Genomic DNA, 230,686 nt, shown 5'->3' on the forward strand with positions numbered 1-230,686 from the left:
CCGTCATAGGTGGGGCCTTTTGAGCTGAGAATACTTACCTGCCCAGACGTGTCAATAGCACCCACGCTCAAGGTGTTTTTAGAGACCTTGAACTGCCCGGTTAGGTTGGCAAACCCATTGATTTTCTCATAAGGTCCTGCACTGGCTGCCTGCGTGCCAGAATTACCCGAGGAGAAGACATGCACCAAGGTGGGCAACTGCCTGCTCTGCTGGTCATAGGCCTGGCTCTCCAGGCCGTAATAATTCTCAACGCCCACCCCGTAGGAATGGTTTTGCACGGTTACCCCTTGCGCTTTTAGGACGTCTGCATTGTCTGGCAACAGATTTGAAAAGTTGGCGGCGGTCATCCTGCTTTGCCAGGCTACGCCTTTAGAGGTAGCAGAAGAGTTACCAGCGCCGGCAATCAAGGTGGCCATAGCGGTGGCATGCGGTGTAGTGGCCTGACTGAAGGCACTAGAGGATATCACTCTCGTTTTTAGGTCAATGTCCAGGCTGTCAAACGGCTGTTCTTTTACAGATACCGTCAAGCCTTTGCCGTGTATTTCTGGAAACGCCAGATGAAGTGCGTCTATCCGGTTCACCCGCAGGTCTGCGTTCTGTAGATAGGCTTCTTCTCTGGGTTTTCTGTCAGGCACGTCTACAAAGGTCACCCATGGACATTGCGCTAGTTTTTGGCCGTCTCCCTGCCCCAGCCCAGATACCAACACCACTGACGCAACACCAGCAACAGGATATGAAGAGGCATATGGGACATTCTGCTTAAGCCATTTCTGGAAAGCGCCCATGTCCTGTACCTGCACTCTTACTTTTGGAAAAAGCTGCTCACGATTGGCTGTCTTGAAGGCCGGTGCCAGTTTTGCACCCTCAGACGCATTGGCTTGGCCGCTACGTTGCGCCAAAGCGGTTCCTGCCTGCAGCAACAGACTGCTAATAATGCCTAGCCCTATAGATATATGTTTTAAACGCGCGTACTTCTTTCTCATAGAATAGATTACCACTCTCCTCAGCTAGGTAAGATACGCATTTAGCAGTTTAGTACAATGACTGCCGCCTTTCAATTTGCCTGCTTCTTACAAACTTACTCTACTGACTGTCAAAGGCTAGACATAGAAAAAGCCACCTGTGGCAAGGTGGCTTTTCGTTTTTAGGCTATTTTCTGGAAATGAGGGCAAAAACGCTATTGGTCCCAGTCCTCGCTCCCATCAGGATCCGGTTCTTCACTGTCCTTGTCGTCTGCGTCCTGGGCGGGCTCATCTGACAGCACCTCCAGGAGTTTTTCTATCTCTACGGCTTTCTCTGGGTCGTTTAGCTTCTCATAAGACATGGACAGGTTGCGCAAGGCTCTACGCACAATATCAATGGGCGCGCACGGCTCATAGAAGATGTCAACCGGGTTAAGATTCAGCTGCAGGATGTAATTGTCAATGTCGTTTTTGGTGAGGATGAGCCCACGATTATACACATTGATGTAAAACTGCGGCACTACGTCTCCTTTGTAGGTGAGTATAAAAAGGTTAGGCAGGTTGACACCGTATACCGGCAAACCCATGCGCTGCGCCAAGGTCATGTAGATGACACATAGGGTCAAGGGATTGCCGCGCTTACTTTCCAGCACCTGGTACAGCATGGAGTTGGTGGGCGCGTGGAAATTCTTGGTGTTAGCCGAGAAGTGCTGCAGCTTGAACAGCACATGGTTCATGGCCTTGACCTGGTCATAGGGGTGCATGTCTGGTTTTACCTGTACCCAGACCTCATAATGCAATTCACCTATGATCTTCATGACGTCCTCCATGCGCACGTCTGGGTACTGGTAGGTGTTCACCAGCCACATGCCTTTGAGCAGGTCCTGGGCGCCTTCTTCCTTCCATTCTTTAAGGCGTCTGTGCAGGGCCTCAAACTGAAGGTCATGGATCAGGTCTTCCAGCTTTTTCTGATGGTCAGGGTCCATGCTCTCTTCCCAGGCTTCTTCCAGAAAGGGCGTTATGGTCTCCCCCAACTCCACAATGCGGCCGTGCACGTGCGCGACTACATCCGGGTCCTCATCATCCAACAATGAAATCAGCGCCTTTATCTCTTTGTTCGTCAACTCTTTAATGAATAATGATTAGTGATTAATGATTAATAGGGAACAGGTTCCTGAAAAATCAATCTCTACCTTACCACTTAACGGTCTATTCTCCCGGTAGTTTTAAGGATGGAAAACAGAATCTTGCTTAAATCAACGCATTTGGCGTGGATTTTTGAGAAAGTAGCTTCCTCAATATACTCCGCATCTTTTAAGAGGCTTAACCAATACTCTGTCTCCAGCGCCTCTTTGTAGGCAATAGAAATCTTAGCTGAGAAATCTGCTTTTGTGATTCCGCCAATAGCTTCTGCCACATTAGCCCCAATGGAAGTTCCACTTCTCAGTAGTTGCTTAGACAATACAAATTCCCTATGCTCAGAAGTTAATCGTTTGTACAAATTTACAATCTCCAAAGCAAAAGCATAAGATTTACTCTTAATTGGATTTTCCATTCTTCTACAGAGTAATAGTATTTATACTAACATCCAATTAATCATTAATCACTAGCCATTAATCATTATTAGGTTTGTATCACGCCTACGTTGAAGGGTTTGGTGATGGGAGCATTGTTGGCGGCTTCAATGCCCATGGAGATGACCTTGCGGGTTTCTAGCGGGTCAATGATGCCGTCTACCCATAAGCGAGAGGCCGCATAATAAGGGCTCAGTTGCTCATTGTAGCGGGCCGTGATTTTGTCCAGCAGCTCCTTTTCGGCTTCTGGGGTGATGACCTCTCCTTTGGCTTTAAGCGAGGCTACTTGAATCTGCAACAACGTTTTGGCCGCCGAGGCACCTGACATGACCGCCAATTGCGCCGTTGGCCAGGCGTAGATCAAGCGTGGGTCATATGCCTTGCCGCACATGGCGTAGTTGCCCGCGCCGTAGCTATTACCAATCAAGATAGTGAACTTAGGCACTACGCTGTTGCTCATGGCATTTACCAGCTTGGCGCCGTCTTTGATGATGCCACCGTGCTCTGCCTTGCTGCCCACCATGAACCCAGACACGTCCTGCAAGAACACCAACGGAATCTTTTTTTGATTGCAGTTCATGATAAACCGTGCGGCCTTGTCTGCAGAGTCTGAGTAGATGACGCCACCCATCTGCATCTCGCCTTTCTTGCTTTTGACAATCTTGCGCTGGTTGGCCACAATGCCCACAGCCCAACCGTCAATGCGCGCCAAGCCACAGATCAAGCTCTGGCCATATAGATCTTTGTAAGGCTCAAACTCAGAGTTGTCCACCATGCGCAGGATGATATCCATCATGTCATAGGGCTTCACGCGGTCTAAGGGAAGAATTCCGTAGATTTCCTGAGGATCCAGCTTTGGAGTGGCTGGCTCTACTCTGCTAAAACCGGCTTTGGGGTTGTCGCCCATTTTATCAAAGATGTTCCGGATATGGTCCAGACACTCCTGATCGGTTTCAAACTTATAGTCCGTAACCCCTGATATTTCTGAGTGGGTAGAGGCGCCGCCTAAGGTCTCGTTGTCAATGGTCTCGCCAATGGCGGCTTTCACCAGGTAAGAACCAGCCAGGAAGATGGAGCCGGTGCCTTCCACAATCATGGCCTCGTCGCTCATAATAGGCAAATATGCACCACCGGCCACGCAGGAACCCATAATGGCCGAAATCTGCACGATGCCCTCAGAGCTCATGATGGCGTTGTTTCTGAACATGCGCCCGAAGTGCTCTTTGTCGGGGAAGATCTCGTCCTGCATGGGTAAGAATACCCCGGCGCTGTCCACCAGGTAAATCACCGGCAGGCGGTTCTCCATGGCAATCTCTTGCGCGCGCAGGTTTTTCTTGGCCGTGATAGGGAACCAGGCACCCGCTTTCACGGTGGCGTCGTTGGCCACAATCATGCACTGACGGCCTTTCACGTAGCCAATACCGGCCACTACGCCGCCACCCGGACAGCCACCGTACTCCTGGTACATGCCTTCACCGGCAAACGCGGCTATCTCTAAGAAATCAGAATCATCATCAATCAGATACTGGATGCGCTCACGGGCGGTGAGTTTACCTTTCTCATGCTGTTTGGCAATGGCTTTCTCGCCGCCGCCCAAAGACACTTTCTGGTGTTTGCTTTTCAGCTGAAAACAAAGCTGCTTTAAGGCATCTTCGTTCTTATTGAATTCTAAATCCATGCGGGATGAGTACGGTAGTTTTTGGATGTAAACCCTTTGTGGGCTAGAGACAAATATAAGGATTTACAAGAAAGGCTAACAATTGTTAGCTAGTTGTTTAGGCTTTAAGAGCATGTTTACATTTATCTTTGGCGCCGCAGAATGGTATAAACACACTGATTTTGTGCTTTCTCTCTTTACAGCGCCGGTGCACTGCTCAAAAATCTGCGTCACAGGACGATTCTCTACCCTATTTCGCTTGCAAAATCAAAATGCAGGCAAGCTCTAAAAGCAAAGAAGCGTTTTTGGCCTGTTTTGGGGAAAACAAGCCAAAAACGCTTCTGTTCTGGTTTAGGTTATTTATTTCTTCTCTATTTCTTCAATAGTACCGGCCTTCTCTACGGTATTGGCATTCTTGACTTTGGTGGCTTCTTTAACATTCTCTGCCTTGTCTACCTTAGTGCCGCCGCCAATTAAGGAGAAGTGCACGTAGCGCTTAGGGTTAGCCTTAAGGTCCATGAGCAAGGCGTTTAAGCTGGCACTGGAGGCGTTAAGGTTGCGGTACAAGGAGTCATCATTCATGAGCTTGTTGAAGGAGCCGTTGCTTTCATTGAACTTCTTCATGGCCAACTGCGCCTCAGATACCGTCGCGTTCAGGTTCCGGATGGTCTGGTTCATGCTCTGCACGTCAATGGTGTCTGTGATCTCATTGAGGTTGGTAGCTAGCTGACTGAACTTCCTTTCTGTGCCTTGCAGGGCGGCCGTAAGTTGGGCCAGGTTACCGGCTATCTGGTTGATGTTGTCCTGGTTGGCCAAAGTCATGGCCCGTATGGTTTCTGAGGTGGCCTCGGCGTTCATGAGAATAGACTGTATGCTGCGCTTGGCGTCCTTGTCCAAAAACATGTTCAAGCGTACCAAGGTAGAGTCAACCGTGTCTAGCACGGGCATGGCCCGGGAGGCAAACAAGTCTGTGATGCTTTCCTTAACAAAGGGAATCAGGTGCTCACCGCCGTCATAGAGGCGCTTGTTTTTGCCCATGTACAGCTCAATGGCCTTGCCGCCCAACAAATCTGAGCTTATGAGCATGGCCACGGTAGAGTCACCTATCTGGATGTCTTCATTTATCTCAATGGTTACATCTACGGTGTTGCCCTTGGCGGGCTGCAGAATCATCTCCTTGACAATGCCCACGTTCAATCCGTTTAAGATAACCGGGTTGGACACCGTTAGCCCAGAGACACTTTTGTAAGTGACAAAGAAAGTGCGCGAAGAAGAAAAGACGCTAGAGCCTTTTAAAAAGGTGAAGCCCACATAGAGTGCCGCTACCGCCACAAGGCCCAGCAACGCTACTTTGAGTTCTTTGGATAAATTCACAGTTTGGGGTTGGTTAGTTCATGGCTTCAAGTTCTTGCTTGTATTCCTTGAAAGCCCGGTATATGCCTGATGCCATATACGATTGGTTGGTATTATCGTTGAGGAACTTCTCCTCTGCAGGATTGGTCAGGAACCCTATCTCAATCAGCGCGCTAGGCATGGCAGATTTCCATAAGACCAGAAAGCCCGCCTGCTTCACGCCTCTGCTGGAACGACCCAACTTGGTTTTAAATTGTCTTTCTACCTTTTGTGCAAATCTAAGGCTGTTGTCTATGTAGGCGCTCTGGTACAGACTAAACAAGATATGGCTCTGTGGCGAGTTGGGGTTGAAGCCCCCGTAGTTCTCCTTGTAGTTTTCTTCTTGTAAGATAACGGAGTTCTCACGCTTGGCTACGGCCAGGTTGCCGGTAGACGTGTGCAGCCCCATGGTGTAGGTCTCCGTCCCGAAGGCCGCGCTAGGACCGGCGTTGCAGTGGATGGAAATAAATAAGTCTGCGTGGTTTTTATTAGCAATGCCGGCGCGGTCAATGAGCTCCACAAAGGTGTCATCCTTGCGGGTGTAGACCACCTTCACGTCTGGGTTGCCCTCCTCTATCTGTTTGCCCAATTTAAGGGCTACGGCCAGGGCCACGTGTTTTTCGTAAGCAGATTTGCCGTTACATCCTATATCTTTACCACCGTGACCTGCGTCTATGACCACGGTGCGCACTTTCACCTCTTTCCGTTTAGCTGGCGTAAACGATGGGAGGAGCAAAAAAACAAGCAGGCAAAGGGAGACAATATTTTTCACGAGTATCGTTAGTTAAAAGCTATAGTTAATAACTTTGTACTAATAAGTACAAAACAACAAAAATTCTACTTGATTCAGAAGAGATCCCTCCAGTTTTTAGCAGTCGCCCTGTTGGTGCTCACTGCCGTTTTCACCAGTTTGGAGGGAAAGGCGCAGGTACGCCCCACTAGGCCAGATTCCTTGACGGTGTCTGTAAAAGACACGGCCACCACAAGAAAAGGCGACATTGAGACTACTATCAATTATAAGGCCAAAGACTCCATCAGGTATGACGCCATCCAGCAAATCATGCATTTGTATGGCACCGCCCACATTGATTATGGCGAGATTGCCCTGGACGCCGCCTACATTCAGATCAACTGGAAGACCAACCTACTCACCGCCGAGGGCGTTTTAGACTCTGCCGGCGTGCTGCAGGAGAAGCCTTTGTTTAAGAACGGGGCAGAGACCTACCAGGCCCAGCGCATTGTATACAACTACAAAACCAAGAAGGGTAAAGTTTCTGGCGCGGTTACTACCCAAGGGGAAGGGTTCATTCACGCAGAGACCATCAAGAAAAATGAGCTCAATGAAATTTACGGCCGGCACGCCCGCTACACCACTTGCAACCTGGAGCACCCTCACTTTTACATAAAAGCCACCAAGATGAAGGTAATCCCCAGTGACCGCGTGGTGGCCGGGCCGTTCCATTTAGTGTTCGCAGACGTGCCCACGCCCATCGGGTTTCCCTTCGGCTTCTTTCCTTCTCCTCAAAAACGCGGGTCTGGCATCATCATCCCGTCTTTTGGAGAATCTGCCCAACAGGGTTTCTACTTGCGTGAAGGTGGTTTCTACTGGGCCGTTAATGACTACATGGACATGCGCTTTACCGGCGATATTTATTCTCTGGGCGGCTACGGCGTGCAGGTACAGTCTCAATACATTAGCCGCTACAAATTTAATGGTAGTTTTAACCTGCGTCACTCTTACACCAAAGGCGCCGAAAACCTGGGCGGGGCGCTGATCAATGAAGACTATAGACTAGCAGGAGACTCCAGGGACTTTTGGATTAGCTGGAGCCACACGCCCATTGCGCGTCCGGGCAAAGGCCAGTTCTCGGCCAGCGTGAACGCGGGTAGCCAGTTCTTTAACCAACGCAACCCTACCAGCGCGCAGCAAGCCTTGAGTCCGTCCTTTAACTCTACGGTCTCTTACCGCAAAAGCAGTCCCAACTCCCCTATTAACTACGGCATCCAGATTTCACAGAGCCAGACGCAGGGACAGAACTCTTATTCTTACACCACTCCAGACGGAAGAGACACCACCATTACAGAGGCAGCCCAGGTGATGAGCTTTGTGTTGCCAGATTTTAGTTTAGGAGTGGCTAGCCAAAGCCCGCTGGAATGGTTTGGCGTGAACATGACCGGCCGCTGGGTAGAAGGCATACGCATTGGGTACAACTTGACCGCCCGCCAAAACGTGACCAACACGGTCTCTAACGGAGGTAACGCAGGTTATCCCTTTTCTACCGCCACCAGAAAAGATACCACCCTGGCCATCAACGGCACCAACCTGTCAGAGATTTTCAGGAATGCGCGCACAGCCATCAACCATGACATTCCCATCACGCTGGGGACCATTAACCTGTTCAAGTTTTTCAAACTGACGCCCAGCGTGTCTTACAACGAAAGCTGGTTTACCAAGAAGTTCAATTACAGTTCTATCCCTGACTCAGATTTGTTGAAAATAGACACGGTGAGCGGTTTCCATAGAGCCTACCAGTATTCTGGCGGAGTATCTTTCACCACCAACGTGTACGGCATTGCCAACTTCAAAGGCAAAAAAGTGCAGGCCATCCGGCATACCATCACGCCCAACCTGGGCTACAGCTTTAGACCAGACTTTGGGCGTCCTGAGTTTGGCTTCTACCAGCGCGTGCAGAGTGATGCCAACGGAAACACCCAATTGCTTTCCCGCTTCCAGGGCTTAGAAGGCAACGTGCCGGCCCCCGGTTTGAGCAGTGCCATGACCTTTGGCATTGACAACAACGTTGAGATGAAAGTAAAGACCGAAGGAGACAGCGCCGGCGGCTTTAAGAAAGTAAGTTTAATTGATCGCTTTGCCATCAGGTCTGCCTACAACTTTGCCGCTGACTCCTTCAAGCTCTCCAACATCAACATTGACCTGAGCACGCGCCTGTTCAACAACTTCCCTCTCACGGCCGGCGCCATTCTGGATCCTTACCAGTATGACCAGAACAACAGAAGAATTGACCGCCTTTCTTTTGAGGGAAGCAGATTTAACCTGGGCAGAATCACCAGCCTGTATTTTAACACCAGCTTTGAGCTGAACCCAACGGCCCGCAAGCAACAGCAGAACTCTACCGCGCCACCGCCCACCAACCTACCCAGCCTGCAGCGCGATTTGACCGCCGCAGACTACGTGGCCTTCAACATTCCCTGGACGCTGGCCATTGACCTGACCTCAAACTTTGGGAGAGACTTTGAGACTGGTACCTTACAAAACCAGGCCACCTCAGCGGGGATAAACGGTTCAGTGACGCTCACAGACAAGTGGATGTTTAACTACACCACCAACTATGACTTCAAAAACAAGATGTTGAGCTACACTAACATCAACATCACCAGAGACTTGCACTGCTGGCAGATGTCTATTGCCTGGGTGCCGTTTGGCCCGTACCAGATGTACTCCATCAACATCAATGCTAAATCTTCTCTGTTACAAGACCTGAGAATACGTAGAACCGGCAGTTCTAACCCGTACCGTTACTAACCAGCAAAAGCCACCTACCCGGTGGCTTTTCTGTTTTTGGTCTGTTTTTGAAAAAAGAGGCCAAAAACGCTTTCTAGTGCCCATGTTCTTTTCCTACCTTTGCTTAGAGCCTACACTAACAGGCGTGAGCGTATGTCAGTACAGAAAGCGGTCAAGATTGTCACCACCCACCAGCTGCACACCATGAAGGAGCGCGGCGAAAAGATATCCATGCTCACGGCCTATGATTTCTCCATGGCCACCTTGCTGGATGCCGCCGGCACAGACGTGTTACTGGTAGGCGACTCTGCCTCAAACGTCATGGCCGGGCATGAAACTACGCTGCCAATTACCTTGGACCAGATGATCTACCACGCCTCTTCTGTAGTGCGTGGCGTGAAAAGAGCGTTTGTGGTGGTGGATTTGCCGTTTGGCTCATACCAGGGAAATTCTTCTGAAGCCTTGCGCTCTGCCATCAGGATCATGAAGGAGTCTGGCGCACATGGCGTAAAACTGGAAGGCGGCTTTGAAATCAAAGACTCTATCACGCGAATATTGAGCGCCGGCGTACCGGTAATGGGCCACTTGGGCTTGACGCCGCAGTCCATCTATAAATTTGGCACTTACTCTGTGCGCGCCAAAGAAGAGGCCGAAGCCGAGAAATTGCTGGAAGACGCCCGCTTATTACAAGAACTGGGATGCTTTGCCATTGTCCTGGAGAAGATTCCATCTAGCCTGGCCAAGCGCGTAGCCGCCGAGCTGCACATCCCCATCATTGGCATAGGTGCCGGCCCGCACGTAGACGGTCAGGTACTGGTAATCCATGACCTGTTGGGCATTACCAAGGAGTTTAAGCCCCGCTTCCTGCGCCGCTACGCCGAACTACACGAGACCATCACCAACGCCGTAGAAAACTACATCCAGGACGTAAAATCCCTCAACTTCCCCACTGAAGAAGAAGCTTATTAATTGTTGATTGCTGATAGTTATAGATTATTCATTAATTTATTATGATAAAGCTTTCAGCAAACAGGAATCTAGAATTGAAATTATTTTTATCTACAATTATACCCCTCTTCTTTTCCTGTTCACCAGTTAATAGAAAACTAGATTTTCCAAAAAGTGTTGATCAAGTTATTGAAGTGGAATTTTTTCGGCCTGATGAACAACCAATTAGAGAAGATTGGTCGAGGAGCCTTTCAAGAAAAGAAACAATAGAATTATTAGTCGCATTAAAAGAAGCAAAGTATATAGGCCCCACAAAGTTTAAACCCGACTTCGTCATTTTTATTATAACAAAAACAGAAGGGACATTTAAACTGAAGGTAAACGGGAATAAAATAAAAGGATATGATAATGATTTCACTTACGAAATAAAGGATTTAAGCTCTACCAAAACCTTCCAAAGAGAACAATAGCTTTTGGATAAAATCCATTACCGCAGTCCTTTAACTCATTTTGAAACTAAAGCACTCTTTCCTTCTACTTAGAACAACAACCAACAATTGAAGCCACTTGACGTTCTTTTTGAAGACAACCATATTCTAGTGGTCAACAAACCCAGCGGCCTACTGGTACAAGGTGATGAGACCGGCGACAAACCGCTGTCTGAGCTGGCCAAGGAGTATATAAAAGAGAAGTACCAGAAGCCGGGCAATGTGTTCATGGGCGTGGTACATAGGCTGGACCGCCCCGTAAGCGGTGTGGTTTTATTGGCCAAAACCTCCAAAGCCCTGGCCCGCTTAAATGAGCAGTTCAGCTCTAGAAAAACGCAGAAAGTATACTGGGCCCTCACCTTGCGCGCGCCGCAACCAGAGAGCGGCACTTTGGTGCATTGGCTGGTGAAAGACGCTGCCAGGAACATCACCAAAGCCCATCCCTCAGAAAGACCCGGCAGCCAGCGCGCCGAACTCAGCTATTCTTTATTGAAAGCGGAGGGCAATAAGTTTTTAATAGAAGTGCGACCCATTACAGGAAGGCCTCATCAGATACGCGTCCAGCTGGCCTCGCTCAAATGCCCCATTATAGGCGACCTCAAATACGGCGCCCCAGAACCCCTACCTAACAAAAGCATTTGCTTGCACGCCCGTGAGTTAGGCTTTGAGCACCCGGTGTCTAAGGAATGGTTGACGGTGCAGGCCCCTCCCCCTAAGATTGCCGCCTGGCAACCGTTTCAAGGGTAGCCAAGCGTAGTGACTGCCTCATGGATAAAAAGACGGGACTACTAGTCTTACTTATGTTGATGCTGTCTGTGAGCTCTTGCGGCAGAATTATGGGCACGGCTGAGCATTTCACCAAAAAAATTAAAAAACTCCTTTCTGTCTATGTGCAAGAGGCATCAGACAAGATTTACCCCAGATTTGATGCGCGCATCCCAGACACTCCTGCTAATAAAAAGCGATTTAAAGACCTTATACAAGTAGAGCTAACGCCAGACGTAAAGACCATATTTTGCTTTGATGACGCCATTGGCCTAGACGCAGATTACATGTTTGCCTTTAAATGCGGCTTAAGCACCTCTAATAAAATTATTGCCAAGCATGCGCTACAGCTAGACACTACTGCCAGGGATAATGGATTTGGCATGCAACATGATTTTATATGGTGGGACAAAGCCAGAATTGCCCAACTCCCCAAGTACGCTTGGACAGACGGCAACGGGTATTATAAGTATTACTGGTATGATGCACAAAGAGGGCAAGCCTACTTTTTTGACTTTGACCTGTAGCCTGGTAATCAAAAGCGTTTTCTATTGCCCTGCTAAAAATGACTTTTATCATTATCTGTCATTTTCTGAAGGCGATTTTACGGGCTTTCCTTCTAGGTTCGTAGATTTGTGAACTAAAATACTTGCCGGCTGTTAAGCAATTGCCACCCGCTGGCGCAATACACTATCACAACCTCTATGATTATCCTTGTTTTCTTTGTAGTGCACTGGTACTTGTCTCTCTTTGTACAGACGTTTTATCTGCACCGGTACGCCGCCCACAAGATGTTCACCATGAACGCTTTCTGGGAGAAATTCTTCTTCTTGTTGACCTACGTGAGCCAAGGCTCTTCTTATCTGTCACCAAGAGCGTATGCCATCATGCACCGCATGCACCACGCCTTCTCAGACACAGAGCGGGACCCGCATTCCCCGCACTTCTCCAGCAACGCTTTTACCATGATGTGGAAGACCAAGAACATCTACAATGATTTCCTGAACAAGCGCACAGAGGTGGAAGAAAGATTTGACGGCAACTACCCAACCTGGCGCGCCTTAGAGAACATTGGCGACCACTGGGGTTCTCGTTTAGCCTGGGGTGTGTTGTACGTATTGTTCTACATCAACTTTGCTGAGTACTGGTGGATGTACCTATTGTTGCCTTTGCATTTCTTGATGGGTCCGTTGCACGGCGCCATTGTAAACTGGAGCGGCCACAAGTACGGCTACCAGAACTTTGACAACAATGACAAGTCCAGAAACTCGCTTTTCTTTGACTTCTTAACCGGCGGTGAGCTGTTCCAGAACAACCACCACAAACTGCCAAACCGCGTTAACTTCGGGGTCAAGTGGTGGGAAGTAGACCCAACCTATCCGGTTATCTGGACCCTGGACAAACTACGCATCATCAAATTAAAGAAAGCGCCTGTCCGTTCTTAAGTAGAATATAGACCATACAAAACGCCTCAGCATGTAATCATGCTGAGGCGTTTTGTATTTAGGCCAATCCAAGGTTTTTGAAATACTGCAATGCCCATGGCGCAAGCGTCCGCTTGTGTCCGTACGCATATTGAATCTGGCCTGCGTGTGGACACAAGCGGACGCTTGCGCCATGGCTCCCATATTAAAAATACATTTTTCCGTTTTCAGCCTGATTTCCTGAAAACAGCCTAAAAACGAAATTTGATCGTCACATTTCCAAAATCCCCATTAGCACTTTAAACAACTAGCACATAACGCTCATTTCCAGATCTGCGCAACTTCAAATCAATTAACACATTAGCACATTGTTAATTAGCACATTACAAATGATTAGCAGTTTGTTAGAAATTGCCGTATCTTTGCCCCCCAATGCCGGACGGGTTCCGGCGCTTTAACAAAACTAGTTATGCCTGTTAAAATCAGACTGGCCCGCAGAGGCCGCAAAAAAGCAGCTATGTACGACATCGTAGTAGCTGATTCTCGTTCACCACGTGATGGTCGTTTCATCGAGAAATTGGGTACTTACAACCCACAAACCAATCCTGCCACTATCAAATTCAACGAAGACAAAGCGTTGGATTGGGTATTGAAAGGCGCTCAACCAACTGACACCGTGAAAGCCATGCTTTCTTACACTGGTGTTATGTTCAGAAAACACTTGCAGATTGGTGTTGCCAAAGGTGCCGTTACGCAAGAGCAGGCAGATGCCCGTTACCAAGAGTGGAAAGACGCCAAAGAAGCTAAAATCACTGGCAAAGTAGAGCAATTAGGTTCAGACAAGGCTGCTAAGAGAAAAGCTGCGCTTGAGGCTGAAGCGAAAGTGAACGAAGCCCGTGCTGAAGCTATCCGTTTGAAAAACACGCCAGCTCCTGAGCCAGTGGTAGAAGAAGAAGCTCCAGTTGCTGAAGCTGAGACTGCTACAGAAGAAGGTGCTGCTGAGGCTCCTGCTGCTGACGCTACAGAAGAGCAAGCTTAATTTTACGGCCATGACGTTAGACGCATGCTTCCAGTTGGGGTATATCGTCCGTACGCATGGCACCAAGGGCCAGGTGGTTGCGTTCTTTGACGTAGACTTCCCGGAAGAGTACGATGAATTGGAATCAGTTTTCCTGTTGATTAACGGGAAGCTGGTTCCTTTTTTCATTGATGACCTCAATCCGCAGGACAAAGGCAAAAGCATCATCAAGTTTGAGGATGTGGACACCGTGGTGCAAGCCGAGAAGTTGAAAGGCACCAGCCTGTACCTTCCGCTCAAGATGCTACCGGAACTGGAAGAAGACCAGTTCTACTTCCATGAAGTGATTGGCTACACTGTGGTGGACAGCGCACTGGGTGAGTTAGGAACCGTAGAGACCTTCTATGACCTACCCAACCAAGACCTGTTGGCCATGCAGTACCAAGGCCATGAGATCCTCATTCCGGTGAACGACGAGGTCATTCAAAGAACAGACAAGGCTGAGAAGAAGCTGTACGTGACCCTACCCGAAGGACTGCTAGAGGTGTACACCACGCCATCTAACCGCATGGAAGAAGAGCCACCTATTGCTGGTGAAGAGGAAGACGACGACGATGACGCGGTTTGACATTATCACCTGCCAGCCTAGCCTATTAGACGGCCCTTTCAGCCACTCTATCTTAAAGCGTGCCCAGGACAAAGGCCTGGTAGAAGTGCATCTGCACGACTTACGCCAGTACGCCATCAACAAGCACGGTCAGATTGATGACTATGCATTTGGCGGTGGTGCGGGCATGGTTTTGATGGTAGAGCCCATTGCCAAGTGCATTAGAGAATTGCAGGCCCAGCGCAGCTATGACGCGGTCATTTACATGACCCCAGACGGCCAGACACTGAACCAGGCTACCTCTAACCGCTTGTCATTGCTAGAGAACATCATCATTCTCTGTGGCCACTACAAAGGCGTAGACCAGCGCGTGCGGGACATGTTTGTGACCCATGAGATCAGCATAGGCGACTATGTCTTGTCTGGTGGAGAATTGGCGGCGGCCGTGTTGGCAGATTCTATCATCAGGATCATACCGGGTGTGTTGAATGACGAGAGCAGTGCCTTGTCAGACTCTTTCCAGGACAACCTGTTGGCGCCGCCGGTGTATTCCAGGCCCGCTGACTTTGAGGGACATGCCGTCCCGGATATTCTTCTTTCTGGCAACACCCCTAAAGTAGAGGAGTGGCGCTTTGAGCAGGCAATACAGAGAACCCGCGAACGCAGGCCTGATTTATTGCCCGAAGAATAAAATTATTACTACTTGATTTACAATTACAAAAATTACGTCTATATTTGCACTCCGAATTTTGAGATAAAATAGACACTATATTATAGTCATGAGCGATTTAATCAAATTAGTAGAGCAGGAATACACTGAGAAGCGTGCGTCTATTCCTTCTTTTGCTGCTGGCGATACCGTGAACATTCACGTGAAAATCCGTGAGGGTAACAAGGAGCGTATCCAGCAATTCCAAGGCGTGGTATTGCAACGCAGAAACTCTGGTGTAAGCGAGACTTTCACTGTAAGAAAAGTGTCTAACCAAATCGGTACAGAGCGTATTTTCCCACTTCTTTCTCCAAACATCGAGAAGATTGAGGTAATCCGCAGAGGTAAAGTAAGAAGAGCTCGTCTGTTCTACTTGAGAGGCCTTTCTGGTAAAGCTGCTCGTATCAAAGAAAGAAGAGGATAGGACCATATCACATTGGTTTTCCCATAGTTTTAGTTTTGAAAAAAGCCGGTTCTCCTACCGGCTTTTTTTTTATGCCTATACTTTTTGGTGCTAGGATGCTGGTTGTGTGATTGCTAATTGAGGATTGCTGATTGTTATTACCAGTGTTGGCAATAATGGTCCCTCCTTTGAGGGTAGCTAGGGAGGTATGTTTACACTGTCAGATAAAATCAGGATAAGAAGGCAATGCGTGGGAGACAAGGCAGTGCCTGGTCTCTACGTAATCTGTAACGTCAAACCCTAACCTTCTCCCTCATGACAAAGGGACTAGGACCTCGTTTTTGGCCTCTTTTCCAGAAAATAGCCCAAAAACGGCAGCAGATATATCAGGTTAAAAAGATTCTGCGTAGACTTGGTTTCCATTACTAGTTTGAACCATACACCATGCAACAGAAACGCTGGAGTTTAGAAGGACGCCGGGCCCTGGTCACCGGTGCCACCAAGGGCATTGGCGCCGCCATTGCCGAAGAACTGTTAACCCTAGGTTCTGAGGTGCTTATTGTAGCCCGCAAGGAACTGGAGGTGAACCAAGCCGTGGTTGACTGGCGCGCGCGCGGTCTCAATGCTTCGGGCATGGTAGCAGACGTGAGCGTAGCCGCCGACCGTCACAACCTGCTGCAATTGATCCAGAATACCTGGGGTGGACTGGACATTCTGGTCAACAACGTGGGCACCAACATCAGAAAGAAAATCCAAGACTACAGCCCAGAAGAATACAGCTTTCTGTTACAGACCAACCTGACCAGTGCCTTTGAGCTGTGTCAGCATGCCTTGCCGCTGCTACAGACATCTCCGCAGGGAAACGTGGTGAATGTCTCTTCAGTGGCGGGTTTGGGCCACGTACGTACGGGCGCCATCTACGGCATGACCAAAGCAGCCCTAATTCAGCTGTCTAAGAACCTGGCCGGCGAATGGGCACCCTATGGCATCCGGGTGAACTGCGTGGCGCCATGGTACATTAAAACCCCGCTCGCCGAGACTGTGTTGCAAGACCAGGACTACCTGAAGAGCGTGCTCAGCAGAACGCCGTTAAATGTGATTGGCAACCCAGAGGATGTGGCCGGAGCAGTGGCCTTCTTATGCATGCCCGCGGCGGCTTATATTACGGGTCAGTGCCTAGCCGTGGACGGTGGCATGAGCGTGAACTACTTCTCTTAAGTAAACTTCCATATAGAAACGGAAAGCCCTCTCAATATCTAAATTGAGAGGGCTTTCCGTTTTAAACAATTTTCTGAAAATGAGACTGAAAATGACTACAACAAAGACACTTGAAAGTTTGGCAAAGCTCATTTATGATGCATTCTGCTAACTAGGGCTTAGATTTTAGACCTTTCAGGGAAAGTTATTTTTCCATTTGGTTGAATATTAACTTGACCAAGTCTCCTTGCTTTTTATCATCTCCTTTTGCATAATCAATAACAAGAATGAGTTCTAAAGTCTTTTTTGTGAGTTTTTCGATTCTATAACTCACTGGAATTAGGATGCCTTCTTGCCTGAACTTAATACGATTATTTTCTACTTCATAATGTATAGCTTGTATAGAATCATTGATTTCATACTTCAAGGAATCCCGCTCCCTAAAGTCCATCATAGTAATTTTCGGCACATTGAACATAGTGCTTACACCATTCTTTACAGGCTTTATTTCCTTAAAAGCCCATATCTTATGAAGAGTTGGCTGCTGTAGCTTTATCACGTTAGAAGATTTTTTTGCCTCTGCTACATTGCGTGCTGTACCTCCTTTTTCAGCACTTGAACCAAGAATCATCAGAATGAATGCTAAGGTTATCAGTCTCATTCAGTTATAATTATCCTTAAATACACTTAGGCAGGCAGCATGCTTTTCAAAGCTTGATAATAATTTTCCAGCGCGTGCTCATGGGTGTGCAGGAACAGAAAGGGTTCAATCAGCTCTAGTTCCATGAGTTGCAACTCCTCTCCTACCACCACGCCGTCTACGCGGGCGTACAGGCAGCCTTGGGCAAATTGGTTTACCAGTTTCTGGGCTTGGCTCAATAGGTGCGCGGGGGCTCCCTGGGGATGGATGGTGCCGCCAAAGAAATGCTGTACTCTAAAATCACCGCTCTTGGCAGACTTGAGCAACGTGTGGCTGTATTTCCCCCCGAAGAACAGAAACGACCACTCCCCTTCTTCCTGAATCTGCGGCATAAAAGGCTGGGCCAGGAAATCCTCCGTAGCGGTTAACTCCTGAATCTTGGGTAACTCAGCCGCCGCCTGCTCTTTGGTCACAATAAACGTGTTCTTGGCACCGCCGCTCACAGTTGGTTTCACAATGAGTTTATCCGTCCCAAAGCGGGTGTAAAGCTCCTCCAGATTAATTTCCGTACCTCTCTTGAGCAAGGCAGAAGGCACTACCTGCAATCCAGCCTCTGCAATCTGGAACAGGTAGTGTTTGTCTGTGTTCCAGCGCACAATGTCTACGGGGTTGAGCAGGCGCACGCCTAAGGCATCTACCTTGTCCAGCCAGGCCATGAACTCCTCAATGCGATCAAAGTAATCCCATGGTGATTTAAGAATGGCCACCTCATATTGTTGCCAGTTCACCGCGGGGTCATTCCAAACCTCTACGGTCAGGTCCAGGCCTTTGGACGTGAGGTAATCCACCAATACACTGTCTTCGCTGCTGCTCAAGGAACCGTAGCTGTGCAAATCTGAATAGGTTACTAATGCGAGTTTCAAGGGAGTAATCTGTTAATAATGGATTCAAGTCACTGAGCGCAAGTTCCAGCCGAGAGGCCTTCTGAACAAGTTGGCGCTAGGCATAAAAAAGCACTTCGTTTTTGGCCTGTTTTCTCAGAAACAGGCCAAAAACGAAGCGCCAAAAGTACAGAAAATTACTTGGACGCGCTCTTCTGCAAAGGCTTATTCAGGTAATCAACGGCCATGTAAGCCAGGGTACGCATGCCTAGTTTCATGCCGCTCTCGTCAATCATAAAATCTGGGGTATGATGAGCGGGTACCTTGCCGGGGTCAGTTCCCTTCGGCATGCCGCCCACAAACAGATACACACCCGGCACCTGCTGCTGGAAGAACGCGAAGTCCTCTGCTCCAGTCACGGCCTTGGTCAGTTTCACGTTGTTCTTGCCGGCGGCCTGCTCCAGGCTAGGCAACATGTGGGCAGTAAGCCCTTCGTGGTTGTAGGTAACGGGGCATTGCTCCGTAATCTCAACGGTGGCGGTGGCACCCGCACTGGCGGCAATCAGCTCAGCGGTGCGCTTTAAACGGGTGTGCAATTCCTTTTGCATGTCTATGTTGAGGGCCCGGATGGTGCCAATCATTTCCACCTCCTCGGGAATGATGTTAGAGCGCACGCCGCCATGGATGGCACCCACCGTAATAACGGCGGCATCCTGCGTGATTTCCATCTGGCGGCTCACAATGGTCTGAATGCCGTTGATAATCTGCGCCGACACGGCAATGGGGTCAATGCTGGCCCATGGGTACGCCCCATGCGCCTGCCGGCCTTTTATCTTGATTTTAAAATTATCAGAGCTCGCCATAGTGCCTTGTGGCTTGTACTTCAAGGTGCCCACTTCCGTAGCTGAATTTATGTGCACGCCAAAAATGGCATCTACCTTGGGGTTGGTGAGGACTCCTTCTTTCACCATGAGTTTGGCCCCTCCTTCTTCGCCTACGGGTACGCCTTCCTCGGCGGGCTGGAAGATGAATTTGATGGTGCCAGCAATGTCTTTTTTGTGCTGGGTCAGGATTTCGGCGGCGCCCATGAGCATGGCAATGTGCGTGTCATGGCCGCAGGCGTGCATCACGCCCACTTTCTGGTTGTTGTAGGTGGTGGTCACCTTAGATGCGAAGGGCAGGCTATTGCGCTCGGTTACAGGCAGGGCGTCCATGTCGGCGCGAAGGGCAACCACGGGACCGGGCTTGCCGCCTTTCAAAATGGCGACCACACCGGTTTTGGCCACGCCGGTCTGCACTTCTAGGCCCAAGGATTTAAGGTGTTTGGCAATCTTCTCTGCGGTCTTAAACTCCAGGTTGCCCAGTTCTGGGTTCTGATGAAAGTCGCGGCGCCATTGAATGACTTTGGGTTCAATCTTGTCTGCCAGGCGGTCTATCTGGGCGTGCAGGTCAGTGCTCTGGCCCTGGCTTACCGTGGGTAGTATAAAAAGGCCGGTGGCCAGCGTGCAAAGGCTTATTTTCTGTAAAAGCGTCATGGAGAGGCTGTTTGGTTTGGTGGTGTTTCCAGAAAAATAAGCCAAAAACGGTTAGGAAAGAAGTAAAATAAAGAATGTGCCATGGCCAGTGGAATCCTAGTCAGGAAAGATGTAAGTTTAAAAAGGCATACTGGTATGAGGGAATCCCCCGTTCTTCTTATACCACCTGGCTTCGCCTCCATAATCAAGCCGTTCGCTTTACCTTGAAAGGATTCATTTTCCATATGAAATACTTGTTCCCGCTTTCCTTACTGCTCTGGTTATCCTTGACAGGCTGTACCACCGACTACCAAGGGGTGCCTGCCTTCACAGACACCAAACAATGGCAGGCCATCATTGTGACGCCCGCCGGTTCTACAGAGCCCCAGCATTATGATGCCGTCAAAAAAGAATTTGTGCCTAAAACGCAGGCCGGCCAGCCTAAAAAGCTAGACTTTCTGCCTTATTTAGGGAACGAGGGCTTTATTCCCAGCACGCTGGTAGATTCAGTGAAGGGCAGGCCTGCCGCCCCGCTTCCGGTGCTGGTGCTGTCCAACCAACTAAAGCAAGGTACGGTGCTGGAGATCCTGCCCATGGGGGTGCTGGTGCTGGAGCGCAACGGCGAGTTGTACCACCTGATAGTGGCTATTCCGGCCCGGCCTAGCGAGCAGACCATTTCGGCGCACAACTACATGGACTTTTCGGGGCGCTATCCGGCCGTGAAGACCATTCTACAGAACTGGTACCTGAATGTAGACCGCCAGCAACCCACCCGCCTGATGGGCTGGAAAGACGAGGCCTTCGCCGAAAAACTGATTCAGCAGTGGATTCAATAACCAAATAGCGAAACGTACGAATAGTAAGGGGATGCCAGAGGTGAAACGGCCTTTGGCATTTCTATTCAATCTCTTGTTAACTTCGCGCCAGACACAAATTTGAAACTATGTTACCCGCTATAAACCCCACCACTACCCAAGCCTGGAAGAAACTAGAGACGCATTATACCCAAATGCAGGCTCAGCACATGAAGGACTTGTTCCAGCAGGACTCTCAGCGGTTTGAGAAACTGAGCCTCACGTTTGAGGACATTCTGCTTGACTTCTCCAAGAACCGCGTGACCCAGGAAACCATGCAACTGCTATTGCAACTGGCCCAAGAAACCGGTTTGCAGCAAGCCATTGACGGCATGTTCTCTGGCCAGAAAATCAACTTCACCGAAGACCGCGCGGTTTTGCACGTGGCCTTGCGCAATAGCTCCAACACACCCATTATGGTGGACGGCCAGGACGTGATGCCCGACGTAAACCGCGTGCTGGACCAAATGAAAGCCTTCTCTGAACAGGTTATTACTGGCAACTGGAAAGGCTATACCGGCAAACCTATCACCACTATTGTGAACATCGGCATCGGTGGCTCTGACTTGGGGCCTGTGATGGTGACGGAGGCCTTGAAGCCGTATCAGAAGCCTAACATCACCACCTACTTTGTGTCAAACGTGGACGGCACGCACATAGCCGAGACGCTGAAGAAAGTAGACGCCGAGACCACGCTGTTCATGATTGCCTCCAAGACGTTCACCACCCAGGAGACCATGACCAACGCGCACAGCGCACGTACCTGGTTTTTAGAGAATGCAAAGGACGAGGAGCATATCAAAAAGCACTTCGTGGCTATCTCTACCAACACCAAGGCCGTCTCTGCGTTTGGCATTGACCCGCAGAACATGTTTGAATTCTGGGACTGGGTAGGCGGACGCTATTCCTTGTGGTCGGCTATTGGTTTGTCCATCTGCTGTACGATTGGGTTTGAGAACTTCAGGGCTTTGTTGGACGGAGCGCACGCCATGGACCAGCATTTTAAGCAGACGCCGTTTGAAAAGAACGCGCCGGTGATTCTGGCCTTGCTGGGCATCTGGTACAACAACTTCTTCGGGGCTGAGGCACACGCGCTATTGCCATATGACCAGTACATGCACCGCTTTGCCGCCTACTTCCAGCAGGGCGATATGGAAAGCAACGGCAAGTCGGTGGGCCGCAATAGCCAGCCTGTCAACTACCAGACCGGTCCCATTATCTGGGGCGAGCCCGGCACCAACGGCCAGCACGCCTTCTACCAGCTCATCCACCAGGGCACCAAACTGATACCGTGTGACTTTCTGGCCCCGGCCGTCAGCCACAACCCGCTAAGCGACCACCACCCAAAACTGATGGCCAACTTCTTCGCGCAGACCGAGGCCTTGATGAACGGCAAAACCGAGGAGGAAGTCTTGCAAGAGATGCACGCCGCGAATTTATCTGAGGAGGAAATCAACTCCCTGAAGGATTTCAAGGTGTTTGAAGGCAACCGCCCCACCAACTCCATCTTGTTCAAGCAACTAACCCCGAGAACTTTGGGCGCCTTGCTGGCCATGTACGAGCATAAAATTTTCGTGCAGGGTATCATCTGGAACATCTACAGCTTCGACCAATGGGGCGTGGAATTAGGCAAGCAACTGGCTTCCAAGATTCTGCCTGAGCTGTTGAATGAGGAGCCCGTTACGTCACATGACAGCTCCACCAACGGACTCATCAACCAGTTTAAGGCTTTTAGAAGCAACTAATCAAATATGCTCATTTTGCAATCCCCTTTCAACTTTTGATAAAGTTGAAAGGGGATTTTTTCTGTTTTACGGTTGACAATTAGGGTAATTACGTGAGGCTCCGTTTTTGGCTTCTTTTCTAGAAAACAGGCCAAAAACGACGAGGGCTCATGCAATTGCGATGCTTCAAAAACAATACACCGCTTTTTATGTACGTACATATACATAAAAACCTTTTGCCGTCTATCTTCGCTACAGTTGTAAGCCCATCTCAACCCAGTCACTATGAGAACCATCAAGAAAATCCATAAAGCAGAATACTCCCCCATCGCAGACTTAATCACCTACTCGCCGCTTCCGTCCCGAAGCCTGCAGATGATTGACCCGTTCTTGTTTCTGAACCACCATGGGCACCAAGTTTACAAGCCTAACAACAATGGGTTGCCGTTCGGGCCGCACCCGCACAGGGGCATGGAGACTATGACGTTCATTCTGGAAGGCGACATCATGCACAAAGACAGCGGCGGCCACGAAAGCGTGATTACGGCCGGTGGGGCGCAGTACATGACGGCGGGCCGTGGCTTGATTCACGCCGAGGTTTCCTCTTCTGATTTCAAAGCCAAAGGCGGACCGTTGGAGATTCTGCAGCTATGGATGAACCTACCGGCCCAACACAAGATGATGGAACCGGCGTACAAAGGTCTGCAGAAAGAAGACATCCCCAGCTTCTCTTTAGAGGATGAGAAAGTGACCATCAACCTAATCTCTGGTACTTGGGGAGAGAAGAAAGGCGCCTTTGACACGGTGACGGATATTCTCTTGAGCACTATTTATTTTGAGCCTGGCGGAGAGTTGAAGGTTTCTGTGCCGGCAGAGCGGAACATCTTCTTCTACATCATCGAAGGCTCGCTCACGGTGAATGGGCAAGAGGTGCCTTATAGGAACCTGGTGGAATTTAACAATGACGGCGAGGAATTAGAGGTAAAAGCCTCTGAGGAAAGCATCCTGTTGTTCGGGCACGCGGTGCCGTTCAATGAGCCGGTGGTGGCGCAGGGACCGTTTGTGATGAACTCTGAGGCGGAGATTAGACAAGCCTACCAAGATTATCAGCAGGGCAAGTTTGGTCAATGGAAGCACTAGGTCGTTTTTGGCCTGATTTCCGGAAAACAGCCTAAAAACGGTCGGGCCCGATGTTACAGTAACATCGGGCCCGACCGTTTTTGTTGAGTAAGTTATGCTTAGATGATTTTGTCCATTTTGGCTTTCACAATATCCACGGCACGGCGCATGTTCTCTACTTGCTTTTTGGCCGCTTCCTGCTGCTTCAGGTTGTTTTCTACGTCTTGGTTCAGCTGTGTTAACTCATTGGCGTTAGCGGCCAGTTCGGCTTCCAGCTCTTGTTTGCGGGCTTGGTTCTTGGTGATCTTGTATTTGATCTCGTCGGCTTGGCGCACTACGCGGTCGGCCTCGTTCTGGGAGTTCACCAGTACTTTCTCGGCATCAGCTATCTGGTTCTGTACGTCCTGCTTGTACAACTGGCGCGCGAACTGCTGTAGCAAGGCCTCAGAGCGGGCCCATTCTTTGGTAGTCTCTTTCTTACTTAGGTAGGCGTTGCCCAAGTCCAAAGACCACCAGACCATGGTGCCCTGGTCAGAGCCCTCTACCTTAGACATGATGCGCATGGGATTAGTAGTGATGGTGTCTATCTGCGCTTTCTCTACGGTGTACACGCCTTTGCCTGCCTGTGCTTTGGCGGTAGGTAGAATAGATGGACCCTTCACGGTGCCGCCAGACTTCTCCTTCAAATAAGAGGCCCAGGCCTTCTCCACCACTTTGTTGTCCAGTTGAATCATGATGCGCTGCCCCTTCCGGACAATGCCATTGATATCTACTTCCTTTTCGTCTACCGTTGAGCGTTGTTGTGCCCAACCCATTGTTGCCATGCCTAAAAGCATGAACACCAGCGCTACTGCCTTCATGTGCGTACGTTTGCCTTTCATCTTATTGTATTGAAGTATTCAATCCTGAAATTAGGCAAAAAATCAGAATAGGCCCAGAGCCGTATAAAATTTTACCTTTGACCCGGCTATGGCTTAAAAACCTAATTGGCCATTTGCCTGTTTGATGCACTATGAACGTAACCGTCTGTAGAAAAGAGAATTTCAACGCCGCCCACCGGCTGCATAATCCTGCCTGGACAGAGGAACAGAACACCCGGGTGTTTGGCCTCTGCAACAACCCCAACTACCATGGGCACAACTATGAGCTGGTGGTGCGTTTGACGGGGCCGGTAGACCCAGACACGGGCTACGTCTATGACATGAAAAAACTGAGTCTGCTGATTAAAGCAGAAATTTTAGATAAATTTGACCACCGAAACTTAAACCTGGACACTGACGAGTTCAAACATCTGAACCCCACCGCCGAAAACATTGCCATGGTCATCTGGCAACGCCTGCGCCCCCACCTCTCAGAAAAACTGGCTTTGTCCGTCACCTTATTTGAAACCGAAAGAAACTTTGTTGAATACCATGGATAGACGGGAGGACAATGATCAGGATCCTGAGGAAGACCACCTAACCGGTTCTTTGGAGACTCCGCTCCGCCCAGATGCCTTTGCCCTGACGGATGAGCAGAAGATAGATGGCATTGAGTACCACTTTAAAGAGATCATGCAGCTTCTGGGCCTTGACCTGGAAGACGATAGCCTGAAGGGCACGCCCCGCCGCGTAGCCAAAATGTACGTGAAGGAGATTTTTGACGGCCTTAAGCCCGAGAACAGACCCCACGCCAAGCTTTTTGAGAACCGCTACGGCTACCGCCAGATGCTGGTAGAGCGGGACATCACTCTATATTCCAGCTGTGAGCACCATTTTGTGCCCATCATTGGCAAGGCCCACGTAGCCTACATTCCTAATGAGCACGTAATAGGCTTGTCTAAGCTCAACCGCATTGTGCAGTATTATGGCCGCAGGCCGCAGGTACAGGAGCGTTTAACGCGCCAGATTGCCCAGGAACTGCGTGATGTCCTGAGGACCGAGAACGTGGCCGTGTTGATAGAGGCAGACCACCTGTGCGTGATGAGCCGCGGCGTGAACGACGTGACCAGCAGTACCATTACCTCTGAGTACTCGGGGCTGTTTGAGCAGGATGCGTACCGCCTTGAATTCATGCAGGCCATACGCCACAACAAAAGCTGATGTAAAACTTTCAGAAGATGAATTTTTCAAACGTTAGTTGCGTTTTCCAGTGCACCGCCTCCTCTAAAAAGGTGGTGTTATCTTTCCTTAGCTGATTTTAGCAGAAGCGAAGGATGACGGTGAACGCAGATCGTATAGAAAGCAACATGTCAGGAAAGAAAATACTGATTGCCGGTGGCACGGGTTTAGTGGGAACGCGTCTGTCAGAGATGCTGATTGACAGTGGCTATGAAGTAGCCCACCTCAGCCGCAACCCAGACAAGTACGCGCACTACAAAACCTTTAAGTGGGATTTGAAGAAAGGCTGTCTGGATGAAAATGCCATCAAATACGCAGACTATGTCATTAACCTGGCTGGCGCCAGCGTCTCTGACGAGAAATGGTCAGGTTCTCGCAAGAAGGAGATTCTGCACAGCCGCACGCAAAGTACGCACGTGCTGTGTGAGTATTTGAGCAAAGTGCTGCATCATGTAAAGGGCTTTATTTCCTCGTCGGCGGTGGGTATTTACGGAAACTCTGGCGACAAGCTCATGCTGGAGGAAAGCGCTTATGGTTCAGATTTCCTGGCCGAGGTCTGCAAGCAATGGGAGCACTCTGCCTGGCAGGTTCACAACTTGGGCATAAGGACCGTCATTTATAGGATTGGCATTGTCTTGAGTAACAAAGGCGGGGCTTTACCGCAGATTGCCAAACCCATAAGAATGCTGGCCGGTGCGCCCTTGGGTTCAGGAAAGCAGTACATGTCCTGGATTCATATTGACGACCTGTGTCGCTTGTTCATCAAAGCCATAGAAGATGCGCAGATGCAGGGCGTCTACAATGCGGTGTCTCCGCATCCTAGCACCAATGAAGAAGTCACTAAGGCGCTGGCCGCTGTCATGCACAAGCCCTTGGTTTTCCCTAACGTCCCGGCCTTCGGGTTAAAGTTGATGTTAGGCGAGATGAGTGAGATTGTGCTAGGTGGGTCACGGGTGAGCGCTAATAAAGTACTGCAGACTGGTTTCACTTTTGAGTACAACCAATTGCAAGAAGCGCTGGAGTCTTTGTATGATAAGAACAGCTAGAGAATCTTTATTTCATAATTAACAGATGACGCAGGGGCAATTGGCTTCTTACGTTACATATGAAAGTGCGCTGTTGGCCAATTCCCTCTTACTAGCTGCCAAGGATAACCAAAGGGATGTCTTGGCTTACTAGGGAGCTGCCTGTATTATTTTTAGTTTTCTTCATTAAACTCACCATTCCTTTAATTGATTTCGTAGGTAATTAGTGACACGACTAATATATTTCTATCAAACGCCCTTCTTTATTTTCAAACAAACCCCTTCCTCACAAGCCATATTTTTATAACCTCTAATTCATCTTATATAAAATTATCTTTCCCGTATATATCAGGTATTAAATACTTAACCCCCATTTAGACCATCTTCAATTATTGTTTATACATTGGATTGTTAAAAGAAAAGGATTGAATTAAGCTAAGTATTAACCTCAATCGTTTTTGCTAGTATTTGTCGCTTTTGTCAAAAATGCTCACAACTTTATAAGGAAATCTTAGTATATAGGGTATATAGCAAAAGGCAACAAGAGTACTTTTAAGCCAGAGCTATATCAACAATCAAACAGGGTAATTGCAAAGACCGGTTACCCGAACTTCATTTCATCTTCAGTCTGAATTTTAGAGTTATTGGCACTAGTGTTGTGAGGGAATAACGCGTAATGAACGGAGCCACTTTTTAACAGTACTCCAGAATTAGCCCCCTTTGTGAGAATGGCAAGTTGCAGTTGGTAAACAAATGATGCTACTCTATGAAAAACCTCTTCCCTATTACTTACTCAGATTAGTATCTGAGCGCACCCTCTGGTGAGGAGCTTGATCCTCGCAGACTCTTCTTACATATTAGCCAAGCTTTTTTCACTGACAAACCGGTGAGAAAAACCTAAACGGCAGTGAGTGAATACACCCTATTCATTACCTGGCTTGTCTCTATATGGCCCTCGTATTTTTCTTTCTGCTGCTTGAACATGAGGCCACGCGCTCATGTACACCCTGCGGTTGCATTTGCACTGCTGGCTTTTTTTAAGCCTGGCAAGACCTGCAGACTTCTAAACCTGCCCCGCTTTATGGCGGCTGGTTTACTACCTGGCTAGTTTTTACTGACACTAGCAGCAGTAACGCCCTTCTTCCTTGTGGTATTAGCTCAAGAAACCTGTCTGGTTTTGCAATTCTTAGATTCCCTTACCTGCGGACCTATTCTGGTCATTATAGTTCTTGTTTCAGTAGTCTATCGTCTTAACCTGAGTACCCATGATCCAGCCTATACCTACTTCTTTACAAGACAGATTAATACCATATACTGGCTCTTTCTTATCTAAAAAGACGCTCTCCCTAGCAGTAGGCCTGTTGGCAATTCTATGCTTGTATTTTGTGATCCAATACACGCAAAACTCAAACTGGGCCCTAAGCAGCCTAGTTTCTATCTTCTGTCTCACTTATTTACTCATGACGCTTATATCTTATAGAAGACCTTTAAGTCCTTATAAGTTTTCTATCTATTTTATTATTTCATTCATTTTTTTAACACTTATATATATATATTCCAATATTTTATTTAACCATTACGCTATTTACCCCTTCACTTTTTTGTGGATTGATCATGTCACCACGCCCATTGAGTTACTGTCACTCTCCTTTTTAAAACCGCTTGTGCCCATCAAAGAAGGTAATCAATCTTCTTCTACCCAGTGGCAGACGCCTTTTTTCACTTCCTTCAAGAACTTTGCCTTAGACCAAAAGCCCAAATACACCCTTATAGCGGGCATCGGCAACACGGCCAAAAACATACAAAAGCATTTCTACAACTGCCATGACTCCAGCTATCAGATTAAAGGCTTTGTAAAATGTAAAAACGAGGCCTGCGAGGTACAGCAGGAGAACATTGTCTCTAACCTGGAGCAGTTTAAAGACTACCTGAAAGACAACACGGTAGACGAAATTGTGATTGCACTGCCGGTCAAGACGTCTAAAAAAGTAAAGCGCATCCTAGAAACCGCTGACTACTATGGCATTAGAGTAAAATATATCCCAGATTATCAAAATCTGTTTGGAAAGAACTACAAGGCCACCCGCGTGGGCTCCATGGACATTGTCAACGTGCGGCAGACGCCCCTGGATGAGACCTATGCGTTTCTTTTAAAGAACACCTTTGACAAAGTATTTGCCCTGGCAGCTTTACTACTGCTGGCTCCGGTATTTCTGGTGATTGCCGCCCTCATCAAACTAGACTCTCCGGGCCCGGTACTCTACTGCCCGGTTAGAATTGGCAAGTCTGGTAAACCGTTTAAGGTATTCAAGTTTAGAAGCATGCGGGAGAATGACAGCGCAGTGGGCGGTACTCTGTCCACCCAGGCCAATGATGACAGAATCACCAAACTGGGACGCATTCTCAGAAAATACAGCCTGGATGAGTTACCGCAGTTTATGAACGTGCTGTTAGGTGACATGAGCGTGGTAGGACCCAGACCGCATAGGAGCTTCTTAAACCAGCACCTGCAAGAAACCGAAGACAAGTACATGGTGCGTCACTATTTTAAACCAGGCATCACCGGTTGGGCGCAGGTAAACGGCTGGCGCGGACCCACAGACACTAAAGAGCAAAAAAACCAACGCACCTGCCATGACCTGTGGTATGTAGAAAACTGGTCATTGTGGCTGGATATCAAGATTATATACCTGACAATTTTCGGCAAAAACACTCACAAAAATGTCTTTTAATACGTATATATATATAAATTCATACTTCTTCCCGTCACAGTGCTGTACTACTATTGGCATGGCTTCCCCCAAACTGCCCCAGTATAAGCACTGTTTTCTTTCCCCCTCTAGCAACCCCACGCGTCCTAAAACAAGAAACCATGAGAAAATTTACGCTTCTGTTTATATTTTCTGCCTTCATTTACCTGCCTGTAGCAGCCCAGCTTTCCTCTTTTAAAGTCCTGCAGCCCATAGGCATCTCTAACAACACAGGAGACAAGCCACAGTCAAAGGTGTGGTTTTATGAGGGAAAATATTGGAGCATTTTACCAGATGCCGCCGGGACGCACCTTTGGCGATTAGACGGAACCGCCTGGACCAAACTACAACTCCTACTCCCCGGAGATTATGCCAAGGCAGACTGCAAGGTAGTAGGCAATGTAGCGCACATCCTGCTTTTTAGAGAAACCAATGCTTCTTACCTTATCTCCCTAGAACATTCCCCCAAAGACAACACCTATCAGTTGTGGTCCCAACGCCCCACCAGAACCGTCATTCCTCTTGATGCCAATGTAGAAGTAGCCACCATAGACGTAGACAGCAAAGGCAGGATGTGGCTTGCCTATGACGGAAGCAAAGAAATCTACGTAAAGTGGAGTGATGCCCCCTACGCTACCTGGAGTGAGCCCATTACCCTGGCTACCGGCACCAGCACAGATGATTTGTCTGGCGTCATAGCGCTGCCCTCCATTAACAAGATTGGAGTGCTTTGGTCTAACATTGCCACCAAGCGGTTTGGGTTTAAGCTGCATGATGACAATGCTTCGCCAGAGGCTTGGTCTGAGGACGAGGTACCTGCCCAAAAATCAGCCCTGGACGTGGGAGGCGGCATGGCCGATGACCACTTAAACATGACGGCCGCCAGTGACGGCACCCTGTATGCCGCCGTAAAGACCTCCTTTGAAACCGCCGGGTACACCAAAATAGCCTTATTGGTGCGCAGGCCTTACGGTGTATGGGAAGATATGTACAAGGTTTCTGGCACCGGCACCCGTCCCATTGTGATCTTGAACGAGGCACAGGACAAACTCAAAGTGATTTACACCGGAGATGAAGGAGGCGGAGACATTCTGCAACGCGAGTCCTCTACCAAGAACATCTTGTTTGACTCGCCGCGCACCTTGCTGGCGGGGCAGTACAATTATCCATCTACGGCCAAGAACAACCCAAATGCGCCAGAGTCTATTGTCATTGCCACCAACGTTGGCACCATAAATCTGCAGGCTACTGGCGTACTGACCGTAGACGCGCTTGGCTTTACGCTGAAGGCCTACCCAAATCCGTTTAACATGATGTGTACCATTGCGTTCTCTCTGGCAGAAGACAGTGATTTTTCCATTGGCCTGTATGACAGCAAAGGATTACAGGTAACTGAGTTTCTACAAGGCAATGCCACCAAGGGCAAACAAAACAAAGTGACCTTAGACGGCTCCAGGCTTTCTAGTGGTATGTACATTGCCCGCCTAAAAACCAATACTGGCATGCAACACATCAAGGTTCTGCTTGAAAAGTAGAGAATCAAGACCACCTAGCTAAAAACGAAGGAGCCTCGGACAGCTTACAAAAAGCAAACCGAGGCTCCTTCGTTTTTAGCCTGATTTACAGAAAACAGGCCAAAAACGAAGCATCTTGCTATTTAGCAGGTACTGTTTCTGAGCTTGGGGCCATCTCTTGATAGGTGGCCTGCTCATTGCCTACTCTGATGTTGTCAAAATAAACCACGCGCTTAGCCACCGCAGACGTGCCGCTCTTGAACGCCGCTTTGTACAGGCCAATCTTCCATTTGGGCATGACTGCGTTGTTGTACATGTTGCCTGCGTTGTGCGTGAGAATCTTGGTACCGTTGTGCCAGACTTCTATCAGGCCGTCTTCATGAAAGGAGTGTACAAAATGGAAGACAAACTCATGCCAGGTGTCTTTGGTTACTTCGCCTAAGTCAATGCGTTTCTTGCTTTCAGGAGTTATTCCATTTGAGACCAAGTTTGCATTGAAGCCGGTATCCAAAATAAACCTGTCCTTGTTGATGCGCAGCGCCGTGGCGGGGCTGGCAGACTTCTCCCCCAGATGCTTGTCTGCCCGCTGGTACCATTGAGAGATAATTTCACGGGCGGTGTCTTTGGCAAAACCTTCTGCCGGAAAATAAACAGCGAAGGAATACCACCTTTCCTTTGACGTGACTGGCCCTACAACGGTTACTTCGGCGCGCTTGCCGTCTTTTACCAAAGCTTGTTCTTGCCTTATCTCAAATCTACAGGCCTTTGTTCCTTTAAAAACCGGTGAGCTCACGTACTGCAGTGCATAGTCCCAGTCGCCTACTTCTTTCCCGTGCGCACTCGCAAAAGGAGCTCCCTGTTCAAAAGTCTCTTCAAACAGCAGGTTGCCGGTGGTCGTTTTGCCAACCATTGGTTTTGAAGATACGCCGGCCTTGAGGTCCTCTCCATTCCTGCCTGCGCAAGAAACCGCCAACAGCATCTGCAAAAGAAGCATTCCGTTAGAATATAGTATCATAGGGTAGAAAGAATTTCTGAGGGAAGGCATCAACACTCACTGCCACCGCACCAATATTTTACTGGTACTCAATATTCTACGCAAACATGGCTGTCTTTGTGGTATAAAGTTTTTCCTGTTTCTATTCTACGCTAACAAGGTTGAAGAAATGACCACCTTGCATCCCATTTACCCTTCCCCCCGACCATGGACAACCCGTCGTTTTTGGCCTGTTTTCTGGAAACCACTCCAAAAACGACTCACTATTTCTAGCAATAAATTACCTGCGCCCCGTTGGCGTAAAACAAAAAAGGAGCAACCTGCCGGCTGCTCCTTTTTAAAGGGTTTAGTATCTGTTATGGGTATTCAGGTGTGGATTAGACAGCTAATCCTTATTTCTGAATGGTAAAGTTGACGGTGTACGCTGGTGCTGTGGCAGAACCAATTTTGTCTTTAGTACCAGTGTAGGTTGTTCCAGACAAGGTATAAGAACCAGTACCCGCGCTCCAAGAATAGTAGTCACCATTTCTGTTGTCGCCAAACAAGGCATAAGGAACTACGTCATCTAGTCTAGTGTCGCTCTTAGCACCTGACATTACAAACTTCACTACACCGCTGGTTGTCTTAGCTGTATTGGCTCTGATGTTGAATTTATTAGTGCCAATGTTGCTTAGGTCAATCACACTACCGTTAGTAATAGTCATGATGTCTTTGTCTGTAGAGGCGTTCACCAGCGTGAAGCTTACTACTTTCTGTACATCAGTGGTAGAGGTAGTGGTAGTAGTGCCTGAGGTAGTAGTTGTACCAGAAGTAGTGGTTGTACCAGATGTGGTAGTAGTGCCGCTGGTAGTGGTAGTGCCTGAAGTGGTAGTAGTGGTAGAAGTAGTACCTGAACCAATACCAGAAGTCATGTCAGCAAAAGTAGCGTTGGCGTTACCTACTCTAATGTTATCCAGGTAAAGCACGCGGTTGGTTACAATGGTCTCATCATATTTGAAGGCAGACTTATAAAGACCTACTTTCCATTTTGGCAATACGTCATCATACATGTTACCACCAGTGATGGTTTTCACTTTTACGCCGTTCAACCAGATTTCAACAAGTCCGTCAGAACCATGCGAGTGAATGAAGTGTAATACAAACTCAGTCCAGGCGTCTTTCTTGATGGCTCCTAAATCATGTACTACTCTAGTTTCTGGCGTATTACCTACCTCAAAAGTGATTCTATCTTTCTGCGTTCTGATAGTGGTAGACGGGCTACCGCTCTGGTACCACTGGTTGATGATCTCGCGCTCAGTGTCATACTCGTATCCTTTAGAAGGGAAATAAGCCGCAAAAGAGTACCAGGTGTTCTTGGTAATGTGACCATCTGCACCTTTCACTATGGTGAACTCAGATCTTTTACCGTCTTTCACCAACGGCTGGTCTTTTCTAATCTCAAAACGGGCGGCCTTGGTTCCTCTCCATACCGGATTAGTCACGAACTGCAATGCATAATCCCAATCCCCTACTTCTCTGGCGTGTGCGGTAGAGAAGGGAGAAGAACCTTCCATAGTTTCTTCATAAATAAGGTTGGTAGAAAGGTTAGAAGTAGATGCTACTTCAGCGCTTGGGGTGATTTCATCCATCTCTGTTTTCTCACAAGCGGTTGAGATGAAACCTACTAGCAATGGCAATACGATATATTTGGTGTTAAACTTCATGTTTGGAAAAATTAATAAAGGGATTTTGTAAAAGGTTTGGCTTAGTTCTTAAGCTCTGTATAATAATTGAGTAGCTTAAGCGTTTAAAAATCAGTCAGCTAAAACTGACCTTACTACTTCCTTCTAAAAGTGCCTCATATACGCCTGTTAGGTTAAGTTCTTACTTTTTCTCTTTCTGCACTAAAACCAGATTCTTTCCCTGGTACCGATTTCCTGAAATTGTATTTTAACCTCTTTTATTCTTTTAAATTATCTTTCAGAATCTTGTAACCTTCTTATTACCAATTCCGTAGTGGCAAAGTTAGAAACAATTTTAATACATTTTTCAAAGACCACCTTATATTACCACATTGTATTAAATTGTTATAAAAAAACAGCAAAATTCTTTATATTCTCCTATACTTTATTAGATAAATCTAAAACCTAATTTTGTAATAACCTGTATATCAATCAGTTATATAGAATATATAGAATGATTGCTTTTAGGTTTTTATTGGTTTACTCCGGTTTAGGCACCAAGAATAATGCTGATTAGCCTTAAAAGAGAAGATTTAGATTATAGCGGGCATTTGCTTAACCACTGGGTTACTACAATTGCAATTAGCCAATTACAGATTCACAAAACTGATTATCAGATAGTTACCTTACACAAACATCCATTTCTACTTTTGGTAATACAATAAGAGAGTAACTAGAAGGTTTGGTATAGCCTCAGGCTGACTGGTACATCATTTGCGCGCCATCCATTACTAAAGGGTTGTTTACCTATTGATTGACCTTCTTAGATGCGCGCTACGATCCCTCCATCACTGCATTTAAGTAGACCTATATTAAGAATTACTATATTCAGGATTTCAAGAATATCCGTATAAAAACGCAAACCATCCCCTTTGCTCCGCGTATAGATTCTTATATTCTCACTATTCAGTTATTAAAAAAGTGACATACACTACTGAATAAAACAATCACCCAGAACTTGGCTCTTTAGCCGCCCCACTCTCCTCACAGTTGCGTTCATGTGGTGCTATGAACGCCTGAAACAGTACGGAGCACCTGCTTACCATTGCCCCACAGCGCCAACAGGATGTGCACTTATCTGCCCCTGTTGACTTCAAGGAACTGCGAAGAAAGCGTCTATTTTACAATCCAGCTACCCAAAGCTATATTCCTGACTACTCCCATCAGGATGATTCTAGACTAGACCGGTGTTGATTACTAAGTGTTTGTGGTATGAAAAAAAGTCTATCTGTTCTTTTGGCACTCACCGTGCTGTTTGTTTTTAATGCATCCGCCCAAAATACGATCATTCCTTTTGGTGCCAGCTGGCAGTATCTAGACAATGGCTCTGACCAAGGCACCGCCTGGCAGGCTCCTTCTTTCAACAGCAGTTCTTGGAAAACCGGCAACGGCAAGTTTGGCTATGGCATCAGTGACGCCAATACAATCATTGAATATGGCCCCACCACCAGCCCAAAATACATCACCACCTATTTCCTGAAAAGCATTTCTCTCCCAGACCCTGCCACCTTGGGTTCTTTCTCTGCCAATATAAGGTTAGATGACGGCGCCGTCATTTATGTAAATGGCGTAGAGGTACACAGAATCAACATGCCCACCGGGGCAATTGCCTATAATACCTTGTCAGCGCTAAGTTCTAGCGGCGACGGGTCTAAAACGCTTACCTTCAATATTAGCCCCTCAGCCTTTGTGAGCGGCACCAACGTGATTGCAGTAGAGATTCACCAGTCCAAGACCAACACCTCAGACATGGCCTTTGACCTGCAGTTGAACTCCACTCAGTTTGGCCCAGACGGAGACACGGTGGCACCTGCGGTCATGAGTATTACCAGACATTCTCCCTCTAGTGCTACCGTTGAGCCAGGAGCAGTCACCTTTAGAGCTGTTTTTTCTGAAGCAGTGAACGGTGTTTCTGTAGAAGATTTTGCGCCCATGGTCACTGGCTCTGCCGCCGGCACCGTCACGGCCGTTGAATCCCAGGACGGATCAACGTATGACATGACGGTCAATGCCACCGGCGAGGGAACACTAAGGCTAGACTTAAGACCTTCTGACACTGGCATCACAGATCTTTCTGCTAACCCTATTGTTGGAGGATATTCCTCAGGGGAGTATTATACCTTAGACATACCAGAGCCGCCGGCAAATGCATTAGTCACGTTTGGCTCTAGTTGGAAATACCTGGACAATGGTTCTGACCAGGGAACCGCCTGGCGTGCCACCGCTTACAGTGACGGAGCCTGGAAAACCGGCAACGGTAAATTTGGCTACGGCATCACAGATGCCGCCACGCTTATCAATTACGGCCCCAACGCCAAGAACAAATACGTTACCACCTACTTCAGGAAAACCTTAAACATGGCAGACCCTGCTGGTTATGGGGAAATCACGGCCAGCATTAAAATGGATGACGGCGTGGTAGTGTATGTAAACGGCATAGAAGTGTACCGCATGAACATGCCTACGGGAGCCGTCGCGTACAATACCCTGGCAGCCTTAAGCTCTAGCGGTGACGGCACTAAAACACAGACCTTTACCATTAACAATGCAGCCTTTACAAGTGGAACTAACGTCATTGCCGTAGAAGTGCATCAGTCCAAGGCCAACACCTCAGACATGGCCTTTGATCTGCAACTCACCCCCAGCCAAAATGGAGGCTCTGAGCCCCCTGCAGACACCACGCCACCGGCAGTTACCAGCATTACCCGCCACTTGCCTACCGCCTCTACGGTGGCACCGGGCACTTTAACCTTTAGAGTGAGCTTCTCTGAAGCAGTGACAGGCGTTTCTACGGGAGACTTCTCATTGGCCACCAGCGGTACTGCCGCTGGCACCATCAATGCCGTAACTGCGGCTAATTCCTCGCAATATGACGTGGCGGTCAACGCTTCTGGCGCAGGCTCTCTACGGTTAGACCTCAAGTCCTCTGGCACCGGCATCACAGACGCCGCCTCCAACGCCATTGCCTCTGGCTTTACCGCAGGTGAATCTTATACAGTGCAGCCACCTGTAGAAGGCTACGGTTTTACCACGGTGAACAGCCTTACCCCCATGTCCATTTCTGTGAACACGGCAGACAAGCCCCAATCAAAAGTATGGACCTATGCCGGCAAGTTTTGGACAGTCCTGCCTACGGCAGACGGCACTTTCTTATGGAGACTGGATGGCACCACTTGGACCAAGATGTTTCTGGTAGCTTCTGGCTCCCTGGCCAGAACAGATTGCAAAGTAGTTGGCAACGTAGTACACGTGCTCATTTACAGAGGAGACAACAACTCCTATCTCTATTCTCTGGAGTATGATGCGGCCGCCTCTAATTATAAATTCTGGAGCCAGCGCCCTGGCAGAGCCTCCTTTGTATTAGGACCCGACGGCGAGACAGCCACCTTAGACATTGACGGGAACGGCAGAATGTGGATTGCCTATGACACCCCCGGCGAGGTGAACGTGCGTTGGAGCGATAGTCCGTACGCCGTCTGGAGCAATCCTATTGCCATAGAAACAGGCATAGCCGATGATGATATTTGCGGCGTCATTGCCCTGCCTAACCAGAACAAAATAGCAGTGTTCTGGAGCAACCAACGCACAGACTTCTTTGGAATGAGGACCCACAACAACGGTGACGACCCTACCAGTTGGTCTGAAGACGAGAGACCTGCCTCACAATCTGCCTTGAACATAGGCACTGGCTTTGCAGATGATCATATGAACATGGCCCTTGCCAGTGACGGGACTTTATACTGCGCAGTGAAGACCAGCTATGACACTCCCGGCTATACCAAGCTAGCCCTCTTGATACGCAGACCAAATGGCGTTTGGGACAATGCCTATGAAGTGACAGAGTTTGAAGGAACCCGGCCTATAGTACTGCTTAATGAAGCTACAGGAAAAATCAGAGTGGTGTACACCTCGCAAGAGAACGGCGGTGACATCCTGTACAGAGAGTCCCCCATGTCAGCTATTTCATTTGGGGCACCCATTATCTTGCTAAACGGCATGTACAACTATGTCTCCAGCACCAAGGCCAACTTCACCTCAGAGACAGTCATTATTGCCACAGACGTAAGCAGCACCGCCTGGAAGGCCGTGGGATTCTTAGTGACAGATGCCGCCGCCACCGTGGCCAGCAATGTAAACGGCAACGTATTAAAAGTGCAGGGGCAGAAATTATTGAGAGTGCATCCCAACCCTTTCCAGGGAACTGCTAATGTGACCTTTACGCTGCCAGTTGCTGGAGAATATTCCTTGGCGCTCTACAACAGCCGCGGGGAACAAGCCACCGGCATCATTAGCGGCCGTACCGAGGCAAACATTTCTACCACCATAGAATTAAAAGCCAACCACTTACCGTCTGGCATGTATGTTTTAAAACTACAGACGGCGCAAGGCACAGAGACCGTAAAATTAGTGCACGCCAGATGATGAATACCTCCGCTTAGGCGGCCATAGCTACAGATGAACTTACTGAATTCTCTGGCCTTAGGGCCGGAGAACTTCAAACCCAATAAAAGTACGCTTATAGAAACACTTCTAATCCTACCAGACCAACGCTATGATTGTTCCACTAAGAAAACTTCTGTCTTACTTGTTTCTTGTACCATGCTTCTTCTTTTTCTGCTCTTGTGCCAGCACCAAGAAGGTAGTGTACTTCAATAACATTCAAGACAGTGAACTCCCGGCAGGCGTAGAGAACATTGAGCCGCTTATCCAGAAGAATGACCTGTTAAGCATCTCTGTGAGCAGCCTTAACCCAGAAGCCACCAAAATCTTCAACACTCCCAACGTGACAGACTCAGAGGCTCCGGATTTTTCTGGCAGAGCTACTTCTGTCTCGGGGTATTTGGTCAATTCACAGGGCTATATCCAGTTTCCCATCTTAGGCAACATCAAAGCAGTAGGGTTGACCAAAAGACAATTAAAGGACAATCTTACCAAAAGTCTTACAGACCGTAAACTGTTGGTAGACCCCATCATCAACATACGGTACCTCAACTACCGCGTGACGGTCCTGGGCGAAGTAGCCCACCCTACCGTGGTAAATGCCCCCAATGAGAAAATCACCCTGCTTGAAGCCCTGGGCCTGGCCGGTGATTTGACCATCTACGCCAAGCGTAGCAACGTCTTGATTATACGCGAAGTGGACAACAAGAAAGTAATCAAGCGGATTAACCTCAACTCCACAGAGCTGTTTAGCTCCCAGTATTATTACCTACAGCCCAATGACATTGTGTATGTAGAGCCAGACAAAGCCAAAGTAGCCACCGCAAGTCCAGTGAGACAGATACTGCCCCTTATTTTTAGCGGGCTGACTGTAGTAGTAGTTGCCGTTGATCGCTTAACCAGATAAATCAGCTAAGACGTATATGACTGACAATACCACCACCCAGGAAGAAGGTCTGTTTGACTCCTTGGCGCATAAATATGTGCCGTACTGGCCTTTGTTCCTCCTATTGTTCCTACTAGCCATGGCAGGAGCCTGGTCCTATTTGCATTACCTGGCCGTTCCTACCTATGAAACCTCTGCCACCATCATCATCAAAGATGAGAAGAAGGGTGTAGACGAGTCTAGAATGACCCAGTCCATAGATGCCTTCACCTCTAACAACATCGTAGAAAATGAGATAAAGGTGATTCAATCACGCGCCTTGACCAGACAGGTAATTGATGACCTGTACCTGTATGCCCCGTTTTATGAAGAAGACAAGTTCAAGGCCATCCCCGCCTATTCTACCTCTCCCATCAAAGTAAAGCTTAAAATACCAGAGCAAGCCAAAGAAGTAGAAAAGGTGTATTTTACGTTTGACAAGAAGGCCCGGCAGGTAAAGATTGACGGCAAAAAATACGCCTTGAATACCTGGTCAGAGACGCCCTATGGCGAGATGATGTTCCTGCCCAATGACAACCAGACAGACCAGCCATCCTTGCCACTGTACTTCTCCATTGTACACCCCAAGAAAGTAACAGACGGCATCATTGGCAGTTTGTCTATTCAGGCAGAGAACAAATTGTCTACCGCGGTCAATCTTAATTTTACAGACGCCTCTCCGGCCCGGGGTGAGGACATCCTCAACAAGCTGATTGAAGAATACAACCAGGTGGCCATTGACAAACGCAATGATTTGGCCGCTAAGACGCTAGACTATGTCAACAACCGCATCTTACTGGTAGGCAAAGAACTCAAAGAACTTGAAAACCAGATGGTCCAGTACAAGTCCAGCCGCGGCGTGGTAGACTTAAGCGAGCAAGGCAAAATGTACCTAAGCAACGTAGGCGAAAGCGACCGCAATCTGTCTGACATCAACCTCCAGTTGGCCATTCTGAGCGAGGTGGAACAATACGTGATGCTCAAAAGCAATTCGGCGGGCATGGCGCCCTCTACTTTGGGCATCAAAGACCCAGGCTTAACCCAGCTTCTTCAGAAACTATATGATTCTGAGATGGAGTACCAGCGCCTTAAAGGCACCACGGCAGAAAACAACCCTATGCTTTTGGCGGTGGTGAGTGAGATAGACCAGATACGCCCTAGCATCCTGGACAACATCCGTAGCCAGCGGTCTGCCTTACAGGCCAGCAGAGCCAGCATGGCCTCTAACAGCAGTCGGTACAATTCGCAGCTTTCCACCATTCCGCGCAAAGAAAGAGAGCTTTTGGAGATTAGCCGGCAACAAGCCACTAAGAACGATGCTTACAACTTCCTGCTTCAGAAACGCGAGGAAACCGTATTATCTTATGCGCCCACAGATGAGGACACCCGCATTGTAGACATGGCCGAGTCCTCTTTGTACCCAGTGGCCCCCAAGTCTTTGTACATCTACCTGATAGCCGCTGTGCTTTCTTGCGTGATGGGCGTGGTGCTCATTTCTGGCCGGGAGATGATGAATGGCAAGCTGTTGTTCTTGTCAGAGATCCTGTCTAATACAGACATACCCGTAGTGGCAGAACTGCAGTACACCAAGACCAAGGACAAGCTTCACCAAAGACCCACAGACGGCTTTGTAATTGAGGAGTTCAGGCACATGCGGGCCACCATTGGCTTGTTTGGACGCACCTTTGTCAAGAAGAAAATCATGATCACCTCCAGCATTGCCGGCGAGGGCAAGACCTATGTGAGCACCAACCTGGCGCACAGCCTGGCCTCCTCGGGCAGAAAAGTGGCCTTATTGGATTTTGACCTGCGCAACCCCTCCACCACGCGCCTGTTTAACCTAACCAATTACAAGGGCATCACAGAATACCTCATGGAAGACATTGAGCCGTACCAGATCATCAACACTACAGAGTCTGAGAACCTGTATGTGGTACCGGCCGGAGTGTTTGTAGGGGACAGCACAGAACTCTTGCTCAACGGTAAACTGGAAGACCTCTTCGCTTACCTGGAAAATGAGTTTGACTATATCCTGGTAGACACCGCCCCGGCAGACATCATCTCTGGTGCCTCTGTCCTCACTGAGTTCTGCAACATGACCTTGCTCATCATGCGCCATGGATACACGCCAAAAGCCCTGGTAAAACGACTGCCTAAAAACAACAAGTTCAAGTTCATGAACAACATGGCCATAGTGTTCAACGGCGTAAAACCAAGAGGCTTGTTCAAGGGCCACCATGGCATAGAGTACGGCTATGGGTATGAGCTTAACTATGGCAACAATGCCTACCTGGCCAAGAACACTTAATTGAAAAATAGACAGCCAAAATGCTGTCAAACACGTTAATACATGAGCCCCACTACGCAAAGCACTTCTCTTTCATAAAGCAAGAAGGACTTCTACGTCGGCACCTTTCCTGGCCTCCCCCGGCACCTATTTGTCTGATTCTTATACACGTCAAACCAATGGATTGTAACTGGTATATCCTCTGCACAAAACCTAAACTAGAGAGAAAAGTAGCGCAGAGCTTAAGGGAGCTTCATATCCAGAACTATTGCCCTATCAACAAACGGGTTCAGAAATGGGGGAAACGACAAGAGACCATCTATGAGCCGCTGTTTGGCTCTTATGTATTTGTTAAAGCCTCTAAGGCGCAGCTTTCTACCGTTAGCCTCTTGCCCGGGGTGGTACAACTGGTGCACAATACCAGAGGGTTCATCATTGCGCCAGACAGTGAAGTAAAGAGCCTCAAAGAGTTTATGAAGGCTCACCAAAACGTTAGGTTTGCCAACACAAAGCAGAACGCTCTACAGGCGTTACAACTGGCACAAGCATATCTGGTAGACGTAGAAGGAACGGTCATCCCTACCAAAACGCAGTTGACCAAGGTCTTGCTTCCTGCGCTGGGGGTGCTGTTGTATGCCCAGGAAATCAAGAAAAGTACTTCCAGAACCAAGACCAAGGTGGGTTCTGTCAATAGATAAAAACAAGTTCAAAAATAGACGCCCTCCCTTTCACGGCACCCTTTCTGTGAAAGCAAACTGGTAGGCTAGCCCTACATCCTGTCTTGCCCGCGGAACGCTGTCTGGTTATTGGGGTCAAACCCAAAGGCCACGTGGCTCTCGTTATTGCACTGCCTTACACACCTCATCTTTCCTGCGCCGCTCTTACCGGTCAAAGCCTTCATGCGCTTTTAACCAAAGGTCGTTTTTAGCTTGTTTTCTTGAAAACAGGCCAAAAACAAAGACATGCGCCCAGTGCCCATGGCACGCACTAAACAGGAAAGCCTTGAGCAGCATCCTTCTTGAGTACTCCTAACTACCGCAGACATGAAGATATTAGTGACAGGAACCGCCGGTTTTGTTGGATTCCATTTAGCCGAAAAGCTCCTCTCTAGAGGAGATGAGGTAGTGGGCATAGACAACATCAATGACTACTATGACACCAAGCTCAAATTTGACCGCCTCACAGAGAGCGGCATCTGCGAAGGGCTGGTTCAATGGTACAAAGAGGTGAAAAGTTTTAAGTATCCCAACTACCGGTTCATAAGGATGAACCTAGAAGACAAAAACGCCTTGCTGTCTCTATGCGCCAAGGAGAAGTTTGACGTAATCGTGCATCTGGCCGCGCAGGCGGGCGTGCGCTACTCCATCACCAACCCAGACGCCTACGCGCAGTCCAACCTAGTTAGTTTCTTAAATGTTCTGGAGGCCAGCCGCCACAATAAGATCAAGCACCTGGTCTATGCCAGTTCTTCTAGCGTGTACGGCCTCAACGGTAAAATGCCTTTCTCTGTGAAGGACTGCGTGGACCACCCCGTGTCTCTGTATGCGGCCAGCAAAAAAGCCAATGAGCTCATGGCCCATACCTACAGCCACCTGTACAGAATACCCACATCAGGCCTAAGATTTTTTACGGTGTATGGCCCCTGGGGCAGACCAGACATGGCCTACTTCTCCTTCACAGACGCCATTCTCAGAGACAAACCCATCAAGGTGTTTAACTACGGCCAGATGAAGCGGGACTTTACTTACATAGATGACATCACCGCCGGCATGGTCAACGTGATAGACAAGCCCGCCGAGCCGCTAGCCGACTGGGACGGCGCCTGCCCAGACCCTTCCAGATCAACGGCGCCGTACTGCATCTACAACATTGGCAACAACAACCCGGTGCAGCTCATGGACTTTATCCAGGAAATTGAAGCCAATATGGGCAAAAAGGCAATTCTTGAGATGCAGGGCATGCAACCCGGTGACGTGGTTTCTACCTGGGCCAACGTGGATGACCTCATAGAGCACTTCAACTACAAACCAGACACTACCATCCAGGAGGGCCTCAAGAAATTCACAGATTGGTACAAAGCCTATTACGCTTTAGAGATTTCAACCCCGGCCAAAGCCGAGGCCGCTTAAATATCACTTCTACTCACAATTCCACAGCAAGTCTTAGACACCTGACAGTTCTAGACTTTATACTTCTAACACTGAGCATTTTTCTCACACTAATATGGCGCATGATAAGAAACTTACTGAACGTACCTTTTCAGGCTTCCTGTACCTTATCACCGGCAGTGGCCTGCAGATTGTTTTAAAGATTGGCGTGCTGGCCGTTTTGGCCAGATTGGTAAGCCCTAAAGAATTTGGAGTGGTGGGGCTGGCCTTGATCATTGTAGAGTTCTCCAAGATGTTCACCCAGTTGGGGGTGGGCCCGGCCATTGTACAACGGCCAGAACTAGAAGAACGGCACTTGCGCACAGGGTTCACGCTCTCCATCATGATGGGCGTGTTCTTCTCGGGGTTTCTATTACTAGGGGCCCCGGCAGTGGCCAGCTTTTTTAAGATGGAAGGCCTCACGCCGGTGTTACGAGCCATTTCCCTGGTGTTCTTGGTAGACTCCTTCACCTTGATTGGGCAGGCCCTGTTGCAGCGCACCATGCAGTTTAAGACCAGCGCCATCATTGAGTTGACCTCTTATGCCATAGGCTACGGCGCAGTGGGCATTGTCTTAGGGAAAATGGGCTGGGGTGTCTGGGCCTTGGTGGTGGCACACATTTGCCAGGCGGTTCTGCATTCATTGTTGCTCCTGAAGCTACAGCCGTTCCCCAAGCGACTGGGATTTGACAAAGAGGCCTTTAAAGAGTTGATCTACTTTGGGGGAGGCATGACCATGGGCCGCATTGGCAACTTTCTGGCTACCCAGGGAGACAACCTGGTGATTGGCCGCATGCTGGGCCCGGTGGCCTTGGGCATCTACGGCAGAGCCTACCAGTTCATGGTGATGCCAGCCAGCCTCTTCGGGAATGCTTTGGACAAGGCGCTGTTTCCTGCCATGGCCAAGGTGCAGGAAGACAAGCAGAAGATTGGCAAGGCCTTCTTGACGGGCGTGAGCATGATTGCCCTTTTGGCCATGCCCTTGAGCGCCGTGCTGGTGTTGCTGGCCCCAGAGATAGTATTGACCTTGCTGGGCAAGAAATGGACAGATGTAATCCTGCCCTTCCAGATTCTGGCCTGCAGTCTCTTGTTTAGAATGAGTTACAAACTGAGCGACACCCTGGCCAGGGCTACCGGTGCCGTGTACAAAAGAGCCTGGCGCCAGATCATCTATGCCGGGCTGGTGTTTGCCGGCGCGTTTATTGGGTCTTTTTGGGGCCTGTACGGCGTGGCCATAGGGGTGGCGGTAGCCTTAACGGTCAATTTCTTCATGATGGCCCAGCTAAGCACCCAGCTAGCCGCCATCACGTGGACCAGCCTTTTAAAGGTGCATTGGCCCGGGCTATTCCTGATGACGTCCATTGGCGCGGCCTGTTTCCTGCTGGTGACGGCTTGCCGAAGCTTTGGGCTGTCATCACCGGTCATCTTGGTAGTAGTGGGTATTGGGTTGCTGGCGCAACTCTACCTCACCTTAAAGCTTTTCCATAAGCACATCATCCATGAAGACCTAAAAGACCTGTTCCATCATTTGATTGCTAAAAAATTTAAGAAGGCGAAAGACGATAAAAAGAAAAAGAAAGCAGCAGAACAACTCCTTCAACCTATTCAAAACCCTACCCTTATGTTGACTCCAGCGCACCAGAATCCCACTACAGACGGCCAGCCACCTGCTTCTCCCTTAGCCACTGTGCAAACGCTCCTGGAGGGCCTGCACCACCAGAACATCCTGTACTGCCACTGGAAAAGCAATGAGCACCTGGACGCCTCCATGACCGGCGACACAGACCTGGACGTATTGTTCCACCATGAGCAGAAGGACCAACTGGAGGCACTGCTAGCCCAACTTGGCTTCAAGAACTTCAAGTCCATCAAAGAAAAGCAGTACAAAGACATAGAGGACTACATAGCCTTGGACGACGCCTCTGGCAAGGTCATTCACCTGCACGCGCATTTCAAGCTGACCATGGGCGAAACCTACCTGAAGGGCTACCAACTCAACATTGAGAAAGAGATCCTAGACACCCGGGTGTATGATGAGACCTTCGGGATTTACCGGTCAGACCCGGCCATAGAATTGATTCTGCTTTATATAAGAGAAGCGCTCAAGCTCAGAAACCGTGATATTCTCATGATGGGCCTACTGGGCAAAACCCAGTATTCTGAGAACGTACTAAAAGAATACAGATGGCTGAAGGCCAGAACCACGCCAGTGCAGGTAGAAGCGTTTCTGGCGGCTATGTTCAAAGAGTACGGCGCCATGCTGCAGATCATGAATGGCGGTTTTACCAAGAAACAGCTCTTTAAACTGTCTTTTCTGGTAAGAAAAGAGTTTGAGTCTGCCCGGCTCTATTCTCCGCTCACAGCGTCTCTGGTGCGTTGGTACAGAGAAGTGACCGTCAAAGTGTCCAGAAAAACGGCGCAGCTGTTCAACCGCCCCATCATCAGCCAGAGAATCAATCCGCGCGGGGGCATGGTCATAGCCGTGATTGGCGCTGACGGTTCTGGCAAGTCTACCGTGACGGCTAATCTAAGAGACACGTTTCAGAAAAAGCTGGACGTGTACCGTATCTACTACGGCCGCGGCGACGGTAAAATCTCCTGGCCTAGAAAAGTCCTGCTTCAACTGAAAAGCGTGTTACACCAGGCACCCAGGAAAAACGTCAACGGTAAAAAAATCGCCCTAGCTACGCCGCGCAAGAAAGGCGCCTTAGCAGAGGTGTACAGATGCATCAACGCCCTGATAGTGGCCAATGAGAAGCGGAGAAACCTGCAACTTATGCAAGAGGCCAAACAGAAAGGCATGCTCATTATTTGTGACCGCTACCCTCAGAACCAGATCATGGGCTTTAACGACGGACCTCTCTTGCACCACCTGGCCAATTCCAAGAACCCACTCTTTAGGATGATGTCTAAACTGGAGTCTAGAATTTATGCCAGGGCAGAAAACACCCCACCAGACGTCATCTTTAAGCTAATAGCAGAGGCCAACGTAGTAGAGGCCCGCAAACCCGGCGAAACGCTGTTAGAAACCCTGGAAGCCAAGATTTCTGGGTTCAAGAGCCTCCAGTTTAAAGACACCTGCAAAGTGATCACCGTAGACGCCACCCAACCGCTAGCCCAGGTGCTCTCTACCGTCAAGAAAGAAATATGGCAAGCGTATCATTAAACCAGACAAGCATGCAAAGACCATAACAAGCAAATTAAGCAACACGTCACCCTGCCGTTTTTGGGCTGTTTTCTGGAAAACAGCCCAAAAACGGCAGAACGCCCCAACCACCGGTCATTGAGAGTCAGTGTCCCCAATGTAGTAGACAGGCAAACCGTGCAGAATGATGGAGGTACAACAAGAGACAGAGCAGAAAGTAGTACAAGTAAACCCGCGCCGTTCTACCCAAAAAGCAGAAATTATTGAGTTTGTAGGCCCTCCGGGGGCAGGCAAAACCTCTAATTGCTACTGCTATACCGCTATGCTCCGCAATCTGGGCTACCAAGTCCTTACGCTAAAAGACATCAAGAACCACTTAAACAGCATCAGCAAGACTAAGCGGGTCAAGCTCATGGCCAAGACTTTGTTTCTGCACCTGCCCAAGGTGGTTTCTTATTCGTTCACGTTGTTCTTAAACAGAATCTTCAGCCTAAACTCCATTACCCGGTACCTGAGAATTGCGGTGTTTGACACCACCCTGCACCAGATGCTTGCCCACAAGAAGTATGATTTTGTGCTGCTGGAGCAATGGATGATACAAGAGTTATGGTCGGCTACCATTTTTAAGCTGCGGTCTTATGGCAAGATAGAAAAGCAGCTGCACCGCTACTACCTCAAGACAGACAAGCTGCTCTATTTTGACATTGACATGGAAACCGCTTCTGTGCGCATCACCAACAGGACCAGCAACCTGAGCCGCTTTGACCGCATGGATCCCAAACGGAGGGTGCGCAAGCTTAAGCAATACAATGCCTACCTCTTTAACCTGTATAAATATGCCCACGGCCCAGAAAAACACGTGATCTCTACCAAAAACAGCCCACAAGAGAACGCCAATCATTTTCTGCAACACCTTACCTAAGACCTACCAGACCATGGCCCTATTCCTGCTCTGCGCCCTCCTGATTGCCAGCTTCTTTTACAGCACCAAGGTGTTTGTGTACGCCTTGATGGTCTTCTTTGTGCTGTTTGACATGCTGGACGGCTTCTACAAGGACGACAAGATTTATGCGGCGGTGCGGTACCTGGTACCGCTTATCCTCATGGGCATCTACCTTGCCCGCTACAACGCCCTCAAGAAATCTGACACCCTGCTGTTTTACCTCATCTGCTACCTGGTAGTATTGTGGCTGGTGAACGCCGGTGACCTTATCATCACCTCCAGAGTGACCATGGCGGTCTTGATCACCCTGCTCATGATTCCCATTGGCAAGCACGTGGCCACGCGGGCAGATTTTATCCAGGAATTTGAACCCTACAACCGGGCCCTGCTCATTCTGTTGCCCGTGTACATTGTGCTGGCCAATAAGTTCGGGTTTGGTGAGTCTTATACAGAGGAGTTCTCTACGGGCTTTTTGATCACGTCTAGAATGTACATAGTGCCCATAGTGGTGTTTCTGGCCATGCATTATGTCATCACCAACAAGAACAGGACCTTTTTGATCAAGGCCACAGACGCCACGTTCATCTTGCTGAACATCTGCATTCTGCTCATCAATACCAGAAGGACGGCCATTGGCATGTTGTTTCTGGCCATAGCCGTGTATGCCTTCTTTAACCGGCAGATGCTGCTAAAGATGGTAGCGCTGTTCTTTGTCCTGGTGGTCTCTCTTATTGTGTCTTATCCATTGTATGAAGCCCGGCTCACGGCGCAACTAGAGAAGCGGGACAGAATCCAGGACTTAGACACGTATGAGGAAGAAGGCCGCGTGCTGGAGACCATGTACATCCTGGACTACCACCAAGAGAAGAAACAACCGCTGCAACTGTTCTTCGGGGTGAAGCTCTTTGACACCCGGGAGTTTGGCGTCAAGTACTTTGGCCGCGACCGGCCCATTCACAGTGACCTGAACATGCTGCTGTACAGCACCGGATTGGTAGGCGTGTTGTTGTTTGCGGTGTTTCTCTTCCATTATTTCATCAGAAACAACCACATCATCTCCCCTAGCCATAAAACCTTGTATTACCCCTTGCTGGTCATGTTGCTGGTGGTGATTCTGCCGGGGCGGTTTATTGGCACGCTTACCTTCGCGCCGTTTCTGCTCATGCTCTTGACTACCATCAAGCACCGCAAAGCAACGACCAAACCAGAGCTGTCCACCATCACCATTGAGGAGAATGCTAATCCCTTGCTTGCCTTACAATCCACCATAAACCCAAATGTAACTCATTGACCACCTCCTAAATCAACAGACCTATGAAAGTACTTTTTGTGTGCTCCGGAAACAGTAAAAACTTTGAGGTAGTACCTTTCATTAAAGAACAGGGAGATTCTTTGGTAAGGCGGGGCATAGAAGTAGACTACTATCCCATAGTGGGCAAAGGCCTGGCTGGGTATCTAAAGGCGGGCCTGCAGTTGAGAAAGCACCTGCAGACCAAACAGTATGATCTCATTCATGCCCACTTCACTCTCTCGGGGTGGTCTGCCGTGCTGGGTGCCAGAAAGACGCCAGTGATCCTATCCTTGATGGGCAGTGACGCCTACGGCGAATATATTGGCGTGAACAAGATAAAATTTAGTAGCCGGTACTTCACGCTACTCACGTATCTAATTCAGCCGTTCACCAAGGTGCTCATCTCCAAGTCTGCTAACATTGAGAAGTACGTCTTCATGAAGGACAAATCCTACATAGTGCCCAACGGCATCAACAAAGAAAAATTCAAGCCGTCTACAGAAGACCATAGAACCGAGCTGGGATTGCCGCTAGACAAAAAGCTGGTGCTGTTTCTGGGCAACAAGACCAACATCAGAAAGAACTACCCGTTGGCCAAACAGGCCGTGGACAGCCTCAACCGGCCGGATGTAGAGTTGATCAATCCGTTCCCGGTCACGCATGACCAGATTCCTAAATACTTGAATGCGGTGGACGTGCTGGTAGTCCCTTCTCTGATGGAGGGTTCGCCTAACGTCATCAAGGAGGCCATGGCCTGCAACTGCCCCATTGTATCCACAGACATGGGTGATGCCAAATGGGTGCTAGGCGATACGCCCGGTTGTTATGCCACTTCCTTTGACCCGGCAGACTTCGCCCAGAAATTGAAACTCTCTCTTGATTTTGCCGAAAAACATGGCAGAACCAACGGCGCCCAACGTATTAAAAACCTGGGACTGGACGCCGACACCGTTGCCAACAGAATTGTGGACATTTACAAAGTGGCCGTCAACCAGACAGACAAACCCGTCACGCCGGCGCCCTTTGCGCCGCTAGAAGTACAACACGTAGGCATTACCTAAACCAGAGCTGCTGGTGTACGCACTGCCGTTCACTGCCTCTCTCTCCAAAAATCTCTTCCACTAGCGTTAAGTCCCTACTTCTACCGCTACTCGTCCTTTCTGGCTCCTGCATTATCTTCCACCATCCTATTGCAAGTGTATGAAAATACTGATAGACATCAACCACCCTGCGCATGTGCACTACTTCAGAAACTTTTACAAGATCATGACGCAGAAGAACCATGAGATTTTGTTTGTATCCAGAAACAAAGAGATTGAGCACAACCTGCTGCAGCTCTATGACATCCCGTACATTAATCGCGGCAAGGGGCAGAACGGCAAGATTGGCAAGTTCCTGTACCTGCTCTACGCAGACCTTAAGATCTGGCAGATAGCCCAGAAGTTCAAGCCAGACGTGTTTCTCAACTTCCTGCATCCCTACCCGTCACAGGTGGCCAAGTTCATGAACAAAACCACGCTGGTCTTCAGTGACTCTGAGCACGCCAAACTACACCACAAGCTAACCGTACCCTATGCCACCAAAATCTTTACTCCCTCTTGTTACACCATTGATCTGGGCCAGAAACAGCACCGCTTCAAAAGCTACATGGAGCTGGCCTACCTGCACCCTAACTACTACAAACCAGACCCATCCATCCTGGACATTTTGGGCGTTGCCCCAGAAGAGAAGTTTGTGATAGTGCGGTTTGTGTCTTGGGCGGCGGCGCATGATTTTGGGCACAACGGCATGAGCCTAGAGAACAAGCGCAAGGCCGTGCAGGAGCTCTCCAAGCACGCCCGCGTGTTTATCTCCTCAGAAGGTGAGCTGCCCGAAGACCTGGAATCGCTCAGAATCAAGATTCCGTTCCACAAGATGCATGACGCGCTGTACTACTGCTCGCTGCTATTTGGTGAAAGCGGCACCATGGCCTCAGAAGCCGCCGTGTTAGGCACACCGGCCATCTTTGTGAACAGCAACCGACTGGGATACATTGATGAGCAAGGCGAGAAATACGGTTTGGCCTCTTACTTCACAGAAAGCCCCGAGGACCAGGCCAAAGCCATTGAGCGGGGACTGGAAATCATCCAGGACACCACCGGCAAGACCAAGTACAGTTCATTAAGAGAAAAACTACTGGCAGATTGCATTGACACCACTGAGTTCATGGTGAACGAAGTCCTGAAGTACGAGACCTCTAAAAACTAATCCTATCCAACGCAACGGTCCCGTTTTTAGCCTGATTTCTGGAAATCAGGCTAAAAACGGGACCGTTCTTTGTCATCAGGTACGTTTCTTAGAATTGCGCCGAGATGCTGTCGTTGAGTTGCTGTAACAGGGAGTCTACGGCCAAGGAGTCTACTACCTTTGGTTTGCGTGGCACTACAGTCACACAATTGTAAGGCTTGCGTATCTTCACGGCTGGCTTAGGGAAAGGTCCCAGCTTAATGCCCAGCGTTGGGTCTTGGTACACCTTCTCCATGAACCGGCCAAAGATAGGAAGAGCGGTCTTGGAGCCTTCTCCCATAGCCGAGGTCCTGAAGTGAATGCTCCTGTCCTCACCGCCTACCCAAACACCGGTCACCAGGTCTTTGGTTACGCCCATGTACCAGCCGTCTGAGTGGTTATTGGTAGTCCCGGTTTTACCAGCTACCTGGTTGCCCTTCTTCCAGAGCTCGTATTCCCAAAGGGCTTGTGATGTTCCGCCGGGTTCTTCCATGGTACCTTTGAGCATGTGTACCATCAAGAAAGCGGTCTCTTCACTAATCACGCGCTTCTGTTGCGGGTTGAACTGCTCAATGAGGTTGCCGTTGCGGTCTTCAATCTTCAAGACCAGAATGGGCTTGTTCAAGAAGCCGTTGTTGATGAAAGTGCTGTACGCATTGACCATCTCATACACGCTCACATCACTAGAACCCAAACCAATAGACGGCACGGCCTCTAAGGGACTGGTAATGCCTAGCTTGCGGGCAAACTTGCGCACGGTCTCCCAGCCAATGGCCTCTGTTAACTGCGCCGTTACGGTATTGATGGAACGGCCCATGGCATGACGCAAACTCATCTGTCTGCCAGAGATGGAATAATCTGCATTGTGCGGCGTCCATTCCATGTTCTTGCCGTCCTCTACGTATTTTATGGTCACGCGCTGGTCTTGGATCTTGTCACACGGCGAGTACCCTTGGTCAATGGCGGCGGCATACACAAACGGTTTGAACGTAGACCCCGGCTGACGGCGCGCCTGTTTCACGTGGTCATACTTAAAGTTCTCATAATCAATACCCCCCACCCAGGCCTTAATGTGCCCGGTGTACGGGTCCATGGTCATCATGCCGGCGTGCAGAAAACGCTTGTAGTACCGCAGTGAGTCCATGGAACTCAAAGTGGTGTCCTTCATGCCCTTCCAGGTAAAGACCTGCATTTTCTTGGGCGTGTTCAAGTCGCGGTTAATGGCCGCGGTGTCATTTCCGTGCTTAGTCTTTAAAGACTGGTAGACGGCCGTGCGCTTGATGGAATTCTCAATGAAGTTAGGAATCTCTTTGTCCTTGTCATCTACCCACGGGTTGCGTTTGGCCCAGTGGCTTTCAAAGCGGCGCTGCAGGTTCTTCATCTTCTCGCGCAAAGCCTCCTCTGCCAGGCGCTGCATTCTGGAGTCAATGGTAAGGTAAATCTTAAGACCCTCAGAATAAAAGTCCAGGCCTTTCTCTTCTGACCACTTGCGCACAAACTCGTTCACGGCCTGGCGGTAATAGGCTGGCACGCCGTCCAGGTGCTCTTCTACGTGGTACTTTAGACTGATAGGAACCTGCGCCAGCGAGTCTGCCTGCGTTTTGGGAATGACTTTGTTCTTAGCCATCTGCTCCAGCACCACGTTGCGGCGGGCCAAAGCGTTCTTCGGGTTGAAACGGGGATTGTAGGTAGTGGGGGCTTTTAGAACGCCTACCAACATGGCGGCTTCCTCGGGCTTGAGCTTGTCTGGGGTGGTACTGAAAAACGTATTGGCGGCCACTTTTATCCCGAAGGCGTTGCTTCCAAAGTCCACGGTGTTCAGGTACATGCCCAGAATCTCTTCCTTGGTGTAGCGCTGTTCCAGTTTAATGGCGGTGTTCCACTCCTTGGTCTTGGCAATGAGCGTGGCCACGCCGGGTATATGCCCCAGCACGCCTTTGGTATTCTTGGTACGGGTCTTGTAAAGGTTCTTGGCTAGCTGTTGCGTGATGGTAGAGGCCCCGCGGGTAGAGCCGCTCAAGTTGTCTCTGATGGCCGCCATCAAACCTACCGGGTCAATGCCTTGGTGCTTATAAAAACGTTCGTCCTCTGTGGCAATGAGGGCCTGGCCCATGATGGGGGCAATGCTGTCAAAGGGAACGGGGTCGCGGTTTTCTCTGAAATAGCGGCCTACCATGACGCCGTCTGCGGTGTAAATTTGCGAAGGCACGTTGCTGCGCGGGTTCTCCAGCTCATCCAGCCCCGGGCTTTCCCCGAAGAGGTACAGGAAGTTGACGTCAACGGCCACAAAGTACAGCACCACAAATACCACGCCCGCGCCAAACCCCATCCACAGGTTTCTAATCCATTTATTGTACTTGGAACGCGGTTGTATCTTCTTCTTTTTTTCTGACATGCGGTAACGGCGCAGAGGGGAACTACGAATTCAAAAACGCACAAAGTTACAGGAAAGTGTTGGCTTTCCAGAGGTTGCCCAGCCGTTTCCGGGTTGTTTACTGGAAAATAGGCCAAAAACGGCTTTTAGCTCACCCAATTGGTCTGCTAAAACTTGCGTGCTTCTCCCCTTTCAGGCGGCTGCTTACAAGTCCAGATACTTCCTGTACAAATAGTAGAGCACCTTTTTGTCACGGTCTGTAAGCACGGCGCTCACATCGTTTTGGATAAAGTGCAACTTAAACGCCCTGATGGCCGCCGGTAGGTCTTTGGTGTCATAGCCTATGATTTTTAAGGCATCCCTGGGGTTAAACGAGGTGGGCACCAGGTAGGCAGAATCTATTTGAGTGGTATTGGTGGTGGGCAGTACGTCTGGCTTCTGGGGAGTGATTAAAACAATTGCCAGGGAAGAATCCTGTGCCAGCGTGTCTCTCACTAGTTGGTCCTGTAAAATCAGTTTCTCCACCTCGGCCTCATCATACCATATCCCATAACCGGCCTCAGCTAGGCGTTTCCAGGGGAAGATGCGGCTTGGGTCATTTTTGCGGGTGGGCGCAATATCTGAATGACCTATGAAGTTCTCTGCCGGGATCTTGTGAGTTTTCTTGAGGATGGCCAAGACCTGCATCAGGCTTTTGATTTGTTCCTCCTGGAAAGGTTCTGTGCCGTTGTTGTCCAGCTCAATGCCAATAGAGGACGAATTAATATCAGTGTTATTGCCCCAGCGGCCGCTGCCGCCGTGCCAGGCGCGCAGGTAATCATTGAGCATGTGGTAGACCTTGCCATCGCGGCCAATCACGTAATGCGCGCTTACCTGCGTTCTGGGCAGAGTGAAGGTTTTGAGCGTCTGCGCAGTAGAGTCCTGGGCGGTGTGGTGGATGACCACGTAATTGGGCTTGCGCATGTTAAAGTTGGTAGTACCCACCCAGTAGTCGCCTTGCTTCAGGGAATCTTCGCCGGGATTGGTGACGGGCGTGACGCGCAAGGATTTGGCGAGCGCCTTTACTTGTCTCTTATAGGATTTGTTAGCGGCGGCGTACGGGTGTTGAGTACAGGCAGACGCTGTGACCGCCAAAAGGCAGAACAGCAACAGACGGTGAAGGTGTTGTTTCATAGCGGAGGTTCAAAGGCCAAAGATGAAAAGCAACCGCCAGTTCTCATAGCTACTGCATGAAAGAACGCCGGTGATTTTCTTCAAAGCCTATACGGTAACTGCTTCGCTTTTGGCCTGTTTTCTGGAAATCAGGCCAAAAACGGAACCGGCTTGTGAAGCATGAGCAGAGTTAGTACCTTGTCTTTTCTAGCTTCTTTTACCGCATGGATGAGTTACCACCAATTCAGATAGAGCACGAGTTTGAACCGGTTCCAGCCCTGTTCCAGTCCATGGGTACGGGCCAGCCGTTCCAGACCTGCCTGACCTGTGACAGTCCCCTGCGCGCAGACGGCACCGGCTATCTGGTGGAGAAATCCATCAAAAACTACCAAGAGGCCAACCTCCTAGACGTCATTTTTGAGTACGCCATGTGTCTTACCTGTGCCCAGAAACTGCGCGAAGAACTTTCTGTAGACTCCAAGACCCGCATTGAAGCGTTCTTTGCCCAGCACGTGAACTTAGTAGCGCGCCGCGAAGCCTTACTCAGCCTGCCAAATCCCCTACATCTGGACAACTGGCTTTCTCATTGCCTAGTCACCGGCAAACCCCGCGAAGCCTGCACCGAATATCAAATCTTTGCGCAATGCGACGGACCTGATTTAGTCTACGGCTACCTACCCTACATGATAAGCGACGAGGCGCTGGAGCAAATGCAGGAACTCATCTCGCCGCACACCCGCCAAATCCTGGATGACTTCATGGACACGCACTTCGGCCTTCCGCCAGAACTAAGGGCTTTGTTGCATGACAAGCTAGTATTGATTTAACTAGTTGGTAATTGGAGTCCGGCTGAAATCAAACGCAACCACCAAATACTTTTTAAAGTGATTGAAAAACTAAGCAAATATAGACTTATAGGTATTGCTGCATTATTACTCACCGCCGCTTTACTAATTGAATCTCCGTTTGCTTATCTCCATTATCAAGAGCCTCCGTATTCTACTTATTTTTTAATCATCCTTATTAATACAATTCTATATCTATTACCTGTCAAAAAATTTATTACCGCTGAAAAAATAATATACAGCTTCTTTATAGTTTGCTTTTCAACACTTGGAGGGATGCTATTCACCCATGCAACATTGGGAGGCATTTATGGATATGATGAGTATTATGTCTTATTAGAGTCCCCCGATTTATTGGAGAGCATTGTATTTTATTTTACTTCGATATTTATTAGCCTTGGCACTTTCTCTATTATCTTAAAGTATAAATCAAATTATTAGTAATAAATGTAGTTGGTTGCCATTTCTAACTCATGTAAAAGCACTAACTCTTAACTCATAACTTTTAACTAACACAAGATGCATCACTTCTTCCTTCTTCTCTCTATGGCAGTGCTCAGCTTGACGGCTTCTGCCCAGACTAAAAAAGCGACACCCGCTAGCCAGGATGCCAAAGCCGTAGAGGCGGCGGTGGTTAAGTTCTTTGACGGCATGCGCCAAAGCGACAGCACCTTGTCTAAATCAGTGCTGGCGCCGGGTGCCAGGTTGCAGTCTGTCATGAAGGACAAAAACGGCGTGGTACAACTGCGCGAGACGCCCATGAATAAATTCATTGAAATGGTGGGCCAGAAGCACGACAAGATGCTGGACGAAGGCATCTGGAACGTGAAGGTGCACATTGACGGCGACTTCGCGACGCTTTGGTGTGACTATGCCTTATACGTGGGCGATACGTTCAGCCATTGCGGCGTAGACGCCTTTCAATTATACCGCGCGCAAGACGGTTGGAAAATCTTCTCCATCACAGACACCCGCCGCAAAGAAGGATGTGACATGAAAGCCGCCCAGTCTTCCAGAGTTAAGAAGTAGCCGTTGATCACGTTGTCATATGCTTACCATGGTTTTCACTCGCTTTTTAGGAGGCCTTGTCTTGCATTTTTATTTTGTGCTCTTCTTATCTGTGGTTGCAGCCCTAAAACCACTAGCTGGACGAATGGCAATTTATTAAAAGTTAAGATGGTGGGAGTCATGGACACTACCACTGCTTATGTTACTGGAAAAGTCTCAGACCTTGATTACAACCTAGGGCTAAAAGGAGCCCACGTGGCGTTTAAAAATGAGCAATACTCCTTTAACACCATTTGCAAGGGAGACGGGATATTCACGTTTGGCCACATTCCTTCAGGAACCTACATTCTCACAAGCACCTTCATAGGATTTTACAGTTTAAAAGATACCGTTACCGTTAAGCCAGGTGATGTAGTCAAGCTAAAAATCAAGCTTGGCACTGACTACTAAAAGCGTTGTTTTGCTGTTGGCTTCTGAACAGTCTGGTTAAACCTCAGGTTTGAAAATCCTTTCAAGAAAGACCTAATAGATTTCGTAAGCTTTCTACCGCCATTTGTTCAATAAACAGATGACGTTTTTTTGCAGTAAACCTACGCTAATAACCAACCAAGAAAGGTAGCAGCGTAGCAAAAAGAATTGACAAGGCGTTTTTAGCCCACTTTCCAGAAAACAGGCCAAAAACGAGAAGATGGAATTACGACAAGACAGCAGATTTCTCTTGTTTCTGGCAGGCTTGCAGCCAGGCAATGGCCTCTTCCCTGAAGAAGAACATGCGGTACTCTAACTGCCTTCCAATCTTACTGATGTGCATGACCTCGCCGGCGGTCTCACCGTAAGAATGTTTGTTGGCCACGTGCGCCAGGTACTTAAGGCCGGCATTCATGGCTCTGGGCAACCACTCCTCCTCTAACCAACCCACGGCCTGGCTCCAGGGCCCTGTTAAGACGCTGTTGTCATTGAGTTTGTACGCGCAACCGGTCTTCTCCAATATCTCCAGGCCCAGTTCACAAGCCACCTTTAAATCCTGCTGAGAGGCGTAGCCTTCCCAGTGCGTGTCTATGATGTCCAGCGCAGGGTTGTGTTCTACCACGTAAAAAATTCGGTCAAAAGAGTTTTTGGCTTCTAAGCGCATGGCTGATGAGCGGGATAAGATTGACAACCTAAAAAAAGAGGGGGAGTGGAAGCTAGAACCAACAGAAGTTCAATTTGTTTCTGGGCTTGGTTCTGCTTACCCGTAAAGATGCGCTTTTTCTTTTGAATAGATATAGCCTTACAAAGATTTAAAGCAGCTAAAAGGCATTATCCACTGGATGGCTAGCATAAAATATCCAAGCCCGTATAAGAGACACTTGCCTTTCAAAATTCAGGCAAATCAACCCTATGAAGACAACTCTGCTGCTAGTGCCGCTCTGCCTATTTGCCTTTCTCTTCCAATCCTGCGGTTCTGGTACAACAGAACATGCCGGCTCTGGTAAGACCATGATCCTGAGCAGTTCGGGGGAGATTACTACGCTACCCGATGAGGCCAGCCTTACCTTACATTTGCAGTGCCTGGACAAGGACATCAAACAGTCCAAGCAATGCCTGCTGGAAAAGTCTGAGGCGCTTAACACCCTGTTCAAAACCTACAAGATAGCCCCTGAGGACATCCTGACCACCTCCATCAACCAGTCCAAGGAATACGGTTGGCAGAACAACTCCAACGTGTTTCAAGGCTTCAGGTCTTCCATCACCATGTCTTTGAAAGTACGCCGTCTAGCGGTGCTGGAGGAACTGTACCCCGCCCTGCTCACCAATGAGAACGTGACCATTGGCAACCTGGCCTACTCGCACAGCAAGCTGGACAGCCTTAGCCATGAAGCCTACCAAAAAGCCCTCGCTAACGCCAACGCACTGGCAGACAAACTGGTCCAGAAAATGGACTTTTCTGACAAGGAGATCCTAAGTATTGCCAACGTAGAACTGCCCGCCAGAGAAGAAGCACGTGGTGGTGCCGTGGCCGTGCAGGCAGAATCTAACATGGCCGCTGATGCGTCCAGCAACAGAATCACGCTCAACTACGGCAACGTCTACCTCACCAGGACCCTGCATGTAGAGTATAGGTTGAAGTAAAGAAGACAATGCCGGCTCGTTTTTAAGCTATTTTCCAGAAAACAGGCCAAAAACGGCAAATTCCTTTAAGAGGCAATGGCTTCTCACATATTTATGATGCGGCCGTCCTCCATTTCTATGACGCGGTCTGTGCGCTGGGCAAAGTCTGGGTCATGCGAGACAATGAGCAGGGTCTGTTTCTTCTCCTGGCACAGTTCCTGAAAGATGTCAAAGACAATGTCTGAGTTCTTCTTGTCCAGGTTGCCGGTGGGTTCATCGCCCATGATAAGGACTGGGTCATTGATGAGCGCGCGCGCAATGGCCACTCGCTGCTTCTGCCCGCCGCTTAACTGGTTGGGCATCTTGAGGGCCTGGTCATCTACGCCCAGCGTTTTCAAATACCCCATGGCCCGGTGTTCTACCTCTGCCATTGAATATCTACCCAACTTGATGCCCGGCAGCATGACGTTTCTGAGCACGCTAAACTCCTGGATGAGGTAATGAAACTGGAACACAAAGCCAATCTTCTCGTTCCGGATCTGGGCCAGTTGTTTGGGCGTGCGCTCACTCATCAGTTCGCCGTCCAGGTAGAGCTGGCCCTCATAGTCGGTGTCCATGGTAGAGAGGATGTAGAGGAGCGTAGACTTGCCACAACCAGACTTGCCCACCACCGACACGAACTCGCCGTGCGTGACGCTGAACGTGACCTCATTCAAGACCTGAAACTTGACCGGGTCATAGAAATACTTGTTGATGCCCACCGCCTCCAGAACCTTCTCTGCCATGGTCTTTATTTTCCTCTTATGATGCTGACCGGGTCTGTCTTACTGGCTTTGCGCGCCGGGAACAGGCCGGCAAAATACGTGGTCACCAGAGCGAAACTGATGCCAATCATATAGTACACCGGGTTAAAGTACACCGGATAGGTGTCTATGGTGGGCAGGGACTCGGTCTTAAACGGCAAATTGTCAATGACCACCGAAATACCGTAGCCCAGCAGCAACCCCATCACCCCGCCCGCAATCCCAATAATCATGGACAGTGCCAGAAAGATGTACTGCACGTCTGTTGCTGAGAAACCCGTGGCCTTGAGAATGGCAATGGCATCCATCTTCTCATAGATCATCATGTTGAGGATGTTGTAGATGCCAAAGCCCGCCACAATCAACAGCGTAATACCAACGGCGTAGGAGATGATGCTCCTGATGTTACTGCCCGTCTCAAACTGGCTGTTGGCCGTCTGGATGTCGGTGGCCTCCAGCCCATACAAGGCGGCATATTCTTTAGCGGTGGCGGGTGCCAGGTTCAGGTCCGTGAGGTTGACTTGTATGTCGGTGAGATAGGCAGAGGGCTGGCCCAGCAGTTTCTGCACGGTCTCAATAGACGCGAAGCTTTGGATGTTGTCAATCTCCATGATGCCCAGCTGGACCACGCCCACCACTTTTAGCGTGCCTTGCTGGCCGGTGGGCGCCGTCACTCTAATCACATCGCCCAGGTCCAGCATCATTTTCTCGGCAATGCCTTTGCCCAGAATGATGCTGTTAGACACTGTGGCCAGGTCCTGCAGGTTGCCTTCAATGATGTAGTCGCTTAAAGAGAAAAGCCTGTCTTCTGTGGCCACGTCAATGCCGTCAATCACGCCGCCCATCTCAATGGTGCCCGTGTTGTAAAACACCTGCGTGATGGCCTTGGGCGCCACGCCCACCACCCGTGGGTCTGCCTGAATGGCCTTGATGATGGCCTGGCTGTTGTAGATTTCCTTGCCCCTGTCCTTTGGTTTAACTGACCTGATAAAGTGCTCATGACCGGCATACTTGGCAGCACGTTCCACGGCCTGCACCGGCGTGGGCTTTATCTCATTGTAGAGCCGCACGTGGGGCAGGCGGTTCAAGACCAGGCCGTCCAGCAACTGGTTTAGGCCGTTCATGAAACTAACCAGGGCAATGAACATTCCAATGCCAAACGTCACCCCCGCCGCCGCTACTATGGACTGACGCATGCGCGCCCGTAGCAGCCCCACGGCAATGTTCAGGATGAGTTTAACGTTCATGCTTACCTAGGTTTATAGATGAACTCCGTCGTGTCCAGACCTTGCAGCACCTCGGCTTTGCGGTAATCACGCAGGCCCACTTTCACCTCGCGCCGCTGGTCTGGGGCCACCAGCACAAACCGGTCCTCCACCAGATACTCCCTTGGTATGAGCAAGGCGTTCTTTTTGGTCTGTACCACAATGTTGGCTTCGGCAGACAGGTTGGGATAAAGTGTGGCCGGTGGGTTCACAAACCGCGCATCTACCTGAAACGTGCGCGACCGTTCGTTCATGATGGGATAGACTTTCTCCACTACGCCTTCAAACACCTGCCCTTTGTAACTGTCCATGCTAATCTGCACGGGCTGTCCCACCCGTACCTGCACAATGTCATTCTCGTCTACTTCTAGCTCCAGCAGGAAATTCTTGGTTTGGCCAATAACCGCCAGCGGCGTCTGCGGGCTTACCAACTCACCTTTCTCCAGGAGCACGTCATACACCCTGCCAGAGATGCTGGCCCGAACCACAAAATCTTGTTGCAACTGCTTGCTGATGTCATAGTTCACACCGGCGCGTTGCATCTCATTCTTTAGTTGCCGGTTTAAGAGGTTGTAATTGGCCCGGGCAGAGAGGTAATTGCTGCGCGAAGAGTTGTAGGCCAGTTGCCGTTGCTCAAACTCCACCTGGGTGCCAATGTTCTGTTCCCACAAGCGCTTCTGCCGCTGGTACAGAGAGGAATCCAGCTGGTATTTGTCACGAGCCTGCCTAACCGCCAATTGCGCCTCCTGCAACCGCCCGAAGTTGCTTTTGGTGTTCTCTTGGCTCAGTTCCAGGGCCAGTTGGGCGTAGCGGGCATTCAATGCGGCCGTGCTGTTCTCTACCCTGAAGAGCGGGTCGCCAGCGTTCACGGTGTCACCAGGCTTGACCAGAATGGCCTGCACAATGCCGCTCACCACGGGATAGGCGGTGTACTGGTCTGCGGCCTTGACCGTGCCAGAGGCGTACACAGATTCTGCAATGTCGCTTACCTTAGGCTTTATGCGCTCCTGCTCCTCCTGGCATGAAACCAGGCAAAACAGTAGCAGCAGCAGTAGTACAGAATATCTTTTCACCATGACCTGAATGCCTTCCACCTTCTAGCCAGAAGGCGCACTGCAAAGAAAGGAAAAACTGGCACCCTTGTCTGCGACGATTGCCTTCTTCTTACATGATACTCATCATTTTACCTTAAGTTGGAGGCGCGTTTCAGTTCCTGCTTTCTACGCGTAAATAGCCTTAAGCAAGAAATCCGTTTTTGGCCTATTTTCTCAGAAACAGGCCAAAAACGGACGTACAGGAATAAGATAAATCCCCCTTTCTTAGGTGTGAGTTTACCCAATGGTAAGGGTGTAGGAAGCTTCAAAGGTCTGATGGCCTAGCAGGGAAATTATGCCTTCCTTCTGGCTTAGCTCTATGGGCGGGCCAGAGGTGCCGGCAATGCCGTGCCAGGGCTCCAGACACAGAAACGGGGCGCCTGCGCGCTTGGTCCAGATGCCCAGAAACGGAAAGCCTTCAAACTGCATTTGTACAAAGTGCGGGTGCTGGTCGCATTTAAGGGTGATTTTTTCTGAGCGCACATTCTTGAAGACCAGGGCGTCTTTCTCATAATGGTTGTAACGCAAGGGCATAATAGCCATGTTGTCCAGCACGGGCTCCGTCTGGCCGTTTTGCAGGCCGGTGCCGTCTTCCAGGAGATAGCGTGCCAGGGTTTCGGGTTGGGAGAACTCCAGGTAATAGTCTTCAAAGGCGGTATTGGGCGTGAGCGGACAGTTGAAGGCCGGGTGCGCGCCAATGGAGAACAGCATCTCCCCTTCGCCCATGTTCTGAACCTGGTATTTGACTTCCAACGTCTGGTCCTGCAAAGTGTAGATAATCCGTAACCTGAAATGGAACGGATAGACCTGCAAGGATGCCTCAGAGAATCTAAGCTCATAGACTAACTGGTCAGCGTTCTGTGAAACCAGGGCAAACTCCTGGTCCCGGGCAAAGCCGTGCTGGGGCAATGAATAGGTCTGGCCCTGGTGCAGGTACTGGTCTAGCGGCAGACGCCCCACTATCGGGAAAAGCACGGGCGCGTGGCGGTTCCAGAACTGGCCATCTGCTTGCCAGAGGTATTCCAAGTTCTCAGACTTCTTGAGGAAAGAGCAGAGTTCGGCGCCGTGGCTTTTGACGCCTACGCGCACTAAATCATTCTCTAAGTAAGCAATGGACATAAATGGAGTTCTGGGTCTTGGGTTCTGGGTCTAGTATTACATAGAAAGCAACGCTTCTACGGCTTGTACGGCAGACTGGAAACGGGTGCTGTGGGTACCGGATATTTCGGCAAATGCGGCGTTCATCTGCTGGAGTTCACGCTTGTACCAGGCGTAAAAATATTCCCGCAGGTCTGGGTGCTCGCGCTGGGGATCTGGCTGCCAGGGCAGGTCTACGTTTAGGAGCAGGTACAGGTCAATCTGCTGGTGTTGCAGTGCCTCCTGTATAGAACCTGAGGCCTGACCATAGGCGTGCTCAGACCAGATTTTAAGGACCAAGGCCTCGGTGTCCAGAAACAGAATTTCGGGGTTAGCTTCCTCGGCTTTTTGCCACAGCGTCAGCTGGCCTTTTAAGATTTGGTCCAGGTCTTCGGCTACATACGGCCGGTTTAGCTGGTCTATGTACGCGCGGGCGTATTCGGGTACCCAAGACGCCTGGAAGTGTGCGGCTAACTGTGCGGCCAGTGTAGATTTGCCCGTGCTTTCGGGACCGGTGATGGCTATTTTTTTCACGAGAGAAATGCTAGATCAGGCCTTGATTTTTGGCTTATTTTCTGGAAAACAGGCCAAAAACCAAGGGCCCGCCAAGGTAAGCAAAAGCATAGGCTTTCTGGGCGCCTTATTGGCTGGCTGTGTCTTTTCTAAAATCAAGGTTGTAGCCCACCGTCACTTGCAGGGTGTGGTTGCTCTCAAAGTTGATGCCACCGCCAGACTGTAACAACTGGTGCATGTAGCCTACCTCCAGAGAAGCCGCCTTGCTGAATTTATAGCCTACGCCGGCATAAGCGCGGTTCTGGTCAAAGATGTTGGCCTGCACGTTTTTGCCAAACCCAATGAACACCTCATTGGACCCCGACACATACGCTTCTTTCTCTTCTAAGGTAGGGCCGCTCAAGGGCAAGGTGGTTTTAAACTGGTAGCGGGCGCGGTTTAGGTAGGTGGCTTCTTCAGCGAAGGGCCTTTTCACAAACCGCTGTTCTAACCTGAACCGGTGCTGCACCAGAAACCGGCCATAGGTAGCCTTCAATTGAACCTGCTCATACGCGCGGTGCTCCGGAAAATCGTCCAGGGCCGGAGTGTCTCCGTAGGGATACGTGTGCGCATAGACATAGCCTCCGGCCACAGACACATCCTTGCTCAGGCTGTACGTAAGGCCCATGTGCGTGACAAACTGCTGCGGGTCTGGCAGGATATCATGTCTCCTGAATTGCACATCTATGTAAAAGCCCCACTTGTCTGTAAACGTATGGTTACCGGTGTAGACGTACCAGCCGTGCTTGTTGTTATTGTACACTCTTTTGGTCTGGGCAACTACCAGGTTGGAGGAAAGCCCAACCAACATGATCAACACTAAAATCCAGTTCTTCATAGGCTACTAAAGGCAAAGGCCATTGCAAAAAGGGGAAAGGCCCTGCGTGAATAAAATCCAAAAATAAGCAAATGCTTACAAACCACTGCCCATCAACCAAGGCGGTTTGGCCGTAACCGCTTCTCAAAGAAAAAGACATCCGCCTGGCGTACCAAACGACTGTCTTTTCTTAGTCTTTTTTTTAAGCAGTTGCTTAGTTCTTGTAGTAGAGCGGGTTCTGTTTGCGCTTTCTGTGTTCATCCAGGTTAATGTTCATGGCAAAACCCGGCTGCCCGAACACATACGTGGGCGACATCACAATAGAAGGCTTGCGGCCCCAGCGGTTGCGGTGTGACAGGTAGGCCAAGTGAGAAGACAGCATGCCAATGCCGGCGCCTACAAACACGTCACTCTGCCAGTGCTTGTTGTTGAGCATTCTAAACGCGCCCACAGACGTAGCAATGGTGTAGGCCCCTACCCCGTACCAAACACTTCTATGCCGAAGTTCTGAATGGACAATAGAAGCCGCCAAAAAGGCCTGCGCCGTGTGCCCCGAAGGCATGGACTCAAAGTTCTCGCCGTTGGGCCGCTCCAGGTTGGACACTTGCTTGATGCCAAATACCGTGATGCCAAAAATGGCTTCGGCTTTGACAATCACCAAGGCAGTGTTGAGGAAGTCATTGTTGGAGCGCACGTTGAGGATGTTCACCAAGGCCAATTCTACATACGGCGCAATGAGCAGGGCGTCATCAATGGAGGTCTTAAAGTTGGGGAAGTTGCGCTGAATGTCTCGCTTGGCGTCATAACTGCTGTAGATGCCGTTGCCTTTAATGGTGCTGAGGCCGTAGCCTATCAAGATGGCGGGTACAATGGTGGCTTTAAAGGCTTTAGACTTGAAGAACGGGGCCTTGGTGTTGCCTTGGGCAACCGTAGAATCCTGGTACTTTTTAAGCGTGTCCTGGGCTTGGACTGGCGCCTGGTACTTCTTTAAGGAATCGGCTTCCTGGGCAAACACCTGCGGGGCAAAACTCCCGAAGGTCAAAGTCAGAGAAAGCCAGATGCGTATTGCTTGTTTCATTGTCTAGGGCTGTGTTAAGAAATTGTTACTACCTAGTTTAAATCGTAAGCACGCGGCAAATGGTTGCCATTTTAAGGCCCTATCTTTTAATTATCTGTCTACCAAGACATAAACCGGCCATTCATGCACGTGATGGAGGTAGTTTGAAGCTCTGTTTACGGCCTAGTACCTTACGCCAGAACGGCTTTCTGCTGGCGCAAGGTCTTTCTCCAGTCACGGTAGCCCATCCAGGCCATGGGAATGAAGATGGCATATAAGATGGCAGTAAGGTACAGTTCTTTGTATAGATAAATGGGCACGTACACAATGTCCACGGCCAGCCACAGCAGCCAGTTCTCCAGCTTCTTACGAGACATAAGCCACTGCGCTCCCAAACTCACGCCGGTGGTGCCCGCGTCCCAGTACGGTATGTCTGCCTCTGTGGTCATATCCAGATACCTCCCCAAGCCATAGGTAAAGACCGGAACCAGGACTACCAGCACGCCCCACTGCCAGTTGTGGGTTTTGGTAACGGGCCTTTCAACGCGCTTCCCGCCCTTGTACAACCACAGGTACCAGCCATAAAAGTTGAGCACGGCAAACATCACTTGCAGGCCCATGTCAGCAAACAGCAGGGCGTCTTTAAAGACCACCACGTAAAACAGCGCACTAATAAGCGCCAGCGGGAACGTCCAGATGTTCTGCTTAACCGCCAGCCACACGCACAGCAGGCCGGTGACAAAACCTACCACTTCGGTAAGCTTGGCCAGATTCCAATAGTCTAAAGTGAAGAAGTCCATAAAGAGCACGTCGTTTTTAGCCTTATATCTGGAAAACAAGCCAAAAACGGCTTTCTATCCTTACCAGAAAGGCGCACAAAAATAGAAGCTTCTGCGGGGCTTGCGCATTTTTTGACCGCCAGCCTGGTAATTATTTTGCTTTACCTTTGCCGCATGATCCCAGAAATTACGCCCGCCCAACTTAAAGAACGCCTGGCCAACGGAGAACCCCTGCAACTCATTGACGTACGGGAGCCCCAGGAATGGGACATCTGCCACCTGGGCGGTACGCTTATCCCCATGGCCGACCTGGCCAAGAAAGCTCCTGCCCTAGATGCCTCTGCCACCACGGTGGTTATCTGCCATCACGGCTTCAGAAGCGCGCAAGCCCTCCTGTTCCTGCAGCAGCGCTTTGGGTTCACCAACGTTCTCAACCTTAAGGGTGGCATTCATGCTTGGGCCCTGCAAGTGGACCCAACGTTTCCTACTTATTGATTTGATTGTTGATTGCTAATTGTTGAAGGAGGGTTACAGTTTTCGGGCTGATTTCAGCAAAAGAGGCGAAAAACGGCGTTGATTGAAGACACTCGTAGGAGCTTCGCACGCTACGAGGTCATTTAAGCAATTGATTGTTGTTGATTGCTGATTGATTTACCTGCAGATGTAAACACCCCTCTACGCTCCCCTCAAGGGGAGAATCTGCGTTTAGTATAAGCCTTTGCTACTGCACCTAATCCAGTCTTTCTGACGAGTCGCCTAAGCAGGTTGCCGCTTCAACCTAGAACAACGGCTACGACAAGGCGAGGCTGGTTAAACCGGCAAGGTGGTGACCATGCAAAAGAGGCAAGCTGGTACAGCGCGAGGCGGGAAGACGGGGCCCCGCGGCCGCGAGCGCTTAGCGGAGAAGATGAAACGAAGGGCATAAGGGCACCGGAAGAAAAGACCTTATCAGGGATAGCCAACTGCGTGCAACCGGACCGTGGCGAAAAGCAATACATTTTGATAAGCAGTTTAAGTTGTTGGTGATAACACCAACAACGGCGGGGCTAAAGTTAGATGAGCTACACAAAACAACAATCAGCAAATGACAACCAACCATAAGTTAAAAGTCATTTTCCGCCTAATTCCCAGAAAACAAGCCAAAAACGAAACCCCCTAAAATTTCTTTTCCAAGAAAAAGCAACCCATACTCAACTTTTCTCTTAATTTTACGTGGCAAATACCATAAACGCTATTTGCTATGCAGTTCCACGCTCCTAATCTGTTGTTTGAGGCACTCACCTACGACGACGTCCTTCTTCTTCCGGCTTATTCTGAAGTCCTGCCAAAGGACACTAATACCTCCACCCAACTGACCCGCAACATCCGGCTGAACATTCCGCTGGTCTCGGCGGCCATGGACACCGTGACGGAGGCAGACATGGCCATTGCCATGGCACAAGAGGGCGGCCTGGGCATCATCCACAAGAACATGAGCATTCAGCAGCAGGCTGAGCAGGTGCGCAAAGTAAAGCGCTCTGAGAGCGGCATGATCATGGACCCGGTGACCTTGCATGAAGACGCTACCCTGGGCGAGGCGCTAAGCTTGATGAAGGAACATAAGATTGGCGGCATCCCGGTCATCAATTCAGAGAAGGTACTAGTGGGCATCATCACCAACCGCGACCTGCGCTTTGAGAAGAACTATGCCATCAAGGTCTCTGAGATTATGACCAAGGACCGTCTCATCACGGCCCCCAAAGGCATTGAGCTGGACAAAGCCGAAGACATCCTGCAGGAGTACAAGATTGAGAAATTGCCGGTGATAGACGAGCAAGGCCACTTGGCTGGCCTAATCACCTATAAAGACATCCTCAAAAGAAAGCACCGTCCTAACGCTTGCAAAGACCAATATGGCCGTCTGCGCGTAGGGGCCGCCGTGGGCGTAACGGCAGACGTGCTGGACCGCGTATCTGCTTTGGTAAATGCCGGGGTAGACGTAATCAGTATTGACACGGCGCACGGTCACTCCAGAGGCGTGATGGATGCGGTGCGTAAAATAAAAGACACCTTCCCCACCATAGACATCATTGCCGGCAACGTGGCTACCGCCGAAGGCGCCAAAGCCTTGGCAGACTCTGGCGCCGATGCCGTAAAAGTAGGCGTGGGCCCGGGTTCCATCTGTACCACCCGCATCATTGCCGGCATTGGCGTTCCGCAGTTATCCGCAGTGATTGAAGCGGTAAAAGGATTGGAAGGAACGGGCGTACCGGTCATTGCCGACGGGGGCGTGAAGTTCTCAGGAGACATTGTCAAAGCCATTGCCGGCGGGGCCAGCTCCATCATGGTGGGTTCTTTGTTGGCGGGTACGGAGGAAGCTCCCGGCGAGATGCAGATTTTTGAAGGACGCAAATTCAAGTCATACCGCGGCATGGGGTCTATTGAGGCCATGGGCGAAGGCTCCAAGGACCGTTACTTCCAGGATGCCGAAGATGACGTGAAAAAGCTGGTACCGGAGGGCATTGTGGGCCGCGTGCCGTACAAAGGTCTGGCCGCCGAGGTACTCTACCAACTAGTGGGCGGACTCAAAGCGGGCATGGGCTATTGCGGAGCCCCTGACATTGAGGTGCTTAAAAAAGCCAAGATGGTCAAAATCACTGGTGCAGGCTTAAGAGAGAGCCATCCGCATGATGTGCAGATCACCAGAGAAGCACCAAATTATAGTAGATAATATCGTTAAAATTTTAGTTCTTTTGTAAGAATTAACGTATTCACCCTCGTTCTTCACCTAACTAACACCAATAGCAGGCGCCCAACCAATGCCCTATACCAAAAGAATCAAGCGATTGAGTTTTCTGACAGGAAGCGTAAGCTGGGTTCTGCTATTGGTGAATATTCTGTTTTTGGCCCGGCAGGTGCATGAAGGCGAACGCAACGCGGCCTCACCGTACCTGAGCAACCTGCTTTCTGTCATCTTTCTGGTGTCTGTGTTCTTGTACCAGCGCCAGGGCATGAAGGTGCAGAAGAACCCACAGTTCACCTCGCCGCTCTGGAAGCTGTTTGTCAAGGGCGGTCTGAGTGCGTACCTGTGCATGCTGTTGCAGGTGGGGTATCCTAGCCTCCAGACGTATTGGGTCAACAGTCCTTATTTGCTGGACATCTTCTATCAGATTGTCTTCGGGTTTCTAGCCTATTTTCTAGCCAAGGCGTTTTACACGTGGCGGCAGTTTGTACTCTACCACAAGACCAAGGACCTGGAAAGCCAGTGGAAGTGGTTTGAGATTCTGGTGGGCCTCTCCCTGCTGGTGCCCCTCTTCAATGTGGAGTATATGAACCACATCTTCCTGATTCTGGATCTGGGGTTGTTGATGGCGTATGGATTATATATGAGCGTGCACCTGCGCTGGGTGGCGTATTTGAACCTGGAGCGCAAATGGGGAAGCATTCTCCTGCTCATGGCCATTCTAGTAAGCGTGGTGTTGTTTGCCAATTTCTTGTTCCAGTACGCAGACTCCCCAGAGCTGGTAGTGGACTACACAGACAACCCGTTCATTCTGCTCACCCTGTCGTTTGTGTTCTGCTACGCGCTGGCCTCTTTGCTGGTGGCCTTGTTCAGTTTACCCACGTCTCAGGTCTTTGAACAGAAAAACGCCGACCTACTCAATTTCCAGCGCTTGAGCCAGACCATTCAGCAGGGCCGCAGCGAAGAAGAAGTGTACGCCATGCTGTTTGAGAGTGCCATCAAAGCCTCTGGGGCAGACGCGGCCTGGCTAGACTTAAAAGAAGACTCCAAGAAATCTCTGCCCTTGCGCAATGAAAGCCCGCCAGACCCCATCGTGCAAAGCATCAAAAAGGCCTTCAAGGAGCTTAAAACCGATTCAACACAACTAAGTGAGAACAAAATCTTCATGAACGGAGATTTGTTGCACCACCCTGCCTTTAAAGAGCTGCGCCTGCCCTTCCAGTCCATGATGGTCATTCCCTTGGCATCGCCTAAGGTAGAATACGGGCACCTGTACCTGCTACGCGAGGTAAGCCAGGGATTTGACGCAGACACCGTGAGCGTGGTCCAGACCTTTACCAACCAGACCATCCTCACCATTGAGAACCTACGTCTGGTCACGGAGTCCTTGCAGAACGAGCGCTACAAAGAAGAGCTCAAGATTGCCAGCCTGGTGCAGGATAGGTTGATTCCTAAAACATTTCCTACAGACACTTGGTTTGAAATTAGTTCTTACTCACAGGCAGCCAAGGAAGTGGGTGGTGACTTTTATGACTTTCTGCAGCTGAGTGAGTCCAGGATTGCCATCATTATTGGAGACGTGTCGGGGAAAGGGATTTCGGCGGCGTTCCACATGGCCCAGATGAAGGGAATCTTTCACGGGCTCATGCAGCAGGACATGCTCCCGGATGAATTTATGGTACAGGCCAACAGTGCGCTAAGCCGCTGTCTGGAACGCACCTCTTTCATCACCTCGGCGTTGTATATAATAGATTACAAGATGCAGGGCGTGTCTTTTGCCAGGGCCGGCCACTGCCATACGCTGTACTATAATTCTATGACGGAAGATACGTTCTACTTCCAGACAGAAGGGTTGGGCCTGGGCATTGTGCGGGACAAGTCTTATGCCAAGCGCATACACCGCCTGCACTATGACTACAACCCCGGCGACGTGATGGTGATCTACACAGACGGCATAGTAGAGGCCCGCAGCCCAGAACAGGATGAATACGGCGAGGAGCGCCTTAAATACATGCTCTCCCAGACGTACCACCTAGAGGCCGAAGACATAAAAAGCGCCATCATCAATGACGTGTCAGAGTTTTCAAATGACATTTTGTATGATGACCAGACGTTGCTCGTGATCAAGTTCAAACCCCCTCAACCAAAGATTTAGAAGTTCCGTAAAGAAGCGCGATGAAAATTAAACACACAATCTCCGACAACACCATCACCATCAGCTTAGACGGTGAATTGGATGCCAGCTCATCTGTGATGCTAGATGAAGAACTTTCTGCTCCTAGTATCATGATGTTCAGCAAGATTCTGGTAGACTGCAAGAATCTCAACTACATTTCTTCTGCCGGCTTGGGCGTATTTATCTCGCACTTGCAACGGTTTGAAGACGCCCAGATTAAGCTTATCTTCTTCAACATGCAGGAGAAAGTACGTAACGTATTTGAAATCTTAGGCCTTGACCTGTTAATGACCATTGTTTCTTCTTATGAAGAAGCCGTGACCATCGCCAATGACTAACTTCATTCGGGTCAGTTGCGACAGGAAAAACCTGAAGATTATCCGGGCGTTCGTCACGGAAACACTGGCCCCTGTCCCATTGTCTGCCATCACCTTGAACCAGATCATACTGGCCGTGGATGAAATCTGCGCCAACATGATCATTCATGCCAACCAGGAGGATGGTAGCAAGTTCATGTGCCTGGAGATTGACTATGATGACCGTGAGGTGGTATTTGAGCTGTCTGACAACGGTATTGCCTTTGAGCAGGCCCAGTACCGCGAGCCTAACATCATTGACAACATCAAGATGGGCAAGAAAGGCGGCGTGGGCGTAGCCCTGGTCAACCGCATCATGGACAAGGTAGAATATACCCAGCAGGGCGACACCAACATTTGCCGGTTGTACAAGCTTATTTCATAGGCTTCTGTATTATTTCCCGCGTTCTATACAATAAAAACCGTTTTTGGCCTGTTTCCTGTAAAACAGGCCAAAAACGGTTTCTTTGTTTGCCCCACCAGGCAGTATGTTTTTCACCAAGAGCCGTTTCTGTCCAAAAAAATGAGTAAAATTGCATAACGTTCGGCCTATTGACGGCTGTTCTCTTGTGATTTGCTAAGAATCTATGCGAGCTTCTTCTTTCTACCTAGGCCTTGGCGCCTTATTTCTGTACGGTTGTACCTCTCCTAAAAAGGCCAGCGAGCCCGCTGTGCTCACTATTGGGCCAGAGGCAGTGCCGGTTTCTGAGTTTGCCTACGTGTATGAGAAAAACAACGGCTCCTCAGACAGTGCCTACACCCAGGCCAACGTGCAGGAGTACCTGGACCTGTACACCAACTTTAAACTGAAAGTAGCCGAAGCCAGAAGCCGCGGCCTGGACACCACCCAAGCCTTTAAAACAGAGCTGGGCGGCTACAAAGAGCAGTTGGCGCAACCCTATCTCACAGAGAAAAGCGTGACGGACCAACTGGTGCGCGAAGCCTACGAGCGCTCCAAAAAAGAAATCAACGCCTCGCATATTCTGGTGGCGGTAGACATAGAAGCCGACCCTAAGGACACTCTAGCCGCTTTCCAGAAGATTACGGGTCTTAGACAGCAGATCTTGAACGGTGCTTCTTTTGAGGCAGTGGCCAGAGCCACCTCAGATGACCCATCAGCTAGAGAGAACTTCGGTCAGCTGGGCTATTTTACGGCTTTGCAGATGGTCTATCCGTTTGAGAATGCCGCCTATAATACGCCCAAAGGCCAAGTGTCTCAGCCGGTAAGAACCCGCTTTGGCTATCATTTGATCAAGGTCAATGATATTAGAACGGCGCAAGGCGAGATTAAAGTAGCCCATATCATGGTGCGCGCCACCTCTGGCATTCCAAGGGCAGACTCTTTGGTGGCCAAGAAAAAGATAGATGAGATTTACCGCCGCGTGCAGCGCAAAGAAGACTGGGACAAGCTAGCGGCACAGTTCTCAGAAGACGCCGCCTCTGCTGAGGAAGGCGGAGAGCTGCCTTGGTTTGGCACCGGCCGCATGATTCCTTCTTTTGAGGAAGCCGCCTTTGCCTTGGCCCAGCCAGGCTCTATCACGCCGCCGGTTCAAACGCCGTACGGCTGGCACATCATTAAATTACTGGAACGCAAAGAATTGCCGGCCTATGAAGAGATGGAAACCTCTCTGCGCAACCGCATTGCCAAAGACTCGCGCTCAGAACTAAACAAAGCTGCTTTCCTGCGCCGTATTAGAACAGAGAACCAGTTACAGGAAAATATAGCTAACAAGCAAGTAGCCCTGCGTCTGGCAGATACTACGCTGGTGGCAGGCACCTGGCAGTACAAAGAGCCCACAGAGCCTAAAAACGCTGGCTCTTTGACCTTGTTCACCATCAAAGGGCAGCCTTACACCCTTAGCCAGTTCGCTCAATACGCACAGGAAAACCAAAAGCCAAAGCAGAACGCATCAGTGGCCCATACCATGGGGCTGTTGTATGACAAGTTTGTAGAAACCAGCCTGCTCAACTATGAGCGTGACCACCTGGAAGAGAAGCACCAAGACTTTAAGATGCTGGTGAACGAGTACCATGACGGCATCTTGCTGTTCCAGTTGATGGAGGAGAAGGTGTGGACAAAGGCCATGGAAGACACCGTGGGCTTGCGCAACTTCTTTGAGCAGAACCGCAGCAAGTACATGTGGGGCACCCGCGCCCAGGCCACCATCCTGAGCGCTGCCAACCCAAGTATTTTAGCCCAAGCCCAAAAGCAGTTAGCCACGGGCAGATTCCTGTCTGAGCGCTACCAGCAGCCTGATGTGGCCTTTACGTTTAACAATGACAACCTTACTGCCGCCGCCATGGCTCAGTTAGACCAATTAGTCAATGCCTTAGAGGCAGACACAACCTTGACCGTAGAACTGGCAGGCGCTATTGACGCCAGAGAGGCTACTAACCGTAGCAATGCGTCGCTGGCCGGCAGAAGAGCCAATGCCGTGAAAGCCTATCTGGTAAAGAAGGGAGTAGACGAAGAGGCTATTCAAGTAATGCCAACCGCTGACCGCGCATCTTCTGGCCGTAACGCCCGCCGTGTACAGCTTAAAGTATACTCTACAGACGTACAAGCGCTGGCAGACCAGTTCAACCAGAGCAACCCGCTGGCCCTGCAAGTGGCCTCGCGCAAGTTTCAGAAAGGTGAGAACAAGGCCTTGGACCAGGTTACCTGGGCACCGGGCACCTATACCACCACGGTAGACGGCAGAACAGTCTTAGTGAGAATAGACAAAGTAGAACCCGCCGGTCCTAAGCAATTGAATGAGACCCGCGGCGCGGTCATCTCAGACTACCAAAACCACCTGGAGAAGGAATGGGTCAAAGAACTGCGCCAGAAATACCCGGTAAGCGTAAACCAAACAGAGGTTAAAAAGCTCATTAAGAAGTAAGTTTCTTAAAGTGCAGGCGTTTGTCTAGCTTTGTTTGTTGAGAACAATCATATTTTGCCCTGAAAGCCGCCTCTTACAGAAAGCGCTGGCTTTAAAAACCTAACATGAAAACCCGTATTCACTTTTCTTCTTTCTTTAAAAGTATTTTTGCGCTGGCAGTGGTTTGCTCTTTGGGCAACCAGGCGCAGGCGCAGCAAACCATATTACTGGACAATATCATTGCCCGCGTGGGGAGCCATATCATTTTGCGCTCTGAACTGGAGTTACAGCAGGCCCAGGCCGTGAGCCAGGGCTATCCGGCTACTACAGAGCTGCGTTGCAACATCCTGCAATCCATGATCCAGAACAAGGTCTTGTTAACCCGCGCCGAGGTAGACTCTGTGGTAGTGGAACAGGCGCAGGTAGACGGTGAATTGGAGCAGCGTCTGCAATACATGATTGCGCAGATTGGCGGCCCAGAGAAACTGGAGTCTTACTTTAACAAGCCTATGAGCCAGATTAGAGAAGACTTGCGCAAAAGCATGCGTGAGAACCTCACCATTAGAAAAATGGAGCGGGAAATCTCTGGCAAGATCAAGGTGACCCCAAAAGAGGTGCGTCAGTTCTTTAACCAGATTCCGCAGGACAGCTTGCCGTATTATTCTACTGAGGTAGAAGTAGGCCAGATTGTAAAAATCGCGCAGATTGGCAATGCCCAGAAACAAGCCGCCAGAAAGCAGTTAGAAGACATCAGAAAACGCATTGTGGCCGGTGAAGACTTTGCCGCCTTAGCCAAGCAATACTCACAAGACCCCGCTTCTGCCGCCGAGGGTGGAAACCTGGGCTTCTTTAAGCGCCGCGAGCTGGTACCAGAATATGAGGCCGCCGCTCTTAAATTAAAGCCCGGTGAAATGTCTCCGGTGATTGAGTCCATGTTTGGGTTCCACTTAATCCAGTTGATAGAAGTACGCGGTGAAGAGTACAACTCCCGTCACATTCTTATCAAGCCAGCCACCGCGCAGGTAGACATGCAAGCCACCGCGCAGGCCTTAGACAGCATCAAAGGTCTTATCCAGAAAGACAGCCTTACCTTTGCCAAAGCCGCCAAGGACTTCTCAGATGACATGGCCACCAAAGGCAACGGTGGTATGATTGCCTTGGGCGGCAGCCCTACCACGTACCTGCCCGTAGACCAGCTGGATCCTTCTATCTTCTTCGTGATTGACACCATGCAAGTGGGCAGCATCAGTGCTCCCCTGCCGTACCGCACCGAAGACGGAAAAGAGGCCATGCGCATTCTGTACCTGAAATCTAAGAGCGCCCCGCACCAGGCCAACTTGAAAGACGATTACCAGAAGATAGCCGCCGCGGCACTTAGCAACAAACGCAACAAAGCCATTGCTGAGTGGTTTGAGAAAAACAAAAACACGGTGTTTGTAGACGTGGCCCCAGACTTTCAGGCTTGTAATTTAGACGAGTAACCTAACCGCCATCTATGCCATTTGCCTCTGACAAAGAAGCCGCTGACGCGCTATACAAAGCCTACGGGCAACTTACCTCTGAAATCTCCCAAACCATCATTGGGCAAGAGGAAGTAGTAAAACTAGTGCTGACCGCTGTTTTTTGTCAGGGGCATTGTCTTTTGGTAGGCGTACCGGGTCTAGCCAAGACCTTGCTCATCCATACCATCGCGTCCTCGCTGGACATGTCCTTTAACCGGGTGCAGTTCACGCCCGACTTGATGCCCTCAGACATTCTGGGCTCTGAGACCCTGGACCAGAACCGCAACTTCCAGTTTGTGAAAGGCCCGGTGTTTGCCAACATAGTCCTGGCAGATGAGATCAACCGCACGCCGCCCAAAACTCAGGCCGCGCTCTTAGAGGCCATGCAGGAATATTCTGTGACGGTGGCGGGGCATCATTACAAATTACCCCGCCCGTTCTTTGTGCTGGCCACCCAGAACCCCATTGAGCAGGAAGGAACCTATCCCCTACCGGAGGCGCAGTTAGACCGCTTCATGTTTCACGTGGCATTGTCTTACCCAAGCTACGCCTCAGAACTGCAGATCGTCAAAAACACCACTGGTGACCGCAACTACCAGCCTAGGGTTATTCTCACGGCAGAACAAATCATTGAATTCCAGCAACTGATCAGACGCGTGCCCGTGACCGACAACGTGGTGGAGTACGCCGTGAAACTGGTGCACAAAACCCGTCCCGAGTCTGAAATGGCGGCCCCGCAGGCCAAGCAGTACCTGGAATGGGGCGCAGGCCCCAGAGCCTCGCAGCACCTGATCATGGGCGCCAAGTGCAACGCCCTTCTCAACGGCAAATACTCCCCAGACATTGAAGACGTACAGACCGTGGCTGTGCCTATTTTACGGCACCGCCTGGTGCGCAACTTCAAGGCCGAGGCCGAGGGCATCACCGTAGAGCAGATCGTCAAAGAATTATTATAGTCCGTTTTTAGCCTTTTTCTTGGAAAACAGGCCAAAAACGACCATCTGGCTACTGCTCCTTTTTAGAGAACCCTTCCCCTTTCCGCAACTTTTCTGACGCAAATCAGTTTGCAGAGACACTAATTTGTTTCTCTGCCACTTGTGGCCGCATATCCTACAAGCTTTCTAACCTACAGCTGTTATGCACCGGAAGACCATTGCAATTATTGGAGGAGGTTTCTGCGGCACCATGGTGGCCGTGCACCTGCTCAGGCAAACCCAACAGCCGGTAGAGGTCTTCCTGATTAACAAAGGCTATCCCAAAGGCAAAGGCGTCGCGTATTCGGCTAGCTCAGAGAAATACCTGCTCAACGTGCATGCCGGCCGCATGAGCGCCTTCCCAGACCAGCCCGCCCACTTTGTAGAATGGCTGAAAACCCAGCCGGCCTTTGAGGCGTCTTCCTTAGAAGAAATTGGCCACACGTTTGTTCCCCGGCAACTGTACGGCCAATACCTAGAGGCCATCCTGCAAGAAACCATCGCTACGCACAGCCAGGTTTTCACAGAAATACATGACCGGGCCATTGCCATCAGCAGTACCAAAAACCTCTTGCAGGAAACTTACCAACTAACGCTGCAAAGCGGCAGTCAGGTAGAAGCAGAGCAGGTAGTGCTGGCCTTGGGCAATTTTAAGCCTGCCAACTTGCGGTGCTTACTTGCTAAAGAAGCAGAGAGCCTTGCGCCGTCTCTCTATGTCTCAGATCCGTGGCAGCCAGATACACTCAAAGGGCTGGCTCCCTCTTCTACGGTGGTTTTGCTGGGCACAGGCCTCACCACCATAGACGCCCTACTGGGTCTGCAGGAACAAAATTTTACCGGCAAAGTGTATGCCGTCTCTTCCAATGGGTATCTGCCCCGGCCCTACCTGTCAGGAAAGGCCAATGTTGACTTCGGGGACAGGATTGCGCAAGCAAATTCTTTGCTGGAGATGGTTAGAATCTTCAACCAGGAATTGAAAGCCAACAGCGGTCAGGGCTGGGAGGAGATGATCAATGGCATACGCCCGCATACGCATGCACTCTGGCAGAAACTTACCTTGCATGAGCAACGCAAATTCGTGGCCAGACTAGGTTCCCTTTGGAGCGTGGTCAGGCACCGGCTCCCCCCGCAGGTGCATACCGCCACTCAAGAGATGCAGCAGGCCGGACAATTACACATAGTGGCCGGACGGGTGCAGTCCATGGTGCCAGGGCCCGACAAAGTAGAAGTAACCATCCAACCCAGACAGGTCCTGCCCGCAGCAACCATCTTGGCAGACCGCATCCTCAACTGCACGGGTCCACAGCTCCGGTATGAGGCGGTGCCAGATGCTTTAGTGCAATCCCTGCTTAGACAAGAGCTGGCGGTGCCGCACCCGTTGCATATGGGGCTTCAGGTAGATGCGCTGGGGAGCGTGCTACGGCCAGACGGGTCGCACAGCCAGAGCCTGTTTACCTTAGGCTCTTCCAGACGCGGCAATCTGTGGGAAAGCAACGCCATTGCCGAACTCAGAGAGCAAGCCTTTCAACTGGCCAGGCACCTGTCTCAGCCGTTTTTTGGCTATTTTCTGGAAAACAGGCCAAAAACGCAGCCCACGGCTTCTGCCTAAACATTATGAAAACCCCAAAGTGATCTGTACTTTTACACCCAGAATACTTTTACAAACATCCATATGGAAGCAAGTGCCCTTTTTGAACGCTTTGAGAACAACGTAGAGACCATTGCCCGTCACTTAAAGAACGGCGTGGACATACGCACCACTCCTTACCATATCTCTATGCCCCTGGAAGTACGCATGCTGTGTGACATTCTGCGCCATGTGGGCTTTGACTATACCATCACCAAAGACGGCTTAGAATCTTTTACTGAGTTCCAGAACCAGTACCAGCAGGACGCCAAGCGCTTTTCAGACGCCATTTACCAGATTCTGCAAGACAAGCACGCATACATGAAGACGCCTGACGGCACGGTGTTGCTAAAAGAGCACCTGATCAGACGCCTGGAATATTTCAATGAGATTGCCCACTCCATGGAGGTGATTGCCCGCTGGCAACAACTAGGGAGCCCGGTGCAGTATAACTATCCGTTCTTAAACAAATAAAACAAAGAAGGCAGGCTCTAAAGAACCTGCCTTCTTTGTTTTATCACCTCACGGTCTATTATAGCCCAGTATATGCACTTTTAGTTTTTGGCCGGCGGCGCGCTTGGCCCTGAAGGTAATCCAGGCCTCTTCTATGCTTTGCGTAGGCGCCTGCGGAAACAAGGCCTCAGTGGTCTCCAGTTCTTTCCCGTCCATTTCTAGAATCACTTCTACGGCAATGTTCTCTGCGGTCTGGGTTCCTTTGTTGACCAGCTCCAGTTTGTAGATGTTTCTTTCCAGGCTATCTGTAGTAGACGCAATGGAAACCCGCAGGTCTGGGGGCGTGTCTTGGTAAGAAAAGGACTTGACCACCAAATAGCCAATCAAGCCCAGGACCAATAGTAGGCTGGCGGCAAAGACGCTCCACTCAAGCAGGTTCTTTTTCATAATTGTCGGTTTTTGAAGAGTCTGGCTCAGCTTCCTGGTCTAACAGGAGCCTGCCCGCCGAAGCCCCCAAAGAAGCCACCAAACTTAAAATGACGGTCATGTGTATGCAGGTCTGCAACCCCGTTCCCTCAAATCTGCCATAAAACCACAAGGCACCCGCAGACACGCAAAAGGCCGTACCATACGTAATGCTTACATTCCAGATTACCTCCATCACATGCGGCTTCTGGTTGGCAGGCGTTTCAAAGGCTCCCCTAAACCCAATGTAAAAAAGAATAACCCCGTTTAACACCAGTGACACCAGGACAATGGCCAATACCAGCAACGGCTTGATGGTGGTGGCCAGTTCAAACACTTCATCTGTAGGTGCAATGTTAGCGGCCAGCAGCATGCCTGCGCACACAGCAAGCACCACCAACTCTAAAGTAGAGCCCCCTTTTCCCTTTTTCTTACTGGAAGAATCCTGCATACCCAAAGACACGTCCTCATTACTGCCAGAAGTGCCCAACTGCGCGGTACCAATAGACACGCCAACGGCCACGGTCAAGGCCTCTGTGATGACCATGTAGACAATTCGCTCCAAGGACATGGTGTTAAAGTCAATGAGCCCCAAAAGCATAAGAAACAAAAACGCCAGCACCAGCCCAATGCCCAGTTCTTCTACAGAGTCAATGGCCACTTCTTTCCAGGAGGCGCTCTCCCTAAGCCCGGCATAGGCGTTATATCCCAGAAGCAAGGCATAGGTCAGTGCAATGTTCAGGAGCAGCAAAAGAGGAGAGATGCGGTAACTGCTCCACCATACTTCCATGGTAAAGAGCAAGGGCAGGCTAAAGATGAGACCACCAATCAAGCCTCGGCCGTATTCCTGAAGTGAGTCACCTATTGGTTTTTTCTGCATATTGATTGTCAGATACTTGCAAACGGCGCAAAGGGTTACTATCCGTACTAAAACAAATGAACCATCGGTAAAATCACGGATGGGTCAATTGTTTTAGTACGTAGCGCTAATGGATGTTCTTCCTTGATTCTGGCGTTTCTGTCCTGAGAGCCCTCAGTTTTTAATTCTTTCTTGGGTTCTTTTTTGCGCCGGTCAGACCCTTCGTCGATGGCGGGCACTTGGGTGACGACGTCTACTGGGTCTTAAGAGTGACCACAGGGTACCATGCTGGCTTCTTATAAGGAACACTTTTACCGGGTGCTTCTTCTCTGCCCGCACAATCCACCCCTGACAACAATCGCCTTCTTTTCTAATTTTTAAGTCACAGTGCTCTGGCTTTAAAGGACATAGACCTGAGAAGGATGACCAGTGCCAGATTTTGTCAAAAAGAGACAGCACTTCTGGGAGTAGGCTTCGTACAAAAAGACGAGTCCCCTATTTACTTATGCGGCAGCACATCACCTCTTACGTCTCTTCTTTTCACCTGACCACGCCCCGGCTGTTGCTACGCCCGTACCATCAAGAAGAGGCCCAGGCGTTCCTGGATTTGCTGGAAGAGAACCGTGCCCGGTTGGAATCTGACTTTCCGGACAGGACTTCTTCGGTGACCAATCTGGAGGAGGCCGTTAACCGCATCAAGATTCTGGAGTACCAGCGCCGCACCGGCGATCTGTACAGTTTTGGGCTATGGCGACAGCAGGACCATCAGTACATTGGTGATATTACCATCAGGCGCTTGGCACGGGGCAAAAAAGTGGCAGAGGTAGGCTATTACCTTGCCGCCCACGCCGAGGGGCAGGGTTATGTCTCAGAAGCCATGCACGCGCTGCTGGAATATGCCTTTGAGGTCTTGCGCATGGACGCCATCAGTCTGCGCTGCGCCAAGGAAAACCAAAGAAGCCAAAAGGTGGCTGAGCGTTGCGGCTTCACCTGGACCGGCGAGTTTGTTCCTTACCTGAACCAATTGTCAGACAAGCCTCCCCGGCCGCTCTATACCTACCGGCTTTCCAGAAAGGACTACGCCAGTAAGGCCGCCTAGTCGTTTTTGGCTTCTTTTCTGGAAAACAGCCCAAAAATGATTACCGCTTCTTAAGCCGGGCCAGAAAGAAATCTGTATTAAAGTTTAGGTACAGGCTATTGGAAAACTCCAGGCCCGGGTCGTTCAAATCATAGAGCGGCTCCAGGCGCAGGGTCAAGGTCAATCCTTCGGCTAGGTTCACGTCATGCATCAGGCGCAGAATCAACAAGTCCCGCTCTTCTTGGGTGAACGTTGGGTTCAAGTAATTTGATGATTGTGACGGATACAGCTGCCCGCCCATCTCGGCTATATAGCCTCTGCCCCGCCAATAGCTCAGCATCACGTTCTGGTACTTGGTGTCAATGCCTGCGTTCAGGTAAACGCCCGTCCCTTGCTTGAAGGCCAGCTGCTTGGTATTGGAAAAGTCTTTGAAGGCCACCACGTACGGTTGAAAGTACAGCGCGTGCAACACCTTCTTGTCATAGTTTTTGCGCAGAACCAAGCCAATGGTGCCATTGAAGAATGTATCCAGCGGCTTGTCTGTGACGTCTATCTGCCCGCCGCGGTGCATGGCCGTGAACTGGATAGGCAAACCCACATAGAAATTAGAACCGACATTGGTATCCTCTGCATCCATGGAGGCAGGAGTCTTGTACAAAGCAATCTCCGCTACGGCGCCACCGGCCACTACTTCCTGGAACGGGTCACCTTCGCGCAGGTACCGTTGCCAGTCAATGAAGGCGTCCAGCTTGAGCCAGGGCTTGTTGAGTAAGAATTGCAGACCATTTTCCAGGCGGTTGGTGATGAGGCGTTCAAAGTCATAGAGCGGCTCAATGTAGCCGTGGTTCACGTGGCCTTCCAGCGTCCCGAAGATGAGCGTCTTGTCATCTTTCTCATAGCGTATGGTAAACGTGGGCTGCGTAAGCGAATACTTTTTGGTCCCGAAGTCTTTCTGCAACTGCAAGCCGGCGTCTATGCGCACATGCGGCGTGGCGTGGTAGACCAGCCTGGGGTTGAGGTGATAGCCAAACAGCGTGTAACCGTCTGCTATGTTGTTGAAGTACTCGTTGTTTTTGCTGTAGCCCAGCGCATTGAGGCCCACCTGCAACTCACCGGCCTGGTCTGGCTTAACGGGCTGACGGTTTTCCAGGGCCTGGTTGTTTAACTGAGCCTGGGCAAGCGAACCGCAGAAGACGCCCGCTACGGCTGTTAAAAGCCATTTCTTCAACATAGAATGGTTTGTATCAAAAATTAGAATAGGTCAGCTGAAAGGCTGGTTAAATTTTAAAAACGTACTTCCCCAACCTACGGACAAGGTACTTAATTTACACTAACAAAACAGTACCTCATACAGCAGACTTGGCCCACCTTACGGCTTATAACAACTGGCAGTTGGCTTGTTTTAAGACTTGTCCTGCTTGGTTAAATCAGCGTAAGGTTCACTTACAAAACTCATGGCCCATTTAAACTAATGTCATGAGCAAACGTTAGACAAAACTAGCTTCTTCAGCTTCAGAGGCTTACTACAAATTTTAGCAAATCATAGAAAATAAAACTAAAAAATGTAGTCTAAAATGGCACAAAACCCTACCTTGTGGTGTTAGAATATTGCGCCTCAAAAGCAGGTCTGGCAAGTGCCTTAAACGCCGCGGCAAGCGTTTGCAGATTGGCTTAGGATTCGTAAATTCACATACTATAAAGCAAAGAAAAACACAGACATGAGTGTAAACACCGAAAAATTGAAAGCGCTCCAACTTACCATCGACAAGCTGGACAAAACCTACGGAAAAGGGACTGTCATGAAGCTGAACGATACCAAAGTGGTGGATGTACCGGCAATCTCTACCGGCTCCCTTGGTTTGGACATTGCGTTGGGCATTGGAGGTCTTCCACGCGGTAGAGTGGTTGAAATCTACGGACCAGAATCTTCTGGTAAAACCACGCTCACCATGCACTGCATAGCCGAGGCTCAGAAAAAAGGCGGCATTGCCGCGTTCATTGACGCTGAGCACGCGTTTGACAAGGCTTACGCTGAGAAACTAGGCATTGACACAGAAAACCTTTTGATTGCCCAGCCAGACAACGGTGAGCAAGCCTTAGAGATTGCTGACCACTTGATCAGCTCTGGTGCCATTGACATCATTGTGATTGACTCCGTAGCCGCCCTGGTGCCTAAAGGTGAACTAGAAGGCGACATGGGTGACAGCAAGATGGGGCTTCAGGCGCGTTTGATGTCTCAGGCGCTTCGTAAATTGACGGGTACCATCAACAAAACCGGTTGCTGCTGTATCTTCATCAACCAGTTGCGTGAGAAGATTGGGGTGATGTTTGGTAACCCAGAGACCACCACGGGTGGTAACGCCCTTAAGTTTTACGCTTCTGTACGTCTGGACATCCGTCGTATTGGTCAGATCAAAGAAGGTGCTGACAACATCACCGGTAACCGTACCAAGGTGAAGGTGGTGAAAAACAAAGTAGCGCCTCCGTTCAAAGTGGTGGAGTTTGACATCATGTACGGACAAGGCATCTCTAAAGTAGGTGAGATCCTGGACCTGGGCGTGGAGTTGAACATCATCCAGAAGTCTGGTTCTTGGTTCTCTTATGACGGTAACAGACTGGGTCAGGGCCGTGACGCCGTGAAGCAGTTGTTGCTGGACAATGAGGAGATGATGCAAGAGGTAGAAGACAAAATCAGAGCCATGGTGAACGGCGAGCCAGAAAAAGTGGCGGCCGTGCTAGAAGGCACTCCAGAATAATTTCACAAATACTACAAGAAAAGGCACCTTTATAGGTGCCTTTTCTGTTTAAGTTGAGTTCCTGGCTAAAACTGTTATTTTTGTCTACCCCCTTGTCCAAGCAGAGTTGGTACGAGTTTTGAATAAGCCAGAGAAGAACAGATGTGATTGACTTATGCGTGCACCATATAAACTCCTTTTCCTAACTGGTTTCTTAGGGACCATTCTTAGTGGTTTTGCCGTCAAAGACTCTATGCGGGTCATTGACAATGACAGCTTCAAGTCTGGTGAGACCCTGCAATACAAGGTTCACTACGGCGTCATCAACGCCGGCGAGGCGGTCATCAACGTGGCCCCTACCATTCACCGCGTAAACAACCGGGTCTGCTACCAGGCCTCTGTGAACGGTAGAACCACCGGCTCTTTTGACTTCTTCCACCGCGTGCGCGACTCCTGGACGTCTTACATAGACACCACCTCCATTGTGCCGCAGCGCTTTACCAGAAACATTGAAGAAGGCCGCTACCGCAAAAAAGAGACCACTGAGTTTGACCACTATGCTAATAAGGTTTCTGTGACAGACAGCCGTGACAACCGCAAAAACGTGAGCTACAGTGTGCCAGACAATGTACAGGACATTGTGAGTGGCTTCTACTTTCTGCGCACGCTTAAACTCCAGAACTACAAAGTAGGCGATACCTTTAAAGTGCAGGGCTTCCTGGATGATGAGGTGTTCAACATGGTAGTGATGTACAAAGGCAAGGAGATAGTAGAGACCAAAGCCGGCAAAATACGTGCCCACCGTCTGGTGCCGCGCATGCCCGCCAACAAACTCTTCAGCGGTGAGAACGCCATTTCTGTCTACCTATCAGATGACAACAACAAGATTCCGGTCTTAATCAAAGCCGAGATGTTTGTAGGCTCCGTGAAAGTAGACTTGTACAAATACAGCGGTTTGCAGAGCAGACTGAGCGTTGTAAAGTAATTTTCAGACAGATAGTCTGCATACCAAGGCCACTAGAGACTTTTCCAGTGGCCTTTTCGTTTTTGACTTATTTCCTAGAAAAAAGCTCAAAAACGAAAAGGCCACACGTAGCAGCTTCGCGCAAACGGGATATTCTTAAGTAATTGATAGCTTATTATTGAGTGTTAGTTGCTGGTTGATTCATCTACTAACATAAACACCCCCCTTAGAGCTACGCTCGGTGCCTCAAACTCCCGTTTGGGCAACCCTCAAGGGGGGAGTCTGCGAGTAGGAGCAGTATGGGTGTAAAGGCTCGTTTGGGCAATCCTCAAAGGGGAATCACTACTAGCAAAGGCTTCTACCACTGGCACCTGTTCCAGTCTTTCCGGCGAGTCGCCTAAGCAGGTTGCCGGCTCTGTTAGGACTGCGGCTACTACAATGCATGAACCACTGATCACCCAAGGAAGCGTCTTTGCAAAGGAGGCAAGCTGGTACAGCGCGAGGCGGGAAGACGGGGCCCCGCGGCCGCGAGCGCTTAGCAGAGAATATGAAAAGAGTAGCATAAGGGCACCGGAGGAAAGGGCCTTCTCAGGAACAGCCACCGGAAGTCTACGGCAGAGAGTCACGGAGGCAACATCCGCGCCATAGAAGGGTAGCAGTTCTGCTGTTGGTGATACCACCATCAAAGGCGGGGGGGGTAGTAGAGTGAGGCATCAACCATCAATTGACAATTACCAATCAAACTCGTTTTCCGCCTATTTTCCAGAAAACAAACCAAAAACGAACCTTCCCAACAAAGCAAAAAAGGCCTAGAACGTTATCAAATTGTTATCATTGCGGTTACAAAAACCAAATGCGTTGCCACCTAGCAGGAATGTCTATCTTTGTATAGAGTTTCATGGCTCCTGAATCCCTTTCAGGTCATTTTTACTGTAACCACATATACCAGACAGCATGCAACCTCAAGCTAAATACAAGGTTTTGGTAGTAGACGATGATCCAGATATTGTTGAACTCCTGCAGTACAACCTGGAGAAGGAAGGCTATGAGGTAGCGCAGGCCGGCAATGGCAAAGAAGCCCTGGAGGTGGCCCGCACGTTCAAGCCTGACATCATTCTGCTGGACGTGATGATGCCGGTCATGGATGGGATTACCGCCTGCCGCCAGTTCAGGGACAACCCTAAGTTCAAAGACACCCGCATTCTCTTCCTGACCGCCCGCTCTGAGGAATTCTCTGAGGTGGCCGCCTTTGACGCCGGGGCAGATGATTTCATTGTCAAGCCCATCAAGCCCAGGGCGCTCATCAGCAGACTGGCCGCCTTCGTGCGACGCGACAACCAACAGACAGAGGCCACGCCCGTCATAGAGATTGGCGATCTGCGCATTGACCGTACCAGCTTTAACGTCCAGCGCGGCGACCAGAAAATCACGCTCCCCAAAAAGGAGTTTGAACTACTGGCTTTTCTGGCAGCCACACCCAACAAGGTATTCAGCCGCGATGAGCTGTTGAACAACGTCTGGGGCAATGACGTGTTTGTGATTGCGCGCACCGTAGACGTACACATTAGAAAAGTGCGCGAGAAAATAGGCGAAGACCAAATAAAGACCATCAAAGGCGTTGGCTACAAATTCAACACCGACTAATTCAACCGCCCCAGAGGCGACCATTGGCTCAGGCAAATTCAAACTGACCTCTAAGGGTATTGCTGTCATCATCTCTCTGCTGGTGGCTGCTATCATTACCTCTTATCTGCTGGTTTCGCCTACGCTGGAGTTTAAACAGCGCATTCTGGCCTTAGGCTTCACCTTTTCTGCCTGCTTTCTGCTGGTGTATTTCTCCTATGAGGCACTCATCTTCAAGGAGATCAACATCATCTATGACGGGCTGGACAAGACCAAGCGCAAGGACTTCAGGCGCATGAGCAACAAGTTTCTCTGGCGCCCAGAGCCGCTCAAGCGCATAAAGGAGGAAATCTACCACATGGCTGCCCAGAAGCAGAAGGAGATTGACGAGCTTAAACGCTTGCAGGCCCTTCGCCGCGAGTTTTTGGCAGACGTGTCTCATGAGTTGAAAACGCCCATCTTCGCGGCGCAGGGCTTCATTCATACGCTGCTAGACGGTGCCATGGATGACGTGAAGGTGCGCGACAAGTTTCTGCAAAAAGCCGCCAAGAGCTTAGACGGCCTGGACGAGCTGGTGCAAGACCTCATCACCATTTCTCAGTTGGAGAAAGGCGTGGTGCAGATGAAGAAATCTACCTTTGACCTGCGCTCCCTGGCCCATGAAATCTTTGAGCAACTAGAAAACAAAGCCGCTTTAAAAGGCATTACCTTACATCTAGAGGAAGATGAACTAGAGTCCTACCACGTCCAGGCAGACCGAGGGCGCATCAAGCAGGTGCTCATTAACCTTCTGGACAATGCCATCAAGTACGGGCGCCAACATGGCAACATCTGGCTTTCTTTCTACTCTGGCAAGAAAAAGACCCTGATTACGGTGAAAGATGATGGCCAAGGAATACCCAAAGAGCACCAGACCCGCATCTTTGAGCGTTTTTACCGCATAGACAAGAGCCGCACCAAAGACACCAGCGGCGGGGGCTCAGGATTGGGATTGGCCATTTCCAAACATATTGTAGAAGCACACCGCTCCACCATCACCATTGAAAGTGAAGTAGGCAAAGGCACCACCCTCCGGTTTAAGTTGCCCACGGCGAAGGCCTAAGCTAGTTCCTCCCGTCCACCAAAGAGGCAGGTTTAACCGTCTACCCTAGTAAGTGAGAATTATTGAGTAAATTGCGCCTTTTCCCAGAGGCTGTCGTTTTTGCGCTGTTTTCGTAAAAGGAGGCTAAAAACGAGCCCCGGCCCCTGCCCTCTCACGCATTTATATGAAGCTACCCGCTTTCCAAGACCTTATTATTTTTGAGAACGAAGATTACATAGTCGTCAACAAGCCGCCGTTTCTGGCCACGCTGGAAGACCGTTCTTTTCAATCCTCCAACCTACTGGCCCTGGCCCGCGACTATTGCGAAGACGCCCAGGCCTGCCACCGCATTGACAAGGAAACGTCGGGTGCCCTGGCCATCGCTAAAAACCCAGAGGCGTACCGTCACCTGTCCATGCAGTTTGAAGACCGCAAAGTGTCCAAAGTGTACCATGCTGTGGTTTGGGGAAGCTATGAGTTCAAAGACTTACTCGTAGACCGCGCCATTCAGCCGGGTTTGAAAGGGATTGCCAAGCTGGCCTACAAAGGAAAGCCAGCCCAAACCTATTTCACTACCCTGGAGAAATACGCACGCCATACCTTATTGGAGTGCAAGCCGGTAACGGGCCGCATGCACCAGATCAGGTTGCACCTGGCCTATTTAAAAGCCTCTATTGTACATGATGAGATGTATGGTGGCCAACCCTTGTTTTTGTCTTCGCTTAAACGCAAGTTCAACCTGGCTAAGGACACCGAGGAACAGCCCTTGATCAAACGCTTCGCGCTGCATTCTTACCAGTTGGGTTTTACCTTGCTCAATGGCGAGCCGGTGACCATTACGGCTGAGTATCCTAAGGACTTTCAGGTGCTGGTGAAGCTGCTGCGTCAGAACAGTTAAAGGTTCGTTGCTGGTTATTTGTTGTTCGTTTTTCGAATGGCAACGCGGATCACTAGTGTTTACTATATGTACTAGTATGAATTCCGTTTTTAGCCTACTTCCCAGAAAAGTGGCCAAAAACGGAATTCTGATTTTCTAAGCTTGCTTTCCTCTCGCTCCAATTTCCAACGCTAAACTCATAACTCTCAACTCTTAACTATTTCGTCTTGGTTTTCAAGGGAATAATCTAAATACGGTATTGCACCGGCAAAAAATTACTCCTATCTTTGTGACCATTTTTCAAAGTAGAGATACTTTATTTTTTCACCTGTTAACCATTTACAATGGACCATTTAAGTTATAAGACGCTATCAGTTAATAAGGCGGCCGCAGATAAAGGCTGGGTAGTGATAGACGCCGGAGACTCAACATTAGGCCGTGTGGCTAGCCAGATCGCTATGATCTTGCGCGGTAAAACCAAACCTTCTTTCACTCCAAACGCTGACTGCGGTGATAACGTGATCGTTATCAACTCTGACAAAGTTAGAATGACTGGTAAGAAGTGGGACAAGAAGACGTTTGTGACGCACACTGGTTACCCAGGTGGTCAGAAGACCTTCACTCCGCGTGAGTTGAAAGCCAAATCTTCTACCCTATTGGTAGAGCGTGCCGTGAGAGGTATGCTACCTAAGTCACGTTTAGGACGTGAGCAGTTCCGCAACCTGTACGTGTACCCAGGTGTAGAGCATCCGCATGAGGCACAACAGCCTGTTACAGTAAAACTTACAAAATAATCTAATCATATTTAATGGAAGTTCTCAATACATCTGGTAGAAGAAAAACCTCGGTGGCGCGCATCTACATGACGCCTGGGCAAGGGAATATCACTATTAACGATAGAGATATTAAGGAATACTTCCCGAGCGAAGTATTACAGACCATCGTACAGCAGCCGTTGGCTACTATTGACGCGATCGGTAAATACGACGTTCGTGCGAACATCAAAGGTGGTGGTGTAGCAGGTCAGGCAGAAGCCTTAAGACTAGCTATCACTAAAGCTTTGGTAGAAGAAAACGCTGAGACCCGTCCGGCCCTTAAGAAAGAAGGTTTCTTAACACGTGACCCACGCATGGTGGAGCGTAAGAAATTCGGTAAGCGCAAGGCTCGTCGTTCATTCCAGTTCTCTAAACGTTAATATATCATCAGCTGTAAATATATCATGGCTAATACCACATATAAAGAATTACTGGACGCCGGTGTACACTTTGGTCACCTTACCAGAAAATGGGATCCTAAAATGGCTCCGTACATTTTCATGGAGAAAAACGGTATCCACATCATTGACCTAAACAAAACCTTAGTTTCTCTAGATGAGGCTATCTCCGCTATCAAGCAGATTGCTAAGTCTGGCCGCAAGATTTTGTTTGTCGCTACCAAAAAACAAGCGCAGGACATAGTAGCAGAAGAGGCAAAACGCCTTAAAATGCCTTATGTGACGGATCGTTGGTTGGGTGGTATGTTGACTAACTTCCAGACCGTTCGTAAGTCTTTGAAGAAAATGTCTACCATTGACAAAATGGTAAAAGAGAACACCGCGTATGCCGCCATGGCAAAGCGTGAGCGTTTGATGATGTCTCGTGAGCGCGAGAAATTGGAGCGTGTATTGGGTGGTATCGCTGACTTGTCACGTCTCCCAGCTGCATTGTTCATTGTTGACGTGAAGCGTGAAGGCATTGCTATCAAAGAAGCTCAGAAATTAAACTTGCCAGTATTCGCGATTGTAGATACCAACTCTAACCCAGAGTTAGTAGACTTCCCTATCCCGGCAAATGATGATGCTTCTAAGTCTATCGCTTTGATCACTTCCTTGATTGGTAAGGCCATTGAAGAAGGTCTTTCTGAGCGTAAAGTAGACAAAGACGAAACTGACAAGAAGCGTTCTGAAGAAGAAGGCATCCAGGAGAAAATTGAGGCTGAATAGTCTTCCAATTGACTCATAAAAAGTAAAAGAAACTGAACATTGGGAGCGTAGCAACTGGTGTTCAGTTTCTTTTTGATTATTGGGCGTTCTGCCCTCCTCTAGTAGAAACATATTATCCGTAATTCTTAACTAAAGAACAATGGCTATTACAGCACAAGACGTTAACAGACTGCGCCAAGAAACTGGTGCCGGTATGATGGACTGCAAAAAAGCGCTTACTGAAGCGAACGGCGATTTTGAAGCCGCCAAAGACATCCTTCGCAAGGCTGGTCAGAAGATTGCCAGCAAGCGTGCTGACAACGCTACCTCTGAGGGTATTGTGTTGACGCAGGTAAACGCTGAAGGTACTGTAGGTAAAGTAGTGGCTTTGGCTTGTGAGACTGAACCAGTTTCTAAAGTAGAAGACTTCAAAAACCTGGCGAACGCCGTTTTGGCCGCCGCTGTTGCTAGCAACTCTACTTCTAAAGAAGACTTATTGGCTACGCCACAGGCAGACGGCCGCTCGCTAAACGACCACATCACAGACTTGATGGGTAAAATTGGTGAGAAAATTGACGTTGCTGCTTATGAGACCATCAACGCTGAGAAAGTAGTAGCTTACAACCACTCTAACGGTAAGTTAGGTGTATTGGTAGGTTTGACCAACACTGGCGGTACTGAGGTTTCTGAGGTTGGAAAAGACGTGGCTATGCAAATTGCCGCTATGAAACCAATCGCGGTTGACAAAGACGGTGTTGACGCTAACACTATCCAACGCGAGATTGAGATTGGAAAAGAGCAGGCTCGTCAAGAAGGCAAGCCAGAAGAAATGCTTGAGAAAATTGCGCAAGGTAAACTGAACAAGTTCTACAAAGAAAGCACTTTGTTGAACCAGGAGTTTGTGAAAGACCCTTCTGTAACCATCGCCAAGTTATTGGATAACACCTCTAAAGGCATGACCGTTACTGAGTTCAAGCGTATCGCTATCGGTTAATCACTGATTGAATATTATAGTAAAAAGCCCCGCTGTCTACACAGCGGGGCTTTTTTTTTGTGGCTATGATTTTAAGACTGGAGCCGTCATTGAGATTGTCGGTGATAACACCAACAATGGAGAGAGGATTAATAGGGAGACGCTGGCAATAAAGAAAGCAAGTCATGCTGCTAGCTTTTCTATACAAAGCAATACTCTTTTACCTAAACCGTTTTCGCCTCTTTTCTGAAAATTAAGCCAAAAACGACTTTCATTTTAAGTCCTACTTTCTTCCTTGACGCAGATCCCTCTGTGGCATAAGTGGAAGTGTGCCCCATTTCCAAATCTTCACATTTACACATTTTCACATCAAGAAATAGCACATTAACCAATTAGCACATTAATCCAGATCAGTCTGTTTCCTGACGAACTCCTGCCCTGCAATATCCTCTTTCCGGATGAACGGACGGATGATGAGGCGGGTACCATTCTCATAGGTAAAGAACTTGTAGACCCAGTTGGCCAGTACCACCAGCTTGTTCCTAAACCCGATGAGGTAGTAGATGTGCACAAACAGCCACGCCACCCAGGCAGAGAAACCACTCAGGTGCATGTTCTTGGGTAAGTCTGCCACCGCCTTGTTACGGCCAATGATGGCTAGAGAGCCCTTATCAAAGTATTCAAATGGTTCCAGAGGCTCTTGGCGCACAAGTTTGCGCAGGTTCTTGGCCAGGTGCTTCCCTTGCTGAATGGCTGGCTGGGCTACGCCTGGGTGCCCCTTCGGCCATTTCTCCGTCTTCATGGCAGCTACATCGCCAAGCGCGAAGATATCGTTAAAGCCTATAATCTGGTTATATGGGTTCACCAGGTAACGGCCACGTTCACTAGCCTCGGGTGGTAATCCTTTCACTTGCGCGCCAGAAACGCCGGCTGCCCAAATCAAGGTCTGCGACTGAATCTGCTCGCCACCTTTAAAGGTTACGGTTTTGCCGTCATAAGACTCCACCAGCGTATTCAACTTCACTTGAATGCCTACGTCTTGCAAGTACTCTAAGGTCTTGGCACTGGACTCTGGAGACATGGGTGGTAACACGCGGTCCAGGCCCTCTACCAGATAGATGTTCATCTTACTGAAATCCATGCCCGGGTAGTCATTGGGTAGCACGTGCCGGCGCATCTCGGCTAAAGAGCCAGCCAGTTCCACCCCGGTAGGTCCGCCGCCCACAATCACAATGTTCAAGAGGCTTTGGCGCACCTCTGGGTTAATGATCATGTTGGCCTGCTCAAAGGACTGCAACAGCTGGCTGCGCAGGTTCAAGGCGTCTGGAATCTGCTTTAGCGGGAAGGAGTATTCCTTGATCTGGTCATTGCCAAAGTAGTTGGACTTGGTACCGGTGGCAATGACCAGGTAATCATAGGGCAGGTCGCCTACCAGCGTGGTCACGGTCTTGCTCTCTGGATTAATGCCAGTCACCTTCACCTGCCTGAAGTGGAAGTCTTCATACTCCTCGTCAAACATCTTGCGCAGGGGCTCAGCAATGGCATCTGCCTCCAAACCGGCTGTAGCTACCTGGTACAGCAAGGGCCAGAAGCCGTGGTAGTTCTGGCGGTCAAACAGCACCACCTGAAACTCTTTACTAGGTAAATTCTTGATGAGGTTCACCCCGCCAAAACCGCCGCCAATCACAACTACGCGGGGTTTGGTGGTATCTGGTATATTTAAAGAAAGCTCATTTAACTGAAGCATAGATTCTATAGGTAGAATGAAAAAATCTGCCAATTAAGGCTGACAGAAAGCCAATCTTAGACTTATACTTGATTTACGGTATATAAGATATTCTTAATTTGAACATCACTAAATCACCGGTTAAGTCCTTCCGTCCCAGATCCGTTTTTAGCCTGTTTTTCAGAAAACAAGCCAAAAACGATGACCGCTTCAAAAGTGCTTTTCTACCGATGAAAGCTCTTGCCCACAAACTTAAGCACGGCGGGCAAGGCCGTACGCCAGTAGGTCCAGGTGTGGCCACCGTCCCGCACCCTAAACTCATGCGGAATCTTTTGGTCTAGCATAACGGCATGTAAGGCCATGTTGCCCTTGATCAGGAAATCATCATCACCGCAGTCAATGTAATACTTTACCTGTCTGAGCTTGTCTGCCGGTTGCGTTTCAATCAGCTTTAAGACGGAGTTCTGGTACCAGTGCGCACTCAAGCGCTCCTGCCCTTTCAGGTCGTTCCCGTAGATATTCCCGAAGATGCCTGCATAGTCTTTCTCTGGCGTGGCCAACACCTCGGCGTCTGTGCGTACGGCGGCGCTCAACGGAGCCGCCGCCGCGAACATGTCTGGGTGTTTAAGTGCGTAAATCATGGAGCCGTAACCGCCCATGGACAATCCGGCAACCGCCCTAAACTCTTTGCTGGCACGCGTGCGGTATTCTTTGTCTATGAACGGGATGAATTCCTGAATGAAAAAATCCTCATACCTAGTCTTACCGTCCTGACTGTTCACATACCAACTCACCCCCGCGTCTGGCATCACAATGATCATAGGCGGAATCTGGCCGGCCTTCACCAATCTATCGGCTATTAGGTGCGCTTCTCCAAACTGCGTCCAACCGGTCTCATCATCTGTGTAGCCATGCAACAGATACAAAACCGGATAGCGGCGGTTGGACTGGCTGTAGTCTGCGGGCAGGTAGATGGAGTATTCTACCGGTTTGCCTAGCAACTTACTTTTTACCTTCAGGCTTTCTTGCAGGGTACCTTGCTGGCTGTAGCCTGTGATAGAAAGCAAAAGCAGTAGGGAGAGGAAAAGGTGTTTCATGGCAGATGATGTTTGTAGAATGGGAAGAACAAGGTCTTGCAGAGCAGATCTCTGGTTGGTCAAAGTTACAGGCAGCCGGCAGGTAGGCAAGAACTATCTGCTTTCTTTTGCCCAGCTGGTACGCTTTGCATGCTAGACAACTTTTACGCGACAACATAGGTACTGTCAGGAGACTTTACCCTGCATTTCTTATGACTACAAACGCTACGTCCTTACAAAGATTAAAAGGCCAGGTGGCTTTGGTGACCGGCGCCAGCTCCGGCATTGGCCAGGGCATTGCCATACGCATGGCGCAGGAGGGAGCTCACATGGTAGTCAATTACTACTCAGACGAGGAAGGCGCCCAAGACACCCAGAAAGCCATTGCCCAAGCCGGTGGAAAATGCTTGTTGGTGAAGGCAGACGTTTCTAAAGAAGCTGAGGTAGAAGCCATGTTCGCGCAGGCTAAGAAGGAATTTGGCACGGTAGACATACTGGTGAACAACGCAGGCATTCAAGAAGACGCAGATTTTCTGGAGATCACCCTAGAGCAATGGGAGAAGGTCATCAACACCAATCTGACGGGCCCTTTCCTGTGCGCCCGGGCAGCGGCCAGGGAGTTTGTCAAGAGAGGCGTCAAGAAAAAGACATCAACTGCGGCGGGCAAGATCATCTTCATCAGCTCGGTGCATGACATCATTCCCTGGGGCGGGCGCGTGAACTATACCACGTCCAAAGGCGGCGTCATGATGATGATGAAAACCCTGGCCCAGGAACTAGCGCCGCAAAAGATACGCGTGAATAGCATTTCGCCGGGGGCCATCAAGACAGATATTAACAAAGATGAGTGGAAGACCAAGGAAGGCCGGGAGCAGATGTTGTCGCAGATACCGTACGGCAGGATTGGGGAACCCGATGATATTGCCAAGGTAGCGGTATGGCTGGCCTCTGACGAGGCGGACTATGTGACAGGGGCTACGCTGTACGTGGACGGCGGCATGACCCTGTACCCTTCCTTCGCGGCGGAATAAATAAGAGAAAGAGGTATTATTTGGCTTTGGAGCGGCAGGAGTATTCTTCAATGGAGTGCTCCAGCCATTCAACGGCTTCTAACTCTGTCATGAAGGCTTTTCTGTGTACGTTGGGATGAGGTTCTGTCAGAGCCGTGAAAGTCTCCCCTTCTTGCAGACGTTGCATCTGACGCGGGTTTAACAGCCAGGCCACGCAGAGCTGAGAGGCCACCATTTGCAAGGCTTTCGGGTAAAACTCCTCTACCAACCACTCACTTTCCTGCTGAGTGACTTCTCCTTTAGAACGACAATCCAGTAGCCAGCAAGAAGCGGCATTCTCCTTGGCCAAGGCCAGAATAGCCAGGCAGTTCAGCTTAAATTCCGTGAAGGAGACAGGTTGCTGCCAACGGATGATGACCGTCTGCATGTCCTGCCTGTAGGAAATCTTGATATGTCTGCTTATTCCTACCTGCATAATGGGAGAGGTTGAAGCTTATGGTTTAGTCATTACCAATACACTTGTTAAATAGGAGTTGTTTGAGAAATGAATATAAAGCAAGTAATTTTCAAAAACAAGTTCTCCACAAGCTTTTCAACAACATTCCCACAGATATAGTATATATACTGATACTCTAATTTTTAGAAGCTGTGCCGTCTTCGCGCCTCATGTAGATTCTTGCGCATGGTCAGAAATTGCTCCATACACTGCTGCAAAAACTCCTCGTCCAGCCAAGTCTTAATCTCTTCGTCACCCGCTACGTCCATCTCACTTACCTTGTAGGTTTGCTCAAACGGGCCCAGTTCCAGCTTAATTAAGTACTTTCCGTTCCAAGCCAACAGGGTAATCTTAATCTCTGGGTGAGGTATGTCTGCTACAACGCGCATGGTATTTCTGGTTAGTGAAAGGCAAAGGTAGAAAGATTGTCTTGGATGACCTTGTTTCCGTTTTTGGTCTCTTTTCTAGAAAACAGGTCAAAAACGCTAGACTTCAATACCCATCTGGCGCATGAGCTGGCTGGCGTTAAAGCTCTTACAGATGCCCGGCCGCAGGGTGTAGTCAAAGTGCAGCTGGCCGTTGTCAAAGTAGCTGTTAAAGCTGAAGTTCTCCACCGAACCCGGCAGTTCTTCCTCCATGTTGCCCAGCTCCAGGTCATGGGTAGACACAAAGCCAGAGCAGAAGCGCTTGTGCAACTGCCTGATCAAAGCCATGGCGCCCTCGTGCCGGTCATGTGAGTTGGTGCCTTTTAAGATCTCATCCAGGAAGAAATACACCGGCTGACCAGTGGCTGTCAAGTCTATCAGGATTTTAAGACGCTTGAGTTCGGCGTAGAAAGACGAGGTGTTTTCTGCCAGGTTGTCTTCGGTGCGCATGCTGGTGTACACTTGCGCTGGGTACACGGTCAAACGCTTGGCACAGACGGCCGCGCCCGTAAAGGCCAGCACCATGTTCACGCCCACTGCCCGCAGGAACGTACTCTTACCAGACATGTTGGAACCGGTTATCAAGGCCGTGTGCCCCGCCCCGCTAAAGCCCAGACTGTTGGCCGTCCGGCTCGGGCTGAAAATCAAGGGATGGCTTAGCTTCTCTGCCTCAAACTGAAACGGCTCTGGGCTGATGACCGGAATGGCGTAGCCGGGGTTGGCGTACTGGAAGGCGGCCAGACTGGCCAGGACCTCAAACTCAGCGGCGGCGTTCAGGACCTCGCCAATGTTCCCAGACATGGTTTTCTTCCAGCGCTCCAACCGCCACATCCAGATGAAGTCCCACATAAAGGCGTGGTTCAAGATGAAGTTGAGGTAGGTGTTCAGGCGCGCCGACAAGTATTGGATAATGGAGGCCAGTTGGCGCACGTGCTCAGAGGCCGGTTTGTCGTCTATTTTGAGTTGCTGTTGCAAGTGCCGGGCCTTGGCGCTCTGGAAGGTTCTGCCCTCAATGTGCACCAGCATGTCTGTGTAGCTTTGCAGGGTCTCATACATGCCCGTGCTTTCTTCATAATACTCATCGCGCTGGCGCTGGTACTTGACGGCTATCAAGAACTGGACGACCACCAAGCCCACAAACGGATAATGCGAGCCTCCCTCCTGGGACCAGTAGATAATGGAGGCAATGGTGAGCAAGGGAAACAGAAAGGTGGCCACCGCCAGCCACGCCTTTCCCTCAAAGAAGTTTGGGTTCTTGAGCCAGAGCAGAAACGGTTGAGGAAGTTGCTGAGTTTTTCGGTGGTGGTGCATGCCCCGCGCCTGCAGGTTCTGCCGCCATTCCAAGTCGGGGGCCAGTTCTGCCACCGCCTCTTGCCGGGCTAAAATCTCTTCTGGCGCGGCGGGTGCTTTGAGCCATTGCGCCAGACGTTGCTGTCCCAAGCGGGTCACGGCACGGTTTAGTAATTGAAAAATAGAGTTCGGCCCGAAGACATCCAAATCTGCCGTGTAGTAATGGTTGGGCTCGTCAAACTCATGCCCATCTGCCAGGTCCTTCAACTCCCCGCGCAGGCGCTCCTGCTCTGCCCGGTTAATTAGACCAAGATACAACTGATGCTTGCGCTTGTACTCTACTTTGTTGTGCCAATGAATAAGCCCAGCGAAGATGAAGTACCCAGCCAACAGAATAGACAGCCCCATGGCGGGTTTGTCATAATAAAACAGCAGCACGCAGGCTCCCACTGCTCCCACCACAAAGGCCAGCCTGAACCAACCAATCCATCTATGTTTACTAGCAAACTTTTCTTCTTGTACTAAAAAGCGCTGCTCCCTTTCTGCGAACAACCCTTCTGGGGAATCTGTCATTTTTAATGATTAATGAATAATGATTAGTGATTAATAAAATACTTCTAGTCAAAAGCTTAATCACCTTATACCATACATTACTTGTAGGTCTTTAAATAAATGTCTGCACATTTCCTCACTAAGTACAGGAGGATGTGTATGATGTTTCGTATTGTCTTCTTTGCTACTGAGCTGTAACAATGATGAGTTAATGCCTAGATACTCAATTCCATTATCACTTTGCATCTCATACTCAGTTTTCAAGATTTTATCTCTCCTGCAAGATTGTATTTCCCTTATTTCATTACCTAATATTCTGAGAAATAACGCCAATACCTTTTCTTCATCTGCCTCTTCATTTTCATAATAATTCATAGCGCTACCGATCTGTAACCTAAGGGAAGTTTCAAATGAGAGGTCAATCATCCGGTTTAGCTCGTTATCACTAGCCTCTACCCACAAAATGTCATCATCCACTCTTTTGTAAGTGGAGGCCCCTGCCTTTTCTAAAGCAACTTGTATTTTATCTAAGAAGCTCCTTTTCATAGTATCCTACCCTTGGCTGACATGGAAAGAGTAGGAATACAATTCAAATTCATCCTCTAGTCACTCCTTATTAATCATTACTCACTAGTCATTACTCATTCCTAAATAGTGGCAATGCACTTTAATTCTATGGCAATGGGTGTGGGCAGGGCGTTGACTTCAACGGTGGTACGGCAAGGCTGATTGTCTTTGAAATACTCAGCGTACACACGGTTGTAGATTTGGAAGTCTTCTTTCATGTTGGTCAGGAACACGGTCACGTCTACTAGGTTGTCCCAAGAGGAGCCGGCTTCCTCCAGAATGGTGCGCACGTTTTGGAAGACGGCGCGGCACTGCACGGCAATGTCATAATCGGCTATCTGGCCGTGGGCGTCTAGCATCACGCCTGGTATATGGGTCTGGCCTTTCTGCCGGGGCCCCACGCCAGACAAGAACAACAGATTGCCTACGCGCCGGGCGTGCGGGTACAAGCCCACAGGTTCTGGGGCACCAGAAGAATGAATTGGTTCTGAGGAAGGAGTAGTCATAGCAAATCCGTTTTTAGCCTGTTTTGGGTAAAATAACCTAAAAACGGCTGGATAACAAAAAAGCGAACCCTGGTGGGCTCGCTTCTTTAAACGCTTGGGGGTGGTATTTCTTATTAGTTGAACTGCACAGAACCGTATTTAGACGTTACGTTCACCAAGCCCTTGGGAGAGGCCTTTCCAAACTTACCTTTATAAGTAGCAGAGGTGTTGCGCACTTCTTTAAAGCTGTAGTCTACCAGATCCTGGTCTACCTTAAGGTTGCCGTAAGACGTGTTCACATCAAAGTTGAAAGCCGTCTTGTCTGCAAAGTTCAGGTTGATGCTGGTGTAGCCGCCCGTCACGTCTATCTTTTTGAAGCCTGAGGCAATGTTGGCAATCTCAAAGGTAGAGCAGTACTTCATGTCCATGCCGGCAGACTCTTTTAAGTTGCCAATCTTAAAGTTGGAATAGCTTCCTCTGCCAGACAACTGGTTCACGTTCCCTAATCTGAATTGTGAGTCATACCGGCTTTCTATGGCCAGGGCGTCTATGTTGTCAATGGAGATTTTGCTGTAGGCAGTAGAGGCCATCAGGCTCTCTGCCGAGGTCAGCTTGAGGGAAGAATACCTTACGTTCAGGTTGCCGCCGCGCATGTACTCTACCGTAGAACCTTCTTTGCCATATTCCAGAGAGACTTTGTTGTCTTTGCTGTTCAGGCGGCCCGCATTGATGGAACCGTACTTCACGCTAACCTGTGTGGCGCCGTCCATGTCTGGCAAGACCACGTCGCCAAATTTGTTGGAGAGCGTCAAGGCATTTCCCTTCGGCATTTTCACCAGGTAGTTTACTTCAAAGCTCTTGCCGCTAGACGTCTGAATCTGCATGGGCTCCCGCACAGTCACCACAGACACCAGATTGGCGCCATGCGTAGCCTGGATGTTGATCTTGTCCAGAATCTCCTGGGCCTTGGCGTCTGTGCTGGCTCTGGTAATGATGTTCACCTCTACGGCTATCTCATTGCGGTTCCAGGTTTGCACGTCTACCTTGCCAAACTGGTTCTCTACGTTGAGCTTGTCTGCAGAGCTAACCTTGAACGTCTTGCTAAACTTCTTAGACTTGCTGAAATCATAGGCGTTGGGCTGGGGCTGTTCTACCTCGGGCTGTGAGACAATGATCACATTGGGCTGGTCCATGTGCTGCAGAAACTCCAGTGCCTGACCGGCTTTTACCAGTTGTAGCGCGTTTTTGGTTTCTCTGGAGGCAATCAGCAGCGCTTCTTTTACGCTGGCAGACACTTCAGAGGCAACGTGGTTTTTATCTACATACACAATCTGGGTGCACGGCGCGGCTGCCGGGACAGGCGGCGCGGGCATTTCTTGTCCTCTCGCGGCGGTCAAGACCAAGCTTGCGGCCAGGGAAAGGAGAACCTTGTTAAATAGAAGTGGTTTCATCGGTGTTTTGTTGTTTAACTGTCTGTATGTTCTCTAAAATGGCCAGCTGTCTATTTAAGATGGCAATGCGCATTTTAAGGTTGTCACTCATGGCCTGGATCAGTTCGGCCTTATTGGGGGTGGTGTAGAGTTCCTGCTTTAACTGGTTGTAAGAGGCGTCCAGGGCTTTGGCTTCCTGCTCCCATTCTTTGTCCATGCCCAGCGCTTTTAAGTCATAGGCCTGCAACTGGGACTCCTTCTGCTCAATCACGCTCACAAACTGGGTCTCAATCTGCTTTAACTCTGGGGCAATCTTCTCTAAGGAGGCCGGCTGGGTGGCCGCCATCTGTGGCGCTTGCGCCGAGTTAGCCCCGTAGTACCAGGCCGTTAAGAACACAGACACCAGCATGGCCACGGCGGCAGCGTAGCGCCAGGCCACGTTCCAGTTTAAAGCAATGATGGTGGCTTCTTTGCCGGTCTCTGGTTCCACGTGCATGGTAGTCTGTCCGCCCGGCTCCAGCTCAGAGGCAATCTCTTGCCACAGGTCTGGGCGCGGCGCAAACGAGTCAAACTCATCGCGGTGGGCTTTTACGAAATCTTCTAATCTATCTTTCATGGCGGTTAAGCGGTAAATTCGTTTTTTGGTTGTTTTGACAAAATCAGGCTAAAAACGCCTCTTCTGCCATGAGGCCTAGCAATTTCTTGCGGGCCCGGCTGTATTGTGACTTAGAAGTAGCCTCACTGATGCTCAGGATGTCGGCAATCTCACCGTGGTCGTAACCCTCCAGCAGGTACAGGGACAGCACCACGCGGTAACCGTCTGGTAGTTTTTGGATGGCGCGCCGTATGCTCTCCACCTTGTACTGCATGTCCTCCTCGTCCACCTCAGGACCTTCGTCTACTACCTCCATGTAGTCTTCCATGGGCACTACCTGCAGGCGCCGGCTGCGCACCTTGGTAATGGACTTGTTAATGACAATGCGCTTGAGCCAACTGCCAAAGGTAGAATCACCCTTAAAGATGCCCAACTCCTTGAATGCGCTCAGAAACGACTCCTGCAGGACGTCTTCGGCCTCTGTGTAGTCATTGGTGATGCGCATGCTCACGTTGAACATGGCTTTGCTGTAGAGCTTGTAGAGCTCATATTGCGCCTTGCGGTCGCCCTCTTTGCAGCGGGCCACTATGTGCGCGTTTACGTCTGTGTATTCCAGCGTCTCCAAATTGAAATTGGTGTTAAGGCCTTATCATGTGCTTACTCCATTTGCAGTTCCCGGAACAACCCTCGTGCGTCACCGCTCCACTGCCTACCCATCCTGTGTTCCTAATACTTCTGACCTAAAGACTAAGCCTAAAATCAATAGTTGCACCGATGTCCGAAAATATCCCTTCTTTTTTATCGCTTTAAATTACCCTGAATTTTTACGTATTTCGCAGGAAATCATAAAATATCATGAAAACTGTATATACATTCATTATCAGTTGTTTGGCTCTCGTTTTTACGGTGACTGGCACCCAGACGGCTGCAGCTCAAGCCACGTCACAGGCCCGCGAAACCAAGCTAACCATGAGCGACGGCACTGAGCTTTTTGTAAAAATTTCTGGCAAAGGACGGCCTTGCGTGTTCATTCACGGCGGACCCGGCGCCTGGAGCCATTCTTTTGAAGTGCTGGGTTTGAACACCCTGGAGGATTCTCTGCAGATGATTTACGTGGACCAGCGCGGCAGCGGGCGCTCTGGCAAAGCCGCCACCGGCGACTACTCCTTGCGCCGCATGACGCAGGACTTTGATGAAATAAGACAACAACTGGGCTATCCTGCCTGGACGGTGCTGGCACATTCTTTTGGCGGAATCATTGCCACCGAGTACGCTTATTACTACCCCAAGACCATCTCCAGAATGATCATGCTCACCACCACGCTCAATCTGGAGCACTCGGCCCAAGTGCAGATTACCAAAGGCCTTGAGTTGTTGAAACCAGCAGACCCGTCTCCTTTTGTAGATGCAAAACGTCCTACCATGGATCGTTTTATGGCCATGAACCAAGCCTTGAACCAGAAGAACATATACCACCAGTTGATGTACACCACTGAGCAAGGCCACCAGAAAATGAACCAGGAGGACGCCAAACGCCCCCAGAATTACGGCTTTGGGCAGTCTTGGTACAAGTACCCAGAATACCTGCAGGACTTCACTGAGGTGACCAAAACCTTAAAAATGCCGGTGCTGGTGATTTCTGGCGAGCAGGATTATTCCGTTGGCCCAGACCATTACAAAAGCTTCAAATTCCCGAACCAGACCATCGTCTCCATGCCGGGGGCGCACGTGATTTACCTGGAGCAGAACGCCCAGTTTCAGAAAGCGGTGAAGGAGTTCTTAAAGAAGACCAGTCGTAAGATTTAAGCTCTGGCCGTTCTGGCCTTATAGGACCAGGTAATTCTGAATCTGGCTACCTCATCTCCTTGCTCATCACAGCCAATGCTGAGGGTTTGCAGGCTGCTTCCCTGGCCGGTGGTTTGGGTTTCTTTGACGGCGGCGGCAATCTCATCGCCGTCAGCGCAGGTGAACGTGATGGTGCCCACGGCTTTCTTAGAGAACTCGGCCTCCATGTTCACCACCAGCATAGACACGCTTGGGTTGGCTTTGTAGAGGTACATCATTAGCACGCCAGAAGATAATTCGGCGGCCATGGCCAGGCAGGCAAAGTAGATAGATTTAAACGGGTTCTTGGTGAGGTAGCCGTACTTGAGCGTGACCTGCGCCTCTTGCCCCGATAAGTGTTTGATTCTACAGCCCGCCAGGTAGGCCATGGGCAGGCTCTTGAGCATGAACAGCTTCAGCTTAACCGGGTTGGTAATCTGTCTCTGGAATTCAAGAAGGTGTGCTTGCTCTGCCATGGCTCTTTGGGATTGAGAATATGAAAAGGTACAAATCCTTTTTACGCTTTCAAACAGAAAGGCCACCCTGCATCCAAGGTGGCCTTTCTGTTTTTGGCTTGTTTTCTGGGATTTAGCCCAAAAACGCCTGATTAGATATCAAACTTGATGCCCTGCGCCAATGGCAGCTCACGCCCGAAGTTGATGGTATTGGTCTGACGACGCATGTACACGCGCCAGGCATCTGAGCCCGACTCACGTCCGCCGCCGGTTTCTTTCTCACCGCCAAAGGCCCCGCCAATCTCAGCACCAGACGTCCCAATGTTCACGTTGGCAATGCCGCAGTCAGAACCCCAGTGGCTCAAGAAGGCTTCGGTTTCTAAGATGTTGGTAGAGAAGATAGACGAGGACAAGCCCTGGCGAACGCCGTTCTGGATTTCAATGGCATCATCCACAGAGCCTGTATATTTAATCAGGTACAAGATTGGCGCGAAGGTCTCTTCCTGCACGGTATGGTATTCGTTTCTAGCTTCTACAATGGCTGGAGTCACGTAGGTACCCGTGGCATATTCCTCTCCTTCCAGTACTTGCCCGCCAATGAGTAGCTTTCCGCCTTCTTTCTGCACGGCCTCCAGAGCGTTCAAAAACGCTGTCACCGCGTCTTTATCAATGAGCGGGCCTACCAGGTTGGTGTCCTTCAATGGATTCCCGATAGGTAGTTTGGCATACGCATTCAACAGACGCTCTTTCACGGAGTCATAGATGCTGTCATGGATAATCAAGCGACGGGTAGAGGTACAGCGTTGACCAGCGGTTCCTACGGCGCCAAACACCACGGCGCGCATGGCCATGTCCAGATCGGCGTTCTCGGTTAAGATGATGGCATTGTTTCCGCCTAGTTCCAGCAAAGACTTACCTAAACGGGCTCCCACGGCCTCGCCTACTTTTTTGCCCATGCGGGTAGAACCCGTGGCAGACACCAACGGCACGCGGCCGTCATGCGCCATTTGTGCGCCAATGCTGGCGTCCCCAATGATGATGTTGAACACGCCCTCGGGCACGTTGTTTTCTTCTAGAACTTCTTTGATGATGTGCTGACAGGCCACCGCCGTCAAAGGTGTTTTCTCTGATGGCTTCCAAACCACGGTGTCACCGCAGATGGCGGCCAGCATGGCGTTCCAGCTCCAAACCGCCACCGGGAAGTTGAACGCCGAGATCACGCCCACCACGCCCAGGGGATGGTACTGCTCATACATGCGGTGCGTAGGGCGCTCTGAGTGCATTGTATAGCCGTGCAATTGTCTGGACAAACCAACGGCAAAGTCGCAGATGTCAATCATTTCCTGCACCTCGCCTAAGCCTTCTTGCAAGATTTTACCCATCTCATAGCTCACCAGTTTGCCCAATGCGTCTTTGTTGTCGCGTAGTTTCTGGCCAATCTGGCGCACTACTTCGCCACGCTTAGGAGACGGCCAGGTGCGCCATTCTACAAAGGCGTTTTGGGCGGCGGTAATCACGTGGTCGTAATCCTCTGCCGTGGCCATCTTTACCGAAGCAATCTGGCTGCCGTCTGTAGGCGAAGAGATGGTACGCGTCTCCTGGTTTTTGTCACCGCCCCACTGCAAACCGGTGCTATAGGCTGGGTTGGTTTCTTGGATGCCTAGCTCAGCAAGCAAGGCTGGTATATCTATGATTTGGGTCATGGTATAAAATTTAAAGAATGAATAGTAAGCGCCCAAGGCACTCTACAAACCTAAAGAAACAAAAAAGCTCCTGCAAGCGTGCAGGAGCTTTTCATGATTAGTCATTTTTGGCCTATTATCTCAGAATTACCTCAAAACTAGCGTCCAATGGCGTAGTAGGCTCTTCTACCGTCTGGGTAAACGCCCTCAATCAAGAGACCACCACGGCGGGTGCTTTTCAGGATCTGTTGTACGTCTTCTGGTGCATTGGTTGGTTTCTTGTCAATCTGCGTGATGATGAAACCATCCTTGATGCCAGACTCCGCGAAGGAGCTTTTCTCAATGCCGGAGATTTTCACGCCGCCCGTAATGTCCAGTCTGTTCAACTCCTGCTTGCTGGCCGCCTCAAACTTGGCGCCGTCAATGGTCATGGACTTAGGCGAATTAGGGTCACGCTTGACAATCTCTGTGCTGCCGTTGGCGTTACGCAGGGTCACGTTGGCGGTCTTGGTGTTTCCGGCGCGGCTATAGCCTACCTTGATTTTATCACCAGGACGGTAACGGGTTACCTGCTCCTGCAACTGGGCACCGGTGTTCACTTTCACGCCGTTGATTTCGGTGATCACGTCACCTTCTTCAATACCGGCAGACTTGGCGGCACTACTTTCAGAGAAACCAGCCACGTAGACACCGTTCAGGTTTTTCAGCTTTTTCTCGGCGGCCATCTTGGCGTCAATCTCCTGCATCTGAACCCCTAGCAAGGCCCGTTGCACCTCACCGTACTTCAACAAGTCATCTACTACCTTGCTCACAATGGCAGAAGGCACGGCAAACGAATAGCCGGAGAAGGTACCGGTCTGGGAGGCGATGGCCGTGTTAATGCCAATCAGGTCACCGTTCAGGTTCACCAAGGCACCCCCGCTGTTACCAGGGTTTACGGCCGCGTCTGTCTGCAAGAAGGATTCCACGCTCATGCCGCTGGAGTTCTGCAGAATACCCACGTTACGGCCCTTGGCACTGATGATACCGGCGGTTACGGTAGAGTTAAGGTTGAACGGGTTACCCACGGCCAATACCCACTCGCCCACACGCACGTTGTCTGAGTTGGCGTAGCGCAAGGCCGGCAGGTTATCCGAGTTGATTTTCAGTAAGGCAATGTCTGTGTTAGGGTCTGATCCTACCAAAGTAGCCTCAAACTTGCGCTTGTCATCCAGAATCACCTCAATCTTATCTGCCTTGTCAATCACATGGTTATTAGTGACAATGTACCCGTTAGAGGCAATGATTACCCCAGAGCCAGATCCCAGAGCCGGGCCCTGCTGGCGTTGATAGCCTTCCATGCCCTCTTCCCCAAAGAAGTCTCTAAAGAATGGGTGCATGTCACTTGGCATGCGTCTGGCCTGTACTTTGTATTCAGTGGTGACGTGCACCACGGCTGGGGTTACCAGCTCAGCAGCCGTCTGAAAGTTAAGGCCTTCTGGCACTACTACTTTGCCGTCACGCATGGCACTGGTGTACCGTACGTTTGTGTTGGGCAACTGCTGTCCCGCAGAGGGTTTGTCATCTTCCAGCAGTTTATAGCCCCCAATGGCCACGCCCCCGCCCATCATGGCAGAGAGCATAAGCCCCAACATTAATTGTTTCGTTTTCATACAATAGGTTAGCTATATCTGTTAAAACTCAGGTTTACTTGTATTGTTTTGCAGAAGCGTTACTGCTTTCTTTCTTGTACGTCACTAACGCTAAAATAGCAAATTTGGTATTTAGTTGCTGCAAATATGACGCCAAAAAGGCGCTGTTTAGGCGCCTCTCTGGGGTACTCTACAGGTTGCTTATTTTACAGTAATCTGGTGCTTAACCACCTTCTCTTCTACCTTAGGCACCGAGACATGGAGTACGCCGTTCTCAAACTGGGCGTCAATGGCGCTGGCGTCTACCTGCTCTGGTAATTGGAAAGAACGCGTGAACTTGCCATAGTTGCTTTCTACTCTGTAGAACTTCTGCTCCGGGGCGGCTTCCCGCTGCTTACGCTCACCGCTCACGGTTAAGATGCCTTCCTGAAACTCTACATGGATATCTTCTTTGTTCACGCCTGGCAGCGCCAACTCTACCTCATAGGCTTCTTTTGTTTCCCAAAGGTCTACCTGCGGCGTAAAGCCCTGTGCCTTGCGTGATGTCACTGCCTCATTAAAGAAATTGTCTAACAAGTTGCTAAACGTCTGCGGCATTCTGTCTTGGTAAAACGGATGATATTTAACCACTGTCATTGTCTTTTTATAGTTTTTAAGGTGAATCTTCATTTGATATTTACTTCTCAGTAAAATCTGTACCAATTGAAATTTTCACCTAAAACAAGACATTCCGTCTGCATTCAACAAGTCACTTAAATATAAACAAGACACAATGTCTGATTAACTATGAATTGAATATCGTTTTCGGTTTATTTTCTTAAAAAGAAGCCGAAAACGAAATACCGATTGTGTTATCAATAAGTAGCGCGAATCATCAGTATGATGACCTAGTATTAAGGAAAAATTGCAAAGCACACGTCTGCCCTCCTTCGCTTCTCACTTACCTTCTCCTGTCATCCTGTAAGGATCTTGGTAGCAAGCTGTAAAGGCAGTCACTTAGATGTAGGTAGGTTTATTTTTTTGGAGTAGACCTTGTGTTGCATGGCAAGGGCTTGTCTAGTTTGTCCACAAGACCCTTTCAGGATGACAAGGGAGAGGAAACTATGGCGAATTCAGGAAAGACCTATCTCCCGCAAGTTTTTAACTTGTGGGTACATTGAGGCAAGTTTTCAAATGCGTAGAATCCGCATTGATATAAACGCAAGTTGGAAACTTGCCCCATGAATAGCTCCAAGTTGGAAACTTGAAGCAGAGTAAAAACGGCTTTCTCAATAAGGACAAGTAATTACTTAATAGCCAATGCTTTTAATTCTTGAATGGCCAAATACGCCATTAAGCCACTGCCGATCTCCAAGGCAGATTCATCTATATTAAAAGTGGGCGTATGCACAGGCGAGGTGATGCCCTGGGCCTCGTTGCGGGTTCCCAGGCGATAGAAACAGGCATCGGTGGTTTGGGAGTAGTACGCGAAGTCCTCGGCGGTCATATACATGTCCAGATCAATCACGTTCTCTTCACCTAAGTAGGCCTGGGCAGCGGCTTTTGCGCGGGCCGTGAGTTGGGGTTCGTTCTTCAGAAACGGGTAGCCGTCCATGATGTTGATGTCACAGGTGCCGCCCATGCTTTCCACTAAGCCTTCGGCCAGCTTCTTCATGTGTTGTTTGGCCTCGGCGCGCCAGGCTTCGTCCATGGTCCGGAACGTGCCTTCTATTTTGACCTCATTGGGGATGACGTTGGTGGCACCGTTGGCAATCACCTTACCAAAAGACAGCACCGACGGCGTTTTGGGATTGGCCCTTCTACTCACAATCTGTTGTAAGGCCACTATCAAGTGCGCCGAAATCAACACCGGATCCACCAATTGTTCGGGCAGTCCGCCGTGGCCGCCTTTGCCTTTGACCGTGATGTAAATCTCATCTGCACTGGCCATGTACATGCCAGATCTAAAACCAACTTTACCCACCTCCAACGGCGTGAACACGTGTTGGCCTAGGATGCTCTGCGGCGCAGGATTCTGCAAGACGCCTTCCTTGATCATCAAGGAAGCGCCTCCCGGAAACTTCTCCTCGCCGGGCTGAAAGATTAACTTGATGGTTCCTTCAAACTGGTCCCTTAATTCACTTAAGATACGCGCCGTGGTGAGCAGCGACGAGGTATGCACGTCATGACCGCAGGCATGCATCACGCCTTCATGCTTTGATTTATAGTTGACCTCGTTCTGCTCCAGAATGGGCAGGGCATCCAAATCGGCGCGCAGGGCGGTGGTGGCTTTCTCAGGGTGCTGGCCTTTGATGAGCACCACAATGCCGGTGTCGGTTAGGCGCTGCGGCTCCAGGCCAAACTCCTGCAACTTGGCAAACACGTAGGCAGACGTCTCGTGCTCCTGAAAGGAAAGCTCTGGGTGCTGGTGCAGGTGTTGCCGGGTGGCGATGGTGTCTTGCGCGTATTGCTGGGCAAGCGACCGTATCTGGTCTTTGAGGTCTTGCATGATGTTACAAGTGGTAAATGCTTTGGCAAAGGTAAGGTATAAAACGAAACTGCCGTTTTCGGCCTCTTTTCTGGAAAGTAGGCCAAAAACGGCAGTGCTTCAATATTATGGGTTTCCTTTAGAAGTTCTTAGGAATGTTAATGGTCTCCGGGACAATTAGGGCATTAGGAATCAGGTCCTTTATCTTAGACAAGGCTAACTGAGCCTCTACCCGGCTCATATAATCGCCTACTTTCAACTGATAGGTAGGCTGTTTATAGGTAAGGTAGTCTTTGTCTGCCGGTAGGCGCTGAATGATGCTGTTACGCAAATCCATGGCCGCCTTGCGCTCGTTGCCCGTGAAGGCCAGAATACGGTAGCCGTTGGCGTACTTGATGTTCTTGTTGGCCTGGGCTACGCTATCCATGAGCACTTCTACCTGATTGCGTACGTGATGGGTAGGTGCCACCGCTGCCATAGGCGTTGCTCCGGCAGCAGGCGCAGATGGGAAGACGGTGCGGTATTTACTCACATCTACCATGGTGGCAGACCCGCCGCCTTTGCTCTTAGCCGAAGTGGAAGAAGTAGTGTCTCCGTTGGCAGGCGTGCTGCCGCTGGCGGCGCACCCGGTGAGAACGGCTACAAAAACCCAAAGAAGTGCTCTAGTTGTCATCTGTGTCCAAGTCATAGCAGAGAGACGCCGGAGGATGTTCCAATCCGGTCTGCCCCTGCCTTCACCAACGCAAGTGCCGCTTCCTTGGTTTTGATTCCGCCGGAAGCTTTGATTTTAATATGTTCTGGTAAATGGGCGCGCATCAAGAGAATGTCTTCTACGCTGGCCCCTCTGGCGGCAAAACCAGTAGACGTTTTCACGTAGTCCACCTCGGCCTGCACGCAAAGTTCGCAGATCTGGATGATTTCTTCCGGGCTGAGGAGCGCAGTTTCAATGATCACCTTCAAGACCGCGTTCTTGAAATGGCACAAAGTGCTCAGTTCATGCAGTTCGGCGGTGACTTCATCCAAAAGTCCAGACTTGAAGGCGGCAATGTTCATGACCACGTCAATCTCGGTGGCGCCTTCGGTGAGGGCTTGGTGCGCCTCAAAGAATTTGACTTTAGCCAATTGATAGCCCAACGGAAAGCCCACCACGGTGGCAATCTGCACGCCTGTGTCTTGCAAAGCGTCTACCGCCTGGCGCACAAAGCACGGCGGTACGCACACGGCGGCAAACTGATGGTCAGCGGCCTCCTGGCACAACTGGGCCACCATTTGCTGGGTGGTGTCAGGCCTGAGCACCGTATGGTCAATATACGGTGCCAGGCTCTGCTCCATTAAGTTATCCAGGTTAGTCTTCAATGAGGATGCAACGGTTGTTGAGCAAGTCGTTTTCTACGGTCTTGTACTTCACGTCTTTCATCACCCGGCCGTCTGCGTACTGCACGCTCACGCGGTCATTGCGGCCGGCGTGCTTCTCTACGCGCACCGGAGCCTGCTTTTGCACGGGCGCCTCTGGCATGTTAGGCATAGATGGAACACGTGGTTCTTCTAAGGTAGAATGTACTTCTTCTTTCTGCTCATGCAACCTTGGCGGTCTAGGCGCCTGCGTAGCGCGGGCTTCCTGCACTGGTGGTGCCTGCTCCTGTTGCTGTGGCAAGTCGGCCTTAAACAAGAAAGAGATGGTCTCTTCGTTCACTTTGGCAATCATGCGCTTGAACAACTCAAAGGACTCAAACTTGTAAATCAAGAGTGGGTCTTTCTGCTCGTACACTGCGTTCTGCACACTTTGCTTCAAGTCGTCCATCTGGCGCAGATGTTGAGTCCAGGCTTGATCAATAGTCGCCAGCGTAATGATTTTCTCAACGGTTTTGATGAGCTCCTTGCCGTGGCTGTTCACCACTTTCTCTAGGTTGGCTACCGCCGTGATTTGCTTACGACCATCTGAGAACGGAACGGCGATGTTTTCAATCATCGGGCCGCGGTTCTCATAGATGTCCTTCATGATTGGCGCCGACTGCTCCATGATGTGCTTGTTCTTGGCCAGGTAGAAGTCCAGGGCCTCGTTGTACAAGCGGTCAATTAAGTTATTTACCGGCTGGGACGCCAATTCTGGGGCGGTGATGCTGGTGTTGAAACCGTACACTCTGATGATGTGCAACAAGAAGTCCTCATGGTTGCCCGTCACTTTGTAGGTGTTCACAATGTCCACCGCGGTGTCGTCAATCATGGTCCAGATGTCCAGTTCCAGACGCTCGCCATACAGGGCGTTGCGGCGGCGCTTGTACACCACCTCACGCTGGGCGTTCATCACGTCATCATACTCCAAGAGGCGCTTACGCGTCCCGAAGTTATTTTCCTCCACTTTCTTCTGCGCGCGCTCAATAGAGTTGGTAATCATGGAGTGCTGAATCACTTCGCCTTCCTCCAGACCCATGCGGTCCATTAAACGGGCAATACGGTCAGAACCGAATAAGCGCATCAAGCTATCATCCAAAGACACGAAGAACTGCGAAGACCCCGGGTCACCCTGACGACCGGCACGACCACGCAACTGGCGGTCTACGCGGCGCGACTCATGGCGCTCAGTACCAATGATGGCCAATCCGCCGGCGGCTTTGGATTCTGGCGCCAGCTTAATGTCCGTACCACGGCCTGCCATGTTGGTAGCAATGGTCACAGTGCCCGGCTTACCAGCTTCGGCTACAATCTCAGCCTCGCGCTGGTGATGCTTGGCGTTCAATACTTGGTGCGGAATACCACGAATCTTGAGCATACGGCTTACCAACTCAGAAATCTCCACAGAGGTAGTACCCACCAATACCGGACGTCCGGCTTTGGTCAGTTCCTGAATCTCTTCAGCCACCGCGTTGTATTTCTCTCTGATGGTTTTGTAGACCTTGTCATGCTCATCTTTGCGCTGGGCTACGCGGTTGGTAGGAATCACCACCACGTCCAGCTTGTAGATTTCCCAGAACTCACCGGCTTCTGTCTCTGCCGTACCGGTCATACCGGCCAGCTTGTGGTACATCCTGAAGTAGTTCTGAAGTGTTACCGTGGCGTAGGTCTGCGTGGCGTCCTCTACGCGCACGTTCTCCTTGGCTTCAATGGCCTGGTGCAAACCGTCTGAATAACGACGGCCTTCCATGACGCGGCCCGTCTGCTCATCCACAATCTTCACCTTGTGGTCATCTGTTACGATGTACTCGGTATCCTTCTCAAACAAGGTGTAGGCTTTCAGCAACTGGTTGATGGAGTGCACGCGCTGAGACTTCTCCTGGTAGTCCTGGATCAGCTTCTCTTTCTGGTGCAGTTTATCGTCAGCAGACAGTTCTTTGTGGCTTTCAATATTGGCAATCTCGGTTCCAATATCTGGGAGGATGAACAGTTGCGGGTCTTCGCCTTGGCCTGTGATAAGGTCAATGCCTTTCTCCGTTAGTTCAATCTGGTTGTGTTTTTCGTCAATGGTGAAGAACAAAGGCTTATCTGCCTCTGGCATCTGACGAGAGTGGTCTTGCAGGTAGAAGGCCTCTGTCTTCAATAACAACTGGCGCACCCCGGTCTCACCCAAGAACTTAATCAAGGGCTTGTTTTTAGGCAAACCTCTGTAGGCTCTGAACAAGGCCAGACCGCCTTCTTTGTCATTGCCTTCCTTGATGAGGCGCTTGGCCTCTACTAAGAAGTTACTTACCAATTTGCGTTGGGCTTCTACCAGAGAGGCCACGCGTGGTTTTAAGATATAGAATTCGTGCTCATCGCCACGTGGAACAGGTCCAGAAATAATGAGCGGCGTACGAGCATCGTCAATCAAAACGGAGTCCACCTCATCCACCATGGCGTAGTGGTGCTTGCGCTGTACCAGCTCATCTACCTCACGGGCCATGTTGTCGCGCAGGTAGTCAAACCCAAACTCGTTGTTGGTACCGTAGGTGATGTCTGCTAGATAGGCTTTGCGACGGGCGTCTGTGTTAGGCTGGTGCTTGTCAATACAGTCAATGGTGATGCCGTGGAACTCAAACAACGGCGCCATCCACTCAGAGTCACGCTTGGCCAGGTAATCATTCACGGTTACCACGTGCACCCCGCGCTTGGCTAGCGCGTTCAGGAACGATGGCAGGGTTGCTACCAAGGTTTTACCTTCACCCGTGGCCATCTCGGCAATTTTACCCTGGTGTAAGACAATACCACCAATCAGCTGTACGTCATAATGCACCATGTCCCATACCACCTCTGTACCGGCGGCATTCCAACGGTTTGCCCAAACGGCCTTATCCCCTTGAATCTGCACGTTTGGTTTGCGGGTGGCAATCTCGCGGTCAAAGTCTGTGGCGGTTACGCTTAGCTGACCAACTTCTTTATAACGACGGGCGGTTTCTTTTACAATAGCGAACCCTTGGGGCAGTACTTCCATGAGCACTACCTCTAGTTCTTTGTTGCGGTCTTTCTCCAACTCGTCAATCTGCACAAAGACAGCCTCTTTCTGGGCGATGTCCAGGTCGGGCTCGTCTGCTATGCGTTGGTGTAAGGCCGCTATTTTATCATCAATGGGTTTCAGACGCTCGGCAATGGTAGCCTGTACCTGCTGGGTACGTTGGCGCAGTTCGTCGTCAGAAAGGGAGGCCAGTTTTGCGAACTCTTGGTTGATAAGAGCCACATACGGCATTACTTCTTTGATGTCCCGTTCTGACTTAGTGCCGAAAAGTTTGGCGACTGTCTTCCCAAAAAAATCAAACATATAGAGCTATATTAAAAGATGTACTAGATTCAATTTCAAAAATAAGCGGATTTTCCGACAATCTGCTACTAAGCCAAAACAATACCAGTCCCGGAACAGTGCCCCAGACCTGACGCGATGGCAGAGAATTTTAAAAAATTGAAAATCAGGGCGAAATTCCAGTACACGAAAAAGCCGTTTTTGGCCTGATTTCTGAAAATCAGGCCAAAAACGGCTAGAAAGGTTTGTCTACTTTTTAGGCCTGCGCTGCCAATTCAAAGGAAGCATCCGGCTCTTCTACCGCTACTTCTTGCGGCCTGAAAGGCACCTCACTTTGACGCAGGAATCTACCCAAAGCATCTTCTACGCTGGGTAAATGGATTCCTTTGCCAGAGGCCAAGGCGGTAAAGGCAGGTCTAGGCGCCGGCAGGTTCAAATCTTTTTGAGTGACCGTTTGCAGATACGGAGCCGAATCTAAAACCGCCACCTTGGCAGAAAGCTCGGCCAATTGCGCCCAAGAGTATGTACCTTGGTTGGCCACGTGCCAGATGCCATGCGCCTTGTCTAGCAGCAGGTCCAAGCTGGCATGTACTAAGTCTGGAACGTAGGTAGGCGTAATGAAAGCGTCTTCTGGAGCGGTAAACGGCTCCTCATGCGCGAAGGCCCGCAAGGCATGAAACACAAAGTTATGCTCATCCCAGGGCCCAAAAAACGCGCTAGTTCTTATCACCAGAGCCTCTGGCATGGCCGCCAGAACCTGGCTCTCTGCCAATAGCTTGCTCCTGCCATAGACATTCAAAGGATTAGGCTTGTCCGTCTCCAGATACGGCTCCTGTTTCTCCCCGTCAAAGACTAAATCTGAAGAGAACGTCACCAAGGCTACATGGTGGGCATGGCAGTGCTTGGCCAGACACACCGGCCCTTGGGTATTCTCGCGGTAACAAGCTAGAGAATCTTCCTCGGCGTCATCTACGCGCACATAGCCGGCGGTATTCATTACGGCCCAGGGCTTGTATTTGGCAAAGGATTTCTCTACCGAGGTAGCATCTGCAATGTCCATGTCCTGCCGGGTCAACAGCACATACGGTAACCCACGGTCTTCGCAGATTCTGGCAAAGGCCCGCCCTAAGGTGCCGGTGGCACCGGTGATTAAGATGGGCTTGTGCTCATTCTCTTCACAGGTTAGGGCGTAGCATTCCTTTGTACCATGCGGCTCTGGGTAGATGGTTCTGGAAGGGCGCTTCCACCAGCCTGGTAGGCGAGCAATGTGGTGGGCGTCTTCGCCGGCGGCCAGTTTTTTCAACAGATGCGCTGCCGCCGTTGGCCGGGGCGTGCCGCTCCTTACGTCAAACACACCACACTCATAGTGGCCGTTGGATTGGGTGAGCAAGGAGTTCCAGTCATAAGCGCCTAGCAGAGACCAAGCGGTGACGGCAGATACGTTTTTGCCTTCTTTCTGTAAAAACAGGGCAGAATCCCAGACGTCATGCAACCACCGCATCTGTTCCTCTCTGGAACAACCCAAATGCGCCTCGGTGACCACCACCGGTTTCTGGTAGCGTTCACAGGCGTCTGTCAACAGTTTTTGCAAACCTACCGGCACGGCTGACGCCACCCGCACGGCTTCTACGTCTGCGTAGCGGTGCTGACCGTTGCTCCCGTGCGTGTGTACTGGGTAGTGGACCAAATGCTCGTCCAGATAGCGCTCACTGGTCACGTAATAATTCACGCCAATGATGTCTGCCGGACAGGGATTCTCTACAAAATCCAATAGGGCTTTGGCAGGCAGTTTAGAACTGATCAGGTAGTCCCACAAGGGGTGTTTCTTGTCCACTCTTCCGGCCAGCATGTCCCAGGAGAGCCAGCGTCTGTGGTTCTCAAAGTCGGCTTGATACTGCAACGCGGGCGTGGCATGAATGTAACCCAGGTCATCGGTCTGTACCAGTTTGGCCTCAGGGGTTATTTCCCGGATGGCCTGCATGGCCAACTGTGTGCCTTTGATTTGATTATAAAGCGCTTTGACAAAAGAAGCATCATCTTGGGCATGCGGATACCACAAACCGTACAAGGCGCTAAACCTGGCCGTGGTCAGGGGTTCATTGATGGGGGTGTAGTGCGTGACCCAGGGAAACTGTTTGGCCACGGATTTGGCATAGGCCGCAAACTTCTCCGGGAAGCCTGGGTCCAGCAAGTTGGTATAGTGTGGGCCGCTACCATGATGTAGCAGGCCCACAATAGGATCTATGGATAGGGACCGCAGTTTGTTTAACCGCTCAGTGGCCCACTCCCAATTTTGGTTTTCTGGATGCTCTGGGGCAACATGCTCCCAAAGAACAGGGTACCGTAATTTCTTGATGCCCAGATCTGCCACTACCTCCAGGTCTGACATTCGCTGTGCATGCCCGCTCTGTGCCAGCTGATCAAAGTACCGGTCCCCTACACGGTTGACTGTGCACTCAATGCCGCCCCAAAGCTCAAGGTTACCCATTCGTGCTCAGTTTGGTGGAACTTCCGTTAAGGGCCTGACGCACTTCTTTGGGCAAGCCAGAGACGCCTTCTACTGCCGGCAACTCATCCTTTGGGCCTCCTGTCAGTTTCTTGTGCAGGGTCAAGGCTTGGGCCACTACCTGGTCCATGTTGTAATATTTGTAGGTAGCCAAACGGCCCACAAAGTGTACATTGGGCGTAGCCTCGGCTAGTTTCTTGTATTGGTTGTACAGCTCGGCGTTCTCTGGCCGCGGTACTGGGTAGTACGGATCTCCCTCGGCGCGCGGGAACTCATACACCACGCTGGTCTTCTGGTGTTGCTGGCCAGTCAGGTACTTAAACTCTGTGATGCGCGTGTACAAGTGGTCATTTGGATAATTGACCACTGCCACTGGCTGAAACACTTCTTTGTTGAGCGTCTCATGCTTGAACTCCAGTGAGCGGTACGGCAACTTGCCAAACTTAAAGTCAAAGTACTCATCTACCGGCCCCGTGAAGATCATCTCCTTGAACGGAATGAAATCTATGATCTCATGGTAGTCTGTGTTGAGCATGATCTTAATGTTGGGATGGTCCAGCATCTTCTCAAACATCTTGGTGAAGCCGTGCAACGGCATGGCCTGGTAGGTGTCTGTGAAGTAGCGGTCATCCCGGTTGGTACGCGTGGGTACCCGTGAGGTCACCGACTTGTCCAGCTCAGAAGGATCCATGCCCCACTGCTTGCGCGTGTAGTTTTTGAAGAACTTCTCATATAGCTCACGGCCCACTTTGCTCACCACCACGTCCTCAGAAGTGCGCACGGTGTCTACTTTCTCAGCGACAGACTCAAAGAACTTGTCTAGCTCAAAGGAGGTCAGGTTTAAGCCGTACAGTTGGTTGATGGTGTCCAGGTTGATGGGCATGGGCACTTGCTGGCCGTCTACGCTGGCTAGCACGCGGTGCTCATAAGAACGCCACTCTGTAAACTGGCCCAGGTACTCAAACACTTCCTTTGAGTTGGTATGAAAAATATGTGGCCCGTACTTGTGTACTAAAATGCCTTCTTCATTGTAATGGTCATAGGCGTTGCCGGCAATATGCGGACGCTTATCTATTACCAATACTTTCTTGTTAGAATAAGATGCCAGTCTTTCTGCCAAAACACTTCCGGCAAAGCCTGCACCCACAATCAGGTAATCAAACATATAAAGGTTCGTAAATCTCGTTTTTAACTTAGTTTCTGAAAAAGAGCCTGTTTTTGGCTACACGCCGGCTCTAAATTTCTTTGCCTGCTTTTCCTTGGTCACGTTGTGCATTAGGCTGACCATGTTCTGCCAGGTTTTATCCCAGGAGATGCCGGCCAGGTAATCATCTGTGCGGCGCATCCAGTCTTTGTCCTCTTTCTGGGTCAGGGCTTTCTCAATGGCGGCCTCAAACGTTTCTGCGCAAGGGGCAATGTGTACCAAGTTCAAGTCACCGTACGGACGCACCACGTCTCTGATGGGCGTAGACACCACCGGTCTACCGGCCGCCAGGTACTCAGGCGTCTTGGTAGGGCTGATGTATTTAGTGGACTCGTTCTGCGCGAACAACAGCATGGCCACATCCCAGCCACTCAGGTACGACGGCAGTTCCTGGTAAGACTTGCCCCCTAAGTAATGGATATTTTCGGCCTGCGGCAAGTGCGCCGGATCAATCTTCACTACTGGCCCGATGATCACAAACTGCCATTCTGGGCGCTTGGAAGATAGGTCTCTGAGCAACTCAATGTCAAAGCGCTCATCTACCACCCCAAAAAAGCCCATTCTTGGATGCGGAATATTGGCTTGGTCTGCCGGCTCTGCGTGGTTTTGACGGGCCGTGGCAAAGTGCGCTTTGTCAATACTGCTTGGGAAGGCGTACACTTCTTTGGCACGGTCTTTCTTGGCCTCATACAAGCTCTGCCCGCCGGTAAAGACTACATCGGCTTTGGCCAGCATCTCGGTTTCCAGTTCTAGCAGTCTTGGCGGCGCAAACTTAAAGGCAGAAAGTTCATCCATGCAGTCAAACACCGTGAGGCTTGGCTTGAAATGACGCGTGATCTCCAGGGCCATAGGCGTGTAATACCAGAACACAGCCTGCTCCAAATTATTTTCCTTGAAGAACACGTTCAACAGTTCAATCTGCTTGGCATCAGACTCGTCTGGCGTCAGGCCATGCGGAAGGTGCGCTATGACCAAGGTTACTTTGCCGTCTTCGCGTTGGTGCGTCTCTAGTCTTGGCTCTGCGTTGTCTTCAAAATAGGGCTCCTCAAAGAAGTACAACTGGGTATGTTTGGCAAACCTTGACAACAAATGCTGAGGGCGTTGGTACACAAAATCCCAACGCAAGTGAGATAGACACACTATGGCCGGAACACCTTGTAAATAAGCCTCTAAGTTAAAGGAAGCGCTTTTTTTAGGAGTTACGGTAAGGGCGTTGGGCACCACAACTGGTGAGTAGGCGGTGCTGGAGGTGCTTACTTCTGGCTCAGAAGAAACATAGCTATTCCCTACGCCTGGGACGTAATCAGAATCTAGATCTAACATATTATGTAGTGCGGCTAGGTATATCAAAACAAAGAGAAACGTTGCCGTTTCTCCAAAAACTATGTACTCTTACGCACAAACCACAAAAAGGCTACATCTTGGACTTCTAGATATATAACAACATCTAAGAATAACTATATTTCAGGCTTTTACAGTGTATTATTTAAGGGAGAATTTTAAAAATAGAGTATTTACCGCATCAGGGTTTACACAAACTTACTTTAGTACCATCTGATACTCAGCCACATCCTGCCAACCCTTGCTTGTTTTAAGCCAATCTCTTTTAACACCAATCTGCGTGAAGCCCGCCTGCTCAAACATTCTCCTGCTGCCCAGGTTAGAAACCGTCACTGAACAATACAACTGATGCAGCTGTAAAACGCTTCGGCCATACGCTACCAGAAGGTCTAAGGCTTCTTTGCCAAACCCGTTCCCTCTGTGGTCTGCCACTAATGCAATACCCACGCCCGCGCGCTGGTGCAAGGGCTCAAAGTCAAATAAATCTATGGTGCCAATTACCGTTTCTGTCTCTTTTAAACAGACCATGAAGCGCAGCTGCCGGGTAGCGTAGATATCTGACAAGGCATTGTCTAGATACTGCCGCAACATGTCCCTGGAAAACGGAGCCACCGACAAGCTCACCGGCCACAGACGCGTATCATTCTCAAACAGGTAGAGAAAGTCCAGGTCTGATGGTTCTGGAGCCCGCAAGAAAATACGGTCATTTTGGAGAAGCGGCATCTGGCAGAGTTCTGTTTTTGGGCTGTTTTCTGGATTTTAGGCGAAAAACGGAATGGGTTAAGCGAGTGAGATTTCGCCTTTGAACACCTGTTCTGCCGGGCCAATCAAAAAGACGTTTTTGAAGCCCTCGCCCTCCTGCTCAAAGCTCACCTGCAACTCACCGCCCAATACCTTAATGTGCACCGGACTGGTAAAACCTTCTCTACTTGCCGCCAGGGCACAGGCCGTCACGCCCGTTCCGCAGGAGAAGGTCTCATCCTCCACGCCGCGCTCATAGGTGCGCACAAACAGCGTGTTGTCTGGCTTCTGCTCCACAAAGTTCACGTTGGTCCCCTCGGCCTTGAACCGGTCTGAATACCGGATGGCGCGGCCTTTCCCAAATACGTCCAGGTCGTGTAGATTTTCAACGGTTTTCACGCAGTGCGGCGAACCGGTGTTCAAGAAACAAGCGTCTTCTAACTCCTCAATGCTATCTACGTCTTTCATCTGCAAGTGCACTAGGCCATGCTCTACGGTAGCGCGGTGCGGACCATCAGAGGCAATGAAATAAGCTTCTGTCTCAATCACGCCCATGAACTGCGCGAAGGCCACCAGACAACGACCACCGTTGCCGCACATGGACCCCAGCTTGCCGTCTGCGTTGTAGTAGACCATCTCAAAGTCATAGCCTTCCTGGGTCTGCAAGAGCATCAGTCCGTCGGCGCCCACGCCTTTGCGGCGGTCGCACAAAAAGGCCACCTGCTCCTGTGTCAAGGAGATGGAACCGTTCAAGTTGTCTATCACCACGAAGTCATTGCCGGTGCCCTGGTATTTATAGAAAGTGAGTTGCATGGAAGTAATGTGCTAATTTTTTAATGTGCTGATGTGCTAATTGATTTGAAAATTTGGAGATGTGCAGATTTGAAGATGTTGCTCCGTTGTAATTCCTATATACGTTTTTAGGCTACTTTCTGGAAAACAGACCAAAAACGATTGAAACAACTCTTCACTCTAAACTTTTAACTCTTAACTAATCAATGATAACTGTTTCCCCTACCTTTGCAGGCTACACCACAAAGACAAAGATATGTATTCTTTCCTGACCACTAGCGCCTGGACCGATTACGAACTGATTGACTGCGGCAACTTTGAGAAGCTGGAGCGATTTGGCGACTACATCTTGGCCCGCCCAGAACCGCAGGCCGCCTGGGACAAGCACCTGCCCGAAAGCGAGTGGACGCGTCTGGCCCAGGCCACGTTCAAGCGCGAGAAAGGCAATCAGGAAAAAGGCCAGTGGTCTTTGAAGAAAGGCATGGCCGAGCAGTGGTTCATCAACTACCGCTACAATGACCTAAAGCTGAGGTTCCGGCTGGGGCTTTCTTCGTTTAAGCACGTGGGCTTGTTCCCGGAGCAGGACCCCAACTGGCAGTTCATCTTTGACCGCACCCGCGCCCTTCCCGGCAAACAGAAGGTCTTGAACATGTTCGCTTACACCGGCGGTGCTTCTCTGGCGGCCAACGCAGGCGGCGCCGATGTCACCCACCTGGACTCTGTGAAGCAGGTCAACTTCTGGGCCCGCGAGAACATGGAAGCCAGCAATCTGGACAACATCCGGTGGATAGTAGAGGATGCCATGAAATACGCCCGCCGCGAAGTGAAGCGCGGCAATAAATACCAAGGCATCATCTTGGACCCTCCCGCCTACGGCCGCGGCCCCGACGGCGAGAAATGGCTCTTGGAAGAACAGCTCAACGAACTCATCAAGCTCTGCTCCCAACTGCTGGACCCTGAGCACAACTTCTTCGTGATTAACCTCTACTCGCTAGGCTTCTCTGCCTTGATTCTGGACAACCTGATTAGAGCCTCCTTTGGGAAGACCGTGAAGAACGAAGAACTAGGTGAGTTGTATCTGCAGGATAAAGGCCAACGCAAACTGCCGCTGGGCACGTTCTTTAGGTTCAGTTCTGTGAAGTAGGATTTATTGCTGGTTGTTGATTGCTTATTGTTGGTTGCTTATTGTTGATTCCCTACAGAAAGTTGTCAACCAGCACTATTCTCCCCTCGTTGTCATCCTGAAAGGACCTTGTGGGCGAACTAAATAAGCAGAAGCTACACGTAATCATGCCTGCTTCTCTTGATGGAGAAATTCAATGGCTGGTTTCATAGACTCAGACATTACAGTTTGTCCACAAGGTTCTTTCAGGATGACAGTGGAGGGGAACTGTTTCTGGATGACAAGAGTGGGAAGCTGATTCAGAAAAACTATTTATGAAAGTTATGAAAGCCGTTTTTGGTCTGTTTATCAGAAAATAGACCAAAAACGGCTTTCTTTGTTAATCAAGAACGGGTATTGTAACGCCATCAGAAATACTTCTAACTATACGCTAGCTTAGAGGTTCTACTTTCGTACAAACCCAATTGGTGGCAAAACAGAGACAAGCTTGCTCAACCACCAATTCTTAATTGTTAATTTTTAATTCTTAATTAAATAGATGCGTCGTTTAGCTCTCATAGACCTGGGTACCAACACCTTTCACCTGCTCATTGCCGAGATTGCAGACAGCGGTGAGCGGACATTTTTATACAGAACCAAAGTACCGGTGAAGTTGGGCCAGGGCGGCATCAGCAAAGGGGAAATCACGTCAGACGCTAGAGAGCGTGGTTTGGCCACGCTTAAAGACTTCAAGAAGATTATTGAAGAGCACAATGTCACCGAGATAAAAGCCACCGCCACCAGCGCCATACGGAATGCCAGCAACGGCATGGAGGTGGTGCAGGCCATTAGAGAGCAGACGGGCATTGAGGTGCAGGTGATTTCTGGTGCCCGTGAGGCCGAACTCATCTTCAAAGGCGTGCAGGAAGCCTTGCAGATGGGCTCTAGCCCGGTGCTGGTCATGGACATTGGCGGCGGAAGCGTGGAGTTCATCATCGGCTCAGACAAAGGCATCCTCTGGAAGAAAAGCTTCGAGATTGGAGCCCAGCGCCTGCTGGACAAGTTCTTTCACCATGACCCTATGTCTGCCGGCGAGGTGAAAGCTGAACGCCATTACCTGCACGACCAATTACAGAAGCTTACCGCGGCCGTGCTGCAATGGCAACCAGACGTTTTGATTGGTTCCTCAGGCACGTTTGACACGCTCATAGACATGGACTTAGCCAAACGCGGCCTCCCCGCCCGTGATGAAAATGCCTCTCCGGAGAGTGACCTGACCTTGGAGTCTTTTCAAGTACTGCACAAAGAATTACTTACCAAGAACCGCGCAGAACGCCTCGCCATCCCGGGCATGCTGGAAATGCGCGTGGATATGATTGTAGTAGCTACGGTTCTAATTGATTGGGTGCTTGAGAAGTACAACATGGAGCGCATCAGGGTTTCTTCTTATGCGCTTAAAGAAGGTTTGCTGGCGGAAATGTTGAAGTAGTAGTTAAAAGACAGCTTCAGTTACAACATGGCCTTAATCCTTAGAAACACCAACCAAGTAGAATTTCATACAAATCTCACTGAAATAGTTGAGCCATTTAAAAAGGAATTTGCTTCACTTAATTGGCTTCTGACCAATCAGGATTACACACTTCTGGATTATCCAGAAAAAAGCCTGGTGGACAAACTTGACCATGAATCCGATAGAATAGAATTTGCTGGGCCTGAACTTTTGGATATAATCGAAAACAGGTACATCCAATTTATTTGGGGCGTGTTTTGCGGCATCAGGGGCAAGATTCCCAACTTAGAGAAAAATGAATTGCCATATGCGGACTGTAATGCAGAAATCTGGACGGAACCTGACCAATTCCTATTAGCAGAATCTGAAATAGAGATTATCTGTTTTGATGGCTCTTATACAATAGTGAAGTTTCTGGACAAAAAACTTGAAGAACGTTTCAAGGAAAAATTCACAGACGCGCAGTTATTAAAGAAAAGCGCAGGCTAGCAGTGAAGATTGCGTTTTTGGCCTCTTTCCTAGAAAACAGGTCAAAAACGGATTACCTCAGTCCCTTCTCCCTCAGGGAGAAGGTTAGGATGAGGGGGTTCGCATTTCAGATTCTGTAGAGACCAGGCACTGCCTTGTCTCCTGCGCATTGCTGATTTATTTGATGAAAATATTTGCTTTTGAAAACACCCCTCTACTGAGCTCCGCTCGGTGCCTCAAACTCTCGTTTGGGCAATCCTTAAGAGGAGAATCCTTTTTAATAAAAGCAGTTTATAGCTAGCCTACATTGTCATCCCACTACCCCCTTCAAAGGGGGACGGAATGCGAGCTAATTTCTGGAATAGTTTTTATTCAACTCGAATAAACACCAACGAATAACGCTTTAAAACAAGAACGGCCTCCCTTAGTAAAGGAGGCCGTTCTTGTTTATGATAAGCTTAGGTCAGTTTCTTGAATTTCTTCTGATAGGCTTTGTTCAGCTTTTTCAGGTCTTTGTTGCCGGCGGTGTAGGTTTCTGCCAGGGCTTTGTAGTTGGCCTTTGGATTGGCTTGGGCGTCACGGGTGGCCAGTTGCTCGCCTACCAGTTCCTGCAACTTGTTCAGGTTGTAACCAGAGTAGTCCAGCACGATTAAGCGCTTGAGCAGGTCAATGGCGGCTACCGGTTCTGAATGGGCGGCGGCGTATTTGGTCACCTCGGCGATGAAGGTTTTGTTGGCGTGCTGAACTCCAAAGTTCACCAAAGACGCATGCACCAACCCGAAGCGCACCAAATCCGCATCCTGGTACTGCTGGCCTGCCTGTAGGTAGGTTTGCACGGCCTCGGCCATTTGTCCTTTACTCACCAAGGCATCTACCTGAATCAACATCTCCTGATAGCGGGCAGGTGCGTCAATGCGGGTCAACTCTACGTCTGCGGTAGCACTAGAGATGGCACAGCCGCTGTTATCTCTGGCACTCGCAATGGCTTCCTCCAAAGCATTGACGGCCAGGTAAAACTTCTTCTCAGAGCTCAACTGCAAAGCAGTTCTGTAATGCTGGTCATAGGCGGTTTGGGCATTCTGGCATTCTTGTGAGAAAATGCGCTGGCTCAAGCCTCTGAACTTCACATCCAGGTCTTTGTCGTTTACCAGGCCGTATTTCACTTGCATAGCAGACACCTCTCCGGCCGCGGTGCGGGCTTGCGCCAACAAGTTACCCAAAGCCTGATTCTCAGCCACGGCAATTTTAGCTAAAAGCACCGGCTTGGCTGCTTGGCGGGTCAATGAAATTGCGTCTGCCTGCTCATTCAACTGGTAATCCAGGGCTTTGTCTTTGGCTTTCTCAAAGGCGGTAAGCGCGTTGCTGTACTGCTTGGCTTGCAGGGCTTTTCTGCCGTCGGCCATGAAGTTGGCGTAGTACTGTTGCTGTACCTCACGCATTAAGTTGCGGGCGTCTATGTCATCGCCAATGGCGGTTTTGTTCTGCTGCGCGAAAGCCTGGGCATCGCGGGCTATTTTCTCTGCTTGGCCTAGTTGCTTCTGAGCCAAAGCTTGTTGCCCTGCCTTTAGGTAGTTGTCATAGATACCGTTCTTGGCCTGGGCAATGCCCCTGTCCCACAGCTCTGGGTGGCAACGAAGGCTAGAGATGCTTCGGCAGAACTCACGGGCGTCTTCAAACTCTTGCAGGGCCTCGCGGTACTTGCCTTGGTTGTTCAGGCGTTCGCCTTCGCGCACGTAATCATTTTGGATGTCCAGGGCCAATTCCTGCGCAAACCGGTAGGTTTCTGGGTCTGGTTGCATGCCGTTTAAGATGTCGCGGGTGCGTTGGCCGGCTTCTTTCACGTACCCTTCCTTCAGGTCCAGTCTAGCCAGCTGCAAATGAGACGGCGCGAAGGCTGGGTTGGCCTGAATGGAGCGCATAAAGAAATCGCGGCCGGCGCGCAGGTTTCCGTTCATGGCCATTTCTAAACCACGGCTGTAGAAAATCTCTGGCAGGCGGGCGTACATCTGGTCCAAGGCCAGGGCGCGTTCCTTGAACTGATAGGCTAGGTCCTTCATCTTCCGTCTCAGTTGAATAGGGTCGTGCTGGTTCAGGTCCAGTTCGCGGTCTAGGTTCTTGCGCTCTAGGCGGTCTAGATTGCTTTGTAAAGCAATGAGACGGTCTTTGTGCTGGGCCAGGTAGTCTAGGTCATTGGGGTTGATGGCCTGCAGTTCTCTGGACAATTGCGCCAGACGGCCGTCCATTTCATAATACTCCTTCACCAAGGCAATGCGCTCACTTACCGCATTTCTGTTGCGGGAAGACAAATCCAGCACCCGGTCAATCACGCGTAGTTTATAGCCTTCAAAGGCAGAGGTATCTTGGATGGTAGTCTGCACCAAATCGGCAGAGCCTTCCTTGCTGATGTCTTTGGCAGACACAGTGAAGGTCTGCAACACTTTGTCCTCGCGGCCCAGCAACTGTACCTTGGCACTGATGACGCTTGGGTCTAGCGCCTCGGCCATGTCAAAGCCCCTATACAGCACCCGGTCCCGCACGCGCACGTTGCGTACCTGCACTGACAAAGTGATTTGCCCGTTGCCTTTGGTGATGCGCTCCTGCTGTTCAAATTCTATGGGTAGCACAATGCGATTGCCGCGTCTAGACGGAATCTCCATCTCCTCGGCCATTCTATTGAGGATTTGGTTATCAAGGCTAGAGATTGAAAGAGTTTCCTGGCGCTTTTGGTCATAGATAACCTTAGACTGCGCCATTGCCTGACCGCTCACCAGGAGCAAGGCAGTGAAAACGAGGAAGTGTAGGCGTGCTTTCATAATATTAACTTTTACTGATATTCATGCTAAGACAAATTCCGTTCCAGAAAATGCGGTAGCGTGAACCTCTATCCAGAAGATGCTAAAGAAGCCTCTCTGGTTGCTTGATGGGGCTTAGTTATTTTGAATTGATTGGTGGCGGCAAGTTCCGTTTTTGCCTTGAATTCTGAAAATAAGGTCAAAAACGAAACCTCCTTTCAAGCCGCTTGCTTGCGTGTTCTGTCGCCTTTGTTGGTGTTATCACCAACAAACCCAATGACTGGAGTTATCCAATGAGTGAGGCTATTCTGCTTGTTGGTGATAACACCAACAAGGGCAAGGAATTTACTATACAAGTTATTAGATACAATTCCTTAAGACAAACTTCCTTTTTTGGCCTGAATTCTGGAAATCAGGCCAAAAAAGGAGGTTGGCTACAAGCCGCTTATTCTATTGTTCTTAGGGTACTTGACCTCAAACCTGAGATTCTTTTTCACAGTCTCATTGGGCTTGAGCGTGACCAGCCAGGTGACTTTGCCGGTTTCCTTGTCCAGCTTACCGCCGTTGGTGTTTACCTCGCTCACCTCAATGTCTGAGTGCGTGCTGATGGGAATCTGATCTTCTACCGTGATGGTGACCGGCGTGCTTTTGGTGTTGCGCAGGCTTATCTCATAGCCGAACTGCTCTTTGATGTTACTGCCCAGCGTGGAGCGCTTCTGGAAGTCTTTCATGCGCTCGCGTTGTACTACCACGTTTTGGTCGCGGCCCAGGGAAAGCGTGAGCGTGTCTTTGGTCTGGGTTGGGTCAATCACCGACTTGCCCGTGAAGGTGCCGTCCAGGAAAATATTGGCCTCGCCGGGAAGCAGTTTCAGGTTCTCCCAGTTGGTGAGGTGCGCCACCAGAAAAGCGGTCGGGTCCAGTTTAGGCACGGTGGTATGAGCGTAGGCGGTGGTGAGGCTGTGTTGTTGCACGTCTACAGTGTGCGGCTCCCCGTCTGACGGCACGCTAAACGGAATCCCAATCTTGAACTCGGCGGCCAGCGTGGTTGCTACGGCTTCTGTGAAATCTGCAGTGCTGGTAGCTGGAGCGGCGGCATCTCTAGTCACGCCATATCCTGTCACTACTACTTCGTTCAACTGTCTTACTTCTTCGTCTTTCTTAATTACAGGGCGGGTAAATTTCACACTTCGTTTTATCAATGGAGCCATTTCCAATCTCTGCGGCTCTAATTCTGGCTTTTGTGCGCCTTCTGCTGGATTTGTGGTGGCTAAGGTCAATTGCACGTTGTCCCAGTTCACGCCGGTGTTCTGGTGCACGTTGGCTTTGTACTGCAATTGTACCGGACCTTGGGCACCAGTGGCCCTGATGTCGTAAATGGGTTCCCATCCAGCGTTGTACACTAGGTAAGTAACCTCTAAACCGACTTGCGTACGAGATGTGGCTTTCACGGCCACAATCACTTTACTCGTGGACTTTTGCCCCTGAACTCTTACTGTGTTGAGTTGATTGGCAAATCTGGTTTGACGCGCTTTGAGAATCTCCAGGCGTATGTCCACGGTTTGCATTTCCTTCCGGATGCTCAGCAAGCGGGCGCGGTAGAAGTCGGCTACTTCTTTGAGACGGGCGGCCGTGATGCCGGTCTGGGAACCGCCTATGCTTTGATTGGCCTGGAGCATAGCTTCTTCTTTCTGCAGAACTTCGCGCTGGTCGGTCAAGGAGCGTATCTGGCCGGTGTAGCTTTTGAGGGAGTCTTCCAGTTGTTCGGTCTCACGGGGCTTCTGCGAGCCTATTAAATAGTTCTGCTCATATCTAACCGAAAGCAAGGTGACACTTCCGGTAGGATTTACCTGCACGCTTCGTTCGTCTAGCTGGGATGGAAGTCCGTCCAATACTAGTTCGGTGACGCCCGCATCTACCATTCCTTTGCCCACGTTGGTGACTTGGGCGCGGTTCAGGAACACGGTGACGGCTTTCACCTGGGTGGTTAAGGATTCTTGTTTTTGGGCTAAAATTTGGAAAACAGGCCAAAAACAAAGGACGCAAAACAAGAGCGGGACACGAAGAGTTTTCATAAAGGGCAGAGCTGGGTTGGGAGATACTAACACGCGAATCATCAAAGCTAGCATTTCTGGATAAACTTTTTGCAGGTTTCCTTTACCTTTGGCGCTCTTACTTATGAAGTTCGCATGTATTCCTACCAACGCCTTTTTGATTTCACCCAGAAGATATTCCTGAGCATTGGCTGTCCCGCAGAGGACGCATTCCTAGCCACCGAAACCTTACTTTCCGCAGATTTACGGGGTATTGACTCGCATGGCGTGGCCCGTCTGGTGGGCTACGTGCGTCTCTGGGAAGCCGGCCGCATCAACCCCACGCCCAACGTGCGCATTGTGCATGAAACGCCCAGCACGGCCACGGTAGACGGCGACGGCGGCCTTGGTTTGGTGGTAGCGCCCAAAGCCATGCAAATTGCCCTAGAGAAGGCCCATAACGTGGGTAGCGGTTGGGTGAGCGTGAAGAACTCCAACCACTTCGGGATTGCCGGGTACCACGCCATGAAGGCCTTGGAGCATGACATGATAGGCCTAGCCATGACCAACGCCAGCCCCTTGGTGGCCCCTACTTATTCTTTGGAAAGACTCTTAGGCACCAACCCAATTGCCGTGGCGGTTCCGGCCAATACCCAACCACCTTTTGTCGCCGACCTGGCCACCACCACGGCCGCCAACGGGAAGCTGGAAATCCTGCAACGCAAAAACCTGGAAGCCCCGCACGGCTGGATTCAGGCCGCCGACGGTTCTTCTTCTACCAACCCCAATGAGCTCAAAGACGGCGGCGCGCTCTTGCCACTGGGCGGCGACACCGGCAGTCACAAAGGCTACGCGCTGGGCGCCGTGGTGGACATTTTCTCGGCGGTTTTATCTGGGGCCAACTACGGACCGTGGGTGCCGCCGTTTGTGAGTTTCCTGGCTCCGCCGGCTAATCCGGTGGGCGAAGGCATCGGGCATTTCTTCGGGGCCATGCGGGTAGACGCGTTCAGACCCGCCGATGACTTCAAACACCACATGGACAACTGGATTACCACCTTCCGGAACTCCAAAGCCAAAGACGGCCACCACGTCCTCATCCCCGGCGACCCAGAACGGGAGTGTGAAGCGATTCGGGTGAAAGAAGGTATTCCATTGCTTCCACCGGTGGTCAAGGATTTGGAAGGATTGGGCGAGAAGTTTGGGGTGACGTTGTAAAGTCGTTTTTGGACTGTTTTCTGGGGAATAGGCTAAAAACGACTTTACTTTCCTTCTGTCGGTTTTATGAATACAGAGTTCTCTAGGTTTTCTTGCCGAATTTAAATCACGAACATAACCAATGAAACATTTTCTACTTTGCATAGTAGCATTCGCTTTTCTCTCTTGCTCTGACGGAAAACACGCCGAGGTAGCTACAACTACTGCCAGCCCTGCCAAAGCTTCAGGCAATAAGAAGGATACAACCGCTACTCGTTCCTCATTGGAAGAAGAGTTACTAGAAAAAAAAGGGCTGATGAGGCTAGAGACCTTCACCTCAATTCCTGAAGAATTCATTGGGTGCGGTTGTTCATTCTTTCTTTCAAAAGAGGATAAGAAAGCTAGAAATTACATTTACCGTGACGCTGGTGATATTGCTATGTTGAATTTGAATGGAGTAATCCACTCATTTGACTACAAGGGAAAGCGTAAGAACAAAACTCTTTACGCCAATGATTCTATGCTGATAGAGGTAGATATTACCAAGACTGTTACTAGCGAAGAAATGGAAGAAACATCAGAAGTTGAAGGAACCTTCTCTCTCACAAAGGGGAAAGAGAAATTAGAACAAAAATTTGTGGGGTACTGCGGTTGTTAACTTACTAGCAAAGTTCAAGCTATCTAATGACGGTCCAACAATCTATTATATCATGCAAGCAACAACCATCAAGAAGACTTCACCCAAACTGGGCATCCTAAACATCATCGTCTTCGTGCTTTCATTATATGTGCTGGGTTCTCTTGTGGTAGACACGGTGTATGACTTGCCTGAGGAGACCTCTACCCTGCTCCACTACTTAGACAACGCCATTTGTGCTTTCTTCTTTATTGAGTTTTGCATTAGGCTTTACAGAGCCGAGGACAAGGTAAAGTTTATGCGCTGGGGCTGGATAGATTTGGTGTCCAGCATACCCATGGTAGACTTCCTGAGGGCCGGTAGATTGTTGAGGCTCATCCGAATATTCAGAATTCTGCGGGCCTTTAGAACTACTCAACACCTGTTGCACCATCTCTTTGCAAGCAAAGCGAAAGGAGCTTTTACTTCGGTTTTCATTGTGGCGGTATTGCTTATCATCTTTTCTTCTATTGCCATTCTACAGGTAGAGACGGACCCTAACAGCAACATCAAAACCGCCGAAGACGCTATTTGGTGGGCATATGTGACCATTACCACCGTGGGTTACGGAGACAAGTTCCCGGTCACTACAGAAGGGAGACTGATTGCCGCGGTGTTAATGACGGCGGGTGTAGGATTGTTTGGTACGTTCACGGCCTATGTTGCATCTTGGTTTGTTGTGGCCCCAGAGAAGGAGAGCAACAGCGCAGAGTAAAGGCATTTTGTGAGCACTCCTTAAAAGTTTAGCAAACACCCACGTAATATTCCAATCCTTTCTGCGACAAATGCTCTAAGTTGAAAATCTCGCCAAGGCGTTTGCTTCTCCTGTACTACAAATCCCTTTATTAAAACACTATGAAAAACACTACCATGGCACTAGGGCTGTTGGCCCTTTTGTCTTTCAGCGCGCCGGCAGAGGCCGCCAAAGCCCCCGAACTCACCTACCAGGTGAACCTCAATGACCGCGCCGATGACCTGTTCAAAGTTTCTCTGGATGTGAAAGGCCTCAAAGATGCCAACAACATCTTCCAGTTCGCGTCTACCGCGCCGGGCACGTACCAGACCATGGACATAGGTAGATTTGTGAAGAACTTCAAAGCCTTTGACAAAAAGGGCAAGGAAATTACCACCAAGCAGATTTCAACCAACCAATGGGAACTGAGCCGCCCTGACAAGGTGCGTAAAATCACCTACCAGATTGCCGAAACCTGGGACACGCCGGTAGACAAAAACAAGGTATACAACATGTGCGGGACGTCTCTGGAGCAGGACCACGCGCTCATCAACGGGCAAGGCGTGTTCGGCTACTTTAAAGGCTTGCAGTCTGCTCCTATGAAGCTAAAGCTGGACTCGCCAAAGGAATGGCTGACGGGCACTGCCCTTAAAACGGATAAGAAGGGTTACTACATTGTCAACAACTATGACCACTTGGTAGACTCTCCTATTCTGGCCGGTAACCTCACCAAAGCCGCTACTGACTTCAATGGCACCACCATTGACATCTACACCTATTCCAAAACGGGCAAGATTAAGTCGCAGGATTTAATGACCAACATGACAGGCATGCTGGATGCCGCTCACAAGTTTGTCGTTAATTTTCCGGTAGACCGTTATACGTTCCTATACCATTTTGAGGACGAGGACTGGGGCGCTTGGGAGCATTCGTACAGCTCTGAGTATGTCATGAAAGAAAGTGACCTGACGCCTGAGTTTGCGCACAACATCACAGACATCGCCTCGCATGAGTTCTTCCACATCATCACGCCGCTCAACATCCATAGCGAGATTATAGAGCGCTTCAACTTTGAGACGCCTACTCCGTCGCAGCACTTGTGGCTGTATGAAGGCACCACCGAGTGGGCTTCTGATATGATGCAACTGAGAGCCGGCATGATTGACTTGCCTGCCTACCTCAAAGACATGCAGCAGAAGCTCAAGAACAATGACATGATGGGCACCAACTACAGCCTTCAGGAATTGAGCTTGACGTCTTACACCCCGCAGGGCAATAAAATCTACGGCAACATCTACAACCGCGGCGCGGCTACGGCGGCTTTGCTGGACATTAGATTGCTGGAATTGTCGGGTGGCAAGCGCGGTCTGCGCGAGGTGATTAATGAGCTGTCTAAAGAATACGGCCCGTCCAAAGCGTTCCCAGAGGCAGACTTCTTCAACATATTCGTGGCCAAGACCCACCCAGAAATTGCTGATTTCTTCAACAAATATGTAAAAGGCGCCGAGGCCTTGCCGGTGGCCGAGTACTTCGGGAAACTGGGCATCACGTACACGCCTTTGAGAACCTCTGACAAAAAGACCTTTGACCCGGGTTATAACCTTGGCGCGCCTGAAGGAAAGATTGTGTTCATGAAAGTGAACCCTGCCCAACAACAAGCCGGCCTGAAGGACGGGGATGAGCTGGTGGCCGTGAATGGTACTGCCGTTACCTTGAAAAACGCTAACCAGGAAGTTCCTAAAATTTTCCAAACCAAGATTGGAGATTCTTATGCGGTCACTATCCGGAGAGACGGCAAAGAAGAGAAACTGACCCTGAAAATGCTAGAGAAGCAAGAAACCCAGAAACACCTGTTTGAGGTGGACGCTAACCCAACTCCTGCGCAGAATGCCCTGCGTAAGGCCTGGATAGTAAACTTGTAAGCTACTTTCTTATTGTACGGCAACCGCCACTGTTTCTGCAAAAGAGATGGTGGCGGTTTTGCTTTAGGCCGTTTTTGGCTTGTTTTCTGGAAAGGAGGCCAAAAACGGCAGGATATAATAGTATAGGTCTATGTTATTTGTGGAATCTCCCCTTTCTTGCATCTACTTCTTAAATCCAGAAAACTGAAATCAATTCTGGCTTAAGACCCTCATGAAGCACATTCCACTTCTATTGCTCACTCTTTTGCTTTTAGGCTCCTGCCAAGAGCAACAACCCGACCTAAGGATTCCTGATGAGCTATATGGTGACTGGGTACCTGTGGGGTACCAAATAATAATCGATAGCCTTAGCATAAAAGGAGGCTACTCAGATATAGACCTAGGATTAGGGATCCCAGAGGTTGGATTTACATTTATGACAAATGGTTTAGTGGACACAAAAGCCGGATTTTATAAATATACAGCACCGAATGAGACAGGTAAAAGACGCGCACTTTATATAGGCTCAGAATCTGTTTTTCATGTGCAGAATGATACGCTCAGAATTTTCAATCCAACGGATTCTACTTGGATACTCAGAACCATCTATAAGCTTAATAGGGACACACTTTCTTTTTTTCACACTGAAGAAATAGTTTGCACTTTTATAAAGAAGAATTTCAACTTAGAGACGGCTCCAAAGTTTGATAAAATAATAGTGTCTACTTCTGGATGCTACGGTAGTTGCCCTATTTCTAGCACCATGATAGAATCTAATGGACAGGTTACCTTTTATGGAGAAAGATATACCAGTAAGCTAGGCACCTACCATGGCAAAATCTCACGGGCGAGATACCTAGAACTCCAAAAGAAGTTTCAAAAAGCGGACCTTTCTAACATTGGAACTCACTTCTCAGATGGCGTCACCGACAATGAAGAATTAACTGTCACCTTTATAAGAGGAGACAGCATTTACAAAACCATTACAGATTATGCTCATTCCGGTCCCTTGGAGTTGAGATGGGCTTTACATGAGGCTAGGAATCTTTATCAAACTGTTCAACTTAAGCCTATTGCTAAAGGGAATAAGTTATTTTCTACTTCTATCAGCTTTCTCTATTTCAGCCAGGGAGAGAACAAATTGAGATTGTCACAATCTGAAGGGTATTTGTTATGGGATTATCTTAGAAAAGGGACTATAACGGAAAAGGAATTTCAATCTAGATTTAAGCTGGGATTTTATAAGAACAACTTATGGGTTCCTTCTGGGGAAGAGACTAACCAATGGGTACCTTTTGGTGAAGAACCTATTCTACAAAAGGACGATGCAAATAATGTAAAAGAAATATCAACCGATGGCCGCTACTTTAAATTCGTGCGACAACATAAACCACCAGTGACCATTGATGTAGGCTTTAACTTTTTTGAAAGAAATTTCTCTATCAAAGTTTTAAAGCCTGACCCAAAAGAAGAACCCCTATATTGATTCTTCTATAGTAGCTATCTTATCGCATGAAACTGCTTCGGCATTATTTGAAAGTGTATGGTCTCATCCTGTCTACGGGTCCCGCGTGTGGCACCTGGGCGGTGCTGTGGGCGTACACCAAATTGATTGGGCAGGCGCACTGGGTGGCTAAGTTTGGCGGCGGCACTAAGGAGACCAATACCCTAGTTTTGTTTGGCAAGCGGGTGTACTTCCCCAGCTATGTTTTCCTGCTGCACCAGTTTGAGGAGATTTTCGTCTTGGATGCTTATAGAAGCGAAATACTTGGCAAGAAAACCCTTATCATTGACGGTGGAAGCCACCTGGGCATGTCGGTGTTATATTTTATAACAGCCTATCCAGAGTCCAAGGTCTTGTCGTTTGAGCCAGATGCAAAGGCTTTTCAACTCCTGCAACAGTTTGTCAGGCACAACCACCTTTCCCAAGTAACGCTGGTGAATGCTGCTTTGGCGGGGACCACGGGTAAGCTCACCTTCTTCACGCACGCAGACGCCTCGGGCAAACTGGATGCTGGCGCTTATACAACCAGTACCGCCACTGTTCCTGTTACCGTTCCCGCGCAGACGCTTTCTACCTATCTCACAGAACCAGTGGCCTTGCTCAAACTAGACATTGAAGGCGCGGAGGTAGAGGTGATCCAGGAATTGATAGCCAGCCAGAAGATAGCCATGGTGCAGGAGATAGTGCTGGAGTTCCACACAGAGATTCATCCTTCCCCGGAGAATTTGGTTACCCTTCTGGCCAACGCCGGTTTCACCGCGAAAAGGAAAGATGCCTTGGCGCTTTATGAGACAGACGCCTCAGACTTTCTACTGCACTTCACTAGAAAATAAGCACCTCCTTTCATTCAACGCGTTCTGCGATAGGAATCGTTTTCAGTCTATTTTCTGGAAAACGAGCCAAAAACGACTTTTTCCAATTCAGTTAAGTCAGGGCTTGCTCCTTTTCTGAAGGAATGAACTTTCTAGTCACGATATAATTAATGACCGCTAGAATCAAGACAAAACCCGTTAAGGTCCACATGGCGGGATAGGGAGATTCCATTGTTCGCACAGACAGCACATCATTGCTCACCCGGTAAATGATATTGCCGGCCCAGTGCACGCCCACCGTGTACCAAATATTTCTGGTATACAACAACGGAATGGCCAGCATTACGCCCAGCACAAACAGGTAGACCAAGGTCTCAGGTCCGGCGGTGAGGGCATAGACATGGTTCAGGACGTAGATAGCTGCGGAGAACAGAATCAAGGCCCAGGTACCCATCCGCTTATGGAAGTGCCCAAACAGGTAGCCTCTGGTGAGTATGTCTTCGGCTAGCGACGGCAGAAACGTACCTGCCGCGAAGATAAGCGTCTGCGTGATGAGCACATTGGTGTCGGGCTTTGGGCCCAGTATCTCAAAACCCAGCCAAAGCCGCGCCCAAAGCGCCACCGCATACACTACCAAGCCAATGGCCAGGCCTTTCAAAAACAGTTTCGCGTAGGGCTTGTCAAAGCACAGTCCCCAAGCACCCAGCCCTTTGAAGCCTTGCCACTTGGCCACCAGGTTGGCCACGGGTATCACGGCCAGCATACACCCCAGGAACAGGGGAACGTGCTGATGGAACCGCATGGCATATTCCCCGCCGTGGTAGGTGAGGGCAATGAGCAGGAACCCTGCCAGTATGCTCCACCAAGAGGTTGCCTGAGTGGTTGAGGATGGATGCTCCATGCGGTCTAGAAGAACTGTCTTTTCCATAGCATTGATGAATTTCCGCAAATATATAACAACCGCTATATTTTTTACGGGCGTCAAATGTTCCTTAACGCTTCAATCCCTAGAACATAGCCTTGCCCCTATGTCTTGAATTGCCTACCTTATTCGCTGATTCCGTTTTTGACCTACTTTCCAGAAACCATGCGAAAAACGCTCCTCTCTTTTCTGCTTCTCTTATTGACTATCACACAGCTTTCAGCGCAGAATAAACCTGGCGGCATTGCTTCTAAAACGGCTGGACTACAGAAGTTTGCCGGCTACTTTCCTTTTTACTGGGATGAGGCCACCGGCAAGATTCTGCTGGAGATTGACAAGCTAGACACGCAGTTCCTGTATGTCTCCTCGCTTCCAGCAGGTTTGGGCTCTAATGACATTGGTCTGGACCGTGGACAGTTGGGTGGTACGCACGTAGTGTATTTCCAAAAGGTAGGCCCGAAGGTGCTATTGGTAGAACCAAATCAGAACTATAGAGCCATGAACGGCAATCCCGCCGAGGAGCAGGCCGTGGCCCAGTCCTTCGCGCAATCCACGCTGTGGGGCTTTAAAGTAGAAGCCACCGATGGCAAAACCGTATTGGTAGACGCCACCGACTTTCTGCTGAGAGACGCCCATGACGTAGTGGGGAGCATTAAACGGGCCCGACAAGGCTCCTACAGACTGGACGCCTCGCGGTCTGCTTTCTATCTGCCCCGCACCAAGAACTTCCCGCAGAATACTGAGTTTGAAGCCTCGCTCACCTTTGTGGGCGGTGATGATGCCGGTAACTTTGTGCGCGAAGTAGCTCCGTCTACCGAGGCTCTGACCCTGCGCCAGCACCATTCCTTTATTCAATTGCCAGACACAAACTACACGCCCAGAGCCATGGACCCGCGGGCCGGCTACTTCGGGATTGAGTACATGGATTACAGCACGCCCATTGACGAGTCTATTGTCAAACGCTACATTGCCCGCCACCGCCTGGAGAAAAAGAACCCCAGCGCCGCTGTTTCTGAGGCTGTGAAACCCATTGTTTATTATGTAGACCACGCCGCGCCCGAGCCCATCAGAAGTGCTTTGCTGGACGGTGCCCGCTGGTGGGCGCAGGCGTTTGAGGCCGCCGGCTACAAAGACGCGTTCAAGGTAGAGATTCTGCCCGTAGACGCAGACCCCATGGATGTGCGCTACAACGTCATTCAATGGGTGCACCGCAGTACCCGGGGCTGGAGCTACGGCGCCTCGGTGACCAACCCGCGCACCGGCGAAATCCTGAAAGGCCATGTGAGCCTGGGCTCTCTGCGCGTGCGCCAGGATTATTTAATTGCCGAAGGTCTGCTAGCTCCTTATGAGGAAGGCAAACCCGTTAACCCCGAAATGATGAAGATGGCCCTCGCCCGCTTGCGTCAGCTCTCGGCGCATGAGCTGGGCCACACGCTGGGCATCATGCACAACTACGCCGCCAGCGTGAGCAACCGCGCATCGGTGATGGACTATCCGCACCCAACCGTGAAACTGACGGCAGAAGGGAAGATAGATTTATCTGATGCCTACGCCGTGGGCATGGGCGACTGGGACAAACTGGCCGTGACGTATGGGTACCAGGACTTCGCGAAGGGTGTGAACGAGAAACAAGCGCTGGACCAACTCCTACGCGCCGGTCACCAGAGAGGACTGCAATTCATCTCTGACCGTGATGCCCGCTCTCCGGGCGGGGCGCATCCGCAGGCCCACCTCTGGGACAACGGCGCCAACGCGTCTGATGAGTTGCATCATGTGTTACAGGTTAGGGAGAAAGCCTTACAGCAGTTTGGCCTGAACAACATAAAGCCCGGCGTGCCCATGGCCATGCTGGAAGACGTGCTGGTGCCCATTTACAACTACCACCGCTACCAAGTGGAATCGGTGGCCAAAGTAGTGGGTGGGGTTAACTATACCTATGCCTCCAAGGGCGATGGCCAATTGGTTACGCAGAAAGTACCCGAGGCTGAGCAACAGAAAGCCTTGGACGCGCTCCTAGAGACGCTTCAGCCTAAGGTGCTCACCCTGCCAGAGAACATTATCGCCTTGATTCCGCCAAGACCGGCCGGCTGGTCGCCAACGCGGGAATTGTTTGACAAGCGCACCGGCCTCACCTTTGACCCACTATCCGTCGCCGAAGCATCCGCAGATTTCACCTTATCTTTTCTGTTCCATCCTGAGCGCGCCGCCCGTTTGGTAGAGTTGAAAGCCCGAGGTAGTAAATTGGGCCTAGAGGAAGTCTTGGACCAGATTCTAGAACAGACCTGGAAAGCCAAACAGCAGGACGGCTTATCTGGCCAGACGCAGTTACTCACCCAACAACTGGTACTCACCCACCTGCTGGCCCTGTCCCAGAATGAGAACGCCGCCTACTCTGTGCGTGGCATCTCAGCCTTGAAGCTAGAAGAGCTGGAAAAGCACCTGAAGAAACTGTCCAAGTCCAATGATGATGCCGTGAAAGCCAACGCGCTTCTGGCACTGAATAGATTGGACCAGCCTGCCAACGCGAAACCGCAACTGCACAAAGACCTTCCGCCGGGCGCGCCTATTGGCACTCTAGAAGTCTTAAATTGCGAATAGCGTTTTTGGCCTGTTTTCCATCCAATAGCCTAAAATCCCGCTCCTTCAATAGGGCGGGATTTTTTTGTAGAAATACCAGAGTCACGCATTCCGTCCCCCTTTGGAGGGGGTAGGGGGAGGACTTACCATTAGTAGAACGGTAGTTTTTGGAGATACCTAAAATAGCGGGCTGGGTAAAGCACATAGAGTATTGTTTGTTTTGACTAGAAACCCAAAATTCAAGACTGAGAACTAAAAGCATTCTCCCCCTACCTCCGCTAAAGGGTGACTTTTCACCAAAGACACTTTTCTCCACTAAACCTATCTGCTGTTTCTACATATGAAAATCATTCTATAAAATCTTGGATTGGTGCGAGAAAACTTTATATTTAAAGGACTAACCATAAACCTCTTAGACTTTGAAAAGACGCGATTTTCTCCACCTTTCTGGCTTGGGTTTGGGAGCTATGATGCTGCCCATTCCGCTGTGGGGCCATGACATTGCGCCCGAAGCGGCGCTGGAACCGGCAGACGTTGCCTTCCACAAACAGTTGGCAGACGCGGCGCTCAACGCGGCCAAGTCTAAAGGCGCCACCTACACCGACGTCAGAATTGGCCGATACCTGAACCAGTTCGTGATTACCCGTGAGGACAAGGTGCAGAATACCGTCAACACCGAGAGCTATGGCATTGGCGTGCGCGTGATTGCCAACGGCACCTGGGGCTTCGCGTCCATGGATGACGTCTCGCCGGCCGGGGCCGCCAAAGCTGCTGAACTGGCTGTGGCCATTGCAAAAGCGAACTCTAAACTGCAGACAGAGCCAGTTCAGCTGGCACCGCAGAAAGGGTTTGGTGAGGTTAGCTGGAAAACTCCTATTGAGCGCAACGCTTTTGAGGTACCCATCAAAGAAAAGGTGGATTTGCTGCTAGGCGCCAACGCCGCCGCTATGAAGAACGGCGCCAACTACGTCAACTCGGCGCTGTTTCTGGTGAATGAGCAGAAATATTTCGCGTCTTCAGAAGGCTCTTACATTGACCAGGACGTGCACCGCACCTGGCCGGTGCTCAACGTGACCGCCATTGACCAGAAGACCGGCAAGTTTGAGACGCGCCAATCCTTAAGCGCCCCGGTGGGCATGGGCTACGAGTACCTGAGCGGAAAAGCAGAGGGCAAGTACCAGGGCATCACCACCCGCTACGGCAAGTACTATGACATGGTGGAAGACGCCGGGGCCGCCGCCAAGCAAGCTCGCGAGAAACTAACCGCTAAATCTGTCCTAGCTGGTAAGTATGACCTGGTGTTGGACCCGTCTCATCTATGGCTGACCATCCATGAAAGCGTGGGCCATCCGCTGGAACTGGACCGCGTACTGGGCTATGAGGCCAACTTCGCCGGCACTTCTTTTGCCACGCTGGACAAATGGCAGAGCAAAAACTTTAAATACGGAAGTCAGAAAGTGAATCTATTCGCTGACAAGACGCAGGTAGGCTCCCTGGGCGCCGTGGGCTATGATGATGAAGGTGTAAAAACCAAGCAATGGGATTTGGTAAAAGACGGCACCCTGGTCAACTACCAAGCCACCCGCGATCAGGCCCACATCATCGGTGAGAAAGAATCCCACGGCTGTTGCTACGCTGACAATTGGAGTTCGGTGCAGTTCCAGCGCATGGCTAACGTTTCTTTGGCGCCGGGCAAAGAGAAGTTAAGCGTAGACAACATGATTAAAGACGTGGAGAAAGGCATTTACATCATTGGGGACGGTTCTTTCTCCATTGACCAGCAACGCTACAACTTCCAGTTCGGCGGTCAGCTCTATTATGAGATTAAGGATGGCAAGATTGTGGGGCCTTTGAAGGACGTGGCCTACCAGAGCAACACCCAGGAATTCTGGAACTCCTGCTCGGCCATCTGCGATGACAGCGACTACCGCTTAGGAGGTTCCTTCTTTGACGGAAAAGGCCAGCCTACCCAAAGCAGTGCTGTGTCTCATGGCTCTTCCACCACCCGCTTCAATGGCGTGAACGTCATCAACACTGGAAGGAAAATCTAGAATTAGTTAAGAGTTAAAAGTTATGAGTGAAGAGTTGATTTCAATTTCACTCATTGGAATACTAGAAGTCGTTTTTGGCCTGTTTCTCACAAATCAGCCCAAAAACGAGGTTTACTTCCTGCCAACTTTTAACTCATAACTCCCAACTTTTAACTCAACCAACATGGCAATATTAACCAAAGAACAAGCCCAGGTCATCCTCAAGAAGGTGATAGCCTTGAGCAAAGCCGATGAGTGCGAGGCAAACCTCAACGGCGGAAAAACCGGCAACGTGCGCTACGCCCGCAACTCGGTGTCCACGGCCGGTGAGTCCCATACCACCACGCTGGTGGTGCAGTCCTCCTTCGGGAAGCGCGTGGGCACAGCCACCATTAATGAGTTTGACGATGCCTCGCTGGAGAAAGTGGTGCGACGCTCAGAGGAATTGGCCAAGCTCGCGCCTGAAAACCCGGAGTACATGGGCGTTTTGGGTCCGCAGAAGTACATTACCACCAATCCGTACGTTGCCTCAACGGCGGCCATTACGCCAGACAAGCGCGCTGAGATGGTAGCTAAAAGCATTGCGGCGGCCAAGTCCAAGAACCTGACAGCGGCGGGTTACCTGCAAGACAACGTGGGTTTCCAGAGCATGATGAACAGCAAAGGCCTGTTCGCTTACAACACAGACACCGGCGTAGACTTTTCCTTGACCGTGCGCACGCCAGACGGCACCGGTTCTGGGTATGTTTCCAGAGGTTTTAACGATGTCAATAAACTGGACACGGCCACGGTCTCTAACATTGCGGTGAACAAGGCCACGGGTTCGGCCAACGCGAAAGCGCTGGAGCCGGGCAAGTACACCGTTATTCTGGAGCCCGCGGCGGTGGCGGTGATGCTGGAGAACCTGTTCTTCGGGATGGATGCCCGCTCGGCAGATGAAGGCCGAAGTTTCTTGAGCAAAGCTGGCGGTGGTAACAAAGTGGGCCAGAAACTGGTGGATGAGCGCGTGACCATCTACTCAGACCCGGCGCACCCAGAACTACCCACTTCGCCATGGGCGCAGGATGGTCAGGCCTTGAACAAAACTACTTGGATTGATAAAGGCGTCATCAAACAGATTCCGGTGTCACGCTACTGGGCGCAGCAGAAGAAAATCACACCGGTGCCTTTCCCCAACACGGCCATTATGCAAGGCGGCACGCAGAGCTTGGAAGATATGATTAAGGGCACGCAGCGAGGCATTCTAGTCACGCGGCTTTGGTACATTCGGTCCGTGGACCCGCAGACCCTGTTGCTCACCGGCCTCACCCGCGACGGGACCTTCTACATTGAGAATGGCAAAATTAAGCACGCGGTCAAGAACTTCAGGTTCAATGAAAGCCCTATCATCATGCTTAATAATTTAGAGGCTATTGGTAAATCTGAGCGTACGGTGAGCGGCGAATCCAGCAACAACTATTTGTTGCCACCGCTTAAGATTAGGGACTTCACGTTCAGCAGTCTCTCGGACGCCGTGTAAACATTCTCGTTTTTGGCTTGTTTTCTGGAAATCAGGCCAAAAAGGAACATCCTTACAAAAAAGCCCTGCTTTACCCAGCGGGGCTTTTTTGTTTCCTGTAAATCCATCAGTTACATAAGGGAAACCGTAAACCTGTACACAGGGTAATTCTTCGTACTTTTGCCCACGAGGCGCCTGCGGGTGTCTCTTAAAATTGACAGCATGGCTAAAATTGCGATAAACTTAACCACGGCCTCCATCCAACAGGAAGAGGTGATTGTGGGCATTGACTTAGGCACCACCAACAGCCTGGTGGCATACATGCACCCAGACGACCGGACGCCCATCGCCATCAATGACCAGGGACTGGGCACCATCGTCCCGTCGGTAGTGCATTTTCATGAGAACGGCGAAGTACTGGTGGGCAATGCCGCCAAGGAATATTTGTTGACCGACCCGGCCAATACTATCTACTCGGTGAAGCGCCTGCTGGGCAAATCATATCAGGACCTGGGCGAGCACAAGGATACGTTTGGCTACAAAATCATTGACGACAACTCTGAGGGGCTGGTGAAGATACGGGTGCAGGACAAGTTCTACTCCCCTATTGAATTGTCTGCTGAGATTCTGAAGGAACTGCGCGCCCGCGCCGAGCATGCCTTGAAGACCCCGGTGAACCGCGCCGTGATCACTGTGCCCGCCTACTTCAATGACTCGCAGCGCCAAGCCACCCGTGATGCCGGCAAACTGGCCGGGTTGGAAGTACTGCGTATTGTCAATGAACCCACGGCGGCCTCTCTGGCCTATGGCATCGGGCTGGACCCCAGTGAAGAGAAAACTATCGCCGTCTATGATTTGGGCGGAGGAACCTTCGACATCTCCATCCTGAAGATTCACCAGGGCATTTTTGAGGTGCTTTCTACCAACGGGGACACGTATCTGGGCGGCGATGACATGGACCAGGCTATCATTCAGTACTGGCTGCCGCAGAACCGCCTGCTGGCAGACTTAGTAGCCAGTGACCCAAACCTAGCCCAAGCCATTCGTTTGAAAGCCGAGGAAGCCAAGCGTACGCTGAGTGACCAAGAAACTTATACTTCTGAGTTAAATGGCATTGAGTTGAAGCTGGACAAGCACACTTTTGAGACGCTCATTACGCCCATTGTGGACCGGACCATGAACTCGTGCCAAATGGCGTTGAGCGATGCCGGTTTAACCGCTGAGCAGATTGATACCGTCATTATGGTGGGCGGCTCTACCCGCGTGCCCCTGGTGTACCAGACCGTGAGCGACTTCTTCGGGAAGCCGGCCAACAACTCCTTGAACCCAGACGAAGTGGTGGCCCTGGGCGCCGCCATTCAGGCAGACGTTCTGGCGGGCAATAGAAAAGACATTCTCTTGCTGGACGTGACGCCGCTGACGCTCGGCATTGAGACCATGGGCGGCTTGATGGACTCCATCATTCCGCGTAACTCCAAGATCCCTACCAAAGCCGGAAGGCAGTACACCACCTCCGTGGACGGGCAGGTGAATATGAAAATATCTGTCTACCAAGGTGAGCGCGACTTAGTGAAGGAGAACCGCAAACTAGCCGAGTTTGACCTGAGAGGCATTCCGGCCATGCCCGCGGGCTTCCCGAAGGTGGACGTAAACTTCATCCTGAACGCCGACGGCATCTTGAAGGTGGAAGCCATTGAACTACGATCGGGCACCAGACAAGAAGTGGAAGTGAAACCGCAGTACGGCTTGACAGATGAGCAGGTAGAGCAGATGCTCATGGACTCCATCACCCACGCCCGCGAAGACGTTTCTACCCGCATGGTCATTGAAGCCCGCACCACCGCAGAGCAGATGATTTATCAGGTGGAGCGCTTTGTGGAGAAGAACGGCGAGCATTTGACGCAGGAAGAGATTGACCTCACCCGCCAGAACGTCCAGCATTTGAAAGACGTCTTGCCTACCGGCGATAAAGACACCATCCTGAAAGCCGTGGATACTTTGGAAGAGCAAACCAGTCCGTTTGCCGAGCGCGTGATGCAAATCTCCATTAAGAAAGCCATGAGCGGTAAGAAGATTGAATAAAGCGTTTTTGGCCTCTTTTCTGGAAAAGAGGCCAAAAACGGAAGGTTATCTAAAAGCAGAAGGCGCTTCCTGGTTGGGTAGCGCCTTCTGCTTTTATGGTGTTGATGCTTATTGCTGTTGTTCGGCCTCTAGTTCCTCTTCGTCTTTCTCTACAATGATGTATAGGTCCTCAGTAGGCTTTTTCATGAGATACTTCTCCCGCGCAAATTTCTCCAGCAACTCGGGGTTGCTCAAGAGTTCCTTGCGGTCCTTCTGCACTTCCTGGATTTTCTCTACATAATAGTCGCGCTCCTCTTCCAGGATGGCCAGCTTGCGGCTGGTCTGGTACTGCGTGATGAAGTCATTGGAGTCGAAGAAAATCATCCAGACCAAAAACACCACGCCGGTGAGAAAGTAAAAGTTCTTGAAGAATTTAGGAACGCGCGCCAACATATGCTAGGGAGATAAAAATGGCGGCAAGATTGCTCTTGCCGCCATGAATTTACTAAGATTTCCGGCAGGTCAGGTAGTGCACCTGCCAGAACTTTTTCATTTCCCGTTTTTAGCCTATTTCTTGGAAAATAAGCCAAAAAAGGATGCCGAGCCTCTATGCGAATTGCCTAGAATTTGCGGCCCGGGAAGTAAGCGGTCTCGCCCAACTCCTCCTCAATACGGAGCAATTGGTTGTACTTGGCCATACGGTCAGAGCGCGAGGCAGAGCCCGTCTTGATTTGACCGGTGTTCAAGGCCACGGCTAGGTCAGCGATGGTGTTGTCCTCAGTCTCACCTGAACGGTGGCTCATGATGCTCTTATAGCCGTTTATGCGGCCTAGGTTGATGGCGTTGATGGTCTCGGTTAAAGTTCCAATCTGGTTTACCTTAATCAAAATAGCGTTGGCCGTCTTCTGGTCAATGCCTTGCTGCAGACGATCCACGTTGGTCACGAACAAATCATCACCTACCAACTGCACCTTAGACCCGATAGAGTCGGTCAACGACTTCCAACCAGTCCAGTCGTCTTCGTCCATACCGTCTTCAATAGAGATGATAGGGTATTTGTTTGACCACTCGGTCCAGAAGCTCACCATCTCAGAAGAAGTCAGCTTGTCGCCGGTAGATTTCTTGAAGTGGTAGTGGCCGGTAGAGGCGTCATAGAACTCAGAAGCGGCGGCATCCATGGCAATCATGAAGTCTTCGCCTGGACGGTAGCCAGCGGCCTCAATGGCCATCAATACTACCTCAATGGCTTCCTGGTTAGACCCGATGTTCGGGGCAAAGCCGCCTTCATCGCCTACGTTGGTAGACATGCCCTTTTTCTTAAGGACGTTCTTCAGGTGATGGAATACCTCAGAGCCCATTCTTAACGCCTCAGAGAACGTTGGTGCACCCACAGGCATTACCATGAACTCCTGGAAGTCAATGGAATTGTCTGCGTGGCTACCACCGTTCAAGATGTTCATCATAGGCACCGGCAAGGTGGTAGCGTTCACACCACCCACGTAGCGGTACAAAGGCTGACCCGCTTCTTTAGCGGCTGCCTTGGCAATGGCCATAGAAACACCCAAGATGGCATTGGCGCCTAACTTGGCTTTGTTAGGCGTGCCGTCAATCTCAATCATGATCTTGTCCAGCAGGCTTTGCTCAAACACGTTGAAGCCCACCAGCTCATCAGCGATGATGACATTCACGTTGTTCACGGCTTGCAAAACACCTTTGCCCATGTACTTGCTGTTGTCACCGTCACGCAACTCTACGGCTTCATGCTTGCCGGTAGAGGCGCCAGAAGGCACTGCGGCACGGCCTACAATACCGTTTTGGGTGATTACATCTACTTCAACGGTGGGGTTACCGCGGGAGTCAAAAATCTGACGGGCTTTGATGTCTTCAATTAAGCTCATATTCAATCGTTTTATTTTGTTACTTATTCTTTTTGTCGTTTTCCAGCATCTCCAGGAACAGGTCAAACAGGTAGCCAGAGTCATGCGGCCCCGGAGAAGACTCTGGATGGTATTGCACAGAGAAAGCAGGCTTGTTTCTCAACCGAATGCCCTCCACCGTATTGTCATTCAAATTGATGTGCGTAATCTCCACGTCTGGGTTCAGCTTCACCGCGTCTGCATCTACGGCAAAACCGTGGTTCTGCGACGTAATCTCGCTTTTACCCGTAATCAGGTTCTTAACTGGGTGATTTAAGCCTCTATGGCCGTTGTGCATCTTGTAGGTAGGGATTCCGTTGGCCTGCGCCAGAATCTGGTGCCCCATACAGATACCAAACATAGGGCGCTCCACTTCCAAGATACGTTCAACGCTTCTTACCGCCTCAGTGGTCACCGCCGGGTCACCAGGACCGTTAGAGATGAAGTAGCCGTCTGGTCCCCAGGCTTCCATTTCATCAAAGGACGTACCATACGGGAATACGCGGCATTCACAGCCACGCTCAACCAGGTTGTTCAAGATATTCTGCTTCACGCCCAAATCCAAGACCGCAACTTTAAATCTGGTAGTGGTAGGTTGAATCTGGTATTGCTCTTTGGTAGACACATGAGAAGAAAGTTCCAAGCCATCCATAGACGGAACTTGCTTTAACTGCTCTTTCAGTTTCTCAACATCTAACTCTTCAGAAGAGATGATGGCGTTCATCACGCCCTTATTCCTAATGTACCGCACCAAGGCCCTGGTATCAATCTCACAGATACCCACAATGCCAGCCTTCTCAAAATATTCTTGCAAAGAACCTTCAGCGGTTTTACGAGAGAAAGTGGTGGAAAAATCTTTACAGATGAGACCTTTAATCTGGATGGCGTTGGATTCCACCTCTTCTGGCTGTACACCGTAATTGCCCACGTGCGAAACGGTAGTGATTACAATCTGCCCATAGTAAGAAGGATCTGTGAAAATCTCTTGATACCCGGTCATACCCGTGTTAAAACATACCTCACCACCGGTAGTACCAATCTTACCAAGGCTCTTACCTTGAAAAACGGTGCCATCTTCTAGCACCAATACTGCATCTGTTGTTGTTTGAAGCTTCATTCTTTCTAAGTATGGGACAAAAATAAAAAAGGGATACGAGTAAACCCGTATCCCTTTTTTATAAATGATTTCATTATCGTTATTCAGCGGCTGGAGTTTCTGGAGCATCTGCAGCTTTGGCTTCATCAGTAGAAGCGGCTGGCGCAGAAGTTTCAGTGGCAGCAGTGGCCTCAGCACCTTCTTTCTTCTTACCAGAAGAACGACGTCTTGTTTTGGCTTTGCCTGCAGCGGCTGTTCCAGTGGATAACAACATATCCTCGTTGTAGTCAACTAGCTCAATGATACACATGTCTGCGTTGTCACCAAGACGGTTGCCCGTTTTAAGGATACGAGTGTAACCACCCGGACGATTAGCAATTTTACCCGCGATGTTGTCAAATAACTCTTTCACAGCTTCCTTACTTTGCAAGTAAGAGAATACCGTACGACGAGAGTGAGTCGTATCGTTTTTACCTTTCGTTAACAAAGGCTCTGTATACTTTCTTACCGCTTTGGCTTTGGCTACCGTAGTGATAACGCGCTTGTGAAGGATCAATGACGCCGCCATGTTAGACAACATAGCTGAGCGGTGGGCAGCAGTCCTACCTAAGTGATTGTTCTTTTTACCGTGTCTCATTTTTTTAATTGTGCACGTGCATACCGTCGATCAACCTTTGCGGGATCGGGAATTATGCCGTAGGATTACTAATCTTCTTCTAATTTATACTTTGAGATATCCATCCCAAAGTTAAGACCTTTTTCAGATACAAGGTTCTCTAATTCAGTAAGAGATTTCTTACCGAAGTTTCTGAACTTCATCATATCAGCTAAGTCTAGTTGCACAAGGTCTCCTAACGTTCTAATGTCAGCTGCTTTTAGGCAGTTGTAGGCACGTACAGAAAGATCCATGTCATGCAAAGGCGTCTTCAATACTTTTCTCATATGCAGCATTTCTTCATCTACTGCTTCTTCCTCTTCAGGCTTCACAGTTTCAAAAGTCATGGTGTTATCAGAGAACAGCATGAAGTGTTGAATCAGGATATTGGCAGCACCTTTCAAAGCATCTTCTGGATGGATAGAACCATCAGTAGAGATTTCTAATAAAAGACGCTCATAGTCAGTCTTCTGCTCAACACGAGTGTTTTCAACGCTGTACTTCACATTTTTAATAGGTGTGAAGATGGCGTCAATGGCAATTTGCCCAAACACCTGGTCAGCTGGTTTATTCTCTTCGGCAGGAACATAGCCTCTACCTTTTTGAATAGTCAACTCAATCTCAAAAGATGCTTCTGGATCTAGGTGACAGATAACCAAGTCAGGGTTTAATACCTGGAATGAACCTGAGAATTTGTTGATGTCACCGGCAGTAAAGGTATCCTGCTTGCTGATGCTGACAGTAATCTTGTCATCAACTAAGTCACCAACCTTTTTAAACCGAACCATTTTCAAGTTCAGGATGATTTCAGAGACATCTTCAACCACACCTTCAATGGTAGAGAACTCATGGAGTACGCTAGGAACACGGATGCTGGAGATAGCATATCCTTCCAAAGATGAAAGAAGGATTCTTCTCAGCGCATTTCCAATGGTAACACCATAGCCCTTCTCTAGCGGCTTAAATTCAAATTGCCCGTGGAAATCGTCGGATTTCTCCATCACGACTTTCTCTGGCATTTGAAATGCTAATATTGACATGTTTGCTGGGTTAAGGTTGACACTTAAAATTAGAACAGATTACTTAGAGTAAAGCTCGACGATTAACTGCTCTTGGATCTTCTCAGGGATTTGATCACGCTGAGGATTTGCAATGAAAGTACCTACATATTGTGAGGCATCCCACTCCAACCAAGTGAACTGACGGGCATTACGTCCAGCTAAGCTAGTAGTAATTGCTTCTAATGATTTAGATTTCTCACGAACACTCACTACATCACCAGGACGCAACGTGTAAGAAGGAATGTTCACAATGCCACCATTTACCAAGATGTGCTTGTGAAGAACTAACTGACGTGCACCACGTCTTGTTGGAGCAATACCTAAACGGTAAACAGTGTTATCCAATCTTGCCTCCAAAAGAGCCAAAAGGTTTTCACCTGTAATACCAGTTTTACGAGCAGCTTTGTCAAACAAATTAGCGAATTGCTTCTCTAATACACCATAGATGTATTTAGCTTTCTGCTTTTCCATCAACTGGATAGCGTACTCAGACTGCTTCTTTCTACGGCCACGACCGTGCTGACCTGGACCATATGCCTTTTTGGCCAAGGCTTTGCTTGGTCCAAAAATTGGTTCGTTATATCTTCTAGAGATTTTACTCTTAGGGCCTGTATATCTTGCCATTTCTAATTCTTAATAATATCCTTAAACTCTTCTGCGTTTGGGAGGACGACATCCGTTGTGCGGAAGTGGCGTTACATCTTTGATAGAAGTAATCTCAATACCAACGTTCTGCATTGTGCGGATAGCTGACTCACGACCAGCGCCAGGACCTTTTACAAAAACCTCTGCCTTGCGCATACCAGCTTCATAAGCTACTTTACCGCAATCTGCGGCTGCCATTTGAGCGGCATAAGGAGTGTTTTTCTTAGATCCTTTGAATCCCATTTTACCAGCAGATGCCCAAGAGATAACCTGGCCATTCATGTTGGTAACAGAGATGATGATATTATTGAACGAAGCTTTGATGTGCACCTGACCAACAGGCTCCACAACAACCACACGCTTCTTGGCTTTATCTTTTCTCTTCTGAGCCATTGTAGTTTAATTATTTAGTAGCCTTCTTCTTGTTTGCAACAGTTTTACGCTTACCTTTTCTGGTTCTAGAGTTGTTCTTAGTTCTCTGACCTCTAGTTGGTAAACCTTTTCTGTGACGTAGTCCACGGTAAGATCCAATGTCCATCAAACGCTTGATGTGTAATTGAACCTCAGAACGAAGAACACCTTCTACTTTGTGCTCTGAAGCGATAACGTTACGGATTTCACCCGCCTCATCCTCCGTCCAATCCTTAACTTTTTTGTCAAGATCCACCCCAGCCTTCACCAAAATAGACTGTGACAACTTCCGGCCTATACCGAAAATGTACGTCAAGGCAATTTCGCCTCTTTTGTTATCTGGAATATCAACTCCTGCTATTCTAGCCATGTTTTAAAAATTAACCTTGTCTTTGTTTATAACGTGGATTCTTCTTGTTGATCACGTAAAGCTTCCCTTTACGTCTGATCACTTTGCAGTCTTCACTGCGCTTTTTTACTGACGCTTTAACTTTCATCTGCTTATTTGTATCTGTAAACTATTCTTCCTTTACTAAGGTCGTAGGGAGACATTTCCAATTTCACTCTATCACCAGGCAGAATTTTAATGTAGTGCATCCGCATCTTACCTGAAATGTGAGCGATTACTTGATGGCCATTTTCTAATTCTACCCGGAACATTGCGTTGGATAGCGCCTCGATGATGGTACCGTCTTGTTCAATAGAAGACTGTTTAGCCATGAATTAGTTCAATGCTTTTTCTATGTATTCAAAAGTAGTCAAAATTTCGGCTTTCCCCTTTCTAACTACCACAGTATGCTCAAAATGTGCTGAAGGTTTTTTATCACGAGTCCGAATTGTCCATCCATCCTCTTCTTGAACCACGTGCCTAGAACCTAAATTCACCATAGGTTCAATGGCAATGACTAACCCTTCCTGCAACTTCATCCCTTGGCCACGCTTACCGTAATTAGGAACCTCTGGTCCTTCATGTAGACTCTTACCTACACCATGACCCACTAGCTCCCTAACCACACCATAACCAAATTGCTCTACATGGGATTGAACTGCAAAACCAATGTCACCAACTCTAGCGCCGGCCACTGCCCATTCAATACCTTTATATAAAGACTCTTTGGTCCGGACAAGTAAATCAGAAACAGTGCTATCTACCTCACCAATGGCATAAGTGTAAGCACTATCACTATGGAAGCCTTTAAAATAAACTCCACAATCAACAGACACTACGTCTCCTGATTGTAGAGCATAAGAACTAGGAATTCCATGAACTACTGCGGCATTCAAGCTCATGCATAAGCTATTCTTGAATCCATTGTAGCCTTTGAAGGAAGGGGAACCACCGTTATCTAAGATAAACTCTTCAGCAATCTTATCTAACTGCAAGGTTGTTACTCCTTCTCTGATTGCCTTGGCTACTTCGCCGTGGGCTTTACCGAGAATTTGAGCTCCCTCCTTTATAATCTCAATTTCTTCTTCTGTTTTGTAAACAATCATTCCTTAGGAAGCAACTGCAACATTAGAAGTAGATCTACCTCTAAGCTTACCAGACTTCATCATACCATCATAATGTTTCATTAGGAGGTAGCTTTCAATTTGGTTAAGCGTATCCAACACAACACCAACCAAGATGATCAAAGAGGTGCCTCCGAAGAAGGCTGCAAACTCTCTTGTCACACCAAATAGCATAGCTATGGACGGAAGAATAGCGATGATAGCTAGGAAAATAGCACCCGGCAATGTAATTCTGGTAAGCACTTCATCAATAAACTCAGAAGTTGCCAAACCTGGTTTCACACCTGGTACAAAACCACCACTTCTCTTTAGATCATCAGAAATCTGATTAGGATTTACACTTATAGCCGTATAGAAGAAAGTAAATACAATGATCAATACAGCAAATGAAAGATTGTATTGCCAAGAGGTATAATCAGAAAATACTGATCCAATCTCGCTTGCTAATTCACTGTCATTCTGCCAGAAGGAGGCTACCATTGCAGGTAAGAACATCAAAGACTGAGCAAAAATGATAGGCATTACACCTGCAGCATTCACTTTCAATGGAATGAACTGACGTTGTCCAGCTTCTAAAGAAGCACTCCCTCCAACTTGCTTGGCATATTGAACAGGAATTCTCCGAATGGCTTGAGTAAGCATAACTACACTCATCACTACAAAGAATAACACAATCAGTTCAATAATAAAGATTAAGGCTCTACCTAGCCCTAAAGCCAAAGCCTCTCCTATCAAAGCACCTGGTAGGCGAGAAACTATACCAATCATAATCAGCATAGATATACCATTACCGATGCCCTTATCCGTGATTTTTTCACCTAACCACATACAGAACATAGTGCCTGCCGTTAGGATAATCATGGAGGAAATGGTGAAAAGCGTATTGTTTACAGCTGGATTGATAGCTTCTGCATTGATAGTTGCAATAAAAGCCACGGATTGAGCCAAGGTGATAGCTATGGTCAATACTCTAGTGTATTGATTTATCTTTTTACGCCCTGACTCACCCTCTTTCTGTAACTTCTGGAAGTATGGAACAGCAATAGTAAGAAGCTGTAAAACGATAGATGCAGAAATATATGGCATGATACCCAACGCAAAAATGGAGGCATTACCAAATGCTCCACCTAAGAAGGTATCTAAAAGACCTAATATTCCTTGCGCACTAGATTCCAACTTGGAAGGATCAATTCCTGGAAGTACCACAAAAGACCCTAGCCTGAAAATTGCGATGAATCCTAAAGTATTTAGGATTCTAACTCGCAAATCTTCAATGGCAAAAATATTCTTTATCGTAGAAATCAGCTTCTTCATGTATTACAAAGTCACAACCTTGCCGCCTGCTTTTTCAATTGCTTCAACTGCCGTCTTAGAAAATGCGTGAGCATGCACTTCAATGGCACTTGTAATTTCGCCTCTTCCTAAAACTTTAATGTTATCATTTTTAGAAGCCAATCCGTTTTGACGGAAAGTATCAAAGTTAATAACAGATGAACCAGTTTTAGTGATAAGGTTTTGAAGAACATCTAAGTTAACCGCTGAATATTCTACACGGTTAAAGTTCTTGAAACCAAATTTAGGAACACGACGCACTAATGGCATCTGGCCACCTTCAAATCCTGCTTTAGAAGAATACCCTGAACGAGATTTGGCACCTTTGTGTCCACGGGTGGAAGTTCCACCTTTACCTGAACCAGTTCCGCGACCAATTCTCTTCCGATCCTTTACAGAACCTTCAGCAGGTTTTAATGTACTTAAGTTCATTATTAGACCTCCTTAACTGCTACTAAATGTTGAACGTGGTTTACCATTCCTGCAATTTGAGGAGTAAACTCTTTTATGACTGTCTTATTGATTTTGCCAAGACCCAAAGCTTTCATAGTAGCTTTCTGTCTTTCTGGACGATCAATAATACTTTTAATCTGGGTGATTTGAACTTGTGCCATGATTACCCGTTGAAAACTCGTTGTAAACTAATACCACGTTGCTGAGCAACTACCAAAGGATCACGCATCTTAGACAAGGCGTCAAAAGTTGCCTTTACCACGTTGTGTGGGTTAGAAGAACCTTTTGATTTAGCCAATACATCTTTAATACCTGCACTTTCAAACACCGCACGCATCGCACCACCAGCAATTACACCAGTACCAGCCGCGGCAGGCTTAATCAATACAAATCCTCCAGAGAATTTACCTTCCATTGTGTGAGGCACAGTGTGCTTAAACAATGGTACACGAACTAAGTTTTTCTTAGCATCGTCAATACCCTTAGCAATAGCGTCGGTTACCTCATTGGCCTTACCCAAACCGTATCCTACTACGCCAGCACCATCACCAACAACCACAATAGCAGAGAAGCTAAATCTTCTACCCCCCTTAACTACTTTGGCAACACGGTTAATAGCAACTACGCGCTCTTTCAGCTCGATTTCGCTTGCTTTGATACTTCTAATATTCAATTTTGACATCTTCTTAGAATTTTAGACCCGCTTCACGAGCCGCATCAGCTAATGATTTTACTCTACCGTGGTAAAGATATCCACCTCTGTCAAATACAACTTCAGAGATACCTTTCTCCTGGGCTTTAGCTGCGATATCACGTCCAACATGAGCAGAAGCTCCTGTTTTATTTTCACCGGCAGCTGCCTCTACTTTGGCAGAGGAAGAAGAAGCCAAGGTAACACCATTAACGTCATCTATAATTTGAGCATAGATAAACTTGTTGCTTCTAAATACTGCCAAACGCGGACGCTGAGCTGTACCAGAAACTTTGTTACGGATGCTTCGACGGATTCTAAGTCTTCTTTTTGCTTTATCGAATGACATACTCTTTCTTATTTAGAAGCAGTTTTACCAGCTTTTCTTCTAACAACTTCACCAACGAAGCGAATACCTTTACCTTTGTAAGGTTCAACTTTACGAAGTGAACGAATCTTAGCAGCTACCTGGCCTATCAACTGCTTATCAATTCCTTCTAATGAAATAACAGGTGCTTTACCTTTTTCAGTAACAGCATTAGCCTTGATTTCTTCAGGAAGGCCTACATAGATATTATGAGAATATCCTAGAGCCAACTCTAACGTTTGACCAGTGGTAGTGGCTTTGTAACCAACACCTACTAGTTCTAAATCAATTTTATAGCCAGTGCTTACCCCTACTATCATGTTGTTGATGATAGAACGATAAAGACCATGCAAGGCTTTGTGTCTCTTCTGCTCAGTAGGACGAGTTACAGTAAGCACTCCATCTTCTACCTGAACCTGGATATCTGTATCAACAGGAGCAGAAAGCGATCCTTTAGGGCCTTTCACTGTAACCAGGTTATCCTGGTTTACCAACACCTCAACACCTTGTGGAAGCGTGATGGGAAGTTTACCTATCCGTGACATTTTCTACTTAATTAATACACGTAACACAATACCTCACCACCTACATTAAGACCTTTAGCCTCTTTGTCAGTGATTACCCCCTTAGAGGTTGAAAGAATGGCAATACCATAGCCATTCAATACACGTGGCAACTTTTCTAAGTGCACGTACTTGCGGAGCCCCGGCTTAGAGACTCTCTCAAGTTTCACGATAGCAGACTGCTTGGTAGCTGGATCATATTTCAAGGCAATTTTAATAGAGCCTTGAATTGAGCTATCATCGAACTTGTAACTTTGGATATAACCTTTCTCGTAGAGAACTTTGGTTAATTCCTTCTTTATTTTGCTAGCCGGAATTTCAACTACACGGTGATTTGCCTTGATGGCATTCCGTAGTCTAGTTAAATAATCTGCTATCGGATCTGAATGCATTAGACTATAATTTTAGATTCCGCTCTTTTTAGGGAGCCGCAAAGATACTAATCTTTCTTAACTTATAAAACAGATGGTATAATAATTACCAACTAGCCTTCGTTACTCCAGGAATCTTGCCAGCTGAGGCCATCTCTCTGAAAGTAACACGAGAGATACCGAACTTTCTCATATATCCTCTTGGTCTTCCTGTTAATTTGCAACGGTTGTGCAGACGTACCGGAGAGGCATTTTTAGGCAATTTATCCAGGCCTTCATAATCACCAGCAGCTTTAAGAGCAGCTCTCTTAACCGCATACTTGGCAACTAGTTTCTGTCTCTTAAGCTCTCTAGCTTTTACTGATTCTTTAGCCATTTTCTTATTTCTTTAGATTGACGAAAGGCATTCCAAACGCTTTCAAAAGCTCAAAGCTCTCTTCATCATTTTTGGCTGTCGTCACAAACGTGATGTCCATACCTGCAATTGACTTAATCTTGTCAATGCTAATCTCAGGGAAAATGATTTGTTCTTTAACCCCTAACGTATAGTTACCACGGCCGTCAAAGCCTTTGTCGCTGATACCTTTGAAGTCACGAACACGCGGAAGAGCAATAGTCATCAAACGATCTAAGAACTCGTACATTCTCTCTCCTCTTAGAGTAACTCTGGCGCCAATTGGCATACCTTCTCTAAGTTTAAAGTTTGAGATAGAGTTTTTAGCTTTTGTCTGTACAGCTTTCTGTCCAGCAATGATAGTTAGCTCATCTACTCCAATATCTACCAATTTCTTATCAGCCACGGCATTACCAATACCTCTGTTGATGCTGATCTTGGTGATCTTTGGAACCTCCATCACGCTTTTGTATTGGAATTTCTCCTTTAACAAAGGCATGATCTCTTTTGTATATTTTTCTTTAAGTCTAGCCGCCATGTTAAATTAAATTTCCAGATTTTTTGGAATAGCGTTGAAGCTTACCGCTTTCATTCAACTTTTTACCAGTTCTAGTAGCTACATTAGTGCCAGCCTCTACTAACATTACATTGCTAGCATGAATAGGGGCTTCCATTTTATTGATGCCACCTTGAGGGTTTTTAGCACTTGGCTTTTGGTGCTTAGATACAAGGTTAAGACCTTCTACAATTACTTTCTGTTTGTCAACAAGGACACTCGTAATTGTTCCAGTTTTACCTTTATCATCACCAGCAATCACTTTTACAGTGTCGCCTTTCTTTACATGAAGTTTATTCTTTGTCATCTTTTCCTCTCTCTAAGGTCTATAATACTTCAGGAGCCAAAGAAACAATTTTCATAAACTGTCTTTCACGTAGTTCACGGGCAACTGGCCCAAAAATACGCGTACCACGAGGCTCGTCGTTGTTGTTCAACAATACGGCAGCATTGTCATCAAAACGAATATAAGAACCGTCCTTGCGACGAACTTCTTTCTTGGTTCTAACGATTACTGCTTTTGTAACAGTGCCTTTCTTAACGTTACCGGAAGAAAGAGCTGATTTTACTGTTACAACAATTTTATCTCCTACAGAAGCGTATTTTTTGCCAGTACCACCTAAGATACGAATGCACAATACCTCTTTTGCACCACTGTTATCAGCAACAGAAAGTCTTGATTCTTGTTGTATCATCTTATTTAGCTCTTTCTATAATTTCAACTAAGCGCCAGCACTTGTTCTTGCTCATAGGTCTGGTTTCCATGATGCGAACGGTATCACCAATACCGCACTCGTTTTTCTCATCATGTGCCATGAGCTTCTTGGACTTTGAAAGGAATTTTCCGTAGATAGGGTGCTTCATACGGCTTTCAACCACAACTGTGATGGACTTGTCCATCTTGTTGCTTACCACGCGTCCAGTTCTCTCTTTTCTTAAATTTCTAGTCTCCATGGATCTCTAAATTAGCCATTGAGTTCTAGAGACCGCAATTGGGTCTCTAGTCTGGCGATGGTTTTTCTTGTATGCTTAATTCTGCTGGGGTTCTCCAACGGAGAAATAGCATGGGCAAACTTTAAGTTCTCCAGGTTATTTCTCTCTGCTGCCAATTGCTCCTTCACTTCTGTAAGTGAGAAAGCCTTTATCTCAGACTGTTTCATGATTATTTCTCAACGTAATCTCTACGTACAACAAACTTAGTTCTGACAGGCAACTTCTGAGCAGCTAGACGCAGAGATTCTTGAGCTACTTCTAGTGGAACTCCATCAGATTCAAACATAATGGTACCTGGTTTTACCACGGCTACCCAATACTCTGGAGATCCTTTACCTTTACCCATACGCACCTCGGCAGGCTTCTTTGTAATAGGTTTGTCAGGGAAAATACGAATCCAAACTTGGCCTTCACGTTTCATGGCACGCGTCATAGCGATACGCGCAGCTTCAATTTGACGGCTAGTAATCCAAGAGGCTTCTAACGACTTGATGGCAAATGATCCAAAGGAAATTGTACTTCCTCTTTGGGCCAGACCGCGGACACGGCCTTTTTGCATCTTTCTATATTTAGTCCGTTTTGGTTGTAACATTTTTAATTAACCTAAAATGGTTGAACAACTACTTGCGTTTGGCACCACCACTACGCTTCTGGTTTGCATCACCAGGGCGTTTGTTGCGACCGTCACGACGGTCGTTGCCACCTCTTTCATTCCGATCATTGCGAGGACCTCCTGTTGAAGGACCACCGCTCTGCTGACCAGCATTTGGAGATAAGTCACGCTTTCCGAAAACTTCTCCTTTGAAGATCCAAACTTTGATCCCCAATTTACCATATACTGTTTGAGCTTCTGACAAAGCGTAATCAATATCAGCTCTCAAAGTATGTAGAGGAGTGCGGCCTTCTTTGTAATGCTCTGTACGGGCCATTTCAGCACCACCTAAACGGCCTGAAACTTGAATCTTAATACCTTCTGCACCTACTCTCAAAGCTGAGGCAATTGCTTGCTTCATGGCTCTTCTGAAAGAAATACGTGCTTGCAGTTGCTGCGCTACAGACTCACCTACCAATTTGGCATCCAACTCAGGACGCTTAATTTCAAAGATATTGATTTGAACATCTTTGCTGGTGATTTTCTTAAGCTCCTCTTTGATCTTGTCAACTTCTTGACCGCCTTTACCAATAACAACACCTGGACGGGCAGTGTTAATAGTAATGGTGATTCTCTTTAAGGTGCGCTCAATGATGATTTTTGAGATGCCACCTTTAGGAATTCTGGCAAGAATATATTTACGGATTTTTTCGTCTTCAATAAGTTTGTCAGCGAAATCCTTACCTCCGTACCAATTAGAGTCCCAGCCTTTAACGATACCTAGTCTTAGGCCAACTGGATTAACTTTTTGTCCCATTTTAACTATTTGGCTTTGTTAGATTCGGATGATTCAACTGATTCCACTACTGGTTTTGAATCAATCACAAGCGTTACATGATTTGATCTTTTTCTGATCCGGTGACCTCTACCTTGAGGAGCTGGACGAAGACGCTTCAACATCTTTCCTTCATCAACTTTAACTTCTTTGATGAAAAGGTTTGCATCTTCAATACGGGCATCTGCATTAGCAGCCTGCCAGTTAGATAAAGCAGATAATAAAAGCTTCTCTAGCTTAGGTGCACCTGCATTGGCTTCAAATTTAAGTAAGCCAAGAGCGCGTGTAACACTTTTACCACGAATCAAGTTCGCTACCAATCTCATCTTACGAGGTGAGCTTGGTACATTATTTAGTTTAGCTACCGCTTCCATTATCTCTTACCTTTATCCTTTTTAGCAATATGGCCTCTGAAGTTTCTGGTTGGAGCAAACTCACCTAACTTGTGACCTACCATGTTTTCAGTTACATACACAGGAATGAATTTATTCCCGTTATGTACTGCAAATGTATGACCTACAAAATCCGGGGAAATCATGGAGCGGCGTGACCAAGTTTTGATAACCGCTTTTTTACCAGATTCGTCCATTGCCTGGACTTTCTTATCGAGCCTAAAGTCAATATAAGGCCCTTTTTTTAATGATCTTGCCATTACTTATTTTTTCCTTCTATTAACGATCAGGTTCTCTGAGTATTTATTCTTGTTTCTGGTCTTCTGACCTTTGGCGTACAAGCCATTACGTGAACGTGGGTGACCACCTGATGACTTACCTTCACCACCACCCATTGGGTGATCGACAGGGTTCATAGCAACACCTCTTACACGTGGTCTGATACCCATCCATCTGCTACGTCCGGCTTTGCCCAACTTCACATTCATGTGGTCTGCATTAGATACTGATCCTACAGTAGCCATACAGTTCACCAGAACCATTCTCATTTCACCTGAAGGTAACTTCAAAGTTGCATAACGGCCTTCTCTTGCTACAAGCTGTGCATAAGATCCTGCACTTCTTGCCATGATACCACCATTACCTGGAGTTAACTCAATGTTGTGTACAATGGTACCTAGAGGAATATCAGAAAGAGGAAGCGCGTTGCCCACTTCTGGAGCTACTCCTGGTCCTGATACTACTGTTGCGTCCACTGCCAAGCCTGCTGGAGCAATGATGTAGGTTTTCTCACCATCTGCATAGTAAAGAAGCGCAATACGAGCCGTTCTGTTTGGATCGTACTCAATCGCTTTTACTGTTGCAGGAACACCGTACTTCGTTCTTTTGAAGTCGATGATACGGAATCTTTTCTTATGCCCACCGCCTATGTAGCGCATGGTCATACGACCCGCATTGTTACGTCCACCAGATTTTTTCTTGGATGCCAACAAAGATTTCTCAGGCTCGCTCTTCGTGATTTCAGTGAAGGCTGGCGCGATTCTAAATCTTTGACCTGGTGTTGTTGGTCTTAGTTTTCTTAATGCCATTCTATTTTAAACTTAGATGCCGCTGTAGAAGTCAATAACTTCTCCCTCTTTCAATGTTACAATAGCTTTCTTGGTAGAGGCTGTACGACCCGTAACTACTCCTGATTTCGTGTTTCTTGATTTCAGTTTGCCTTGGGTACGCATAGTAGAAATTTTCTCTACTGTAACTCCGTATTTAGACTGGATCGCTTTCTTGATCTCAATCTTATTTGCTTTTCTATCAACCTCAAAGGCAAACACTCCCTTTTCTGCAAGGGCTGTCAGCTTCTCAGTAAGCAATGGTCTTTTTAATATGCTCATTATTTTGTGGCGTAAAGTTCTTCAAGAACTGAAAGAGACTCTTCTAAACAAATTACTCTATCAGCATTTAACAAATCATAGGTTGTTAAACCTGAAGCGGTAGCAATCTTCACTTTAGGAACGTTTCTGCTAGACAATACCGCGTTTGTGTTCACTTCGCTAGTGATCACAAGCGTTTTCTTGGCAGATAGGTTCAAGCCATTTAGAATAGCAATGAAATCCTTTGTTCTAGGGGTGTCAATTACCAGGTTGTCTAACATGACAACTCTATCACCTTTCGCCAAAGTTGACAAAGCTGACAATCTTGCCACTGCTTTCAACTTCTTATTCAGCTTGAAGCTGTAGTTTCTTGGCTTAGGTCCGAATACACGGCCACCACCTACAAATACTGGAGACTTCAATGAACCTGCTCTGGCTCCACCTGTACCTTTTTGCTTTTTGATCTTTTTGGTTGACCCTGCAATTTCAGCACGCTCTTTTGACTTGTGCGTTCCTTGACGTTGGTTAGCCAAGTATTGCTTTACATCCAGATACATGGCATGTTCATTTGGCTCAACACCAAACACAGACTCTGGAAGAGTTACTTTTCTTCCTGTATCTTGGCCTTTACTATTGAAAACTGATATCTCCATCTTATTTCTCAACTACGATAAATGAATTTTTAGCACCAGGCACAGAACCACTTACCACCAAAACGTTTTGTTCTGGCAAAATTCTTAGCACACGAAGGTTTTGGATTTTAACTCTGTCGCCACCCATTCTACCAGCCATACGCATTCCTTTGAATACTCTGGAAGGCCATGAACAGGCACCAATTGAACCAGGGTGTCTTGCTCTGTTGTGCTGACCGTGAGTCTGCCCACCAACACCGGCAAAGTTATAACGTTTTACAACGCCTTGGAAACCTTTACCTTTAGAGGTACCTACTACGTCTACAAATTCACCTTCTTCAAATGAACCAACGTTTACTTCATCTCCTAAAGAATATGATGCAACGTCTTCTAATCTAAATTCAACTAGCTTTTTCTTAGCAGTTGTGTTAGCTTTTTGGAAGTGGCCAGCAAGCGCTTTGCTTGTTCTTTTTACTTTCTTCTCTCCGTATCCAAGCTGGATAGCTGTGTAACCATCCACTTCCTGCGTTTTGACTTGGGTCACAACGCATGGTCCTGCTTGAATCAAAGTACAGGCCACGCTCTTACCCTCAGGTGTGAAGAGGCTTGTCATTCCGATTTTCTTACCGATAATTCCAGGCATTCTACTTTATTTATTTAACAATGAATATACTACACCCGTTTAGGTGTTATTTGGGAGTGCAAAGTTCATTATTTATTTTTTCTTTTACAAGCCCCGCTAAATTATTTGTTTTCAGATACTAATGATTTGGAATATTATTATCTGTCAAATTCCCTTTAGTATCTAAGACCTTTTAAATATTGGCTTCTTAATTTTTATGAATCACCTAAAATTACCCTTTCGTCGTTTTTAGCCTGTTTTCTCGAAAACAGGCTAAAAACGACGAAAGGGTAAAAAAAAAGGGAGAGGTCAAACCTCTCCCTTTTTAATGGTATTTAAATTATCAGACTTTGATCTCAACATCAACGCCGCTTGGCAATTCTAATTTCATCAAAGCATCTACTGTTTTAGATGAAGTAGAATAGATGTCTACTAGTCTTTTGTAGGTACAAAGTTGGAATTGCTCACGCGCTTTTTTGTTTACGTGTGGAGAGCGCAATACTGTGAAAATATCTTTCTCAGTTGGCAAAGGAATGGGACCACTCACGATCGCGCCAGTCGCTTTCACCGCTTTCACGATTTTCTCTGATGACTTGTCAACCAGATTGTGATCGTAAGATTTCAGCTTAATTCTGATCTTTTGATTCATTCTATTTCAACTTATTTAGCTGTTCCTTTTAATTTTGCGATGATACCATCTGCCAAGTTTTGCGGTACTTGCTCATAATGAGAGAAAGTAAGCGAAGCTGTTGCACGACCTGAAGTGATAGTACGTAAGTCAGTTACATAACCGAACAGTTCAGAAAGCGGAACATCAGCTTTAACTACTGTTGAAGTTCCTTTGGTATCCATACCTTTCATGATACCTCTTCTTCTGTTCAAGTCACCTGTCACTGGACCTGTGTACTCATCTGGTGTCACTACGTCTACTGCCATGATTGGCTCAAGTAATTTTGGAGCACACTGCTTACCAGCTTCTCTAAATCCTTGACGAGCTGCCAATTCAAATGAAAGTGAGTCAGAGTCAACGTCGTGGAATGATCCATGGAACAAACGCACTTTCATTGAATCAATCGGGAATCCTGCCAAGATACCATTCTTCATGGCCTCTTCGAATCCTTTTTGAATTGCTGGGATAAATTCTCTAGGAATTACACCACCTACAATTGCGTTCTCAAACTCAAGACCTTGCTTGCCATCTTCACGTGGTCCCATGTTGAACACGATGTCCGCGAACTTACCACGACCACCAGACTGCTTCTTGAACACTTCTCTGTGCTCAACCATCTTAGTGATTGTTTCTTTGTAAGCTACCTGAGGAGCACCTTGGTTCAATTCAACCTTGAACTCACGCTTCATGCGGTCAATGATAATCTCCAAGTGAAGCTCGCCCATACCTCTCAAGATAGTCTGACCAGTTTCCTCGTCAGTGTTTACTTGTAAGGTTGGATCTTCTTCAATAAGCTTGGCAATTGCCATACCCATTTTATCAGAGTCAGCCTGAGTTTTCGGCTCAATTGCATATCCAATTACTGGCTCTGGGAAGTCCATTGATTCCAAAACAATTTTCGCGTTTTGGTCACAAAGAGTATCACCAGTTTTAATGTCTTTGAAACCTACAACTGCCCCAATATCTCCAGCACTTAGTCTTTCAATTTGGTTTTGCTTGTTGGCATGCATCTGGAAGATACGTGAGATACGCTCTTTGTTATTAGAGCGGGTATTGTACACGTAAGATCCTGATTCTAACACACCTGAATAGGCGCGCACAAAGCATAAACGACCAACGTAAGGGTCAGTGGCAATTTTGAAGGCTAGGCCTGCAAATGGCTCACTCTCGCTTGGTTGACGTGTAACTTCTTCTCCTGTATCTGGATTGGTTCCTACAATGTTTTCCTTGTCAAGCGGTGATGGGATAAGAGCCATCACATAGTCAAGCATTGTTTGTACGCCTTTGTTTTTAAAAGAAGAACCACATAGCATTGGCACGATAGCCATGTCAATGGTTGCCTTACGAAGCGCTTCAATGATTTCAGCTTCTGTGATAGATGCTGGATCCTCAAAGTATTTCTCCATTAGAGCCTCGTCGTAGTCGGCTACTGCCTCCAACAACTTCTCTCTGTATTCCTCAGCCTCTTCCAACATATCATCTGGAATTGGAACTTCGGTAAAGGTCATGCCTTTATCGTGCTCATTCCACTTGATACCTCTAAAGTTTACCAAGTCAACTACCCCTTCAAAGTTGTCCTCTGCACCAATTGGTAATTGAAGTGCTACGGCATTGCTACCCAACATTTCTTTCACCTGCTTACAAACTCCTAAGAAGTCAGCACCAGAACGGTCCATTTTGTTAACGAAACCAATACGGGCAACTTTATAGTTATCAGCTAGTCTCCAGTTAGTCTCAGACTGTGGCTCAACACCATCTACCGCACTAAACAAGAATACTAGACCATCTAATACACGAAGGGAACGGTTTACCTCTACGGTAAAGTCAACGTGACCAGGTGTATCAATGATGTTGATGTGGTATTTCTCGCCTCTGTAGTCCCAGTTTACAGTAGTAGCGGCAGAGGTAATGGTGATACCTCTTTCCTGCTCCTGCTCCATCCAGTCCATGGTGGCAGCTCCATCGTGTACCTCTCCTATTTTGTGGCTTACACCAGCATAGTAAAGGATACGCTCTGTAGTAGTGGTCTTACCGGCATCAATGTGCGCAGCAATACCTATGTTACGTGTGTATTTTAAATCCCGAGCCATTAATTAGAATCTAAAGTGTGAGAATGCCTTGTTGGCTTCCGCCATTCTGTGAGTATCGTCTTTCTTCTTCACAGCAGCACCTTCTCCTTTAGCTGCAGCGATGATCTCACCGGCTAATTTATCCATCATTGTTTTCTCACCTCTCTTACGAGCGTAAGAAATCATCCATTTGATTCCGAGAGAAATCTTTCTATCCGGACGCACCTCAGTTGGTACCTGGAAAGTTGCACCACCTACACGGCGGCTTTTCACCTCTACACCTGGCATGATATTGTTCAATGCTTTTCTCCAGGTCTCAAGACCGCTCTCCTTAGTTCTTTTCTCAACTAAGTCGCAAGCATCGTAGAATATCTTGTATGCAGTACTCTTTTTACCGTCCACCATCATGTAATTCACAAATCTGGTAACTAGAGTCTCTTTGTACTTAGGATCAGGAAGAAGAATTCTCTTCTTTGGTTTTGCTTTTCTCATTATCTAAATCCTTATTATTTTTTCTTACCGCCTTTACCTGCTGCAGCCGCTGGCTGACCTGGCTTAGGACGCTTAGCTCCGTACTTAGAACGGGACTGTAGACGACCGTTTACACCAGCTGTATCCAATGCACCACGGATGATGTGATATCTTACACCTGGTAAGTCTTTCACACGACCACCTCTGATTAACACAATAGAGTGCTCCTGTAGGTTGTGGCCTTCACCAGGGATATAAGCATTGACTTCTTTGCCGTTTGTCAAACGCACACGAGCCACTTTTCTCATTGCTGAGTTTGGCTTCTTAGGTGTGGTTGTGTAAACGCGTGTACACACGCCACGTCTCTGCGGACATGAGTCAAGGGCTGGGGATTTAGACTTAGATGTTAGTTTCTCTCTTCCCTTTCTTACTAATTGTTGTATAGTAGGCATTTACTAACTTTTTAAACTGATTTCTCTCTTCAAAAAATGGTTTGCAAAGGTATAAATTTTGCTTTGCAAATTCAAAGTTTTAATTCACTTATTATTAATGGCTTAGGCTTCGCCTATGGTTCCGCCAAAGTTTAGAGGAAAGCTGGGGGCTTCCTGCGTCTGCTTTATGCCCCCAAAACTCTCTTCATACTTTTGGATGTTTTCCTCCAAAGCAGCCAAGAAACGCTTGGCATGCTCTGGAGTAATCACCACTCTTGCTTTTACTTTGGCTTTCGGAATTCCGGGCATCAAGCGGATAAAGTCAATCACAAATTCACTATGTGAATGGGCAATCATGGCTAAATTAGCGTACTGCCCTTCTGCAATCTCCTCTGTCAGCTCAATGTTTATCTGACTTTGCTGTTCCGTCGCGGCCATCTCTTACTTCTCCTGCAATTCGCCTTGCTTAGATTTTACACCTGCTTGTCTGCTGGCGGTTAGAGCTTCATACTCATCCTTGGATCCAACAATCAATTTAGTGTACTCTCTAAGTCCGGTACCTGCCGGGATCAAGTGACCCACGATTACGTTTTCTTTCAAGCCTAACAACTCATCCGCCTTTCCTTTGATAGCTGCTTCGCTCAATACCTTAGTGGTCTCCTGGAAGGATGCCGCTGAGATAAAGCTTTGCGTACCTAGGGATGCTTGGGTGATACCTTGCAAGGTTGGTCTTGAAACTGCTGGCTGCGCATCACGCACTGTTACAATTCTAAGGTCACGACGCTTCAAACTGGAGTTCTCATCTCGCAGACGACGAGCGGTTACAATCATACCTGGTTTCATGGCTGTTGAGTCTCCTGCATCCTCCACTACTTTCATGTCAATGATCATATCATTCTCTTCCATGAACGTTACTTTGTCCACTGTCTGGTTCTCTAGGAAGCTTGTATCACCTGGGTCAAGAACGTTCACTTTCTGCATCATCTGACGAACCACTACTTCAATGTGCTTGTCATTGATCTTCACACCTTGCAAGCGGTATACCTCTTGAATTTCGTTCACTAAGTATTCCTGCACGGCGCCTGGTCCCTGTATGTTCAAGATATCGTTTGGAGTGATGGCACCATCAGACAATGGAACACCGGCACGCACAAAGTCATTGTCCTGTACTAGGATGTGCTTGGAAAGAGGCACCATGTACTTCTTCTTCACGCCGTCCTTAGACTCAATATAAATCTCGCGGTTACCGCGCTTTATACCGCCATAGGTTACCACACCGTCAATCTCACTCACTACTGCTGGGTTAGACGGGTTACGTGCCTCAAAGAGCTCCGTAACGCGTGGCAGACCACCTGTAATGTCGCGGGTCTTACCAATAGCACGAGGGATCTTAGCCACAATCTGACCAGCGTTGATTTTCTGGCCATCCTCTACCGTGATGTGGGCACCTACTGGAATGTTGTAACCTTTCGGCTCACCATTGGCAGGGTTCACGACGATAGCAGGGTTTTTGGTTTTATCCTTCGTCTCAATGATAACCTTCTCACGGTGACCAGTCTGCTCATCTGACTCCTCACGGTAGGTGATACCTTCCACTATGGAATCATACTCAATAGACCCGTCAAACTCTGACAAGATAACCGCGTTGTATGGATCCCAGTTACATAGCTCATCGCCTTTGGCAACCTCTTGTCCTTCATCCACTACTAAGAATGAACCATAAGGAACGTGGTTACTGATCAACAACTTGCCTGTGTTAGGATCCACTACTTTCACTTCACCAGAGCGTCCCATTACCACTTTCACGCGGTCACCTTCGGCATTGGTAGTATCAATAGTTCTAACGTCTTCAAACTCAATCTTACCGTTGAACTTGGCACGAATGGCTGCATCTACCGCAATGTTAGAGGCAGTACCACCCACGTGGAAAGTACGAAGGGTCAACTGCGTACCTGGCTCACCAATGGACTGTGCGGCAATTACCCCAACAGCTTCCCCTTTCTGCACCATTTTACCGGTTGACAAGTTGCGGCCATAGCACTTGGCACAGATTCCGCGTTTCGTCTCGCAGGTTAATACTGAACGAATCTCAACGGCTTCAATGGCCGTTCCTTCAATGATCTTGGCTACCTCCTCGGTGATTTCATTACCAGACTCAAGGATGATCTCATTGGTGTGCGGGTTCACGATGTCATGAACGTTCACACGACCCAAGATACGCTCAGATAGAGACTCAACGATGTCTTCATTGTCTTTCAAGGCGCTCACCTCAAGACCACGCAAAGTACCACAGTCAGGTTCATTCACGATCACGTCTTGGGAAACGTCTACCAGACGACGAGTCAAGTAACCCGCATCTGCCGTTTTCAAGGCCGTATCCGCTAGACCTTTACGAGCACCGTGGGTAGAGATGAAGTACTCAATTACATCCAGACCTTCTTTAAAGTTAGATAGAATTGGGTTTTCAATGATCTCCCCTACGGATCCTTGCAATGACTTTTGTGGCTTGGCCATCAAACCTCTCATACCCCCCAGCTGACGGATCTGCTCTCTAGAACCACGGGCTCCGGAGTGCATCATCATGAAGATGGAGTTGAAACCTTGATCGTCTTTCTCAAGACGGCTCATCAATGTTTCTGTGATTTGGTTGTTGATACGTGTCCAGATGTCAATTACTTGGTTGTAACGCTCATTGTCCGTGATAAGACCCATTGAGTAGTTAGCCCATACAGCATCCACATCTTTCTTAGCCTCAGCTACCAAGATGTCTTTCTCTTTAGGGATCACAATGTCACCAAGACCCATGGACAGACCGCCTTTGTAAGCAGACTGGAATCCTAGGGTTTTGATATCATCCAGGAATTGAGCCGTTCTGGCCATTCCTGTCACCTTGAACACACGAGAGATGATTTGCTGTAGCTTCTTCTTGGTAAGAAGTTCGTCTACATAGCCTACCGCCTCTGGTACCAACTGGTTAAAGAGAACTCTACCAGCAACCGTCTCAATTAACTGGGTAGTTAATTCTCCGTTTTCGCCGGCAACTTTCGCTCTAACTTTGATATAAGCCTGCTTAGACAATCTGCCTTCATTGATGGCAATAATTACCTCTTCAGCGCTATAGAATGACATACCCTCGCCTTGGATCTTCTCCTTCTCGGTGGTACGCTTTCCTTTGGTTACGTAATACAGACCCAATACCATGTCCTGAGAAGGTACCGCAATTGGAGCACCGTTGGCAGGGTTCAAGATATTATGGGCAGCTAGCATCAACATTGAGGCTTCCAAAACAGCTGCCGGTCCTAGTGGAACGTGCACCGCCATCTGGTCACCGTCAAAGTCAGCGTTGAAGGCCGTACACACTAGTGGGTGTAATTGGATTGCTTTTCCTTCAATCAGCTTTGGCTGGAACGCCTGGATACCTAATCTGTGGAGTGTAGGAGCACGGTTCAGAAGAACTGGGTGACCTTTCAACACGTTCTCCAGGATATCCCAAACTACTGGATCTTTTCTGTCTACAATTTTCTTGGCAGACTTTACCGTCTTCACAATACCGCGCTCAATAAGCTTACGGATGATGAACGGTTTGAAAAGCTCAGCCGCCATGTTCTTAGGCAGACCACACTCATGCAGTTTCAACTCTGGTCCTACTACAATTACAGAACGGCCAGAATAATCCACACGCTTACCAAGCAAGTTTTGACGGAAACGTCCTTGCTTACCTTTCAGCATGTCAGAAAGTGACTTCAAGGCGCGGTTACCTTCTGCTCTAACAGCGTTCACTTTACGTGAGTTGTCAAACAGGGAATCCACTGCCTCTTGTAGCATACGCTTCTCATTCCGTAGAATAACCTCTGGCGCTTTGATCTCGATCAAACGCTTAAGACGGTTGTTACGGATAATAACGCGACGGTATAAGTCGTTCAAATCTGAGGTTGCGAAACGACCGCCATCCAAAGGAACCAATGGGCGCAATTCTGGTGGAATCACGGGCACCATGCGGATCACCATCCACTCAGGCTTGTTTTCAATTCTAGTAGATGCGTCACGGAATGCCTCAACTACGCGAAGGCGCTTCAAAGCATCTGCCTTACGCTGCTGAGAAGTCTCATGCGCGGCAGAGTAACGCAAATCATAAGATAGGTCATCTAAGCTGATGCGCTCCAACAACATTTGTAATGCCTCGGCACCCATTCTCGCGATGAACTTGTTTGGATCATGGTTGTCCAACATCTGGTTCTCACGAGGCAGCTTGTCAATCATATCCAGGTACTCGTCCTCAGTTAAGAAGTCCAGCGTGTTCACACCGTCTTCTGCCAAGATACCTGGCTGAATCACTACATACCGCTCATAGTAAATGATCTGATCCAATTTCTTGGTTGGCAGACCCAATAAGTAACCAATTTTATTTGGCAATGACTTGAAGTACCAGATATGTGCTACCGGTACTACTAATTCAATATGGCCCATGCGCTCACGACGCACTTTTTTCTCAGTTACTTCAACTCCGCAACGGTCACAGATAATCCCTTTGTAACGGATTCTCTTGTATTTACCGCAGTGGCACTCCCAATCCTTCACTGGTCCGAAAATACGCTCGCAGAACAAACCACCCATCTCAGGCTTGTAGGTTCTGTAGTTGATCGTTTCCGGCTTAGTCACCTCTCCGTTTGATCTCTCCAGGATTGATTCTGGAGAGGCCAAGCTGATGGTTACTTTAGAGAAGTCTTGAACTAACTTTTTATTTCTTGCTAACGCCATGTTATGTGTTGCTAGATATGTAAAACTCCTATTTGTTCTTAAGGCATTTAATGTGAGTTAAGGAGACTCCAGAAAGAGCCGTTTTTGGCCTCTTTTTCTGAAATCTCCTTAAAACTGTATCACATTAGTCCAGCGTAATCTCTAGGGCCAAGCCTCTGAGTTCGTGAATCAACACGTTGAACGACTCAGGGATATTTGGCTTAGGCAACACGTCTCCTTTTACAATGGCTTCATAGGCCTTTGCACGACCAATCACGTCATCAGACTTCACGGTCAGGATTTCTTGCAGAACGTTGGCGGCACCGAAGGCCTCCAATGCCCACACCTCCATCTCACCAAAACGCTGACCACCAAACTGGGCTTTACCACCCAATGGCTGTTGCGTGATCAATGAGTATGGTCCGATAGAACGGGCGTGCATCTTATCATCTACCAAGTGACCAAGTTTCAGCATGTAAATCACACCAACGGTTACTGGTTGATCGAAACGATCTCCGCTCAAACCATCGTATAGATAGGTACGGCCATATACTGGAACGCCTGCTTCTTTCAACTCAGCAGATACTTCTTCTTCAGAAGCACCGTCAAAGATTGGCGTAGCGTACTTGCGTCCTAATTTCAGACCAGCCCAACCTAATACGGTCTCGTAAATCTGACCGATGTTCATCCTAGATGGTACCCCAAGTGGGTTCAATACGATGTCCATTGGTGTTCCATCTTCCAAGAATGGCATGTCTTCATCACGCACGATACGAGCGACAACCCCCTTGTTACCGTGACGGCCTGCCATCTTATCACCTACTTTTAGCTTACGCTTCTTGGCAATATAAACTTTGGCCAACTGTACGATACCAGCTGGTAACTCATCACCAACCTCAAGAGTGAAGCGATCGCGCTTGAAGCGAGCAGAAATAGTGTTGCGGCGCTTAGAGTAGTTCTTCACTAGCTCCAACAACATCTTGTTTGTCTGCTCATCTGCCGTCCATCCTTCTAGGATCAGATCCTTAAAGATGTTCACTTCCTCGGCTACGGCGTAGTTGCTTTCGTCCTTGTAAGGGTTTTTGTCAGGGAAAAGACCTTCGGTGATGTTCTTCTTGTTGAACTTGGCACCTTTGGCAATCATCTCGTCTCCGAAACGGTGACGAACGCCCTGGCTGGTTTTTCCTTCAAGCAATGCAATCAGCTTTTCTACCATGATGGTCTTCACGGCTTTCAGTTCGCTGTTGTATTTCACCTTCAGGTCTTCTACTTCCTTCTTAGACTTGGCCCGTAGGTTTTTGTCTTTCTTAGGACGAGAGAAGAGTTTCGTTTCGATTACAACACCATTCAACGATGGCGGCGCTTTCAAAGAGGCATCTTTCACATCGCCGGCTTTGTCACCGAAGATGGCACGAAGAAGTTTCTCTTCTGGTGTTGGATCAGTCTCTCCCTTGGGAGTGATTTTTCCAATCAAGATATCCCCTTCACGTACCTCGGCACCAATTCTGATGATACCGTTCTCATCCAGGTTACGAACTGCTTCTTCGCTCACGTTCGGGATCTCAGAGGTTAATTCCTCTTCGCCACGCTTCGTCTCACGAACTTCCAGTTCAAACTCCTCAATGTGAATAGAGGTGAAGATGTCATCTCTCACTACACGCTCAGAGATTACAATCGCATCCTCAAAGTTGTATCCTTGCCAAGGCATGAACGCAACTTGTAAGTTTCTTCCCAAAGCAAGTTCGCCTTGGTTAGTAGCATATCCTTCGCATAACGGCTGACCTTTTGTTACCTTCTCTCCTTTTTTAACCAAAGGAGTTAAGTTGATACAGGTATCCTGGTTGGTACGACGGAATTTAATCAAGTCATAGGTTACATACTCAGCGTCAAAGCTAATGAGCTTCTCAATGTCGCTTAGGTCGTAACGGATGATGATTCTGTCTGCATCAACAAAGTGAACCTCACCTTCGCCTTCGGCTCGAACCAATGCTCTGGAGTCCAGAGCGGCTCTGCCTTCTAGACCAGTTCCTACAATTGGAGCCTGTGGCTTCACCAAAGGAACTGCCTGGCGCTGCATGTTAGATCCCATCAAGGCACGGTTAGCATCATCATGCTCCAAGAAAGGAATCAATGAGGCGGCCACCGACACGATTTGGTTAGGAGCAACGTCCATGTAGGTATAGCGCTCTGGCTCTACCACTGGGAAGTCACCTTCAAAACGGCCTTTTACTTTATCGTTTACGAAGTTACCTTCTTCATCAATTCGGGCATTTGCCTGTGCAATGTGGTGGGTATCTTCTTCTTCAGCTGTCAGGTATTTCACAGTAGACGTCACATCCACTTTACCGTTCACCACATTTCTGTAAGGTGTCTCAATAAAGCCCATGCTGTTTACACGTGCGTGCACACACAGAGAAGAAATCAAACCAATGTTTGGTCCCTCTGGTGTTTCAATAGTACAAAGACGACCGTAGTGGGTGTAGTGAACGTCACGAACCTCAAAACCGGCACGCTCTCTGGATAGACCTCCTGGCCCTAGTGCAGATACTCTACGCTTATGCGTGATTTCTGCCAGAGGGTTGGTCTGGTCCATGAACTGAGAAAGCTGGTTGGTACCAAAGAAAGAGTTAATCACAGAAGACAATGTTCTGGCGTTGATCAAATCTACTGGCTTGAATTCCTCATTGTCACGCACGTTCATACGCTCCTTGATGGTTCTTGCCATACGGGCAAGACCTACACCAAACTGCGCATACAACTGCTCACCAACGGTTCTTACTCTACGGTTACTTAAGTGGTCAATATCATCCACTACCGCACGTGAGTTAATCAAACCAATCAGGTACTTCACAATTAGAACAATGTCCTCATTGGTCAATACCTTGGCTTCCCAGTTTTTGTCAAGACCTAGTTTCTTGTTGATTCTATAACGACCAACATCTCCTAAGTCATAACGCTTATCACTGAAGAACAACTTCTGGATGATATCTCTTGCCGTCTCAACGTCTGGCGCCTCTGTGTTACGCAACTGGCGGTAGATTTGCTCTACGGCTTCTTGCTCAGAGTTAGAGTTATCTTTCTGAAGGGTGTTGTAGATGATGGTGTAGTCAGCAATGTTAACATTCTCACGGTGGAGAATGATAGACTTAACACCTGAGTCAATGATGATGTCTAGATCGTCTTCGGTTACCTCAGAGTCACGCTCCAAGATTACTTCGTTACGGTCAATAGATACCACTTCACCAGTGTCCTCATCTACAAAGTCTTCTGTCCAGGTTCTTAGAACCCTTGCAGCCAACTTTCTACCTACAACTTTCTTAAGTGTTTTCTTATCAGCTTTTACTTCTTCTGACAACCCGAACAAGTCAAGGATGTCTTTGTCAGTACCGTAACCAATGGCTCTTAAAAGAGTAGTAACCGGGAATTTCTTCTTACGGTCAATGTATGCGTACATCACGTTGTTCACGTCTGTCGCAAATTCTATCCAAGACCCTTTGAAAGGAATGATTCTGGCAGAATATAGTTTGGTGCCGTTGGTGTGCTTGCTCTGGGCAAAGAACACGCCTGGCGAACGGTGCAACTGAGATACAATCACGCGCTCGGCGCCATTGATCACAAATGAACCTTTCTCGGTCATATAAGGGATGTTCCCTAAGAACACCTCTTGCTCAATTGTTTCAAAATCTTCATTGTCATCATCATTACAGATGAGGCGAAGTTTTGCTTTCAACGGAACAGAATACGTTAAGCCGCGGTCAATACACTCGTCAACGGAGTATTTTGGTGGGTCAACGTGGTAGTCAACGAATTCAAGAACGAAGTTCTCTCTTGAGTCAGAGATTGGAAAGTTCTCTGCAAACACTTTGAAAAGACCTTCTTCTGTGCGGTTTTCGGCGGCTGTTTCCAATTGGAAAAAGTCCTGGAAGGACTTCAGCTGTACATCCAAAAAGTCAGGGTACTCGATGACCTTTTTGATGGAAGCGAAATTAATCCGCTCTGTCGTTTTACTTGTAGCCAAAGTTGTCTGATTTAAACGTTTAAACTTTGTCGCGCTAACACCTGATTATCAGGCACTAAGCATTCAATTTTCTAGAAATTCCTTTCTAGGTACAAACAGGAAAAGACCTGACGAAATTGCCAGGTCTAACCCTTAGTGGTAATGGATGTTGTAGTGTGGATTACTTAACCTCCACTTCAGCACCAGCTTCTTCCAATGCTTTTTTCAATGAATCTGCTTCATTTTTATCAACACCTTCTTTCAAAGGCTTAGGAGCACCGTCAACTAGTTCTTTTGCTTCTTTCAAGCCAAGGCCTGTTAGTTCTTTAACTAGCTTCACTACTGCTAGTTTAGAGGCACCTGCTGACTTAAGAATAACATCAAAAGATGTTTTTTCTTCTGCAGCAGCTCCAGCGTCTCCGCCAGCGCCACCAGCCATCATAACAGGAGCAGCTGCTGCTGGCTCAATACCATACTCATCCTTAAGGATTGTAGCAAGTTCATTAACCTCTTTTACAGTTAAGTTAACCAACTGCTCAGCGAATGCTTTCAAATCTGCCATTTTTATTAGTAATTAAAAGTTGTTTTAAATTTAAGTTTATTGTTCTCTTTCTGATAAAGTCTTCACTACGCCTGCCAAGATGTTGCCACCGCTCTGTAGAGCAGAGATAACGTTTTTGGCTGGTGACTGAAGAAGTCCGATAAGGTCTCCCAGTAATTCCTCTTTTGATTTGATGTTGCTCAACGCATCCAACTGCTCTTCACCTAGGTAAATGCTGCTGTCAATGTAAGCACCTTTCAAAAGAGGCTTCTTTGCGCCTGACTTGCGGAAGTCTTTCAGCAATTTAGCTGGACCGTTTCCTGCACCGTTGGCAAACAAAATCCCAGAAGAACCTTTCAAGGCTACATCCATAGAAGATGTATCTGCATCAAGAGTATCTAGGGCTTTGCGGATCAAAGTGTTTTTGTACACCTTGTATTCAATCCCTCTGTCAAAACAAAGTCTTCTGAAGCTATTGATAGTTGCTACCGTCAGTTCTGAAGCATCAGTGATGTAGAAGAATCCAGACTGAGCAAACTTTTCACCCAAGTCCTTTACAATGATTTCTTTTTCTTCTCTTGTCATCTCTTCGTCTCGTTAAATAGAGTTTTTATCTACCACCACACCAGGGCTCATTGTGCTAGACAATGTGATGCTTCTAATATAAGTTCCCTTGGCAGAAGATGGCTTCAAACGGTTCAGAGTAGCAATTACTTCTGTAGCGTTCTCAAACAATTGCTCTGGTCCGAAAGATACCTTACCGATGCTGGTGTGAATGATACCGGTCTTGTCAACTTTAAAGTCGATTTTACCAGCCTTAACTTCTTTCACTGCTTTGGCAACATCTGTGGTTACAGTACCTGCTTTAGGGTTTGGCATCAAGTTACGTGGCCCTAGGATTCTACCCAGTCTACCTACTTTAGCCATTACCGCTGGCATGGTAATGATCACATCAATGTCAGTCCATCCTTTTTCAATCTTCTGGATGTACTCATCTAAACCTACGTAGTCTGCTCCTGCGTCTTTTGCTTCCTGCTCTTTGTCAGGCGTGCAAAGCACTAATACACGAACATCCTTACCGGTTCCATGGGGAAGTGTAACCACACCTCTTACCATCTGATCAGCTTTGCGAGGATCAACCCCCAAACGCACGTCAATGTCAACTGATGCATCGAACTTAGTGAAAGTGATTTCTTTCACAACGTTCGCAGCCTCTAACAATGCGTACTCCTTGGCAGGATCGTACTTCGCTAAAACTGCTTTTCTGTTTTTAGAAATTCTAGCCATTTGTTTTTTAATTACTCACTCCAAGGAGCCGTACCAGACACTGTGATTCCCATGCTGCGCGCGGTACCTGCAACCAATTTCATTGCTGACTCAACTTTGAATGCGTTTAAGTCAGGCATTTTGATTTCTGCAATCTCTCTAATCTGATCCCAAGTTACAGAACCAACCTTGTTACGGTTAGGCTCTTTAGAACCAGCTTTGATCTTAGCTGCATCCATCAATAAAACCGGTGCCGGTGGAGTTTTAATTACAAAGTCAAATGATTTGTCAGTGTAAATTGTAATCAAAACTGGGCATACTTGGCCGGCTTTATCCTGAGTTCTAGCGTTGAACTGCTTGCAGAACTCCATAATGTTCAAGCCTTTAGAACCAAGTGCAGGTCCAATCGGCGGCGATGGATTCGCGGCGCCTCCCTTTACCTGAAGCTTCAGATAACCTTTTATTTCTTTTGCCATTATTATTTATTACTACTGTTCTTTTTCTACCTGCATATAGTTAAGCTCTACTGGCGTGTTACGGCCAAAGATCTTCACCATCACGTTCAACTTACGACGCTCTTCAAATACCTCTTCCACTGTACCGGCAAAACCATTGAATGGACCATCCATTACTTTCACGGTCTCTCCTACAATGAAAGGAGTCTCCAGGGTCTCTACTTGCTCATCCGTCTCGTCAACCTTTCCTAAGATGCGGTTAACCTCAGACATTCGCAAGGGAACTGGCTTGGAGGGCGCGTTTCCTGTTCCGGCTCCCAAGAATCCTATAACGCCCGGGGTACTCGTGATTAAGTGCTCAATTTCGCCGTTAGCTAAATCTGCGTGCACCAACACATACCCTGGAAAGAAACTGCGCTCACGCACCCGCTTCTTACCGTTACGCATCTCATACACCTTCTCAGACGGAATTAGCACCTGGGGCACCATCTCCGTTAAATTATGACGTGCCACCTCATTCTCAAGATAAGATTTTGCCTTCTTCTCTTGACCAGACACGGCCCGTACTACATACCACTTTAAATCTGCCATGCTTCCTCTTCTAGTTTAGAATTGGTTGTAAAACCATGACAATGAGGAATCGTATACCAAGTCCATAGCGCCTACTATGAGAGCAAAGACCAATGACCCCACCAAAACCAAGATAGAACTCTTCTGTAGTTCAGAATAGGTAGGCCAGGAGACCTTGTACTGCATCTCCTCTACTGTGTCATTGAAAAATTTTCTCAGCTTTTCCATTCTTTTGCTGCTATTAACTTCTGTTGCACGGGAGGTAGGACTCGAACCTACAACCAATGGTTTTGGAGACCACTACTCTACCAATTGAGCTACTCCCGTAAAAAAATGCACGCCATCGTTAAATGGAGTGCAAATGTATTATTTGTTTCTCAAAAAAACAAATCCGCTCCACTGAAGTAGTAGAGCGGATTTTATTTTTTACGACTAATTAGTCAAGAATCTCAGTAACCTGACCAGCACCTACTGTTCTACCACCCTCACGGATAGCGAAACGTAGACCTTTTTCCATCGCTACTTTGTTGATCAAGTCAACAGTGATAGTGATGTTGTCACCAGGCATAACCATCTCAACACCTTCTGGTAGCGTGATGATACCAGTTACGTCTGTAGTTCTCAAGTAGAACTGTGGACGGTAGTTGTTGAAGAATGGAGTGTGACGTCCACCTTCTTCTTTAGAAAGAACGTAAACTTCAGCTTTGAATTTCAAGTGAGGAGTTACTGAACCTGGCTTGCAGATAACCATACCACGACGGATATCAGTTTTCTCAATACCACGTAGCAATAGACCTACGTTGTCACCAGCTTCACCTCTGTCTAGGATCTTGCGGAACATCTCAACACCAGTTACTACTGATTTCAAGCCTTCAGCACCCATACCCAAGATGTCAACTTGCTCACCAGAGTTGATGATACCACGCTCAATACGGCCAGTAGCTACTGTACCACGACCAGTGATTGAGAACACGTCCTCAACTGGCATCAAGAATGGAAGGTCAGTCAAACGAGCAGGAATTGGAATGTAGCTATCTACTGCATCCATCAATTCTTCAATGGTTTTCACCCATTTCTCATCGCCGTTCAAACCACCAAGGGCAGAACCTTGAATAACTGGAATGTTATCGCCGTCGAAATCATAGAAAGAAAGAAGCTCTCTGATTTCCATTTCAACTAGCTCTAACAATTCTGGATCGTCTACCATGTCCACTTTGTTCATGAACACAACAAGAGCAGGAACACCTACCTGACGAGCCAAAAGGATGTGCTCACGCGTTTGTGGCATTGGACCATCTGTAGCAGCAACTACCAAGATAGCACCGTCCATCTGAGCAGCACCAGTAACCATGTTCTTCACATAGTCAGCGTGACCAGGACAGTCAACGTGCGCGTAGTGACGGTTCTCAGTAGCGTACTCAACGTGAGACGTGTTAATAGTGATACCACGCTCTTTTTCTTCTGGAGCGTTATCAATAGAAGAGAAATCTCTTTTTGCGGCTAGACCTTTGCCCGCTAAAACCTGAGTAATAGCAGCAGTCAAGGTTGTTTTGCCGTGGTCAACGTGCCCAATAGTACCGATGTTTACGTGCGGTTTGGAGCGATCAAATTGTTCTTTAGCCATTTTAGATAGTATTAAGTTCTGAGTTGAATAGACGTATTATTTGACAATAATATTACTCTTCGAGCCAACGATGGGAATTGAACCCACGACCCCTTCCTTACCAAGGAAGTACTCTACCCCTGAGCTACGTCGGCATAAGGAAAAGATGCAGCTTGCGCTGCATCCTCCTCTTTTTCTTTCAAGAGCGGGAGACGAGGTTCGAACCCGCGACCTACAGCTTGGAAGGCTGTCGCTCTACCAGCTGAGCTACTCCCGCTTGTTTTCTGGTAAACATCAGAAGCTTTCTCAAAACAACCTGTAACCTTGCTTTAGCTCCTGACCATTGTTAAGTGTGGGGGGAGAAGGATTCGAACCTTCGAAAGCTTACGCTAACGGAGTTACAGTCCGTCCCATTTGGCCACTCTGGAATCCCCCCCAATCTTTTTTCAAAGAACCCTTTTCCCGTCTTCAATCGCTGATTCCGTTCTAAGGAGATGCAAAATTAACGGCTTTTTGTTCCGTGTCAAACATTTGGGCAAAAATATTTTCTCTTGCTATGGTTGCTGGTTCATCCAGGCCGCCAAATCCGGGTGTTTTTCCAGTAGTTTAGACACTTCCATTTTGCGATCTTCAGTTTCTGCAATCCACAGAAGCACTTGAAAAGCAGTCTGTTTGATCACGGCTACTTTCTCTTTCTCCACCACTTCCACTAAGACCTTCCAGCCTCGCTCCTGGTCGTCAATATTTTTTTTCAGGAGATGGGCTCCTAAGCTCTGCAGGAAGTAATACAGGTTCTCATTTTTGAGTTGCGGCGCCTTTTGCAGGTACCAATCATAGATTTCGTTTTCTGTTGCTTCTGTAAAACTGGCAGCCAGGGCATTGACCACCTCTGGGTTTTTATAGGTCATGAACCTTTTAAGTTGTTCCAATGGTCCTTTGGTTTTAGCGTAGGCAAAGATGGAAGCCCCCACCACCTGGTAAGAACTGTCTTGCAGTCCCCGCTCAAATTTGGAGTAGGCTATTTCTGGCACTATGCTTAACACATATGTAGCCATGGCGCGCACTTGGCTATTCTTGTCCTTCTGCGCCATTTGTTCCAATTGTGCCTGGTACTGACTTTCCTTCAATTGTTCAGAGCCTGCCAGCATCTCAAGACCAAGGGTTCTTATCTTCCAGAATGAATCTCCTAAGGCATTCTTTATCACAGACTCTGACGGCTTCTCCCCTTCTATGAGATGGAACATGGCCAAAGACTTTGCAGCATATGTGGTACTGTTTAAGAATTGATTTTCCCAGTCCTGCGGGGTTTTGTCCTCTATGATCTGAGCCAAGAGCTCTTGCTCTGGATCCAACACCACCACCTGCGCAGGCTGTGCCATGGCAACAGTCAAGGTGTCTACCCTGTTTGCAACCAACAAGGCCATCTTCTCCATCTTGCCATTCTGCATAAGCCCTATGGTCAAGGGAAACCGATACACTGGCCGGGTCAGGCTATCTTGCACTTGGGCCACTCTTATTTTGAGAGAACCTCCTTCTTGCCATTTGGTGACCGCCAGCACGGGATGACCCGGACTTAAGAACCACTGATTGAAAAACCAGTTCAAATCTTGACCGGTCACGTCTTCAAAGGCCATGCGCAACTCATCAATCTCTACGGCTGTGTATTTATGCTGGGTTAGATACAAGTTTAAAGATGCATAGAAGGCCTCATCGCCTACCAGCTTTCTCAGCATGTGCAACACCCTGCCGCCTTTGGCATAAGAATGACTGTCAAACATGTCTTCCTTGTCCAGGTAGTTGTACCGGATTAATGGTTCCTGCTTAGACTGCGACTCCTGCAAGTACTGATGATAGGCTTCTTGATGGGTTAAGGCAGCTTCGTCGGCGCCATATTTATGCTCAGCCCACAGGTATTCAGAATAGTCTGCGAAGGACTCATTCAAAGGAAGGTTGGCCCAGGATTCTGTGGTCACGTAATCCCCGAACCACTGGTGAAACAATTCATGCGCGATGATGTGGTCCCAGTTCTTGTCCAGCAGCTCGCGGCGGTCTTGTTGCAAGGCTTCCATGAAGGTAGAGGCTGTGGTGTTTTCCATGGCACCAGACACAAAATTGCGCACCACCACTTGGGCATACTTATTCCAAGGAAAGCTAACACCCAGTTTTTTAGAGAAGAACTCCAGCATTTCTGGCGTACGCCCAAAAGTAGCCTTGGCGGTGCCCGCATATTCTGGCTCTACCCAATAGCTCACTTCTTTGCCGCGCCAGGTGTCTTTAATGACGGCGAAATTACCAATGACCATTGTGGCCAAATACGGCGCATGCGGCTGGTCCAGTTTCCAATGATCGGTACGCAGGTTGTTGGCTTCTTTCTTAGAAGAAACCAGCCTCCCGTTAGAGAGCGTCTTAAACTTGTCTTCAATAGTGATGAAGATCTCCTGGGTCATGCGCTCATTGGGCTTATCCACCGTCGGGAACCAGCAGGAACTGGCTTCGGTCTCGCCTTGGGTCCAGATTTGTTGGGGCATGTTGGGTTCTGTGCCCAATGGATTTATAAAGTAAAGCCCTTGGTCAGATGTTATAGCCTCACTACCTATGGCTTTCAACTCGGTGGGTTTGGCGGTATAGGCAATGAAGAGTTGCAAGGTATCTTGGCGCGTATAGGTCTTACCCAGTTGAATGGTTATCTGCCGCTGGTCATACGTATAGGGCAAGGTCTTGCCTGTTTTCCCCTGCCGCAACTCTACCTTGTGCACGTCAAAGCCTTTGGCATCTAACACTACCTGGGTTTGTGGGTAGAAGTAAGGCTTTAGGGTGATGGTGGCCTCTCCCATGAGCTGCTGCTTGGCCCAGTTAAACTTGACGGCAAGCCGCGTATGGAGTAAATCTATCTTCCGTTCGGCGGCGGGTTGGTAAGGGCCGTTGCTGGTTTTGGGCTTGGCAAAGGCGGCCACAGAATCTAAAATGGCGGTGGTATCCAGTGCCATGCCGGCTTCTTCTGAAGAGACTTTAGGCGCAGTGGGTTGCTTGGCGGCACAACCCGTCATGAAAAGACTGACGCCCATGGCGAAGAAGGCGCGGGAAAGGATATGGTTCATGCAGGGAAATTATTAACTTTGTGGAGCTAAGTTGGGAAATTACTTTCAAACTTACGTACACACGGTCTTAACCCTCCGCTTCATGTTGCAGGTAAAATCAGCCGCCCAGACGTGGCAAGTTGTCTTAGAGAAAAATCAGATACTCCTTAACAACACTCCTTTTACCTGGGATTTACTCCCGCTCACTCCTACTTCCTTCCATATTCTAAAAGACGGCAAGTCTTATACCGCTGAGCTTTTAGACATAGAGGCTGACACCAAAACAATCAGTATAAAAATAAACGGCACCGTGCATACCCTGCAGGTACAAGACCGCATGGACTTGCTGTTGGCCAGCCTGGGCATGGATCAGGCCTTGGTGCAAAAGATCAATGACATCAAAGCGCCAATGCCGGGCCTTATCCTGGACATTAAGGTTGAAGTAGGCCAAGAAGTGAAGAAAGGCGACCCTATCCTGATTCTGGAAGCCATGAAAATGGAGAATATCATTAAGTCTCCGGGTGACGGCGTGGTGAGCGCCATAAAAGTAAACGTGAAGCAGAACGTAGAGAAAAACCAGGTCCTAATTGTCTTCTAGACAAGGCGTTTTTCACCTGTTTTCCAGAAAATAGCCCAAAAACGGAATTCCCTATCCACCATACATACTATTTTAAAAGCACATGCAATACAAACGAATACTCTTGAAGTTGAGCGGTGAATCCCTAATGGGCGAACAGCAGTATGGCATTGATACCAACATGCTGGTGCAGTACGCAGAGGAGATCAAGTCTGCCGTAGACATGGGCGTGCAGGTGGCCGTTGTAATTGGTGGAGGAAACATCTTTAGAGGCGTGCAGGCAGAGTCTGTAGGCTTGGACCGCGTGCAGGGTGACTACATGGGCATGCTGGCCACCGTCATCAATAGCATGGCCTTGCAAAGCGCTCTAGAGAAGGCCGGCGTGTTCACGCGCTTGCTCTCTGGCATCAACATTCAGCAAGTATGTGAGCCGTACATACGCCGCCGCGCCATGCGCCACCTAGAGAAAGGCCGCGTGGTGATTTTTGGCGCTGGTATTGGCAGTCCGTATTTCACCACAGACTCGGCGGCCAGCTTACGTGCCATTGAGATTGAGGCAGACGTGGTCTTGAAAGGCACGCGCGTGGACGGCATCTACACCGCAGACCCAGAGAAAGACCCTACCGCCACCAAATACACAGACATCACGTTCAATGAGGTGTTTGAAAAAGGCCTGAACGTGATGGACATGACGGCGTTTACCCTTTGCAAAGAGAACAACCTGCCTATAGTAGTATTTGACATTAACCAGCGCGGCAACCTGGCCAAGCTAGTGGATGGCGATAAAATAGGCACTCTGGTTTCAATGTAAGCATCCCGGTGGCCCACGGTATATAATTAAAGAATAAATTAAGAACTTAGCGCCGCCATAGGCCCAGGCAGTGGTGGCATCCTTCGTTATCTTTCTAAATTGACAATCCAATGACCGAAGAAATTAATTTCTATTTGAGCGAAGCCGAAGAGTCAATGCAAAAGGCTTTGCAACACACCAACGTAGAACTCACCAAAATACGCGCCGGCAGAGCCAGTGCCGCCATGGTGGAAGACTTAAAGGTTGACTACTACGGCACGCCCACTGCGTTCTCACAGGTAGCCAACATTTCTGCGCCAGATTCACGCACGCTGTTGATCAGACCATGGGAGAAGAACATGATTGGCGAGATCAGCAAGGCTATCAAAGCCAGCGACCTAGGCTTGAACCCCTTGACAGAGGCAGATGCCGTGCGTTTGAACATTCCTGCCTTGACAGAAGAGCGTCGCAGAGAATTGGTGAAGCAAGCCAAGAACGAAACTGAGAGCGGCAAGATCAGAGTGCGCAACATCCGTAAGGACGTGAATGACTCTCTAAAGAAACTGCAGAAAGAAGGCACCGCTGAAGACGCCGTAAAAGACGCCGAAGGCAAAGTGCAGAAACTGACTGATTCATACATTGTAAAGATGGACGAACTGCTTTCTAAGAAAGAAGCAGAGATTATGACCATCTAAAAAATCCGTTTTTGGCCTCTTTTGGCCAAAACACGCCAAAAACGAGAAGGCCGCTCTTTCTAGAAAGAGCGGCCTTCTCGTTTTATATAACATATTTCTTAATTCACTGACTTCTCTAAGATTCCGGCTAACCACGCTTCGGCTTCACTTTTCTCATCAAAAATCCGGATGCCGTTCATGTCATTAGTAAACCTGAGTGACTTATCTGTAGACAGCCTGCTGAAGGCGCTGGGCGAATACACCCAGGCAAAGCACTTCATGCCGGCCTGCCTGATTCTTGGAAACCAGTCAACGCCCACCCACTCGGCGGCGCTGGACCAGATACCCTCCACATGGGTATTGTCATTCAGCACCTTGGTGCACCCTTTGTCCACCATCGCCTCCAGTATCCGCTCACATCCCTCCTGCACCGTCTGCAAATTCTGGAAACCAATCCAGTCTGCATAAATACAGTCAAAGGAAGTGTTATAGGAAAGCGTGATGTATGTATCTGAAAATAGGACTTGCTCACTCATTCTGTTATCTACTCTTGCACTGAAAGGATTAGCAAATTACACCTACCCACTCAAAAGCGCAAGGTTTACTTTAGATAAAATTGCATTTAACCTATATACCAATAGGTATAACTTTTATTAAACGCAGTTGAAAACAGAAGGTTACAATGAATTTTTCTGGATGCCTGTTTCTATCAATGGCACATCTAAAAGAGAGAAGCTATGAATAGAGCTTCTTAGATTTGATGTACTCCTCTACGGCCTCAGGCAACAGGTACCTGACAGACTTATTCTCTTTCAGGCACTTTCTGATGAAAGTAGCCGAGATGTCCAACAGAGGGGCTTCTACCACTTGTATGCTAGCATGCCCAGCCAATGCTTCTGGCACCGGCGCGCTGCCGGGCCTTGGGTACACCAGAATCTCGTGCTGGTCTAAAATCTGCTCGTAGTTTTTCCACTTATGGAATGTGGCCAGGTTGTCTTCACCCATAATCAGGGAAAACTGGTAGGTAGGGTATTTTTCCTTGAGCCAGGTGAGCGTGTCTATGGTGTAGCTGGGCTTGGGCATCCTGAACTCAATGTCCGTCACGCCCAGATCCGGGTTGTCGGCAATAGCCAGACGCACCATGTGCAGGCGGTCAAACTCATGCAACAAACTGTTGCTGGGCTTGAGCGGGTTCTGCGGACTTACTACCAGCCAGACCGTGTCCACGTTGGCATTGGTGGCCATGAAGTTGGCCAGAATCAAATGCCCAATATGGATGGGGTTGAATGACCCGAAGAGCAAGCCTACCCGCATGGTTACAGAATGGCGTCTTCCTGATAAATAAAGTCGCGCACCAGTTTCTCAGCTTTTTGACACGCCTCGTTCAAATGCTCATTCACAATGACGGTGTCAAACTTGTCTTCAAAGCTCATTTCAAACTTGGCCTTGAACACGCGGCTAGAAATACTGGAGGCAGAGTCTGTGTTGCGGGCAACCAGACGCTTAGAGAGTTCTTCTATGGAAGGAGGTTTTACAAAAACGGCCAAAGCCCGATCACCGTAAAAGTGTTTCACGCTTAGGCCGCCTTTGACGTCCACATCCAGGATGGCATGCTTGCCCTCTGCCCAGATGCGTTCAATTTCAGATTTTAAAGTACCGTAGAAAGCGCCTTCATAGACCTCTTCCCATTCCACAAACTCATCATTGTCAATCTTCTCTCTAAACTCTTCTGGCGTGATGAAGTAATAGTCTTTGCCATTTTCTTCACTGCGCCCGCGGCGGTCACGCGTACACGCTGAGATAGAGAAACTTAACTCCGGCAGTTGCTTTACTAAGTGATGAACAATAGTGGTTTTGCCGGCTCCGGACGGTGCCGAGAAGATGATAATTTTACCTTGCATCCTGGATGGGGAGGCTTAAAGAACTTAAGCGCTATGGTGAATTTTAGTTTTGATGGTGTCTACCAGAGAGGCGGGAGTGCCAGGTCTGCGCAGGGCGTTGTTTAGGAACTGGACAAACTGTTGTTGCTTGTCAATGCTTTCAAAACAAGGAGAGCATTCGTCGGCCTGTTCGGCCAGAAACTCTTCATCGGCTTCAGAGGCTTTGCCCTCCAGCCATTTTTCAAACACGTCTACCACCTTCTCGCAATCAGAAGAATGGTTCTCCTCAGAGGCGGAGCCGCTCATTTTTTCGTCTGTAATTGTCGTTCCCATCATGTATGCCCTGTTAGCTGTTATAACCCATCGATTTAGCGTATTTCTCTAGCTTTTCCTTCAGGAAGTGCCTTGCCCGGTGCAGTCTACTCCGCACGGTCCCAATTGGGATGTCCAAAATCTTGGCCATCTCCTCATAGGTGAATCCTTCTAAGTCACAAAGAATGATTACCGTCCTAAAGTCTACTGGCAGCGAGTTTAACGCACTTGCCACCTCATCCCCTATCAGGTCCTGCACACTTTCCATGCGCAGATCCGTGGTTCCTCCGGAGCTGTCTCCCTCGGTGTCCACGTCTTCAGAATTGTAGTAACCTTCTACCTCAGAGTAGTCTACTTTGGCAGGTTGTTTACTCTTTTTTCTGAAGTCATTAATGAATGAATTCTTTAGGATGCGAAACAGCCATGCTTTGGCATTAGTTCCGGGCTCGAAATAATCAAAGAATCGATAGGCCTTAAGATAAGTCTCCTGCACAAGGTCATTGGCATCGTCTTCGTCCAGGGTAAGACGGAAGGCGAAGTTATAGAGAGAGGAAATGACCGGCATTAACTCCGCCTCAAAGCGGGCGTCCTTTTCCTCTTTACTCATTGAATTCCCTCTCTGTTCGCTCATTTGACTTAAATTTGTACTTTTACAGCTCTGATAAAGGTACCTATACGCAAATATAGAAATTAAATATACATAGGTGCATACGAATATTAGGGCAGATGTTTACAATACGCTCTAGAAACCTCTGTTTTTCTACCAGAATACCAGCCTTTTCTTTAGCTAACTCACTGCCAGCAAAAAAGTTTACCTACCCAACCCCTTCTTGCGTTTTACAAAGTCTATGCAGAAAATAAGTGCCGTCCTGATTACCTTGAACGCAGGCGAAATTCTGAGAACCACCTTGCAGGCCCTATCTTGGTGTGACGAGTTGGTGGTGGTAGACTCTGGCAGCACAGACCAGACCCTGCAGATCTGCCAGGAGCACGGCTGCCGCGTAGAATACAGAAAGTTTACCGGCTACGGAGAACAGAAACGCTTTGCCGTGGAATTAGCTTCTCATGACTGGATATTGTCTGTAGACGCCGATGAAGTGGTCACGGATCAACTGCGCGCAGAGATACAAGCCGTCTTAAGTCAAACTGCTCCTACGCACGTGGGCTATTATGTGCGCATCCCATTGATGTTCTTAGGTGCCCGCATCAAGTCTGAGGCCTCTAAGAAGTTTCTTAGGCTGTTCAATAAGCAATTTGGCAACTATGACACCGCGGCTGTGCATGAAAAAGTGAGACTGAACGGCACCCTAGGCGACCTAAAAGGCGAGATGCTCCACTACAGCTACAAGGACATTCAGGACTACTTCAGGAAGATGAACCAGTACAGCACGGCCGCAGCAATGAGCCTGCATGAGAAAAAGAAAGAAGTACCGTTCGCGCTCATGGTCTTAAAATGCCCCATCGCGTTTTTTAAGACGTATTTAATCAAAGGCTGCATCTGGAACGGCGTACCGGGCTTTATCTACTCGTTCTTCTCTGGCTTCTACCCCATGATGAAGTACGCCAAGCTCTGGGAAGCCAACCACAACGCCAGCAACCCCAACAAGCAAAGCACTGGTTTTTAGACACTAGACGTTAGATAGTAGACGCAAGACAAAAGTCTTCAATAGTAAACTTCATCTTTCGTTTTTGACCTACTTTCCAGAAAACAAGCTAAAATCGACTCACTATCCAGGTAATCGTAAATACCTTTAAAATATATTTACCTCTCCACACGCCATGACCACCAGCCTCATCATCACTACCTACAACTGGAAAGAAGCCTTAGAGGTAGTCCTGAAAAGCGTGCTCACACAGACAGAGCTGCCCGAGGAGGTCATCATAGCTGATGACGGGTCCAGAGAAGACACAGCTGAATTAATCAAGCAGTACCAAGCCACATTTCCGGTGCCGCTCAAACACTCATGGCAAGAAGACCTAGGGTTTAGAGCCGCTGAGAGTCGCAACAGAGCCATGGCCATGGCCACGGGAGACTATCTCATCATCATTGACGGAGACATGGTCTTGCACCCTGATTTTGTCAAAGACCATAAGCGCGCCGCAGAGCCAGATACGTTCATGCACGGCAAACGCGTTCTGTTGCAACCAGAACTGACAAAACAAATCCTAAAGACCAAACAATACCACATCACGCCTTTCACCAGCGGCATCATCAATAGATTGAACACGCTGTCCATTCCATTTTTGTCTAACCTACTTTCCAAGAAACAACCCAATATCCGGTCCATACGCAGCTGTAACATGGCCTTCTGGCGGAAAGACGTACTACGCATCAATGGCTTCAACAATGACTTTGTGGGCTGGGGCCGTGAGGACAGTGAGTTTGCCGAACGCTTATTGAATGCAGGCGTAGTGAGAAAGAATCTGGTCTTAGGCGGCGTGGGTTACCATCTTTATCATGAGGAGAAGCCTAGAACCTCGCTCCCAGCAAATGACAAGATTCTGGCAGATGCCATTGCCCAGAAAGCTACTTGCTGCCAGTACGGGATTGATAAATTTTTGAGATAGTTTACTCTTTTAGAAGCGAACAATATGTTTCAAATAAACGCCCATGTGTTATCGTCCATTGATTCTAGCCAGTTTGGCAAGGCGCAAGGAGCCTATGCGGTCATCTTCCTCAACTATGCAGACATAGACGGCGCTTACGCCTTAGCTAAATTTTACATAGAAGATGATGGCTGGGTGATCGATGAAATACAGGACGAGTACCTACTGTTTACCTCTGCCGAAGATGTATCAGAGGAATACGTACCTTATTACAATGAGGCCCTTGAAACCGGATATTCCTTGTTGTTCAATTGCTATGAAAAGGATGACCTAAAGGATTAGCAAATCGATAACGAAGCATTACCTAATCAACAAAAAAAACGCCCGGCTTCTCTTAAGAAGAACCGGGCGTTTTTGGCTTAGTTTCCGGGAAATAGCCCGAAAACGGAAATATTAATAACGGTAGTATTCTGGTTTGAATGGACCTTCTACTTCAACGCCAATGTAGGCGGCTTGCTCAGTAGAAAGCTCTTCCAGTTCCACACCAATTTTAGCTAGGTGAAGACGGGCAACTTTTTCGTCCAAATGCTTAGGCAAGGTGTAAACTTTGTTCTCATAAGCATCAGCATTGGTCCACAATTCAATCTGGGCCAACGTTTGGTTAGAGAAGGAGTTTGACATCACAAAAGAAGGGTGACCAGTGGCACAACCTAAATTCACCAAACGACCTTCAGCTAGGATGATGATGTCTTTACCTTCCAAAGTATACAAGTCAACCTGTGGTTTCACGGTGTCCTTGGTATGGCCATAGTTTTCGTTCAGCCAAGCCATGTCAATCTCATTGTCAAAGTGACCAATGTTACACACAATGGCTTTGTCTTTCAGGGCCAAGAAGTGCTCAGCACGGATGATGTTGAAGTTACCAGTTGCGGTTACCACAATATCAGCCTCTTTGATGGCATTCTCCATTTTCTTAACGGCAAAACCGTCCATAGCAGCTTGCAACGCACAGATTGGGTCAATCTCAGTGACAATCACGCGGGCACCGGCACCACGCAAAGAAGCGGCAGAACCTTTTCCTACGTCACCATAACCAGCTACTACAGCTACTTTACCAGCCATCATTACGTCAGTAGCTCTTCTGATAGAGTCTACTAATGATTCTTTACAGCCGTATTTGTTGTCAAACTTAGACTTGGTTACAGAGTCGTTCACGTTGATAGCCGGCATCATTAAAGTACCGTTTTTCATACGCTCATACAGACGGTGAACACCAGTGGTAGTCTCTTCAGACAAACCTTTAATGCCGGCGGCCAATTCTGGGAACTGGTCAAACACCATGTTAGTCAAGTCACCACCATCGTCCAGGATCATGTTCAAAGGCTTGCGGTCTTCACCGAAGAACAAGGTCTGCTCAATGCACCAGTCAAATTCTTCTGCGTTCATGCCCTTCCAGGCGTATACCTGAATACCAGCGGCGGCAATAGCGGCAGCGGCGTGGTCCTGGGTAGAGAAGATGTTGCAAGAAGACCAAGTTACCTCAGCACCCAAAGCCGTCAGGGTTTCAATAAGAACCGCCGTCTGGATGGTCATGTGCAAGCAACCGGCAATACGCGCACCTGCCAAAGGCTGGCTTGGGCCGTACTCTTCTCTGATCGCCATCAAGCCTGGCATTTCTGCTTCGGCTAGTTTAATTTCTTTTCTTCCCCATTCAGCCAGGGAAATATCTTTTACTTTGTACTTCAAATACGTTTCTACCATTGTAGTTCAGGGTTTTACAGAAGAACCGCAAAGGTACGCAATAAGTTTATCATCCTCAACGGAAACGCCGGTTACACGCCTTATACCGCTTCGTTTTTAGGCTATTTTGGCCAAAACAGCCCAAAAACGAAAAGCCCGCTGATAAGGCGGGCTTTTCAAAATCAGCTATTCAATAGGGTGAGCTTAGTTGTTCACAATGACTTCGGCACCCAGGGCATTGGTGTTGCCTGCTGGCGGAACCAGGAAGCCTTTGGCGAAGATAGTGTAGATTTTACCGCCTTGTAAGGTAACATTGGCCGTTACAGCATTCACGTCTGTGCCCACGGGTTGTACCAAAAGCGTGTAAGCTCCAGCGTTGACCGGCGTGAAGGCGGTAGAACCTTTAAACGCGATGTTAGAGAACAGATTGGCATTGGTACTCTGCACGACCACGTCTACGTTAGGCGCGTCTGGCGCCAGGTGAATGAAGCGTACGTGGGCTCTTCCGGCGGCAGGCGCTGTCAGGTTATCCTCTACCACCACGGCAGTGATGTTGTTGACTGGGCCGGCGGCGAAGACAGAATAATTCATGTTTGCGGCCAAGGTAAGGTTAGCGTCAATTACGGCACTGGCCACTCCAGAGCCCGAAGGCGTCACTTTCACATTTCTGGAGCCAGGTGTTACTTGCAAATAACCGGTGTTTCTAGGATAGGCAAGCGCTGTGTTGTTGACTTTGGCACCATCTACATATAAATCAACCGTTGGGGCGTTGGGCGATGCGTGCACCACCATTACGTTGGCTTTCTGCTCTACTGTCGGCATGTCTTCGTCGTCGTCGTCGCAGGCGCTGGTGAGGACCATGGTAGGCAGCACGGCCAACAAGGTTAGTTTCATCCACTTTTTCATAGGTCTTGTCATTAAAGTTAAAAATCTGGACTTACCCTTCTATAACTACCTAGCTCAGAGTTTGTTTAATAAATCCTTACAAAACATTCAACACTTTTAACAGGCTGGTGGCTGATTCAATTCTGTATCTTTGTTTTTCTATCTCATCCGTCTTAGTATGCGCGTTTTTTCCCCTGAGGAACAGGAATTCATCCACCAGCATTGGCAACAGGACCCAGCCCAGCTCATGTTGCAGGCCAAACGGTTCCCGCATCTGCCCATGCCAGAGCTGGTGGGACAGATAAAAGCCCGCCAGAAGGCCATGCAAAAACTGCCTACCTGGGCCAACCATGCAGAAGTGCTGTTTCCGGTGATGCTTTCTTTAGAGCAGAGTTCCTCAGAACTGACGGCGGCTTATAAAAGCCAACTGGTACAGGGAGACACTTTGGCAGACGTGACCGGCGGCCTTGGCGTAGACAGCTTTTACTTTGCCAAACAGTTTGCCCATGTCACGCACGTGGAACAAACCTCGGAATTACAGGAGATTGCCCAGCACAATTTTAAATTGCTAGGCGCAACCAACATTACCAGCCTCAACACCACCACCGAAGCATATCTGCACTCCCTTGCCTCTCCCTTAGATGTTATCTACCTAGATCCCGCCCGCCGCGGACAGAGCCAGGAACGCGTGCATTTACTCCAAGACTGCGAGCCAGACATTCTAAACCTGCTACCCTTGCTTCTGCAAAAAGCCAAAAATGTTTTATTAAAAACGGCTCCCATGCTGGACATTGACCTGGCCTTGCAGGAATTGACGGGCGTACAGCACATCTGGATAGTGGCCGTGCAAAACGAGGTCAAAGAAGTCTTGTACCTCATCACTTCGGCTAAAAACGAGGAGCCTCAGCTTACAGCCGTAAATCTGAAGCCCGGCCAAGCACCTCTGGAGATTACCTTCACCAAACACCAAGAGGAACAAGCCACTGCCGTATATGCCACTAAACCCCTGCGCTATCTGTATGAGCCCAACACGGCATTACTCAAAGGCGGCGCGTTTAAATGGCTGTCCCAACAATACCACGTAGAGAAACTGCACCGCAACAGCCACCTGTACACCTCCACAGAACTGGTACCAGATTTCCCCGGAAGAGCTTTTGTAATCATAGCCCAGCCCAAAGCCAACGCCAAGGAACTCTACAAACTGCTACCTGACAAGAAAGCCAACATCACCGTCCGGAACCATCCATTGACCGTGGCCCAGCTCCGGGAGAAAATAAAACTGAAAGAAGGCGGCGACCATTACCTGTTTGCCACCACAGACATACAGAACAAGCCAATTCTCCTGCTCTGCAAAAAGGCATAGAGCATAGTCTCCGTTTTTGGCCTGTTTTCTGGAAATAGAGCCGAAAACGAAAAAAGCAACGGTTGCTTGTAAACCGCTTATAAAAAGCACCCATCGCCCAAACGATTACACCTGAGGCAAGCTTTGAGATTGCCGTCCCACGTGCCAGCAGATAAAACAGACCGTGCGCCAGCACGCATGCCTCTGTAGCGACATGGACTAATATTGCCTGCATCCAGCAAATCAACCATCAAGCCACAGCAGAATCGGAACCGAAACCAGTCCTGACTCTGAGCGCCTCTGTTGTTTCGTTGCCGAAGGCAGGGCTCTTGAGCCCAGAGTACAACAGCAGTGCGAAGGGCCAGGACGAGGCCCCGCGGCCGTGAGCGCTTAGCAGAAGAGATGCAACAAGGCTGTGAGTGCGGACTGGAAGAAAGAATTTGCGAAGTGGATAGCCAAATGCGTGCACATAGAGTAGAAAGTAGGACTGAGAAGCTAGTGGAGGTTGTTGGTGAGAACACCAACAACGGATCGGTTGAGGCGGACAGGAAAGAAGCATAACAGCCATACGTGCGGACACAAGCGGACGCTTGCGCCATGGAACCTATCTAACTGTGGAATTGGGTCACGAGAGTCTTTAGACTCTAACCACTGCATGTCACGAGTCTGAAGACTCGCGACAGAAATTTATCTTACAACAATAAGCAATTGCCAATCAATACTTAGGCTTCGCCTTACTCACCCATTTACTCCCCTTCACGCTAAACCGCCACGGCAGCAGCGCATCTGCCCCCGCGTAGGCCACTCCTACCCTTGGGCCGGCAATAATTTCCTCATCTGAAAAAGAATCGCCTCGGTCTTCTAACCAAATCTCGTTTCCAAATAAAGACACACCATTGTGCACCGTAGAAATGCCCATGGCCTGCGTGACCAATCCGGGTCCGGCGGTCAGTCTGGGTTCTATTTTGGTGAGCCCGCGGCGTAATTGCATTTCGGGTAAGCCTTCTGTTGGTTCAATGGCTCTGATGAGGACGGCGTCGGCTGTCCCTGCCGTGTTGGTGACAATATTAAACAAAGAATAAATGCCGTAGATGAGGTACACATACGAGATGCCGCCGGTCTCATACATGATCTGGGTGCGCTTGGTGCGTCTCCCCAAATGGGCGTGGCAGGCCGCATCATTCTCGCCAGAATACGCCTCCGTCTCTACAATCATCCCGCCCGTCAAAACCCCGTCAAACGAAGAATAGAAGTGCTTGCCCAGCAACTCACGGGCAATGGTCACTGAGTCTGGACGGGTGTAAAACGAGGGTGGTAGTTTGGACATGGCGGTGGGTAGAAACGTTTTCGGGCTACTTTACAGAAAGTAGCCCGAAAACGGAAATTCAAAAATATGGTTAGCGCTGATTATCTCTTGGCGGCCAGTGCCTTCTCAATATTGAAGTATACCTGTGTCAGGTTCAACTTGTTAGGCACTTTTAACTTCACCAGGTCATACTTATTGGCGACTAGCTGTGGAGCTCCATCTTGCCGAAGTTGTGCTGCTGCGTTCAAAAACATGTATTCGTCCCGGGGGGTAACCAACACCACCGCCGTTTCTGGAGAGCGCCCATTGCCGCTAGCCTTGATGGCGCCTAGCAGACCATCAAACTTGGCAAGCCATTTCTTGCTCTCGGCGGCTCTTCTGAGCTCACCGGTAGCCATGTGCATAAGGTAAATCACGCTCAGGTTAAAGGGGTCTTTCTGCAAGAGTTTGGTGCCAGTAGTTAAAATCACGGGCCAGTTCTCATACAACACTAGTTGACCCAATTCGTCCTCCTTGTCATTGATGGCCCACGGCTTGTAGCCCGGTTGCTTGGGGTAGCCATAGTACAAATGCGAGTACTCTTCAACGGTGAGTGTAGCGTCATTGGCCATGTAGCGCTTGAGCAGAGTAGGGTAGTAGAACTTAGACTTAGGCGAAGCAATGGCCGCGTTGATCTTAGTGAAATCTACCTTGGAGATGGTCTGTGCCTGAGCGGTAAAGACCAGGCACGCAGAAAGGGCAAAAAGGGTGAAAAAGCGTTTCATAAATGGGATTGAGTGGAATCTGCAGACAGAACGCAAATACAGTGCTAAAAACTAAAACAGCAGAAAAAAAGTTGCAGGTCTTAATAGGCTATAACACCGATTTTGGCTTTGTTTCTGGAAATCAGGCCAAAAACAGGGATTGGTTTCTTCTACCACTTCACAAGTAAGGATAATTCTTTTACTTTTAAGTAATCCCTACCTGTATGAGAAATCTACTTCTGCTCTTTATAAGCCTTTGCACCCTCTCTGTGGCCAACGCCCAAAAAGTGGTTTCTTCTTTTAAAGAAGCCGAAGGCACGGCCTATTCCATGCAGTCTTTGGATGCCCGCTACAAAAGCGCCATTCATGAGGATAGCACGCAAGCGGTTTTCACAGGTCAAGCCCAACAACAGCACATAACCGCCTACCGACAATTGTTACAGAATCTGGGCAGATACCTGGTTCAGAATAAGTTTTCCTGGGACAAACCCACCCGTTGTTTCAACCGGTTCTATTTTAACCAAGACGGCTCCATTGACTACTATTTGTTCAACTTCCAGGACGTGGATGCTCAAAAGCTAGCCGAGTTCCAGCGGCTCATGACCCAGTTCATCCAGAGCAACAAAATTGCCATGCAGGCACCGGTCAAGTTTAGCCAGTGCAGCCCGGTGGTGTATAAGGATTAGTGCAATGAAAGCCTTGAGAGTAATAAACGTACTTCTGGTAACAACATCTGCGCTTTTTGTCTTTCTTACCTCGGCGTTCTTGTTCTTAGGAAGTAGAGAGGCATATGAACTGATGGTTGAGAATCTATTATACTACTTCTCAGGTCGGTTTTTATCCTTCGCCTATGTTGGCCTTGTACTTACCTTGATTATAGGAGTGGTAAATCTTTTGGTAGCACTTGTCTTGCGCCAAGAGAAAAAATCAGCCCTACAGGTTGCTTTAAAGTCCTTAGCTCTATTCACCTGCTGCGCCTTGGTGGGAACCATTATTTTCTTTTCTAAATAAGAAACCGTTTTTGGCCTGTTTCCTAGAAAACGAGCCAAAACTGACATTGGCCAGATTTTTCTCTGCTCACATAGTGCAATTCTTAAACTTCCCGTACCTTTGCCTCAGATTTTGGTGACAGACTCGGCCGCCCGCCGATGACGTCTTAAAAGGGAATCAGGTGTAAAACCTGAGCTGTTCCCGCAACTGTTATCTTCTAACACAAGCTGTCCACCGCATGCCACTGTCTGTTGACCAGATGGGAAGGCCGGCCAGCCGAAGAGAGCCAGGAGACCTGCCAACATCCACAATTCACCTGGAGGCTTTCGGGAAAAAAAGCAGCAAGGATGGTGGCCCCGCGTGGGCTGGCGTTTTCGTTTATTTCCTTTTCTGGCAAGTCTCCTCTGCATTTTGTAGCTGAGGCATGGTACGTCCGTTTTTTACGTGTTTGGTTTGTTCCCTGGGGCTTATGGTCATGATACCATTAGCTAGTCATGCGCAGGCGCCTATGCCTGACTCAGTGCTGGTAAATCCCATTGAGATTACCGGTGCCAAGTACACCCGCTTCGCCGCCGGCACCAAACTAGAGGCGGTAGATACCCTTCTACTACAACGCCAACCCGGCCTTACCTTGGCAGACGTCCTGCAACAGCGCAGTGGCTTGTACCTGAAAAGCTACGGCAACGGCATGACCGCTACGGTAGCCTTTAGAGGCACTACTGCCAGCCATACCGCCGTGTTATGGAACGGGTTCAATATCGCCTTACCCACGTTAGGTTTATCTGATTTCGCCTTGCTGCCACCAGCTGCCCACAGCCTGATTACCCTGCAACACGGACCTAGCGGGGCATTGCACGGCTCTGGGGCTATTGGCGGTGCGGTGCTATTGGAAAACCCAGCAGATTTTTCGCCTAATCAAATGGTGCGGGTGCAACAGCAGGAGGGTAGTTTTGGCCATCATCGCACGGCTGTGAGTGGGAATTATGGAAATGGGCGGTTGGCCTTGACGTCTTCCTTTACCAGAACCAGCGCAGACAATAATTTTAAATACAGAGACCTCACGCAATTTGGTCAACCGTGGCAGGAACAGCAAAATGCGGCTTTTAATCAGAATAGCTTCGCGCAGGAAGTACATCTTAAGCTCAGCCCCACGCAACATCTCTCGGTAAGGGGCTGGTGGGTGAAAACGCACCGGCAGGTCCAGCCGCCCATGGGCGGTGCCAATAACAATGCCCAGCAAGACGATGAAAACCTAAGGCTGATGACGGAGTGGCAGGGCCAGATTGCCAGAGGCACCACCACCGTCAAAGCCGCCTACTTCAAAGACCGCTTGGATTACAGTGAAAACGGCCATCCCTCTCTTTCTACCGTCAATACGTGGCAAGGCCAACTAGAGCATGAGCGCACGCTGTTGCCCAACCTCCTCTTGCAAGTAGGGACAGAAGGACAATTATTCAAAGCCGAAGTAAGTGGCTACGGAGATGGTCAAAAAGAAAACCGCTATTCTGCCTACGCCTGGATGCGCTATGATCCACTAGAGAAACTGCAGATTAGCCTGAACGTGCGACAGGCCTGGGTAGACGGGTTTAATCCGCCGGTGACGCCCACGCTGGGCGCTAATTTCATCTTGTCAGAAAAAGAGGCCGGCACGCTCACGCTCAAAGGCAACGTTTCCAGAAGTTACCGCGTGCCCACGCTCAATGACCGCTACTGGCGGCCGGGCGGCAATCCAGACCTAAGCCCAGAAAGCGGTTGGGGCTATGAGGCAGGCTTGGCGCATGCCTTTCAGCAAAACCAACTTACAAGCCAGACAGAAGTAACCGTGTACAGACTAAAGGTGCAGGATTGGATCCAGTGGCAACCGTCTGTGACGGGCGGATACTCAGAGCCCGTGAACCTGCAGACGGTACGCGGCCACGGACTGGAACTGGACACCAAATGGAAGTATGCCTCTGCCCGCCATCTAATCCTTTCTGGCGGCGCGGCCTACGGCTATACCATCTCAGAACAAGTCCTGCCTAATGCGCACGCAGAACTCCAAGACCGGCAGTTGTTTTATGTGCCCAAGCACAAAGTGGCAGGCTACGCCGAAGCCAGAGTCAAGGGCTGGTGGTTGGCCCTGGACGGAACCTTTACCAGCCTGCGCTACACAGACCAGGACAATGACAACTGGCTGGACCCTTACGCTCTGGCCAACGTCTCTGCAGGAAAAACCATCCGCTGGTCTGCATTTGAGGCGCAGCTCATGGCACAGGTGCAGAACCTGGCCAACACTACGTACCAGGCCATGGCCTACCGGGCCATGCCGCCGCGGCACTATAGAATCTCACTGGCCTTGCAATGGGCCAAACGTCCTTAAACATTTCCATTCATCACACATCCATACTATGAATCTTATCTCCTTTAGAAAGCCCTTCTTGTTTGCAGCTCTGGCCAGCGCCCTGGTATTCACCTCATCTTGTGAGAATGACAAAGAAGAAGCGTCGCCGTTTAGTGACGGTGTCTTTGTCACCAATGAAGGCCAGTTTAACAGTGTAAACGCAGAGGTGAGCTTTATCTCTAGAGACGGCAAGACCGTCATTCCAGCCTTATTCAACCAAGTTAACAACCGTCCGCTGGGTGATGCGGCGCAGTCCATGACCTTTATTGGGGACAAGGCTTACATTGTGGTGAACAACAGCCAAAAGATTGAAGTGGTAGACGGTCGCACGTTTTCTTCTACCGGCGTCATCAATGACTTGTCCATCCCTAGGTACATGGCCGCCCTCAACAACAATAAAGCGTACGTGACCGAGTATGTGGGCTATAGCTTTTTTGGCTACACCGGCACTGGCCGCGTTTCTGTACTCAACCTTGCCAACAACACCGTTACCAAAACCATTGACGTGGGTCTTCTGCCAGAGGGAGCCTTGCTGCACAACGGCAAACTCTACGTGGCCAACAGCGGCGGAAGCACCGTTTCTATCATCAATACCAGCACTGACGCGGTAGAGGCTACCCTAGAAGTAGGCAACGGCCCTGCCCACATGGTCTTAGACGCCAACAACAAAATATGGGTGATTAGAGGCACGTATGGAGAGCCGGGCGCCCTGGTCAAGATTGATCCTGCCAACAACCACGCCATCACGTCTTACCAAATCCCAGGCTCAGGGCTGTTGACCATCAATGGCAGTAAGAACACGCTCTACTATTCTTCTGCCGGCAAAATCTACAGCATGTCCGTCACGGCTACCGCTGCCCCTACTACGCCTTTGATCAGTCGCAACCCGTACGGCTTGGGCCTTGACCCAGAAAGCAACAAGCTGTATTTAGGCGTGGGCGGCTATACCACCAACGGCTGGGTGGTGCGCTATGAAACCACCGGGGCCAGGATTGACTCGTTCCAGGTAAGAGTACTGCCCAACGGCTTCACGTTTAGATAGTCGTTTTTAGGCTATTTTTCGCAAAACAGGTCAAAAACGAAGCAGCCTGCCTCAAAATGGGGCAGGCTGCTTCGTTTCCTATGGAAAGGTGTGTTAGATGCCGGTGGTGGCATTGGCTGCGCCGCCTACGCCGTTGCCAGAGTTGGTGTTGGCGTCCTTGTCACGCATTTTCTTCTGTTGCTTATCATAAACGTCTTCATAGGCAGAATCTGGCGTAGTCCCCGAGCCTGGGGCTGCCTCGCCGCGGTTGTCCTGGGTGTTGTCATTCATGCCGTCCTCATTGTGCTCGGTGGGGCTTTTATCTTTAAAGTCGCTTTCCTCTACGTTGGTGTCACCATCACTGGTGCCGGTGCTGCAGGCCATGGCCCCCATGGACAGAGCGCCCGCAAAAAGCAGGGACCAGGAGAGGCGCTTTACAGAATTCATTCGCTTTTTCATAGTTCTAGGTTCAGGGTTTGAGCGTAAGGACCCGTAGGCTGTTCCAGGGGCCGCTTACCTGATAGTACGCGCATCTTATAGTTTGAGTTAACTACGCCGGCACCTATTCATATTTCTATAAACGCACAGCATCTAAGGGTGAAGATGCGCTTTGGCCTAATCTAAATGCAATCCGGACTCGTATCAGATACAGTGCAGAGGCTAAAGGCCCGGCGCATAGGTATTAGATGTTTTACTTAAGATAAGGAGATAGAATCATGAAAGGAAGTGGAAACAGCCCCAAAGAAAACAGGCCAACGCAAGACAATAGCTGGCAGGCAGAGCGCGCGCAAGACCAGAACGCGGGCCAGAACAACAGCAACCGCCATAACAACAATCCAGAGAACAAAGGCTCCTCGCACCAGGCCACAACCTATAGCCAGCAGCACCCAGACGGCAGCAGCCATCAAAACTCTGACAACAACCAGAACACCAACATGGGCGCGGGCGTGAGCGGCAGACCCAACAACCGCAGCAACGACAGCACCATAGACAGTAAAAACGCCCCCAAGTTTCAGGATGGGCCGGTGGCCGGCGGCGCAGACAACACCCGCGGCCAGAACGTGCCGTCCAGTGAAGGAAAGGGCGCTGGTGCCAAGCATGCCAAATTTGACCCAGAAGCCAAAAGCCCGCAAGGCTCTAATGCCAACTGGACTTCTACCCGCGGCGCCGACAGTTCTGACAAAGAATTTAGAAACAACCAGCCCAACGCCAGCACCTTAAAAGGGCATAAGAGCAATGAGAACCTGGGCAACGAGAAAGAATAACCTAAGCCCTAGATGAGAACGGCCGTTTTTGGCCTGTTTTCCAGAAAAGACCCGAAAACCAGTTTCGGGTCTTTTCTTTTTATGGACGCTGCCCAGCCTTCTTTTGTTGGGCAGTGGCTGGCATTGCGTATCTTCGTATATAGTTGCTCATATACTACCTGTTCTTCTCATGGAAGCCAACCCCAATGTGATTACCCCCGAAGTAGTAGCCCAAGGCCTTTCCTTCTCACAATACATGGACCAAGTGCGCGAGGCCGTGGCCCAGAACAGAACCACCGGACTGGAGCAGTCACGTCTTTTAGCAGACGTCACCAAGAACAACGTGCCCATCATGGAGCGCACCTACCAGACGCCCCTCCTACCCGAGTTGGTAAACCTGGTGCAGAACCTACCTACGTCCATGATCTGGCTGGTGTTAACCGAAGGTTGGTGCGGAGACGCCGCCCAGAACGTGCCCATTCTGGCTTCTATTGCAGAGCATTCACCCAACATTACGTTCAAGACCATCCTGCGCTCTGAGCACCCAGAAGTGATGGACGCCTACCTGACCAACGGCGGAAAAAGCATTCCCAAGCTCATCTGCCTGGATGCCCGCACCCTGCAACCGCTGGGTTCCTGGGGGCCGCGCCCGCAAGTCTTGCAAGAAGCCATTCTACCGCTCAAAAAGAGTGATCTGCACATTCTGGAAACCATCCGGCTGGCGCAAGAAATATCAGACGCAGACCAGGGCCATTCTCTGCAAAAAGAATTGTTAACCTTTATCCCGGCGTGGGTGCAGGCCGCCCAGTCATTATAAATTATGGCTAAGACTGTAAAACCGCTTAAGCGCCATCCGTTTGAGCGCCCCTGGAAACGAGATTTGCTCATTACCGGCCTTATCTCCATGCTGTTGGCCATGGCGGTGCTGTTGTATGCGTTTGGCCTCACAAATGATTTCATCCTGCGTCTGTTCAATGCCTTTTCGGGTATCTTCATTCTGTTGGCTGGCACTGCCTTGGTAATAGTGCCCTCGGTGAACTGGGTTTTTGCCCGATTCTCCAAAAACAGGCCAAAAACGACCCGCGCCGCCGCTCCCAAAAGAAACGCTCCCAAGCAGAATACCTATAAGAGCCCTTCTGAGAGTCGCGAGTCTTGAGTCTGGATTTGCACTACATTTGAAATTTACTTGTTACGTTGCTGAGCCATCTGCACATCTTCAAATTCATTCACTAGCACATCAGCACATTAATTAATTAGCACATTAACATGCAGTTACACATCAAGAACATGGTTTGCCCCAGATGCATAGCCACCGTCACGGAGGTGCTGTCTGCGCAAGGGTTGCAGGTGCAGGAGGTGAAGCTGGGTGAGGCTTTGGTAGAGGGCGAGGTGCACACAGAGCAGCTACAAGCGGCCTTGCAACAACACGGCTTTGAACTGCTACAAGAGAAGGACGAGCAACTCACCGACCTCATCAAAACTACTCTGCTGGAATATCAGCATCATTTAGAACAAGAATACCAGCCCATCACCACGTCTGTATACCTGGCAGAAAAATTGGGCACGTCCTATCAGCACTTAAGCAAGGTCTTCTCCCAGCAGACCGGGACCACCATTGAAAAATACCTCATCAAACTCAAGATTGAGCGTGTGAAAGAGCTTCTTTCTTACGGTGAGTTGACCTTGAGCGAGATTGCCTTTAAGCTCCAGTACAGCAGCGTGCAGCACCTGTCCAACCAGTTCAAGAAAGTGACCGGCGTCTCTGTGACAGACTACAAAAAAGCCCCGTCAGTAGAGCGCCTTCCGCTGGACAAGCTTACCTAGCCCACCTCCGGTTTTTCCTTTTTTGACAACACCCAGTTGCTAGTGGGCGTAAACCTGTAGTACCCGTTGCCTAAACGCAACTTGTGGGTACTGCCTATAGAGTGTGCATGTGCCTCATCTATGTTTCATTTAAAACTATGATCTAATGCACCATTCACAAAACCGACCAGCCATTGACGCTTTACAAGAATGTATTCTAGCCTGTGAGCACTGCGCTACCGCCTGCCTGCAAGAAGAAGACGTAAAAATGATGGCCCGCTGTATTATGCTGGACCGTGACTGCGCCGACATCTGCCGCCTGACCATGACGCTTCTGGCCCGCGGCTCTGAGCACGGCAAACACCTGCTGCGCGAGTGCATGGAAGTCTGCGAAGCCTGCGCCGTTGAGTGTGGCAAGCACCACCATGACCACTGCCAAGAATGCGCTACAGCCTGCCGTCGTTGCGTGGAGGCTTGTAAGTCTTTGGCGGCCTAATCCTTTCTCAGGTAGATAGAACAAGACAGCTGGCATCTGCCGGCTGTTTCTTTTTTAAGGCTAAAGTGAATTTGGCGTTTTTGGCCTCTTTCCCATAAAACAGGCTAAAAACGGCCTCTTCTTATAATTTCAGGTGGGGAATTTTCTATAACTGTTTTTTTCAACCTCACTCAATCCCATAACTGAATTTTACACAACTGCCCCTCTCATTTTGTAACGACGGTTAGTCAAACACCTACTTCCTTTGCCATGATTGGTAGTTGGCCAAGCGGCTTACGTATACTTACCAGAACACCAGGGCATTTTATGGAGCATTCACATTCGCACGGGCATCACCACCATGGACACGGCCTTCCTTCTTCTACCGGAAGTTTGAACAAGGCCTTCGGCTGGGGTATTGCGCTCAACATCTTGTTTGTGGTAGTAGAGTCCGGGGCCGGTTGGTACTACAATTCTCTGGCGCTGCTCACAGACGCAGGGCATAACCTGACAGACGTGGTGAGCTTGCTCCTGGCCTTTTTTGCCATCAAGCTTTCGCAGCGAAAACCCACCGAGCGGTTTACATATGGCTACGGCAAAACCACCACGCTGGTCTCTTTGCTCAACGCCATTCTGCTCATGCTGGCGGTGGGTGCCATTGGCTGGGAGGCCATAGGTCGTCTAGGCACCTCGCCAGAACTCAACGGAGCCGCCATTTCCATAGTGGCGGTGATAGGCATTGCCATCAATGCCGGCACCGCCCTGCTCTTCTTCCGGGACAAAGAGCATGACATCAACGTAAAGGGTGCCTACCTGCACATGGCCGCCGATGCCCTGGTTAGTCTAGGCGTGGTGGCGGCGGGCCTGCTCATGCGCTACACCGGTTGGTTCTGGATTGACGCCGTCTTGAGTTTGATCATTGTGAGCATTATTGTCTGGAGCACCTGGGGCCTGCTCAAAGAATCGCTGCGCCTTTCTCTGGACGCCGTTCCGCAGGGCATAGACTTAAAAGCAGTGCAAACCTATCTGCGGCAGGTGCCCGGCGTAGAGCAAATCCATGACCTGCACGTCTGGGCCATGAGCAGCACCGAGAATTCGCTCACCGCCCACTTAGTGGTCACAGATGCGTACCAAGACGAGCAATTGTCCACCATCAGAAAAGAGTTGAAAGAGCAGTTCCAGATACAACACGTGACCATCCAGGTTGAACGCGGCCCCATGTCCCAAGCCTGTGCGCAAGCCGAGGCGCATCATTGATAGAAATCAATTTGCATGGACTTGTTAAAAAAACGCCTTAAACGTTTCAGTTTCTTTTAAATCCCTTTAGATTTATTTAATGGAAGATCTGCAAGTGAAAGTGTTTGAGCCAAAGGAAGAATCTTTTAAGATTACTCCCAACATGATAATGTACCCACTTATTGCAATTGGTATTATTGGTTACTTCACGTTAGACGAATTAGTGGACCCAGAAAGCGATTTAGGAGATACGTTACTTCTCACTTATATTTTCATCACTTTGCCTGCTTATCTGTTTTTCCAAATAACCAGCACTCACAGTACTAAGGCTCTAAATGGCACCTTTAACGGATATCTTAGCATTACGAATAAAGAAATCACTATCCAGAAGGACACCTATACTTGGGCAGAAATACAAGAAATTGATTTTTCCTTCAATGATTACTTCGGTGAAAAGCCTACTATTCCAACTACCGGAAATTTTAACCGGACTATATCACAAGGAGTCAACAATTTTATCAAACTAACCTTACAACAAGGAGAGACAAGGCAAGCCTACTTTAGACAAGTAGCCAAAGGAGACCGCAAAAAATTTTACCCCTTTATCATCAATATGATTAAGCTTGGTAAAATTTCTGTTTCTAGGGGTGCTGAATTAATGGGTATTACCAATAAGCATGAACTGGAGGAACTTTCCAAATTGCCAGAACTAGGCAAGTTTGTGTATTAGCAATATCGATTGCCGTTTTTCACCTCTTTCCCAGAAAACAGCCCAAAAACGGCGGTCCCCTTTTGGAGCAGGTGCGTATAGAAGAAGAGACCAAACTAGAAGCCTATGCGTACCGAGTATAAACCGGCCATTGATGCCCTGTTGGCCTGTATTGCGGCCTGCGACCATTGTGCCACCGCCTGCCTCCAGGAGGAGGAAGTCAAGAAAATGGCGCGCTGTATTCACCTGGACCTGGACTGCGCCGATTACTGCAGACTGGGGGCCTCGTTCCTGTCCAAAGGTTCTGAACACGCCCGGCTGGTGCTCAGGCAGTGTGTAGAAATCTGCGAGGCCTGCGCCGTTGAATGTGAACGCCACGCCCATGACCACTGCATAGCCTGCGCCCAGGCGTGTAGAAACTGCATAGAAGTGTGTCAGGAACTCATTCCCAAATCAGATCCCTTAAGTGAACTGTTGGCCGCCGCCAGCAACTCAGAAACTGCGTAACGTTTTTGGCCTCTTTCGCAGAATTCAACCTAAAAACGACCTGTATAAAACTCCTTCCTGTGGCAAGCGTGAGGGAGTTTTCTTTTGTTGGCGTCTTATTGCATGAAATCCTGTACTTCTTTGGCAGAATTGTGTAAACCCATGGCTGAGGACTTGCGCTAGTTTTGCTGGGTAAGCGCACAACACCATGCAAGCACCAGAAAACCTCCACCACATTTATGTATGATGTCCTTGTGATTGGCGCAGGGCAGGCAGGATTAGCCACTGGCTATTACCTAAAAGAGCAGGGCAAACAATTCTTGTTAGTAGAAGCCGCGGCAACCGTAGGCTATTCTTGGCGAAGCCGCTATGATTCCCTCACCCTGTTCACTCCAGCGGAGTATTGCCAGTTACCCAGCTTCTCCCTGGACTTACCAAAAAACCACTACCCCACCAAAGACCAGATAGCCGACTACTTGGAGCAGTATGCCCGGCACTTCCAACTGCCCATATCCTTTAACCAGACCGTGACCTCTGTTTCCAAAGCGGATGGCGTGTTCATTATCCAAACCAACATTCAAACGTTCCAAGCCAGACAAGTGGTCATTGCTACGGGCCCGTTCCAGAAACCCTATATCCCCCAATATTCTACTTCGCTTAATCCACAGGTATTACAAGTGCACAGTTCCCAGTACCAGAATCCAAGCCAACTGCCAGCCGGGCCGGTGCTGGTGGTGGGCGCTGGTAATTCTGGTGCGCAGATTGCCGTGGAACTGTCCCAAACCCATGCCGTACACTTGTCCATCCGGAAGAAGCTCGCCTTCTCCTCTTTGACCAAGTGGGGCAAGAGCGTCTTCTGGTGGGGCACTACAACCGGCGTCTTGTTTGCTGGACCATCTACTTTTCTGGGTAAAAAGCTGTACCGACAGCAAGACGTCATCTATGGCCGTGAACTGGAAAAAGCCATTGACAGCAAACAGATTCAAGTGCGCAGCGAAATTGCTGACATTGATGAGCAAGAGGTACTGTTCAAAGACGGAAGCCGAAGCGCTTTCCAAACCATCATCTGGGCCACCGGCTTTCAACCTGATTATTCCTGGCTACAAATAGAAGGGGCCGTAAACCAACGGGGCGCGCCCTTGCATCATCAGGGCATCAGTCCGGTGCCGGGCTTGTTCTACGTAGGCCTCTCTTGGCAAACCTCTCGCAGCTCTGCCTTAATGCTGGGCGCGGGCCGTGACGCCAAGTTTATTGCGGCGCAACTAGCCAGCAACGTCCCAAATTCTGAGGCTGCTATCTAAGCAAAACCGTTTTTAAGGTGTTTTCTGGGAAAAAGGCCAAAAATGACGGCTTAGGCTAAAATTATGTAAGTCTGGTATATAAAGCTGTAACGCATGGCCCTCTTGCCAACCGTACCTTTGCTTTAGAAATTGAGACAAGACTTTAAATAAGACAACGATATGGCAACACTCACCAAACCAATAAAGGGCGCCATCAAAGATACGTTTCCGGTAGAGGGCATGACCTGCGCGGCCTGCGCCGGAAGCGTGGAGTCCATGCTCCAGGCCCAGCCCGGCGTGCAGAGCGCGGCCGTGAACTTCGCGGGTAAGACCGTGCTGGTAGAGTATGCCCCAGGCACCGACCTTACCTCTTTGCAAAAAGCTCTGCAGAGCGTGGGCTATGACCTACTCATCCAGAAAGAAGAAGCCACCCCAGAAGCCCAGCAAGCCCGCGAGCAGGAAGCCTACGCGCAGATCAAAAGCAAAACCGTTTGGGCCATTCTGCTGTCATTGCCGGTGGCCGTCATAGGCATGTTCTTCCATCACCTGCCCTACGGGAACTGGATCATGCTCGCCCTCTCCATTCCGGTGGTGTTTTGGTTTGGCCGGAGCTTCTTCATCAACGCATTCAAGCAGGCCAAGCACGGCAAAGCCAACATGGACACGCTGGTGGCCTTGAGTACCGGCATCGCGTTTCTGTTTAGTGCTTTTAACACCATTTATCCGCAATTTTTCTTAGACCGTGGACTAGAGCCCCACGTGTACTATGAGGCGGCCACGGTCATCATCGCGTTCATTCTTTTGGGCAAACTGCTGGAGGAACGGGCCAAGTCCAGAACCTCGGGGGCTATCAAGAAGCTGATGGGCCTGCAACCAAAATCCGTGAAGGCTTTGCGCAACGGCCAGGAGATAGAACTGCCTATTGAAGAGGTACTGGTGGGCGACGTCCTGATCATCAGGCCCGGAGAGAAGATTCCCGTGGACGGCAAAGTGCTGAGTGGGACGTCGTATCTGGATGAGAGCATGATCAGCGGCGAACCCATGGCCGTGGAGAAGAACGCGGGAGATCAAGTCTTTACTGGCACCATCAACCAGAAAGGCAGTTTGCAGATTACCGCAGAGAAGGTAGGCGCGCAGACGCTGTTGGCCCAAATCATCAAAATGGTGCAGGAGGCGCAGGGCTCTAAAGCGCCGGTGCAGAAACTGACGGACAAAGTGGCGGGCATCTTCGTGCCGGTGGTGATTGGGATTGCCTTACTCAGTTTTGTGGCCTGGTATTTTCTGGGCGGCGACAATGCCACCACGCATGCCTTACTGGCCTTGATTACCGTTTTAATCATTGCCTGTCCTTGTGCTTTGGGACTGGCTACCCCTACCGCCATCATGGTGGGCGTGGGCCGCGGCGCCGAAAACGGCATCCTCATCAAAGACGCCGAAAGCCTGGAAACCGCCCACAAACTCACTGCCATTGTCCTGGACAAAACGGGTACCATCACCAAAGGCAAGCCTGAAGTCACCAACCTCCTCTGGACCTCACCTGCAGAAAAACAGGCAGAATTGGCCGGGATATTGTTGGCCATGGAAAACCAAAGCGAGCACCCCTTAGCCGAGGCCGTGTCCAAGCACCTGACCGCTGAGGGAATCAAAGCAGTCACGTTAGAACAGTTTGAAAGCGTGACCGGACGCGGCGTGCAGGCAACGTACCAAGGACAGACCTACTGGCTGGGCAATGAAAAGCTGATGCAAGAAAACAACCTGCGTTTTTCACCTGATTTACAGGAAACAGCCCAAATGCTAAAAGCCGAGGCCAAGACCGTGGTTTACGCCGCCACGCAAGGTGAGGTAGTAGCGCTCATTGCCATCGCCGATGCCATCAAAGACACCTCACACCAAGCCGTGCAGGAGTTGCAAAGTCTAGGCTTACAAGTCTACATGCTCACCGGTGACAATTCTCAAACGGCCGCCGCAGTGGCCAAGCAGGTAGGTTTGCAACACTACAAAGCCGAGGTGATGCCGCAAGACAAAGCCGATTTCATAACAGAACTGCAGGCGCAAGGGCATGTAGTGGGCATGGTGGGTGACGGCATCAATGATTCGCAGGCGCTGGCGCTGGCAGACGTGGGCATTGCCATGGGCCGCGGCACCGACATTGCCATGGACGTAGCCAAAGTCACGCTCATGCACTCAGACCTCAGCGCCATCGCCAAGGCCATCAAGCTGAGCAAAGCCACGGTGCGCACCATCCATCAGAACTTGTTCTGGGCTTTCATTTACAACGTGATTGGCATCCCGGTAGCCGCTGGTTTGCTATACCCTATCTGGGGCTTCTTGCTGGACCCCATGCTGGCGGGCGCAGCCATGGCCTTGAGCTCGGTATCCGTGGTGACCAACAGTTTGCGCCTCCGTTCGTTAAAACTATAAGGCGTTGCTGGTTATTCGTTGTTTGTAAATCGAGGTCGTTTTTGGCCTCTTTTCTGGGAAATAGGCCAAAAACAAACTAACTCTCCCGCAAGTTGATAGCTTGCGGGTAGGAATGCCGCAAGTTTTCAACTTGCGTATTAGAATCGTATAGTGACGCAAGTTGACAACTTGCCCTCATGGGTAGCTCCAAGTCACAGACTTGAAGCATAAAATCTTACTTTATAATTATAAACAGATGAGCACTCAGAAATTTAAGACCAATATCAAGTGTGGCGGATGTATCAGTACTGTCACGCCTATCCTTGACAAGACCCCCGGCATATATTCTTGGGAGGTAGACACCAACTCACCAGACAAGGTGCTGACCGTAGAAGGCGACGCCACCTCAGAGGCCGTGATTCTGGCAGTAGAATTAGCTGGCTTCACGGCGGTTGAAATAGACGACTAATCTCTCCTGCCTAAAAACAGAAAGGCCGCTCTACCTGTAGAGCGGCCTTTCTGTTTTAGTAACTCTTGTGACTACTTGACTAATTGCTTTTTCTCTGAGGCCCATGGCGTGAGCTTCCAGATTTCCATGAGGGCCACGGCACCCAAAGCCAGCCCGGCGGCTATCTTCCATTCGTCCCAGCCAAAGTCCGTAGGAATTGAGAAGATTTCGCGTACGCCTGGCAGCACCGTCAAGCCATATAGGCCAAAACACAGCAACACCGCCCCCAGCACGTATTTGTTTTCAAAGAAACCGGCCCCAAACGCAGTCTGGGTGTTAGAACGAGCGGCAAAGGTCTGCAGCGTACGGGCCAGAATCAAGGTGGTAAAGGCCATGGCGATGCTCATCTCCGGGGACTGCTGCAAGCCCAGCCACTGTGACACAATCACGGCCGCACCAATCAAGACCCCACGCGCAATCACAGATTTCATCATGCCACCGGCAAAAATCCCTTCGTTGATGTCACGCGGCTTGCGGCGCATCACATTGGGCTCTGCCTTCTCCATGCCCAGCGCAATGGCCGGCAATGAGTCATTTAAAAGGTTGATGAACAGCAATTGAATAGGATTGAACGGATTGACCCAGTCCAGCGCCAGCGCAAACAGAATGGCAATAATAGCGCCCAAGTTACCGGCAAACAGATAGGCAATGGCTTTCTTGATGTTGTCAAACACCGTCCTCCCCACGGCCACGGCACTCACAATAGACACAAAATTGTCATCTGTGAGAATCATGGCCGAGGCATCTTTGGCCACGTCGGTGCCGCTGCCCATGGCCACGCCAATGTCCGCTTGTTTGAGGGCGGGGGCGTCGTTTACGCCGTCGCCGGTCATGGCTGTGATTTTGCCTTTTCGTTGCCAGGCGCGCACAATCCGTATCTTATTCTCCGGCGAAACGCGGGCGTACACAGAGATTCTTTCCAGCTGCTGGTCCAGTTCCTCTTCAGACAGATCATCCAGTTCCTGCCCCGTCAAGGCGATGTCCTTTTCTTTCATCAAACCAATCTGCCGGGCAATGGCCTGAGCGGTGGTCTTATGGTCGCCGGTGATCATGACGGCCTTGATGCCCGCTTTTCTGGCTTCCTCAATAGAGTCAAATACTTCCTCGCGCGGCGGGTCTATCATGGCTTTCAGGCCCACCAACACCAGGTCCTGCTCATCCTCAAACGTAACGCCCCCAGAGGTAAACAAGGGCTTGTACCCGAAAGCCAGCACGCGCAGCGCCCGGTCAGAGAACTCTTCAATCTGCTGCCGGATGCCGTCCAGCAGTTCTTCTGTGACAGATTGTTCTTCACCGTTGACCAGTATGCGGCTACATCTGCCCAACACCACGTCTGGTCCACCTTTGGTCAGGAGCATGCGCTGTCCGTCAATGGTGTGCACGGTAGACATGAGCTTGCGGTCCGAGTCAAAAGGCAGTTCGGTCTCACGGGGAAATTCTCTTCTTAGCTTGGCATAGGGTTGCCGTTTCTCATTGCTGTAGGCAATGAGCGCTACCTCAGTAGGGTCGCCTAGTTCAGCGCCGTCTTGGTTGATGTGGGCGTCATTGCACAATACCGCTACTTGCATAAGCCACCGTTCAGAGACCGACCATTGCTCTGGATGGTTGGCAAACTGGTCCTCTGATTGACCGGGCAGGAAAGAGTCTACCACCGTCATTTTGTTCTGGGTGAGCGTACCGGTTTTGTCTGTGCAGATGACGCTGGTAGAGCCCAGGGTTTCTACGGCGGGCAGTTTACGAATGATGGCATGGCGGCGGGCCATTTTATGCGTGCCCACGGCCAGCACGATGGTGACAATAGAAGAAAGCGCTTCTGGAATGGCGGCTACGGCCACGGCCACGGCAAACATGAAGGCTTTGAGCAGTGCCCCGGTCATGTCTTGAGTCTCTGTACCAGTCCAGACCCTGAACGCCTCCACCCCGAAGATAAGAATACAGAGCGCCAGAATCACCCAGCCTAAACGCTTACTAAACGTAGCGAGCTTGCGCTGCAGTGGTGTTTGCTTGGCCTCTGCCGATGCCAGCAGACCGGCAATTTTTCCTATCTCGGTTTTCTCGGCGGTAGCCGTGACCACAAAATTACCACGCCCATAAACGACCAGTGCGCCGCTGTACACCATGTTTTTGCGGTCGCCTAAGGGAGATTCTCCCGTGATGGGATCTGTATGTTTTTCTACGGGTTCAGACTCGCCGGTGAGCATGCCCTCATTTACCCGCAAAGAACTGCTCTCCAGCACGCGCCCATCGGCGGCCACGTAGTCGCCGGCCTCTAGGGTTACCACGTCGCCGGGCACCAGCTCACGCGCCGCCATGGTTTGTTTTACGCCGTCACGCAGTACTTTGGCAGACGGCGCCGTCATCTGCCTAAGCGCGTCCAGGGCACCTTCGGCCTTTTTGGTCTGCACCACGCCCACCACCGCATTAAGTAGCACTACGGCAAAGATGATGACGGCTTCCATGACCTCACCCAAGGCCAACTGTACCAAGGCCGCCAGCAAAAGCACCACCACCATGGGGTCTTTGAAGGTTTCCAGAATCAGTTTCCAGACAGGATCACGGTCGGCTTCCTTCAGCTCATTGTAGCCGGCCGTCTGCAACCGTTGCTGTGCCTCTGCCGAAGTGAGTCCCTGCGCCGTTGCGTTGAATTCTTGTAAGACGTCTTGAACGGACTGCTGATATGATTCCATGGGTTTGCGTTGCGGGTGATTGAGATTTTCTACTGACTAAGTCTTCCTGCTGCTGTCCTCACTCTAGACGAAGGCAATTGTTTGCTCTACCTAGTGGCTACAGTCAAAACCAACAATCCCTTTTACTTGTTTAAACCAAGCGGGTTAAGTCTGGCAATGGCTTTCGCAGAAAATTACGTCAGGATTCTCTTTAGCAGGCACTCTTTACAACCAGTAGACAATCAACCTGTCCCGCAAAGAAATCAAGCTTCTAACAAAGCCGTCATCCTCGCTTCTGCCCTGGAGGCCACAAACTCAATCACGCGCACGGCGGCCAGATCCTGGTACACAAAGGGATCTTCTTCCATCAGCGCTTCTACCTCTGCTTTGCTAGAAGCTTTGCAGAAGATGAGGCCGCCGTCACGTGGAACCTTGCGCCCCGAGGCCAGGAACTTGCCCTGCCCGTAGTACTTCTCCAGAAAGGCCATGTGCTCGGCCATGAAGGGTTCAACCTCAGTAAGGGCTACTTTGTAAGTAAGTTCTATGATAAACATACAGTGTGTTTTGATGGATGGACAAAGCTAACCGTTCTCTCCGTTTTTGGCCTACTTTCTGAAAAACAGGCCAAAAACGAATTTTAGATAGTTGTATCTCCTCTGAAGAACCTAAAAAATAGTGCAGACCATGGCGCAAGCGTCCGCTTGTGTCCGCACGCATTCCAGATCAACAATGCGTGCGGACACAAGCGCACGCTTGCGCCATGCAGACCATCGAACTCAATCCAAGGCTATGCTGTTTTCCTCTCACTTGTACACAAGGTTGTTTTTAGGCTGATTTCCCTAAAACAAGCTAAAAATGCATTTCACCCCGACTCAGGACTCTGAACTCAAGACTCAGAACTCTTTCTTGTATCTTTGCACAAATTTGATTCCCTTGACGCATTCGCCCAAAATCTTGCTCATCACGCCGCCGCTCACGCAGTTGAACACGCCGTACCCGGCTACTGCCTACATCAAAGGCTTTCTGCGCGGACGCGGGTTTGACGTCACGCAGGCAGACTTCGGGTTGGAGTTGGTGCTTCGGCTGTTCTCCAGGAAAGGATTGAACCAAGTGTTTCAGGCCATTCTGGAGGGCACCTATGAGTTGTCAGACAACAGCCAGCGCATGTTGCGGCTACGCAGGTCGTACCTGGACACCATTGAGCCGGTCATCAAGTTTTTACAAGGCCGGGATAGCACCTTGGCGCACCCTATTGCCATGGGCTCCTTCTTGCCAGAGGCCAGCCGTTTTTTGCAATTGGCAGATTTGGAGGAAGCCTTCGGGACGATGGGCATCTCAGACAAAGCCCGTCACCTGGCTACGCTGTACTTAGAGGACCTGGCGGATTTAATCAAGGAGACTGTTTGTCCGCACTTCGGGTTTAGCCGCTACGCCGACAAGCTGGCCATGAGCGCCACGTCCTTTGACCCGCTGGAGAATGAGTTGCAGACTTCGCCCAACCTGGTGGACCAAATGCTATTGGACATTTTGGATGAGCGCCTGCAGGAAGTCCAGCCCGACGTAGTGGGTTTCTCGGTGCCTTTCCCGGGCAATTTGTACGGCGCCTTGCGTCTGGCCCAGCTCATTAAACAGAAGTACCCGCACATCAAAACCTTGATGGGCGGCGGCTACCCTAACACAGAACTCAGGACCCTGCGCGAGCCGCGGGTGTTCAACTACATAGATTTTATCACGCTGGATGACGGCGAAGGCCCTTGGCTCAAGTTGCTGGAGTATTTCCAAAGCCAGCGGAGCGGAGAGCAACTGCAACGCACCTTCCTGCTCCAAAACGGCGAGGTCCAATACATCAACGGTGCCGCGGATGCCGATATTCCGCACGCCGAGGTAGGCACGCCGGATTACAGCGATTTAAAAATCCATGAATACCTGAGCGTGGTGGAAGTGCTCAATCCCATGCACCGCCTCTGGAGTGACGGCCGCTGGAACAAGCTCACCATCGCGCATGGCTGCTACTGGAAACGCTGCTCCTTCTGCGACATCACCTTAGACTATATTTCGCGCTATGAGACTGCGCCGGCTACTTTGCTGGTGGACCGCATTGAGCAGATTATTGCGCAGACCGGCCAGACCGGTTTCCACTTTGTGGACGAGGCCGCGCCTCCCCTCGCCTTGCGTGACTTGGCCATTGAGCTGTTGCGCCGAGGCGTCAAGATTACCTGGTGGGGCAACATCCGGTTCGAGAAAACCTTCAGTGCAGACCTTTGCCGCTTACTCGCGGAGAGCGGTTGCATAGCCGTGTCGGGGGGCTTGGAAGTGGCCTCTGATAGATTGCTGGCGAAGATGGAAAAAGGCGTGAGCATTGCCCAAGTGGCGAGAGTGACGCGTGATTTCACCGCCGCCGGTATCATGGTGCACGCGTATTTGATGTACGGCTTCCCGACGCAGACTGCGCAAGAGACCATGGATTCTCTGGAAGTGGTGCGCCAGTTGTTTGAGCAGAACGTGATTCAGAGTGGCTACTGGCACCGGTTCTCCATGACCGCGCACAGCCCCGTGGGCAAGAACCCCGAGAAATATGGCGTTGTGAAAGTAGGCCCAGAGCCGGGCTTGTTCGCGGACAATGACCTGTGGCACGAGGACCCGCAAGGCGCCGACCATGAACTTTACGGCCCTGGACTGGCCAAGGCCCTCTATAACTTCATGCACGGCATTGGGCTGGAAGAGCCGCTTTCCTTTTGGTTTGATTTCAAGGTGCCTCGCGCCTCGCACCCAAAGAACATGATTGCCCAAGCGGTAGAAGCCATCGGTAAACCAGATTCTGAGAAGCAGAACCTGCGGGTGCTGTGGTTGGGTAATGCGCCAGAGATAAAAGTGGAAATGAAGACCAAGAAAGGCCGCACGTTCCACAACGCCCTGCTCACCTTCACCGAGAAAACCGAGGAGTACGAAATCAAGACCTCGCCAGAGGTGGGGCAATGGCTCCATACTTGGCTTACGCGCTTATCTGAAGACTACGGCACCAAGTTCCTGCTCAAAGACCTGGCCGCTGATTACCCCGAAGACCAGCCCTTCACCTTCCAGGAATTCCTGATTACGGACACGTGGCTGGACTTGCGCGAGCGGGGTCTGTTGGTGGTATAAGCATTTTTGGCCTGTTTTCCAGAAATCAGGCCAAAAACGGCCTTATATATTGCGTTGCATATACAAATCCCGCTGCACGTCTTGGCCCAGGACAAAGGTCAGTTCACCGGCTTCGGCAAAGCCGTATTTCTGGTAGAACCGGATGGCACGCTCGTTGCTTTCCCAAACCGTGAGCCAAACCACGTCATGCCCGTTTTCTTTAGCGCGGTCCAGGCTCATCTGCATTAAGGTGTCTCCCAGTCCTCTGCCCGTCCAGGCTTGCAACAAGTACAGCCGGCTTATCTGAAAAGGCTTCTCTCCTGAGATTTCTGCAGGCGCGGGTCCCGTATTCCATTTCACGTACGCCACCGCCTCGCCTTCTGCTTCTACCACCATGAAACCCGTTTTAGGGTCAAGTAGCTCTTCTGCCTGGATTTCTGGCGTATAAGCCGTGGGCCGGAAGGCTTCCATGTCCTCAGGGGTATTGTAAGCGGCAAATGTCTCGTCAAAGGTGCGCCAGCCTAAGTCTGCCAGTAACGCGGCATCATCAAGAGTGGCTATTCTGAAGGTAAAGGGAGTGGAAGGAGTCACGGGCTGGAATTCGTTTCCGCAAAGATACGTGCCGCGCCCGTTTTTGGCTTGTTTTGGTGAAATCAGGCCAAAAACAAAAGGACTCCACGGATGAATGGCATCCTCTTGGGAAACGACCTATGTGCTTACATTAATTTAGACTGCTTCTAATCGCTCACCTACGTATTATTACTTTAGCAAACCTAACTAGTCACTCAATTCCCTCTATATGGCATTTGACAACGATTCTCCCCACGCGCTCCCTACCGGGGAAGATGGGCAATGCCCCAATGAAGCCCGCCGAACCTTCCTGAAACAGTCCTCGCTTTTGACGGCCATGGCCCTGGCACCTACCGCCGCCATAAAAGCCGCCGAGTTGAAGCTGGAGGAGAAAGTGGCCGCCGCCTTTGAGCAGGTGAAAGTGACCCTGGACATCAACGGCAAAAAGCACAAGCTTTCTATTGAGCCCCGCACCACGCTCCTGGATTTACTGCGCGAGCAACTGCACCTGACCGGCACCAAGAAAGGCTGTGACTACGGCCAATGCGGCGCTTGTACTGTCCACGTAGATGGCCAGCGGGTGAACTCCTGCCTGACCTTGGCGGTGATGCAGGACGGCAAGGAAATCACCACCATTGAGGGACTGGCCAACGGCGACAAACTACACCCCATGCAGGAGGCGTTCATCAAGCATGACGGTTTCCAGTGTGGGTACTGCACGCCGGGTCAGATTATGAGCGCGGTGGCCTGCATCAAAGAAGGCCACGCCGATTCTGACGACGAGATACGGGAGTTCATGAGCGGCAACATCTGCCGGTGCGGGGCTTACCCCAACATTGTGAATGCCATCAAAGAAGTGAAGAATGGAGGGCAGCGCGTATGATTCCGTTCCAATATATAAAGCCCAGCAAGGCGCAGGCGGCCATTGACACCGTCGCCAAAGACCAGACCGCCATGTTCATTGCCGGCGGCACCAACCTCATTGACCTCATGAAGCGCGGCGTCATGAATCCCGAGAAGCTGGTGGACATCAACAAACTGCCCCTGCGTAAGATTGAGAAAGAAGACGGCGGCACGCACATTGGGGCTTTGGCTTTGAACAGCGCCGTGGCCGAGGATAAGCTTATTCTGGAGAAACATCCGTTGTTGGCGCAGGCCTTGAACGCGGGTGCCTCGGCGCAGCTCAGGAACATGGCCACGGTAGGAGGCAATTTGATGCAACGCGTACGCTGTCCGTACTTTTATGACACGGCCATGCCGTGCAACAAGCGCGAGCCCGGCACCGGTTGCAGTGCCCTGGAAGGCTACAACCGTATGCATGCCATCTTCGGGCACAGTGACAAATGCATCGCCGTGAACCCCAGTGACATGAACGTGGCATTGGTCGCGCTGGACGCTACCGTCTTGGTCTCTGGCCCTAAAGGCGACAGAAAAATGCCGTTCATAGACTTTCACAGACTGCCCGGAGACACGCCGCATATTGACACCAACCTACAGAAAGGCGAGTTGATTACGGCGGTGCAGATTCCGGAGAACCCTTACACCAAACACGTGCATTATTTGAAAGTGCGGGACCGCAATTCCTATGCCTTTGCACTGGTGTCGGCGGCGGCGGCCTTGGAGCTAAACGGTTCTACCATCAAATCAGCGAGGCTGGCGATGGGCGGCGTGGCACATAAACCTTGGCGCTTAACGGAAGCCGAGCAGTTTCTGGCCGGCAAACCCGCTACAGAAGCCACGTTCAAGCAAGCCGCTGAGGTGGCCATGCGCGGCGCGAAGGCTTTTGAGCACAATAAATTCAAATTAGAACTCGGGCCCAATACGCTTGTACAGGCTTTGAAAAACGCGGCCGGCGCCGTTTAACCCTCTCCTAGATATGAAAGATTTGTTCTTCCAAGATAACGTGGGCAAGCCCATGGACCGGGTAGATGGCCGCCTCAAAGTGACCGGTGCCGCCAAATACTCCGCTGAATACCAGTTACCCAACATGGCGCACGCCGTGCTGGTGGGCAGCACCGTGGCCAAAGGCCGCATCAAAAGCATTGACACCAAACGCGCCGAAAACGCACCCGGCGTGCTGGCGGTGTTGCATCATTTAAACGCACCCAAAGTGCCCGGCTATGTGCAGGCGTCACACCCCACAGAGCCCAAGCCGGTGGGTCAGCCTTTGCGCGTATTCTTTGACAACCAGGTTTACTTTAACGACCAGCCCATTGCCGTGGTAGTGGCAGACACCTTGGAGCGCGCCCTATACGCGGCCAAACTGGTGAAGGCCCAATATGACGAAGAGAAACACGCCACGGATTTCAACAAGCAGGTAAAGGAAGCGGTTTTGCCCACCTCGGCGAAGCGCAACCCTAAGCACCCCTTGAATGACTACACCCGGGGCCAAGAAGGTGCTTATAAATCCGAGAACCTCAAAGTTGAAGGTGAATACGTGATTCCTACGGAGGTGCATCATCCTATGGAGCTACAAGCCATCATTGCGCATTGGGAAGCTGACAACAAGCTCACGGTGTATGACAAAACCCAGGCGGTGGTGGGCACGCAAAATGCCTTCGCAAAAGACTGGGGAATCCCGGTGGAGAACGTGAAAGTGATTGCCACGTTTGTGGGCGGCGCCTTCGGGAATGGCTTGCATACCTGGCCCCATGAAACCGCCGCCATCATGGCCGCTAAAAAAGTAAACAGACCCGTCAAGCTGATGCTCACGCGAGAGCAGATGTTCACCATGGTGGGTTATCGGCCGCATGCCTGGCAGAAGGTGGGCATGAGCGCCACGCCGCAGGGTAAAATCACCGCCATTACGCATGAGGCCATCGGGCAGACGTCTTCGTATGAGGAGTTCACCGAGGCCACTCTACAGCAGACGCGCATGATGTACACCAGCCCCAACGTGACCACCCGCTACCGAATTCTGCCTCTTGACATCTCTACGCCCATTTGGATGCGCGGTCCCGGTGAGGCGACTGGTGCGTTTGCTCTGGAGTCTGCCATGGACGAGATGGCGCACGTCCTGGGCATGGACCCGCTGGAATTCAGGTTGCTCAACCACACGGACAAAGACCCTGAGAAGAATCTGCCTTGGTCTACCAAATACCTGAAAGAAGCCATGCAAATGGGCGCCGAGCGCATTGGCTGGAACAAGCGCCAACTCAAACCGGGCTCTGTTAAAAACGGCGAATGGCTGGTGGGCTACGGCATGGGCGTAGGCACCTTCGGGGCAAACCGCGGCAGAGCTGTGGTGCGCGCTACCTTGTACCCAGACAATAAACTGGTCTTGCAATGCGCCACCACGGATATCGGTCCAGGAACAGGCACGGCCATGGTGCAGATTGCCTCCAAGAACTTGGGGATTCCGGCAGAGAACATCGTCTTTGAACTGGGGAGCTCCTTGTATCCGCCTTCGCCCAGTCAAGGCGGTTCTGCCACCGTGGCCAGTGTAGGCTCTGCGGTGCATGCGGCCTGCATGGCGCTTAAGAAGAAGTTGACTACTATGGTAGCCGGCAATGCAGACTCCAGCTTTAAAGGGGCAACGGTAGAAACACTCACATTCAAAGACGGCGCCCTTTCTGCCACTAATTCTCCTTCTACTCGCCTGAAGTATGGAGACATCTTAAAGCAACAAAAACTGACGGAACTGGAAGTCACCGAAGAATCTAAACCAGACCCAGAGGCGCGGCAGAAATACTCTATGTACTCGTTCTCGGTGCATTTCGCCGAGGTGCAGGTACATCCAATGACGGGTCAGATTAAGGTAACCAAACTGGTTTCCTGCGCAGACGCAGGTACCATCATCAACCCGAAGACCGCGGGCAACCAGATGATTGGCGGCGCGGTGGGCGGCATCGGCATGGCCCTCACCGAAGGCACCGTCATGGACCACCGGTACGGCCGCTACGTGACCAAAGATCTAGCGGATTACCACTTGCCGGTGCACGCAGACGCGCCTAACATTGAGGCCCTGTTCGTCAACAAGCCGGACCTCATCAACAACCCGAACGGCACTAAAGGCATAGGTGAGATTGCCACCATTGGCGTGGCCCCGGCCATTGCCAACGCCATCTTCAATGCCACGGGCAAGCGTATTAGAGAACTACCTATCACGCCAGACAAGTTGATTTAACTATAGGTTATTCAAGAGAAAAGCCGCTCTACCTTTTTGGAAGAGCGGCTTTTCGTTTTTGGCTTGTTTTCTGGAAAAAAGGCTAAAAACAACATAACTGCCCGCCGTTGTTGGTGTTCTCACCAACGGCTCATAACTGCTAGCCAAGGACCTATCCTCTATAGCGCGGATGCCATTTCCGTGACTCATTGCCGTGCGCTTCCGTGGGCTGTTCCTGAGAAGGTTCTTTCTTCCGGTGCCCTTATGCCGTTTTGTTTCATTGTCTCCGCCAAGCGCTCACGGCCGCGGGGCCCCGTCTTCCCCCCTCGCGCTGTACCAGCTTGCCTCCTTTGCATGGCTACTTCCTTGCTTCTTTAACTAATATTGCTTTGCCGTTACTGCCGTCCTGCCAGAGGCGGCAACCTGCTTAGGCGACTCGTCAGAAAGACTGGAATAGGTGCGTTTGGTAAAGGCCTTTGCCAAACGCAGACTCCCCCTTGAGGGTTGCCCAAACGAGAGTTTGAGGCACCGAGCGCAGCTCTAAGGGGGGTGTTTACACTAGCCGGCAAATTAACCAGCAATTGATAATCAGCAATTGACAATCAACAATCAGCAATAAAAGTGTTTTTAGCCTCTTTCCTAGAAAACAGGCTAAAAACGAAAATTAACTAATAGTGGATGTACCTGATTCATACCTTAACAGTCCCATAACATTCTGCCTATGCTTTTAACAATAGCATAATTTGGCCTTAATCTTCAGGTAAAGGGCTCCCTCTACTTTTGCATCGAGACTAATCATCAAGATGTCATGAGAACTTTTCTACTCACCCTCCTCCTTATCAACACCGCCTGGGTGGCCTACGGGCAACAAGGCACCCTCACCGGAAAAGTAAAAGACGGCAAGACCGGCGAAGGACTGATTGGCGCCGTGGTTTCTGTGACGGGCTCCAGCGTGGCCACGCCAACTGACTATGAAGGCAATTTCACTCTTCCCTTAAAACCCGGCACATATAGCATCACCGCTACCTATGTTTCTTACACGCCTTTCACGCAGGGCAATGTCACCATCACGGCCGGCCAAACCACATCTCTCAACCTCAACCTAACCGAAGACTCCAAAAGCCTGCAAGAAGTAACGGTAGTAGCCGAGCGCCAGACCAACACCGACATCTCCCTCATCAAAGACTTAAAGCAGAGTGAAGTAGTGGTGAGCGGTATGTCCAGTGAGCAGATTGTCAAGGCGCAGGACCGGGACGCTGCTGAGGCCGTGAAGAGAATCCCAGGCGTCACCATCCAGGACAACCGCTTTATTATAGTAAGAGGTTTGAGCGAGCGCTACAATTCTGTTTTGCTAAACAATGCGCTCACACCCAGCTCTGAAGTGGACGTAAGAGCCTTTTCCTTTGATGTCCTGCCCACCAGCGTCATAGACAGGATTCTGGTCTATAAGTCGCCGGCCCCCGAATTACCCGGTGATTTTGCTGGTGGGGCTATCAAAGTCAGCACCAAGAATACCGTGGGTGAGAACAGCACCAGTTTCAACTTCGCGACGTCTTTTAGACAGGGCACCACCTTCCAGGATTTCTACACAGACAAAGCCAGCAACTTAGATATGTGGGGCTTGGGAAGCAAAGACAGAAGCCTACCTAGCGGCCTCCCGTCTACCAACAAATTCCAGGCCCTGGACTATGCAACCAAAGCGCAATACGGTCAGCAATTAGGTTTACGCAACGTGTGGACCCCTACCAATACCACGGCCACTCCAGACCTACGCTTTAACCTGGGATTGAACAGATTGCTAGACATTGCTGATTTCAGGCTGTCCAGCATCTCAGCCCTTACTTATTCTAATACGCGTCTGAATCAGAACATCTCGCGCTGGGATTACCAAGAGGCAAGAGATGGTGAAGCCGTTGAAGTCAATTGGGCTTATCAAGATGATGTTTCCAGCAACACGGTGCGCCTGGGGGCTTTGCAGAACTTCTCGCTTAGGCTCAATGAGAACAACAAGATTGAGTTCCGAAACCTGTTCAATCAGATTGGCATCAACGAGGCTACCGTGCGAGAAGGCCTGAACATGGAAACGGGCACCACGCAAGAGGAACGGAACTATGCCCTTCGCTATGAGACTAGGACCATTTACACCGGCCAGTTGCAAGGCACGCACACCACAGACAATCAACTCAACACCTACACCTGGACCACGGGCTTCAACTTCTTGAACCGCCAGGAGCCAGACTTGAGACGGGTAAGAACGCAACGCGATGCCGGTTCTGAAGGCCCGTACAAAGTGCAGATTTCTACCAACTCCACGCCCTATGACGCCGGCCGGTTCTACTCTAACTTGGATGAGACAGCCTTCATCGCCGAAGGCCAGTTCCAACACCTGTTCCAAGCCACCGACTCAGCAGACCTGGAGACGGCACCCAAGTTTAAAGCCGGGTTTTATGTAGAGCGCAAAGACCGTGGCTTTAATGCCCGCACCTTAACCTACAAACGCAACACCGGCATCAATGGCGGTCGTACGGAAGATGCCATCTTGAACCTGCCCTTAGACCAAATCTTCGCACCTGAGAACCTCAACACGTCTACCGGTCTTCTTTTTGATGAGAGCACGTCAATTGCCGATAGATATGACGCTTCCAACACGCTGGGCGCTGGATACGTGGCCTTGTCCAAGACGTTTTTTGAGAAGGTTAATTTCTACGGAGGAGTACGCGCCGAATACAACATTAGAGAGGTAAAGACGGCAGACCAGGCTGGTCCTTCTAATGTAGACCAACGCAAGCTGTACATCCTGCCTTCCATCAACACGGCCTACAACTTCAGCCCTCGGTCACTGGTACGCTTAGCTTATGGTATGACAGTGAACAGACCCGAGTTTAGAGAGCAGGCCCGCTTCAGCTTCTATGACTTCAATGAAAACGCTTCGGTGCGCGGGAATCCTAATTTGAAAACCGCCACGGTTCATAACCTGGACATGCGCTATGAGTTCTACCCTACTCCTAATGAGTTGCTATCTGTAGGTGTCTTTTACAAGCACTTTATTGACCCCATTGAAACCCGCATTGAAACCGGCGCTGGCCGAAACCTCACCTTCTCTAACGGTGACTTCGCGAACAGCCTAGGCGTAGAGGTAGAAGCCAGAAAATCTTTCCAGGAACTGTCGGGCAATCGCTTCATCCAAGGCCACTCCTTAGTATTGAACGCCTCTGTGATTCACAGCGAAGTAAATCTAGGCGATATGGCCACGCAGGCCGAGCGCAAACGGCCGCTCATGGGGCAGTCGCCTTACATCATCAACACTGGTTTGTATTACCAGAACGACGAGACCGGCTGGCAGTATTCGCTCCTCTATAATGTGCTAGGCGAACGCGTGTATCGAGTGGGCAATGACGAGAACCCTTCCATCTATGAGATGCCCCGTCACGTGCTGGACTTCACGTTGACCAAGAATTTTAAAAGCGGATTACAACTGAAGGCCGGCGTGCAGGACCTACTCAACCAGAAATTCAAGTTTGTGGAGGACACAGACCAGGACGGAAAGGTGGAGAGCACCGACCTTACCTCCAGAAGTTACACCCGGGGCATGTACAGCACCATCGGCTTAGGCTACACTTTCTAATCTATATAAAACCACTTACCCACCCTATTTACTTAAAACCAGAATTATGAAAGACGCAAGAAAATTAGGACTACTCTTCTACCTGTTGTTAGTAGTCACGTTCACCGCTTGTACTGAGGACGAAGATGATTCGCCGTTGGTAGTCACCAAAGGACAGGGCGTATTGCAAGGCACTATCACCGCCAACAGAACCCTGGACGCCGACACCGTTTACACTCTCAAAGGCTTCGTGTATGTAGACAACAACGCCACCTTGACCATTGAGCCCGGCACCTTAATCAAAGGCGAAAAATCATCACAAGGAACATTAATTGTAAAAAGAGGCGCCAAGATTATGGCGCAGGGCACCGCAGAAAAACCCATTGTGTTCACCTCAAACCAGCCCAAAGGCCAACGCGCACCCGGCGACTGGGGCGGAGTGGTTATCTTGGGTAGAGCCAAGCAGAACCAAACCTCTGAGCCCGTAGTGGAAGGCGGTCCGGACGCGTACTACGGCGGCACCAATGACTTGGACAACTCTGGTGTGTTCAGCTATGTGCGCATTGAGTTTGCGGGTTACCCACTTCAGCCCAACAAAGAACTGAACGGCTTGACCATGGGCGCCGTTGGTTCTGGCACTAAGATAGACCACGTGCAGGTTTCTTTTGGCGGGGATGATGCCTTTGAGTGGTTTGGCGGTACGGTAAACGCTACGCACCTGGTGGCTTATAAAAACACCGATGACATGTTTGACACCGACTTCGGGTACAGCGGACGCGTACAGTTTGCCTTGGGCGTGAGTGACCCTAACTTATGGGATGTGGCCTCTGGCGGAGCTTCCAACGGTTTTGAGTCTGACAACGACGGCTCTGGCTCTACCTTGACACCTTTGACCACGGGTATTTTCTCTAACGTGACGATCATAGGCCCGGGCACCAACTTGCCAAGCGGTGCTCAGTTTGGTCAAGGCGCGCACTTGAAGAAAGGTACCAGCTTGTCTATCAGAAACTCCATCATCACGGGTTTTGCTAAAGGAATCACCTTGGATGGTGGCTTGGTGGAAGGCTATGCACAAAACAACAGCATCAAAATCATGAACACCGTGGTTTCTGGCGCTGGCGCCAACACAGCGGTAAACAAAGCTTCTTCTTCTTCTACCAGCGCTTTTAACGCCAGTGAGTGGTTCGCCAATTCATCTTACAACAACGGCATCAAAACCTCCGCAGAGTTAGGACTGGCTACTACTGCTCCTTACATGCCTACTGCTGGTTCTATGGCTTTGACGGGTGCTTCGTTCACTGGCTTGACTGGCTTTGAGAACGTGACACATCTGGGCGCTTTTGGAACGACCAACTGGACTACCGGCTGGACCAACTGGGATCCTCAGAACACAGACTACTAAACCTTATTTAAAATACGACGGTGTCTCTGAAGGGTGAGATACAAGGAGACACCGCCACTTGCCCCATGAAGTAGTCTCTCATGCGGCGGGGGCCTGCCAGCCATGGCAGGCTTTTTCTTTTTACCTACTTAGCGCTATCGCAGAAGCCGTTTTTGGTCTATTTTCTGAAAAACAGTGCAAAAACGGATGCTGTATCTACTACTTCGGCTTTAAAGCGGCTGCCTCTCAAACAGACCATTTAACTGGCGTTCCCTTTCATCCATAGAAAACTACCAAGGACGCCGTTTATAAAGCTGGTCTTAACTGTTGCAAGGTAGAAAGGCACTAAATGCAGAAGCCGTTTTTGGCCTACTTTCCAGAAAGTAGGCCAAAAACGGCTTCTGCATTTATAGAATTAAACTCTTTTATTAACTGATAGGCACTTTACGCAGGATAGATTCCACGAAGTCCTTGGTCTGCACATTGTCTGCTTCGGCTTCATAGTTCAAGATAATGCGGTGGCTTAGTACGTCAGAGGCTATCTCTTTGATGTCTTCTGGCAACACGTAGTCGCGCTCATCAAAGAAAGCTACGGCCTTAGCCGCCAGGTTCAAGGCAATGCTGGCTCTAGGCGACACCCCAAACTGCAGGTATTGCGCGAAGTCGTTCAGGTCATAATCTGCCGGGCGTCTTGAGGCGAAGACAAGCTCAATAATATACCGCTCTAACGTCTCAGAAATCTGCACCTGGTTGATGGCATTCCGGATGTCAAAGATGTCCTGTTTGGTTAATATGGTGTTGACGGTACTGCTGTAAGACAAGTTAGACATCCGGCGCATTACTTCCAGTTCATCTGCCTTGGTCAGGTAATCCACATAGACTTTCATCATGAAGCGGTCTACCTGCGCCTCGGGCAAAGGGTAGGTCCCCTCCTGCTCTACCGGGTTTTGGGTAGCCAGTACCAAGAAAGGCAAATCCAGGCGGTAGGTTTTATCCCCAATGGTTACCTGCTTCTCCTGCATGGCCTCCAGCAAGGCAGACTGCACCTTAGCCGGGGAGCGGTTCACCTCATCCGCCAGAATCAAGTTGGCGAAGATGGGGCCTTTCTTTACCTCAAAGGCAGACGAGCTTTGATTGTAGATCATGGTGCCAATCAAGTCAGAGGGTAGCAAGTCGGGCGTGAATTGGATACGGGAGAAGTTCAGGTGCAAGACCTTGGCCAGCGTATTAATGGTCAAAGTCTTAGCCAAACCTGGAACACCTTCTAACAGGATATGCCCGTTCGTAAATAGACCAATCAATAAGCGGTTGACCATGTACTGCTGGCCCACTACCACTTTGCCTACTTCCTTGAATACCTGCTTTATCTTAAGCTGGTGCTCCCGAATCCTTTCCTGAAATAAGAGATCGTCCGTCTGCATATCTACTTTATTGGCTAAAACGCAAGATACCTAATTCTATTGGTTCAATGGTACAACAGTCTTACCAAGCTTATAAGGCTTTACTCACAGTCATGGTGTTCCTCTTAAGCATACTGCCTTAAAAAGAGCGAAGCCGCTAACTATGGGCACTAAGAACAGGCTATGCAAACTCTGGTCATAACACTGTTCTGCTTCGATGTTTTTCAAATATTAAATCCATTAGATTCTATAATGGTATTTGCCCTAAGGCATACATTACGTCATATCACTACCTAAAGAATATGACCGCGCAAACACATTATCATTAAAATCAATTAAACATCAATCCAATCATACCTAAATTCAATACATATAATTATTTAAGGATAATTATATAATCATTTTAAAAGTATTGATTCCCTAAACAATACGTATTTATTCTTGACTTATTATCAATTGCCCTTGTAAGTGATTTACAGCCTGTTTTTAACGGATTAAATACGGACTCGCCCTCATTTTCTATTCATCGTGTTTTTTGCCGTATTCATCGAATTGCTTTTCTCCTACCGGAACTTTATAGTCAATTTTGGACTGTCTTAATACAAACAGGCAAAGACTAACAACCTTACATATAGCAAAACTGCAATAATAGGTCATCAATTAGTTTTACCCCTGGTTTTAAGTCAAAGAGCTTAGAGATTACAATTAGATAAAACATGATGAAACACCCCTTACTCCTGGCACTCCTTGTTTTGTTTCTACTCCCGCTCACTATGCATGGTGAGGGGTCAAAACAACTGACACCCAACCTGTCAACCGCAGCACTTACAGATCCTAACAATGACAAGGCAGGTTATTTGGCACATGATGCCAACTTTCCTAGTGCCAGCGGGGTGTCTATTACATCTTTGAGCTTTTTAAAGCCTGCTGGTTTTAGCCGTAACGGGGCTACCTTTTCTGCAGATCACAGACTTTTAATCAGGGTCAAGAGCGGGGAACGCCTATTTTACGGGGTGCGCAGAGCTATTCATGACCAGACCACTGCCAACCAAGGTGATTTGACCATCACCATTAGACGAGCCGCCAACAGCACTGACCAGGTAGGCACCATTGTACAAACGACTACTTTGGCCCGTAACCAATCTTCAACCAGGCACATGCTGCTAGCTACCCAGGCAGGGGTAATTGGTAATGCAACCCAAGCGAATGCTGGACCCAGATTTAGTTTAAACGGCACTGTCATCAATAATGCCGGATATGACCCGCTTGGCTTTATTAACAACACGGGCGCAGACCAGGATTACTGGGTGGAGTTTGAACAAGTAGGAGAATCTTCCTGGACAGATGATGGCCGCAGATTTTCTGTGTATGACTTATGGGATTTTACGGTAATTGACGCAGCCGGCGCAGAGAAACCAGGACGTATGCGCAGTAAGCTTTGGTCATTCTCTGCTGGTGGCACTACAAACGTGTTCTCAAAGAACTTTAACATGTATCCGCTTATCCCAAGCGAAGACCAACCCAATGCATTCTTCGTTAAGAAGGTTGAATTGGCAGGCATTGCCCCCCAGAACTTCTTCCGGTTTGTGACCAACAAATTTGGGTCCACTACAGCCGCGGGCGCATCTTATACAGACCGCAGAAAAAGCCAGACAACCCAAACGGATTATCCAGAGCTTTTCAATTTTGTTAACAACCCAGACATATCTATTTGGCCTTCTGCTACCGCGCCTACTTTTACGGTAGGTCTTAACTCGGTGTGTAACCCCACCACCAATGGGGGTAAGTCTATTTTCACTCTCAACACAACAGAGAGCAGCACCTTTATCGTCTTAATCAACTTGAATGGCACACCTGGCTACCAGCCTGGCACGGCCGATGTGTTATTGGAGTCTACTGGTGCCAAAGGCGCGCGCACGGTAGAATGGAATGGTCTGAATGGACTGGGCCAGGCGGTTGCCAAAGGCACTACCTTAAACTACTTTTTTAGAAACAACAGTGCCCCTATCCATTTTCCGGTGTGGGATGCCGAAGCCAACATAGGCGGCTTTAGAGTAGAAGACGTGCGCCCAATGGCTGGCTCTAACTACAACGGCCTTTTGTTCTGGGACGATTCTAACTTACCCATCTCTTCTTTTCCTTCGCCGCAGACCGAATTATATGGCGTTGAATCTACAAACGGTGCCCATACCTGGGGGTCTGCCTCTGCTACTGCCGGCGACTTAAAGACAGTCAACACCTGGACGTATGGGTATACAGGCTCTTCTACTCAAACGGCAGCTTTCAACTATGATTGTAGCGCAGACGTGGCTGTAACCAACGTAGCCTCAGGGAGTCCTTATGTGATGGGCCAACCATTCACGTACACCGTGACCGTGACCAACAACGGCCCCATTCCTGCTACCAACATCCAGGTAACAGACAAGCTGGATGCCACCAAGCTGACATTTATAAGCACTTCCGATGCTAGTAATTACAATGCCAGCACAGGCGTATGGAACGTGGGAACATTAGCCGTTGGGTCTTCCAGGACGCTTACCATCACGGCTCAACCCATAGTGACAGGGCCTATTTCTGCCACCGCTACCCAAACACACACAGAGGCAGACAATGACGCCTCTAACAACAGTGCTACCGCTACCATTACGGTGCAGCCATCTGCAGATATTGAGGTAAAGAATGTCAGCGACAAGTCCACCTACAATAACGGAGACTTGGTAACCTACACCATCACCGCCAGAAACATTGGCCCTAATGCGGCTACCGGCGTATCTATCACAGACAAGCTACCAGCAGGATTAACCCTGGAGGGCACGCCTGCCAATTACAATGCCACTACCGGCGTTTGGACGGTTGGCGGCCTAGCCGTGAATGAGACAAAAACGCTTACGTTAACGGCCCGCATCACCTCACTAGGGTCTAAAACCACCACCGCCACGCTTGACAGCCGCACAGGTTTTGAACTGGACACCAACAGCAGCAACAACACTTCTTCTAACACTATTACAGTAGCTCCGGTAGCAGACGTAGCCGTGACCAGCTCAGTGTCTAACGCCAACCCGGGTCAGAATGAGATTGTCTCCTTCACTATTAGAGCTGTGAACAACGGCCCTAACAGCGCCACCAATGTATCTTTGGCCAATGCAATTCCTGCAGGCATGGAAATCACCAGTTCAACTACCAGCTTTGGCAGCTTTGACAAGAACACAGGCATTTGGACAGTGGGCACCATGGCAAACGGCGCCAGCCAGACACTGACGGTATTTGCCAGAGCAGCTGCTACCGGCACCTATGCCATCCAGAGCACGCAGACACATACCGAATATGACGCACAAGCTGCCAACAACACGGCAACTTCTAGCTTTACGGTAAAGGCCACGGCAGATGTAGCCGTGACCAACACTGTATCACCTGGGCCTTATAGCACCAACACAGTAGTTACTTATACGGTTGGGGTCACCAACAACGGACCTAGCACGGCTACCAATGTGGTGGTGACAGATAAACTACCTTCTTCTTTGACCTTTGTAAGCGCTGTGGGCGGCACATATGATGCCGGCACCGGCGTGTGGACGGTTGGCACCTTGGCAAGCGGCGCCTCTGCTACCCTGCAAATTACCGCCACCATCAATCAAAGTGCAGTAATTACCACCACCGCAACGCAGTCGCACACAGAGTATGACAATGTCATGGGTAATAACAGCGCCTCAACCAGCATTCAATCTGGAACCGGGGTGATCACCGCTGACATTGCTGTGGCCACGTCTACACCTAAGACAGGATATGTAACAGGAGAGTCTGTTCCATTTAGAGTGTTGGTTACCAATACGGGCCCAGATGCAGCCACTAACGTTACGATTGCGGCAGCTCTGCCTGCTGGCATGACCTTGACGGGCACTAACCCAAAGGTTGGCACCTATAGCAACGGCACTTGGACCATCCCTACCTTGGCGGCTGGCGCCTCAACAGAATTGTTCTTAACAGGAACCCCCAATGTAGACACGGGTGTTACCGGAGACAAGTCGTATACCGTTACGGCCTCCCGCACTGGTACCCCTGAACAGGCAGACAACAACACCGCCAACAACACCTCGTCTACTGCCATCCAGGTGAGTAAATCTACAGACGTGGCAACGTCCATTACCATCACCAGCAACGACCCTTCTGGCAATTTCTACAACGGCATTACAGAAGCTACCTTTAGAATTACTGTGACTAACAATGGTCCAGACGTAGTAACAAGCCTAGTGGGACAAGATACCAGAACCGGTGCCATCACGTTTACGGGCTTAGCCGCTCCAGCTGGAACAACCTTCAACCCAGAAACAGGTTTCTGGACTGTAGGCACTCTTCAGGTAGGTGAATCAAAAACCCTAGTGCTTACAGGGATTCCTAACCGCGCGGGACGCTTTAACCTAGGTGGTAGCGTATACCACCTTGACCAGACAGATACCAACTCAGAAAACAACAGAGCGGTAGCGTTAATGAATGTATTGCCAGTGGCAGAGTTAGCAGTGACCAATACAGCTTCTTCTGCCACGTTCAACAACGGTGAGCAAAGCACCTTTACTGTAACCGTGCAAAACAATGGCCCAGACGCCGCAACAGGCGTAGTCATTGAGGACAAATTACCGGCCGGCCTTACCTTGGTAAGCGCAAAGGCTTCTATGGGCACATATGATGCAGCCACTGGCCTTTGGACGCTTGGCTCTGACATCTTGCCGGGCGCCAGCAATGCCCAGACGTTGGTTTTAACGGTTAAGCCGCAAGCGGCCGCTACCTACAGCACTACGGCGTCTGTGCACACCGCTACCCAGTATGACAACCAGTCGGCCAACAATACAGCCACGGCTACCATTCAAGGTGCAGCCTCTGCTGATATTATGATCAGTAGCTCCATTGCCAGCGGCCCATACTACGTGGGAGGCAAATATGTAGTGACGGTGACGGCCACCAACTTAGGTCCTAACACCGCTACCAATACCATCATTGGGGCAGAAGTAGCCAACGGCTTGATTCTGGTACCAGGCAGCGGCGTGCCAAGCCAAGGAACATCCATCAACCCAGAGACCCAGGCATGGACCATCCCTACCCTGGCCGTCAATGGCACGGCTACGCTTACCTTGCTGGTTGAGCCTACTACCATTGGCA

At 49.3% G+C, this 230,686-nt stretch carries 210 protein-coding genes, 4 tRNA genes and 1 riboswitch (2 of these 215 running past the window's edge); of the genes, 97 read left to right on the top strand and 117 right to left on the bottom strand.

Translation table 11 applies throughout. From position 1 onward, the window contains the following. From ABD880_RS09430 to ABD880_RS09455, 6 genes are all read right to left on the bottom strand, one after another. Positions 1 to 983, bottom strand: the beginning of a protein-coding gene (locus ABD880_RS09430; protein WP_345165020.1) for a S8 family serine peptidase. 1,672 nt of this gene lie to the left of the window's left edge; only the first 983 of its 2,655 coding nucleotides appear in the window; the start codon lies at positions 981 to 983; its stop codon lies off the left edge, out of view. A 194-nt stretch (positions 984 to 1,177) separates the two neighbouring features. Beyond that, positions 1,178 to 2,086 carry a transglutaminase-like domain-containing protein gene (locus ABD880_RS09435; protein ID WP_345165022.1) on the bottom strand — a complete coding sequence of 303 codons (909 nt, stop codon included), beginning with the start codon at positions 2,084 to 2,086 and terminating at the stop codon, positions 1,178 to 1,180. A gap of 77 nt (positions 2,087 to 2,163) precedes the next feature. Next, a complete protein-coding gene (locus tag ABD880_RS09440; RefSeq protein WP_345165025.1) occupies positions 2,164 to 2,517 on the bottom strand; it encodes a four helix bundle protein in 354 nt (117 codons plus the stop codon). 68 nt (positions 2,518 to 2,585) lie between these two features. Beyond that, a complete protein-coding gene (locus tag ABD880_RS09445; protein ID WP_345165028.1) occupies positions 2,586 to 4,214 on the bottom strand; it encodes an acyl-CoA carboxylase subunit beta in 1,629 nt (542 codons plus the stop codon). Between the two features lie 339 nt (positions 4,215 to 4,553). After that, positions 4,554 to 5,567 (bottom strand): MlaD family protein, encoded by a 1,014-nt coding sequence (locus ABD880_RS09450; RefSeq protein ID WP_345165031.1) that lies wholly within the window; start codon positions 5,565 to 5,567, stop codon positions 4,554 to 4,556. A 13-nt stretch (positions 5,568 to 5,580) separates the two neighbouring features. Next, positions 5,581 to 6,357 carry an N-acetylmuramoyl-L-alanine amidase family protein gene (locus ABD880_RS09455; protein WP_345165033.1) on the bottom strand — a complete coding sequence of 259 codons (777 nt, stop codon included), beginning with the start codon at positions 6,355 to 6,357 and terminating at the stop codon, positions 5,581 to 5,583. A 69-nt stretch (positions 6,358 to 6,426) separates the two neighbouring features. Here ABD880_RS09455 and ABD880_RS09460 point away from each other — a divergent pair, with 69 nt between their 5' ends. From ABD880_RS09460 to ABD880_RS09510, 11 genes are all read left to right on the top strand, one after another. Beyond that, the gene (locus ABD880_RS09460; RefSeq protein WP_345165035.1) at positions 6,427 to 9,129 is read left to right on the top strand and encodes a putative LPS assembly protein LptD; all 2,703 of its coding nucleotides are present in this window, start codon (positions 6,427 to 6,429) and stop codon (positions 9,127 to 9,129) included. A 132-nt stretch (positions 9,130 to 9,261) separates the two neighbouring features. Next, positions 9,262 to 10,077, top strand: a complete 816-nt coding sequence (panB, locus tag ABD880_RS09465; protein ID WP_345165038.1) for a 3-methyl-2-oxobutanoate hydroxymethyltransferase — start codon at positions 9,262 to 9,264, stop codon at positions 10,075 to 10,077. A 41-nt stretch (positions 10,078 to 10,118) separates the two neighbouring features. Continuing rightward, positions 10,119 to 10,526, top strand: coding sequence for a hypothetical protein (locus ABD880_RS09470; RefSeq protein ID WP_345165041.1), 408 nt, complete (start codon positions 10,119 to 10,121; stop codon positions 10,524 to 10,526). 87 nt (positions 10,527 to 10,613) lie between these two features. Continuing rightward, on the top strand, positions 10,614 to 11,291 hold the full coding sequence (locus ABD880_RS09475; protein WP_345165043.1) for an RluA family pseudouridine synthase: 678 nt from the start codon (positions 10,614 to 10,616) through the stop codon (positions 11,289 to 11,291). A gap of 20 nt (positions 11,292 to 11,311) precedes the next feature. Beyond that, complete coding sequence (locus ABD880_RS09480) at positions 11,312 to 11,836, top strand: hypothetical protein (protein WP_345165045.1); 525 nt, start codon at positions 11,312 to 11,314, stop codon at positions 11,834 to 11,836. A 177-nt stretch (positions 11,837 to 12,013) separates the two neighbouring features. Beyond that, positions 12,014 to 12,754, top strand: a complete 741-nt coding sequence (locus ABD880_RS09485) for an acyl-CoA desaturase (protein WP_345165048.1) — start codon at positions 12,014 to 12,016, stop codon at positions 12,752 to 12,754. Positions 12,755 to 13,202: 448 nt separating this feature from the next. After that, positions 13,203 to 13,772, top strand: coding sequence for a 30S ribosomal protein S16 (locus ABD880_RS09490; protein WP_345165050.1), 570 nt, complete (start codon positions 13,203 to 13,205; stop codon positions 13,770 to 13,772). Positions 13,773 to 13,782: 10 nt separating this feature from the next. Beyond that, a complete protein-coding gene (gene rimM, locus ABD880_RS09495) occupies positions 13,783 to 14,379 on the top strand; it encodes a ribosome maturation factor RimM (RefSeq protein WP_345165053.1) in 597 nt (198 codons plus the stop codon). Then, positions 14,366 to 15,049, top strand: a complete 684-nt coding sequence (trmD, locus tag ABD880_RS09500; protein ID WP_345165056.1) for a tRNA (guanosine(37)-N1)-methyltransferase TrmD — start codon at positions 14,366 to 14,368, stop codon at positions 15,047 to 15,049. The genes rimM and trmD overlap by 14 nt, the downstream gene beginning before the upstream one ends. A gap of 88 nt (positions 15,050 to 15,137) precedes the next feature. Next, the gene (rplS, locus tag ABD880_RS09505; protein WP_066508855.1) at positions 15,138 to 15,491 is read left to right on the top strand and encodes a 50S ribosomal protein L19; all 354 of its coding nucleotides are present in this window, start codon (positions 15,138 to 15,140) and stop codon (positions 15,489 to 15,491) included. A gap of 423 nt (positions 15,492 to 15,914) precedes the next feature. Then, complete coding sequence (locus tag ABD880_RS09510; RefSeq protein WP_345165061.1) at positions 15,915 to 16,688, top strand: SDR family oxidoreductase; 774 nt, start codon at positions 15,915 to 15,917, stop codon at positions 16,686 to 16,688. Between the two features lie 184 nt (positions 16,689 to 16,872). Here ABD880_RS09510 and ABD880_RS09515 read toward each other — a convergent pair whose 3' ends face one another. The 3 genes from ABD880_RS09515 to ABD880_RS09525 all read right to left on the bottom strand — a co-directional run bounded on the left by ABD880_RS09515 (position 16,873) and on the right by ABD880_RS09525 (position 19,723). Continuing rightward, positions 16,873 to 17,328, bottom strand: coding sequence for a hypothetical protein (locus ABD880_RS09515; protein WP_345165063.1), 456 nt, complete (start codon positions 17,326 to 17,328; stop codon positions 16,873 to 16,875). Positions 17,329 to 17,354: 26 nt separating this feature from the next. Next, on the bottom strand, positions 17,355 to 18,230 hold the full coding sequence (locus ABD880_RS09520) for an ATP-grasp domain-containing protein (RefSeq protein WP_345165066.1): 876 nt from the start codon (positions 18,228 to 18,230) through the stop codon (positions 17,355 to 17,357). Positions 18,231 to 18,385: 155 nt separating this feature from the next. Beyond that, the gene (locus ABD880_RS09525; RefSeq protein WP_345165069.1) at positions 18,386 to 19,723 is read right to left on the bottom strand and encodes an amidohydrolase; all 1,338 of its coding nucleotides are present in this window, start codon (positions 19,721 to 19,723) and stop codon (positions 18,386 to 18,388) included. Positions 19,724 to 19,947: 224 nt separating this feature from the next. On the opposite strand from ABD880_RS09525, the gene ABD880_RS09530 reads away from it, so the two are divergent. From ABD880_RS09530 to ABD880_RS09540, 3 genes are all read left to right on the top strand, one after another. Continuing rightward, positions 19,948 to 20,538, top strand: coding sequence for an inorganic diphosphatase (locus tag ABD880_RS09530; RefSeq protein WP_345165072.1), 591 nt, complete (start codon positions 19,948 to 19,950; stop codon positions 20,536 to 20,538). Between the two features lie 107 nt (positions 20,539 to 20,645). Next, on the top strand, positions 20,646 to 22,301 hold the full coding sequence (gene pgi / locus ABD880_RS09535) for a glucose-6-phosphate isomerase (protein ID WP_345165074.1): 1,656 nt from the start codon (positions 20,646 to 20,648) through the stop codon (positions 22,299 to 22,301). Positions 22,302 to 22,565: 264 nt separating this feature from the next. After that, positions 22,566 to 23,420 carry a pirin family protein gene (locus ABD880_RS09540; RefSeq protein WP_345165077.1) on the top strand — a complete coding sequence of 285 codons (855 nt, stop codon included), beginning with the start codon at positions 22,566 to 22,568 and terminating at the stop codon, positions 23,418 to 23,420. 98 nt (positions 23,421 to 23,518) lie between these two features. On the opposite strand, the gene ABD880_RS09545 is transcribed toward ABD880_RS09540, so the two are convergent. Then, on the bottom strand, positions 23,519 to 24,280 hold the full coding sequence (locus tag ABD880_RS09545) for a DNA repair ATPase (RefSeq protein WP_345165081.1): 762 nt from the start codon (positions 24,278 to 24,280) through the stop codon (positions 23,519 to 23,521). A 131-nt stretch (positions 24,281 to 24,411) separates the two neighbouring features. On the opposite strand from ABD880_RS09545, the gene ABD880_RS09550 reads away from it, so the two are divergent. The 5 genes from ABD880_RS09550 to ABD880_RS09570 all read left to right on the top strand — a co-directional run bounded on the left by ABD880_RS09550 (position 24,412) and on the right by ABD880_RS09570 (position 30,808). Continuing rightward, on the top strand, positions 24,412 to 24,819 hold the full coding sequence (locus tag ABD880_RS09550; RefSeq protein WP_345165083.1) for a 6-pyruvoyl trahydropterin synthase family protein: 408 nt from the start codon (positions 24,412 to 24,414) through the stop codon (positions 24,817 to 24,819). Further along, positions 24,812 to 25,480, top strand: a complete 669-nt coding sequence (gene folE / locus ABD880_RS09555; RefSeq protein WP_345165086.1) for a GTP cyclohydrolase I FolE — start codon at positions 24,812 to 24,814, stop codon at positions 25,478 to 25,480. The genes ABD880_RS09550 and folE overlap by 8 nt, the downstream gene beginning before the upstream one ends. A 146-nt stretch (positions 25,481 to 25,626) precedes the next feature. After that, a complete protein-coding gene (locus ABD880_RS09560) occupies positions 25,627 to 26,544 on the top strand; it encodes a TIGR01777 family oxidoreductase (protein WP_345165089.1) in 918 nt (305 codons plus the stop codon). A gap of 1,580 nt (positions 26,545 to 28,124) precedes the next feature. Then, positions 28,125 to 29,255, top strand: coding sequence for an exopolysaccharide biosynthesis polyprenyl glycosylphosphotransferase (locus ABD880_RS09565; RefSeq protein ID WP_345165092.1), 1,131 nt, complete (start codon positions 28,125 to 28,127; stop codon positions 29,253 to 29,255). A 140-nt stretch (positions 29,256 to 29,395) separates the two neighbouring features. Then, positions 29,396 to 30,808, top strand: a complete 1,413-nt coding sequence (locus ABD880_RS09570; RefSeq protein WP_345165094.1) for a T9SS type A sorting domain-containing protein — start codon at positions 29,396 to 29,398, stop codon at positions 30,806 to 30,808. A gap of 118 nt (positions 30,809 to 30,926) precedes the next feature. Here the strand turns inward: ABD880_RS09570 and ABD880_RS09575 are convergent, their stop codons facing one another. Both ABD880_RS09575 and ABD880_RS09580 read right to left on the bottom strand, forming a co-directional pair. Then, complete coding sequence (locus ABD880_RS09575) at positions 30,927 to 31,802, bottom strand: polysaccharide lyase family 20 protein (protein WP_345165097.1); 876 nt, start codon at positions 31,800 to 31,802, stop codon at positions 30,927 to 30,929. Positions 31,803 to 32,173: 371 nt separating this feature from the next. Continuing rightward, a complete protein-coding gene (locus ABD880_RS09580; RefSeq protein WP_345165100.1) occupies positions 32,174 to 33,484 on the bottom strand; it encodes a polysaccharide lyase family 20 protein in 1,311 nt (436 codons plus the stop codon). 1,230 nt (positions 33,485 to 34,714) lie between these two features. On the opposite strand from ABD880_RS09580, the gene ABD880_RS09585 reads away from it, so the two are divergent. From ABD880_RS09585 to ABD880_RS09630, 10 genes are all read left to right on the top strand, one after another. Continuing rightward, positions 34,715 to 37,924 carry a T9SS type A sorting domain-containing protein gene (locus ABD880_RS09585; protein ID WP_345165103.1) on the top strand — a complete coding sequence of 1,070 codons (3,210 nt, stop codon included), beginning with the start codon at positions 34,715 to 34,717 and terminating at the stop codon, positions 37,922 to 37,924. A 130-nt stretch (positions 37,925 to 38,054) separates the two neighbouring features. Continuing rightward, complete coding sequence (locus tag ABD880_RS09590) at positions 38,055 to 38,849, top strand: polysaccharide biosynthesis/export family protein (protein WP_345165106.1); 795 nt, start codon at positions 38,055 to 38,057, stop codon at positions 38,847 to 38,849. Positions 38,850 to 38,865: 16 nt separating this feature from the next. Next, a complete protein-coding gene (locus ABD880_RS09595) occupies positions 38,866 to 41,175 on the top strand; it encodes a GumC family protein (RefSeq protein WP_345165108.1) in 2,310 nt (769 codons plus the stop codon). 158 nt (positions 41,176 to 41,333) lie between these two features. Continuing rightward, positions 41,334 to 41,852, top strand: a complete 519-nt coding sequence (locus ABD880_RS09600) for a UpxY family transcription antiterminator (protein WP_345165111.1) — start codon at positions 41,334 to 41,336, stop codon at positions 41,850 to 41,852. Between the two features lie 345 nt (positions 41,853 to 42,197). Then, a complete protein-coding gene (locus ABD880_RS09605) occupies positions 42,198 to 43,283 on the top strand; it encodes an NAD-dependent epimerase (protein WP_345165113.1) in 1,086 nt (361 codons plus the stop codon). 94 nt (positions 43,284 to 43,377) lie between these two features. Next, positions 43,378 to 46,467 (top strand): oligosaccharide flippase family protein, encoded by a 3,090-nt coding sequence (locus tag ABD880_RS09610; RefSeq protein ID WP_345165116.1) that lies wholly within the window; start codon positions 43,378 to 43,380, stop codon positions 46,465 to 46,467. A 163-nt stretch (positions 46,468 to 46,630) separates the two neighbouring features. Next, complete coding sequence (locus ABD880_RS09615; protein ID WP_345165118.1) at positions 46,631 to 47,368, top strand: hypothetical protein; 738 nt, start codon at positions 46,631 to 46,633, stop codon at positions 47,366 to 47,368. Positions 47,369 to 47,381: 13 nt separating this feature from the next. Continuing rightward, positions 47,382 to 48,680: a hypothetical protein gene (locus tag ABD880_RS09620; RefSeq protein WP_345165120.1), complete on the top strand. Its 1,299-nt coding sequence runs from the start codon at positions 47,382 to 47,384 to the stop codon at positions 48,678 to 48,680. A gap of 23 nt (positions 48,681 to 48,703) precedes the next feature. Next, positions 48,704 to 49,741, top strand: a complete 1,038-nt coding sequence (locus ABD880_RS09625) for a glycosyltransferase (protein ID WP_345165122.1) — start codon at positions 48,704 to 48,706, stop codon at positions 49,739 to 49,741. A 139-nt stretch (positions 49,742 to 49,880) separates the two neighbouring features. Continuing rightward, a complete protein-coding gene (locus ABD880_RS09630; protein WP_345165124.1) occupies positions 49,881 to 50,927 on the top strand; it encodes a DUF354 domain-containing protein in 1,047 nt (348 codons plus the stop codon). 88 nt (positions 50,928 to 51,015) lie between these two features. Here ABD880_RS09630 and ABD880_RS09635 read toward each other — a convergent pair whose 3' ends face one another. Beyond that, positions 51,016 to 53,340, bottom strand: coding sequence for a penicillin-binding protein 1A (locus ABD880_RS09635; RefSeq protein WP_345165126.1), 2,325 nt, complete (start codon positions 53,338 to 53,340; stop codon positions 51,016 to 51,018). Positions 53,341 to 53,523: 183 nt separating this feature from the next. Further along, positions 53,524 to 54,492: an N-acetylmuramoyl-L-alanine amidase gene (locus ABD880_RS09640; RefSeq protein ID WP_345165129.1), complete on the bottom strand. Its 969-nt coding sequence runs from the start codon at positions 54,490 to 54,492 to the stop codon at positions 53,524 to 53,526. Positions 54,493 to 54,695: 203 nt separating this feature from the next. Between ABD880_RS09640 and ABD880_RS09645 the strand changes: the two genes are divergently transcribed. The 4 genes from ABD880_RS09645 to ABD880_RS09660 all read left to right on the top strand — a co-directional run bounded on the left by ABD880_RS09645 (position 54,696) and on the right by ABD880_RS09660 (position 56,774). Next, positions 54,696 to 55,298, top strand: coding sequence for a hypothetical protein (locus ABD880_RS09645; protein ID WP_345165132.1), 603 nt, complete (start codon positions 54,696 to 54,698; stop codon positions 55,296 to 55,298). A 57-nt stretch (positions 55,299 to 55,355) separates the two neighbouring features. Continuing rightward, positions 55,356 to 55,757 carry a hypothetical protein gene (locus tag ABD880_RS09650; RefSeq protein ID WP_345165135.1) on the top strand — a complete coding sequence of 134 codons (402 nt, stop codon included), beginning with the start codon at positions 55,356 to 55,358 and terminating at the stop codon, positions 55,755 to 55,757. Between the two features lie 78 nt (positions 55,758 to 55,835). After that, the gene (locus ABD880_RS09655) at positions 55,836 to 56,345 is read left to right on the top strand and encodes a nuclear transport factor 2 family protein (protein ID WP_345165137.1); all 510 of its coding nucleotides are present in this window, start codon (positions 55,836 to 55,838) and stop codon (positions 56,343 to 56,345) included. Between the two features lie 159 nt (positions 56,346 to 56,504). Further along, entirely contained in the window at positions 56,505 to 56,774 is a 270-nt protein-coding gene (locus tag ABD880_RS09660) for a beta-sandwich domain-containing protein (RefSeq protein WP_345165140.1), read from the top strand. A 244-nt stretch (positions 56,775 to 57,018) separates the two neighbouring features. On the opposite strand, the gene ABD880_RS09665 is transcribed toward ABD880_RS09660, so the two are convergent. Next, a complete protein-coding gene (locus tag ABD880_RS09665) occupies positions 57,019 to 57,456 on the bottom strand; it encodes a hypothetical protein (protein WP_345165143.1) in 438 nt (145 codons plus the stop codon). Positions 57,457 to 57,704: 248 nt separating this feature from the next. Between ABD880_RS09665 and ABD880_RS09670 the strand changes: the two genes are divergently transcribed. Beyond that, entirely contained in the window at positions 57,705 to 58,436 is a 732-nt protein-coding gene (locus ABD880_RS09670; protein ID WP_345165146.1) for an SIMPL domain-containing protein, read from the top strand. Positions 58,437 to 58,519: 83 nt separating this feature from the next. Here ABD880_RS09670 and ABD880_RS09675 read toward each other — a convergent pair whose 3' ends face one another. From ABD880_RS09675 to pnuC, 8 genes are all read right to left on the bottom strand, one after another. After that, the gene (locus ABD880_RS09675) at positions 58,520 to 59,200 is read right to left on the bottom strand and encodes an ABC transporter ATP-binding protein (RefSeq protein WP_345165149.1); all 681 of its coding nucleotides are present in this window, start codon (positions 59,198 to 59,200) and stop codon (positions 58,520 to 58,522) included. 5 nt (positions 59,201 to 59,205) lie between these two features. Beyond that, positions 59,206 to 60,465: an ABC transporter permease gene (locus ABD880_RS09680; RefSeq protein ID WP_345165152.1), complete on the bottom strand. Its 1,260-nt coding sequence runs from the start codon at positions 60,463 to 60,465 to the stop codon at positions 59,206 to 59,208. A 2-nt stretch (positions 60,466 to 60,467) separates the two neighbouring features. Next, positions 60,468 to 61,559 (bottom strand): efflux RND transporter periplasmic adaptor subunit, encoded by a 1,092-nt coding sequence (locus ABD880_RS09685; protein ID WP_345165155.1) that lies wholly within the window; start codon positions 61,557 to 61,559, stop codon positions 60,468 to 60,470. 255 nt (positions 61,560 to 61,814) lie between these two features. After that, positions 61,815 to 62,696, bottom strand: a complete 882-nt coding sequence (locus ABD880_RS09690; RefSeq protein ID WP_345165157.1) for an aldose 1-epimerase family protein — start codon at positions 62,694 to 62,696, stop codon at positions 61,815 to 61,817. A gap of 36 nt (positions 62,697 to 62,732) precedes the next feature. Further along, a complete protein-coding gene (locus ABD880_RS09695; RefSeq protein ID WP_345165160.1) occupies positions 62,733 to 63,248 on the bottom strand; it encodes an AAA family ATPase in 516 nt (171 codons plus the stop codon). A 106-nt stretch (positions 63,249 to 63,354) separates the two neighbouring features. After that, positions 63,355 to 64,104 carry a DUF2490 domain-containing protein gene (locus ABD880_RS09700; protein WP_345165163.1) on the bottom strand — a complete coding sequence of 250 codons (750 nt, stop codon included), beginning with the start codon at positions 64,102 to 64,104 and terminating at the stop codon, positions 63,355 to 63,357. A gap of 193 nt (positions 64,105 to 64,297) precedes the next feature. Beyond that, a complete protein-coding gene (locus ABD880_RS09705) occupies positions 64,298 to 65,161 on the bottom strand; it encodes a phosphatase PAP2 family protein (protein ID WP_345165166.1) in 864 nt (287 codons plus the stop codon). A 170-nt stretch (positions 65,162 to 65,331) separates the two neighbouring features. Beyond that, positions 65,332 to 65,940 (bottom strand): nicotinamide riboside transporter PnuC, encoded by a 609-nt coding sequence (pnuC, locus tag ABD880_RS09710; protein WP_345165169.1) that lies wholly within the window; start codon positions 65,938 to 65,940, stop codon positions 65,332 to 65,334. A gap of 153 nt (positions 65,941 to 66,093) precedes the next feature. On the opposite strand from pnuC, the gene ABD880_RS09715 reads away from it, so the two are divergent. From ABD880_RS09715 to ABD880_RS09760, 10 genes are all read left to right on the top strand, one after another. Continuing rightward, on the top strand, positions 66,094 to 66,414 hold the full coding sequence (locus tag ABD880_RS09715) for a rhodanese-like domain-containing protein (protein ID WP_345165172.1): 321 nt from the start codon (positions 66,094 to 66,096) through the stop codon (positions 66,412 to 66,414). A 745-nt stretch (positions 66,415 to 67,159) separates the two neighbouring features. Further along, entirely contained in the window at positions 67,160 to 68,629 is a 1,470-nt protein-coding gene (gene guaB, locus ABD880_RS09720) for an IMP dehydrogenase (RefSeq protein WP_345165175.1), read from the top strand. An 88-nt stretch (positions 68,630 to 68,717) separates the two neighbouring features. Then, complete coding sequence (locus tag ABD880_RS09725; RefSeq protein WP_345165177.1) at positions 68,718 to 70,796, top strand: GAF domain-containing SpoIIE family protein phosphatase; 2,079 nt, start codon at positions 68,718 to 68,720, stop codon at positions 70,794 to 70,796. Positions 70,797 to 70,816: 20 nt separating this feature from the next. Next, complete coding sequence (locus tag ABD880_RS09730) at positions 70,817 to 71,155, top strand: STAS domain-containing protein (protein ID WP_066508768.1); 339 nt, start codon at positions 70,817 to 70,819, stop codon at positions 71,153 to 71,155. Then, on the top strand, positions 71,148 to 71,558 hold the full coding sequence (locus ABD880_RS09735; RefSeq protein WP_345165182.1) for an ATP-binding protein: 411 nt from the start codon (positions 71,148 to 71,150) through the stop codon (positions 71,556 to 71,558). The genes ABD880_RS09730 and ABD880_RS09735 overlap by 8 nt, the downstream gene beginning before the upstream one ends. 202 nt (positions 71,559 to 71,760) lie before the next feature. Beyond that, positions 71,761 to 74,055: a peptidylprolyl isomerase gene (locus tag ABD880_RS09740; RefSeq protein ID WP_345165184.1), complete on the top strand. Its 2,295-nt coding sequence runs from the start codon at positions 71,761 to 71,763 to the stop codon at positions 74,053 to 74,055. 104 nt (positions 74,056 to 74,159) lie between these two features. After that, positions 74,160 to 75,515 (top strand): peptidylprolyl isomerase, encoded by a 1,356-nt coding sequence (locus ABD880_RS09745; protein WP_345165186.1) that lies wholly within the window; start codon positions 74,160 to 74,162, stop codon positions 75,513 to 75,515. Between the two features lie 14 nt (positions 75,516 to 75,529). After that, positions 75,530 to 76,492: an AAA family ATPase gene (locus tag ABD880_RS09750; RefSeq protein WP_345165189.1), complete on the top strand. Its 963-nt coding sequence runs from the start codon at positions 75,530 to 75,532 to the stop codon at positions 76,490 to 76,492. A gap of 181 nt (positions 76,493 to 76,673) precedes the next feature. Then, complete coding sequence (locus tag ABD880_RS09755; RefSeq protein WP_345165191.1) at positions 76,674 to 78,119, top strand: FAD/NAD(P)-binding protein; 1,446 nt, start codon at positions 76,674 to 76,676, stop codon at positions 78,117 to 78,119. 63 nt (positions 78,120 to 78,182) lie between these two features. Continuing rightward, positions 78,183 to 78,611: a hypothetical protein gene (locus tag ABD880_RS09760; protein ID WP_345165194.1), complete on the top strand. Its 429-nt coding sequence runs from the start codon at positions 78,183 to 78,185 to the stop codon at positions 78,609 to 78,611. A 48-nt stretch (positions 78,612 to 78,659) separates the two neighbouring features. Here ABD880_RS09760 and ABD880_RS09765 read toward each other — a convergent pair whose 3' ends face one another. Together ABD880_RS09765 and ABD880_RS09770 are read right to left on the bottom strand one after the other, a co-directional pair. Then, positions 78,660 to 79,037, bottom strand: coding sequence for a hypothetical protein (locus ABD880_RS09765; RefSeq protein WP_345165197.1), 378 nt, complete (start codon positions 79,035 to 79,037; stop codon positions 78,660 to 78,662). Further along, positions 79,018 to 79,935 carry a DUF2391 family protein gene (locus ABD880_RS09770; RefSeq protein WP_345165199.1) on the bottom strand — a complete coding sequence of 306 codons (918 nt, stop codon included), beginning with the start codon at positions 79,933 to 79,935 and terminating at the stop codon, positions 79,018 to 79,020. The genes ABD880_RS09765 and ABD880_RS09770 overlap by 20 nt, the downstream gene beginning before the upstream one ends. Before the next feature lie 484 nt (positions 79,936 to 80,419). On the opposite strand from ABD880_RS09770, the gene ABD880_RS09775 reads away from it, so the two are divergent. Beyond that, complete coding sequence (locus ABD880_RS09775; protein ID WP_345165202.1) at positions 80,420 to 81,013, top strand: GNAT family N-acetyltransferase; 594 nt, start codon at positions 80,420 to 80,422, stop codon at positions 81,011 to 81,013. Positions 81,014 to 81,053: 40 nt separating this feature from the next. On the opposite strand, the gene ABD880_RS09780 is transcribed toward ABD880_RS09775, so the two are convergent. Continuing rightward, a complete protein-coding gene (locus ABD880_RS09780; RefSeq protein ID WP_345165205.1) occupies positions 81,054 to 82,223 on the bottom strand; it encodes a hypothetical protein in 1,170 nt (389 codons plus the stop codon). A 487-nt stretch (positions 82,224 to 82,710) separates the two neighbouring features. Here ABD880_RS09780 and recA point away from each other — a divergent pair, with 487 nt between their 5' ends. The 9 genes from recA to tsf all read left to right on the top strand — a co-directional run bounded on the left by recA (position 82,711) and on the right by tsf (position 91,226). Next, on the top strand, positions 82,711 to 83,748 hold the full coding sequence (recA, locus tag ABD880_RS09785) for a recombinase RecA (RefSeq protein ID WP_345165207.1): 1,038 nt from the start codon (positions 82,711 to 82,713) through the stop codon (positions 83,746 to 83,748). A 154-nt stretch (positions 83,749 to 83,902) separates the two neighbouring features. Beyond that, positions 83,903 to 84,712, top strand: a complete 810-nt coding sequence (locus ABD880_RS09790; RefSeq protein ID WP_345165209.1) for a DUF3108 domain-containing protein — start codon at positions 83,903 to 83,905, stop codon at positions 84,710 to 84,712. Positions 84,713 to 85,645: 933 nt separating this feature from the next. After that, entirely contained in the window at positions 85,646 to 86,335 is a 690-nt protein-coding gene (locus ABD880_RS09795) for a response regulator transcription factor (protein ID WP_345165212.1), read from the top strand. After that, positions 86,310 to 87,416, top strand: coding sequence for a sensor histidine kinase (locus tag ABD880_RS09800; protein WP_345165214.1), 1,107 nt, complete (start codon positions 86,310 to 86,312; stop codon positions 87,414 to 87,416). Before ABD880_RS09795 ends, ABD880_RS09800 begins: the two co-directional genes overlap by 26 nt. Before the next feature lie 163 nt (positions 87,417 to 87,579). After that, positions 87,580 to 88,293, top strand: coding sequence for an RluA family pseudouridine synthase (locus tag ABD880_RS09805; RefSeq protein WP_345165217.1), 714 nt, complete (start codon positions 87,580 to 87,582; stop codon positions 88,291 to 88,293). Between the two features lie 323 nt (positions 88,294 to 88,616). Further along, the gene (gene rplM / locus ABD880_RS09810; RefSeq protein WP_066508739.1) at positions 88,617 to 89,066 is read left to right on the top strand and encodes a 50S ribosomal protein L13; all 450 of its coding nucleotides are present in this window, start codon (positions 88,617 to 88,619) and stop codon (positions 89,064 to 89,066) included. Positions 89,067 to 89,080: 14 nt separating this feature from the next. Next, the gene (rpsI, locus tag ABD880_RS09815) at positions 89,081 to 89,467 is read left to right on the top strand and encodes a 30S ribosomal protein S9 (protein WP_066508737.1); all 387 of its coding nucleotides are present in this window, start codon (positions 89,081 to 89,083) and stop codon (positions 89,465 to 89,467) included. Positions 89,468 to 89,491: 24 nt separating this feature from the next. After that, on the top strand, positions 89,492 to 90,253 hold the full coding sequence (gene rpsB / locus ABD880_RS09820) for a 30S ribosomal protein S2 (protein ID WP_066508735.1): 762 nt from the start codon (positions 89,492 to 89,494) through the stop codon (positions 90,251 to 90,253). Between the two features lie 139 nt (positions 90,254 to 90,392). Further along, on the top strand, positions 90,393 to 91,226 hold the full coding sequence (tsf, locus tag ABD880_RS09825; RefSeq protein ID WP_345165225.1) for a translation elongation factor Ts: 834 nt from the start codon (positions 90,393 to 90,395) through the stop codon (positions 91,224 to 91,226). Between the two features lie 379 nt (positions 91,227 to 91,605). Here the strand turns inward: tsf and ABD880_RS09830 are convergent, their stop codons facing one another. Together ABD880_RS09830 and ABD880_RS09835 are read right to left on the bottom strand one after the other, a co-directional pair. Beyond that, positions 91,606 to 92,952, bottom strand: a complete 1,347-nt coding sequence (locus tag ABD880_RS09830; RefSeq protein ID WP_345165228.1) for an NAD(P)/FAD-dependent oxidoreductase — start codon at positions 92,950 to 92,952, stop codon at positions 91,606 to 91,608. Positions 92,953 to 93,155: 203 nt separating this feature from the next. Next, positions 93,156 to 94,028, bottom strand: coding sequence for an alpha/beta hydrolase (locus ABD880_RS09835; protein ID WP_345165231.1), 873 nt, complete (start codon positions 94,026 to 94,028; stop codon positions 93,156 to 93,158). 191 nt (positions 94,029 to 94,219) lie between these two features. On the opposite strand from ABD880_RS09835, the gene ABD880_RS09840 reads away from it, so the two are divergent. Next, complete coding sequence (locus ABD880_RS09840; protein WP_345165233.1) at positions 94,220 to 95,038, top strand: SDR family oxidoreductase; 819 nt, start codon at positions 94,220 to 94,222, stop codon at positions 95,036 to 95,038. Positions 95,039 to 95,054: 16 nt separating this feature from the next. Here ABD880_RS09840 and ABD880_RS09845 read toward each other — a convergent pair whose 3' ends face one another. The 8 genes from ABD880_RS09845 to ABD880_RS09880 all read right to left on the bottom strand — a co-directional run bounded on the left by ABD880_RS09845 (position 95,055) and on the right by ABD880_RS09880 (position 101,482). Continuing rightward, entirely contained in the window at positions 95,055 to 95,492 is a 438-nt protein-coding gene (locus ABD880_RS09845) for a hypothetical protein (protein ID WP_345165235.1), read from the bottom strand. Positions 95,493 to 95,656: 164 nt separating this feature from the next. After that, entirely contained in the window at positions 95,657 to 95,902 is a 246-nt protein-coding gene (locus ABD880_RS09850; protein WP_066512755.1) for a hypothetical protein, read from the bottom strand. 96 nt (positions 95,903 to 95,998) lie between these two features. Beyond that, positions 95,999 to 97,801, bottom strand: a complete 1,803-nt coding sequence (locus ABD880_RS09855) for a MutS-related protein (protein WP_345165239.1) — start codon at positions 97,799 to 97,801, stop codon at positions 95,999 to 96,001. Positions 97,802 to 97,861: 60 nt separating this feature from the next. Continuing rightward, complete coding sequence (locus ABD880_RS09860) at positions 97,862 to 98,326, bottom strand: hypothetical protein (protein ID WP_345165241.1); 465 nt, start codon at positions 98,324 to 98,326, stop codon at positions 97,862 to 97,864. Between the two features lie 101 nt (positions 98,327 to 98,427). After that, positions 98,428 to 98,853, bottom strand: coding sequence for a RidA family protein (locus tag ABD880_RS09865; protein ID WP_345165244.1), 426 nt, complete (start codon positions 98,851 to 98,853; stop codon positions 98,428 to 98,430). A gap of 113 nt (positions 98,854 to 98,966) precedes the next feature. After that, on the bottom strand, positions 98,967 to 100,283 hold the full coding sequence (locus ABD880_RS09870; RefSeq protein ID WP_345165247.1) for a hypothetical protein: 1,317 nt from the start codon (positions 100,281 to 100,283) through the stop codon (positions 98,967 to 98,969). Then, complete coding sequence (locus ABD880_RS09875; RefSeq protein ID WP_345165249.1) at positions 100,264 to 100,878, bottom strand: anti-sigma factor; 615 nt, start codon at positions 100,876 to 100,878, stop codon at positions 100,264 to 100,266. Before ABD880_RS09875 ends, ABD880_RS09870 begins: the two co-directional genes overlap by 20 nt. Before the next feature lie 43 nt (positions 100,879 to 100,921). Beyond that, positions 100,922 to 101,482 (bottom strand): RNA polymerase sigma factor, encoded by a 561-nt coding sequence (locus ABD880_RS09880; RefSeq protein WP_345165252.1) that lies wholly within the window; start codon positions 101,480 to 101,482, stop codon positions 100,922 to 100,924. A gap of 230 nt (positions 101,483 to 101,712) precedes the next feature. On the opposite strand from ABD880_RS09880, the gene ABD880_RS09885 reads away from it, so the two are divergent. Then, positions 101,713 to 102,663: an alpha/beta fold hydrolase gene (locus tag ABD880_RS09885; protein WP_345165255.1), complete on the top strand. Its 951-nt coding sequence runs from the start codon at positions 101,713 to 101,715 to the stop codon at positions 102,661 to 102,663. Here the strand turns inward: ABD880_RS09885 and ABD880_RS09890 are convergent. The 13 genes from ABD880_RS09890 to dapF form a co-directional block, all read right to left on the bottom strand. Beyond that, on the bottom strand, positions 102,660 to 103,157 hold the full coding sequence (locus tag ABD880_RS09890) for a DUF4442 domain-containing protein (protein ID WP_345165257.1): 498 nt from the start codon (positions 103,155 to 103,157) through the stop codon (positions 102,660 to 102,662). The two genes, ABD880_RS09885 and ABD880_RS09890, sit on opposite strands and share 4 nt — an antisense overlap. Before the next feature lie 131 nt (positions 103,158 to 103,288). Continuing rightward, complete coding sequence (gene amaB, locus ABD880_RS09895) at positions 103,289 to 104,839, bottom strand: L-piperidine-6-carboxylate dehydrogenase (protein ID WP_345165260.1); 1,551 nt, start codon at positions 104,837 to 104,839, stop codon at positions 103,289 to 103,291. Between the two features lie 137 nt (positions 104,840 to 104,976). Continuing rightward, positions 104,977 to 106,470, bottom strand: coding sequence for a Do family serine endopeptidase (locus ABD880_RS09900; protein WP_345165262.1), 1,494 nt, complete (start codon positions 106,468 to 106,470; stop codon positions 104,977 to 104,979). Between the two features lie 180 nt (positions 106,471 to 106,650). After that, complete coding sequence (locus tag ABD880_RS09905; protein ID WP_345165264.1) at positions 106,651 to 107,085, bottom strand: Hsp20/alpha crystallin family protein; 435 nt, start codon at positions 107,083 to 107,085, stop codon at positions 106,651 to 106,653. 649 nt (positions 107,086 to 107,734) lie between these two features. Then, positions 107,735 to 108,937 carry a M20 metallopeptidase family protein gene (locus tag ABD880_RS09910; RefSeq protein ID WP_345165267.1) on the bottom strand — a complete coding sequence of 401 codons (1,203 nt, stop codon included), beginning with the start codon at positions 108,935 to 108,937 and terminating at the stop codon, positions 107,735 to 107,737. A 118-nt stretch (positions 108,938 to 109,055) separates the two neighbouring features. Continuing rightward, entirely contained in the window at positions 109,056 to 109,589 is a 534-nt protein-coding gene (locus ABD880_RS09915; protein ID WP_345165269.1) for a sporulation protein, read from the bottom strand. An 11-nt stretch (positions 109,590 to 109,600) separates the two neighbouring features. Further along, entirely contained in the window at positions 109,601 to 110,272 is a 672-nt protein-coding gene (gene deoC / locus ABD880_RS09920) for a deoxyribose-phosphate aldolase (RefSeq protein WP_345165272.1), read from the bottom strand. Then, positions 110,262 to 113,645, bottom strand: a complete 3,384-nt coding sequence (secA, locus tag ABD880_RS09925) for a preprotein translocase subunit SecA (protein WP_345165274.1) — start codon at positions 113,643 to 113,645, stop codon at positions 110,262 to 110,264. The genes deoC and secA overlap by 11 nt, the downstream gene beginning before the upstream one ends. 235 nt (positions 113,646 to 113,880) lie before the next feature. Continuing rightward, a complete protein-coding gene (rfbD, locus tag ABD880_RS09930) occupies positions 113,881 to 116,112 on the bottom strand; it encodes a dTDP-4-dehydrorhamnose reductase (protein WP_345165277.1) in 2,232 nt (743 codons plus the stop codon). Next, positions 116,105 to 117,295, bottom strand: a complete 1,191-nt coding sequence (gene glf / locus ABD880_RS09935) for a UDP-galactopyranose mutase (RefSeq protein ID WP_345165279.1) — start codon at positions 117,293 to 117,295, stop codon at positions 116,105 to 116,107. The genes rfbD and glf overlap by 8 nt, the downstream gene beginning before the upstream one ends. A 57-nt stretch (positions 117,296 to 117,352) precedes the next feature. Next, the gene (locus tag ABD880_RS09940) at positions 117,353 to 118,657 is read right to left on the bottom strand and encodes a glycosyltransferase family 1 protein (protein WP_345165280.1); all 1,305 of its coding nucleotides are present in this window, start codon (positions 118,655 to 118,657) and stop codon (positions 117,353 to 117,355) included. A 216-nt stretch (positions 118,658 to 118,873) separates the two neighbouring features. Continuing rightward, the gene (locus tag ABD880_RS09945) at positions 118,874 to 119,398 is read right to left on the bottom strand and encodes a GNAT family N-acetyltransferase (RefSeq protein ID WP_345165283.1); all 525 of its coding nucleotides are present in this window, start codon (positions 119,396 to 119,398) and stop codon (positions 118,874 to 118,876) included. A 57-nt stretch (positions 119,399 to 119,455) separates the two neighbouring features. Continuing rightward, complete coding sequence (gene dapF, locus ABD880_RS09950; RefSeq protein WP_345165286.1) at positions 119,456 to 120,229, bottom strand: diaminopimelate epimerase; 774 nt, start codon at positions 120,227 to 120,229, stop codon at positions 119,456 to 119,458. 235 nt (positions 120,230 to 120,464) lie between these two features. On the opposite strand from dapF, the gene ABD880_RS09955 reads away from it, so the two are divergent. The 3 genes from ABD880_RS09955 to ABD880_RS09965 all read left to right on the top strand — a co-directional run bounded on the left by ABD880_RS09955 (position 120,465) and on the right by ABD880_RS09965 (position 123,309). After that, the gene (locus ABD880_RS09955) at positions 120,465 to 121,352 is read left to right on the top strand and encodes a class I SAM-dependent methyltransferase (protein ID WP_345165288.1); all 888 of its coding nucleotides are present in this window, start codon (positions 120,465 to 120,467) and stop codon (positions 121,350 to 121,352) included. 517 nt (positions 121,353 to 121,869) lie between these two features. Further along, positions 121,870 to 122,799: a Ppx/GppA phosphatase family protein gene (locus tag ABD880_RS09960; RefSeq protein ID WP_345165291.1), complete on the top strand. Its 930-nt coding sequence runs from the start codon at positions 121,870 to 121,872 to the stop codon at positions 122,797 to 122,799. 27 nt (positions 122,800 to 122,826) lie between these two features. Beyond that, positions 122,827 to 123,309 (top strand): hypothetical protein, encoded by a 483-nt coding sequence (locus ABD880_RS09965; protein ID WP_345165294.1) that lies wholly within the window; start codon positions 122,827 to 122,829, stop codon positions 123,307 to 123,309. A gap of 437 nt (positions 123,310 to 123,746) precedes the next feature. On the opposite strand, the gene ABD880_RS09970 is transcribed toward ABD880_RS09965, so the two are convergent. Both ABD880_RS09970 and ABD880_RS09975 read right to left on the bottom strand, forming a co-directional pair. Further along, complete coding sequence (locus ABD880_RS09970; protein ID WP_345165296.1) at positions 123,747 to 126,101, bottom strand: hypothetical protein; 2,355 nt, start codon at positions 126,099 to 126,101, stop codon at positions 123,747 to 123,749. A 413-nt stretch (positions 126,102 to 126,514) separates the two neighbouring features. After that, positions 126,515 to 128,056 carry a DUF4139 domain-containing protein gene (locus tag ABD880_RS09975; RefSeq protein ID WP_345165299.1) on the bottom strand — a complete coding sequence of 514 codons (1,542 nt, stop codon included), beginning with the start codon at positions 128,054 to 128,056 and terminating at the stop codon, positions 126,515 to 126,517. Between the two features lie 210 nt (positions 128,057 to 128,266). On the opposite strand from ABD880_RS09975, the gene ABD880_RS09980 reads away from it, so the two are divergent. The 6 genes from ABD880_RS09980 (at position 128,267) to ABD880_RS10005 (ending at position 134,951) form a co-directional block, all read left to right on the top strand. Further along, positions 128,267 to 129,325: an Ldh family oxidoreductase gene (locus tag ABD880_RS09980; RefSeq protein ID WP_345165302.1), complete on the top strand. Its 1,059-nt coding sequence runs from the start codon at positions 128,267 to 128,269 to the stop codon at positions 129,323 to 129,325. A gap of 121 nt (positions 129,326 to 129,446) precedes the next feature. Beyond that, the gene (locus tag ABD880_RS09985) at positions 129,447 to 129,962 is read left to right on the top strand and encodes a hypothetical protein (RefSeq protein WP_345165305.1); all 516 of its coding nucleotides are present in this window, start codon (positions 129,447 to 129,449) and stop codon (positions 129,960 to 129,962) included. Between the two features lie 52 nt (positions 129,963 to 130,014). Next, positions 130,015 to 130,695: an ion transporter gene (locus ABD880_RS09990; RefSeq protein ID WP_345165307.1), complete on the top strand. Its 681-nt coding sequence runs from the start codon at positions 130,015 to 130,017 to the stop codon at positions 130,693 to 130,695. 140 nt (positions 130,696 to 130,835) lie between these two features. Further along, positions 130,836 to 132,635 carry a M61 family metallopeptidase gene (locus ABD880_RS09995; protein WP_345165309.1) on the top strand — a complete coding sequence of 600 codons (1,800 nt, stop codon included), beginning with the start codon at positions 130,836 to 130,838 and terminating at the stop codon, positions 132,633 to 132,635. A 211-nt stretch (positions 132,636 to 132,846) separates the two neighbouring features. Next, entirely contained in the window at positions 132,847 to 134,100 is a 1,254-nt protein-coding gene (locus ABD880_RS10000; RefSeq protein WP_345165311.1) for a DUF6438 domain-containing protein, read from the top strand. A 26-nt stretch (positions 134,101 to 134,126) separates the two neighbouring features. Then, positions 134,127 to 134,951: an FkbM family methyltransferase gene (locus tag ABD880_RS10005; RefSeq protein WP_345165313.1), complete on the top strand. Its 825-nt coding sequence runs from the start codon at positions 134,127 to 134,129 to the stop codon at positions 134,949 to 134,951. Between the two features lie 91 nt (positions 134,952 to 135,042). Here the strand turns inward: ABD880_RS10005 and ABD880_RS10010 are convergent, their stop codons facing one another. Beyond that, complete coding sequence (locus tag ABD880_RS10010) at positions 135,043 to 135,858, bottom strand: CPBP family intramembrane glutamic endopeptidase (RefSeq protein ID WP_345165316.1); 816 nt, start codon at positions 135,856 to 135,858, stop codon at positions 135,043 to 135,045. A gap of 159 nt (positions 135,859 to 136,017) precedes the next feature. Here ABD880_RS10010 and ABD880_RS10015 point away from each other — a divergent pair, with 159 nt between their 5' ends. The 4 genes from ABD880_RS10015 to dnaK all read left to right on the top strand — a co-directional run bounded on the left by ABD880_RS10015 (position 136,018) and on the right by dnaK (position 144,039). Beyond that, positions 136,018 to 138,450, top strand: a complete 2,433-nt coding sequence (locus tag ABD880_RS10015; protein WP_345165319.1) for a zinc-dependent metalloprotease — start codon at positions 136,018 to 136,020, stop codon at positions 138,448 to 138,450. A gap of 398 nt (positions 138,451 to 138,848) precedes the next feature. Beyond that, positions 138,849 to 140,480 carry a TldD/PmbA family protein gene (locus ABD880_RS10020; RefSeq protein WP_345165321.1) on the top strand — a complete coding sequence of 544 codons (1,632 nt, stop codon included), beginning with the start codon at positions 138,849 to 138,851 and terminating at the stop codon, positions 140,478 to 140,480. Positions 140,481 to 140,643: 163 nt separating this feature from the next. Beyond that, a complete protein-coding gene (locus ABD880_RS10025) occupies positions 140,644 to 141,978 on the top strand; it encodes a TldD/PmbA family protein (protein WP_345165323.1) in 1,335 nt (444 codons plus the stop codon). A 201-nt stretch (positions 141,979 to 142,179) separates the two neighbouring features. Further along, positions 142,180 to 144,039, top strand: coding sequence for a molecular chaperone DnaK (gene dnaK, locus ABD880_RS10030; RefSeq protein WP_345165325.1), 1,860 nt, complete (start codon positions 142,180 to 142,182; stop codon positions 144,037 to 144,039). A gap of 108 nt (positions 144,040 to 144,147) precedes the next feature. On the opposite strand, the gene ABD880_RS10035 is transcribed toward dnaK, so the two are convergent. From ABD880_RS10035 to ABD880_RS10285, 51 genes are all read right to left on the bottom strand, one after another. After that, on the bottom strand, positions 144,148 to 144,471 hold the full coding sequence (locus ABD880_RS10035) for an FtsB family cell division protein (protein WP_345165328.1): 324 nt from the start codon (positions 144,469 to 144,471) through the stop codon (positions 144,148 to 144,150). Between the two features lie 167 nt (positions 144,472 to 144,638). Next, a complete protein-coding gene (eno, locus tag ABD880_RS10040; RefSeq protein ID WP_345165330.1) occupies positions 144,639 to 145,916 on the bottom strand; it encodes a phosphopyruvate hydratase in 1,278 nt (425 codons plus the stop codon). Positions 145,917 to 145,935: 19 nt separating this feature from the next. Then, positions 145,936 to 147,051, bottom strand: a complete 1,116-nt coding sequence (gene carA / locus ABD880_RS10045) for a glutamine-hydrolyzing carbamoyl-phosphate synthase small subunit (RefSeq protein ID WP_345165332.1) — start codon at positions 147,049 to 147,051, stop codon at positions 145,936 to 145,938. 79 nt (positions 147,052 to 147,130) lie between these two features. After that, on the bottom strand, positions 147,131 to 147,667 hold the full coding sequence (gene rplQ, locus ABD880_RS10050) for a 50S ribosomal protein L17 (protein ID WP_345165334.1): 537 nt from the start codon (positions 147,665 to 147,667) through the stop codon (positions 147,131 to 147,133). Between the two features lie 68 nt (positions 147,668 to 147,735). Beyond that, positions 147,736 to 148,725, bottom strand: a complete 990-nt coding sequence (locus ABD880_RS10055; RefSeq protein ID WP_160693451.1) for a DNA-directed RNA polymerase subunit alpha — start codon at positions 148,723 to 148,725, stop codon at positions 147,736 to 147,738. Between the two features lie 39 nt (positions 148,726 to 148,764). Continuing rightward, positions 148,765 to 149,370, bottom strand: a complete 606-nt coding sequence (gene rpsD / locus ABD880_RS10060) for a 30S ribosomal protein S4 (RefSeq protein WP_345165347.1) — start codon at positions 149,368 to 149,370, stop codon at positions 148,765 to 148,767. Positions 149,371 to 149,391: 21 nt separating this feature from the next. Then, complete coding sequence (rpsK, locus tag ABD880_RS10065; protein ID WP_345165349.1) at positions 149,392 to 149,784, bottom strand: 30S ribosomal protein S11; 393 nt, start codon at positions 149,782 to 149,784, stop codon at positions 149,392 to 149,394. Positions 149,785 to 149,794: 10 nt separating this feature from the next. Continuing rightward, the gene (gene rpsM, locus ABD880_RS10070; RefSeq protein WP_345165352.1) at positions 149,795 to 150,172 is read right to left on the bottom strand and encodes a 30S ribosomal protein S13; all 378 of its coding nucleotides are present in this window, start codon (positions 150,170 to 150,172) and stop codon (positions 149,795 to 149,797) included. A gap of 10 nt (positions 150,173 to 150,182) precedes the next feature. Further along, a complete protein-coding gene (ykgO, locus tag ABD880_RS10075; protein WP_071885446.1) occupies positions 150,183 to 150,299 on the bottom strand; it encodes a type B 50S ribosomal protein L36 in 117 nt (38 codons plus the stop codon). Positions 150,300 to 150,303: 4 nt separating this feature from the next. Beyond that, on the bottom strand, positions 150,304 to 150,522 hold the full coding sequence (gene infA, locus ABD880_RS10080) for a translation initiation factor IF-1 (protein ID WP_048919321.1): 219 nt from the start codon (positions 150,520 to 150,522) through the stop codon (positions 150,304 to 150,306). A 3-nt stretch (positions 150,523 to 150,525) separates the two neighbouring features. Then, a complete protein-coding gene (map, locus tag ABD880_RS10085; RefSeq protein WP_345165376.1) occupies positions 150,526 to 151,296 on the bottom strand; it encodes a type I methionyl aminopeptidase in 771 nt (256 codons plus the stop codon). Between the two features lie 3 nt (positions 151,297 to 151,299). Further along, positions 151,300 to 152,628, bottom strand: a complete 1,329-nt coding sequence (secY, locus tag ABD880_RS10090; RefSeq protein WP_345165379.1) for a preprotein translocase subunit SecY — start codon at positions 152,626 to 152,628, stop codon at positions 151,300 to 151,302. A gap of 3 nt (positions 152,629 to 152,631) precedes the next feature. Further along, positions 152,632 to 153,078: a 50S ribosomal protein L15 gene (gene rplO, locus ABD880_RS10095; protein ID WP_345165382.1), complete on the bottom strand. Its 447-nt coding sequence runs from the start codon at positions 153,076 to 153,078 to the stop codon at positions 152,632 to 152,634. 2 nt (positions 153,079 to 153,080) lie between these two features. Then, the gene (gene rpmD / locus ABD880_RS10100; protein WP_066508650.1) at positions 153,081 to 153,260 is read right to left on the bottom strand and encodes a 50S ribosomal protein L30; all 180 of its coding nucleotides are present in this window, start codon (positions 153,258 to 153,260) and stop codon (positions 153,081 to 153,083) included. A gap of 2 nt (positions 153,261 to 153,262) precedes the next feature. Further along, complete coding sequence (rpsE, locus tag ABD880_RS10105) at positions 153,263 to 153,781, bottom strand: 30S ribosomal protein S5 (protein WP_066508649.1); 519 nt, start codon at positions 153,779 to 153,781, stop codon at positions 153,263 to 153,265. A 4-nt stretch (positions 153,782 to 153,785) separates the two neighbouring features. Beyond that, positions 153,786 to 154,139 carry a 50S ribosomal protein L18 gene (rplR, locus tag ABD880_RS10110; protein ID WP_066508648.1) on the bottom strand — a complete coding sequence of 118 codons (354 nt, stop codon included), beginning with the start codon at positions 154,137 to 154,139 and terminating at the stop codon, positions 153,786 to 153,788. 8 nt (positions 154,140 to 154,147) lie between these two features. After that, positions 154,148 to 154,702: a 50S ribosomal protein L6 gene (gene rplF, locus ABD880_RS10115; RefSeq protein WP_345165391.1), complete on the bottom strand. Its 555-nt coding sequence runs from the start codon at positions 154,700 to 154,702 to the stop codon at positions 154,148 to 154,150. Between the two features lie 11 nt (positions 154,703 to 154,713). Beyond that, positions 154,714 to 155,112, bottom strand: coding sequence for a 30S ribosomal protein S8 (rpsH, locus tag ABD880_RS10120; RefSeq protein WP_066508644.1), 399 nt, complete (start codon positions 155,110 to 155,112; stop codon positions 154,714 to 154,716). Between the two features lie 85 nt (positions 155,113 to 155,197). Then, positions 155,198 to 155,467, bottom strand: coding sequence for a 30S ribosomal protein S14 (gene rpsN / locus ABD880_RS10125; RefSeq protein ID WP_345165396.1), 270 nt, complete (start codon positions 155,465 to 155,467; stop codon positions 155,198 to 155,200). 4 nt (positions 155,468 to 155,471) lie between these two features. Continuing rightward, complete coding sequence (gene rplE, locus ABD880_RS10130; protein WP_345165399.1) at positions 155,472 to 156,023, bottom strand: 50S ribosomal protein L5; 552 nt, start codon at positions 156,021 to 156,023, stop codon at positions 155,472 to 155,474. Between the two features lies 1 nt (position 156,024). Beyond that, on the bottom strand, positions 156,025 to 156,348 hold the full coding sequence (gene rplX / locus ABD880_RS10135) for a 50S ribosomal protein L24 (RefSeq protein ID WP_345165402.1): 324 nt from the start codon (positions 156,346 to 156,348) through the stop codon (positions 156,025 to 156,027). Positions 156,349 to 156,367: 19 nt separating this feature from the next. Next, positions 156,368 to 156,736 carry a 50S ribosomal protein L14 gene (rplN, locus tag ABD880_RS10140; protein ID WP_066508631.1) on the bottom strand — a complete coding sequence of 123 codons (369 nt, stop codon included), beginning with the start codon at positions 156,734 to 156,736 and terminating at the stop codon, positions 156,368 to 156,370. 1 nt (position 156,737) lies between these two features. Then, positions 156,738 to 156,995 carry a 30S ribosomal protein S17 gene (gene rpsQ / locus ABD880_RS10145; RefSeq protein WP_345165406.1) on the bottom strand — a complete coding sequence of 86 codons (258 nt, stop codon included), beginning with the start codon at positions 156,993 to 156,995 and terminating at the stop codon, positions 156,738 to 156,740. A gap of 11 nt (positions 156,996 to 157,006) precedes the next feature. Next, entirely contained in the window at positions 157,007 to 157,201 is a 195-nt protein-coding gene (gene rpmC, locus ABD880_RS10150; protein WP_066508626.1) for a 50S ribosomal protein L29, read from the bottom strand. A gap of 2 nt (positions 157,202 to 157,203) precedes the next feature. Further along, positions 157,204 to 157,626, bottom strand: a complete 423-nt coding sequence (gene rplP / locus ABD880_RS10155) for a 50S ribosomal protein L16 (RefSeq protein ID WP_066508625.1) — start codon at positions 157,624 to 157,626, stop codon at positions 157,204 to 157,206. 28 nt (positions 157,627 to 157,654) lie between these two features. Further along, a complete protein-coding gene (gene rpsC / locus ABD880_RS10160; RefSeq protein ID WP_345165410.1) occupies positions 157,655 to 158,443 on the bottom strand; it encodes a 30S ribosomal protein S3 in 789 nt (262 codons plus the stop codon). A gap of 5 nt (positions 158,444 to 158,448) precedes the next feature. Beyond that, positions 158,449 to 158,835 carry a 50S ribosomal protein L22 gene (gene rplV / locus ABD880_RS10165; RefSeq protein WP_345165413.1) on the bottom strand — a complete coding sequence of 129 codons (387 nt, stop codon included), beginning with the start codon at positions 158,833 to 158,835 and terminating at the stop codon, positions 158,449 to 158,451. After that, the gene (gene rpsS, locus ABD880_RS10170) at positions 158,835 to 159,113 is read right to left on the bottom strand and encodes a 30S ribosomal protein S19 (RefSeq protein WP_066508617.1); all 279 of its coding nucleotides are present in this window, start codon (positions 159,111 to 159,113) and stop codon (positions 158,835 to 158,837) included. Before rpsS ends, rplV begins: the two co-directional genes overlap by 1 nt. 3 nt (positions 159,114 to 159,116) lie before the next feature. Then, positions 159,117 to 159,941 (bottom strand): 50S ribosomal protein L2, encoded by an 825-nt coding sequence (gene rplB / locus ABD880_RS10175; RefSeq protein ID WP_066508614.1) that lies wholly within the window; start codon positions 159,939 to 159,941, stop codon positions 159,117 to 159,119. Between the two features lie 12 nt (positions 159,942 to 159,953). Continuing rightward, entirely contained in the window at positions 159,954 to 160,241 is a 288-nt protein-coding gene (gene rplW / locus ABD880_RS10180; protein WP_345165417.1) for a 50S ribosomal protein L23, read from the bottom strand. Beyond that, a complete protein-coding gene (gene rplD, locus ABD880_RS10185; RefSeq protein WP_345165419.1) occupies positions 160,241 to 160,873 on the bottom strand; it encodes a 50S ribosomal protein L4 in 633 nt (210 codons plus the stop codon). The genes rplW and rplD overlap by 1 nt, the downstream gene beginning before the upstream one ends. Before the next feature lies 1 nt (position 160,874). Next, positions 160,875 to 161,495, bottom strand: a complete 621-nt coding sequence (gene rplC, locus ABD880_RS10190; RefSeq protein WP_345165422.1) for a 50S ribosomal protein L3 — start codon at positions 161,493 to 161,495, stop codon at positions 160,875 to 160,877. A gap of 322 nt (positions 161,496 to 161,817) precedes the next feature. After that, complete coding sequence (rpsJ, locus tag ABD880_RS10195) at positions 161,818 to 162,123, bottom strand: 30S ribosomal protein S10 (RefSeq protein WP_048919298.1); 306 nt, start codon at positions 162,121 to 162,123, stop codon at positions 161,818 to 161,820. 11 nt (positions 162,124 to 162,134) lie between these two features. Then, positions 162,135 to 164,234 (bottom strand): elongation factor G, encoded by a 2,100-nt coding sequence (gene fusA / locus ABD880_RS10200; protein ID WP_345165427.1) that lies wholly within the window; start codon positions 164,232 to 164,234, stop codon positions 162,135 to 162,137. A 3-nt stretch (positions 164,235 to 164,237) separates the two neighbouring features. Then, positions 164,238 to 164,705 (bottom strand): 30S ribosomal protein S7, encoded by a 468-nt coding sequence (rpsG, locus tag ABD880_RS10205; RefSeq protein WP_066508604.1) that lies wholly within the window; start codon positions 164,703 to 164,705, stop codon positions 164,238 to 164,240. Between the two features lie 14 nt (positions 164,706 to 164,719). Continuing rightward, positions 164,720 to 165,136 (bottom strand): 30S ribosomal protein S12, encoded by a 417-nt coding sequence (rpsL, locus tag ABD880_RS10210; protein WP_066508603.1) that lies wholly within the window; start codon positions 165,134 to 165,136, stop codon positions 164,720 to 164,722. Positions 165,137 to 165,238: 102 nt separating this feature from the next. Further along, a complete protein-coding gene (locus ABD880_RS10215; RefSeq protein ID WP_345165434.1) occupies positions 165,239 to 165,553 on the bottom strand; it encodes a DUF3467 domain-containing protein in 315 nt (104 codons plus the stop codon). A gap of 3 nt (positions 165,554 to 165,556) precedes the next feature. After that, a complete protein-coding gene (gene rpoC, locus ABD880_RS10220; RefSeq protein ID WP_345165437.1) occupies positions 165,557 to 169,873 on the bottom strand; it encodes a DNA-directed RNA polymerase subunit beta' in 4,317 nt (1,438 codons plus the stop codon). Positions 169,874 to 169,997: 124 nt separating this feature from the next. After that, complete coding sequence (gene rpoB / locus ABD880_RS10225; RefSeq protein ID WP_345165440.1) at positions 169,998 to 173,870, bottom strand: DNA-directed RNA polymerase subunit beta; 3,873 nt, start codon at positions 173,868 to 173,870, stop codon at positions 169,998 to 170,000. A gap of 160 nt (positions 173,871 to 174,030) precedes the next feature. Then, positions 174,031 to 174,411 (bottom strand): 50S ribosomal protein L7/L12, encoded by a 381-nt coding sequence (rplL, locus tag ABD880_RS10230; protein WP_160693401.1) that lies wholly within the window; start codon positions 174,409 to 174,411, stop codon positions 174,031 to 174,033. A 36-nt stretch (positions 174,412 to 174,447) separates the two neighbouring features. Further along, a complete protein-coding gene (gene rplJ, locus ABD880_RS10235; RefSeq protein WP_345165445.1) occupies positions 174,448 to 174,975 on the bottom strand; it encodes a 50S ribosomal protein L10 in 528 nt (175 codons plus the stop codon). A gap of 12 nt (positions 174,976 to 174,987) precedes the next feature. Then, positions 174,988 to 175,677 (bottom strand): 50S ribosomal protein L1, encoded by a 690-nt coding sequence (gene rplA / locus ABD880_RS10240; protein ID WP_345165448.1) that lies wholly within the window; start codon positions 175,675 to 175,677, stop codon positions 174,988 to 174,990. An 11-nt stretch (positions 175,678 to 175,688) separates the two neighbouring features. Next, positions 175,689 to 176,132, bottom strand: a complete 444-nt coding sequence (gene rplK, locus ABD880_RS10245) for a 50S ribosomal protein L11 (protein WP_066508587.1) — start codon at positions 176,130 to 176,132, stop codon at positions 175,689 to 175,691. A gap of 12 nt (positions 176,133 to 176,144) precedes the next feature. Then, positions 176,145 to 176,702: a transcription termination/antitermination protein NusG gene (gene nusG, locus ABD880_RS10250; protein ID WP_345165453.1), complete on the bottom strand. Its 558-nt coding sequence runs from the start codon at positions 176,700 to 176,702 to the stop codon at positions 176,145 to 176,147. 15 nt (positions 176,703 to 176,717) lie between these two features. Further along, positions 176,718 to 176,909 (bottom strand): preprotein translocase subunit SecE, encoded by a 192-nt coding sequence (gene secE, locus ABD880_RS10255; RefSeq protein ID WP_345165455.1) that lies wholly within the window; start codon positions 176,907 to 176,909, stop codon positions 176,718 to 176,720. Positions 176,910 to 176,935: 26 nt separating this feature from the next. After that, a tRNA-Trp gene (locus ABD880_RS10260) sits at positions 176,936 to 177,008 on the bottom strand. 109 nt (positions 177,009 to 177,117) lie between these two features. Next, positions 177,118 to 178,305 (bottom strand): elongation factor Tu, encoded by a 1,188-nt coding sequence (gene tuf / locus ABD880_RS10265; protein ID WP_345165458.1) that lies wholly within the window; start codon positions 178,303 to 178,305, stop codon positions 177,118 to 177,120. 62 nt (positions 178,306 to 178,367) lie between these two features. After that, positions 178,368 to 178,439, bottom strand: a tRNA-Thr gene (locus tag ABD880_RS10270). A gap of 49 nt (positions 178,440 to 178,488) precedes the next feature. Next, positions 178,489 to 178,561 (bottom strand) — tRNA-Gly (locus ABD880_RS10275). Positions 178,562 to 178,637: 76 nt separating this feature from the next. Then, positions 178,638 to 178,720: transfer RNA gene (locus ABD880_RS10280), tRNA-Tyr, on the bottom strand. Positions 178,721 to 178,838: 118 nt separating this feature from the next. Beyond that, complete coding sequence (locus tag ABD880_RS10285; protein ID WP_345165460.1) at positions 178,839 to 181,382, bottom strand: M1 family aminopeptidase; 2,544 nt, start codon at positions 181,380 to 181,382, stop codon at positions 178,839 to 178,841. 82 nt (positions 181,383 to 181,464) lie between these two features. Between ABD880_RS10285 and ABD880_RS10290 the strand changes: the two genes are divergently transcribed. The 3 genes from ABD880_RS10290 to frr all read left to right on the top strand — a co-directional run bounded on the left by ABD880_RS10290 (position 181,465) and on the right by frr (position 183,423). Next, positions 181,465 to 181,959: a biotin/lipoyl-containing protein gene (locus tag ABD880_RS10290; protein ID WP_345165462.1), complete on the top strand. Its 495-nt coding sequence runs from the start codon at positions 181,465 to 181,467 to the stop codon at positions 181,957 to 181,959. Between the two features lie 82 nt (positions 181,960 to 182,041). Continuing rightward, positions 182,042 to 182,749, top strand: a complete 708-nt coding sequence (gene pyrH, locus ABD880_RS10295) for a UMP kinase (protein WP_345165463.1) — start codon at positions 182,042 to 182,044, stop codon at positions 182,747 to 182,749. Positions 182,750 to 182,859: 110 nt separating this feature from the next. Continuing rightward, positions 182,860 to 183,423, top strand: a complete 564-nt coding sequence (frr, locus tag ABD880_RS10300) for a ribosome recycling factor (protein WP_345165465.1) — start codon at positions 182,860 to 182,862, stop codon at positions 183,421 to 183,423. A 98-nt stretch (positions 183,424 to 183,521) separates the two neighbouring features. Here frr and ABD880_RS10305 read toward each other — a convergent pair whose 3' ends face one another. The 5 genes from ABD880_RS10305 to ABD880_RS10325 form a co-directional block, all read right to left on the bottom strand. Next, a complete protein-coding gene (locus ABD880_RS10305) occupies positions 183,522 to 183,938 on the bottom strand; it encodes a hypothetical protein (RefSeq protein WP_345165466.1) in 417 nt (138 codons plus the stop codon). 199 nt (positions 183,939 to 184,137) lie between these two features. Then, entirely contained in the window at positions 184,138 to 184,716 is a 579-nt protein-coding gene (nadD, locus tag ABD880_RS10310) for a nicotinate (nicotinamide) nucleotide adenylyltransferase (RefSeq protein ID WP_345165468.1), read from the bottom strand. A gap of 2 nt (positions 184,717 to 184,718) precedes the next feature. Beyond that, positions 184,719 to 185,303, bottom strand: a complete 585-nt coding sequence (gmk, locus tag ABD880_RS10315) for a guanylate kinase (protein ID WP_345165470.1) — start codon at positions 185,301 to 185,303, stop codon at positions 184,719 to 184,721. Between the two features lie 24 nt (positions 185,304 to 185,327). Next, positions 185,328 to 185,618: a hypothetical protein gene (locus tag ABD880_RS10320; RefSeq protein WP_345165472.1), complete on the bottom strand. Its 291-nt coding sequence runs from the start codon at positions 185,616 to 185,618 to the stop codon at positions 185,328 to 185,330. Positions 185,619 to 185,628: 10 nt separating this feature from the next. Further along, a complete protein-coding gene (locus ABD880_RS10325; protein ID WP_066508566.1) occupies positions 185,629 to 186,225 on the bottom strand; it encodes a sigma-70 family RNA polymerase sigma factor in 597 nt (198 codons plus the stop codon). Positions 186,226 to 186,442: 217 nt separating this feature from the next. Between ABD880_RS10325 and ABD880_RS10330 the strand changes: the two genes are divergently transcribed. The 3 genes from ABD880_RS10330 (at position 186,443) to ABD880_RS10340 (ending at position 188,483) form a co-directional block, all read left to right on the top strand. Then, positions 186,443 to 187,219: a glycosyltransferase family 2 protein gene (locus ABD880_RS10330; protein WP_345165476.1), complete on the top strand. Its 777-nt coding sequence runs from the start codon at positions 186,443 to 186,445 to the stop codon at positions 187,217 to 187,219. A 154-nt stretch (positions 187,220 to 187,373) separates the two neighbouring features. After that, a complete protein-coding gene (locus ABD880_RS10335) occupies positions 187,374 to 188,162 on the top strand; it encodes a glycosyltransferase family 2 protein (protein WP_345165478.1) in 789 nt (262 codons plus the stop codon). Between the two features lie 24 nt (positions 188,163 to 188,186). Further along, positions 188,187 to 188,483 carry a hypothetical protein gene (locus ABD880_RS10340; RefSeq protein ID WP_345165481.1) on the top strand — a complete coding sequence of 99 codons (297 nt, stop codon included), beginning with the start codon at positions 188,187 to 188,189 and terminating at the stop codon, positions 188,481 to 188,483. 111 nt (positions 188,484 to 188,594) lie between these two features. Here ABD880_RS10340 and ahcY read toward each other — a convergent pair whose 3' ends face one another. Together ahcY and ABD880_RS10350 are read right to left on the bottom strand one after the other, a co-directional pair. Continuing rightward, a complete protein-coding gene (gene ahcY / locus ABD880_RS10345) occupies positions 188,595 to 189,902 on the bottom strand; it encodes an adenosylhomocysteinase (RefSeq protein ID WP_345165484.1) in 1,308 nt (435 codons plus the stop codon). A 183-nt stretch (positions 189,903 to 190,085) separates the two neighbouring features. Continuing rightward, on the bottom strand, positions 190,086 to 190,787 hold the full coding sequence (locus ABD880_RS10350; protein ID WP_345165487.1) for a DUF4397 domain-containing protein: 702 nt from the start codon (positions 190,785 to 190,787) through the stop codon (positions 190,086 to 190,088). 157 nt (positions 190,788 to 190,944) lie between these two features. Between ABD880_RS10350 and ABD880_RS10355 the strand changes: the two genes are divergently transcribed. Continuing rightward, a complete protein-coding gene (locus ABD880_RS10355; protein WP_345165489.1) occupies positions 190,945 to 192,129 on the top strand; it encodes a THUMP-like domain-containing protein in 1,185 nt (394 codons plus the stop codon). Positions 192,130 to 192,823: 694 nt separating this feature from the next. Here the strand turns inward: ABD880_RS10355 and ABD880_RS10360 are convergent. Together ABD880_RS10360 and ABD880_RS10365 are read right to left on the bottom strand one after the other, a co-directional pair. Further along, entirely contained in the window at positions 192,824 to 193,435 is a 612-nt protein-coding gene (locus ABD880_RS10360; protein WP_345165491.1) for a DNA-3-methyladenine glycosylase, read from the bottom strand. An 80-nt stretch (positions 193,436 to 193,515) separates the two neighbouring features. Next, positions 193,516 to 194,178, bottom strand: coding sequence for a DUF4919 domain-containing protein (locus ABD880_RS10365; RefSeq protein WP_345165493.1), 663 nt, complete (start codon positions 194,176 to 194,178; stop codon positions 193,516 to 193,518). A gap of 203 nt (positions 194,179 to 194,381) precedes the next feature. Here ABD880_RS10365 and ABD880_RS10370 point away from each other — a divergent pair, with 203 nt between their 5' ends. The 3 genes from ABD880_RS10370 (at position 194,382) to ABD880_RS10380 (ending at position 198,569) form a co-directional block, all read left to right on the top strand. After that, on the top strand, positions 194,382 to 194,843 hold the full coding sequence (locus ABD880_RS10370; protein WP_345165496.1) for a hypothetical protein: 462 nt from the start codon (positions 194,382 to 194,384) through the stop codon (positions 194,841 to 194,843). A gap of 420 nt (positions 194,844 to 195,263) precedes the next feature. Continuing rightward, positions 195,264 to 195,464, top strand: a riboswitch (cobalamin riboswitch). A gap of 158 nt (positions 195,465 to 195,622) precedes the next feature. After that, positions 195,623 to 197,506 carry a TonB-dependent receptor gene (locus ABD880_RS10375; RefSeq protein ID WP_345165498.1) on the top strand — a complete coding sequence of 628 codons (1,884 nt, stop codon included), beginning with the start codon at positions 195,623 to 195,625 and terminating at the stop codon, positions 197,504 to 197,506. A 28-nt stretch (positions 197,507 to 197,534) separates the two neighbouring features. Further along, the gene (locus tag ABD880_RS10380) at positions 197,535 to 198,569 is read left to right on the top strand and encodes a DUF5074 domain-containing protein (protein ID WP_345165500.1); all 1,035 of its coding nucleotides are present in this window, start codon (positions 197,535 to 197,537) and stop codon (positions 198,567 to 198,569) included. 93 nt (positions 198,570 to 198,662) lie between these two features. On the opposite strand, the gene ABD880_RS10385 is transcribed toward ABD880_RS10380, so the two are convergent. Beyond that, complete coding sequence (locus ABD880_RS10385) at positions 198,663 to 199,007, bottom strand: hypothetical protein (RefSeq protein WP_345165501.1); 345 nt, start codon at positions 199,005 to 199,007, stop codon at positions 198,663 to 198,665. A gap of 257 nt (positions 199,008 to 199,264) precedes the next feature. Between ABD880_RS10385 and ABD880_RS10390 the strand changes: the two genes are divergently transcribed. From ABD880_RS10390 to ABD880_RS10440, 11 genes are all read left to right on the top strand, one after another. Continuing rightward, complete coding sequence (locus ABD880_RS10390) at positions 199,265 to 199,813, top strand: hypothetical protein (protein WP_345165504.1); 549 nt, start codon at positions 199,265 to 199,267, stop codon at positions 199,811 to 199,813. Positions 199,814 to 199,982: 169 nt separating this feature from the next. Next, entirely contained in the window at positions 199,983 to 200,609 is a 627-nt protein-coding gene (locus ABD880_RS10395; protein WP_345165506.1) for a thioredoxin family protein, read from the top strand. A 3-nt stretch (positions 200,610 to 200,612) separates the two neighbouring features. Beyond that, positions 200,613 to 200,948, top strand: a complete 336-nt coding sequence (locus tag ABD880_RS10400; protein ID WP_345165508.1) for a hypothetical protein — start codon at positions 200,613 to 200,615, stop codon at positions 200,946 to 200,948. 110 nt (positions 200,949 to 201,058) lie between these two features. Continuing rightward, a complete protein-coding gene (locus tag ABD880_RS10405; RefSeq protein WP_345165511.1) occupies positions 201,059 to 201,616 on the top strand; it encodes an AraC family transcriptional regulator in 558 nt (185 codons plus the stop codon). A gap of 145 nt (positions 201,617 to 201,761) precedes the next feature. Then, positions 201,762 to 202,091: a four-helix bundle copper-binding protein gene (locus ABD880_RS10410; RefSeq protein ID WP_345165514.1), complete on the top strand. Its 330-nt coding sequence runs from the start codon at positions 201,762 to 201,764 to the stop codon at positions 202,089 to 202,091. A 306-nt stretch (positions 202,092 to 202,397) separates the two neighbouring features. Continuing rightward, a complete protein-coding gene (locus tag ABD880_RS10415; RefSeq protein WP_345165516.1) occupies positions 202,398 to 203,327 on the top strand; it encodes a cation diffusion facilitator family transporter in 930 nt (309 codons plus the stop codon). Positions 203,328 to 203,406: 79 nt separating this feature from the next. Beyond that, the gene (locus ABD880_RS10420) at positions 203,407 to 204,036 is read left to right on the top strand and encodes a hypothetical protein (protein ID WP_345165519.1); all 630 of its coding nucleotides are present in this window, start codon (positions 203,407 to 203,409) and stop codon (positions 204,034 to 204,036) included. Positions 204,037 to 204,141: 105 nt separating this feature from the next. After that, positions 204,142 to 204,522 carry a four-helix bundle copper-binding protein gene (locus ABD880_RS10425; protein ID WP_345165522.1) on the top strand — a complete coding sequence of 127 codons (381 nt, stop codon included), beginning with the start codon at positions 204,142 to 204,144 and terminating at the stop codon, positions 204,520 to 204,522. Between the two features lie 218 nt (positions 204,523 to 204,740). Continuing rightward, a complete protein-coding gene (locus ABD880_RS10430) occupies positions 204,741 to 205,802 on the top strand; it encodes a flavin-containing monooxygenase (RefSeq protein ID WP_345165525.1) in 1,062 nt (353 codons plus the stop codon). A gap of 159 nt (positions 205,803 to 205,961) precedes the next feature. Continuing rightward, a complete protein-coding gene (locus tag ABD880_RS10435; protein ID WP_345165527.1) occupies positions 205,962 to 208,202 on the top strand; it encodes a heavy metal translocating P-type ATPase in 2,241 nt (746 codons plus the stop codon). Positions 208,203 to 208,437: 235 nt separating this feature from the next. Further along, on the top strand, positions 208,438 to 208,650 hold the full coding sequence (locus ABD880_RS10440) for a heavy-metal-associated domain-containing protein (protein ID WP_345165530.1): 213 nt from the start codon (positions 208,438 to 208,440) through the stop codon (positions 208,648 to 208,650). Between the two features lie 71 nt (positions 208,651 to 208,721). On the opposite strand, the gene ABD880_RS10445 is transcribed toward ABD880_RS10440, so the two are convergent. Both ABD880_RS10445 and ABD880_RS10450 read right to left on the bottom strand, forming a co-directional pair. Then, positions 208,722 to 211,376 carry a cation-translocating P-type ATPase gene (locus ABD880_RS10445; RefSeq protein ID WP_345165532.1) on the bottom strand — a complete coding sequence of 885 codons (2,655 nt, stop codon included), beginning with the start codon at positions 211,374 to 211,376 and terminating at the stop codon, positions 208,722 to 208,724. Positions 211,377 to 211,618: 242 nt separating this feature from the next. Beyond that, positions 211,619 to 211,909, bottom strand: a complete 291-nt coding sequence (locus ABD880_RS10450; RefSeq protein WP_345165535.1) for a YciI family protein — start codon at positions 211,907 to 211,909, stop codon at positions 211,619 to 211,621. Positions 211,910 to 212,210: 301 nt separating this feature from the next. Here ABD880_RS10450 and ABD880_RS10455 point away from each other — a divergent pair, with 301 nt between their 5' ends. Continuing rightward, positions 212,211 to 214,496 carry a B12-binding domain-containing radical SAM protein gene (locus tag ABD880_RS10455; protein WP_345165538.1) on the top strand — a complete coding sequence of 762 codons (2,286 nt, stop codon included), beginning with the start codon at positions 212,211 to 212,213 and terminating at the stop codon, positions 214,494 to 214,496. Positions 214,497 to 214,538: 42 nt separating this feature from the next. Here ABD880_RS10455 and ABD880_RS10460 read toward each other — a convergent pair whose 3' ends face one another. Beyond that, entirely contained in the window at positions 214,539 to 215,066 is a 528-nt protein-coding gene (locus tag ABD880_RS10460; protein ID WP_345165540.1) for a GNAT family N-acetyltransferase, read from the bottom strand. Between the two features lie 208 nt (positions 215,067 to 215,274). Between ABD880_RS10460 and ABD880_RS10465 the strand changes: the two genes are divergently transcribed. The 5 genes from ABD880_RS10465 (at position 215,275) to ABD880_RS10485 (ending at position 224,156) form a co-directional block, all read left to right on the top strand. Next, the gene (locus ABD880_RS10465) at positions 215,275 to 215,928 is read left to right on the top strand and encodes a (2Fe-2S)-binding protein (protein WP_345165541.1); all 654 of its coding nucleotides are present in this window, start codon (positions 215,275 to 215,277) and stop codon (positions 215,926 to 215,928) included. Next, positions 215,925 to 216,908, top strand: coding sequence for an FAD binding domain-containing protein (locus ABD880_RS10470; protein WP_345165544.1), 984 nt, complete (start codon positions 215,925 to 215,927; stop codon positions 216,906 to 216,908). The genes ABD880_RS10465 and ABD880_RS10470 overlap by 4 nt, the downstream gene beginning before the upstream one ends. 13 nt (positions 216,909 to 216,921) lie before the next feature. Beyond that, complete coding sequence (locus ABD880_RS10475) at positions 216,922 to 219,171, top strand: xanthine dehydrogenase family protein molybdopterin-binding subunit (protein WP_345165545.1); 2,250 nt, start codon at positions 216,922 to 216,924, stop codon at positions 219,169 to 219,171. A 787-nt stretch (positions 219,172 to 219,958) separates the two neighbouring features. Next, positions 219,959 to 222,775 (top strand): TonB-dependent receptor, encoded by a 2,817-nt coding sequence (locus tag ABD880_RS10480; protein ID WP_345165547.1) that lies wholly within the window; start codon positions 219,959 to 219,961, stop codon positions 222,773 to 222,775. 46 nt (positions 222,776 to 222,821) lie between these two features. Next, complete coding sequence (locus ABD880_RS10485) at positions 222,822 to 224,156, top strand: T9SS C-terminal target domain-containing protein (RefSeq protein ID WP_345165549.1); 1,335 nt, start codon at positions 222,822 to 222,824, stop codon at positions 224,154 to 224,156. Between the two features lie 407 nt (positions 224,157 to 224,563). Here ABD880_RS10485 and ABD880_RS10490 read toward each other — a convergent pair whose 3' ends face one another. Then, complete coding sequence (locus tag ABD880_RS10490) at positions 224,564 to 225,556, bottom strand: AAA family ATPase (protein ID WP_345165552.1); 993 nt, start codon at positions 225,554 to 225,556, stop codon at positions 224,564 to 224,566. A 695-nt stretch (positions 225,557 to 226,251) separates the two neighbouring features. Between ABD880_RS10490 and ABD880_RS10495 the strand changes: the two genes are divergently transcribed. Next, on the top strand, positions 226,252 to 230,686 hold the 5' portion of the coding sequence (locus tag ABD880_RS10495; protein WP_345165554.1) for a T9SS type A sorting domain-containing protein. It continues 1,901 nt past the right edge of the window; 4,435 of the gene's 6,336 nt are visible here — the first part of the coding sequence; the start codon lies at positions 226,252 to 226,254; the stop codon falls past the right edge of the window.

Origin of the sequence: Nibribacter koreensis (assembly GCF_039541795.1) — a bacterium.
GTDB classification, from domain to species: Bacteria; Bacteroidota; Bacteroidia; order Cytophagales; family Hymenobacteraceae; genus Nibribacter; species Nibribacter koreensis.

What these genes read in the sequence shown, in the direction of transcription:
- ABD880_RS09440 (WP_345165025.1), bottom strand. Translation starts at nt 2,517, where the DNA reads ATGGAAAATCCAATTAAGAGTAAATCTTATGCTTTTGCTTTGGAGATT.
- ABD880_RS09445 (WP_345165028.1), bottom strand. Translation starts at nt 4,214, where the DNA reads ATGGATTTAGAATTCAATAAGAACGAAGATGCCTTAAAGCAGCTTTGT.
- panB (WP_345165038.1), top strand. Translation starts at nt 9,262, where the DNA reads ATGTCAGTACAGAAAGCGGTCAAGATTGTCACCACCCACCAGCTGCAC.
- ABD880_RS09470 (WP_345165041.1), top strand. Translation starts at nt 10,119, where the DNA reads ATGATAAAGCTTTCAGCAAACAGGAATCTAGAATTGAAATTATTTTTA.
- ABD880_RS09480 (WP_345165045.1), top strand. Translation starts at nt 11,312, where the DNA reads ATGGATAAAAAGACGGGACTACTAGTCTTACTTATGTTGATGCTGTCT.
- ABD880_RS09485 (WP_345165048.1), top strand. Translation starts at nt 12,014, where the DNA reads ATGATTATCCTTGTTTTCTTTGTAGTGCACTGGTACTTGTCTCTCTTT.
- ABD880_RS09490 (WP_345165050.1), top strand. Translation starts at nt 13,203, where the DNA reads ATGCCTGTTAAAATCAGACTGGCCCGCAGAGGCCGCAAAAAAGCAGCT.
- rimM (WP_345165053.1), top strand. Translation starts at nt 13,783, where the DNA reads ATGACGTTAGACGCATGCTTCCAGTTGGGGTATATCGTCCGTACGCAT.
- trmD (WP_345165056.1), top strand. Translation starts at nt 14,366, where the DNA reads ATGACGCGGTTTGACATTATCACCTGCCAGCCTAGCCTATTAGACGGC.
- rplS (WP_066508855.1), top strand. Translation starts at nt 15,138, where the DNA reads ATGAGCGATTTAATCAAATTAGTAGAGCAGGAATACACTGAGAAGCGT.
- ABD880_RS09510 (WP_345165061.1), top strand. Translation starts at nt 15,915, where the DNA reads ATGCAACAGAAACGCTGGAGTTTAGAAGGACGCCGGGCCCTGGTCACC.
- ABD880_RS09515 (WP_345165063.1), bottom strand. Translation starts at nt 17,328, where the DNA reads ATGAGACTGATAACCTTAGCATTCATTCTGATGATTCTTGGTTCAAGT.
- ABD880_RS09525 (WP_345165069.1), bottom strand. Translation starts at nt 19,723, where the DNA reads ATGACGCTTTTACAGAAAATAAGCCTTTGCACGCTGGCCACCGGCCTT.
- ABD880_RS09530 (WP_345165072.1), top strand. Translation starts at nt 19,948, where the DNA reads ATGAAATACTTGTTCCCGCTTTCCTTACTGCTCTGGTTATCCTTGACA.
- pgi (WP_345165074.1), top strand. Translation starts at nt 20,646, where the DNA reads ATGTTACCCGCTATAAACCCCACCACTACCCAAGCCTGGAAGAAACTA.
- ABD880_RS09540 (WP_345165077.1), top strand. Translation starts at nt 22,566, where the DNA reads ATGAGAACCATCAAGAAAATCCATAAAGCAGAATACTCCCCCATCGCA.
- ABD880_RS09545 (WP_345165081.1), bottom strand. Translation starts at nt 24,280, where the DNA reads ATGAAAGGCAAACGTACGCACATGAAGGCAGTAGCGCTGGTGTTCATG.
- ABD880_RS09550 (WP_345165083.1), top strand. Translation starts at nt 24,412, where the DNA reads ATGAACGTAACCGTCTGTAGAAAAGAGAATTTCAACGCCGCCCACCGG.
- folE (WP_345165086.1), top strand. Translation starts at nt 24,812, where the DNA reads ATGGATAGACGGGAGGACAATGATCAGGATCCTGAGGAAGACCACCTA.
- ABD880_RS09560 (WP_345165089.1), top strand. Translation starts at nt 25,627, where the DNA reads ATGTCAGGAAAGAAAATACTGATTGCCGGTGGCACGGGTTTAGTGGGA.
- ABD880_RS09570 (WP_345165094.1), top strand. Translation starts at nt 29,396, where the DNA reads ATGAGAAAATTTACGCTTCTGTTTATATTTTCTGCCTTCATTTACCTG.
- ABD880_RS09575 (WP_345165097.1), bottom strand. Translation starts at nt 31,802, where the DNA reads ATGATACTATATTCTAACGGAATGCTTCTTTTGCAGATGCTGTTGGCG.
- ABD880_RS09580 (WP_345165100.1), bottom strand. Translation starts at nt 33,484, where the DNA reads ATGAAGTTTAACACCAAATATATCGTATTGCCATTGCTAGTAGGTTTC.
- ABD880_RS09585 (WP_345165103.1), top strand. Translation starts at nt 34,715, where the DNA reads ATGAAAAAAAGTCTATCTGTTCTTTTGGCACTCACCGTGCTGTTTGTT.
- ABD880_RS09590 (WP_345165106.1), top strand. Translation starts at nt 38,055, where the DNA reads ATGATTGTTCCACTAAGAAAACTTCTGTCTTACTTGTTTCTTGTACCA.
- ABD880_RS09595 (WP_345165108.1), top strand. Translation starts at nt 38,866, where the DNA reads ATGACTGACAATACCACCACCCAGGAAGAAGGTCTGTTTGACTCCTTG.
- ABD880_RS09600 (WP_345165111.1), top strand. Translation starts at nt 41,334, where the DNA reads ATGGATTGTAACTGGTATATCCTCTGCACAAAACCTAAACTAGAGAGA.
- ABD880_RS09605 (WP_345165113.1), top strand. Translation starts at nt 42,198, where the DNA reads ATGAAGATATTAGTGACAGGAACCGCCGGTTTTGTTGGATTCCATTTA.
- ABD880_RS09610 (WP_345165116.1), top strand. Translation starts at nt 43,378, where the DNA reads ATGGCGCATGATAAGAAACTTACTGAACGTACCTTTTCAGGCTTCCTG.
- ABD880_RS09615 (WP_345165118.1), top strand. Translation starts at nt 46,631, where the DNA reads ATGATGGAGGTACAACAAGAGACAGAGCAGAAAGTAGTACAAGTAAAC.
- ABD880_RS09620 (WP_345165120.1), top strand. Translation starts at nt 47,382, where the DNA reads ATGGCCCTATTCCTGCTCTGCGCCCTCCTGATTGCCAGCTTCTTTTAC.
- ABD880_RS09625 (WP_345165122.1), top strand. Translation starts at nt 48,704, where the DNA reads ATGAAAGTACTTTTTGTGTGCTCCGGAAACAGTAAAAACTTTGAGGTA.
- ABD880_RS09630 (WP_345165124.1), top strand. Translation starts at nt 49,881, where the DNA reads ATGAAAATACTGATAGACATCAACCACCCTGCGCATGTGCACTACTTC.
- ABD880_RS09635 (WP_345165126.1), bottom strand. Translation starts at nt 53,340, where the DNA reads ATGTCAGAAAAAAAGAAGAAGATACAACCGCGTTCCAAGTACAATAAA.
- ABD880_RS09640 (WP_345165129.1), bottom strand. Translation starts at nt 54,492, where the DNA reads ATGAAACAACACCTTCACCGTCTGTTGCTGTTCTGCCTTTTGGCGGTC.
- ABD880_RS09645 (WP_345165132.1), top strand. Translation starts at nt 54,696, where the DNA reads ATGGATGAGTTACCACCAATTCAGATAGAGCACGAGTTTGAACCGGTT.
- ABD880_RS09655 (WP_345165137.1), top strand. Translation starts at nt 55,836, where the DNA reads ATGCATCACTTCTTCCTTCTTCTCTCTATGGCAGTGCTCAGCTTGACG.
- ABD880_RS09660 (WP_345165140.1), top strand. Translation starts at nt 56,505, where the DNA reads ATGGACACTACCACTGCTTATGTTACTGGAAAAGTCTCAGACCTTGAT.
- ABD880_RS09665 (WP_345165143.1), bottom strand. Translation starts at nt 57,456, where the DNA reads ATGCGCTTAGAAGCCAAAAACTCTTTTGACCGAATTTTTTACGTGGTA.
- ABD880_RS09670 (WP_345165146.1), top strand. Translation starts at nt 57,705, where the DNA reads ATGAAGACAACTCTGCTGCTAGTGCCGCTCTGCCTATTTGCCTTTCTC.
- ABD880_RS09675 (WP_345165149.1), bottom strand. Translation starts at nt 59,200, where the DNA reads ATGGCAGAGAAGGTTCTGGAGGCGGTGGGCATCAACAAGTATTTCTAT.
- ABD880_RS09680 (WP_345165152.1), bottom strand. Translation starts at nt 60,465, where the DNA reads ATGAACGTTAAACTCATCCTGAACATTGCCGTGGGGCTGCTACGGGCG.
- ABD880_RS09685 (WP_345165155.1), bottom strand. Translation starts at nt 61,559, where the DNA reads ATGGTGAAAAGATATTCTGTACTACTGCTGCTGCTACTGTTTTGCCTG.
- ABD880_RS09690 (WP_345165157.1), bottom strand. Translation starts at nt 62,696, where the DNA reads ATGTCCATTGCTTACTTAGAGAATGATTTAGTGCGCGTAGGCGTCAAA.
- ABD880_RS09700 (WP_345165163.1), bottom strand. Translation starts at nt 64,104, where the DNA reads ATGAAGAACTGGATTTTAGTGTTGATCATGTTGGTTGGGCTTTCCTCC.
- ABD880_RS09705 (WP_345165166.1), bottom strand. Translation starts at nt 65,161, where the DNA reads ATGAAACAAGCAATACGCATCTGGCTTTCTCTGACTTTGACCTTCGGG.
- pnuC (WP_345165169.1), bottom strand. Translation starts at nt 65,940, where the DNA reads ATGGACTTCTTCACTTTAGACTATTGGAATCTGGCCAAGCTTACCGAA.
- ABD880_RS09715 (WP_345165172.1), top strand. Translation starts at nt 66,094, where the DNA reads ATGATCCCAGAAATTACGCCCGCCCAACTTAAAGAACGCCTGGCCAAC.
- guaB (WP_345165175.1), top strand. Translation starts at nt 67,160, where the DNA reads ATGCAGTTCCACGCTCCTAATCTGTTGTTTGAGGCACTCACCTACGAC.
- ABD880_RS09725 (WP_345165177.1), top strand. Translation starts at nt 68,718, where the DNA reads ATGCCCTATACCAAAAGAATCAAGCGATTGAGTTTTCTGACAGGAAGC.
- ABD880_RS09730 (WP_066508768.1), top strand. Translation starts at nt 70,817, where the DNA reads ATGAAAATTAAACACACAATCTCCGACAACACCATCACCATCAGCTTA.
- ABD880_RS09735 (WP_345165182.1), top strand. Translation starts at nt 71,148, where the DNA reads ATGACTAACTTCATTCGGGTCAGTTGCGACAGGAAAAACCTGAAGATT.
- ABD880_RS09740 (WP_345165184.1), top strand. Translation starts at nt 71,761, where the DNA reads ATGCGAGCTTCTTCTTTCTACCTAGGCCTTGGCGCCTTATTTCTGTAC.
- ABD880_RS09745 (WP_345165186.1), top strand. Translation starts at nt 74,160, where the DNA reads ATGAAAACCCGTATTCACTTTTCTTCTTTCTTTAAAAGTATTTTTGCG.
- ABD880_RS09750 (WP_345165189.1), top strand. Translation starts at nt 75,530, where the DNA reads ATGCCATTTGCCTCTGACAAAGAAGCCGCTGACGCGCTATACAAAGCC.
- ABD880_RS09755 (WP_345165191.1), top strand. Translation starts at nt 76,674, where the DNA reads ATGCACCGGAAGACCATTGCAATTATTGGAGGAGGTTTCTGCGGCACC.
- ABD880_RS09760 (WP_345165194.1), top strand. Translation starts at nt 78,183, where the DNA reads ATGGAAGCAAGTGCCCTTTTTGAACGCTTTGAGAACAACGTAGAGACC.
- ABD880_RS09765 (WP_345165197.1), bottom strand. Translation starts at nt 79,037, where the DNA reads ATGAAAAAGAACCTGCTTGAGTGGAGCGTCTTTGCCGCCAGCCTACTA.
- ABD880_RS09770 (WP_345165199.1), bottom strand. Translation starts at nt 79,935, where the DNA reads ATGCAGAAAAAACCAATAGGTGACTCACTTCAGGAATACGGCCGAGGC.
- ABD880_RS09775 (WP_345165202.1), top strand. Translation starts at nt 80,420, where the DNA reads ATGCGGCAGCACATCACCTCTTACGTCTCTTCTTTTCACCTGACCACG.
- ABD880_RS09780 (WP_345165205.1), bottom strand. Translation starts at nt 82,223, where the DNA reads ATGTTGAAGAAATGGCTTTTAACAGCCGTAGCGGGCGTCTTCTGCGGT.
- recA (WP_345165207.1), top strand. Translation starts at nt 82,711, where the DNA reads ATGAGTGTAAACACCGAAAAATTGAAAGCGCTCCAACTTACCATCGAC.
- ABD880_RS09790 (WP_345165209.1), top strand. Translation starts at nt 83,903, where the DNA reads ATGCGTGCACCATATAAACTCCTTTTCCTAACTGGTTTCTTAGGGACC.
- ABD880_RS09795 (WP_345165212.1), top strand. Translation starts at nt 85,646, where the DNA reads ATGCAACCTCAAGCTAAATACAAGGTTTTGGTAGTAGACGATGATCCA.
- ABD880_RS09805 (WP_345165217.1), top strand. Translation starts at nt 87,580, where the DNA reads ATGAAGCTACCCGCTTTCCAAGACCTTATTATTTTTGAGAACGAAGAT.
- rplM (WP_066508739.1), top strand. Translation starts at nt 88,617, where the DNA reads ATGGACCATTTAAGTTATAAGACGCTATCAGTTAATAAGGCGGCCGCA.
- rpsI (WP_066508737.1), top strand. Translation starts at nt 89,081, where the DNA reads ATGGAAGTTCTCAATACATCTGGTAGAAGAAAAACCTCGGTGGCGCGC.
- rpsB (WP_066508735.1), top strand. Translation starts at nt 89,492, where the DNA reads ATGGCTAATACCACATATAAAGAATTACTGGACGCCGGTGTACACTTT.
- tsf (WP_345165225.1), top strand. Translation starts at nt 90,393, where the DNA reads ATGGCTATTACAGCACAAGACGTTAACAGACTGCGCCAAGAAACTGGT.
- ABD880_RS09830 (WP_345165228.1), bottom strand. Translation starts at nt 92,952, where the DNA reads ATGCTTCAGTTAAATGAGCTTTCTTTAAATATACCAGATACCACCAAA.
- ABD880_RS09835 (WP_345165231.1), bottom strand. Translation starts at nt 94,028, where the DNA reads ATGAAACACCTTTTCCTCTCCCTACTGCTTTTGCTTTCTATCACAGGC.
- ABD880_RS09840 (WP_345165233.1), top strand. Translation starts at nt 94,220, where the DNA reads ATGACTACAAACGCTACGTCCTTACAAAGATTAAAAGGCCAGGTGGCT.
- ABD880_RS09845 (WP_345165235.1), bottom strand. Translation starts at nt 95,492, where the DNA reads ATGCAGGTAGGAATAAGCAGACATATCAAGATTTCCTACAGGCAGGAC.
- ABD880_RS09850 (WP_066512755.1), bottom strand. Translation starts at nt 95,902, where the DNA reads ATGCGCGTTGTAGCAGACATACCTCACCCAGAGATTAAGATTACCCTG.
- ABD880_RS09855 (WP_345165239.1), bottom strand. Translation starts at nt 97,801, where the DNA reads ATGACAGATTCCCCAGAAGGGTTGTTCGCAGAAAGGGAGCAGCGCTTT.
- ABD880_RS09860 (WP_345165241.1), bottom strand. Translation starts at nt 98,326, where the DNA reads ATGAAAAGGAGCTTCTTAGATAAAATACAAGTTGCTTTAGAAAAGGCA.
- ABD880_RS09865 (WP_345165244.1), bottom strand. Translation starts at nt 98,853, where the DNA reads ATGACTACTCCTTCCTCAGAACCAATTCATTCTTCTGGTGCCCCAGAA.
- ABD880_RS09870 (WP_345165247.1), bottom strand. Translation starts at nt 100,283, where the DNA reads ATGAAACCACTTCTATTTAACAAGGTTCTCCTTTCCCTGGCCGCAAGC.
- ABD880_RS09875 (WP_345165249.1), bottom strand. Translation starts at nt 100,878, where the DNA reads ATGAAAGATAGATTAGAAGATTTCGTAAAAGCCCACCGCGATGAGTTT.
- ABD880_RS09885 (WP_345165255.1), top strand. Translation starts at nt 101,713, where the DNA reads ATGAAAACTGTATATACATTCATTATCAGTTGTTTGGCTCTCGTTTTT.
- ABD880_RS09890 (WP_345165257.1), bottom strand. Translation starts at nt 103,157, where the DNA reads ATGGCAGAGCAAGCACACCTTCTTGAATTCCAGAGACAGATTACCAAC.
- amaB (WP_345165260.1), bottom strand. Translation starts at nt 104,839, where the DNA reads ATGACCCAAATCATAGATATACCAGCCTTGCTTGCTGAGCTAGGCATC.
- ABD880_RS09900 (WP_345165262.1), bottom strand. Translation starts at nt 106,470, where the DNA reads ATGAAAACGAAACAATTAATGTTGGGGCTTATGCTCTCTGCCATGATG.
- ABD880_RS09905 (WP_345165264.1), bottom strand. Translation starts at nt 107,085, where the DNA reads ATGACAGTGGTTAAATATCATCCGTTTTACCAAGACAGAATGCCGCAG.
- ABD880_RS09910 (WP_345165267.1), bottom strand. Translation starts at nt 108,937, where the DNA reads ATGCAAGACCTCAAAGACCAGATACGGTCGCTTGCCCAGCAATACGCG.
- ABD880_RS09915 (WP_345165269.1), bottom strand. Translation starts at nt 109,589, where the DNA reads ATGACAACTAGAGCACTTCTTTGGGTTTTTGTAGCCGTTCTCACCGGG.
- secA (WP_345165274.1), bottom strand. Translation starts at nt 113,645, where the DNA reads ATGTTTGATTTTTTTGGGAAGACAGTCGCCAAACTTTTCGGCACTAAG.
- rfbD (WP_345165277.1), bottom strand. Translation starts at nt 116,112, where the DNA reads ATGGGTAACCTTGAGCTTTGGGGCGGCATTGAGTGCACAGTCAACCGT.
- glf (WP_345165279.1), bottom strand. Translation starts at nt 117,295, where the DNA reads ATGTTTGATTACCTGATTGTGGGTGCAGGCTTTGCCGGAAGTGTTTTG.
- ABD880_RS09940 (WP_345165280.1), bottom strand. Translation starts at nt 118,657, where the DNA reads ATGTTAGATCTAGATTCTGATTACGTCCCAGGCGTAGGGAATAGCTAT.
- ABD880_RS09945 (WP_345165283.1), bottom strand. Translation starts at nt 119,398, where the DNA reads ATGCCGCTTCTCCAAAATGACCGTATTTTCTTGCGGGCTCCAGAACCA.
- dapF (WP_345165286.1), bottom strand. Translation starts at nt 120,229, where the DNA reads ATGCAACTCACTTTCTATAAATACCAGGGCACCGGCAATGACTTCGTG.
- ABD880_RS09955 (WP_345165288.1), top strand. Translation starts at nt 120,465, where the DNA reads ATGTATTCTTTCCTGACCACTAGCGCCTGGACCGATTACGAACTGATT.
- ABD880_RS09960 (WP_345165291.1), top strand. Translation starts at nt 121,870, where the DNA reads ATGCGTCGTTTAGCTCTCATAGACCTGGGTACCAACACCTTTCACCTG.
- ABD880_RS09965 (WP_345165294.1), top strand. Translation starts at nt 122,827, where the DNA reads ATGGCCTTAATCCTTAGAAACACCAACCAAGTAGAATTTCATACAAAT.
- ABD880_RS09970 (WP_345165296.1), bottom strand. Translation starts at nt 126,101, where the DNA reads ATGAAAGCACGCCTACACTTCCTCGTTTTCACTGCCTTGCTCCTGGTG.
- ABD880_RS09980 (WP_345165302.1), top strand. Translation starts at nt 128,267, where the DNA reads ATGTATTCCTACCAACGCCTTTTTGATTTCACCCAGAAGATATTCCTG.
- ABD880_RS09985 (WP_345165305.1), top strand. Translation starts at nt 129,447, where the DNA reads ATGAAACATTTTCTACTTTGCATAGTAGCATTCGCTTTTCTCTCTTGC.
- ABD880_RS09990 (WP_345165307.1), top strand. Translation starts at nt 130,015, where the DNA reads ATGCAAGCAACAACCATCAAGAAGACTTCACCCAAACTGGGCATCCTA.
- ABD880_RS09995 (WP_345165309.1), top strand. Translation starts at nt 130,836, where the DNA reads ATGAAAAACACTACCATGGCACTAGGGCTGTTGGCCCTTTTGTCTTTC.
- ABD880_RS10000 (WP_345165311.1), top strand. Translation starts at nt 132,847, where the DNA reads ATGAAGCACATTCCACTTCTATTGCTCACTCTTTTGCTTTTAGGCTCC.
- ABD880_RS10005 (WP_345165313.1), top strand. Translation starts at nt 134,127, where the DNA reads ATGAAACTGCTTCGGCATTATTTGAAAGTGTATGGTCTCATCCTGTCT.
- ABD880_RS10010 (WP_345165316.1), bottom strand. Translation starts at nt 135,858, where the DNA reads ATGGAAAAGACAGTTCTTCTAGACCGCATGGAGCATCCATCCTCAACC.
- ABD880_RS10015 (WP_345165319.1), top strand. Translation starts at nt 136,018, where the DNA reads ATGCGAAAAACGCTCCTCTCTTTTCTGCTTCTCTTATTGACTATCACA.
- ABD880_RS10025 (WP_345165323.1), top strand. Translation starts at nt 140,644, where the DNA reads ATGGCAATATTAACCAAAGAACAAGCCCAGGTCATCCTCAAGAAGGTG.
- dnaK (WP_345165325.1), top strand. Translation starts at nt 142,180, where the DNA reads ATGGCTAAAATTGCGATAAACTTAACCACGGCCTCCATCCAACAGGAA.
- ABD880_RS10035 (WP_345165328.1), bottom strand. Translation starts at nt 144,471, where the DNA reads ATGTTGGCGCGCGTTCCTAAATTCTTCAAGAACTTTTACTTTCTCACC.
- eno (WP_345165330.1), bottom strand. Translation starts at nt 145,916, where the DNA reads ATGAGCTTAATTGAAGACATCAAAGCCCGTCAGATTTTTGACTCCCGC.
- carA (WP_345165332.1), bottom strand. Translation starts at nt 147,051, where the DNA reads ATGAAGCTTCAAACAACAACAGATGCAGTATTGGTGCTAGAAGATGGC.
- rplQ (WP_345165334.1), bottom strand. Translation starts at nt 147,667, where the DNA reads ATGAGACACGGTAAAAAGAACAATCACTTAGGTAGGACTGCTGCCCAC.
- ABD880_RS10055 (WP_160693451.1), bottom strand. Translation starts at nt 148,725, where the DNA reads ATGTCAATATTAGCATTTCAAATGCCAGAGAAAGTCGTGATGGAGAAA.
- rpsD (WP_345165347.1), bottom strand. Translation starts at nt 149,370, where the DNA reads ATGGCAAGATATACAGGCCCTAAGAGTAAAATCTCTAGAAGATATAAC.
- rpsK (WP_345165349.1), bottom strand. Translation starts at nt 149,784, where the DNA reads ATGGCTCAGAAGAGAAAAGATAAAGCCAAGAAGCGTGTGGTTGTTGTG.
- rpsM (WP_345165352.1), bottom strand. Translation starts at nt 150,172, where the DNA reads ATGGCTAGAATAGCAGGAGTTGATATTCCAGATAACAAAAGAGGCGAA.
- ykgO (WP_071885446.1), bottom strand. Translation starts at nt 150,299, where the DNA reads ATGAAAGTTAAAGCGTCAGTAAAAAAGCGCAGTGAAGACTGCAAAGTG.
- infA (WP_048919321.1), bottom strand. Translation starts at nt 150,522, where the DNA reads ATGGCTAAACAGTCTTCTATTGAACAAGACGGTACCATCATCGAGGCG.
- map (WP_345165376.1), bottom strand. Translation starts at nt 151,296, where the DNA reads ATGATTGTTTACAAAACAGAAGAAGAAATTGAGATTATAAAGGAGGGA.
- secY (WP_345165379.1), bottom strand. Translation starts at nt 152,628, where the DNA reads ATGAAGAAGCTGATTTCTACGATAAAGAATATTTTTGCCATTGAAGAT.
- rplO (WP_345165382.1), bottom strand. Translation starts at nt 153,078, where the DNA reads ATGAACTTAAGTACATTAAAACCTGCTGAAGGTTCTGTAAAGGATCGG.
- rpmD (WP_066508650.1), bottom strand. Translation starts at nt 153,260, where the DNA reads ATGGCACAAGTTCAAATCACCCAGATTAAAAGTATTATTGATCGTCCA.
- rpsE (WP_066508649.1), bottom strand. Translation starts at nt 153,781, where the DNA reads ATGTCAAAATTGAATATTAGAAGTATCAAAGCAAGCGAAATCGAGCTG.
- rplR (WP_066508648.1), bottom strand. Translation starts at nt 154,139, where the DNA reads ATGTCATTCGATAAAGCAAAAAGAAGACTTAGAATCCGTCGAAGCATC.
- rplF (WP_345165391.1), bottom strand. Translation starts at nt 154,702, where the DNA reads ATGTCACGGATAGGTAAACTTCCCATCACGCTTCCACAAGGTGTTGAG.
- rpsH (WP_066508644.1), bottom strand. Translation starts at nt 155,112, where the DNA reads ATGCATTCAGATCCGATAGCAGATTATTTAACTAGACTACGGAATGCC.
- rpsN (WP_345165396.1), bottom strand. Translation starts at nt 155,467, where the DNA reads ATGGCTAAAGAATCAGTAAAAGCTAGAGAGCTTAAGAGACAGAAACTA.
- rplE (WP_345165399.1), bottom strand. Translation starts at nt 156,023, where the DNA reads ATGGCGGCTAGACTTAAAGAAAAATATACAAAAGAGATCATGCCTTTG.
- rplX (WP_345165402.1), bottom strand. Translation starts at nt 156,348, where the DNA reads ATGACAAAGAATAAACTTCATGTAAAGAAAGGCGACACTGTAAAAGTG.
- rplN (WP_066508631.1), bottom strand. Translation starts at nt 156,736, where the DNA reads ATGATACAACAAGAATCAAGACTTTCTGTTGCTGATAACAGTGGTGCA.
- rpsQ (WP_345165406.1), bottom strand. Translation starts at nt 156,995, where the DNA reads ATGGAGACTAGAAATTTAAGAAAAGAGAGAACTGGACGCGTGGTAAGC.
- rpmC (WP_066508626.1), bottom strand. Translation starts at nt 157,201, where the DNA reads ATGAAACAGTCTGAGATAAAGGCTTTCTCACTTACAGAAGTGAAGGAG.
- rplP (WP_066508625.1), bottom strand. Translation starts at nt 157,626, where the DNA reads ATGTTACAACCAAAACGGACTAAATATAGAAAGATGCAAAAAGGCCGT.
- rpsC (WP_345165410.1), bottom strand. Translation starts at nt 158,443, where the DNA reads ATGGGACAAAAAGTTAATCCAGTTGGCCTAAGACTAGGTATCGTTAAA.
- rplV (WP_345165413.1), bottom strand. Translation starts at nt 158,835, where the DNA reads ATGGAAGCGGTAGCTAAACTAAATAATGTACCAAGCTCACCTCGTAAG.
- rpsS (WP_066508617.1), bottom strand. Translation starts at nt 159,113, where the DNA reads ATGGCAAGATCATTAAAAAAAGGGCCTTATATTGACTTTAGGCTCGAT.
- rplB (WP_066508614.1), bottom strand. Translation starts at nt 159,941, where the DNA reads ATGGCATTAAGAAAACTAAGACCAACAACACCAGGTCAAAGATTTAGA.
- rplW (WP_345165417.1), bottom strand. Translation starts at nt 160,241, where the DNA reads ATGAGCATATTAAAAAGACCATTGCTTACTGAGAAGCTGACAGCCCTT.
- rplD (WP_345165419.1), bottom strand. Translation starts at nt 160,873, where the DNA reads ATGGAGATATCAGTTTTCAATAGTAAAGGCCAAGATACAGGAAGAAAA.
- rplC (WP_345165422.1), bottom strand. Translation starts at nt 161,495, where the DNA reads ATGCCTGGAATTATCGGTAAGAAAATCGGAATGACAAGCCTCTTCACA.
- rpsJ (WP_048919298.1), bottom strand. Translation starts at nt 162,123, where the DNA reads ATGAATCAAAAGATCAGAATTAAGCTGAAATCTTACGATCACAATCTG.
- fusA (WP_345165427.1), bottom strand. Translation starts at nt 164,234, where the DNA reads ATGGCTCGGGATTTAAAATACACACGTAACATAGGTATTGCTGCGCAC.
- rpsG (WP_066508604.1), bottom strand. Translation starts at nt 164,705, where the DNA reads ATGAGAAAAGCAAAACCAAAGAAGAGAATTCTTCTTCCTGATCCTAAG.
- rpsL (WP_066508603.1), bottom strand. Translation starts at nt 165,136, where the DNA reads ATGCCTACTATACAACAATTAGTAAGAAAGGGAAGAGAGAAACTAACA.
- ABD880_RS10215 (WP_345165434.1), bottom strand. Translation starts at nt 165,553, where the DNA reads ATGGCCGCGACGGAACAGCAAAGTCAGATAAACATTGAGCTGACAGAG.
- rpoC (WP_345165437.1), bottom strand. Translation starts at nt 169,873, where the DNA reads ATGGCGTTAGCAAGAAATAAAAAGTTAGTTCAAGACTTCTCTAAAGTA.
- rplL (WP_160693401.1), bottom strand. Translation starts at nt 174,411, where the DNA reads ATGGCAGATTTGAAAGCATTCGCTGAGCAGTTGGTTAACTTAACTGTA.
- rplJ (WP_345165445.1), bottom strand. Translation starts at nt 174,975, where the DNA reads ATGACAAGAGAAGAAAAAGAAATCATTGTAAAGGACTTGGGTGAAAAG.
- rplA (WP_345165448.1), bottom strand. Translation starts at nt 175,677, where the DNA reads ATGGCTAGAATTTCTAAAAACAGAAAAGCAGTTTTAGCGAAGTACGAT.
- rplK (WP_066508587.1), bottom strand. Translation starts at nt 176,132, where the DNA reads ATGGCAAAAGAAATAAAAGGTTATCTGAAGCTTCAGGTAAAGGGAGGC.
- nusG (WP_345165453.1), bottom strand. Translation starts at nt 176,702, where the DNA reads ATGGCAGATTTAAAGTGGTATGTAGTACGGGCCGTGTCTGGTCAAGAG.
- secE (WP_345165455.1), bottom strand. Translation starts at nt 176,909, where the DNA reads ATGGAAAAGCTGAGAAAATTTTTCAATGACACAGTAGAGGAGATGCAG.
- tuf (WP_345165458.1), bottom strand. Translation starts at nt 178,305, where the DNA reads ATGGCTAAAGAACAATTTGATCGCTCCAAACCGCACGTAAACATCGGT.
- ABD880_RS10285 (WP_345165460.1), bottom strand. Translation starts at nt 181,382, where the DNA reads ATGAACCATATCCTTTCCCGCGCCTTCTTCGCCATGGGCGTCAGTCTT.
- ABD880_RS10290 (WP_345165462.1), top strand. Translation starts at nt 181,465, where the DNA reads ATGTTGCAGGTAAAATCAGCCGCCCAGACGTGGCAAGTTGTCTTAGAG.
- pyrH (WP_345165463.1), top strand. Translation starts at nt 182,042, where the DNA reads ATGCAATACAAACGAATACTCTTGAAGTTGAGCGGTGAATCCCTAATG.
- frr (WP_345165465.1), top strand. Translation starts at nt 182,860, where the DNA reads ATGACCGAAGAAATTAATTTCTATTTGAGCGAAGCCGAAGAGTCAATG.
- ABD880_RS10305 (WP_345165466.1), bottom strand. Translation starts at nt 183,938, where the DNA reads ATGAGTGAGCAAGTCCTATTTTCAGATACATACATCACGCTTTCCTAT.
- nadD (WP_345165468.1), bottom strand. Translation starts at nt 184,716, where the DNA reads ATGCGGGTAGGCTTGCTCTTCGGGTCATTCAACCCCATCCATATTGGG.
- gmk (WP_345165470.1), bottom strand. Translation starts at nt 185,303, where the DNA reads ATGCAAGGTAAAATTATCATCTTCTCGGCACCGTCCGGAGCCGGCAAA.
- ABD880_RS10320 (WP_345165472.1), bottom strand. Translation starts at nt 185,618, where the DNA reads ATGATGGGAACGACAATTACAGACGAAAAAATGAGCGGCTCCGCCTCT.
- ABD880_RS10325 (WP_066508566.1), bottom strand. Translation starts at nt 186,225, where the DNA reads ATGAGCGAACAGAGAGGGAATTCAATGAGTAAAGAGGAAAAGGACGCC.
- ABD880_RS10330 (WP_345165476.1), top strand. Translation starts at nt 186,443, where the DNA reads ATGCAGAAAATAAGTGCCGTCCTGATTACCTTGAACGCAGGCGAAATT.
- ABD880_RS10335 (WP_345165478.1), top strand. Translation starts at nt 187,374, where the DNA reads ATGACCACCAGCCTCATCATCACTACCTACAACTGGAAAGAAGCCTTA.
- ABD880_RS10340 (WP_345165481.1), top strand. Translation starts at nt 188,187, where the DNA reads ATGTTTCAAATAAACGCCCATGTGTTATCGTCCATTGATTCTAGCCAG.
- ahcY (WP_345165484.1), bottom strand. Translation starts at nt 189,902, where the DNA reads ATGGTAGAAACGTATTTGAAGTACAAAGTAAAAGATATTTCCCTGGCT.
- ABD880_RS10350 (WP_345165487.1), bottom strand. Translation starts at nt 190,787, where the DNA reads ATGAAAAAGTGGATGAAACTAACCTTGTTGGCCGTGCTGCCTACCATG.
- ABD880_RS10355 (WP_345165489.1), top strand. Translation starts at nt 190,945, where the DNA reads ATGCGCGTTTTTTCCCCTGAGGAACAGGAATTCATCCACCAGCATTGG.
- ABD880_RS10360 (WP_345165491.1), bottom strand. Translation starts at nt 193,435, where the DNA reads ATGTCCAAACTACCACCCTCGTTTTACACCCGTCCAGACTCAGTGACC.
- ABD880_RS10365 (WP_345165493.1), bottom strand. Translation starts at nt 194,178, where the DNA reads ATGAAACGCTTTTTCACCCTTTTTGCCCTTTCTGCGTGCCTGGTCTTT.
- ABD880_RS10370 (WP_345165496.1), top strand. Translation starts at nt 194,382, where the DNA reads ATGAGAAATCTACTTCTGCTCTTTATAAGCCTTTGCACCCTCTCTGTG.
- ABD880_RS10375 (WP_345165498.1), top strand. Translation starts at nt 195,623, where the DNA reads ATGATACCATTAGCTAGTCATGCGCAGGCGCCTATGCCTGACTCAGTG.
- ABD880_RS10380 (WP_345165500.1), top strand. Translation starts at nt 197,535, where the DNA reads ATGAATCTTATCTCCTTTAGAAAGCCCTTCTTGTTTGCAGCTCTGGCC.
- ABD880_RS10385 (WP_345165501.1), bottom strand. Translation starts at nt 199,007, where the DNA reads ATGAAAAAGCGAATGAATTCTGTAAAGCGCCTCTCCTGGTCCCTGCTT.
- ABD880_RS10390 (WP_345165504.1), top strand. Translation starts at nt 199,265, where the DNA reads ATGAAAGGAAGTGGAAACAGCCCCAAAGAAAACAGGCCAACGCAAGAC.
- ABD880_RS10395 (WP_345165506.1), top strand. Translation starts at nt 199,983, where the DNA reads ATGGAAGCCAACCCCAATGTGATTACCCCCGAAGTAGTAGCCCAAGGC.
- ABD880_RS10400 (WP_345165508.1), top strand. Translation starts at nt 200,613, where the DNA reads ATGGCTAAGACTGTAAAACCGCTTAAGCGCCATCCGTTTGAGCGCCCC.
- ABD880_RS10405 (WP_345165511.1), top strand. Translation starts at nt 201,059, where the DNA reads ATGCAGTTACACATCAAGAACATGGTTTGCCCCAGATGCATAGCCACC.
- ABD880_RS10410 (WP_345165514.1), top strand. Translation starts at nt 201,762, where the DNA reads ATGCACCATTCACAAAACCGACCAGCCATTGACGCTTTACAAGAATGT.
- ABD880_RS10415 (WP_345165516.1), top strand. Translation starts at nt 202,398, where the DNA reads ATGGAGCATTCACATTCGCACGGGCATCACCACCATGGACACGGCCTT.
- ABD880_RS10420 (WP_345165519.1), top strand. Translation starts at nt 203,407, where the DNA reads ATGGAAGATCTGCAAGTGAAAGTGTTTGAGCCAAAGGAAGAATCTTTT.
- ABD880_RS10425 (WP_345165522.1), top strand. Translation starts at nt 204,142, where the DNA reads ATGCGTACCGAGTATAAACCGGCCATTGATGCCCTGTTGGCCTGTATT.
- ABD880_RS10430 (WP_345165525.1), top strand. Translation starts at nt 204,741, where the DNA reads ATGTATGATGTCCTTGTGATTGGCGCAGGGCAGGCAGGATTAGCCACT.
- ABD880_RS10435 (WP_345165527.1), top strand. Translation starts at nt 205,962, where the DNA reads ATGGCAACACTCACCAAACCAATAAAGGGCGCCATCAAAGATACGTTT.
- ABD880_RS10440 (WP_345165530.1), top strand. Translation starts at nt 208,438, where the DNA reads ATGAGCACTCAGAAATTTAAGACCAATATCAAGTGTGGCGGATGTATC.
- ABD880_RS10445 (WP_345165532.1), bottom strand. Translation starts at nt 211,376, where the DNA reads ATGGAATCATATCAGCAGTCCGTTCAAGACGTCTTACAAGAATTCAAC.
- ABD880_RS10450 (WP_345165535.1), bottom strand. Translation starts at nt 211,909, where the DNA reads ATGTTTATCATAGAACTTACTTACAAAGTAGCCCTTACTGAGGTTGAA.
- ABD880_RS10455 (WP_345165538.1), top strand. Translation starts at nt 212,211, where the DNA reads ATGCATTTCACCCCGACTCAGGACTCTGAACTCAAGACTCAGAACTCT.
- ABD880_RS10465 (WP_345165541.1), top strand. Translation starts at nt 215,275, where the DNA reads ATGGCATTTGACAACGATTCTCCCCACGCGCTCCCTACCGGGGAAGAT.
- ABD880_RS10470 (WP_345165544.1), top strand. Translation starts at nt 215,925, where the DNA reads ATGATTCCGTTCCAATATATAAAGCCCAGCAAGGCGCAGGCGGCCATT.
- ABD880_RS10475 (WP_345165545.1), top strand. Translation starts at nt 216,922, where the DNA reads ATGAAAGATTTGTTCTTCCAAGATAACGTGGGCAAGCCCATGGACCGG.
- ABD880_RS10480 (WP_345165547.1), top strand. Translation starts at nt 219,959, where the DNA reads ATGAGAACTTTTCTACTCACCCTCCTCCTTATCAACACCGCCTGGGTG.
- ABD880_RS10485 (WP_345165549.1), top strand. Translation starts at nt 222,822, where the DNA reads ATGAAAGACGCAAGAAAATTAGGACTACTCTTCTACCTGTTGTTAGTA.
- ABD880_RS10490 (WP_345165552.1), bottom strand. Translation starts at nt 225,556, where the DNA reads ATGCAGACGGACGATCTCTTATTTCAGGAAAGGATTCGGGAGCACCAG.